The following is a 227,056-nucleotide window of genomic DNA, read 5'->3' as shown; positions in this document are numbered from 1 at the left end:
CGCCTCGGCGCGGAGGTGGATCGGATATGCCGCTCGACGGGCTTCCTGGCGATTGCCAATCACGGCGTCGCGGATGCGGTTATCGCCGAGGTTTGGAAGAAGACCCAGGCGTTCTTCGATCTGCCGGCCGAGGTGAAGCAGCGCGCCAAGACGCTCTATCCCGGCTATCCCTATGGCTATCTCGGGCCGGGGACGGAAGCTCTGGCGAAATCCCGCAATGTCGATACTCCGCCGGACCTGAAGGAAAGCTTCAATGGTGGTCCACTTTCCGTTCCCGCAGGCATAAGCGATCCGGAAGCGCTCGGCTTCTGCTATGCCGCCACCATCTGGCCGGAAGAGCCTGAAGGGTTCGTGCAGGCGTGGAAGGCCTATTACGGGGCGATGGAGGATCTGGCGGCCCGCATCATGCGGGTATTTGCAACCGCGCTCGGCCTCGACGAGCATTTCTTCGACGCCTATGTGGACGCGCCGATCAGTGCGCTGAGGGCGCTGAACTATCCCGAGCAGCATGTGCCGCCCGAGCCGGGCCAGCTTCGCGCCGGGGCGCACACCGATTATGGCAGCCTGACGATCCTTTTGCCGCAGCCCGGCTCGAAAGGGCTTGAGATTATTGCGCCCGATGGTCGCCGGACGCCGGTGCCGCCTGTTGAGGGTGCCTTCGTCATCAACATCGGCGACCTGATGGCGCTCTGGACCAACGACCGCTGGGTTTCCACAGTGCATCGCGTCGTCAATCCGCCGCCGCAGGAGGGCGGCATGCAGCGGCGGCAATCCCTGGCCTTCTTCCATCAACCGAACTGGTTTGCCGAGATCGCCTGCCTGCCGTCTTGTTTGAGAGCAGGCGAGGAGCCGAAATATGCGCCCGTTCTTTCCGGGCCGTACCTGATGGGCAAGTTCAAATCGACCGTTACGCCCAAAGCCGGGTGATGCCGACCGAATGAGCCGGCTCACATTCTTCTTCATAAATCGGAATGCTTCATGTCCCTGCGTCTTGCGACCTTCAATGTCGAAAACCTTCTGACCCGTTTCGATTACACCGGTTTTCGCAATCAGCTGCGCCAGGATCGCGTGCTGCAGCTCTTCGACGTCCGCAACGAGGAGGTCTATCAGCAGCTGGAGGCGGCGCGCGTGGTGGCCGCGACCGACGATACCAGGCAGATGACGGCGCTAGCGATCGCGGACGCCGATGCCGATATCATCTGCCTGCAGGAAGTCGACAACATGGCGGCGCTGCAGGCGTTCGAATATGGCTACCTCTATCGCATGGTGGGCAACGGCTATCGGCAGAAATACCTTATCGAGGGCAATGACAGCCGCGGCATCGATGTGGCCGTGATGATGCGTGAGGAGACGCGCGACGGCCAGCCGATCGTGCTCAACGACATCAAGAGTCACGCCATGGTGACGTACGGCAATTTCGGCCTTTTCAACGATGATCTGGCGGAGCTCGGCCATCATTCGGAAGACAAGATCTTCAAGCGCGATTGCCTGGAACTGCATCTTCACATCGGCGGCGTGCCGTTTTCGCTCTATGTCGTGCATCTCAAATCGATGGGGCCGGCGCGCGAAGGGATGGATGGGCGCCGCGCGACCATGCCCATACGCCGCGCCGAGACGATGGCGGTGCGTCGCATCATCGAGAGCCGCTTCGGTGCCGGTCACACGGCGACGAAGAATTTCGCCATCTGCGGCGACATGAACGATTACCAGGAATGGGTCGATGTCATCGGCACGCGCCGCGCGGGCTATCGTTTCGAACCGCGCAACGAGGAGAACGGAAGCGCGCTCGATATCTTCAGCCAGGATGGTTTCGTCGAAAATGCGATGCGGCGACGGGACGCGCTCGACCGTTGGACGCTCTACCATGCGCGCGGGCCGCAGGAGCAGCGGCTTTGCCAGCTCGACTATATCTGGCTGTCGCCGGCTCTGGCACGCGCCAATGCAACGCGTGTTCCCGATATCGTCCGGTCGGGCCAGCCTTTCCGCACCATATTTCCACCGGGGCAGGAGGTGGAGCGCTATCCGCGCGTCGGCTGGGACAGGCCGAAAGCCTCGGACCATTGCCCCGTCGTCGTGACATTGGATTTGATATGACCGTTTCAAAACAGAACGACAGGGCCGGCTGGCCGCCGGAAAGCACCGTATTTCCCGTTTCCAGCATCGAGCTTGCCGTGCTTTCGGGCGAGCATCCCTTTCATATACGTGAGCAGGCGGCGGCGCAGGAGAACTGGGCAAGGGAAATCGTCGCCAATCCATCGCTTTTCGACGGCCGCATGATCTTCCAGCACCGACTGTCGATCGCCGATGGTGCCGTGAAAGGGGAGGCCTATGTGACACCCTTTTCGACGTTTCTCTGGTGGCGAAAGCAGAGGCCGCCGGGAGGCTTTCACCTCTTTGCCTTTGCTGTCGCGGTTTCCTCGGACGGAGCGCTCATCGCGATCCGCATGGCGCCGCACACGGCCAATCCCGGCCAGGTCTATTGCGCCGCAGGATCGATGGATGAGAACGACATTGTCGACGGGCATTGCGATGTCGAGGGTAACATGCGCCGCGAGGTGCTGGAGGAGACCGGCCTCGACCTGAACGACGCGGTTCCCGAGTCCGGATATTACGGCACGCACGTAAACCGCTCGGTTACGCTTTTCCGCATTTTCCGCTTTCCCTGGACCGCCGAGGATATGCTGCGGCGGATCGAAGCGCATATGCTCGTTTCCGAAGAGGACGAGGTCGACGGGGTGGTCGCGATCCGATCGGCCGACCCGGCGGCGCATCGCTACAATATTGCGATGCTGCCCATTCTCGCCTGGTTCTTCGGCGAGAGGAAATAGCTTGGGCTTGCGCCGGGGGCGCTTGCCGGTATGGTTAGACTGAAAGCATGATGGAGGCAGGATTGGCGCGCAGCTACAGTGTCTATGATGTGTTCACCGACAGCAGGCTGGCGGGTAATCCACTGGCGATCATCTTCGATGCCGAGGGCTTGAGCGACGAGGCGATGCAATCGATCGCCCGGGAGTTGAACCTTTCAGAGACGGTGTTCGTGCTGCCGCCGCAAAATCCGGCCCATACTGCAAATCTGCGGATATTCACGCCCGGCCGCGAGCTGCCCTTTGCCGGGCATCCGACGGTCGGTACGGCGATTGCCCTGGCGGAGAGAGCCCATGCCAGCCATGGCGGCGAGCTTGATCTCGTTTCCGTGCTGGACGAGCGCGTCGGGCCGGTGCGCTGTGCCATCAAGCTACGGCAGAACAAGGCGAGCTTTGCGGAGTTCGACCTGCCGAAGAAATCGCAGCAGATCCTTTTGCCGCTCGACAAGGCCGACATCGCCAATGCGCTCAGCCTGAAGATCACCGAGATCGGTTTCGAGAATCACGTTCCGTCCATATGGAGCGCCGGCGTGCCGTTCCTTCTGGTGCCGGTGCACGATATCGGTGCGGCCGAACGGCTGGAGTTCGACGCGCAGCTTTGGGAGAAGACGGTTCCCTTTGTCGACGGCGCGCTTGCCTCGGCTTTCATCTACTGCCGTGGCGGCGTCAATCATTCAGCCAAGTTTCATGCACGCGTTTTTCCGATCGGCATGGGGATCGTCGAGGATCCGGCAACGGGTTCCGCGGTCGCCGCGATGTCAGGAGCCATCAACCAGTTCGATGCCCTGCCGGACGGGCATCATCCCTTCATCATCGAGCAGGGCATAGAGATGGGCCGGCCGTCGCTGATTCACCTTCATGTCGATGTCGAGGGCGGGCAGATCGCAAATGCGCGGATTGGCGGCCAAGCGGTGCGTATTGCGTCCGGAATTCTTGAGCTTTGATTTTATTGGATTTTTTGCGGATCCTGAAATTTTTTTGACAAAAAGACAAAGAAAATTCGTCTGGCCGCTGGACAATCAAACCGATCCTATTTATATGCCCGATCACGCCGCCAGCAAGCGGTGCGGGTGATTAGCTCAGTTGGTAGAGCAGCTGACTCTTAATCAGCGGGTCGTAGGTTCGAGCCCTACATCACCCACCAAATTTCAAGCACTTAGCTTAAATTTGCGCTGATTGTCACGGTTTCATGGAAGCCGTTTCCAAGTCACTTTTCGGTTTGTTCTTGAACGCGGGCGGCCTTTTCGCTGCAGCGCTCTTCCATCCGCTTCACCGCGTCCTTCACCAAACTGCGCAATGCAATGTGAGGCTCGTCATTCAACGGCGTGGCCTTCCGTATGGCCAACCACACTGGCAAACAGCGTGACGTTATCGCTTGCCTGAATACGAGCGATCTGCCGCGTCGGCTTAATGCAGATGCAGCAGGAACATGGTTGGCGCTGTTAGGGACATCGTGAAGAGGAATAGCGAAATCCCGTATTTCAGCCGTCTCATCCGGCGCGTTTTGATACCATCCCAGTCGTAACCCATAAGTATACCCTTTCTTCTTGAGTTTCTTGTCGATGAGTAAGAGTATCTTATGGATTGTTTGCGCGAGGCTTACGAAAGTATTGCCATTGGCTGGAGTGATTTTTCGGTTTTACTCAGCGGTTCTGCGTATTGATATATCCGCTGTTGTATTGATGGGCACGAACATATACCCTCATTCTCGAAATGAGCGGAGTTTTTCTCGCATCACATTGAATAGTCTGTGGTATTTGGGGAATTTTCTCGAGGAGCCAAGCGTGAAAGCTTGCTTAAGCGCCGATATGAGCGGATTGGTCGCCATGGTCCAACAAGCGGCACGAGACTCGATGCAGGACGGAACATCAAACATTCCAGCAGAGGCCGTCGCAGCTCAAGTATCTGCACGCAACGCCTTCGCTGGCAGGGCAAACCGTCCACTTACACGGATCGATAACGCGCCTCGGCGGCTATGCAGCTATCCGCACATTCGAAAACCTGCCGGCGTGTCCGCCCGGCGGCATTCGTCATCGCCTCGATGGGGCGTAGTCAGTGCTTTTTATGCACGCCTTCCATCACGCTGAACACAAAGATGACAGCCAGAAGCAGCATCAGCGCATAGTCGAAGGGAGTCAGGATGTGAAGCAGTTCCATGATGTTTCTCCTCCCAAAGAGAATACGAACCAGAACAACCGCTAGTATGTTCCTCGCGGAGGCGTATGCCAAGTTTTTTACATCCTGCGGTGCAAAAACAATGTTGTGCGCGGCACAAATAACCATTTGTTTGCAAATGCATATCAGCACTCCATTGACTGCTTTTGGTCGATGGGTCGTCCGCGCTCGCTGCGATCGTGTTGTCAACAAATTTTATAGAGTATATCTTTCTCCCCAACGATGATTGCGATTGCTCGTGGCGCGAAGAGTTCGCGCGGCGACCGATCTGGAGGGAGTTGGCTATTGACCATTGGCAATGATCAACAGGCGCGTGATCTGCCGGTCATCGCCATTGTCGGCGGCGGCGTTTCCGGAACCGGAGTTGCCTTCCATCTGCTGCAGCGGCGATCATTGCAGGCCGGTCAACTCTTCATATTCGAGCCGCGGGAACGGTTGGGGAAGGGGCTCGCCTACGATACGCAGGACCCCGCCCATCGCATCAACGTGCCGGCGGCGAAGATGAGCCTGCTTCCGGATGACATCGAGCACTTTCAACGCTGGTTGCAGGAGCGGAATGTGCTCGCCGATGACGAGGCTGCCGTTGCCGCCAATGGCGGCCTTTTTCCGCGACGCTCCGCATTTGGCAACTATATCAACAGCATGATTACGCCCTTCATCGAGGATGGACGCCTTGTTCACGTCAGACAAGGCGTCGAGCGCATCGAGAGGGCGGGTCGTCGCTGGACGCTCGTCAGCGCGGCAGGGCAGCGTGTGGATGCAGATATTCTCGTCATTGCCACCAGCCATCCATCACCTCTGCCGCCGGAGGTGCTGCAGGATGCGCTTGCCGATCACCCGCGTTTCGTTCCGGATCCGACGCGACCGGATGCGCTTTCCGCCATCCGCGCAGGGGATCGCGTCCTGGTTGTCGGTAACGGCTTGACCTCGGCCGATGTGATAGCGTCGCTCGAACTCAGAGGTCACAAGGGCCCCATCACCGCCATATCAAGACGCGGTTTGCGTTCGCGTGGCCATGCGGCGGTGAAGCAGGAGCTGTTCGGCGATTTCGCCGGCGAGCCATCAAAGACGGCGACCGCTCTCCTGCGCCGCGTGCGGGCCACTATCCGCCAGGCGGAGGGCGAAGGGCGCAGCTGGCATGCGGTCATCGATCAGGTGAGGGCGCAGGGCCGGCATGTGTGGCATGCGCTGCCGGTCGAGGAGCGGCGGCGTCTCGTCAGGCATCTGAGACCGTTCTGGGATGTGCATCGCTTTCGCGTGGCGCCGCAGGTGGAGGCGGTCAGCGAAAGGGCGATCGAAGCCGGCAGGCTCGAGGTGCTGGCGGCATCGGTCGCGGCTGTGGGGGCTGTGGACGGTGTCATCGACTGCGTATTGCAGCTCAGCCGTTCCGGGCGGCGTATCGAGAAGCAATTCGATGCGGTCGTTGTCACCACGGGTCCGGGCCATCGCGGCATTCTGCAGTCGCAGGGATGGATCGACGCGTTGTCGAAGGCCGGATATCTCGCCATGGATCCCGCGCGGCTGGGATTTGCCTGCGATACGCGATCGCGCGCGCTTGCGGCCGATGGAACGGTGGTGCCGTCGTTGTTTATCTCCGGGCCGCTCGCGCGCGGCACTTTCGGCGAACTCATGGGGCTGCCCGAGGTGGTCGAGCACGCCGTTCTTGTCGCCGAACAGGTAGCCGAAGCGATCACCGACCATGAAGCCGAGCAGGGGAAGGCATATTTGGACAGCAGCGCTGCCTGAATCCAAGAAAAGCCGCAAATTCGTTGCTTAGACGATACAATTGCCTAAATTTACTCATATAAACTATACAATTTGTGAGTTACTGTCTTGTTCGTCGGGATGCGCGGGTCTACTTCCGCAATCCATGATGACAGGACGGGCCGGTTGAGTCTCTCTTGGGCGGCCAAGCCGGGTTTTCAACAATCGACTTTGCAGTAAAGCGGACGGCGATGCTTACGAAAAAAGGAAAATACGGACTGAAGGCGTTGGTGGATCTCGCACGCCTCGGCCCGGGGGAAACCGCGTTCATCAACGATATCGCGTTGCGCAACAATATTCCGAAGAAGTTTCTCGATACCATCCTTCTCGAATTGCGCAACGCCGGCGTGTTGCGCTCGAAAAAAGGGCCGGGCGGTGGTTATTCGCTCTCGCGCCCCGCGTCGGAAATCCGCATCGGCCATGTCATCCGCACGCTGGATGGCCCGCTGGCGCCGATTCGCTGCGCCAGCCGCACGGCCTATGAGGCTTGCGACGACTGTTCCGATCCGGAGCGCTGTCAGGTGCGGCGCTCCATGACGGAAGTCCGTGACGCCATTGCCGAAATTCTCGACAACATGTCGCTGGAACAGTTCGTTGCCGGCGGTTCGGATATCGACATTCCCGAACGGGAAGACCGCCGCGCTTCGCAGATCGGCTGATCTCGTCCGCGCTTCCCCTGCGGGTCAGAGTAAGGACTTCCTCGATGGCTTCATGCCATTGAGATGATAATTGCCGACGATGCTGTATTTCCGGCGCGCAGGGTCATGAAGCGTGTGAATGCGGGCATTGCGCCAGTGGCGATCGAGATTGAGCCCGATGCGCGCCGACGTCGCGCCGGCTAGATCGAACAGCGTATTGGTCGCATCCATCGCGATATCAGCCGTAATCGCCTGGGCTGCCGCAACGGAGAGAGCGGCATCGACGACATGATCCTCGGTGAGGTTGATCTGAGCGGCGTCGATCTTGCCGCCGGCCCGCTCCACTATCGCAGTCGCCGCTTCGATGCGAATGGCAATCTCGCCGATCCTCGTCACGATCAGCGGATCATCCGCCGCCTTTTGGGTGCCGCTATCCGTCGATGGCGAGGGATATGCCTTCACGAAACTCATCGTCGCGGCAAGTGCGGATCGGGCGATGCCAAGATTGATGCCGGCATGGGTGAGCTGGCTCACGCTGTCGATCACCGTAGGCTCGGCCAGCTTTTCCCGATTCTGGAGCACGGCATCGGCATCGAGATAGACATTGTGAAGAATGGTCGTACCGTTTCCGGAGGTTCGCTGACCGAAGCCGTCCCAGTCGTCGATGATCTGGATGCCTTCGGTGTTCCTCGGCACGACGGCTGCCAAAAGCCTCTTGCGTTCGTCCGGAACGAACAAGGCAATCCAGTCTGAAAAGAGAATGCTGGCGGAAGGGGAAATGCGGCCGCTGAGGCGGAAGCCCAGCCCATCCGCTATCGGATGCGGCGCATCTTGATCCGCCCCGCCGATGCCGGATTCGGAAAACACACCACCGAAGCGATCGCCTATGATGGCTCGATCGAAGAGAGCGGCTCGCTGATCGTCGCCGCCGCCGATCCGTATCGCTTCCAGCACATGAAAATGCGTCTGCACTATCTGGGCGATAGAGGGATCCGCTTCCGCCAGGAGGGCAACGACTTCGGCGAGAACGCAATTTGAAATGTCGATGCCGCCGTGCTCCGAGGGAACGGAAATTCCGAGCAGGCCCGATTGGGACAGGACCTCGACTTCGTCATAAGGCAGGATGCGGTTGATGTCGCGGTCGCTTGCCTGCTGCGCAAAACCGGCCGCAAGCGAACGTGCGATATCGAGTGCTTCCTCTTCGCTCTGAATGCGATGCGCGGGCGGCCTGACGCGTTCGTGCAACTGCGAAACAGTCCCCATTTACCACTCCTCGGCCGTCGCCAGATCAGTTTCTCAGGCGCGGCAAATGACCAGGATTCTAATTTCGATAGCGGTACTATACAATGAATTTTCCGAGTTCGTGCGTGCCGCGCCCTTCGGCATGACAGGCGGCAAATGGAAAATCGCATGGGCGGCGGCCGAGATGCTGCCGTCGGGCGATGAGCTTTCCGCTCTCTCATTTCCCGGCCATAACGGCTTCGCGCACCGGCTTCAGGGCTACGAATTGCTTTCCATTTTCGCCGATCGGGATAGGTGCCGACGAAAAGCCGGGATCTGGTCGCGCAGCATTCTCTGTGCCACGGCATCATTGCTCCGATCTTGCCCTCACAAGAAAGCACTTGCTAGCGGCGCATTTTCGCGCTTTCATATACGACTAAATAAGTAGACAAAGGCAATAGACTGCCGCCCGATGGTGTTTGAGACGTCATTCAGTGGCGGCCGATTGCGGGCATCCGATGTTGGATCGGAGTTGGACCCGCCTGTCGCATCTTTCTTCCATGGAAGGGACTCCGGGATCGAAAGAATGCGGCGAGTTGAGAACCGAAGCGATTTCCGCGCGTTTTGTCGGCCGCAATTGTTCCGCTGACGAGCAACTGAGATCGGAATTCGTGTTTCTGGGCCTGTAAAGTGAGTAAGCCCCAAGAAAGGCATGATCGACCACCTCTCGCCCCAGGAGTTGATATGACGGTTCAGGGATTTTTTTCCGCCAGGACGAATGCGGCGGCGCAGCCCTATGCGATGCCGCGCATCGCCGTGATCGGGCGCGGTTTTTCCGGCATGATGATGGCGATAGCCCTGTTGAAGACGGTGCGCTTTCCTTTCCACCTGCAGCTTTTCGATCCCAATTCCAGCGTCAGCGGCGGACAGGCATTGGCCTCCGGACATAGCAGCGAGATCCTCAACAGCCGCGTTCGCGATCTCTCCGTTTCCGCCGGCGATCCCGATGATTTCAATCAATGGCTGAGCGGCAATGCGCCTTTCCGGAGCGCCGTTCCGGCGGCCATACCGGGCTTTTTGCAGATTTTCGTGCCGAAGAGCATTTTCAGCGACTATGTCTACCAGCGTTTTTCCGAGGCCTTCTCGTCGCGGCGCGATGTTGCGGTGCAGGTCAGCAGCGAGACGGTATTCGGGCTTCGCCGCGTTCGAGGCGGCCGCTTCGTGGTGGAAAGCGATGGCGCCGTCAACGCGCCGTTCGACATGGTGGTGCTGGCAACCGGCTATGGCATTACCGATCAGGAAACGCAGGCCAGCGATCTCGTGACCGTTCCAACGACCGTGCGCGCACGCCGTCTTGTCTCGCGCCCGCACACGATCCTGCTCGGCAGCGGGCTGCGTGTCGTCGACCGGCTGCTGCAGATGCGTGAAAACGGCTATGCGGGGCAGATCACCATCGTTTCGCGACGTGGTTTCCTGCCGCAAAGCCATACGCGCAACAATGCCGATCCGGTTTTCCCCGCCGATGAAATGCCCGGCAACCTCAGCGAGATCATTCGCTTCATCCGCAAGGCCTGCGGTGAGGCGGAGGCGAACGGCCAAAGCTGGCAATCCGTCATGAACGGCTTGCGCAAGCATGCGCGGTCGCTTTGGCGGTCCTTGCCGGCCGGCCAGAAGCAGCAGTTCAACCGGCATCTCAGGGCGCTCTACGACAGCCATCGCAACCGGCTGCCCGAGGCGCTGCATGTTCGCCTGAAGCAGGAGCTGGCCGAGGGAAATACCTTGCTGCGGCGTGGCCATTTCATCCGGCGAACGCCGACTGGGCTGGTCTTGAGACCGGCAGGGCGGCAGGAGACCGAACAGCTCTATGCCGACGATGTGATCGACTGTCGATGCCAGGCGCCCGATCTGAATGCCCCGCTGCTGCGGAGCCTGATCGACACCGGTCTTGCGGTGCCGGACGAGCTCGGTCTCGGCCTTGCCGTCGAGGCGGCAGGGGCGCTTGAGGTGAACGGCCGCACGACGGAAGGGCTCTTTGCCATCGGTCCCCTGGGTCTTGGCAGTCTCCCCGACATCGATCTGGTGCCGGAAATCGTGACGCAGGCCTATGCGGCAGCGGAAAGCGTCGCCGAGCGTTTCCATCCGCAGTGCAAGGCGGTGTAGCAACTCCCCGGTTTCCTCTCGTTATGCCAAGTCGGCTGTCCTTCCGCCGCTTCCCCACAGGTGCGATGTCGGAGGGTGAAAATAGCAGGTTGTTATTTGTTATGTAATAACGTAACAAAAGCTATGGCCTATGCCGAACCCAAGGACAAACGAAAGCGCACATGACATCGCCGTTGCCCACCTCCGTTTTCTATGAGATGAATAGCCTCGATGGTGCTGCCCTCGGATTGATCCTGAAGGTGGCTGAAAAGGGAACACGGTGCGGACTACCCATCAGGGGCCAAAACCGTGGCTGCCCCCGCAACTGTAAGCGGAGAGCGCGTTCGCAGCATGCCACTGGCTTTTTGCCGGGAAGGCGCGAACGGGTTGTGACCCGCGAGCCAGGAGACCTGCCATCGATGATATCAACCGTAACGGACGGGGTGTTCCGATGGAAAATCAGTGGTTGGGCGGGGACGCCGTTGCGTCCGTTGGCCCTATCTTGACTTTGCCTCCGGCGAATTCTCCGGGAGGCATTTCATGGACAAAGCAAAAGCGGCAGCGCACCGGATTACCGTCTGCACCAATTGCCGCCACGTCGGCAGGCCATGCCGGCCCGGTCTCGATCTTTTGAAACATCTGCAAGTGGCCATTTCCCAAGCGGGCAGAGTGCTTTCCGATGATTTCAGCCTTGAAGGCAGCGTCTGCATGGCGGGCTGCGAACGACCCTGTACGGTCGCGTTTCAGGCAACGGCAAAAGCGACCTATCTTTTCGGTGACATCGAGGACGCTGCCGATATTGGAGCGCTCGTTTCCTTTGCGCGGCTGTATCGGGATCGCCCGGATGGGCTGACGCGCGAGAGCGAGAGGCCGAGAGCGCTCGGCGGCAAGACGCTGGCGCGCATTCCGGCTGCCATAGTCTCGGCCGAATACCAGCTGTCGCCGTTGCAATAGGAGCCCACGATGTCCGAACGAAGCGCGCGATTGTACGCCGATGGCGTCACCTGGGGGCCTCAGAAAAGCATGCCGATCATCAGCGGCATCACGCTGTCTATCGAAGCCGGCGCCCGGCTGGCCATCATCGGCCCGAACGGAGCCGGCAAGTCGACCCTGTTGCGCTGCCTCTATCGCGGCCTCAAGCCGCAGCGGGGCACGGTGCGGCTCGATGGCGTCGATCTCTGGTCCATCGCTCCCAGGGAGGCGGCGCAACGGATCGCCGTCGTGCCGCAGGAGACACCGGGCGATTTTCCCTTCAGCGTGCGCGACGTGGTGCTGATGGGCAGAATTCCGCATCGCAAGGGCATGGCGCGCCGGAGCGACCGGGATCACGACGTCACGACCAAGGCTCTTGCACGCCTGGAGCTGGAGCCTTTGGCGCTGCGGCAGTTCGCGTCGCTGTCCGGCGGCGAAAAGCAGCGGGCACTGATTGCGCGTGCGCTGGCGCAGGAGCCTGAGCTCATCATTCTCGACGAGCCGACCAACCACCTCGACATCCGCCACCAGCTTGAGATTCTCGAGCTGTTGAAGGGGTTGGGGCCAACGATCATTACGACGCTGCACGACATCAACCTTGCAGCGGACTTTGCGACACATGTCGCCGTTCTCGATTGCGGGCGTCTCACGGGGCATGGCGAACCGGCGGATGTGCTCACCGTCGAACATGTGTCCAACGCGTTTCGCGTTGGCGCGCGCCTTCATCAGGCCGACAGCGGTCCGCAACGTTTTTCCTTCTCTCTTCGATAATAGGATCATTGGAGTCATTCATGTTTTCTCGCATATCCTTATCTGCCGCAGCATTGCTCCTGGGAGGTTTGCTCGCGGGCGCGGCGCTGGCAGAGCCAGTCACGGTACGCAGCTGCAATCGCGACGTGACGTTGGAGAAGGCGCCCGAGCGCGCCGTCTCCAACGACGTCAATTTGACCGAAATGATGCTGGCGCTGAAACTTCAGGATCGCATGGTCGGCTACACCGGCGTTTCCGGCTGGAAGACGCTGGACGAAAAGCTGCGCGAGGGCATCAAGGAACTGCCGGAGCTGTCTCCGAAATATCCGAGCAAGGAAGTGCTGCTTGGTGCCAACGCCGATTTCTACTTTGCCGGCTGGAACTACGGCATGAAGGTCGGGGGCGAGGTGACGCCGGAAACCCTGGAACCCTTCGGCATCAAGGTCTACGAGCTGACGGAATCATGCATTTTCGTCATGCAGAAGAACAAGCCGACCATGGACGACATGTTTGTCGACCTTCTCAATCTCGGCAAGATCTTTCGCGTCGAGGACAGGGCCGAGGCTCTGGTTGCCGGCTATCGCAAGCAGCTCGCCGAGATCCAGGCGAAGGTTAGCCATGCCGACAAGCCGACGCGCGTTTTCGTTTACGATTCCGGCGAGGAAAAGCCGTTCACATCAGGCCGCTACGGTATTCCGACGGCCATGATCGAGGTGGCGGGCGGCACAAACGTCATGGACGATGTCGAGAAGAGCTGGACCGAAGTATCCTGGGAGCCGGTCATCGAGAAGAATCCCGAAGTCATCATCATCGTCGATTACGGGCAGGTGACCGCCGCGCAGAAGATCGCCTTCCTCAAGGGCAACCCGGCCTTCAAGAACATCGATGCGGTAAAGAACGACCGTTTCGTCGTCTTGCCTTACGTCGAGGCGACGCCGGGGCCGCGCAACATCGAGGCCATTGCCGCCCTGGCCAAGGCCTTTCATCCGAACGCGATGTGATTGTCGCTAATGCCGATCCGTCCAGTCGATCATTGGGCGGATCTCCTTCTCAAGATTCGAGCATGCGCCTCAACCTTTCCATTTTCATCCCCTTGCTTGCCATAGGCTTCATCCTGTCGATCACCGCAGGCGTGTCGCTCGGCTCGGCATCCATCCCGTTCTCCACCGTCTGGTCGATCGTCGGCAACAAGCTGCACGCGGGCACATTTCCCGTCACATGGTCCGGCGGGCAGGAGAGCATAGTCTGGGACGTTCGCTTCCCGCGCGTCGTGCTGGCGGCGCTCGTCGGGGCGGGGCTTGCCGTGACCGGCGCCGTGCTCCAGGCGCTGACGCGCAATCCCCTGGCGGACCCGCATCTTCTCGGCGTTTCCTCGGGAGCGGCCTTCGGCGCCATTCTGGCGCTGTTGCACACCGGCCTCATCCTCGGCCTGCTGACGGTGCCGCTGTTTGCTTTCGCGGGCGCCCTGGCTGCAACTGCGGCGGTGGGGCTGACGACGCGCCTGACACGCTCCCATTCGGCCGATCGACTGGTCTTGTCGGGAGTGGCCGTGGCTTTCGTATTCACGGCGCTCGGCAACCTTCTCATCTTTCTCGGAGATCCGAGAGCCACCAATACCGTCGTCTTCTGGATGCTTGGCGGGCTGGGGCTGGCGCAATGGCAGCACCTCGTCTATCCGGCCGGGATACTGCTGTTTTGCCTTGCCTTGCTGCTCCCGAAGATGCGGGAACTGAACGCGCTCGCCATGGGCGACGAAACCGCCGTCACGCTCGGCATAGCCGTCACGCGGTTTCGCCTGCTGCTCTTCGTCGTGACAGCGCTGCTGACCGGCGTGATGGTCGCGTTCTCCGGCGCCATCGGCTTTGTCGGGCTGATGGTGCCGCATTTCGTGCGATTGATGGTCGGCGGCGACAATGTTCGCGTCGTGCCGCTGAGCGCCGTTTTCGGCGCGCTGACCTTGATCTGGGCCGATATCGTCGCGCGGCTGATCATGGCGCCGGAGGATATGCCGATCGGCATCGTCACCGGGCTCGCCGGTGGCGTGGCTTTCATCCTGATCCTGCGAAAGGGTCGTGGCGTGGACTGACCCATTGCCAAGGCTTTTCTCTGGCCTATTTCCGGGCGGGCAATGATCAGTCTCGCACGTCGTCTTCAAGATGAGGTGGGCGACATTCGGCTCCGGCTGGGGTTCGGGACCGGATAAAGGCGTGAAATGCCTTTGTGTCGCCTTTCTTTGTCTTACAAGCCGTATGCGTAAAGACTATGAAATTCGCAATCACAATACTGGACGACTCGGCTCTCCATTCTCTGCGGCGATTTCGGTCATCCACTGCCTGCGACCCATGTGTGACGAGGAGCTCTGCTTGCGCCCGCTGAAATTCCGTCTGTTTCTGCTGCCCCTTTTGCTGCTGGGACTGGGCTTCATTGCGGCTGTCGTCCCGCCGGCCGGAGGGTATGCCTTTGCGCAGGATCAGCAACCGGCTCAACCGTCGCAGCAAACGGATCAACAACAGCCTGCGCAGCTGGCCAACGGACTGCTCGAGGCCGCCGTCGCCGATCTCGCCAAGGCGAAGAGGGCCTTCGCGGCGATCCAGGACGGCGCCAAGCAGTCTGAAATGGATGATGAAACGCTGGTGGCGCTATCCGGCCAGGTTGACGATCTCAACCGTTCCGTCACGGCAATTTCGGCACGCCTGAAGCCCCGCACCGCCGAGATCGACACCCGCCTGACCCAGCTCGGCGCCGCCCCCAAGGAGGGGCAGCCGCCCGAAGCTCCGATCGTTACCCAGGAACGCGACAGGCTGAACGCCGAGCGCTCGCAGATCAGCGCCGTCATCCTCGACGCCGACAACCTGACAGCGGAGACCAACCGGCTTTCGATGCAATTGATGGAGATGCGCCGGAAGCTGTTTGCGGAGACGCTGTTCAAGCGGACGGATATTTCCGCGACGACATTTGGCGATGCCGGAGCAGCCCTCGTCGACGAGGGCATAAAGTTCAGCGATGCGGTGACGAGCTGGATCGGCTTCGTGCTGAAGGCAAAGCTTGCCTCGTTCCTTGCCGCGGTCTGCCTGTCGATCGGCGCGGCGTTGCTGTTCCTGTCCGGGGGATATCGGCTGTTCCGCCGTTACTACGTCCAGGACGAAACGATCGAGAACCCACCCTATATCAGCCGTCTCTCCGTTGCCTTCTGGTCGACCCTGATCCGCACGCTGTCGCTGGCCGCCTTCCTGGTCACGTCCTTCTTCTTCCTCTCGAATTTCAACGTGCTGCGGCCGGATATCGCGCCGATCCTGGCGGCGATTTTCGGCTTCATCGGCCTCGTCTATTTCGTCGGTCGCTTGAGCAATGCCGTCTTTGCGCCGTTCCGGCCGCATTGGCGCCTCGTCAAGCTGTCGAACAAGGGCGCGCATTCGCTGACCTGGTGCCTGCAGGCCATGGCCGTGGTCAACGGCCTGGATTATGTCTTCGACCGCATCAGCGAGTCCATGGGCTCGCCTGTCGTCGTCACCGTGGCGAAGAGCTTTCTCGCGGCGCTGCTGATCGGCCTTATTCTCATTGCGGCGTCCTTCGGTTCGCCGATGCTTGCCAAGAATGGCGATCCGGATGCGCCCGGCCGCCGCTGGCCGCACGGCATGGCGATCATCCTGCGCGTTCTCGGCATATTGGTGATCTTCACTTCGTTCATCGGCTATGTCGGCTTGGCCCGGTTCATGGCAACGCAGCTGATCGTGACGAGCGCCGTCATCGCGACCATGTATCTCGGCTTCCAGCTCGGCAAGGCCGTGTCCAAGCAGGGGGTTTTTGCCGAAACGATCATCGGCCGCTTTCTGGAGAACCGCCTGACGCTCGGCGAAGTGGCGCTCGACCAGGCCGGCCTTGCTGCCGGGCTTGCGACCTATGCCGTCGCGTTGCTGACGGGCATTCCCTTGATCCTGCTGTCTTGGGGCTTCCACATCCAGGATCTGGAACTCTTCGCCTACAAGCTGTTTACCGAAATCCGCATCGGCAACATATCGATCTCGCTGCTCGGCATCTGCGTCGGCATCCTGCTCTTCGCCGGCGGCTATCTTGTCACGCGCTGGTTCCAGCGCTGGCTCGACAGCAACGTCCTGGCGCGCGGGCAGGTGGATCTCGGCGTCCGCAACTCGGTGAAGACGGGTATCGGCTATCTCGGCATCGCGGTCGCGGCGATCATCTCCATCTCGGCCGCCGGCATCGACTTGTCGAGCCTGGCGCTCGTCGCCAGCGCCCTGTCGGTCGGTATCGGTTTCGGCCTGCAGAACATCGTGTCGAACTTCGTATCCGGCCTGATCCTGTTGGTGGAGCGGCCGTTCAAGGTCGGCGACTGGATCGTGTCGGGCACATCGGAGGGGATCGTCAAGCGTATCTCCGTGCGCGCCACCGAGATCGAGACCTTCCGTAAGCAGTCGATCATCGTGCCGAATTCCGAACTCATCAACGCTTCGGTCGGCAACTGGACGCATCGTAACAGGCTTGCCCGCTCGGAAATTCCGGTATCCGTCAGCTATGACGCCGATCCGCGCAGGGTCATGGATATTCTGCTGGAACTGGTGCGCGGGATCCCGAAGGTTCTCAGAAATCCCGAGCCGCATGTGGAATTCCTGCGTTTCGGTCCGTCGTCGCTCGACTTCGAAATGCGCTTCTACCTGTCGGATCTTTCCGACGGCATGGAGATCCGCAACAATCTGCGCATCGAAATCCTGAAGCGGTTCAAGGAGGAGGGGATTTCCATTCCCTATCCGCATCAGGAACTGCATATCATTCGCGACGGCAGGAAGAATGGCCAGGCGGACGTTGCCGCCAATGAGCTGACGGACTCTGCCGACGGCCCGGAAGCGGACAATCACATCGCGGAACGCCTGGCCTTGCCAGCCGAAGAGAATGCACCTGAGGCGAAAGGCGCCGGCCGCCGCCGCGGCAGGACGGCAGCGCAATGATCGGGTGGCCGACAGAAGCGCCTGTGTGACCATTTCGAACGGAGATGGCCGAGGCTCGTGCCTCTCGTCCGGCCTGTCGGGTTCGGATTCCCACTGTCAATTTTGACGACCGACACCGGTTCACGAGGGCAGAAGCGCGGTGCACGCCTGGCAGGCCGCGGCGAAGACGGCTGTTTTCTTCATTTCCGGGAAACCAGTCGGCTTAACACATCCGCAAAGGCTTTGTCCTAGAACGGTACAGAGGGGACGATATTTCAAAAGCAGGTTTTCATTATGCCATTTCTGGGTGTTTCTGGAATGCAATATTCCGGTGCGTCGCTTGCCGGGCCGCGCATTCTGCTCGTCGAGGATTCCAATCTTTTTACGTCGATGATCCGAGCCCGGATGAAGGAGCTCCTGGATATCGACGTCGAGATTTGCCGCACCTTCGAGGAGCTGCAGCTCGCCTACGACAAGTCGTCGGAGCCGATCAAGCTGGCAATCTCGAACATGAACCTGCCCGGTGCGGAAAAGGGCGAGGCCCTGACCTACCTGCTTGATCTCAGCATTCCCACGATCGCCTTCACCGGCACCTTCCTGGAAGGCACCCGCGATGAACTGATCGCCAAGGATGTCGTGGACTACATTCTCAAGGACAATGTGTTCGCGGTCGACATGCTGGCGGAGTCGATCTGCCGCTTCCTTACCAACCACCGTCATCATGTCCTCATCGTCGACGATAGCGCGACGGCACGCGCCCTGTTGTCCAGCCGGCTGAAGCGCTACAACTTCCGTGTCAGCGTCGCGGAGAGCGGTGCCAAGGCGCTGGAGGTCCTGAAGGCCAATCCGGATATCGGTCTCATGGTGACGGACTACAACATGCCCGACATGGACGGTTTCGATCTGACGCGACGCATCCGTTCCACCACCGGCTCGCACGAGCTGCGCATCATCGGTGTTTCCTCATCCAACAACCGGCTGCTTTCGGCCCGCTTCCTCAAGGCGGGCGGCAATGACTTCATCTTGCGGCCGTTTATCGATGAGGAATTCTACTGCCGCGTGAATCAAAATCTGGACACCCTGCTGCAGATACAGGTCGCTCGTAAGGTCGAAGAAACCGCCTAGGCATTGAAATACCTGGTAAGAGCGGCTCTGAAAAAGTGAGGAAAAATCATTTTTATGTAAATCTCCGCAATCTGTGGTTCCAATTTTTCACGAATCCTGTTCAGGATAACGGAGAAGGCGGCTTAGCCAGAGTAGCGATTGACTGAATATTCATGCATCCGGGGATGCGGGAGGAATTGAAGGGAAATGGTACGGCAGGTGGGATACCTCAGCGGCGGCATCGGCCACCGCAATGGCAACCAGAAGATACTTCTGGTCGAGGATTCCCGCATGTTTTCAGCTGTGCTGTCGCATCGGTTTGAAACCGAGCTCGGGCTCGCCGTGGTCCATTGCTCATCGTTGAAGATGTTGAACGAAGCGCTGGCCGATACGGGCCGCGACTTCACCATGGCGGTCATCGACCTCAATCTTCCCGATGCCGCTCATGGCGAGGCCCTGGACGTGGCCGTTGCCCATAATATTCCCACCATCGTTTTCACCGCATCTTTCGATATGACGACGCGCAACCGCATCATGGAGCGCAGCGTGGTCGACTATGTGCTCAAGGATGGCGAGTTCGCGCTCGACAATCTGGTCTCGTCCCTCAGGCGCGCCATCGCCAACCGTTCGACGCGCGTTCTGGTTGTGGATGATGTGCCGTCCGCCCGGGCGATGCTGACGGATCTGCTTCACGCGCAGCAGTTCAAGGTCGCCGAAGCCGGCACGGGCGTCGAAGCTTTGGCGATGCTCGAAACCTTCGACGATATCGAAGTCGTCGTCACCGACTACAACATGCCCGACATGAACGGCCATGAGCTGACCCGGCGCATTCGGCATCGCTACGGGTCGGACCGGATGCGGATCATCGGCATTTCGTCTTCCAACGATCGTTTGCTATCTGCGACATTTCTGAAGGCGGGCGCGAGCGACTTCATCTATCGTCCCTTCGTTCCGGAGGAGCTGCAGTGCCGCATCGCATTGAACGTGGAGACGTTGTCGCAGCTGAAGCAGTTGCGCGCGGCGGCGGCAAGCGACTATCTGACAGGCCTCTACAACAGGCGCTATTTCTACGATCACGGCCCGCGCCTGGTGAACGAGTGCCTGCGTCGTCAGCGTCCGAGCTCGGTCGCGATTCTCGATATCGACCGCTTCAAGCATCTGAACGACACCTACGGTCACGAGATCGGGGACCAGGTGCTGAAGGCCGTTGCCGGCAGGCTTCACGAATTGCTTGACGGCACCGATAATCTGCTCTCCCGCCTCGGCGGCGAGGAATTCGCCATTCTGTTTACGGAAATGAATTCCCGCGCCGCAACCGCGCTATGCGACGAGGTTCGCCTCAGTATTGCGGATCTGAAGGTTCACGCAGATGACGAAGAGCTGTCTGTGACCGTTTCCATCGGCGTGGCCGAGATCGTCGGATACGAATCCTTCGACAACTATCTCAATGCTGCGGATCAGTTTCTCTACATGGCCAAGCACAATGGCCGCAATCAGGTCTATTCCGACTTCAAGATGACGGAAGAGGCGGCCGAGTAGGCCGCCTTCATCGATCCCATTGCCTTGATTTTCGACGCTCTCAGACGACGATGCCGGTGCGGTTCGTCGACATGGTCAGCTTGCGCTCTGCGCGCTCCTGCTGTGGCGAGCGATTGTAGAGTTCGCGATAACACTTGGAAAAATGCGAGGCGGATACGAAGCCGCAGGCGACCGCCACTTCGACCACGGGCATGGAGGACTGCACGAGCAGGTGCCGGGCGCGATCCAGCCGGATTTCGAGATAGTAGCGGGCCGGAGAGCGGCCCATTTCCTGTCGAAAGAGGCGCTCGATCTGGCGGCGCGACAGGCCGGCATCGTCGGCGATTTCCAGAAGCGACAGCGGCTCGGCGAGGTTGCTCTCCATCAGCTCGATGATCGACAGTACCTTGGCGTTCTGCACGCCGAGGCGCGCGCGCAGCGGCAGGCGCTGGCGATCGTGCGGGCTGCGGACACGATCGGTCAACTGCTGCTCGCAGACACGGTTGACGAGGTTTTCGCCAAAATCCTGGCCGATAAGATTCAGCATCATGTCGAGTGAAGCCGTGCCGCCGGCGCAGGTGTAGATATTGCTGTCGACTTCGTAGAGGTCGGCATAGACTTCCGCCTGAGGGAAGGTCTCCGAGAAGCCCGGAAGGTTCTCCCAATGGATCGCACAGCGCTTGCCGTTCAGCAGGCCTGCCTGGGCAAGCACATGGGCGCCCGTACAGAGGCTGCCGACGGCGACGCCGCGATTGTACGTTTCGCGCAGCCAGGCATTGACCGATTTGTTGTGGAACTCCTCGACATAGATGCCGGAACAGACCAGCACCATGTTCGGGCGGTTCTCGCCGCCGAGATAGCGGCGCTCGTCCGTGAGGGAGGAGTTGACCTCCAATCCGATGCCGCTGGAGGAATAGACCTTCTGACCGTCGCTGGAGGCAAGCCGCCATGTGTAGGCGGGGTAGCCCAGCATGCGATTGGCAATCCGCAGCGTTTCGATCGCGGCGGAAAACGGCAGCATGGTAAAATGCGGAACGAGAAAGAAAACCAGGGAACGCGTCTTGATCGGGGTCTTGCTCATATTGTGAAAATCCCATGCTCCAGGCCGTTACGTATTCCTTGCGTCAAATACGTCGGCTCGATGGTCTATTAGCGACATTGGCATGGATAATCGCGGCCGCAAAGAGATATTTGCGCTTGCTATGAAAAATGCGACGCCGGAGGAGGGAGGCAGAGGGGAGGCAAGCAATATGCCCGGACAACTAAATATATATGGGGGTAATTCTCAAGATTAAGTCTGAATGCGCGTCTGGATGCTAAATGTTCAAAAGGCGACACTCTCTTGGGTTGAGCGCCGCCTTCAGTGTTTATGGCTTCCTGCAGTCATCGCATCGCCTGCGAATTCTTGCCATCGCTTGCGGCCGGCCAGCCCAGGTCCTTGCGCATGTCGTCGGACAGAGACTCAAGTTCGCGGAGCGAACGCCATTGCTGCCAGCGACGGGCAATGCGGGAGAAGAGGGGCATATAGCCACCACTGGAGGGAAGCGAGGTCCCCATGGTGCTTGGATGTCTGTAACTGATCGTGGTCATTTCCGGGTTCCTTTCCATGTCGATCGCTCGAAATCCGACGTCCATCGACGCTTCAATATGGATCGAGCGAATTCATCAATCAAACGAATAGATCTTATGATTGCCATTAGTATTTTTGAACGAAAGTATCTGGCCGGACTTTCGTTCGAGAGGGGTCAGTGTTCTGTCCGGCGGCAGGCCGCGCGCATTGACGTCATCGATCAGATGGGCGGGAAAGCGTGTCGCGATCTCGTCGAGCGTGTGTTGTGCCGTCCGTTGAATCTTCCGAACCTGAAGAAGGGTATAAAGGCGGGATGCCTCGCCCAATGCCGTGCCAGCCATGATTTTGCTCCTTTGCGGCTGTCCGCGTGAATTTCCATGACAACTAATATGGGGCTTCGTTGACATTCAGACAAATGAAATGATATGGTGCTTATCATCAGAAAAATTGAAAGGTGATCGATATGACCGTTCCGTTCCGCCGGCCCATACCGTTGCTTGACAATGAAGTTCTGCGCACCTTCGTCGCCATTGCCGAGACGGGAAATTTCTCCACCGCCGCCGACGCCGTGTTCCGCACGCCATCCGCCGTTTCGATGCAGATCAAGAAGCTGGAAGAGCAGCTGGGCGTGATGCTGTTTCTGCGTGATGCCCGCTCCGTGAGCCTCACGCAGCACGGAGAGATGCTGCTTTCTTATGCCCGCAACATTCTGGCATTGTCCAACGAGGCCGTATCGCGCTTCATCATGCCCGAACTCAGCGGCGTTGTTCGTCTGGGTGCGCCCGACGATATAGGCGAGCGGCTGTTGCCCAGCATTCTCAAGAGCTTTTCCGAAAGCTATCCGGGCATCATGGTCGATGTGACGGTCGATATGAGCATACAGCTGAAGAAGCGCATCGAGGAACAGCGACTGGACCTGGCGCTGATCAACTGCGCCACGCGGCCGTTCCCGACGGACGGCGAAGTGATCTATACGGAGCGTCTCGTCTGGGCCGGCGCCAAGTGCGGCACCGCCTATCGGCGCGATCCCTTGCCGATCTCCATTTGGGAGGAAGGCTGTATCTGGCGGTCGGAGGCCATGGCGCAGCTGGAGCGGCAGAAGCGTCCGTATCGCGTCTCCTATCTCAGCGCCCACACAATGGCGCAACGTGCCGCGGTCGTTTCCGATCTGGCCATTGCACCGTTTCCGCGATCCTACGTCACGGAGGATATGGAGATCCTCGGACCGAGCGAAGGGCTGCCGGAACTGACGTCATTCGACATTCGTCTTTTGACGGCGTCGCAAATGACCGGGCCGATGAAGGCGGTGGCTGACAGCATTCGTCAGGCCTTTGTCGAGATCGGGCGTAAAATGGCCGCGTGAACCGCGGCCATTTGCATCTTATTCGCGGCTGCGGCGACGCCTGCGGCCGCCGCCTTCTCCTGCCTCGTCGGGGATCTGTTTGCGCTCCGGCAGGGTCACGACCTTGGAGAGTTCCGGGAAGCTGTCCACCTTGTTCGGCAGAGCCATGGCGTAGACGAAATGCTCCTGAAACTTTGATTCAAGCGCCGTCTCTATCTTCTCGATTTTGCTGACGGTTTCCTCGATCTCGCGGCGATGGCCGCGGTTGAGAAGCGCCATGCGCGCACCGGTGCCGGCGGCGTTGCCGACGGCCTTCACCTTGTCGAGCGTGCAATCGGGAATGAGGCCGAGCACCATGGCGTATTTCGGGTCGATGAAGGTGCCGAATGCGCCGGCAAGGCCGATGCGGTCGACATGATCGATACCCTGCTTGTCCATCAGCAGCTTGACGCCGGCATAGAGCGCGGCCTTGGCAAGCTGGATGGCGCGGATATCGTTCTGGGTCACCGTGATGCGCGGTTCGCCGTCGCGCAGAAGATAGGAATAGGTGCGGCCGTTCTGCAGGATGCGCGGCGAACGCGCCGCCATCGAGCCGTCGACCACGCCGTCTTCCGAGATGATGCCGGTCAGGAACATTTCGGCCACGACCTCGATGATGGCCGAGCCGCAGATGCCCGTCACGCCAACCTTGGCGGCGTCTTCCTCGAAGCCCGGCTCATCCGACCACGCTTCGATGCCGATCACGCGGTAGCGCGGCTCCAGCGTGACGGGATCGATGCGAACGCGTTCGATCGCGCCCGGTGCCGCGCGCTGGCCGCTGGAGATTTCAGCGCCTTCGAAGGCGGGACCGGTCGGCGAGGAGGCTGCGACGACGCGCTGGCGATTGCCGAGCACGATCTCGGCATTGGTGCCGATGTCGACTAGCAGCATCATCTCATCCTGTCGATGCGGCCCCTCGGCAAGCGTGGCGGCAGCGGCATCGGCGCCGACGTGGCCGGCGATACAGGGCAGCATGTAGACGCGCGTGCCGGCATTCATCGGCAGGCCGATTTCAGCCGATTTCAGATGCACCGCACCCGAGACGGCGAGCGCGAAGGGGGCGCCGCCAAGCTCGGTCGGGTCGATGCCGAGGAAGAGGTGGTGCATGATCGGGTTGCCGACGAAGACGGCGTTCAGAATATCCTCGCGCGAGACGCCACCATCGGCGCAGACCTTGTCGATCAAGCCGTTGAGCGCCTCGCGGACCGCGTTGGTCATCGCTTCGCGGCCGTCGGGATTCATCATCACGTAGGAGACGCGGCTCATCAGATCCTCGCCGAAGCGGATCTGCGGGTTCGAGGCGCCGGCCGATGCGACGGTTCTGCCCGACAGCAGCGATGAAAGATGCATGGCGATCGTCGTCGAGCCGATATCGCAGGCGATGCCGTAAGCCTCGTTCTTCAGGCCCGGATAGAGCGCGATCAGGCGAGGACGCTCGTTGTCCTGGTCGCGATGAATGGCTGCCGTCACCTTCCATTCGCCCTTGCGCAGGATCGACTGCACCTGCGGAATGAGGTGAAAATCCACTTCGAGATTGTCGTATTTCCAATCCGCCGCGATTGCCGCCTTCAGGCGATCCAGATCGCCGAGCGGCTTGTGCATATCGGGCTCTTCGACCTCCACATAGCACATGTGCACGGCCGGATCGCGGGCGATGACGCGCTCGTCGGCCGCCTTTCGCACCACCTGGGCATTGATGACGGTATCCTGCGGCACGTCGATGACGAGATCGCCCTGGATCAGGGCCGAGCACGAGAGGCGGCGCCCCTCGGGCAGGTCACGCACCTCGGCGTAGCGGCGCTCCTTCGGGCCGATCGGCGAGAGATGGTCGTTGGACGAGACGATCTTGTGCTTGGCGAAATTGCCTTCCTGCACCGAGACCTGGCAACGTCCACAAGTCGCGCGGCCGCCGCAGACGCTTTCGACATAGACGCCGAGCTGCCGAGCGGCCTCGAGCACGGGCATTCCCACCGGGAAACGGCCGCGCTTGCCGGAGGGCATGAAAAGGACGAGTGGATTCGCGCTGTCGCCGGCTTGAGCCACGGATCAGTCTTTCTGTTTGCTAAGGCGGCGCACGTTCGAGCGAACGCGCTTGCTATAAGGTTTGACGGCTGCCTGGGCGATCGAATCCGCCGCCCGATGCGAGGAGGGGTTTCGTCCGGTCGCCATGGCTGTCATTGCCGCGATATTCTGCTCGGCCATCGCCATGTTCGCGGCTATGAAGCTTTCCCCGGCGGCGGCCACTTTTTCGGTGATCATTCGGTTGAATTCGGTCGTGTTCACGCGGCCGCCCGTCAGAGCCGTCATCCACATTTGCGACATGCGCATACCCATGACCATGGGTGCCTGGATCCATAAAGTGGCAAGGTCGTCGGAAAGCTTCCGGCTTGGGTAGGTCATCGCTATTCCCTCGTCGCGCCGGCGCCGGCGCGCGCCGCACGGCCGCCACGACGTCCGCCTCCCGCCGAAGGAGCAGCGGTCGCCTGCGCCGCCGCCCCGCCTTCCGCCGGCTTGTAGTCGCGATAGGTCATGATCCAGTTGGTGCAATTGGCATCCGTGCCGTTCAGCACGTTGGCGGCGCGCACGGCCTCCATTTCCTGCGGACGGCAGGGGTTCATGATGGCCGACGTCATGCCGGCGCCGATGACCATCGGAATGAAGCCGGCATTGATGCCATGGCGATGCGGCAGGCCGAAGGAGATGTTGGACAGGCCGCAGGTGGTGTTGACCTTGAGTTCGTTGCGCAGGCGATGCAGCAGCGCGAAAACCTGACGGCCGGCGTCGCCCAGCGCGCCGATCGGCATGACGAGCGGATCGACGACGATATCCTCGGGCTTGATGCCGTGGTCCATGGCGCGCTCGACGATCTTCTTGGCGACGGCGAAGCGCACGTCCGGGTCCATGGAAATCCCGGTTTCGTCATTGGAGATCGCGACGACGGGCACGTCGTATTTCTTGACCAGCGGCAGGATGGCTTCGAGCTTTTCCTCTTCGCCCGTCACCGAATTGACCAGCGGCCGGCCCTTGGCGACCTTCAGCGCGGCCTCGATGGCCGCGGTGACCGAACTGTCGATCGAGAGCGGTACGTCGACCAACCCTTGCACGATCTCCAGCGTCCGTACCAGAAGCCCTGGCTCCGTTTCGTTCGGGTTGACCGAGGTGACGCCGGCGTTGACGTCGAGCATGGTCGCGCCGGCGGCCACCTGTTCCAGCGCATCCTTGATGACGGTGTCGAAATTGCCTTCGATCATCTCGGCGGCAAGCTTCTTGCGCCCCGTCGGGTTGATGCGCTCGCCGATCACGCAGAAGGGCTGGTCGAAACCGATGACGATCTCGCGAGTGGCGGAGGCAACGATGGTACGCGTCATGTCAGATCCTCTGGTCGGTTGGCCCGATAGCTGGTCTATCGTGCCCTGATTTGGGTTACAAGCCGCTCGGCTGCTGCGCCGGCCTGTTGTGGTCTGTCGAAATCAATGTGCTTGCTGGGGCGTATGATGGGCCGCAATTTCCGCCATTGCCTGCTGGTTTTCTTCCCTGCCTTCGCTGATCTGGTGCAGTCGCTCAGCAACCAGGGCGTCGGTGCGGCTCGCCTCGCGCTTCCACGGCTGGCGGCCCTTCAGCACGCCGGAATCATGCACCATTTCGGCGACATATTCTTCCTGGCGGTAGGCCATGACGTGAACGCCGGAAACACCCTCGATCTCCTTCACCTCGTTGATGATGTCGATGCAGAGCTGCTTGCCTTCCTTCTTCTGATCCTGCGCGCCCTCGATGCGTTTGATGACGGCATCGGGAATGTGGACGCCGGGCACGTTGGAGCGCATCCAGCGGGCGGTCTTTGCCGATGCGAGCGGTCCGACACCGACGAGAATGAAGCATTTCTCGGTCAGGCCGAGGTCGCGCACTTTCTTCATATAGTCGCGGAACATCGGCACGTCGTAGCAATACTGGCTCTGGACGAACTGTGCCCCGGCCTCGATCTTCTTTGCCAGCCGATAGGGGCGGAAGTCGTAAGGCGGCGCGAAGGGGTTGATCGCGGCGCCGAGAAACACTTTCGGTGGGGACGTCAGCTTGCGGCCGGAGAGGAATTTCGCGTTGTCGCGCATGACGCGCACGGTCTCCAGCAGCGACATGCAATCGAGATCGAAGACCGGCTTGGCGCCCGGCTGGTCGCCGGCCTGCACGCCGTCACCGGTCAGGCACATGATGTTGCACACACCCATGGCGGCAGCACCCAGCACGTCGCCCTGAATGGCGATGCGGTTCTTGTCGCGGCAGGCAATCTGCATGATGGGCGCGTAGCCCATGCGCGTCAGCAAGGCGCAGATTCCGACCGAGGACATATGGCAGTTGGCGCCGGAGGCATCGACGGCGTTGATCCCGTCCACCCAGCCTTCGAAGATGGCGGCGCGCTCGTAGACGTCTTCGGCATTGGCGCTGTCGGGCGGGTTCAGCTCGGCGGTCACGGCGAATTCGCCGCGGCGAAGCACACGCTCCAGCCGTCCAAGCGAATAATGGCCGGGCAGGGGATCGAGCGGCAGATGCACGCCAAGCGGATTTTCATCGATGTGCGCCATCGCTCAGGCTTCCTTTTTCGCCGCTTCGCGGGCCGCTGCCGCTTCCGCCGTGACACGAAGCCAGGAGGAGGTTTCGCGCAACGACTGGTTCACGGGCTTCTGCACCTTCAGGATCGCGTCGCCCTGGGTCATGTTTCTCGAGCCGTTCCAGGCCTGCACCCAGACGCAGGGCATGTCGGGCTCCACCTCGCAGTTGCCGTTGGCGCGCACGCCGCCGCATGGCCCATTGCGCAACTGCTTGGGACAGTTCATCGGGCAGGACATGCCCGTCGAAGACAGCGCACACTGGCCGCACATGCGGCAATCGAACAGGAAGCCCTTCACGTTGCGTTCGATGAAGGTGATCGGGCGCTCCACACGCTCGTAGCCGAATGCCTTCCACAATGGATGAAGCACGAGGAAGGCGTCGGCAAAGCGGCGATAGAACCACTCGAGGAAGCGTGAGTGACGTACGGCCCAGAGACGGACCGTGTATTTGCGCCGGGCGCGGCGATTGGGAGAGACGCCGGCCGGCGTATAGGCGCCGCTCGCAGCCTTGGCTCCCGCCGCGGCGTTGCCTGGCTTCGGAAGGGCGTCAGCCATGGTCGCGGCCTCCGGCCTTCACCAGCGCCACCAGCCGTTCGCGATCATAGGCGGCCTCGAGTTCGCCCGCGGCCTTGTCCGCCTCGGCTTCGAGATCGTCGGAGACCGGCACGGGGTCCGCCTTGCGCCATTCGGCAAGATAGTCGTCCGTTTCGGCCGCACCCGTGCGCATGGCGCACATGTCGATTGCCTCGGTAAAGCGCAGCGAAAGCTCGCGTTTTGCAGTCTGCCTGCCCTTTTTGATAATCACCTGGGCCGGGATGTCCCGCCAGTAGACGACAATGCGATCCGCCATGCACATAATCTCCTCTTCACGCAAGAATGCACGCCGGCCGACCATCGGACTGCGCTCGCCACGACGCGGCACATGCCGAAAAGCGACGCGACATGAAAACCTCGCCTTCAAGCATCCTCAGCGCACATTATCCTTTGAAACGACCGGGTTCGAACTGTGGTTGAATGTCCGTGACTCGTCCAGCATGTCGGTCCCGGTAAAGAATAGGAAGGCGGAAAAGCGACATGTGCGTCGCAATCAGACGGTCGGCAATTCGCGGGCGAGATCGCCGTAACCGGTGTAGCGATATTCGTAGTCAAGGCCGAGATAGGTGGCTGCTTCCTTGGCCTTTGCCTGCAGGACGGGATCTTCCTCCTGCGAGAGGTAGACCACCTTGCGGTAGTTGCCGAAATACATGTCGCGCAGTTCCGGATGACGATCCAGACCGAGCGGAACGATGACGAAGGCTTCGAACTGACGGGCCAGAAAGTCTGTCAGGAAAAACGAGGTGATATCGTCGTCGCGCGCCGCGAAAGCCTCATTGCCCGTAAAGAAGGAATAACAGTGCGGGCCGGAAAGCCGTTCGATCTTCTCGCGCTCGCAAATCCTGTCGATATCCCCTCCCGTGCCGCAATCCGCATAGCCGATGAAAATCTTCTCGAAGCCGCGCGTGCGGGCATCCGCAATGGCCTGTTCCAGAGCCGGAGCGATCTTCTGCGGATAGGAATGGTAGATCGCGGGAAGACAGTGCAGATCGATGTGATCGAGCCTGTTTATTCTGGTGAGCGCCAGTATTTCGCGCGCGATTGCGCCGCACGCGATCACATGAACTTTTTTCTCTGTCGTGCGTTTACCACGCGGAGGAGTTGCCTCCGGCTTTTGTCTATCGATATCCATTCAGAGAGGGTTCCCAATCATGACTGCACCGACACTCAGCAAAATTGCCACCGCCTGCGCAGTCCTCATGGTCCTTGCTTCATGCGCGAATACCATTCGCGGCGTCGGCAAAGACACTGCAAACGCAGTGAACGCAACCGAGGATGCCGGTCACACCGTCAAGAAAGCTGCTCAATAACTGATTTGGGATGCCGATGAGCCGGCGACAACCCCTTCGGTTGCCGCCGGTACAAGGTTGCCGTAATCAGGCGCCTGCAGCCAGACTGTTATGCTTGCGCTTCATGAATTCCTTGGCGGTCTCGACCGCGACAGCAGCGTCGCGGCAATAAGCATCCGCGCCCACCGCCTTGCCGAATTCTTCGTTCAACGGTGCGCCGCCGACGAGAACGACGTAATCGTCGCGCAGGCCTTTTTCCTTCAACGTGTCGATGACGACCTTCATATAGGGCATCGTCGTCGTCAACAGGGCGGACATGCCGAGAATATCGGGCTGTTCGCGTTCAATGGCGTCGAGATAGTTTTCGACCGGATTGTTGATGCCTAGGTCGATGACGTCGAAACCGGCGCCCTCCATCATCATGCCGACGAGATTCTTGCCGATGTCGTGGATATCGCCCTTGACGGTGCCGATCACCATCTTGCCGAGCTTCGGCGCGCCGGTCTGCGCCAGCAGCGGCCGCAGGATGAACATCCCGGCCTTCATCGCATTGGCGGAAAGCAGGACTTCCGGAACGAACAGAATGCCGTCGCGGAAATCGATGCCAACGATGCGCATGCCTTCGACAAGCGCCTGCGTCAGAACATCGTAGGGTGTCCAGCCGCGATCGAGAAGGATCTGCGTTGCTTCCTCGATCTCCTCCTTCAACCCGTCGTAGAGGTCGTCATGCATCTGCTGCACAAGTTCCTCATCAGAAAGTTCCGCGAGAATGATTTCGTCGTCAGACATGCGCTCCATCCCGTTTTCGTGCAATGCATCAGAGGCTTGTATAAAACACTGTCGCTATTATCGATAGACCCGAAGTCTGCCAAAACTCTTTTCGAAAGCGACGTCGCGCGGATCAATCGCGACGAATGGAGAACAGTCGTTATTGGCGCGCCGATGTCTGTCCTATGCTAATTGCTGGCGCATTAAGGAACGTCCGTCTGGCGGAATCGGGTAGCATAGGGTCATGATAGACGCTTCCATGCGCAAGAGTGAGGAAACATCATGGACGATATGATTGAGCAACCGGCTGCAGGCAATGAAGGCGGTGGACGGCGTTCGCGCAGCGAGGGCAGGGGTGCCGCCGCACGGCGCGCGTCGCGTACCGGCGGCGGAGCTGGCCCTTCGCTTCCCTATATCGTCCGCAAGATCGGCGTCTACGAAGTGCTGGATGAAGAGGGGCTGGCACTTATCGAACGCAACGCCGATACGGTGCTGGAGGAAATCGGCATAGAGTTTCGCGACGATGCGGAGGCTCTGGCCTTGTGGAAGGAAGCCGGAGCCGATGTGCGCGGCCAGCGCGTTCACTTCCCGAAGGGGCTTTGCCGCGAACTCCTGAAGACGGCGCCGAAGGAATTTACCTGGCATGCGCGTAACAGCGCCCGCAATGCCCATGTCGGCGGGAAGGCGACGATCTTCGCTCCCGTCTACGGGCCGCCCTTCGTCCGCGATCTCGACGGCAACCGCCGTTATGCGACGATCGAGGATTTCCGCAATTTCGTGAAGCTCGCCTATATGGCGCCGTCGATGCATTCGTCCGGCGGCACGGTTTGCGAGCCGGTCGACATTCCGGTGAACAAGCGCCACCTCGACATGATCTACAGCCATATCAAATATTCCGACAAGCCGTTCATGGGTTCGGTCACGGCGCCGGAACGCGCCGAAGACACGATTGCGATGGCGAAAATCGTGTTCGGCGACGATTTCGTCGAGAACAATTGCGTGACGCTGAACCTTATCAACGCCAATTCGCCGATGGTGTTCGACGAGACCATGCTCGGCGCCCTGAAGGTCTATGCGAAGCACAATCAGGCATCGGTCGTTTCGCCCTTCATCCTTTCCGGCGCAATGAGCCCCGTGACGGTTGCCGGTACGCTGACGCAGATCCTGGCCGAGGTGCTGGCGGGCGCTTCCTTCACGCAGCTGATCCGCAAGGGCTCGCCTGTGCTGTTCGGCACCTTTGCCGCATCCATCTCGATGCAGTCGGGTGCGCCGACCTTCGGCACGCCGGAACCGTCGCTGGTCTCCTATGGCGCGGCGCAGCTCGCCCGCCGTCTCGGCCTGCCGTTCCGTACCGGCGGTTCGCTGTGCGCTTCGAAGGTGCCGGATGCGCAGGCTGCGCATGAATCGGCCAACACGTTGAACATGACGCTGCTGGCCGGCACGAATTTCGTGCTTCATGCGGCAGGGTGGCTGGAAGGCGGTCTCGTCTCCTCCTACGAAAAGTTCATGATCGATCAGGATCAGCTGGGCATGATGCAGAAGATGGCCGAAGGCATCGATCTGTCCGACAACGGCCAGGCGCTGGATGCCATCCGCGAAGTCGGACCCGGAAGCCACTACCTCGGCTGCGGCCACACGCAGGCCAACTTCCAGTCCGCCTTCTATCGCTCGGCGCTTGCCGACAACAATTCCTTCGAGCAGTGGGAAATCGAAGGCCAGAAGCGCATCGAGGATCGCGCCAATGCGCTTTGCCGCTCCTGGCTCGACCACTACGAAGCGCCGCCGCTCGATCCGGCTGTCGACGAGGCGTTGCTTGCCTATATCCAGAAGCGCAAGGACTCGATGCCGGACGCCTTCACCTGAAGAGAGCCCGAGGCCGCCAGGGAGCAAGGCGGAGCGACACGCGTTGCCGATCTGATCCAGAAGGAGGTCTGGCGGCCGCACTATCAATATAAGGGGCCGCGGTGAGCCGCGGTCCTGAACTATTCGAACAGCTCCGTGCGGCGCTCGGCGTCCACGGAGTTTTCGTTCGTGGCAACCTGTCTTTCGGCGAAGGCGAGGGACCGTTGCTGACGGATGGCACAAGCGCCCGCAGCGTCGTCCTGCTCGGCAATATCGGTGGTTCGATCTGGCCGGCATTTTCGGCCTGGCGGGATATGCCGGACAACAGGCTGCGCCAAGACCCCCTCGACGACTGGTCGAAGGCGATCATCCGGCCGGTCGCGGAGAACCTGGGGGCGACGGCCTATTTCCCTTCGGATCCTCCCTGGCAGCCGTTCCAGCGATGGGCCATGCAGGCCGAGGGGTTGAAGGCATCGCCGCTTGGCATATTGATCCATCCGGAATATGGCCTGTGGCACGGCTATCGCGGTGCTTTGGGATTTGCCGAAGCGTTGGAGAATGCCGAGACACGGGACCTTTCCGCGAACCCATGCGATCGGTGTGCGCAGAAGCCCTGTCTTGCGGCCTGTCCCGCCGATGCCGTCACGGCGGCGGCATTCGAGGTGCAGAGCTGTCGCTCGCATTTGCGCACGCAGGACGGGCGGGCAGGGTGCATGACGGGTGGTTGTCTTGCGCGCAACGCCTGTCCGATCGGGGCCGACTATCGCTATCCCGCCGCGCAGCTTGCATTCCACATGGCGGCACTTCACCTTTAGTTTCAAAGGCTCCTTGTTTCGCCGCATTGCGATGTGTTCTGGAGCCTGTGGTGTTCATGCGGAGCTATGCGTTTGATTCGATTGATGGTCATTCTTGCCGTTCTTGCCTATGCGGCGGCCGCGTCGGCCGGCGAAGCCTGCCGCAAGGTCCAGCATCTGGGCGACGGCTATACGGTGTGCACCTTCGATCCGGCTGCAGAGGATATCCAGATTTTCCAGAACGACCGCAGCGGCAAGCCCTATGGTTCGTTTCGGGCCTTGGAAAACGACCTGCGCCAGGATCGCATCTACGTGCGCTTCGCCATGAACGGCGGCATGTATCTCGACGACCAATCTCCTGTCGGTCTTTTCATCGAAAACGGGCGTGAACTGAAGGCGATCAATACCAACAAGGGATGGGGCAATTTCCACCTGTTGCCGAACGGGGTGTTCTATCTCGGATCGGGCAAGGCCGGGATCATGGAAAGCAAGGCCTTCGCCGCTTCCGGCATCAAGCCTTTCTACGCAACCCAATCCGGCCCCATGCTCGTCGTCAATGGCAAGCTTCATCCGTCATTTCTGGCCGACAGCACCAGCCTGAAGGTCAGAAACGGCGTCGGGGTTGCCGCTGATGGCAAAGTCGTTTTCGCCATTTCCGATGGAGCGGTGCGCTTCCACGATTTTGCGACCCTTTTCCGCGACGACCTCCAATGCGGGAACGCGCTGTTTCTGGACGGCAGCATCTCCAGCCTCGACATTCCCGAATGGCGAAGGCGCGACGGTCTTTTTCCGCTCGGCCCCATCATTGCCGTGACGGAAATGCTGCCGGGTTGAACGAGCCCGTAACGTCAAAGGCTCCGCTGCGCTTTTGCGCGGCGGAGCCCTGTTGCAGCGGTTCAGCTATCCGCCGAATCTCAGACGAACTGGTCGATGTAGCTGAGAATGTTGAACAGGCCGTCCTTCGGGCCAGGATTGGCCGGGAAATCCTCGGTGAAGCGGAGGTATGCCCTCGGTTTGCTGCCGTAACCGCCGGTCTGAGGCGCTTCTCTCGTAAGATGCTGCCGGATCGACGGAGAGAGAAGATTGATCGTGCCGTCGTCGATGATCGGCTCGAGAATGACCGGCTCGCCGTTGAAAGCGATCGCCTCCGTTGCCGCGGTCGCGATACCCGCCAGCTTGCGGATCTGATCGTAGGATTCCTGAGGCAGCGGTGTCGGCAGGTAGGCCGCCATGCGGTGATACATGATATAGGCTTCGACCCAGTTCTGCGCATTGACATGCAAGCGCATGGCCACAGCCTGACGCTGCAGCATGAACTCGGTAATGCGCGGCATCAGCGATCCGCGATAATCCGGCGGATACCTGTTGTCGCGGAGCGCCTGCGAGGCCAGATATTCGAGGCCGCCCCTGTAGGTATCCCACTGGAACATGCATTCCTTGTTGCCCTGCTGCAGGCGCGGATCGTCGGAAACGGCGGTCACGCGAGCGAATGGCTCCGGCATGAACAGCACGTCGGCCTTGTCCAAGGCGCGGGTCGTGTAAAGGAATGCCCAGAAGATAAAGGGCGTGGGGCTGGAAATCGACTTCGTCAGAACGTCGCGCCGGATAATCATGAATTCGGGAAAGATATGGCGATCGAGAATGAATTCGAGCATCGAGCGGAAATCGCCCTTGGAAAGACGCGTCGGATAGGAGAGGTGATAGAAGGGCTGCATATCGCCGCCGCCCGGCCGGCCATCGACCAGGAGCCACGGCGCCTGGATCATGCCGATGTTCTTGTCGTCCACCATGATACGGAGATACTCGACCACCTTTTCCGGAATCAGGAGATCGTCGTCGCCGAGAAAGACCGCGTAGTGGCCGCGGGCTCTCTGCATGGCGAAAGCGTAATTGCTAATGAAACCGGAATTGCTCGCGCGGCGATAGGCGCTGATTTCCGGGTTATGCGAGATCGACTGGATATAGGCGGCGGTGCTGTCTGTCGAGCAGTCGTCGACGATGACGATTTCGAAGGGGAGACCCAGCCGGCGAAATTCCTCCAAGTGGAAATTGATGTTCCGCTCGAGCATGAACTGACGGTTATAGGTCGGAACGCAGATCGAAAGAACAGGGGCTTGGGCAGAAGACATCGATTTCTCCACAGTGCATCGGCGCGATTCCGTGCGCCGACTTTGATCCCTGCATAAGCCGGATTGCTTTCGCGGGGCTGGAGAACCCATCCTGCTTGTCTTGCCGTGGGATCCCCGTGCTCCAGTTCAGTGCAAGTTCCACCCCCTATGTTTCCGGAGGCGCCATCCTGCGTATCGAGGCGAGGGCGTACCGGCTCCGGGGCCGCTTCCCCTGGAAAAGGCCGGACGGCAAGAAGCACATGGTATGACCGGCACCCAGAGATTCGGTATCCGTGGCATTATCAGGAGACCTTGTGAGCAAAGTCAGTGTCATCATCCCCGCCTACAACGCGCAGGAGTCCATCGGCGAAACGATTGCGGCGGTTCTTGAGAACCGGGACGTCCTGGAGGTGATCGTCGTCGACGACATGTCCCGCGATGCGACCTCGATGATCGTCGAGCGACATGCTCAGCGCGACGACCGCGTGCGGTTGCTGCGCAATCCGCAAAATGGCGGAGCCGGATACAGCCGGAATGCCGGCATGGCGGCCGCCCGTGGCGACTACTACTATTTTCTCGACGCCGACGATATGCTTGCGCATCGTTCGATCGATGAAGTCGTGTATCATATGGAAGCCAGCGGTTGTGACGTGATGGTGTTTCGCTATCGCTATGTCACCGACAAGAGCGGCCGTCTCGACCCGATGCTGCCGATCGACAACGATGCCTGGCAGGAGCTCGTCGGCGATACCGACATCCGTGTCTTCACGCTCGACCAGTGCGGGCGACTGCTCTTCACCGTGAACTTTCCTTGGAACAAGATCGTCAGTGCCAGGCTTTGCCGCGAGACCGGCCTGCGCTTCTCCGAGACGCGCGTTCACAACGATATCTACGCGCATTGGCATATCTATATGCATGCGCGGAAGATCGGCATGATGAACCGCTATCTCATCGGCCACCGCGTCTACCAGGACGGGGCGCAGCTCACCAATGTCTTCACGGAAAAGCGGTTCGAGGTTTTCAAGGCGTTTGCCGAGGTGGAGGCGCTGTTTGCCCGCCTGCCGCAGATGAAGACTGCCTATTACCAGTGGTTCCTTCGCAGCAAGTTCGATTTGCTCGATTGGATCTGCCCGCAATTGCCGTTCGAACTCAGAGACCGTTTCTTCGCGCTGGTGAAGCAATGCTACGAAGGATACGGCCAGCTGGACTATGAGAATGTCCGGACACAATCCTTCGAGACCGCAGACATAGCGCTCAGGCTGAAGCAGGTGCCGCATCTGGTGCTCGGCACAACGCCGAGATAGTCCGGGCCGAGATAGTCCGGCCGAGTTAGCCGGCTAATATTGACCGCGCTTGAAGGCGCGCTCGTCAATAAAAGAAGGGCGCAGCGGTTTTGCCGGCTGCGCCCTTTTTCTTTTCCGGATCTATTCTATCGGACGTTCTTGAGCTCGTTCAGATCCGACGCATCTTCGAATTCGTCGCGCGTGTAGATCGCGAAATCCGCCTCGGTCGATTCCTTGAACTTGTGAGGGTTCTCGAACAGCTTCAGCAATGTCCATTGCGGGAATCTGCTGGCGATATCGGCGGTGAACTTGCGATGCCGGACATCCGCCGCGCCGCGAATGTCCGGGCCTTCGAAGTCGGCGGCGTAGATAACGACATAGCGCTGGGAGAGCGAAAAGAGCTGGTCGAGGTAGCTGATATAGCCGTTGTCGTCCGTGAGGCGATGGAGCAGGTCGAGCGAGAAGGCGCAATCGTAGGCGTCCTCATGCATCTCCCAATCCAGGGATTGGTCGCCCAGCCAGATGAACTCGTAGTTCGCCTTATCCCTATGCGTTGCCTGCGTGCGTTCGATCGTGGCCTTTGAGGCGTCGAAGCCCGTATAGCGATCGAAAGAGAAGTATTTCAGCTGATTGCCGTCACCGCAGCCCAGTTCCGCCATGGAGGACAGCTGCTTCTTACGGGCGAAGGAATTCAGGAACTGGCCCTTGTATCTGGCGACGAGATCGTGGGAGCCGTCTGCCGAATTGCTGCCGTCGCGGTGCCGCTCTTCCTGATAGTTGATGGGGCTGAATGCGGGGACAGCTTCGATTGCCTTTTGCGCTGGTTGCAGGGCGGCTACCGGGGCGACCCGTTCCACAGGCGGCATGGCGGCAGGTTTCGGCTGTATCAGATATGGCTGTTGCATCGGCTGCGTCGCCACCTCGACGGCCGGCATGGCGTCGCGAATCTGCTGGACCGATATGACCTGCGGAATGGCCGCGGGCTGCTGCACCTGCTGCGCGGGCGCCGGCTGCTGTAGCCAAAGCGGGACCGGCCGCTTGAGGTGCCCGGCGGCCTGCTGCTCCAGCGACGCCAGATTCAGCGGTTTCGCCACCTCCGATATCCGGTCGCCCATGACGATATCGAGCTCGAGCAGTTGCTTGGCGAGCGGGAATTTTTCTTGGACATATTGCGTCCATTGATGGGTCTGGCCGCTGATGATCTTTTCGACGGCTTCATCCACCGACGAGAAGCGGATTTCGTCCGGCCAGAATTCTTCCGCGCCGGGATAGTCGTGAACGACGGGCAGCGCGCCGACGGCCATGGCCTCGGCGATGTTGTAGCCGAAGCTCTCATGCACCGACGTCGACAGAAGGACGCCCTTGTCGGCCAGGAATGCCGGCATGTTCCGCTGCCAGCCGTGGAAGAAGACATTGCGGGTAAGGCCGAGCTTTTCCGTCGTGCGCTTCAGGTAAGGCATCATGACGAACTCTTCCTGCTCGCCGGCGACATGCAGCGTGTAGGAAGGATCCCGTTTCACCAGCGAATGCATGATCTGCAGGAACAGAGGCTGGTTCTTGCGCATGAAAGGCTTGGCGGCCCACGCGATCTTCTTCTTGTCGAGCGAGGGGATCGGCTTGAACCTGTCGAGGTTGAGGCCGTTCCAGATCACGTGGGTGCGCGTCTTCTGGGTGATCTGCGGCGCGCGCAGCTTCAGGACGCGCAACATGTCGTGGGATACCAGAATCAGGTCGTCGATCGCGCCGAAGTCGATGCGAGCCGGGAAATTCGATTCCACGATCTCGAAGCGATGCCAGCGGGCAATGACGCGCTTGCCGCGCCGCCGGAGGTTCTGGTTGATCGCATGCACGAAGAGCTCGTTGCAGAATTCGAACCAGACGATGTCGGCCCATTCCGCAGCCGTCTCGATTTCCTTGTAGGTCTTAGGCTGGATCGCCAGGACTTCGTAGGTCTTCGACAGATGTTGAATTATGTCGCCGATGAAACTGTCGACTTCGATGATTATGGCCAGCTTTTTCTTCTGATGCATCTTCTGCTACCGTAAAAGAGACGAATGGTTCTTTGTCTCGACCTGACGGACGACACGACCGACCTTCGTGTCCGCCGAGCACCGACGTTCTTGGCAATATTCTGAACGCGCGATTGCCCCCGCGTAGAAATCCCAGCCCTAAGATTATGCCAATCAACTTTCGCGAGGCTGGATTGCGCACGATGCCTCCTGGACATCGGGCAGCCTCGGATTTCCCGCACAAGCTTCGCAAAAGGAACGTTCGCCAAGGTGCCGATCAAACGAGCTCGATTGCGAGCGAATCTCCGGGAGCCGGTCATGCGGCTGCTTTCTTCGGATCGGGCCGTTATTTGGGGTTCGGAATTAGGGGACAGTCCACATGTCATTGGCAGCGAGCAGCCTGCACACGCCCACTTATGAAGCGCATCCGGCAAGCCAGATACAATGGTCCGATGCGCCGCCATTGACCGAGGGCATGTTGAGCGGGACATTCTGGAGCCTTGGCGATGTTAATCGCGGCATGTTCGTGCGTTTCATGGTTCTGGCGCCCGACGGCATGATCGGCAACTACTTCGACCCCGCCGTTGATTTCTGGCATGTCATGGGCGGCCGGCTCTGCCTGATCGACAGGGATGGATTGCCATCGGTCATTTTCGACTCCGCCCATATCGAGGACGGCAATCTCATGGCGCTTGCGGGACGCGGCGTCATCGGGGGCATCGATATGACCTATCTGCTGGTGCCTGCGGATCATCCCCCGCACCCGTTGTTTTCGACACCCGCAGGCGTCGAGCGCAAGGCAAGCTTTCTCGTGCAGCCTCAGGAGGGATTAAGACGTCCCAATCTCGTCGTCGTGCCGGCCAATTCGAAGTCTCTGCATCCGCGCTGGTTCGAGAAGATCGATGAGGCGACGCGCAACTGGGATCTCTGCATCGGCTATTATGGCGCCGAGACGCCGGAAGTCTCCAACAGCCCCTACGAATATCTGGCGCATCAGCCGAAGACCAAGAAATTCAAGATCATCTACGATCTCTTTCACGACGGCAGCCCGCTTTGGAACTACGAGCGGATCTGGCTGCCGGATGACGATTTGCTCTGCGACGGCGAAGACATCAACAGGATGTTCCATCTGTCGCATAAGCACGGCCTCGACCTGGCCCAGCCTTCGCTCAAGAAGGGCCCCGGTTCCTACCCCAACCACCCATTGACGGTTCAGAGGTCCAACAGCGTCGTGCGCTTCGAGGGCTTCGTCGAAATCATGTGCCCGGTCTTCTCGCGGCGCGCGCTGCAGATCTGCATCGAATCCATGAGGGACGTCGAATCGGGATACGGCCTCGACCATCTCTGGCCGTCCTTCCTCGGCCGCCCGGCCGCGAGAATGGCGATCATCGACGCCATTTCGGTTGCACATACCCGGCCGCTGGGCGCGACCTACAATGTCAACGCAGCGGTGGAAGAGCAGGCGGCGCTGTTCAGGTCGTATCAATATACGCCCCTGAAATATGCCGGCGTCTGGTGAAACGCGCCTGAAACTACCTTGTCCCGCCGCCGCAGTGCTTGGCGTCAGGGCAAGCGTTGCTGGCGCTGATATGGCTCACCGCATTCCCATTCCGATTTGATATCCGGTTGCAACCACCGCCGAGATTTTCCGGCGCTGAAAGTTTGAAGGCATGATCGATTTTTCGAAGGTAGACTTATTGATCGTCGGCGCAGGGTTCTACGGCGCGACGATTGCGGAGCGGGTGGCGAACGAACTGCAGAAGAATGTGCTTCTGATCGACCGGCGCAGCCATATCGGCGGCAATGCCTATAGCGAGTTCGACGGCGAGACCGGCATCGAGGTCCATCGCTATGGCGCCCATCTCTTCCATACGCCGAACGAGGTGGTCTGGACCTATCTGAACAGGTTCACGGCATTTACCGACTACAAGCACCGCGTCTATTCGACCTATCGCGACCAGGTCTATTCGATGCCGATCAATCTCGGCACGATCTCACAATTCTTCAGCCAGCGCCTTTCTCCCGCCGACGCGAAGGCATTGATCGCCGAGCAGGCCGCCGAGATGGCAGGCCGCCATCCGGCAAACCTGGAAGAGAAGGCGATTTCCCTGATCGGTCGACCTTTGTACGAGGCCTTCATTCGCGGCTATACGGCCAAGCAGTGGCAGACGGATCCGCGCGACCTGCCGGAACACATCATCACGCGCCTGCCGGTCCGCTACACCTTCGACAACCGCTACTTCAACGACAGGTACGAAGGCTTGCCGGTCGATGGCTATACGGCGATCTTCGAAAGGATGCTGAAGCATCCCAAAATTCAGATCGCCCTGGGCGTCGATTTCTTTTCGCTGAAATCCTCGCTGCCGGCCGGTCTTCCGATCGTCTACACGGGGCCTATCGATCGCTACTTCGACTACTCCGAAGGCGAGTTGGGATGGCGTACGATCGATTTCGAGAAAGAGACCCTGAATACCGGTGACTTCCAGGGTACGGCAGTCATGAACTATGCCGACGAGACGATCCCGTACACCCGTATTCTGGAGTTTCGCCACTTCAATCCCGAGCGTAGCTACCAGAACGAGAAGACGGTCGTTGTGCGGGAATATTCACGTTCGGCAAAACGCGCGGACGAGCCCTATTACCCGATCGATACGCGGCAGGACAAGGACGTCTTCCTGCGATATCGCGAGCGGGCCGAGGCGGAAGCGAATGTTCATTTCGGCGGGCGGCTCGGCACGTATCGTTATCTCGACATGCATCAGGCAATCGGCGCGGCTCTGAAGGCGTTCGATAGCCGCATCGTTCCGCATTTCACCGAAGGCCGCGCTATCGGCGGCGAAAAATAGACGGGGTTTCGGCGGCGCCAAAGTTCGGCATTCGCTTGAAGACGATGTCGGGCGAATGTCGAAATGAAAAGCATTGAAACTGCGGAGGAGAAAGCCCGGCAACCGGGCTTTCTCCTCCGTTTTCTTAGGAGCGTCTGCGGCGTTCGCGCGCGGGGGCGGCGGCGCCTTCGTTGGCTGTCTTGTTGCGCAGCGGACCGATACGTTCGACGATGGTCTCAAGAGTCGGGCGAGGGCCGGGCTGGTAGCTGTCCAGCGCCTCCCGCATGGCGGCGAGATGGCCGCAGGAGGTGCCGCAGCAGCCGCCGATGATCTTGGCGCCGGCATCGCGCGCCAGTCGGGCGTAATCGGCCATCAGCGGCGGCGTGCCCGAATAGTAGATTTCGGCGCCGCGATATTCCGGAATGCCGCAGTTGCCCTTGACGATGACGATCGCGGCTGAATCCGCTTCCGTCATGTCGAGCAGGCTCGACAGGATATCCGACGCGCCGACGCCGCAATTGGCGCCGACGGCGAGCGGGCCTTCGCCGATATCCGTGGCGACAGCGTGAATGTCCTTCGGATGCAGGCCCATCATGGTCTTGCCGGCGGTGTCGAATGAGCCCGTATAGGTATAGGGCAGGCCGACCTTGACGGCGGCTTCGGCGGCGGCGCGGATTTCTTCCGGCGACGACATGGTCTCGATCCAGGCGACGTCGGCGCCGCCGGCCTGCAGGCCTTCGATCTGCTCGACGAAAGCGGCGACGGCGTCTTCATAGGTCAAGGCGCCGAGCGGCATCAGCAACTCGCCCGTCGGGCCTACCGAACCGGCGACGATGACCTTGCGGCCAGCCTTGTCGGCAACGGCACGGGCGATCTCGGCTGCGGTCTTGTTGAGGCTGTGCACCCGATCCTGCGCGTGGTGAAGCTTCAGGCGATGACGGGTGCCGCCGAAGGTATTGGTCAGGATGATGTCGGCGCCGGCATCGACGAAATCCTGATGCAGCTTGGTGATCCGCTCCGGGTGCTGTTCGTTCCAGAGCTCGGGGGCTTCGCCCGCCTCCAGGCCCATGGCGAAGAGGTTGGTGCCTGTCGCGCCGTCGGCAAGCAGCACGCCCTTTTCAGCAAGGAGTTTGGTCAAGGGATTGATGGCGACGGTCATGGCGTGTCCTCGGATGCGTCGAATACCTGGATATCAAATGCAGATATAAACATTTCTTTATGTGAGCACAATAACTAGATGGGCTCGTCTGCGCGTGGTGGGCAGGCAAGAAAAAAGCGCCCCGTTCGGAGCGCTTTTGATTGCTGGTGATGGGCGTTACGCGGCCGCCATCTCGGCCGTCTCGTGGGTCGTCGGGGTGACCATGGCGGAGATGATGCTTTGCAGGTCTATGAAGCCGACAGGTTTTCCGCTTGCATCGGTAACGGTCGCTCCGGTCTGGCCTGCGTCGGTTATCTGCTTGGCCGCGATTTCCAGCGTCATGTCGCCGGGCACGCGTATGCCGCCGGGCTCGCCGGCAAGCGGCTTCATGATGGTCTGGGTCTGGATGACACGGCCGCGGTTCACCTCCTTGACGAAGGCGGTGATATAGTCGTCGGCCGGTTGCAGCACGATCTGCTGGCCGGTGCCCTGCTGCACCACCTTGCCATCGCGCAGGATGGCGATCTTGTCGCCGAGACGAAGCGCCTCGTCGAGATCGTGGGTAATGAACACGACGGTCTTTTTCAGCTCCTTCTGCAGGTCGAGCAGGACGGTCTGCATGTCCACGCGGATCAGCGGATCGAGCGCCGAATAGGCCTCGTCCATCAGCAGGATGTCGGCGTCGTTCGTCAGCGCGCGGGCAAGCCCCACACGCTGCTGCATGCCGCCGGAGAGCTGGTTCGGATAGTGTCTTTCGAAGCCTCTAAGCCCGACGCGCTCGATCCAGTATTGGCCCTTCTTCTCGCTTTCCGCGCGGGGCACGCCCTGGATATCCAGTCCATAGATCGTGTTTTCGATCACGGTGCGATGCGGCAGCAAGGCGAACTTCTGAAACACCATCGCCGTCTTGTGGCGACGGAATTCGCGCAGGTCGTTTTCGTTCATCTTGCAGACGTCGACGCCGTCATAGAGCACTTCGCCGACCGTCGGCTCGATCAGCCTGTTGATATGGCGGATGAGCGTCGACTTGCCGGAACCGGAGAGGCCCATGACGACGGTGATGGCGCCGGCCGGCATGTCGATGCTGATATCCTGCAAACCGAGCACATGACCGTGCGTCTCGTTGAGTTCGGCCTTGCCCATGCCGCTTTTGACCTGGTCCACATAGTCGCGTCCGCGAGGACCAAAAATCTTGTACAGGTTTTTTATCTGGATCGCGTGACTAGCCATGAATGACCTCCGAGTGCTTCTGGAGCCGTCTGCCATAGGCTTGGCTCGTGCGGTCGAAAATGATGGCAATTGCGACCAGCGCAAAACCGTTGAGGAAGCCGACGGTGAAGAACTGGTTGTTGATCGCCTGCAGCGTGTTCTTGCCCAGTCCGCCGACGCCGACCATGGAGGCGACGACGACCATGGCGAGCGACATCATGATCGTCTGGTTGATGCCGGCCATGATGGTGGGCAGCGCGAGCGGGATCTGCACGTTGAACAGCTTCTGCCGATGCGAGGAGCCGAAGGCGTCGGCGGCTTCCAGAACCTCCCTGTCCACGAGGCGGATACCGAGATTGGTCAGGCGGATCATCGGCGGGACGGCGTAGATGACGACGGCGATGAGGCCGGGAACCTTGCCGATGCCGAAGATGACCACGACGGGAATGAGATAGACGAAACTCGGCATCGTCTGCATGACGTCGAGGATGGGATTGACGATCGACTGCATCCGGTCGGAACGGGCCATGAATATGCCGATCGGCAGACCGATGATAATGGCGATGAGCGTACAGACCGTCACCATGGCGAGCGTTGTCATCGTGTCTGTCCAGAGGCCGAAGACACCGATGAGAATCATCGAGATCGCGGTGCCGGCGACAATCTTCAGATTGCGGCTGGCGGCATAGACGACCAGCATCATGGCGATCAGGATGATGAACCAGGGCGTATTGGTAAAAATCCATTCCAGATAGTTCAGAAACCACTGCAGAGGCTGCACGATGGCATCGATGAGGTTGCCATAGGCGCGCACGGATGCTCTGAAGCCGTCATCGATGTTCTTGCGCGCCAGGCGTATGAGCGATTCATCTATTGCCGGAAAGTTGCAAAGCACATTCGGCAGGATCGTACACTGAATAGCCATGTATTTCCCCTTCTTAGTCCGGTTCTGTACCGGTCCGATGCGTGTGGCCTTCACGCCCGGATCGTATGCAGTGCTGCGACCGGTTCTTCAGCCTGCCCTTCAATTTCTACTACATTCGCGTTCGCCAATCTGCACTCGTTGCGACCTTACGCCATGTCGCTCTGTCGGTATGAGCGTCATGCCGGTTGCGGCGTGCGAATGTGAAATCGGCGACAGGCACGGGGCCGGCCGCCGATTCCGCGGTATGGATTAGAGCGAAGCCTTGACCTTGGTCGCGACGTCCGGGGAAACCCACTTGGTCCACATATCGGGGTAGGTCTTGAGGAAGTACTTGGCGCCGTCCTCGTTCGTGCCCTGATTGTCCGTCATCCAGGCCAGAACCTTGCCGACGGTCGCGTTATCCCATTTGCGGGTCTTCATGTAATCCAGGGCAATGCCGGCCTTGTCGGCAAAGGCCTTGGTCACGACCGTATAGACGTCGGAAACCGGATAGGAGTTCACCTTCGGATTGGCGCAATCCTGGATCGCGGTGCAGGCGTCCCATTCCTTCTTGTCGTGCGGCACGTTGAAGCTCAGGCGAACCATGTCGTACTTGCCGAGAATGGCGGTCGGCGCCCAGTAGTAGCCGAGCCAGCCGATCTTCTTTTCGAAGGCATTGGCGATCGAGCCGTCCAGACCTGCGGCAGAGCCGGTATCGACCAGCGTGAAGCCGAGCTTGTCGGCACCGAGGGCCTTATAGAGGTTGGTCGTGGAGATCTGGCAGTTCCAGCCGGCCGGGCAGTCGTAAACCGCACCCTTGGAAGAATCTTCAGGGGCGGGGAAGAGTTCCGGATGCTTCAATGCGTCCTGAACGGTCTTGATGTCGGGATGGGCGTCGGCGAGATACTTCGGAATCCACCAGCCTTCGACACCGCCGTCGCTCAGGAGCGGCGCTGCCTCGATCAGCCGGCCTTCGGACACGGCCTTGTCCAGCGCGGTGCGCACGGCATTGACCCAGAGTTCCGGTGCGACGTCCGGCTCGCCTTTTTCGTCCATGGAGGTGAATGTCGGCTGCGTGTCGCCCGTCACCAGAGTAACGTTGCAGCCGTAACCGTTCTGCAGAATGATCTTGTCGACCTGGGCGGCAACGCCTGCGGACGCCCAGTTCATTTCAGCGATCGATACGCTGCCGCAATCCGCAGCATGCGCCGAGCCAGCCAAAGCATAGGCGCCGAATGCGAATATGGCTGAAGCGAGAAGCTTCTTCATTTGATATCGTCTCCCAATTTTTCGTTACGTTGTGGAAATCGACTCCCAATGTTCTCGATGTTCGTCGATCCCAGTCAGCGCGGTCCAACCACAACCGTTCAACGCCGCTGACGACGCCAGTACGGTCCCCTTTGCTGCCGTCGTGCATTTGGCCTTTTTGCGACCGCGGAACCCTGTCGCGGTCGGATGTTCTTTGCATCGACGACGGGCAGCCTAAGGATTTGAATGAAGAAATCAACAGCCCGCCGGCCAAGTGTAGTTATCGTGCCTCTTGGAGAAGCCGATATAAGCGTCTGAATTAGCCTATTTTCTGCTATTCACGGCTGCAAAATGGGCAAGGCGCGGCTTCGATCAAGCTTTTCGATACCGGCGAAGTTAAGTGTGGCCGAAATATCGCGTCCCTGAAAGACGTTTTCTATTTCATTTGCGTCGTTTGCGAATTCTCAACGCGAAGGGGAAAATTTTCAAAAAATTTTCGGATTCACTCTAATTTAAGCACTTAATAACCCTCCGGTAACGATGTCGGTTTATCAATCGACGCGTGGCGGGGGACATACCGCCGCTTCTCCGGCTTAGGTATTGCGTTGCCGGGGAAAGCGAACCTTGCGGTGTATGTGCAGGGAAGCCGGCGTTTTTGGCAAACCGCGCGGATCTACGGATCGCGCGGTTTTCGCGTTTCAAAGGGTCCCGTTTTGAAACGGTTTCAGGCGGACACGGGATGCCTGCCCATATTTCCAATCTTCGACAGGGATCAAAAATAAAGCCGCCGATGCTATTGCATGGCGGCTCTTCATGGGGCTGGCTGGCGGCTTGACGCGATATCAGCCGACATTATACGTCCGGATGAAGCCGACCGTGCCGAAGCGCGTATCCAGCTGCTGCAGGCGGTTCTCCGGGCGATAGGCCGGGATCTTGCCATTCCAGGCGATCTGGATGGAATTCTGTCTGTTGAAGATGAAGAGCATTGGGGTATCCTCCGAGCCGGATCGGCCCGCTTTGTTGTGTGTTTTCGCGATGGAGATAATCCTCTTCATCGTAACTAACAATGGATGAAATCGTCATCCGATGTCGCAAACGGAGCATACCGGAAGGTGATGCATTTTTGTATCGCCACGGCCGTTTCCAGCGGTTAAGGATCACGGCGGAAACAAGGCGAAACTCCGTATTTTCAGCGGCTGCGGCGCATCGAGGTGGTGGGGAATGACAAAAGCGATCATGCTGCAGGGAACCGGCTCCGATGTCGGAAAAACGGTATTGGTCGCCGGGCTGTGCCGGCTGTTCGCCAACAGGGGCGTAAGGGTGCGTCCGTTCAAGCCGCAGAACATGTCCAACAATGCGGCGGTGGCCGAGGACGGAGGCGAGATCGGCCGGGCTCAGTGGCTGCAGTCGCTGGCGGCGCGCGCCCCGTCCTCCGTGCATATGAATCCGGTGCTTCTGAAGCCGCAATCGGAGACGGGCAGCCAGATCATCGTACAGGGCAAGGTCTGGGGCCATGCCAAGGGCCGGGACTATCAGGCGCTCAAACCGCAATTGCTCGGCGCGGTGCTCGAAAGCTTCGCCGCGATGCGCGCGGGGACCGATCTCGTCATCGTCGAGGGGGCGGGGTCTCCCGCCGAGATCAACCTGCGGCGGGGCGACATCGCCAATATGGGCTTTGCGACACGCGCCAACGTCCCCGTGGTGCTGGTCGGCGACATAGACCGCGGCGGCGTGATCGCGTCGCTGGTCGGCACTTATCACATCCTGCCGGAAGAGGACCGGCGCATGATCCGGGGCTATATCATCAACAAGTTTCGCGGCGACGTCTCGCTGTTCGGGGAAGGCATAGAGGCCATCGGCGGTTTCACGGGCTGGCAATGCCATGGCGTCGTGCCCTGGCTCAAGGCGGCGGCCCGCCTGCCGGCCGAAGATTCCGTGGTGCTGGAGCGGCTTGCCCGCGGTGCCTCCGGCGCGCTGAAGGTTGCCGTGCCCGTACTGTCGCGCATCGCCAATTTCGACGATCTGGATCCGCTGCGGGCCGAGCCCGATGTCGATCTTGTCTTCGTGCTGCCCGGCGAGCATCTGCCTGCCGATGCCGGGCTTGTCGTGTTGCCGGGATCGAAGTCCACGATCGGCGACCTGCTCGATCTGCGCGCGCAGGGCTGGGATCGCGACATTGCCGCGCATGTGCGCCGCGGCGGCCGCGTCATCGGCATTTGCGGCGGCTACCAGATGCTTGGCCGCATGGTCCACGATCCGCTCGGTATCGAAGGATCGGTCACCGAGACGCCCGGATTGGGCCTTCTGGACATAGAGACGGAAATGGCGCCCGAAAAGACGGTGCGCAACAGCCTTGCCGTCTCGAAGGAATATGACGTGCCACTATCGGGCTATGAGATCCATCTCGGCGTGACCACTGGCGCGGATTGCGAACGGCCCTCGACTGTCATTGACGGTAGGCCCGATGGGGCGGTGTCGCCCGATGGCCGCGTCATGGGTACGTATCTGCACGGGCTTTTCGGCAGCGATGCCTATCGGGCAAGGCTGCTTGCAAGTTTCGGCCTTTCAGGCGAGCGGATGGACTATCGCGCCGGTGTCGACGCGGCGCTGGACGAAATCGCAGTAGAACTGGAAAGCGTGCTCGATCCGGCCTGGCTCGACAGCCTCGCCCGGTAAGGCATGTCGCGCAAGCGTGTCTAGCGGTCTTGCGCCGTCGCTGCCCTTCAGAGTTCGCCCGATACTTCGCGGCGGCGGCGGTCGAGTTCTTCGCTATAGCGGCGCAACGTGTAGCTTTCCGTCAGCAGGCCGATCACCTTGCGTTCGATCAGGTCGTTGACCACGACGAGCGCTTCGCTCTTGGTCTGGTCGAACATGGCGGCGGCCTGCTTGGCGTTCATCTGCGGCTGCAGGAATTCGTTACGAAGCCGGATGAAATCCGAAAGTCCATGTTCCTCGTCGTCCTTCTCGACCGGGCTCGCATAGATATCGGGCACGAGAACCATTCCGGAATATTTCTCGTTCTTGTCGATCAGGATGACGCGCTGGGCCGAGCCAATCGGAAAGTTCTTGCGAAACTCCTCGATGCTCATGTCGATGCTTGCCGTATGTACGTCGGGGCGCATCATGCGGGCGACGGTGAGGCTGCGGATCCAGCCGACGTCGTGGGCGCTGCGGATGCTTTCGCCGCGCAGATGGAAACGCCATGTGGCGAAGGAGTAGCCGAAGGTCGTGCGCACCACGAGCGACGAGGTGATGACGGCGGCCAGCACCAGGGCGGTGATCGGAAAGTCGCCGGTGATTTCCAGCGCCAGGAACGTCATGGTGAGCGGGCCGCCGATGATCGCCACGGCAAGCGAGCTCATGCCGACCACGGCATAGACCACAGGCGTCAGCGTCGCGTGGTCGAAATAGGGCGCGCAATAGGCGAAGATCTTGCCGAGCAGAGCGCCCATGAACAGCGATGCGAAAAACAGGCCGCCTCTGAAGCCGGAGCCGATCGAAACCGCGGAGGCCAGCGATTTAAGAAGGAATAGCCCGACCAAGGCCCCAAGGGTCACATCCGACGACAGATTGAGATGCAGCGCGCCATGTCCCGCCGACAGAACCTGCGGCGAGATCAGCGCCAGCATTCCGACAACGAGGCCGCCGAGCGCGGGGCGGAAGGGGGGAGCGATCGAGCTCTTGCGCGCCAGTTCCTCCACCCAGGCGACGCCCTGCATGATCAGGATGCCGATGCCGGCGCAGAAGGCGCCCAGCAGAACCGCCGGTAGATAGTCGGCGGGCGCAATGGCACCGAAATGGCCGATATCGATGGCGAAATCGTCGCCGGCGAGCAGCCTTGCGATCATCGTCGATATCAACGCCGAGACGACGACGGGCGTCAGCGTGAGAATGGAATAGCTGCCGATGATCAGCTCGAACGCGTAGAAGGCGCCGGTGAGCGGCGCGTTGAAGGCGGCGGCAATGGCGCCGGCAGCGCCGCAGCCGACGAGCATGCGCAGGTCCGCGCGGCGCATCTGCATCTTGTAGCCGAATTTCGAGGCGATGCCGGCGGCAAGCTGCGTATAGCCTGCCTCCAGCCCGACCGAGGCGCCGAACCCGTTCGAGATCAGGTTCTGTACCGCGACGAGGATACTGTCCGTGAGCGACATGCGCCCGCCGTGCAACGCATTCGCTTCGATCGGGTCGACCATCGGCTTCTTGCGCGTGCGCGACAATATGTAGAGCAGGATGCCGAGGATGATGCCGCCGGCGACCGGCGCGATAAACACCACCGATTTATCGGGAATCGCGACCGCCGCCGAACTCAGGCGCTCGTAGTCGGTTATGCCGTAGATGACGCTGTGAAGCTTGCGCGAGACGAAGCTCATCGCGGTCACGGCGCAGCCGGAGGCTACCCCTACCAGCGCGCCGGCGAACACAAGCCCCAATTCGCCACGGCGCAGCAATGCCCTGAATCGACCGAGGTCGAAAAAGGCCGAGAAGACGCCGAGGCGGCGCGGTTGGAATTTCTGCAACATTGGGAGCGGACGATACGTTTTTACTAGAATGTGAGGGCTTACCCTCTATAAACTCCTAACATCAAAGAAATACGGCAAAAAAGCCGCCGGTCTTTTGGGAATTTTCAGCCGATTTCGCAATCAGGACGGTGCGCGTCGCATCCATGCCCTTGATTGACTTGAACTAAGTGAAAGCCTAATCATTGCCGGCATAACGAATGGTTCCCGAGCGGCGATCTGTCGCATGGGATGAAAAGGGAATGTGAAGGGGCGGACCCAATCCGGGCGTTCTCATCACAGCCGACCCCGCGACTGTAGAGCGGTCAGGGACTTTCGTCCGGTTTGACAGCCATCCCGCCGATCGTTCGCATGGGGCGAACAGGCGGAGCAGCTTCAAGCCGGAAAAGCCACTGGTGTGGCATCATGATCTACCGGGGTTGGACGCCTCTCAAGTCTACGAATCGTCCGCCTTTTCATGATGCGCTGCCGGGAAGGCGAGAAAGACCCGCTGGGCTACGATCGGGAGCGACCGGTTTCGGTCCGCCCCGATCGTGGCGCCTTATCCGCGAGCCAGGAGACCTGCCATGCGTGCCGGGCGCAGAGCCTGTTCCAGGAACGCGAGTTCCGCTGCCAGCACGGAGGTTGTCATGGCGCAAGACGAGTTTTCGGCGTGTAGACGCCAATTTTCCGGTATCAGCCCGATGCTGCCGACCCTCGCTGTCGCGTGGGAGCGGAAATAACGCATGTCCTCTTCGAATTCCCGGTCTGTTTTCGTCCTCGGCGGCGCACGTTCCGGCAAATCCAGATTTGCCGAATCCCTGGTTTCGGACACGGGGCTCGAACGTCACTATGTGGCGACAGGGCAGGCGTGGGACGATGAAATGCGCGAGCGCATCGCGCAGCACCGTGCCGACCGCGGCGATCTATGGCAGACGCATGAAGAGCCGATCGATCTCGTGGCGCGGCTTGCCGCGATCGATGCCGACGAGCGCTCCGTGCTGGTGGACTGCCTGACGCTCTGGGTGACCAATCTGATGATGGCGGAGCGCGACATTGCCGCGGAGTTTGCGGCCCTTACCGCGTTTCTGCCGACGGCGCGAGCGCGGCTCGTTCTCGTCTCCAACGAGGTGGGTCTCGGTATCGTGCCTGACAATCGCATGGCGCGCGAATTTCGCGACCATGCCGGCCGGTTGCACCAGATGGTCGCGGCGGCGAGTGCCGAAGTTTATTTTATCGCAGCGGGCTTGCCGCTGAAAATGAAGGGTTGATCCATATGAACCAGGAAAAGATTCCCGCCACCGTCATCACCGGCTTTCTGGGAGCCGGCAAGACGACGATGATCCGCAACCTCCTGCAGAATGCCGGTGGCAAGAAGATCGCGCTGATCATCAACGAATTCGGCGATCTCGGCGTCGACGGCGACGTGCTCAAGGGCTGCGGCGCGGAGAACTGCACCGAAGACGATATCATCGAGCTGACCAATGGCTGCATCTGCTGCACCGTCGCCGACGACTTCATTCCCACCATGACGAAGCTTCTGGAGCGCGATGCGCGCCCGGATCACATCGTCATCGAGACCTCCGGCCTTGCGCTGCCGCAGCCGCTGGTCGCCGCTTTCAACTGGCCTGACATCCGCACGCAGGTCACCGTCGATGGCGTCATCACCGTGGTCGATAGCGCCGCCGTTGCCGCCGGCCGTTTCGCCGACGATCACGATGCCGTCGAGGCTCGCCGCGTCGAGGACGATTCGCTCGACCACGAAAGCCCGATCGAGGAGCTTTTCGAGGACCAGCTGACTTGCGCCGATCTGATCGTTCTCAACAAGACCGACCTGATCGATGTTGCCGGCCTCGGTCGTGTCCGTGCGGAAGTCGCCTCGCGCACTGCCCGCAAGCCGACGATCATCGAAGCCAAGAACGGCGATGTGCCGGCTGCCGTCCTGCTCGGCCTCGGCATCGGCACCGAGGGCGATATCGTCAACCGCAAATCGCATCACGAGCTCGAGCATGAAGACGGCACGCCGCACGATCACGACGAATTCGACAGCTTCGTGGTCGAGCTCGGCCCGGTTGCCGACCCGGCAGCCTTCGTTGACGCGCTGAAGGGCGTGATCGCGGAACACGACGTCCTGCGCCTCAAGGGTTTTGTCGATGTGCCCGGCAAGCCCATGCGCCTGCAGCTTCAGGCCGTCGGCAGCCGCATCGACACCTATTTCGATCGCGCCTGGACGCCGGGCGAAGCACGGGCGACCCGGCTGGTCGTCATCGGCCTGCACGAGATGGACGAGGCGATCGTGCGCAAGTCGATCGAGGCGCTGGTCTGATCGATGCTGCGTCTTTGCCGTGCGATACCCCCCTCTGTCGCTTTGGCGACATCTCCCCCACAAGGGGGGAGATTGGAAGCTCGTGGCTACGTTGTCGCGAAATGGCTGACTGCTGAAGTTTCAGGAATTTCGGATGGCCGACCGGGCGAGGCATGGCACTCAATGATCTTCCCCCTCGTGGGGGAGATGTCACGACGAGACAGAAGGGGGTATGCCGCCGCATACTCTAAAGCCTAATGCATCTCCTCCTGGCACAGAAGGGAACGATCAGCGATGGCGAGGAGGCGATCGATCTTGGCCAATCGGCGGGCGACATCCTCTTTCTGTCGGCCGCCGACACCGAGCTTGCGGCGATTGCCGCAGCCCACGGCGAGGGCGGCCGTTCCCTCCGGCTTGCGAGCCTGATGAGCCTCAAGCATCCGATGTCCGTCGATAGCTATGTCGACAGGACAGCCCGGCATGCGAAGCTCATCATCGTGCGGGCGCTCGGAGGTGCGAGCTACTTCCACTATGCGCTGGAAGCGCTGCATGCCTGTGCGGCCCGGCAAGGCACCTTGATTGCGGTGCTGCCGGGGGATTCGAAGCCCGATCCCGGACTGACGCCATTCTCCAATGTCGCTCTCGACGATCTGAATGCGCTCTGGTCGTATCTGATCGAAGGCGGCGAGGCCAACTCCAGTGCATTCCTTGCCTATGCCGAGGCGATGCTGTCGGGTGCGGAGAAGCCGATGCCCGCCGTGCCCCTGATGAAGGCCGGCATCTGGTGGCCGGACCGGGGCGTGATCGGTGTCGAGGAATGGAGGAGAATTTCCCAAGGCAAGATGGTAGCGGAGGAGGGATTTGAACCCCCGACCGTGGCGATTTCCTTCTATCGCGCGCTGGTGCAGAGCGGCGAGACAAAGCCTGTCGAAGCCATGATAGAGGCGCTTATCGCCGAGGGCATGCGGCCGCTGCCGGTCTTTGCCTATAGTCTGAAAGATGCCGTGTCGGTCGGTATCCTCGAAAGCGTCTTTACCGGGTTGAAGCCGGGCGTGGTCATCAATACCACCGGCTTTGCCGTTTCGGCCCCGGGCGCGGATCGCCAGCCGTCGGTTCTCGAAACGGGTGACGCCATTGTTCTCCAGGCCATTTTTTCAGCCTCGTCCAGGGAAGCCTGGGAGGCATCCTCGCAGGGGCTTTCGGCGCGCGATCTCGGCATGAACGTCGCATTGCCCGAGGTCGATGGTCGCGTTCTCGCCCGCGCGGTGTCCTTCAAGGCGGCCGCCCGCTACGACGAGCGGGTCGAGGCCAATATCGTCGCCAGCGAACCCCACGAGGATCGCATGCGCTACACGGCGCGGCTCGCTGCCAACTGGGCGCGGCTGCGCAACACGCTGCCCGGCGATCGCCGCATTGCGCTTGTCGTGGCGAATTATCCCAATCGCGATGGGCGCCTCGGCAACGGCGTCGGGCTCGACACGCCTGCCGGCACGATCGAGGTGCTGAAAGCGATGCGGGCGGGCGGCTATCGTGTTGCCGACCTGCCTGCCGATGGCGATGAGCTGATGCGGCACCTGGCGGAGGGGCCGACAAATTCGGGCCGTGACGGCCGCGTGGTTCGCGAGACGCTTTCCTTCAGCGACTACAAGGATTTCTTCTCGTCGCTTCCAAAACAGATTCAGGATGAGATTACGGGTCGCTGGGGCGATCCGGAGGCGGATCCTTACGCGCTGAACGGTGCCTTCGCCCTGCCGTTCGCCCGTTTCGGCGCGGTGCTTGTCGGCATCCAGCCGGCACGCGGCTACAACATCGATCCGAAGGAGAGCTACCATTCTCCCGATCTCGTCCCGCCCCACGGCTATCTCGCCTTCTATGCCTTCCTGCGCCGCTCCTTCGATGCGCATGCGGTCATCCACATGGGCAAGCACGGCAATCTCGAATGGCTGCCGGGCAAGGCGCTGGCGCTCTCCGAAAACTGCTATCCGGAAGCGATTCTCGGGCCGCTGCCGAACCTCTATCCCTTCATCGTCAACGATCCCGGTGAGGGCACGCAGGCCAAGCGCCGCACGAGCGCCGTCATCATCGATCATTTGACGCCGCCGCTGACACGCGCCGAAAGCTACGGTCCCTTGAAGGATCTGGAGGCGCTGGTCGACGAATATTACGAGGCGTCCGGCGGCGATCCGCGACGCATCCGTCTGCTGCGCAAGCAGATCCTCGACCTCGTCGCCGATATCGGTCTCGATCAGGACGCCGGCATCGCCAAGGGCGAGGGGGAAGACGAGGCACTGCGCAAGCTCGACGCCTATCTCTGCGACCTCAAGGAAATGCAGATCCGCGATGGCCTGCACATCTTCGGCGTTTCACCTTCCGGAAGGCTGCTGACGGATTTGACGGTGGCGCTGGCGCGGGTGCCGCGCGGGCTGGGCGAGGGCGGCGATCAGAGCCTGCAGCGCGCGATTGCGCAGGATGCTTTTGAGGGTAGTGAGCATGCGGAGAGTATTGTACCCCCCTCTGTCGCTCTCGCGACATCTCCCCCACAGGGGGGGAGATTGGTGGCTCGCAGCGCCTCCCCGCATCAAACCGAGATCGAGGCCGCGGATGCTAATCGTAACGCTGACGCCGTCGGTAAAGGTGTGGGAGAGCGAAGCGGCATGCTCCTTCCAATCTCCCCCCTTGTGGGGGAGATGTCAGCAACGCTGACAGAGGGGGGTATCTCTCAAAGCAAACCATTCGACCCACTGGACTGTGATATGGCCGCCGAATGGAATGGCCCACGACCCTCTATCCTCCAGGAGGTTGCCGAGGCGCCCTGGCGCACGCAAGGCGATACGGTCGAACGCATCGAATTGCTGGCTGCACAATTGGTCTCGGGTGAAATAGGCTGTCCCGAGGGCTGGGCACATACACGCATGGTTCTGGGCGAGATAGCCTCAAAGCTGCAGCCGTCCATTCTTGCTTGCGGCGATGCCGAGATCGCGGCCTTGCTCAAAGGCCTTGACGGGCGTTTCGTGCCCCCCGGTCCCTCCGGCGCGCCGACGCGGGGCCGGCCGGATGTTTTGCCGACGGGACGGAATTTCTATTCGGTCGACAGTCGCGCCGTACCGACGCCGGCGGCCTATGAGCTTGGCCGGAAATCGGCCGAATTGCTGATCCGCCGCTACGTTCAGGACCATGGCGAATGGCCCGTTTCCTTCGGCCTCACGGCTTGGGGCACGTCGAACATGCGCACGGGCGGCGATGACGTGGCGCAGGCGCTGGCGCTGATCGGCGTCAAGCCTATATGGGACATGACCTCGCGCCGCGTCACCGGATACGAAATCATCCCGCCGGCCATGCTGCGGCGGCCGCGAGTCGATGTCACGCTGCGCATCTCCGGTTTCTTCCGTGACGCCTTTCCCGAGCAGATCGCCCTGTTCGACAAGGCGATCCGGGCCGTCGGCATGCTCGACGAGGATGAGACAGACAATCCGATTGCGGCGCGCATGCGTGGCGAGATCGCGCGGCTGGAGGCAGCCGGCCTCGACAAGGCCTCCGCCAGCCGCAGAGCCGGATATCGCATCTTTGGGTCCAAGCCCGGCGCTTACGGTGCCGGGCTGCAGGCGCTGATCGACGAGAAGGGCTGGGAGCGACGCGCGGATCTGGCCGAGGCCTATCTCGTCTGGGGCAGCTATGCCTATGGGGCCGGCGAGGAGGGCACGGCCGAGCGCGGCGTCTTCGAGGAACGGTTGCGCTCGATCCAGGCGGTGGTGCAGAATCAGGACAACCGCGAGCACGACCTGCTCGACAGCGACGACTACTATCAGTTCGAGGGCGGCATGGCGGCCGCGGCCGAGCAGCTTGGCGGCGCGCGCCCGTCGATCTATCACAACGACCATTCCAGACCGGAAAAGCCTGTCATCCGCTCTCTTGAAGAGGAGATCGGCCGGGTCGTGCGCGGGCGCGTCGTCAATCCCAAGTGGATCGAGGGCATCATGCGCCATGGCTACAAGGGCGCTTTCGAGATCGCTGCGACGGTGGATTATCTCTTCGCTTTTGCGGCGACGACCGGCGCGGTCCGCAACCATCATTTCGAGGCCGTCTACCAGGCTTTCGTCGTAGACCAGCGCGTGCGAGACTTCATGGCGGAAAAGAACCCGGCCGCGCTGCAGGATCTGCGCGAGTGCCTGCTGGAGGCGGTCGATTGCCATTTATGGACGCCGAGAAGCAATTCGGCGCGGTTCGATCTGGAAAGCCTGGACACGGGCAAGGAGACGGCGGCATGAGTGCGGTCGACGAGCTTCTGGCAGCCTTTCGGGATTATCTGCTGTCGCGGAGCGATCCGGGGCTGCAGCATTTCATTCAGGGCTTTCGCTGGCCGACGGAAGAGCGCCCGCTCGCGCCGCACGATCTGCCTGTCGCAGGCTATCTTCGGCAGCTTCATCGACGGGGCAATGGGGCGGAAGGCGCTTTGCTCGACAGGCTTTCCGATGCCGCGAATGCGCTGCATTGGGCCCAGACCTACAGCATCACCGATTTCGGCGCCGATTTCCTGCGGAGATATGGCTGGGTCGAGCTGTTCGGCACGCGAGGGCATTTCGCAAGCGAAGACATGGCAGGCGGCTTCCTGTTGCTCGGTCCCGGGGTGCACTATCCGGACCATCATCACGAGGCCGAGGAGATCTATATCCCTCTGGGCGACGGCTCGCTGTGGAGCAAGGATGCCCAGCCTTTCCTGCCGCGCTGGTCGGGCGAGGTGATCCACCACCCTTCGAATATCCGCCATGCCATGCGAACGGAAGATGAGCCGCTTGTCGCGCTCTACCTCTGGCGCGGCGGCCCGCTGGCACAGAAATCGATCATATCAGGGAGAATGCAATGAGCGACGAATTGGCCGAAACCGGCGCGGAACCTCCGAAGAGCGACGATGCTCGCCACGCCGACAAGATGGCCAAGAAGAAGGCTGCGCGCGACAAGATCATGGCGACCAAGAACGACGAGAAGGGCCTGATCATCGTCCACACCGGCAAGGGCAAGGGAAAATCCTCCTCCGCTTTCGGCATGATCTTCCGCCACATCGCGCACGGGAAGCCGAGCGCCGTGGTCCAGTTCATCAAGGGCGCCATGTGGACCGGCGAGCGCGACCTGATTGAGAAGCATTTCTCCGATATCTGCCAGTTCCATACCATGGGCGAGGGCTTCACCTGGGAAACGCAGGATCGCGCCCGCGACGTCGCGGCGGCCTCGGCTGCCTGGGAAAAGGCCAAGGAGCTGATCCGCGACGAACGGAACTCGATGGTGCTGTTGGACGAGATCAATATCGCGCTTCGCTACGATTACCTCGACATCAACGAGGTGCTGGAATTCCTGAAGACCGAAAAGCCCTATATGACCCATGTGGTCTTGACCGGCCGCAACGCCAAGGAAGAGCTGATCGAGATTGCCGATCTCGTCACCGAGATGGAATTGATCAAGCATCCCTTCCGCTCGGGCATCAAAGGGCAGCCCGGCGTCGAGTTCTGATCGGCGCGGCTTTCAGCTGGCGGGCAGCATCGCCTTCAGCGCTTCCGCCGTCTGCGGGTTCGCGGGAAAAAAGGATTCGATCGCGAGCTCCGACAGCGTGACATCGACCGGCGTTCCGAAGACGGTCGTGGTCGACAGGAAGGAGAGGTGTCCCGCTTCGGTGATAAGCTCGAGCGACACCGCGATTCCGGCGAAATCCCGCTCCGTCCCCGCTGTTTTTTGCATTGCGGGCGCGGGATAGGCCGATAATTCCTCCAGCAGTTTTATCAGCACGGGGTCGCCCGTTGCCGATATCTGCTGGCGCAGGCGTTCCAGCAGATGCGCGCGCCATTCGGCCAGGTTGGCGATCCGGGGCGCCAGCCCCTGCGGATGCAGGCTAAGCCGCAGGACGTTGACCGGCGCGGTGGTCAGCGAGACATCGGTTACCCCGGCAAGAAGCGGTGCGACGGCGGCATTGGCGGCGACCAGCGTCCAGTGCCGGTGGACGGCCAGGGCCGGGAAGGGCTCGTGCCCCTTCAGCAGCATATCGATGGCGCGCCGCGCCGGCGCCAGCGCCGGATCGTCCAGCTTGCGTTCCGGAAAGACCGGAGCGAAACCCGCCGCCAGAAGCATGGGGTTGCGCTCGCGCAGCGGTATGCCGAGCCTTTCTGCGAGATGCATCAGCATCTCGCGGCTTGGCAGCGCCCGCCCGCTCTCGATGAAGCTTAGATGTCGTTGCGATATATCGGCTTCGAGGGCGAATTCGAGCTGGCTCAGGCGGCGGCGTTGCCGCCATTCGCGCAGGTGATCGCCGAGAGAGCGGGCCGGGTTCGTCATGCGGCGGCCGGCAGCTGATCGATGAAGCCGTGGACGGACTTCAGCCGGTCGCCTTCGAGGATGGCGAAATCCGTGCCCTTGATCATCGGCTCGGCATCGACCGGACCGAAACCCCAGGAGAAGCGGAGATTGTCGCCATGGCGGTCGCCGTCCGTGATCAGGCTGAAGCGGAAGCCGGGAAAGCGTTCGTGCGCCGCCGTGACCAGAGCATGGATCTGCTCGCGATCGTCGGCACGCATCATCGGGTCGATATAGCTGCAGGTCTCGGTCCATGCCTCGGCAATGAGCGCACGCCGGCGTTCGGTATCGGCTTCGTTCCAGATGGCGATATAGCGTTCTGCAATGGTGGTCGCATCAGTCATCGGTCAACTCCTTTGGATCGCCTGAACCGTTCAGGCAGGGCGATCATCGGCGTGCACCGAAGGACTATCAATTACGTCCTAGGTAATCAAAGGCTCGTTTTTACAGCCCCAGCCATATCCTTACGGGATGATGGGGATCTGCCAGCAGCTTGGCGGCCAGCGCGATACAGACCACGACCAGCAGCGGCTTGATCAGCCTGGCGCCGATACGCATGGCAAGCCGCGAGCCGACCTGGGCGCCGAGGAACTGGCCGAGTCCCATCACCAGCCCGACCTTCCAAAGGATGGCGCCGGAGAAGATGAAGACGATGAGGCTGCCGAGATTCGAGCCGAAATTAAGGAGCTTCGTATGCGCCGTCGCCTTCAGCAGGCCAAAGCCGGCAAGCGTTACGAAGGCGAGCATCAGGAACGAACCGGTGCCGGGCCCGAATGCGCCGTCATAGAACCCGATCAACGGAACGAGGGTCACGCCGAAGAGCCCGGCACTGATGCGCTGATGCCGTTCGACGTCGCCGAGATTGGGCTTGATGGCGAAGTAGAGCGCGATGGCGATCAGCAGGAAGGGGAGGATGATATTCAGGATCGCACTCGGCATGACGGTCGCGAGCAAGGCGCCGAACACGCCGCCAATGACGGCCATGAGCGCCATCGGAAGCTGTTTGTGAAGCTGCACATGCCCCTGCCTTGCATAGGCGATGGTCGCCGAGGCCGCGCCGCAGATCGACTGCACCTTGTTGGTGCCAAGCGCCTGAAGGCCCGGAATGCCGGCCAGCAGCATGACTGGCAGCGTCACCAATCCGCCGCCGCCAGCGATGGAATCGACGAAACCGGCAAAGAATGCGGCGGCAAAGAGCAGAAGCAGGATCTGAAATGTGATGTCTTGCAAGGTGGGAACTCGACGGCGGGAAATCAGCGGCCTTCTGGCACTTCGATCGTCCCAAGGCAATTGCCGAGGGGACACACCGTGCGAAATTGACGGTTCGGGAATGGCTGGCTACATCTGCGATATCGGTTGTCGCCACTGGGAGCGAGAATGACGACGCATGCCCATTCCACCCGCCGCTATATTCTCGGTCTCGGCTGCGAGCGCGGCACGGACTGGAACGACGTGCGCATGCTCGCGGAAAGAGCCTTTCAGGAAGTGGGGATCGGGAGCGAGCAGGTTCTGGCCGTGGTGTCGATCGATACGCGCATGGAAGAGCCGGCCATCCTTGAGACGGCGGCGCATTTTCGGCTACCGGCACGGTTCTTCGAGGCGGCCGTATTGGAGCGGGAGACGCCCCGGCTGAAGAATCCGTCCGAGATCGTCTTCGCCCGTGTCGGCTGTCATGGGGTTGCCGAAGCCGCAGCACTTGCGGCAGCCGGTCCGGAGGCCGAGCTCGTGCTTGCCAAGATCAAGTCCGGTTCTGCAACGGCGGCGATCGCCAGGATCGCTTGAGCGTCGGATTCTCCATCCAAATCTCACAAATGCCCCATAGGACGTCATGACGGCATTTCGCCGTCGGCTGTTCTCGTGTATGCCGATAGGTCAAGCATGATCCGCGACGGGAGGAGTTTTCCGAAAGATCAAGCTTATTCAGTATGTTGGTAAGGAAAAATCATGCATAAGGTCATTTATGATACGGATCCGGGCGTCGATGACGCCATGGCGCTTCTCTTCCTGCATCGTCACCCGAATATCGACCTTCTCGGCGTGACGACGGTTTTCGGCAATGCCTCGGTAGACACGACGACACGCAACGCGCTGTTCCTCAAGCGCGAGTGGAATATTCCGTGCCCGGTCGCGCGTGGCGCCAGCGTCACCTTCGATCCTTCGCGTCACGAACGCCCGTGGCCGACGATGGTTCATGGCCATAACGGCCTCGGTGACATCGACGTGCCTGACACGATCGACCTGCCGGCCGATCCGCGGCCGGCCTATCAGTTCATCATCGATACCGTCCGCGCCAATCCGGGCGAGGTGACCCTGGTCGCAGTCGGCCGCATGACCAATCTGGCCCTGGCACTGAAGCACGATCCCGAAATCGCCTCGCTCGTGAAGGACGTCGTGATCATGGGCGGCAATTTCTACGTGCCGGGCAATGTCACTCCGGTGGCCGAGGCCAATATTCACGGAGATCCGGAAGCCGCCGATTTCGTCATGACGGCAGCCTGGAAGGTTGTCGTTGTCGGTCTCGACGTGACGTCGATCACGACCATGAGCCGCAGCTATCTGGCCGACATGGCAAAGGCCGGCGGACCTTCGGTGCAGCTGCTGGCGGATCTGTCGCAGTCCTATATCGATTTCTACAAGCATGCAGTCGAAGACGGCATGATGGTCCACGACAGCTGCGCCTGCGTCTATGTCGTCGCGCCCGAGCTGTTCGACACGATCGAAGGGGCGGTTCGCGTCGTCTGCGGCGGCATCGCCGATGGCCAGACGATCGTCAAGCCGGACGGCCGCCGCTTCCCGCCGGGCGATTGGGACAATCTGCCGAGCCAGATCGTCTGCACCGGTATTCGCTCGCAGCCGGTCGTCGATCTGATCCGCGACGTGATCCTGGGCAAGGTGAAGCACTGAGATCCAGGAGAAGGGAGCGGTCACGCTCCCTTCTCGATCCCGCGCAGGCACGCCTATATTTTACCGTTTTTTCATATAGATACTCAAATGTCCGGACATATTGAATCCGGAAGTCCCTGCGATTGACCGTCGTTTTTTCACGGTCTGTCGCCGCTGGCAAAGCCCATAGCGCGTCATCGCCGCATTTCAGGCCTTCTGTGGCATAGTATCCGCGGCGGAACGGCATTGGGCTGCGACCGTCTTATCCCGTTCTCAACGTTGCAATTTCCGCCATCCGGGCATAGGACACAGAGGATGAACGATACCATTTTCTCCAATCTGCCGGCCTTGGAGCCGGGGTCTGTCTGGCTCGTCGGCGCCGGGCCTGGCGATCCGGGGCTGTTGACCCTGCTGGCTGCCAAGGGGTTGGCGGAGGCGGATATCGTCGTGCACGATGCGCTCGTGAACGAGGATTGCCTGAAGCTTGCCCGTCCGGGCGCGGTGCTGGAATATGCCGGCAAGCGCGGCGGCAAGCCTTCGGCCAGGCAGCGGGATATCTCGCTGCGGCTGGTGGAGCTGGCGCGGGCCGGCAAGCGGGTTCTGCGCCTCAAGGGCGGCGATCCCTTCGTTTTCGGGCGCGGCGGGGAAGAGGCCCTGACGCTGGTCGAGCATGGCATTCCCTTCCGCATCGTGCCGGGCATCACCGCCGGCATCGGCGGATTGGCCTATGCCGGCATCCCTGTCACCCATCGCGACGTCAACCATGCCGTTACCTTCCTGACCGGTCATGATTCGTCCGGCGTCGTGCCGGACGCGATCAATTGGGAGGCGATCGGCAAGGGCTCGCCCGTGATCGTCATGTACATGGCGATGAAACACATCGCCCAGATCAGCGCCAATCTCATTGCCGCGGGCCGTTCGGCGGATGAGCCCGTGGCCTTCGTCTGCAATGCGGCGACATCCTCCCAGCAGGTTTTGGAAACGACGCTCGGACGCGCCCCTGACGATGTCGAGGCATCCGGCCTCGAGCCGCCTGCCATTGTCGTCGTCGGCGAGGTGGTGAAATTGCGGCCGTCGCTCGATTGGCTGGGCGCGCTTTCCGGCCGGAAGCTGCTGCCCCTGGCCGAAAGGCCGGGCGAGAGCGGACACAAGGTGTCGGCATGAGCGGCCTTCTGATCGCGGCACCCTCCTCAGGCTCCGGCAAGACCACATTCACGCTTGGTCTGCTGCGGGCGCTGCGAAACAGGGGCGTTGCGGTCGCATCCGGCAAGGCTGGGCCGGACTATATCGATCCGGCGTTTCACGCGGCGGCGGTAGGGTCGCCCTGTCTCAATTTCGACCCATGGGCGATGCGCGCCGAACTTATCTCCGCCAACTCGGCACTTCATCGCGCCGGCGGCCGGATGCTCGTCATCGAGGGAATGATGGGCCTGTTCGATGGCGCCGCCGATGGCACCGGGACGGCCGCCGATCTCGCCGCGCTGCTTGGCCTGTCCGTCGTGCTTGTCGTCGATGCCTCGCGCATGTCGCAATCGGTTGCGGCCGTGGTCAGCGGCTTTGCCAATTTTCGAGCTGACATCCGCATTGCCGGCGTCGTCCTCAACCGCGTTGCCAGCGACAGGCATGAGAGAATGCTGCGTCAGGCGCTTGAGACGGTGCGTATGCCGGTTGTCGCGGTCATCCGCAATGACGGCAGCCTGGCTTTGCCGGAGCGGCATCTGGGGCTGGTGCAGGCGGGAGAGCATGGGGCGCTCGAGCATTTCATAGAGGCGGCTGCCGAGATCGTGTCGAAGGCATGCGATTTCGGCGTGCTCTTGCGCGCGGCGCAGCAGCATGTAGTCCGTCCGTCCGTGGCGAATATCGCGCGCCTCATGCCGTTCGGGCAGCGCATTGCCGTGGCGAGGGATATCGCTTTCGCCTTCTCCTACGAACATATGCTGCTCGGCTGGAAACGCCGTGGCGCGGAAATATCCTTCTTCTCTCCCCTCGCAGACGAGGCACCCTTGACGGATGCCGATGCCGTCTACCTGCCGGGCGGCTATCCCGAACTGCATGCCGAAAAGCTTGCCGCCGCGCGGCGCTTTCAGGATGGGGTGGTGGCTGCAGCCGCCCGGGGAGCGCGCATCTATGGCGAGTGCGGCGGATACATGGTGCTAGGCGAGGGGCTCGTGGATGCGGCGGGAACCCGTCATCAGATGCTCGGCCTGTTGCCCGTCGTCACCAGCTACGAGAAGCGGCAGCGCCATCTCGGCTATCGCCGCGTGACGCCGCTTGCCGGCTCCTTTTTCGACGAGCCGATGACGGCGCACGAGTTTCACTATTCGACGATCGTATCGGAAGGCGAGGCAGACCGTCTGTTTGCGGTCAGGGACGCACTCGACGTCGATCTGGGCGCAGCCGGTCTGCAGCGCGGCAATGTCGCCGGCTCCTATATGCATCTGATCGACCTTGCCGGCGAGGCAGCATGACGGGCAGGATCATCCACGGCGGCGGCATTACCGCGGCAGCGCGCCAATATGGCGGGCGTCCGGAGGAATGGCTGGATCTGTCGACGGGTATCAACCCCAATCCGGCGCCTTTGCCCGAGATCCCCGTTACGGCATGGCATAGGCTGCCGGATCAGCATTTGCAGGAGCAGGCGCGGGAGGCGGCGCGGGGCTATTACCGCAGCGGCGATATCCTGCCCTTGCCGGTTCCGGGCACGCAGTCGGTCATTCAGCTGCTTCCCAGGCTCGTGCGGGGCGGCAGCGTCGCGATCCTTTCCCCGACCTATGGCGAATATGCGCGCGCCTTCACGCTGGCCGGCCTGCGTGTCCGTCAGGTTTCGACGATTGCCGAACTCACCGCCGATGACGGACTGGTGGTTGCTGTCAATCCCAACAATCCGGACGGGCGGATGCTGTCCGTCGAGGAATTGCGGGACCTGCATGAGAGGCAGCGCAGGCAAGGCGGCATTCTCCTGGTCGACGAGGCTTTCGGGGATGTCGAGCCCGCAGCCAGCATCGTGCCTTTCGCGGCGTCGATGCCGAACCTGATTGTCTTCCGCTCCTTCGGGAAATTTTTCGGCCTGGCCGGCCTGCGGCTGGGTTTCGTCATTGCCGAAGCCTCGATCATGAGCCGTTTCGAGGATTGGCTTGGGCCTTGGGCTGTTTCAGGACCTGCGCTTTCGCTCGCGGCGTCCCTGATGGAAAGCGACACGGGCGCTATCCGAAACCGCATTCTTCAACGGCATTCGGCGCTGGAAACGGTCCTTCGCCGCTCGCAGCTGAATGTCGCTGGAGGCACGGCCCTGTTTGCACTGGTTGCAGACGACCGTGCCGAGGGCATATATACGCATCTCTGCCGTCACCACATTCTGGTCCGCAAGTTCGATTATGCGCGCAGCTGGCTGCGCTTCGGGCTGGCTCCGGATGAGGAGGCAGACCAAAGACTCGCCGGGGCACTGGAGTCGGATGATTTTAGGTCTGTTCGACCTAAAATCTGAATCCGCTCCAGAAACAAATAAGTAGAGCATGATGGCGTCCGAAAACCGCTCACACTTTTCGGCATCATGCTCTTGAGGATTATTCGACATGACCGCCGACGAACATCTGCTCATTCTGGTCCTAGCATTGTTGCTCGACCGCATCGTCGGTGATCCCGACTGGCTCTGGCAGCGCTTTCCGCATCCTGTCGTGCTGTTCGGCAAGGCGATTTCGTCTTTCGACCGCCGGTTCAACGCAAAGCACCTTTCGGGCGTGCTTCGCCGCCGCAACGGGATCATGTCGATCGTCGCGTTGCTGATGGGCGCGCTTATCGCCGGCTGGGCGGTTCACGGGTTTCTCGCCTTCTTCGGCTGGCTCGGCATATTGGTCGAGGCGGTGCTCGTCGCGGTTTTTCTGGCGCAGAAGAGCCTTGCCGATCACGTCGGAGACGTGTCGCGGGCGCTGCGTGCGGACGGCCTGGAAGGTGGGCGTCTTGCCGTATCGCGCATCGTCGGCCGCGATCCGGAGACGCTGGACGAGCCGGGCATCTGCCGCGCGGCCATTGAAAGCCTTGCCGAGAATTTCTCCGACGGCGTGGTCGCGCCCGCCCTCTGGTACGGCGTTTTCGGCCTGCCGGGACTGTTTGTCTACAAGATGCTCAATACCGCCGATTCGATGATCGGCCACAAATCCGAGACCTATATCGATTTCGGCCGTGCCGCCGCCCGGCTGGACGATATCGCCAATTGGCCGGCCGCGCGGCTTTCCATCCTGCTGATCGCCGCCGGCGCGCTGGTCAAGCGCGGTATCTCGGCGCTTGGAAATGCGATCCGCATCGCGGTCAGGGATGGCGGATTGCACCGTTCGCCGAACTCCGGCCGGCCGGAGGCAGCCATGGCCGGGGCGCTCGACATCCAGCTTGCCGGCCCGCGGATCTATGGCGGAGAACTCGTGCGCGAGCCGATGATCAATGGCGCTGGTCGCGATACGGCGACGGTCAACGACATCGAAGCCGGGATTTCCATCTTCTATTCGGCATGTACGATGCTGACGCTGCTCGCTTTCCTCGGATTCCTGCTGCTGCTGTGAATGTCATCCATATTAATGGATCGCTCACTATATGTATTAATTGGGTATAATTGGCATGGCGATACACTCCCTCATCGTCTGAATTGCTTCAGAAGGAAGCAAACAGTCGGAGGGGACAAGATGAAGCGCGTCGCGTTAGTAGCAACGGCATGTCTATTCATGCAATTTCATACCGTTTCGGCCCATGCCGGATCTGTTCTTGCGGTGGTCGATCTTCGATCGCAAACAATGACGGTGTCGGAAGATGGAGCTTTCAGGTATCGCTGGAGAGTATCGACGGCCCGCAGGGGCTATGTGACGCCCACTGGCTCCTATACCGCCAAATGGCTGTCCAAGGACCATCGCTCGAAGAAATACGACGATGCGCCGATGCCCTATGCCGTGTTCTTCAACGGCGGCTATGCGGTTCATGGCACCTACGAGGTGCGGCAGCTCGGCCGGCCGGCATCGCATGGCTGCGTGCGGCTCGATACGCGCAACGCCGCCACCTTCTTCGCCATGACGTCGGATGCGGGGCTTCACAATACGCGTATCGTGATCAGCGATTGATCTTTCGCCGAGGGAGAGGCGCGCAGCATTGCAATCAGGCCGCAATGCTGCCGCATCTTGCGCGCATGTCGCCATGATTCCGCAATTGTGACGCAAGTGTCATTTTGCTGTTTGCGCAACAGTGCTTCACCAAATTACCGGGGTTTCTGGCGGAAACCATTGGCTTTTGGGATGGATTTCCCTATGAGGGGGATGAATTATTATTTCAAGAGGTATGGGCAGTGACTGCTACATTTGACAAAGTTGCCGACATCATCGCTGAAACCAGCGAAATCGACCGTGACACGATCACTCCGGATAGCCACACGATCGACGACCTCGGCATCGACAGCCTGGACTTCCTGGATATCGTCTTCGCTATCGACAAGGAGTTCGGCATCAAGATTCCGCTCGAGCAGTGGACGCAGGAAGTCAACGAAGGCAAGGTTTCGACCGAAGAGTACTTCGTGCTGAAGAATCTCTGTGCCAAGATCGATGAATTGCGCGCCGCCAAGGGCTGAGCATCATCCTTTGCATTTTTTTGACGCCCAGCCGCCCTTGATTATGGCGGCCGGGCTGTTTCATTCTTAAATAGCGTATCCCGCCCGGAGCATCCTGCGTTGCCGGGTTGGATCGGAGGCGTTGATGCTGCTGGAATATTTCCAGATGATCGACAAGGTCGAATCTGTCGATTTGTCAAAGGGCCTGTTGAAGGCGCATTCCGTCGTTCCGGCGAAAAGCCCGGTCTTCGAAGGCCATTTCCCCGGCATGCCGCTCGTTCCCGGTGTTCTTCTCATCGAAACGATGGCGCAAGCATCGGGCATGCTCGTCCTGGCTGCTACGAAATTCGCCTATATGCCGTTTCTGATGTCGGTCGACGGCGCCAAGATGCGGACCTTCGTCGAGCCGGAAGCGGAACTCGACATCGAGGCCGATCTTGAGCACGAGGGTTCGGGGTTTGCCGTGACCAAGGCACGCATCACCATAGCTGGAAAGAAGGTCTGCGATGCGCAGTTGAAGCTGCGCACCATGCCGTTTAATGAGGTGCCGCTCGGCGATATCGTGCGCAAGCGGGCAGGCGAGGTCGGGCTTCTCGACGCCATCGCCGCCAACGGTTGATGCCGCCGGCTTGTTCGGCGCCGCATTCGAAGAGGATTGATGAATGAGCAAGGCTCAGAATGATGTGGTGATCACGGGTATCGGCGTCGTTACTTGCCAGGGTGTCGGCAAGGATGCGCATCTGGCCCTGCTGACTGCGGACAAGGCGCCGCCGACCATCGTCGAAACCGAGAAATTCAAGCCCTATCCCGTACATCCGCTGCCTGACATCGACTGGTCGCAGCAGATTCCCAAGCGCGGCGATCAGCGGCAGATGGAAAACTGGCAGCGCATCGGCGTCTTCACCGCCGGCCTGGCGCTCGACGATGCCGGCTTCAAGGATGATCTGGATGCCTGCGGCACGATGGACATGATCGTCGCGGCCGGCGGCGGCGAGCGTGATACGAACGTCGATACGCTGATCGTCAACGAAGGCCTGAAGCGCAACGACCGCGAACTGCTGCTGAACGAGAAGCTGACGACCGAATTGCGGCCGACCCTGTTCCTGGCCCAGCTTTCGAATCTGCTCGCGGGTAATATCTCGATCGTCCACAAGGTCACGGGCTCGTCGCGCACCTTCATGGGGGAGGAAGCCTCCGGCATTTCCGCCGTCGAGACCGCCTTCCATCGCATCAAGTCGGGCGAATCGAGCCATGCCCTGGTCGGCGGCGCGTTTTCGGCCGAGCGTCTGGACATGATCTTGCTGATCGAGTCGATCAATGCACATGCGATCGGCGACTGGCATCCGGTCTGGTCGCGCAAGCCGGAAGACGGCGGCGGCATGATCATGGGCTCGCTGAGCGCCTTCCTGGTGCTTGAATCGCGCGCCCATGCCGAAGGCCGCGGCGCGCATATCTATGCGACGCTCGATGCGGTCGAGGGCGATCGCGGCCGTCGCGACGACGGCAAGTTCGAGGCACGGCTGGAGCGCATGCTCGCACCTGCCAAGCAGGAAACAGGTGAGGCGACCGTCGTCTTTTCCGGTACGACCGCAATCCCCGATCTGGCGCAGCGCGAAAAGGCGGTGCTCGAAGCGCAGCTTCCGGGCTCGGCCATCCGCGCCTATTCCGGCGTTTCCGGCCATGGGCTCGAAAGCCAGTTTCCGCTCGGGCTCGCCTTTGCAGCGCTGGCCGTCGCGAACCGGGCCAAGGTGCCTCCCTTCGACGCCGCGCATGAAAAGCCGATGGCGACGGGCGCACGCAAGGCGGTGGTAACCACTGTCGGCCATGCGCGCGGCGAAGGCATCGCCGTACTTTCCGCTGAAGCGTGAGGAACAGGATATGACCGCTTACAAGGATCATCTCGGACGTCCGATCGTCGCCGTTACCGGCATGGGGATCATCACGTCGCTGGGGCAGGGGCTGCAGGACAACTGGAACGCGCTTTCGTCCGGCACCTCGGGTATCCATAACATCACCCGTTTCCCGACGGACGGGCTTTCGACGCGTATCGCCGGCACGGTGGATTTCATCGATATCCCGGCGCCGAACGCAGTCGAGCGCTCCTATGCCTTCGCGCGGGAGACGACCATCGAGGCTTTGGCGCAGGCCGGCATCTCCGGCGATTTCGATGCGCCGCTTTTCCTGGCCGCACCGCCGATCGAGCCGGAATGGAGCGCCCGCTTCGCGCTTGCCGACCGTTCGCCGCCGGCGGATCATCAGGGCGACGCCTATGAGCGTTTCCTCGCGGCCATGCGCCAGCGTCCGGATCCCGCCTTTCATGAAGCTGCCCTCTTCGGCGCTATTTCCGAGCGTCTTGCTGACCGCTTCGGCACGCGCGGCCTGCCTGTGACGCTCTCGACTGCCTGTGCATCGGGCGTGACCGCGATCCAGCTCGGTATCGAGGCGATCCGCCAGGGACGCACGGCGCGGGCGCTGGTGGTTGCGACCGATGGTTCGCTGAGCGCCGAGGCGCTGATCCGCTTCTCGCTGCTGTCGGCCCTGTCGACCCAGAACGATCCGCCGACGAAGGCCTCCAAGCCGTTCAGCAAGGATCGCGACGGTTTCGTCATCGCCGAGGGAGCCGCGACGCTGGTGCTGGAATCACTGGAATCCGCGGTTGCCCGCGGCGCCAAGATCCTCGGCATCATGAAGGGTGCCGGCGACAAGGCCGATTCGTTCCATCGCACGCGCTCTTCGCCCGATGGCGGCCCGGCCATCGCGACGATCCGCGCGGCGCTTGCCGATGCCGGCATGGAAGAGAGCGATATCGGCTATATCAACGCTCACGGCACCTCGACGCCGGAGAACGACAAGATGGAATATGGCGCCATGTCAGCCGTCTTCGGCGAGCGGCTTCCCACCATCCCCGTTTCGTCGAACAAGTCTATGATCGGCCATACGCTGACGGCGGCAGGTGCTGTCGAGGCGGTGTTCTCGCTGCAGACGATGCTGACCGGAACGCTGCCGCCGACCATCAACTACAACAATCCCGATCCGTCGATCATCCTCGACGTCGTGCCGAACATGAAGCGTGAAAAGCAGGTGAACGCCGTTCTTTCGAACTCCTTTGGGTTCGGCGGCCAGAACGCCAGCCTTGTCATGGCGCTTGAACCGGCTTAATCGGACTTTCGAAGAACAAATAATAATGCGCCCGAGAGGCGAAGGACTTTGCCATGCGTGCTTTGCAACTGATCGACGACCGCAAACTTGAGATCACCGATCTGCCGGAGCCGGAAGCGCCGGGCGCAGGCGAGGTGACGCTGCGCGTCAAGGCCGTCGCCCTCAACCATATCGATGTCTGGGGCTGGCGCGGCATGGCTTTCGCCAAGCGCAAGATGCCGCTGGTCATCGGCGCGGAGGCCGCGGGCGTGGTCGAAGCGATTGGGCCGGGCGTCGCCAATGTATTGCCCGGCCAGCTGGTATCCATCTATGGCGCGCGCACCTGCGGCCTTTGCCGTCATTGTCGCGAGGGCCGAGACAATCTCTGTGAGAACGTCAGCGGCGTGCATGGTTTCCATCTCGACGGGTTTGCGCAGGAGAAGGTCAACCTCCCGGCGCGTCTGCTCGTTCCGGCCCCTCCCGGCGTCGATGCCATCGGCGCCGCATTGGCTCCCGTCACCTTCGGAACTGTCGAGCACATGCTGTTCGACAATGCCAAGCTGGAGCCGGGCGAGACGATTCTCGTCCATGCCGGCGGCTCGGGCATCGGCACGGCGGCCATCCAGCTTGCCAAGAAGATCGGCTGCACCGTCATCACCACGGTCGGCTCGGACGACAAGATCGAGAAGGCGAAGGCTCTTGGCGCCGATCACGTCATCAATTACCGCACCGACCGCTTCGAGGGCGTCGTGCGCAAGCTCACGAAGAAGAAGGGCGTCGACGTTGTTTTCGAACATGTCGGCAAGGATACCTGGGCTGGCTCGATGCTTTGCATGAAGCGCGGCGGCCGCCTCGTCACCTGCGGTTCGACCTCAGGCGTTTCCACCGAAATGAACCTGATGATGCTGTTCCAGCAGCAGCTGAAGCTGTTCGGCTCCTTCGGCTGCCGCATGGAGAACATGGCCAACGCCATGCAGAAGATGGCGCGCGGGCTGGTGCATCCGGTGATCGATACCGAAGTGAGCTTCGGCGATATCGACCGGGCGCTGGAGCGGATGGAATCGCGCCAGATCTTCGGCAAGATCATCCTGAAGATGGACTGAGCCGCGTGAAGCTGTTCATTACCCGGATCGTCCTTGCGCTCAGAAATTTCCGGCAGTGGCTGGTGGCGCAGGTCATATTCGGCTTCCTCAATTTCCTGAAGCTGTTTCCGGCCGATGGCGGAATCCGATTTGCCGACTGGCTGACCCACAAGATCGGTCCGCGTATGCGGCGGCACCAGCTGATGCTGACCAATTTGCGCAATGCCTTTCCGGAGAAGAGCGAGGCGGAGATCGAGGAGATCGCGCTCGCAAGCTGGGGCAACATGGGGCGGCTGGCGGCGGAATACGTCTTCCTCGACCGGCTGTTCGACTTCGATCCGCATAGCGACAAGCCCGGTCGCGTCGAAGTTTCCGGCATTCCGATCTTTCTCGATCTTCGGGACAATCCGCGGCCGTTCATCGTTTTTACGGGCCATACCGGTAATTTCGAGCTGCTGCCCGTTGCGGGGGCGGCGTTTGGCCTGACGGTGACGGTGCTCTTCCGCCCGCCGAACAACCCCTATGTGGCCAAGAAGGTTTTCGATTTCCGCGCAAAGCGCATGGGCAATCTCGTGCCCTCGCATGCCGGGTCGTCTTTCGCCCTTGCCAGGGAGCTGGAAGCTGGTCGCGGTGTCGGCGTGCTGGTCGATCAGAAATTCCGCAAGGGCCTGAAGACCCTGTTTTTCGGGCGAGACGTAAAGACCAATCCGCTCCTGCCGAAGCTCGTGCGCCAGTTCAATTGCGAAGTCTATCCGGCCCGCTGCATTCGCCTGCCCGGCAACCGCTACAGGTTGGAAATCGAGCCAAAGCTGGAAATGCCGCGCAACGAAGCCGGCGGCCTCGATCTGGCTGCAACGGCGCAGATGCTGAACGACAAGGTCGAGAGCTGGGTGAGGGAGCATCCCGAACAATGGCTCTGGTATCACGATCGCTGGAATATCAAGAAGACCGTCTTCTAGGATGTTGCGGCGAGGCGCGCGCCTCCAGGCCCTGTGTACATTTCGATCCGGTCTTTATGCAGTCATTGCCTTCGGTAAGCTTTGCATTTCAGAAAGTTCTCGTTTCCCGAGAACTTCCGTTCATCCGGATTGAAAGTGCGGGTAAGTCATGATAATTCACAATGTAGAAAGTTTGGTGAGATTGCGGACACCAAACTGAATATCCTTGGGCATGGCAACGCCGGGAATCGAGGCCCTGCGTCCTGACGTGGTCAAGGACAGGAGGGCAATTTTGCTGGCACTCTTTCATGCCTTCTCCATGAAATGCAGTCAGATTCAGCGTGCGATAAAACTTGGCGACGACGAGCTTGTAGCGTCACTTGATCGCGAATTGGGGCCTCTTATTGCGGCTATCCTGGCATATAAGGCCACGAGTCTGCTTGAGATATACATGCAGCTCCAGTTCATGAACAACCTCATACGGGAAGAAGCAGACGATCGTTCGCGAGTCTTGCGCAATTCTGGATCGCTTTCGGTGCTGATCGATCGCTACTTCGGTGGAGCGAGCGAAGCGGCCGGCGAAGTTTTGAGGACGTTTTCGAGCGAGAAAGTCGATCGTGAGACGGTGTTCGGTTTGGAGGAGGGTGTCGTTCTGAACGACGCCATTCTGGATAACCTGCCGGATCGCGTGGCCGTGATTACGCGCGATTATCGTTATCTCTATAGCAACGCGGCCAATTCGGAATTTCTGAAATCGAAGCCGATGGAGCTTCTGGGGCGTCATATCTCGGAATTCGTGGGTTCCGAATCTTTCGAAGGCAGCGTGAAGGCAAAGCTGGATGCGTGCTTTGCCGGAGAAAAGGTGGAATGCCTTTATCCATCCTATCGTCAGGTTGAACCCGACAACGTATTTCACTGCTCCATGACGCCATTGCGCGCCAAGACGGAAGTGATCGGCGCGTTGCTGGTCATGCATGAGATCATCGCCGTCCCCGCGGGCATGTTGGTGGCCTGAACTCGCGCTCAGGCCCCGAACAACAGCTTTCCGATCGCATCCGGTATCAGGCGAGGATTTACCTCGTCTGATCCTTTGTTGTCCTGATTCTGTTCGGCGGCGTCGGATCGCGATGCGTCGTCCGCCCGTTCGTCGTCGCTGTCGCATTCGAAGCAATGACAACGGAATCTGATCACGTTCTGCTTCGTCATGCCGTCGGCCTGTTCCAGCTCGCAAAGGGATCCGGCAGGTCCCGCCAGCGTTCCGGCGTGAAACGATCCGTCTTGACCAGGCACGCGTCCAGCTCCTCCGTGATCCGAGCCTCGCTCATCGGATCGGCGCCGATGAACACCAACTCCTGACGGCGGTCGCCCCAGACCGGGTCGAGATAGGGCGCCAGAGCTTGTTTGAAACCCGGATCGCGCGGCCATTGTTCCTGCGGCACCGCCGCCCACCAGAGGCCCATCTTGTTTGTCCTCACCAAAGCACCCGCCTGGCTCATTTCGCCGACATGATATGGTCGGGTCGCGAGCCAGAAGAACCCCTTGGCTCGGACGACGCCGGGCCATGAGCGGTTGAGAAAATCCTGGAATTTAAGGGGATCGAACGGTTTCTTCGCGCGATAGACGAAGGAGCGGATGCCATATTCCTCGGTTTCCGGAACATGATCCTTGAAGCCGTGCAACTCCTTGTACCAAAGCGGATGGGTTTCGGCGCGGTCGATGTCGAATCGGCCGGTGCCGAGAACCTCACCTGGTTTCACCGCACCGAAATCGGCTTCTATCAGTCGGGCATCCGGATTGAGGCCGACAATGATCTTGCGCGCGGCGTCACGTTGCCCGGGCGTTGCCGAACCGACCTTGTTGAGAATGACGACATCGGCGAATTCGATCTGTTCGACCAGCAGGTCGACGATCGTCCTGTTGTCGCCGTCGCCGGCGGTTTCGCCGCGATCGGCAAGGAAATCCGTCGAGCCATAATCGGCCAGAAGGTTGGCCGCATCGACGACGGTCACCATGGTATCGAGCTTTGCGACATCGGAAAGGCTGCTGCCGTCCTCATCGCGGAATTCGAATGTGGTTGCGACGGGCAGGGGTTCGGCGATGCCGGTGGATTCGATCAGCAGGTAATCGAACCGGCCCTGCTCGGCGAGCTGGCGGACCTCTTTCAGCAAGTCGTCGCGCAACGTGCAACAGATGCAGCCGTTTGTCATCTCGACGAGCTGTTCCTCCGTTCGGGAGAGGTTGGCGCCGCCGTCGCGCACCAGCGCGGCGTCGATGTTCACCTCGCTCATGTCGTTGACGATCACCGCAACGCGCAAACCCTGGCGATTGTTGAGGATATGGTTGAGCAGAGTCGTCTTGCCGGCACCGAGAAAGCCGGAGAGGACGGTAACCGGGAGCTTCTTGTTCATGGCAACCTCATTGTAATGTAATATCATTACGTTTGCTGTGGAGAAAAAAGCGAGCAATGGGCTCGCTTCGTTCGGAGATATCAAGCCTGTCTTAGGAGAGGCAGGCTTTCAGGGAATTGGCGATGCCGCGCATCAGGTCGAAATAGAGATCCGGTCCCTGCGGCAGGGTTGCCGCTTCGGGATCGAGCACGCCTGACTTTGCGGATGTGCCTTCCAGCACCACGTTGACCAGCCTCGGTTCGAATTGCGGCTCGGCGAAGACGCAGGTGGCGCCGAGATCGGCGACCTTGCTGTGAATCTCCGCGACGCGCTGCGCGCCGGGAATGCTCTCCGGGCTGACGGTGATGGAGCCGGAGACGCGCACGCCGTAGCGGTGCTCGAAATACTGATAGGCATCGTGGAAGACGATGAAAGGCTTATCCTTCACCGGGGCGAGCGTCGAAGCGATTTCGGTATCGAGTGCGTCGAGCTTGTCGTTCAGCGTCTTCTGGTTCGTTTCATAGGTCAAGGCGTTAGCGGGATCCGCCGCAACCAAGGACGTGGTGATTTCGGCGACCATGGCTTTGGCATTGTGAGGATCGAGCCAGAGGTGAGTGTCGAACTCGCCGTGGTCATGATCGTGGCCGTCGGCATGTTCTTCGCCGGCTTCGTGCTCGTCGCCGTCGTCATGCGGTTCGAAGGCGCCGCCTTCCCTGAATTTGAGTTTGGCAATGCCGGGCGCGTCATCGAGTTCGACGATGGTCGCATTCGAGCCGAGCGAGGAGAGAGGCTTCTGCAGGAAGGCCTCCATGCCCGGGCCGACCCAGAAAACCACCTGCGCCTGCTGCAGGCTGCGGGCATTCGAGGGCTTGAACGCATAGGTGTGCGGCGATGCCGCGCCGTCGACGATCAGATCCGGCGTGCCGACCCCTTGCATGACCGCGGCGACCAGCGAATGGATCGGCTTGATGGAGACGACGACGCGCGGGGCATCGGCGGCAGTTGCGGTCGTGCTGATCAGCAGGCCCGAAAAGAGAAGGGAGGCGGCGACAGGAAGGAAGCTTTTTGCTGCGTACATGCGATAAATGCCCTTGAATGGGTCTGTTATGTTATTACATCAATTGCGTTATGCTATAACGTGTGCGATAGCATGGCGCAATAGTGCAATTGGAAATTTCATGCTTCCCTCCATCGACAGCAAGAGCCGGCCGCTCGTGTCGCTCCATGACGTCGGCGTCCGTCGCGGCGGCCGCTGGCTGGTGCGCGGCGTGGATTTTTCAGTGAGCCGAGGCGAGATCGTTACCCTGATCGGCCCGAACGGTTCCGGCAAATCCACCAGCGCGAAGGCGGCCATCGGCGTGCTGAAGCCGGACGAGGGGCGCGTCGATCGCGTTGCCGGCCTGAAGGTCGGTTATGTGCCGCAGAAGCTTGCCGTCGATTGGACGTTGCCGCTCAGCGTGCAGCGATTGATGACCCTCACCGGCCCCTTGCCGGAGCGTGAGTTGATTGCCGCGCTGGAGGCCGTCGGCATCGCCCATCTCGCCAAGGCCGAGGTGCAGCATCTTTCCGGCGGCGAATTCCAGCGAGCGTTGCTTGCGCGCGCCATTGCCCGCAAGCCCGACCTGCTGGTGCTCGACGAACCGGTTCAAGGCGTGGATTTCAGCGGCGAGATCGCTCTCTACGACCTCATCAAGTCGATCCGCAATTCCGAGGGTTGCGGCATCCTGTTGATTTCGCACGATCTGCATGTCGTCATGGCGGCGACGGATACCGTGGTTTGCCTCAACGGCCACGTCTGCTGCCGCGGCACGCCGCAAGCCGTCAGCCAGAGCCCCGAATATGTCCGGCTGTTCGGCACGCGCGCAGCGCAGTCGCTGGCGATCTACAGCCATCACCACGATCATACGCATCTGCCCGACGGGCGCGTGCAGCATAGCGACGGCTCGATCACCGACCATTGCCATGCCGACGATGGCCATCACCATCATGAGCATGACGACCATCACCACGATCATGATGGCCATCATCACGGCCACGACCATGCCCAGGGTGAGCGCCATGTTTGACGATTTCTTCCTGCGCGCCATTCTTGCCGGCGTCGGACTGGCGCTGACGACCGGGCCGCTCGGTTGCTTCATCATCTGGCGGCGCATGGCCTATTTCGGCGATACGATCTCGCATTCGGCGCTGCTCGGCGTGGCTCTGTCGCTGCTTTTCCAGCTCAACCTTACGCTCTCCGTCTTCGCGGTCGCCGCGCTCGTGTCGATCCTGCTCCTGTTCCTGCAGCGGCGGCAGGCGCTGTCGGCGGACGCGCTGCTCGGCATTCTCTCGCACGCAACACTGGCGATCGGCCTGGTGATCGTCGCCTTCATGAGCTGGGTGCGAATCGACCTTATCGCCTTCCTGTTCGGCGATATCCTGGCCGTCAGCCCGTCCGATATCGCGGTGATCTGGGGCGGCGGCATTTTCGTGCTGGCGGGAATTGCCTGGCTCTGGCGGCCGCTGCTGGCCTCGACGGTCAATCCCGAGCTTGCGGAGGCCGAGGGATTGCGGCCGGAGCGCGCAAGGCTGCTGTTCATGCTGCTGATGGCCGTGGTGATTGCGATCGCCATGAAGATCGTCGGCATCCTCCTTATTACCGCGCTTCTCATCATTCCCGCCGCTACGGCACGCCGCTTTGCCGCGACGCCGGAGACGATGGCGATTTTCGCCTCGCTGCTCGGCGCCATCGCCGTTGTCGGCGGGCTTTTCGGATCGTTGCGCTATGATACGCCGTCCGGGCCTTCCATCGTCGTCGCGGCGCTCGTTCTGTTTATCATCAGTCTGCTGCCCCTCGTTCGCAGGAGCGGCACGCCAGCGGCGCAACAGAGAGGACAGTCATCATGACCACTCCGATGCTCACCAAGAACCAGTCCCTCGTTTTCGACGTCCTGACCAAGGCGGAAGCGCCGCTCAGCGCCTACACCATTCTCGACAAGCTGCGCGATCAGGGTTTTCGCGCGCCACTGCAGGTCTATCGCGCACTGGACAAGCTTCTGGAGTACGGCGTGGTGCACCGGCTCGAGAGCATCAACTCCTTCGTGGCCTGCGCGCATCCGCATGAGGATTGCCATAGCCATGGCCTCGTCGCTTTCGCCATATGCGAAAGCTGCGGACAGGTGATCGAGTTTCACGACCACGAGGTGGACCATCGGCTGATGGATTGGCTGAAATCGCAGAAGTTCAAGGCGGAGAAGTCGACCATCGAAATTCGCGGACATTGTGCCAACTGCGCGGCGTAAGTTCGCGGCGAATATCTTTCGCCAGGTTCGTCAGCTGTTTATCGATGTATGCTAATCTAATCTTTTAAGATCGCGGGCGAAGCGTTGCCAGTTGGCGACATAGTGGCGGGCCGAACGGCGAAGGCCCTCGATCGCGGCTTCGTCCAGCGTGCGGATCGCTTTTGCCGGTGCGCCGACGATCAGTGAACCATCCGGAAATTCCTTGCCTTCGGTCACCAGCGCATTGGCGCCGACGAGGCAGTTGTTGCCGATCCTCGCACCGTTTAGAATGGTGGCGCCCATGCCGATCAGCGAGTTGTTGCCGATGGTGCAGCCATGGATGATGGCGTGGTGCCCGATGGTGCAGCCTTCGCCGATCGTGACGGGGAAGGCGGGATCGGTATGCACCATCGTTCCTTCCTGGATGTTCGTCGCCTTGCCGATGGCGATCAGCTCGTTGTCGCCACGCAGCACTGAGCCGAACCAGATACCGACATCCTCGCCGATTTCGACCTTGCCGATCACGCTTGCGTCCGGTGCGATCCAGTACCGGTCCGGACCGGGCGTTTTTGGCGTCAGGCCGGCAAGGGCGTAAAGCGGCATGGTCGATCCTCCTCGATCAGACGACGTTCAGTACCAGGGTCGCGACGCCATCGACGGCGCAGCTGATGCGGTCGCCGCGCGCAACGGGACCGACGCCGGCGGGCGTGCCGGTCATGATGATGTCGCCCGGTGCGAGCGTGAAGAGCTTGGAGAGTTCGGCGATGATTTCCGGCACCTTCCAGATCATCTGCGAGAGATCGCCTCTTTGCGCCGCTTCGCCGTTGCGCATCAGCCAGATACCGCCCTTGTCGGGGTGGCCTGCCTGGGTCGCCGGCACCAGCGCGGAAACCGGGGCGGAATGATCGAAGGCCTTGCCGATTTCCCAGGGGCGGCCAAGTTTCTTGGCCTCGCCCTGCAGATCGCGGCGGGTGAAATCGATGCCGACGCCGTAGCCATAGACGCAATCCAGCGCCTGCTCCACCGGTATGTTCACGCCGCCGCTGCGCAGCGCCACCACGAGCTCTACTTCATGATGCACGTCCGAGGACAGCGACGGATAGGGGAAATCGCTCGCTACAAGCAGATTGTCCGGATTCTTCTGGAAGAAGAACGGCGGCTCGCGGCTGGGGTCATGCCCCATCTCGATGGCATGGTCGGCATAGTTGCGGCCGACGCAATAGACGCGGCGCACCGGGAAAAGCTCGGTTTCACCCTCGATCGGCAGAAGAACCGGGGCGGGTGCTGGAATGACTGTGGTGAGCGGGGCGTTCATATAGGCTTTCGAAACTTTCATCTTTTTCGGACGGGCGCATCGCCCTCCGACTCCATTCGGCAAACTAGCATCATTGTTGCTGCCGCGAAAACTGGCCTTTTTGAGGGATTTGGTGTAGAGCGCGGATCAGAAAGGTTTCCTATGTATAGTGACGCGCTGAAAAATGGCCGCAAGATCTTTGCGGTGGCCCCGATGATCGACTGGACGGATCGCCATTGCAGATACTTGCACCGGCAGATCAGCCGGCATGCCTTGCTCTATACCGAAATGGTGGTGGCCGATGCGATCATTCATGGGCCGCGCGACCGGCTGCTGGGCCATGACGCGGCGGAGCATCCCGTCGCCTTGCAGCTCGGCGGCTCCGATCCTGTCAAGCTTGCGGAAGCGTTGCGGATTGCCGAGGCTTATCATTATGACGAGATCAATCTCAATGTCGGCTGCCCGTCCGATCGCGTGCAGTCCGGCACTTTCGGCGCCTGCCTGATGTTGACGCCGGAGACGGTTGCATCCTGTATCGCTGCGATGAAAGCGGTCTCGAAAGCGCCCGTGACGGTGAAATGCCGCATCGGCGTCGACGATCAGGAGCCGGAAGAGGCACTGCCCGAATTGATTACGCGCGTGCTCGACGCTGGCGCGGATGCGATCTGGATCCATGCCCGCAAGGCTTGGCTGAAGGGCCTGTCGCCGAAGGAAAACCGCGAGATCCCGCCGCTGGACTACGATATCGTTTACCGCATGAAACAGCGCTGGCCGGATGTCTTCATCGGTATCAATGGCGGCATCCAGACGCTGGATCAGGTCGAGGCACATTTTGCCCATGTCGATGGCGTCATGCTCGGCCGTGCCGCCTATCAGAATGCCGCGACCCTTGCCGATGTCGATCATCGCTTTTATGGCGAACCGGCGGTCGAGGCCGACTGGAATGGGCTGCGCGACCGGATGATGGCCTATGTCGAGCACCATATCGCCAATGGCGGTCGCCTGCAGCATGTCGCGCGCCACATGGTCGGTCTTTTCACCGGCCTGCCGGGCTCGCGCCGCTATCGCCAGATCCTTTCCACCGATGCCAACAAAGCGGGAGCGGGGCCGGAGGTGATTGCGGCGGCGTTCGCTGCGGTGGATTTTGCCGGCGAGCGCGAACGGGTGAGCGCTTGAGACGCTCCCAATCTGCCCTTATGGTTCGGGGCCCTTCGGGCGACCTCGTCATGAGAGCTAATTATCCGCGATCGGCCATAACCGCCGCAGATTAATTTTGGGCGATCCAGCGAAGCTCACTCCACCCTCATCCTGAGGCGCGGAAGACCTGAGCCTTGCGAAGGGCTGCGGCCTCGAAGCGCGAGGGTGGCCCCAACGACATAAGTGCTGAAAACGCAAAAACGGCGCGGTTTGCACCGCGCCGTCAGAAACCTTGTTCAGGCAGTCACTCGAGGCTTAGTTAGCCTGGATGTTGACGGCCTTCGGGCCCTTGCCCATGCGATCCGGCTCGGTATCGAACGTGACCTGCTGGCCTTCGCGCAGCGACTGGATGCCAGAAGCCTGAAGAGCGGAGATATGGACGAAAACGTCCTTTGCGCCGCCATCAGGAGTGATGAAACCAAAACCCTTGTCCTGGTTGAAGAATTTTACGGTGCCCTTGGTGGCCATGGGGGATAGTCCTTTACCCATCAGTCTTAGTTTATCCGGGAACCCCGGACGGCTTTGCCTCCGCGCCATGCGAAAGCCAGTCGAGAAGTCACGTACGGGGAAAGAACGTCTGCGCGGGTCTCTGAAACCCAACCACTGCCTGCCGCCAGCGGATCATCAAATCAGTCCAGTCACCGGCATGCAAATGCCCGAGCATGCATATGGGTGACAGGGTTTTGAGAAAAAGGCAAGGGGTGTTTTAGTTGGCGGGTGGAATATGATATAAATCAATGGGTTGTTGGCTTTGAACTTCGAATAGCCGACGAATCTATTATTTCGGAACCATATAATAAGCTTGCTTCCTATTCTTGCGGCACGGATCAAAGTGCCTCCCTGGACGATACTTACCATTGCGCCCTTTGCAAAAGTCATCAGCTTGCGGGACACATATTTCATATGACGAGCTCCGCCTTGGCCAAGGCAAAACCTCTTTCAAACCATTCTCCATGCAAATGTATCGCCGGGATTATGATGCGCGTTGAAGGGCGGGCCGCCTGCGGATTAGCTCTCCGCCAAGGGGACAGTGCAAGGTTCGGCAATCCCGCGCCGCTGACAATCTCCCAAAGACAGCATTGGCGTTGTCGTTTCCATCGCGACGGAACCGGAAATGAGGATATTGCGGCCGAGTGGTTTGCACAGACCCTCCGAGCGATGCTAGCAGGCGTCGCCTCGCATAAAATCGGCAACTCTGGTTTGCGAACACCTGCCAGGCGCTGTCGCTTCAGCGCCCGGGTCGGCCCGTCTTGCCCTTGGTGCGTCCCTTGCGCTGCTTTTCGTCCACCGGATCCTCATAGGAGTCGACACCCGGCCTTGCCCGCGTGATCGGCCTGTCCGGCACATTGCCCATCACCGGCTTTTCGGTGCGGCCGACGGTCATCTCGTCCAGTGTGTTCTTGCGGAAGAGCGGCGTGCTGGCGTCGCTGCCCGGACCCATTTCGTCCAGGTTCGGCTTGGCGAAATAGGAACCGGAGGCTTCCGGCGCGGGAGGAGCGCGCTTGCCCGCCGCGCCGCCGCGGCTCTCGAGGCTTTTCGCTTCCTCGCGGGCCATCGGATCGTCCATGACGGCCAGTTCCGCCGCCTTGAGGCGCTTAATCTCGTCGCGCAGCCGGGCGGCCTTTTCGAAATCGAGGTCGGCGGCGGCATCGCGCATCGCCTTTTCCAAAGCGTTGAGGTGGGCCTGCAGATTGTTGCCGACAAGGTGGCCGCCATCGGCAAAGCCCTTGCCGGAGACGCCGCCGATATCGGCGCGAACGTGATCCTTCTCGTAGACGCTGTCGAGAATGTCGGAAATCTTCGCCTTCACCGATTCCGGCGTGATGCCATGTTCAAGGTTGTAAGCCATCTGCTTTTCGCGGCGGCGGCTGGTTTCATCCATCGCCCGCTGCATCGAGCCGGTGATGTTGTCGGCATAGAGAATGACCTTGCCGTCGACGTTACGCGCGGCGCGACCGATGGTCTGGATGAGCGAGGTCTCCGAGCGCAGGAAGCCTTCCTTGTCGGCGTCGAGAATGGCGACGAAACCGCATTCCGGAATGTCGAGACCCTCGCGCAGCAGGTTGATGCCGACCAGCACGTCGAAAGCGCCGAGGCGAAGATCGCGGATGATCTCGATGCGCTCCAGTGTGTCGATGTCGGAGTGCATGTAGCGCACGCGCACGCCCTGTTCGTGCAGATACTCCGTCAGGTCCTCGGCCATGCGCTTGGTGAGCACGGTGCAGAGGGTTCGATAGCCCTTGGCGGCGGTCTCGCGGATTTCGCCGAGCACGTCGTCGACCTGGGTGCGGGCGGAACGAACCTCGACCGGCGGGTCGATGAGGCCGGTCGGGCGGATGACCTGTTCGGCAAAGACGCCGCCGGACTGTTCCATTTCCCAGCCGCCCGGCGTTGCCGAAACCGCGATCGTGTCCGGGCGCATGGCGTCCCATTCCTCGAAGCGCAATGGTCTGTTGTCCATGCAGGACGGCAGGCGGAAGCCGTATTCGGCCAGCGTCGCCTTGCGCCGGAAGTCGCCGCGATACATGCCGCCGATCTGGCTGACGGAGACGTGACTTTCGTCGATGAAGAGCAGGGCGTTGTCGGGAATATATTCGAACAAGGTCGGCGGCGGCTCGCCGGGATTGCGGCCGGTGAGGTAGCGCGAATAGTTCTCGATGCCGGCGCAGGAGCCGGTCGCCTCGAGCATTTCGACGTCATAGCGTGTGCGCTGTTCCAGCCGTTGCGCTTCAAGCAGGCGGCCTGCCTTTTCCAGCTCGGCGAGGCGGATCTTCAGCTCTTCCTTGATCGCCTTGATGGCGCCATTCAGCGTCGGGCGCGGTGTGACATAGTGGGAATTGGCGTAGATCTTCACCGATTTCAGATCGCCGGTCTTCTGGCCGGTGAGCGGATCGAACTCGGTGATGGCGTCGATCTCGTCACCGAACATGGAGATGCGCCAGGCGGCATCCTCCAAGTGGGCCGGGAAGATCTCGATCGTGTCGCCGCGCACGCGGAAGGAGCCGCGGATGAAATCCATGTCGCGGCGCTTGTATTGCTGCGCCACGAGGTCGGCCAGAAGCTGGCGCTGGTCCAGCCGGTCGCCGACATTCATCTGGAAGGTCATGGCCGTATAGGTCTCGACCGAACCGATACCGTAGATGCAGGAGACCGAGGCGACGATGATGCAATCGTCGCGTTCCAGCAGCGAGCGCGTCGCCGAGTGGCGCATGCGGTCGATCTGTTCGTTGATCGAGCTTTCCTTCTCGATGAAGGTATCCGAGCGCGGCACATAGGCTTCCGGCTGGTAGTAGTCGTAGTAGGAGACGAAATACTCGACCGCGTTGTCTGGGAAGAAGTTCTTGAATTCCGAATAGAGCTGGGCGGCCAAAGTCTTGTTCGGCGCCAGGATGACGGCCGGGCGCTGCGTCGCCTCGATCACCTTGGCCATGGTGAACGTCTTGCCCGAGCCGGTAACGCCGAGCAGGACCTGGCTGCGGTCGCCGTTGTCCAGGCCCTCGACGAGATCGCGGATGGCGGTCGGCTGGTCGCCGGCCGGCTCGTAGTCCGAGACCATGCGGATGGGGATGCCGCCTTCGGATTTGTTCGGGCGGGCAGGGCGGTGCGGCGTCCAGAGCTTGCCGTCCTTGAAGAGCGGATTGCCGCTTTCGATCAGCTTCGACAGCGCTTCCACGGTCGCCGTCACGGCCGTACCGGCGTTGGCGGCGTTTTCCAGCGACGTATCCATGCCGGCCACCGGATTGAGGCCGGCGGCGGCGCGCGTCTTCGGATCGGTCGATCCGCCCATCGAAGTGCCGCGCGCCGATTTGGAGGCGGCGATTTCCACCTTCTTGCGGTGCTTGCCGGCTTTCGAGGCAATTTCGCGCTGGGTCTCGATGCCGGACATCTCCGCATCGGCTTCGAGCTGCTTTACCCAGTCGGAGACGCTGCCGCTGAGCGGCGTACCTTCAAACGGCGCCTGCGGCGCCTCTTCGAAACCGGTCGGGGCGGGGGATTTCTTCGGTGATCTGGCCATGGGGCGAATATGGCGACAGATCGCCCGGATGTGAAGGGGGAAAGAGTACAAAAGGGAAACGAAAGGGTGGATTTTTCCATTCGCCGGAGATGTCAAATATGTTACAACCCAAGGGCGGCCGATGCGTTATCGCTGACCTGAAAGTCCGCATAGCGCGATCCTCGCAGGCGCCGAAGGAGGAGCCGGCCGCAACGTCGATATGCCCGGCCCGATGCCGGGTTCCCCCAGCTTCGACGGCATCCGGTATCGCCCGCCTCGCCGCCGCCATCCGGTCGGAGGATCATGATGACCGCATTGGATAGCTTACGTTCCCTGTCCCCCCAGCAACGCAACACCGTCATCGCGGCCTATCTCGGCTGGACGCTGGATGCTTTCGATTTCTTCATTCTGGTTTTCGTTCTCAAGCACATAGCCGAAGAGTTTCACACGGACGTCCCGGCGGTCGCCGTGGCGATCTTCCTGACCCTTGCCATGCGGCCCGTCGGCGCCTTGATCTTCGGGCTCGCGGCGGATCGCTTCGGACGGCGCACGACCCTGATGGTCGATGTGCTGCTCTATTCCATCTTCGAGTTCCTGACCGGCTTTTCGACCGGCCTGACGATGTTCCTCGTGCTGCGCGCGCTGTTCGGCGTCGCCATGGGCGGCGAATGGGGCGTGGGGGCGTCGCTTGTCATGGAAACCATACCCGAGGACTCGCGCGGCCTCGTGTCGGGGATCCTGCAGGCGGGTTATCCCTCCGGCTATCTGATCGCCTCGATCGTCTTCTTCCTGCTGTTTCCGGTCATCGGCTGGCGCGGCATGTTCATCGTCGGCGCGGTGCCGGCGCTGCTGGTGCTCTACATCAGGCGTAACGTGGAGGAGTCTCCCGCCTTCCTGCAGCGGCAATCGAAACCGCAACGGCCTTTCCTAACCGTATTGCGCGAGAATATTCCGCTGTTCATATGGGCGGTGCTGCTGATGACGGCGTTCAACTTCTTCAGTCACGGCACCCAGGACCTCTATCCGACATTTCTGGAAACCCAGCGGCAGTATAATTCCTATACGGTCGGCGCCATCGCCATCGTCTACAATATCGGCGCGATCGTCGGCGGCCTGGCTTTTGGCGCTTTGTCGCAGCGTTGGGGCAGGCGGCGGACCATCGTCATCGCATCCCTTCTTGCGATTCCCGTCGCTCCGCTTTGGGTCTACGGGCAGGGACCGGTAATGCTCGCGATCGGCGCCTTTCTAATGCAGCTCTTCGTGCAGGGCGCCTGGGGCATCGTGCCCGTGCATCTCAACGAACTGTCGCCGGATGAGGTGCGTGGCACCTTTCCCGGGTTTGCCTATCAACTCGGCAATCTGCTGGCGTCCGGCAATGCGTCGATCCAGGCCGGGCTGGCGAAGCAGTGGAACGGCGACTATGCGCTCGCGCTATTGATCGTCGCCTGCATCGTGGCCGTCGTGGTGGCGCTGTTCGCCGGCTTCGGCTTCGAGAAGAAGGGCGTCCGGTTCGGCAGCAAGGATACCGAGCGAACCGATAGCGCCATGCGCGTATGAGCCGCTTTGCTATCTGAATTGGGAGGGGCCGGTGTTCTGCGCCGGCCCTTTCCCATTATTTGCCGCAGATCTCCGAGATCTTGGCCTGGGCGAAGCCGCGGGCGATGTCCTGCAATCCGCCGACGGAAGATATCAGCTCGCCGATGGGGCCGTTGATCCCGAGCTGCATGTCGGTGATGTGGCATGCGCCGACATCGACCGTCATGGAAGCGTCCAGCTGGCCTTTGATCGTCGTCTTCAGCACGCCATGGGACTTGCAGGCTATTTCGGCATGGGCGTTGATCTGCACGCCGCCGCCAGCAGCATCACAGACATCCAGCGATTTCACCTCGAACTTGTCCTTGTGATCGACACCCGGCAGTTTCTTGCACGGATCGGCCTCGTTCACCGATTTCTCGATCTGTGGGCCGAACTTGCTCTGCAGCAGCGACCAGCACGAGCCGGGCGTCGCTTGCGCCGGCTCCGCCGCCATCGGAAGCGGAGAGAACGGCAACACAATCGCTGAGGCGAGCAAAGCCATGCGAAGAGGCGGCAGGAACGAGAAGGAGGATATGGGATATTTCAGGTTCACGGCGATCTATCCTTGCAAGAGAAGAAGCAGCAAATCAGGCCCGGCGCGGTATAGTCTTCCATCTCTTCACTTGCCAAGGCAATCCCCATCATTTGACGGTTATGGCTTAACGACCAAGGTGTCGCAGAGGCGGTCGTAAAAGGTCTGGCCACGCCATACGATCAACGGGAATATCCACCAGACGAGCGTGAATACGAACAGGAGCGGCGCCAAGGCGCCGGTCAGGGCGAGGAAGCCGCTGGCGGACAGAAGGCTGGCGTCACGCGCTTGCTGGATCAAGTCCTCGAGCGGAGGCATGGACGGCCGCAAGAAAAGCAGGCTGGCCAGATTGAAGACGCCCAGCAGCGTCAACGGCAGGAGTTTGAGTATTTCGCGCTTGACGGCAAGTCCGAGAGGCAGGGTGTCGTTTTCGACGGTTATTACGCGTAGCGAGGTCAATCTCTTGCCCGGCGTCCGCCTGCCGTTTGCCGTGAAGAGAGCAAAAGCAAGCGGCAGGAGCAGCAGCACGATACTGGAGGTCGGTCTGACGGTTGCATTGAGATCGATGGCATCGCCGCTGCCGTTGACGGGCACGGAGAGGGCGCGTGTCGAGGTTGTGGATCCCTGTTGCGAAGTGACTTCCGAAACGAGGACGGTGTATCCCTTGCTGCCCAGCCAGGATATGCGGCACAGCTGATTGGTTCTCGTTTCGCCCGGCTGCAACGGCCATTCGGCCTCTATCTTGTCAACGAGCGCTCCCGACGAGGTGGTTATCTCGCAATGCCGCTTCTGCAGAGACGGCAGGGTCAGGTCCCACGGCGTTACCGCCGATATGGCCAGAAACAGCAATGTAAAGGCGATCTGGAAAATAACGATGTCGATCAGATAGGCACCCAGCCGCCGCCATAAACGGCGGGGCGGCAAGGTGGCCATTTGATGATCGGAAGCAGCAAAACTCATGAATTCCCCCCGGTTCAACGCGTGCCGCGATGCCCACATGTCGCTGCACGCACTTCAAGTTTTGCATGGACTAGCACGCTTTGCCGTGATTCGCCGGGAGGGGTGGCGGGTGATCGACGAGGCCGAACGATGCGGGTAGGGCACCCGTTCAATTTATATCGGGATGCTCTGTGCGCCGGATGAATCATCCGGTTCTTCATCGCCACCGCCGTCATAGCCCAGGCGCTTTGCCTTGCGGAACCATTCCTCGGCCTTGATGGGGTCTGCCGAGACGCCGTCGCCGTCGCGATACATCATGGCGAGATTGTAGGCGGCGTCGGCATAGCGATGCTCCGCTGCCCGCTTGAACCAGTAGATCGCCTGGGGACCGTTCTTGGCGATGCCTTCGCCGTCGCGGAACATGACACCGAGATTGTACTCGGCTTCGACGTCGTTCTGCGCGGCGGCTTTGAGGAACCAGGCGATCGCCTGGGCATCGTCCTGCTTGATGCCATCGCCATCGGCATACATGGCGCCTAGATTGAACTGGGAGCTGGCATCACCCTGGTCGGCCGCCTTGCGGAACCAGGAGAGGGCGGTAGCGCCATCCTTGGCGACACCTTCGCCATCGCGGTACATGATGCCGAGATTGAACTGCGCCTCGACCTTGCCCTGCGCTGCGGCCTTGCCATACCACAGGACGGCCTTGTTCTTGTCCTTCTCGATGCCGTCGCCCTGGTCGTACATGGTGCCGACGTTGAACTGTGCGTCCGCGTCGCCCTGTTCGGCGGCCTTGCTGTACCAGGCAAAGGCCTGCGGCTTGTCCTGGGCCACGCCTTCGCCCGTGTCGTAGACGACGCCGAGATTGTATTGCGCGTTGAGATACCCCTGCGCAGCCGCCTTCCTGTACCACAGAATGGCCTGGCTCTTGTCGATGGCGATGCCCTGGCCCTGGTCGTACATGGTGCCGACATTGAACTGGGCTTCGGCATTGCCCTGATCGGCCGCCTTCCTGTACCAATCGAGGGCCCGGCTCAGGTTCTTTTCGACCCCGTCGCCTTCCTCGTACATCTGCCCGAGCTTTATCTGCGCTGCGACGTTGCCTTTGTTCGCCAAGGGGCGCCAGTAATCCGGGCCGGTCTTGAAGTCTCCGCGATCATAGTCGTTGCGGCCGACATCGGCGTGCGCGGCACCCATGGATGCCAGCGCGAAGAGCAAAGCCACGGCCCCCTTCTTCCAATTCACAGTCTACCCCTCAGTCGAAAATCCGTTTAGTCGAGCTGGCGAACGCTTTGTGACCCATCAGGGCACAAGCGCCATCAGCAAATGAAATATGACCCAGCCCGTCATGTCGCCGGCACCCTTCTGTCCGGCCGCTCCCTGTCCCAGCGGTCCGAGATCCCTGATCGGGCCATCGCCGTTGGCTTCCATATAGCTCAGTCCGTGCTGCGCTTCCGGCAATCCCTTGGCCGCGGCCTTGTTGAACCAATCGGCGGCAATCCTTGAGTCCTTCGGCACGCCATAGCCGTTATAGTACATATGACCAAGACCGTACTCCGCACGCGCATCGCCCTGATCGGCTGCTTTGCGAAACAGGTCTACCGTCTGGGCATAGTCTTTGGCTACACCTGCGCCCTGATAATAAAGATAGGCGAGGGCGTATTCCCCTTGCGAATTGTTCTGGTCGGCCGCCTTGCGGTACCAGCTTGCCGCGGCCGCTTTGTCAGACACCGTTCCCTGGCCGCTGTCATACAAGTAGCCCAGGTCATATTGCGCATCGGGATCGCCCTGAGCCGCGGCCTTTCCATACCATTCGAACGCCTTGGCATAATCCTTTGCGACGCCGCGCCCGGCCGCGTACATCGTGGCGAGGGCGAATTCACCCTGCACATAGCCCCGGTCGGCGGCCTTGCGATACCACCGTACCGCGCTGCCCTCATCGACCTTCACGCCGTCGCCGTTGGCGTAGAGATAGCCGATGGCATATTGCGCGTCGGGACGCCCCTGATCGGCGGATTTGCGATACCATTGAAGCGCCTGCCTGTAATCGCGTGCGACGCCCGTTCCGTTCGCAAGGCTGTAGCCCACCGCATACTGCGCGTCGGCGCGACCCTTCTCAGCCGCTCGCATGTACCAGGAATAGGCTTCGGCATCGCTCTGCTCGACACCCTTGCCATTGGCATAGGCGTAGCCGACGGCGTACAGGCCCTGTGCGTTTCCCTGATCGCCCGCCTTCTTATACCAGCCGACGGCCTGGGCGGGGTCTTCCGTGGTGCCCTGGCCGTTGTCATACATGTAGCCGAGCGCATACTGGGCGTCCGACCGGCCCTGATCGGCCGCCTTGCGATACCAGCCGAGTGCGATGCTTCCGTCCTGTTGCACGCCGAGGCCGTTGGCATACATGTATCCCAGCGCATATTGCGCCTGAGCCTGCCCCTGGGCGGCGGACTTCTGATACCAGGTGACGGCGTCCTCATTGTCGACATCCATGCCGCGGCCATTGGCATAGGAATAGCCGATGGCATATTGAGCGTCGGCATTGCCGCGCTGCGCCGCCCTTAGATACCAGTCGTTCGCCTGTTTCAGATCCGCATCGACGCCGCGGCCGCTGGCATACATATAGGCCAGCGCATATTGCGCCTGCGCATTGCCCTGTTCGGCCGATTTCCGATACCAATCGACCGCCTGCTCGTCGTCCTGCTCCACGCCCTGGCCGTTGGCGTAGCGATAGCCGAGGCCGTATTGTGCGGCCGGATTGCCCTGTTTGGCGAATTCCACCCAATATTTCAGGTCGATCGTGGTGTTGGCCGGCCCCGGCGCGGGGTCTTCGGCATGAGCAAGCCACGGCAACGAAAGAGCAATCGCCAATCCCAATACATAGCTCTTCGTCTTCAAGGCCTGCGTCTCCCACCTGCGTCTCGGAAGCCAATCGATCTGAACAATATGGCGATGTCTTGGTCAAGGATCGTAGAGCACAGAAATGGCGGCCGTTTTACGACCGGCGGAATGCGATCCTCATACCGGAAGCACGTCATAGAGGCGGAAGATCCATGTGATCTGGTAGATCAGCCCGACAATCACGAATGCCGCCTGGAAACGCCGGTTGGCGGTGATCGCGGCGACGATGCAAAGGGCGATGTAGACGATGTTGCGCGTCGGGTATTCCCAGCCGAGGGAGTGGAAGTAGGTCTCGCCCTTCAGCATCGTGTCGATGAGATCGACGGCGTAGGTCACGGCAAGCAGGCCGAAGAACCAGCGGCGTCTGGAGATGAAATACTCCTCGAAGCCGCCATAGTCCTCCACCGACGGCGGATTCAGCAGGACGCAGAGGAAATAGAAGAGGCAGCAGAAGCAGATGAGAAAGAGGTAGACGCCGAAATTGATCTGCGCGACGGATTGCAGCCGGTATTCCCACCACCAGAAATGGATGATGAACAGGAACATCGACAGCACCCAGCCGATATGGACGAGGTAGATCTTGTTCTTGCCGGGCGATTGCACGAAACCGGCGAGCCGGGTCAGGAGCTGGGCGAGCGAAAGGCCGATCACCATGCTCATGACAGTCCTGATATAGACGTAGACCTCCGGTGTATGGACGGAACCCATGGCGTCAGCTCTCCTCTGGCACGGCCTTCGGCTCTCCATTCTCGTCGAGCGCGACCATGATGAACGTTGCGGCGGTCACTTTTTCCAGTGTGTTGTAGCGTGCGCGGTGCGCCCACGCCTCGACGTTCAGCGTGATCGAGGTGCGGCCGACGCGCTCGATATCGGTGAAGACGCTCAGCGTGTCGCCGATCTTGACCGGCAGCTCGAAGGCCATCTCCTTGACGGCCGCCGTGACGACGCGGCCGCGCGCGCGTTCCGCCGCGCGGATGCCGCTTGCCAAGTCCATCTGCGCCATGACCCAGCCGCCGAAGATATCGCCGGCGGGATTGGCGTCGGCGGGCATGGCCAGCGTGCGCAATGTGAGCTCACCTCTCGGTTTGACGCTGTCGTTCATTCATCTGCTCCTGTTGCGCTGCCCGATTCCGATATTCAACCTATGCAATCCAGTCGCGATGGAAAAGCCGTATCGGCATTTGTGCAAAGGACTTCTGTTGGGGCGACAGCCTTGCTTGAACTGGCTTCCGCGTCATGAAGTGCCGGCCTGAAACATCGCGATCCGCAGCGGTAAGCATTCGTTCACCCTTCCCGTTTAGGATTTGTAATCGTTACCGACCGTGGCTGGGGCAGCGGATCAGGAGTATGACCATTTTACCCATTCTACGGCGGGTTGCGCTGCCATTGCTGTTGTCGTCGGCGCTGGTCGCCTGTACGGCAGATAGTCTCGTGCCGCCCTCCGGCATCGACAGTTCCGCGCGCGTCGGCTCCATCAAGCCGCATAGAAGCGTACAGCAGCGGCAGTTCGCCTATCAGGGCGCGCAGGATCCTGTCGTTTCCACCTCCAGCAATTACAATGGCGGCCCCGTTCGCTCCAGCGGAAGCGGCGAGGCCGTGACTACGTCGGATGTCGAAACCGGGCTGGCGCAACAATCCGACGTTCCCTCCCAGGGCGTCAATATGGATGCCGAGCTCGGCGTTGGTCCGAGCGAGGAGGAACAGTCCCCATCGGTGGTCGGGCTGGCGCAGGAAGAACAGCAGAATATCGCCGAAGGCCAGTCCGATCAGCCGGTCGTCGACGGCATCGGCACGGATGCGCCGATGCAGACCAATCGCTCCACTCTTCAACGGCCGGCGGCACAGGCCGAACTCAACCAGTCGCGGATACCGAGGCAGCAGCCGGGAACCCAGGTCGCCATGCTGCCGCGCGCCGAAAATCCGATACCGCGCCTCGATCAGCAGTTCGAGCCGCCGCAATCGACGCCGGGGATGATGCCGCCTTCGGAAATCGCCTGCCGCCAGGAGCTGCGGCGCATGGGCGTCGCCTATACCGACAAGCCGGCGATCTCGAACGGTCCGGCCTGTCAGGTTCCTTACCCGATTTCGCTGAGCGGGCTTTCCGGCAACATCGCCGTCCGGCCGGCCGTCACGCTGAACTGCCAGGTGACGCTTGCCTTCGCCAAATGGGTGAAGAACGAGCTGGCTCCCGCGGCGCGCACGCGCTACTGGTCCGGCATCGGTACGATCGTGCCGCTCGGCGGCTATTCGTGCCGGCGGATGAACAATAGCCGGCAACGCTATAATCCCATGTCGGAGCATGCGCACGGAAATGCGATCGATGTCGGCACCTTCGTCCTGAAGAACGGCCATGTGATCGATATACGCAAGAAAGGCCTTTTCTCCTTCCGCGAGGGTCAGTTGCTCAAGGCCGTTCGTGTCGACAGCTGCCGCTATTTCGATACGGTGCTCGGGCCGGGCAGCAATCCGGAGCATTGGAACCACTTCCATTTCGACCTCCGGGATCGAAAGGGCGGCCGGCGCTATTGCAGCCTTTGATTGACGTTTCGTCGGAACACTATCCGCTCTTGCCGAACCGCGAAGCTGGTTTACGTATGCGGGGAATCGCGTTTAAGTGCGCGGGCCAAGGGCAGGAGAGGGTTTCATGGAAGAAGCACCGAGACGAAAGAAAAGCCTGGGAAGGGCGCTCATTGCCGCGCTGGTTGCCATCGTCATCGTGATTGGCGGCCGGTGGTACGCCTATGTTGCGTATGCCGACGATCCTTTCGATGAAGTCGGCATCGGTCTCAATACGATGATGCCCGGACCCATTCGCGACAAGGGTTGCGAGATGCTGAAGGCGCGGTTCGAGCACAAGACGTTGCCGCCGGCCGGTTGCGGCGTGAACGGGAACTGGTAACGCCCGCTTTGCGGAACGCAGGCTCGCGGAAAAAAGAAAAGCCGGCTATTGCCGGCTTGAAACGGTGCATGACAACGACGGGGGATCCTTGCCTGCTCCAAAAAAGAACTTCATGTTGCAATGATGTATGCAATACGAATGCGAAGGCAATAAATCGGCCAATACAGCAGGCGCTGACGATGCCGCCAAGAGGCGTTGGGCGGAGTTGCGACAAACGTTGCTCACCTAAGAAGCTATATGCCCGATGAAGGTCACGATTTGATGACAGCTTATTTGGCTTAGACGAACGCTGTGTTTCACCACCGTGGGGTGGTAAAAGCCGAAGACCGGTTATATAGCGGGCAAACGCCGCGAAATTCATCACAAAAGCCGGACTTTGCCGCATCATGGCTCCGATCATTTCCATTCGCAATCTTACGAAAACATACTCCAATGGGTTCCAGGCCCTGAAAGGTATCGACCTCGATATCGAACGGGGTGAAATCCTGGCGCTGCTCGGGCCGAACGGCGCGGGCAAGACGACGCTGATTTCCATCGTCTGCGGGATCGCCAATCCGAGCAGCGGTTCGGTGACCGTCGGCGGCCACGACGTCGTGCGGGATTTTCGTGCCACGCGCAGCCTGATCGGCCTGGTGCCGCAGGAGCTGACCACCGATCAGTTCGAAACCGTCTGGAATACGGTGAGGTTTTCGCGCGGGCTTCACGGCAAGAAGCCGAACCCGGAATATATCGAAAGAGTGCTGCGCGATCTTTCTCTCTGGGAGAAGAAGGACAACATGCTTCGCCAGCTTTCCGGCGGCATGAAGCGGCGCGTGCTGATCGCCAAGGCGCTTTCGCACGAACCGGAGATCCTTTTCCTCGACGAGCCGACGGCCGGTGTCGACGTGACGTTGCGAAAGGACATGTGGCATGTCGTCGAGCGTCTGCGTGCTTCCGGCGTAACGATCATTCTCACGACCCACTACATCGAAGAGGCTGAAGAGGCGGCCGATCGCGTCGGCGTCATCAATGGCGGCGAGCTGCTGCTGGTTGAGGAGAAGAAAGCGTTGATGGCCAAGCTTGGCCAGAAGCAGCTCATCCTCGATTTGAACGAGCCGCTGGGGGCCATCCCGCATTGTCTCGACGGCAACGGGCTTTCGCTCGGGCCGAACGGCCTGACCCTGATCTATGACTTCGATACCCAGAACGAGCAGTCGAGCATCGCGACCCTGCTGTCGAAGCTGGCTGCCGAGGGAATTCATTTCAAGGACCTCTCGACGCGTCAGAGCTCGCTCGAGGATATCTTCGTATCGTTGGTGGGAGCGGGCAAATGAACTTCGAGGCGATCAAATCCATCTACGCTTTCGAAATGGCCCGCACGCGCCGCACATTGCTGCAGAGCGTGGTCTCCCCGGTCATTTCCACCTCGCTCTATTTCATCGTCTTCGGCGCGGCGATCGGATCGCGCATCAACCTGGTGGAAGGCGTTTCCTACGGAGCGTTCATCACCCCCGGCCTGATCATGCTGACCTTGCTTGGCCAGTGCATCAGCAATGGTTCCTTCGGCATCTACTTCCCGAAATTCACGGGCACGATCTACGAGGTGCTGTCGGCGCCCGTCGCCATGACCGAGATCGTTCTCGGCTATGTCGGTGCGGCGGCGACCAAGGGCATGCTGATCGGCCTGATTATCCTCGCCACGGCCAGCTTCTTCGTGGATATCAGGATCGAGCATCCGTTCATGATGATCCTGTTCTTCGTGCTGACGGCGATAACCTTTAGCCTGTTCGGTTTCATGATCGGCATTTGGGCCGGGAATTTCGAGCAGTTGAACCTCATCCCGATGCTGGTCGTGCCGCCGTTGACCTTCCTCGGCGGCAGCTTCTATTCGATCAACATGCTGCCGCCCTTCTGGCAGGCGGTCAGCCATATCAACCCGGTCCTCTATCTCGTCAGCGGATTCCGCTGGAGCTTCTATGGCATCGCCGACGTCAATCCGGTGCTGAGCCTCGCGATGATCTCGCTTTTCCTCGTTGTCTGCCTAGCTATCCTCGGCTGGATTTTCAGGACGGGCTATCGCCTGAGAAACTGATGGCGGCGCCGGTCCGGCGGGTTTAAGGAAGCTTGCGGCTTTTGCGGCCGCATGGAAATCGTTGAAAAGGCCCCCCATGTCGCAGTCCCATCCCAGCCAGGCGCTATCCGATGCCCTTCGTCGGCTCGACCAACTGACCAATTGGGAGCGCAAGCCGCGCGGGGAGATGCGGGTCGGTCTCGAGCCGATGCTCGATCTCATGCAGCGCCTGGGCAATCCCCATCGCAATTTTCGCGCCATCCACGTCGCCGGCACCAAGGGCAAGGGGTCGGTCTCGGCCCTTCTCGAAGCCGGATTGCTGCGGGCCGGCTGGCAGGTCGGCCGCTATGCCTCGCCGCATGTCGACCGGGTGAACGAGCGCATCAGCGTTTTGGGCCGGGAGGTCGAGGACGATGCGCTGGCGAAGGCGATCATGCAAGTTCTGGATTGCTATGAAAGCGCAAAGCAAGCCGCGACCGCCGCGGAGGATGCGACCTGGTTCGATGTGATAACGGCGGCCGCCTTCGTCGTGTTCGGGAACGCCGGCTTGAACTGGGTCGTCGTCGAGGTCGGGCTCGGCGGCAGGCTGGATTCCACCAATGTGGTCTTCGGCGAAGTCGCCATCGTCACCAATATCGGGCTCGAGCACACGGAAATTCTTGGGGCCACGCGGGAGGCGATCGCACGCGAGAAGGTCGGCATATTGAAGCCCGGTGCGGTGCTTGCCACCACGCTTGCCGCTGGCGATGCAGCGGGTCAGGTGCTGCAGCAGCGCGCCGATGAACTCGGATGCGAGGTGCTGCGGACAGACCTTCCCGGGGATGCGACCATTGCGGACACGAATATCGCGCTGGTCGGCCTGGTGTTCGATCACTTGGGGCAACAGGGCGAGCGTCTTCATGGTGGGAGCGACGCGGGCCAGCCCATCGGCGCGTGGCTGCTTGAACCCGCGGTGGTCGACAAGGCACGTCTGCCGGGTCGCATGGAGCGCGTCGACTTCGCCTTGCCGCCGGCGTTGCGGAATGAGCGGCAGACGGTGCCCATGGTGATGGACGGCGCGCATGTGCCGTTCAACATCGAGGCTGTGCTGCGCGACATCACCCGTTCGCCCGGCGTCAGCGGCGATTGTATCGCCATCGTTGCCTTGGCGTCCGACAAGGACGCCCCCGGCTTTCTGGATGTGCTGTCGCGCTACGTTTCCCATGCCGTCTTCACGGAGGCATCCGGCTCGGGTCGGGCCCATGCGGCAAAGGAACTGGACGCACTCTGGGCATCCATGGGCATGGCGGGCGAGGCCGAACCGGACCCGCTGAAGGCATTGGATCGTGCCGTGGCGAAAGCTGCCGGAGGCTGTGGCTGGATTCTTGTGACCGGCTCGCTCTATCTTGTCGGTGCGTTGCGCAACACGGTCCTGAGGAATGCCGGGTGACGACTGAGATCTCCATCAGGCCGGCTCTCGCCGATGATGTCGCCGATATCGCGAGGCTGCATCGCGCGATCTGGTGCGAGACCTATCGCGATCTTGCACCCGACGAAGTCTACCGAGCGCTCGATGAGGAATACCGCCGCGTTCGATGGGCGGATATGCTTTCCCAGCCCCGGAAGGATCAGCGCGTGCTTCTGGCGGTGCAGGGCCGGCGGCTCGTCGGCATCGGCGCGATTACCGCGCCGTCCGAGCCGGCATTCGAAGGGCGTTGCGAAGTGAAGTCGCTCTACATCGATCCCTCCGTCAAGCGTCAGGGGCTCGGCCGCCGTCTGATGCGCGAGCTGGCGCGCGAGGTCGGGTCGCTGGGTTATTCGGCAGTCGGGCTCGGCGTCGTCGTCGGCAACGAACCGGCAATCGCCTTCTACCATGCGCTGGGCGGACGATTGATCGGCCGGTACACCGATCCGGGGCCGATCTGGCGTTCCGACAACCTCATTTTCGCGTGGGACGACCTGTCTCTGCTGATCTGATCGATCGGAGCTGGTCGAAACCGGCGGCTTTCAGCCGGCCACGACCCGCTTGCGCGGCGCGATGGTCATCGCCATGACGCCGGCCACGACACAGACGAGACCGATCGCCGCCGTCGGGGACAGCGGCTCGCCAAGGAAAGCCACGCCGATGCCGACGCCGATCGGGACGCGCAGATAGGCCTGCGCCGTCGTGCCGACCGGGCCGAGGGTCTGGATGAGCCGGAAGTAGATGCTGAAGGCGAGGGCGGTTGAAACGACCGACAGGCCAAGCAGCGCCAGGATTGAACTCGAAGACGGTGCGGCCTGCCAGGGATGCTCGAAAATCAAGCTGGCGGGAATGAGAAGAACAGCACCGCAGAGCAATGAGCCGGCTGCGGGCATCATCGGGTCCAGTCCCTTGAAATTACGGCCGAACAAGGCGGCGCAGGCATAGAAGATCGATGCCGCGACGACGGCGAGCTGCGGCAGCAACTGCCTGCCCATGCCATGCAGCGCATCGAGGCCGATGATCAGGCAAATGCCCGCCATGCCGGCAATCACGCCGAACAGCTTGCGTCCCGTCAGCGGTTCGCTGCGCAGCAGGAATGCGGCGATCAGGAAGGCGAATATCGGCGTCGTGGAATTCAATATGGTTGCGAGACCGGCATCGACGGTCTGTTCGGCCCAGGCGATCAGGGTGAAGGGAATCGCGCTGTTGAGGCAGGACTGGATGAAAAAGCGCTTCCAGGTGGCCGCGTCCCTGGGCAGCCGCAGGCCGCGCCAGCGAATGATCGCGAGCAGGACGCCGCCGGCGATCAAGGTGCGCGCGGCAATCAGCGTGATCGGCGGAATGGTCGCGACGCCGATGCGGATGAAGGTGTAGGAGGCGCCCCAGCAGGTCGCGAGGGCAAGGAGAAGCAGCAGTTCCGTCGTTATGTTGGTTTTTGCGGGCGCCATGGTGTTTCACTCTTCGTGCGGTTCGGATCTGCCGTCTTTTAGAGTGAAGGGGTCGAGGAATGCTTCGGTCCCAACCGAACTATCGCATCCGACAACTCGTTTCCCTCAATCGCGAAGCCGAAGCTCGTCCGTCTGCATCTGCATCGACCCCAAGGTTTCGAGGAAACTCATGCCGAGCAGGCTCTGATCGAGTTTGCCGGCTTCGGCCACGCTCGCCTCGACATCCCTGCGCTTGATCGGGCCGATTGAAACCGAGCCAAGTTCGACGGGAGCCGCCTTGGCGCGGCCGTTGGCCGTCAGGACGGTCATGGAATAGGTGAGGTTTTCCGGAATGATGCCGACGCGCTCTGCGTCTTCCTGCGACAGGGCGATGGTGCTGGCGCCGGTGTCTATCAGCATGTCGATCGACTGGCCGTTAATCATGACCTGGGCTTCGAAATGCCCGTTCGAGCGCTTGTGAAGGATGACCTCCTGGCCGCCTTCGCTCGTGGTGACGACGACGGCATGGCCTGGCATCAAGCCGGCGAAGACACGGTTTCCGACCTGTTCGGCATCGTGACGATAGATGTAGGCGGTGGCGAGCGCCATGATGATGACCAGCCAGATCAACAGATTGCGGATCGACTGGCTGACCGTGTGGCGGCTTGCCCAGACGGCGGCGCTGATCATCAGGGCGATCGGCAGGAGATAGACGACGCGGGCGAAGTCGTCGTTGCGCATGCCGAGGGTCGTGCCGCTGTTATTGTTGAAGATGAGCAGGGCGAGGCCGATGCCGAGAATGGCGAGAACGACGTTCAGGCGGTTCATACGGCACTGCGCTCCCGTGCCATCCTTTGACGGCGGGTTTCCCTGCGCGGCTTGCGCTCGACCTTCGTCAGGCGCTCCGGAAGCGTCTCCATGATCTGGCGGCGTTCGTCGTCGCTATAGGTCATCCAGGCGCCGATTTCAGCGGCAGTACGGCCGCAGCCGAAGCAATAGCCGGTATTTGTGTCGATGGAGCAGACAAGGATGCAGGGTGTTAGCATGAGATCATATATCGAGGCTTCAAACGCACATGGCAAGGGTGCAGAGGGATGCGATCTCGCAAATCTGCTGGGTCGCGCCGATGGTGTCGCCGGTATGGCCGGACAATTTCTGGCGCACGTAGCCGGCGGCGAAAAATGTTGCGATGCTGGTGGTGAGAAGGCAGGCAACAAGTGCCGGAACGCCAAGGGCAGGCGCGACGAGCAGCACGGCGAGGCCGAGCGCGGCAATCAACGCCAGTTGCATGGCATCTCCTTCCGGCTTGCCTGCGGAGGCGGCTATGCCATCCGGTTTGGCGGGTGGCAGGGCATACCAATGCCAAACCATCGCGCCGCGGCTCAGGGCGGCAGTCGCGAGAATTGCAATGGCGGCGTCGGAGGGCGCAAGGTGGCGGGCGAGGTCGGCGAGCGCTGCCGCACGCAATCCGAAGGACAGGATAAGTGCAGCAGCGCCATAAGTGCCGATGCGGCTGTCCTTCATGATTTCGAGTGCGCGTTCGCGGTCCTTGCCGCCGCCTAACCCGTCTGCGGTGTCGCTCAGCCCATCCTCATGAAGAGCGCCCGTGGTGATCGTCTGCACGGTGAGCGCAAGCATCGCGGCCATCAGCGGATCGGCGTTGACGGCAAGCAGCGTGCCGAAGACGAGGGCGGCCGGCAGGACGATCAGCAGCCCGGCGAAGGGGAAGGCGCGGGAAACGCGCGCGAGCTTGCCGTCGTAGCCTTCGAAGAAGGATGCCGGCACGGGAATGCGGCTGAGAAAGGCGACCGCGCGCGCGATGTCGCGCATGTATTCCCGCATTTCTTCCTCTCCCCGCCATACGCGCGACAGCATCGGGCGTTTTTTGGAGTTGTTCGCGCCGATTCCGAAGACTAATAGAGTCGCACGCAAAGAACCCGATTTGAGACCAAAAGACAAGGAACGCATTCATGAGCGTCAGCGGCCTCCCATTCGACGATTTCCGCGCATTGCTGCGCGACCTTCCGGGGCCGGATGCCCGGGCACTCGTGGCCGCGCGCGAGCGTGACGCACAGCTCACCAAGCCGCCCGGCGCGCTTGGAAGGCTCGAGGAAATCGCCTTCTGGCTGGCCGCCTGGACGGGACGCCCGCCGGCTGTGACCCGGCCGCTCGTTGCGATCTTTGCCGGCAATCACGGCGTCACCAAGCAGGGAATTACGCCGTTTCCGCCATCCGTCACCCAGCAGATGGTGGAGAATTTCGCCGCCGGCGGCGCTGCGATCAACCAGATCTGCGTGGCCTACGATCTCGGCCTCAAGGTCTTCGATCTCGCGCTTGATTTTCCGACGGGCGATATCACCGAGGAGCCGGCGCTGAGCGAGCGTGATTGCGCCGCGACCATGGCCTTCGGCATGGAGGCCATTGCCGGTGGCACGGATCTGCTCTGCGTCGGCGAAATGGGTATCGGCAACACCACGATCGCTGCAGCCATTCACTACGCGCTGTATGGCGGCAAGGCTGAAGACTGGGTTGGCCCCGGCACCGGTTCCGAAGGCGAGATGCTGAGGCGCAAGATCGCCGCCGTCGAGAAGGCCGTGGCGCTGCATCGCGATCATCTGTCCGATCCGCTGGAAATCCTGCGCCGCCTCGGCGGCCGCGAGATCGCGGCCATGGCCGGCGCCATCCTTGCCGCGCGCATGGAGCGTATCCCCGTTATCATCGACGGCTATGTCGCGACGGCGGCGGCCTCCATTCTCAAGGCGGCCAATCCCTCGGCGCTCGATCATTGCCTGATCGGCCACGTCTCGGCCGAGCCGGGGCATCTGCGTTCCATCGAGAAGCTTGGAAAGACGCCGCTGCTGGCGCTCGGCATGCGGCTTGGCGAGGGCACCGGGGCTGCATTGGCCGCCGGCATCGTCAAGGCTGCGGCTGCCTGCCATTCCGGCATGGCGACGTTCGAAAGCGCCGGCGTCACCAACAAGCACTAGAAACGGGGGCGGCGAGGCGTTGAGACAAGCGTTTCGCCGCTAAATTTCCTGTAGACTATCGATTTCCGTCACAAATCTGTAATGAATTCTGAGGGCGGCTGAAGGTGCCGCCTTGCTTCGCCCTTAGTGAGGCGGTATTCGCAAAGCATGAAACCTGCAACCGGAACATGACGGACGGAACGGGAATGGCCGAGTTTTCGAAACCAGCAGTCACCAAGGAAAGGGGTATCCGGCATTTCTTTGCCGCTGCCGGCTATTCCTGGGGCGGCTTTCAACGGCTGTTGCAGGAGTCGGCCTTCCGCCAGGAGCTGCTTTTTGCTGCCGTGGCGCTGATCCTCTTGATCGCCGTCGGAGCGACCATCGGCGAGATCGTCATCGCCATGGTGCTGTTCCTCGGCGTATTCGCGGTCGAGGCCATGAATACGGCGGTGGAAGAGGTGATCGACCGGATTTCGCCGGAAATCTCCAATGTCGGCAAACACGCCAAGGATCTAGGCTCCTTCGCCGTTTTCTGCATGCTGGTCGCGTCCGGCATTTATCTTTTTTACATCATCGGCAGCCATCTGCTTTTCCGCTAAAGCGCGTCGCGATCCTTCAGATTTGCTTTCCGCGTTCTAGGTCTTTGATCTCGCGCATGTCGTGTCGCAAACCTGCTGCGCACTTTTGCGTGACCTGCATCAGGCGCCGAAGTCCGGAGTTTTCTCAGGCGAAGCTCTTCTTGCGCCGCTCGACAAGCGGGGCGTCCTCGATGGCCGGCAGGCTCTGCAGCACGCGCTTGGCGGGCAAGATGGCGATGACTTCCGTGCCTTCCCTCAGCTTTGATTTCAGCACGAACTGACCGTCGTGCTTTGCGAGAATGGCCTGCACGATCGGCAGGCCGAGGCCCGTGCCTTGCTCGGCGCTCTTGATGGCGATGGAGCCCTGTCCGAAGGCGGAGAGCACGACGGGTATTTCTTCCTCGGGAATGCCAGGCCCATTGTCCTTGATGGCCACATATTCGCCGCCGCCGGCCGTCCAGCCGACCTTGACGCTGATCTCACCGCCCTGCGGCGTGAACTTCACCGCATTCGACAGGAGATTGAGGATCACCTGGCGCAGCGATTTCTCGTCGGCCCAGACGGAGGGGAGCTGCGCTTCGAATTGCGACGAGATCGATATGTTCTTGGCCCGCGCGCGAAGCTGCACCATGCCGATGCAATCCTCCGCGATATCGAGGAGGGAGATCGCTTCCTCGTTCAGTTCGTATTTGCCGGCCTCGATGCGCGACAGATCGAGGATTTCGTTGATCAGGTTGAGCAGATGTTGCCCGGATCGATGGATGTCGCTGGTATATTCGCGGTAGGTCGGATTGTTCAGGGGCCCCATGACTTCCGCGGACATGACTTCCGAAAAGCCCAGGATGGCGTTGAGCGGGGTTCTGAGCTCATGCGACATGGAGGCAAGGAAGCGCGACTTGGCGAGGTTTGCCTCCTCAGCGCGGCGGCGCGCTTCGTCGGACATGGACTTCGCCACTTCCAGCTCGGCGATCAGATCATCCTTCTCCGATTGAAAGGAGAGAATTTTCAGGTTGGACTGATACATGCGGTTGGTGATGAACGTGAAGAACACCACGGCAACCGAGACGGCGGCGGTGAGCGCGATGTCCGATGGCGTGCGGGTGACAATGGCCGTGACGGCCAATGCCACTGTGGCCGGCGCGAAGGAAAAAGGCACCGCGCGCGGCAGCATGAAGCTGGACATCGCCGTGATGCAGATCGCCACGAGCAGGATCGTGCCCTTATAGAGGGCGAAGCTGTCGCCGCTGCATGTCGCGCAATTCTGCATGGCGAAGAGCGCCCAACAGAAGCCGACGAGCAATTGTCCCAGCAACAGAAGCTGTCGCCATTTCCTGGCGCTCTCGACGGTGATCTCCTGCTTCTTCGCGCGCCGTCCGATCAGCATGTTGATGGCATGCGCCGTGAGGATCGGAACGGTCCACAGGAAAATGCTCGCCTCACCCGTCAGGTAGAGGCCGAGCACGGCAACGACGATGACGAAGATCGGCACGACGGCGGCGCTCTGCCGCAGCGTGTCGATGTGCATCATCATCAGTTCACGGTCGAAGTTGCGGCTATGGCCACTCTGCAGGCGCTCACGCGTCTGCCGCACCGCCTTCGACACAGCCCGGTTACGGTGGCTGCGCGATCGGTCGACAATGTTTTTATCTGTCGATGTGCTGACGCCGGTGCTCATGGTTACATTGATACTTGGCCTGCCTGAGACTACAGACTAGCGTCCAAACCTTAAGAAGATGCTGCGCCGAAATGATTTGTTTGCCATCTTCGCCAAGGATTTGTTCTTAAAGGAGGCAACAAGGTGATGCGGTCAGGCCGCCTGTTTCGTGACGGCGTGGCCACTTTCGCTCTGCTTGCCATTCTTGCATTACTCGCGTTGAAGATGAACAATCGACCGGAAATCGTTCAAAACGGCAAGTTTTACGTCATTGATGGCGATACGCTTTCTGCCAATGGTGAGCGCCTGAGGCTGAAAGGGATCGACGCTCCCGAATATCGGCAGCGCTGCCGGCGGGATGGTGCTGACTGGGCTTGCGGTGAGGAGGCGCGTAGAGCGCTTGCCACAATCATTAAGACTGGGGAGCCCGAATGCCGGGGACAGGAGAGGGATCGCTATGGTCGCCTGCTGGTGACTTGCGTCGCCGGGGATCTCGATATCAATGCCGCCATGGTTCGCAGAGGCATGGCGGTTTCGTATGGCGGCTATTCCAATGAGGAGCGTATCGCGCGGCAGGCGAAGGCCGGGCTTTGGGCCGGGGATTTCGAGCGGCCGAGCGACTATCGGCGCGAAGAGCGTATGACGCATGCCGATGGAAATGATCCGATTGCCGGGTTGTTCGGATATCTGCGACAACTCGTCGGATGGAACGCGCCATGAGGCAGGAGGACGAATTGCAGGCACTGCGCTCCGCGATTGCCGCCTGTCGCCTCTGTCGGGACATGCCGGCCAAGGGCGAGGCGGATCGCTTGCCGCATGAGCCGCGGCCGGTTGCCACCCTGTCGTCGACGGCACGGATACTTATTGCGGGGCAGGCGCCTGGATTGCGCGTTCACGAGAGCGGATTGCCGTTCAACGATGCCTCCGGCGACCGTTTGCGGCAATGGCTCGCGGTGGATCGCGAGAGCTTCTATAATCAGGATCATTTCGCCATCGTGCCGATGGGGTTCTGCTTTCCCGGTTACGATGCGGCCGGCAGCGACCTGCCGCCGCGCCGGGAGTGTGCGCCGTTGTGGCGGCAGCGGGTGATGGACGCGATGCCGCAGATCGAGCTGATCCTGACGATCGGGCAATATGCGCAGGCCTGGCACCTCGGCGCGCAGCGCATGTCCTCGATGACGGAGACCGTCGCGGAGTGGCGGCGTTATCTCCTGACCAACCGGTCACCGGCTATTTTGCCGCTTCCGCATCCGAGCTGGCGCAACAGTGGCTGGCTGAAACGCCACCCCTGGTTCGAGGCCGAACTGCTTCCAGTATTGCAACAACGTGTGAAAACCCTTCTTTCTTGAGAAAAAGTTTCTTTTCTCTCGCTTAAAGTAGGCTATAGAGAGAATATAATTCGAAGGGATGCTTAAATGGACCGTCTTGACCGCAAAATCCTGCGTCTGCTGCAGGAGGATTCCACTCTGGCCGTGGCCGATCTGGCCAAGAAGGTCGGTCTGTCGACGACGCCATGCTGGCGGCGTATCCAGAAGATGGAAGAGGATGGCGTCATTCGCCGCCGCGTGGCGCTGCTCGATCCTGAAAAGGTCAACACCAAGGTCACGGTTTTCGTTTCCATCCGCACCAACAGCCACTCGATCGAATGGCTGAAGCGCTTTTCGGAAGTGATCGCCGATTTTCCGGAAGTGGTCGAGTTCTACCGCATGAGCGGCGATGTCGACTATCTGTTGCGGGTCGTCGTTCCGGATATCGCGGCCTATGATGCCTTCTACAAGCGCATGATCGCCAAGATCGAGATCCGCGACGTCTCCTCGGCTTTCGCCATGGAACAGATCAAGTATTCGACGGAACTGCCGCTGGACTACATGCTGCTGGAAAACGCGAAGTCGAACGAAGACTGAGCGACATTTTTAAGAAGGGGCTCAATCGATATCGATTGAGCCCCTTTTTTGTTACTTCCTGTCCAGGCGTGCGAGCAGCGAGGATGTATCCCAGCGATTGCCTCCCATCGCCTGAACATCGCCGTAGAACTGGTCGACGAGGGCTGTAAGCGGTAGCTTGGATTGATTGCGGCGCGCTTCTTCCAGTACGATGCCGAGATCCTTGCGCATCCAGTCCACCGCGAAGCCGAAATCATATTTGCCGGCATTCATCGTCTTGTGGCGGTTTTCCATCTGCCAGGAGCCGGCGGCGCCCTTGGAAATGACCTCCACGACCTTTTCGATGTCGAGCCCGGCCTGCTTGCCGAAGTGAATGCCTTCGGCAAGGCCCTGGACGACACCGGCGATGCAGATCTGGTTGATCATCTTGGTCAGCTGACCCGAGCCAACCGGCCCCATCAGGCCGACCATGCGGGCATAGGCGTCGATCACGGGACGAGCCCTCGCAAATACGGCCTCATCACCGCCGCACATGACTGTGAGGACGCCATTCTCGGCTCCGGCCTGGCCGCCGGACACCGGTGCGTCGATGAAATCGACGCCTTTTTCCTTGGCGGCCGTGTAGAGTTCGCGAGCGACTTCGGCGCTTGCCGTCGTATTGTCGATAAGGACGGACCCTGCCTTCATGGTTGAAAGCACGCCGTTCTTGCCCGTGGTCACCGAGCGCAGGTCGTCGTCATTGCCGACGCAGGTGAAGACGAAGTCGGCGCCGTCAGCGGCCTCCGCCGGCGTGGGGGCGAACTTGCCGTCATATTGCTTGGCCCATGCCTCGGCCTTGGCGACGGTCCGGTTGTAGACGGTGACGTCATGCCCGCCCTTGACCTTCAGATGTCCGGCCATGGGAGCGCCCATGACGCCCATGCCGATGAACGAGACCTTTGCCATTTTTGTAACTCCCTGACCGAATTTGACTCGAAGGCTTAGCGGAAAGGCCGGAGGGACGGAAGACCGATTTGTCGGTCAACTTGTCACCGTGGCATAGGCTTTGAAATCTGATTTCCGATTTCAGGGTCATGTGGAATTAAATTTCGATATCGGTGTGAAACTTCATAATATCCTTTGTCGATATAATCTGTGGATTTGCGATCCTTGGACATCGACAACGAGCCGGTGGTGGCGGAAGCGCCAAGGCGGGATGGAAAAGGATCCTCGATGATTTCGCGCAGACAGACACTCGGCCTTCTCGGTGCCACGGCAGCGGCCTTCGCCTTGCCTTCCCTGCGGCCGGCGCGTGCAGCCGCGGCCACGACCTTTCGCATCGGCTGGCAGAAGAACGGCGTGCTGGCATTGGCCAAGCGCAAGGCATCGCTTGAAAAGCGGCTTTCCGACCGCGGCATATCGGTCGAATGGTCGGAGTTCACATCCGGTCCGCCTCTGCTCGAAGCACTCGGCGCCGGTGCCCTCGATTTTGGCGCGACAGGCGACGTGCCGCCGCTTTTCGCCCAGGCCGCGAACGGCAATCTGCTTTACGTGGGGCTCTACACCGGCAGTCCCGAAAGCTCGGCCATTCTCGTGCGCAAGGATTCGCCGATCCAGACGCTTGCCGATCTCAAGGGAAAGAAGCTCGCCTTCAAGCGCGGCTCCAGTGCCCACAACGTTACCGTCAAGGCGCTGCGCAAGGGCGGCCTGACGATCAACGATATCGAGGCGCTCGATCTTGCGCCGCCGGATGCGTCCGCCGCCTTCAAGACGGGCGCCATCGATGCCTGGTCGATCTGGGATCCCTATCTTGCCATTGCGGAGGCTGATCCGGATACGCGCATTCTCGCCACGGCGCGCGGTATCGTCGATTCCTTCAGCTATTTCCTGGCGAATAGCGATTTCACCAAGGACAATCCGCAGGTCGTCGTCGATGTCATCGATGAGCTGGCCAAGGTCGGCGCCGCAGCTCAATCCAATCTGGACGACACGGTCACGGCATTGTCCGAAATCACCGGCGTTCCGGCCGACGTGACGCGGGTGACGCTGACGCGCCCGGGCGCCGATCTCGGCGGCGTCTCCACCATCACCGATGCCGCGATCGCCTATCAGCAGGGACTGGCCGACGAGTTCTACAATCTCGGGATCGTTCCCAAGAAGCTGACCGTCACCGATATCGTCTGGCGGCCGAAGGCAAGCTGAGGATCGCCGCTATCCCGCCGATGCAGCCTGTGCCCGAAACACTACGGGAAGGGGCTGCGTCGGCAAAAATATTCCGCCAGACGCACGGCAATAGAAAATCTGCATTGTCGATATAATCCATGGTCTATGTCACTATCCAGGTCGAGCATCGGGAAGTGGCTCCCGACAACGCGCATCCAGAAGGCAGGAAAACTTCATGACCGCGACCGCAAAACCCATCGACTTCCTCTGGTTCATTCCAACCTCTGGCGACGGCACTTATCTCGGCACGGGCGATCTCAATCGCGGACCGGAGATCGGCTATCTCCAGCAGATCGCACAGGCGGTCGACCGGCTGGGCTATACCGGAGTGCTGTTGCCGACGGGCGTGTCCTGCGAGGAATCCTTCGTGACGGCCGCTGCACTTTCGGCGCATACGCAGAAGTTGAAGTTCCTGGTCGCGATCCGTCCCGGTACGGCTTCGCCCGCCTACTACGCGCGCCTCGCTTCGACGCTCGATCGCGTTTCGAACGGCCGCGTGCTGCTCAACATCGTTGTTGGCGGCAGCCCGGCCGAGCTTGCAGGTGACGGCATTCATCTGGAGCACGACGAGCGCTATGCTCATGCGGACGAATTCTTCCACGTCTGGGAGGAATTGCTGGAAAAGGGGTCTTCCACCTTCGAGGGCAAATATATCAAGGCGACCAACGCACGGCTGGGCCTCCCGCCGGTGCAGGCGCCGCGCCCGCCGCTCTATTTCGGCGGCTCCTCGGATGCCGGCATCGAATTCTCCGTCGGCCGCGTCGACAAATATCTGACCTGGGGCGAGCCGCCGGCGCAGGTTGCCGAGAAGATCGAGAAGGTGCGGGCTGCGGCCGCCAAGCGCGGACGCGAAGTCAGCTTCGGCATCCGCCTGCATTTCATCGTCCGCGAAACAGACGACGAGGCCTGGGCAGCGGCCGAGAAGCTGATCTCCAAGCTCGACGACGAGACGATCCGCGAGGCGCAGGAGCAATTCGTCAAGCAGTCCGATTCCGTCGGACAGAAGCGCATGGCGGCGCTGCACGGCGGCCGTCGCGACAAGCTCGAAGTGTCGCCGAACCTCTGGGCCGGCGTTGGCCTGGTGCGCGCCGGTGCCGGCACGGCGCTGGTCGGCTCGCCGAAGACGGTGGCTGCGCGACTGCGGGAGTATCAGGAGCTCGGCATCGAAACCGTGATCGGCTCCGGCTATCCGCATCTGGAAGAAGCCTATCGCGTGGCGGAACTGCTCTTCCCCGAGCTGGGCTTGAACCAGGAGCAGCAGCGTGCCGGTTTCCGCAACGAATTCGGCGCAAAGCAGATCTTCGCGGGTGGCAGCCACGGCGGCAATCTGAAGGTCGTTTCCGGCTCGTAACGCCACCTTTGAAGGGAGATCCCCATGTCGGCATTCGACACGTCCTTCGTACGCGTCGGCCCGGAGCGCCGCACGCGCTCCGCCAGGGCCGCAAGGCAGGCCATCTCGTTGCAGAGTTTCCTGCCCTTCCTGCTGCCGGTCGTGGTTATCGCGGCCTGGCAGCTCGGTTCGTCGTTCGGGTGGATCTCCACGCGCATCATGCCATCACCGGCTGCGGTGGTGGTCGCCTTCTGGCAGACTACGATTTCCGGGCAGCTGCCCAACAACATCCTCGTCAGCGCCGGCCGGGCTTTCGCGGGCCTTCTGGTCGGCGGCTCGATCGGCTTCCTCCTCGGCATCGCCAACGGCGTGTCGCGGCTGTCGGAGCAACTGACGGATACGACGCTGCAGATGCTGCGCACCATTCCGCACCTTGCCATGGTGCCGCTGGTGATCCTCTGGTTCGGGATCGGCGAGGAATCGAAACTCTTCCTGACGGCGCTCGGCGTGCTTTTCCCGATCTATCTCAATACCTATCACGGCGTTCGCAATGTCGATCGCGGACTGATCGAAATGGGACGGGTCTACGGTATGAGCAACTGGACGCTGTTTCGGAAGATCATCTTCCCAGGCGCGCTGCCGTCCATCCTCGTCGGCCTGCGCTTTGCCCTCGGCATCATGTGGCTGACGCTGATCGTCGCTGAATCGATCGCGGCGTCGTCGGGCATCGGCTACATGGCCAACAATGCCCGCGAGTTCGGCATGACCGATGTCGTCGTCCTGACGCTGGTCATCTATGCCATCCTCGGCAAGCTTGCCGATGTCGTCGCGCGGACGATCGAGCGCGGGGCCTTGCGCTGGAATCCGGCCTATCAGAATTGAGGAGCCTGTCATGAGCGTCATCGCGGTAGATCGTTCACGGGCGGAAGCCCAAAATGTCGCGCCGCGAGCTACCGATGCTGCGGCCATCCATATCAAAGGTCTGGAGAAGAGTTTCGGAAGCAACCGCGTTCTGCGCGGCATCGATCTCGATATTCCCGCCGGCCAGTTCGTGGCCGTCATCGGTAAGAGCGGCTGCGGCAAGAGCACGTTGCTGCGCATCCTGATGGGGCTGGAGGAGCCGAGCGCGGGTCATCTGCGGTTCGAGGCCGCAGACGGTCGCGACGCCCAACCCAATACGCGCATCGTCTTTCAGGAGCCGCGTCTGCTGCCCTGGTTCTCCGTCGCCGACAACGTCGCCGTCGGATTGGGCGAGGGCGTGCCGCAGGATCTGTCGCGGAAGGAGACGGCCGCCGTTCTTTCCGAGGTGCAACTGGCCGAAAAAGCCGGCGAGTGGCCTTCCAGCCTTTCCGGCGGACAGAAGCAGCGCGTTGCGCTTGCGCGCGCGCTCGTCAGCAAGCCGGGTATCCTCGCACTCGATGAGCCGCTCGGCGCGCTGGATGCCCTGACCCGCATCAGCATGCAGGAACTGCTGAACCGTGTCTGGCGCGAGCTTGGCTTTACCGCCGTGCTTGTGACCCACGACGTCAGCGAGGCCGTGCATCTGGCCGATCGGGTCGTCGTGCTGGACGAGGGCAGGATCGTGCTCGATCTCGACATTCCCTATCCGCATCCGCGCCGCCACGGCAATCCGGCATTGGCCGAACTCGAGGGCCAGCTCCTCGCGGCGATCCTTGGCGAGGCGCGGTCTTAGAGCGGTTCCGCGTTTCACGGGATCGTTGAACCGCTCTATCTCTTTGTTTTACGCGATTCCGGGCGAAAACCGCTGCGCACTTTTTCCTGGAGTTGCTTTAATTGGGTCTGGTGTCGTCTCCCTCGACATAGAGCCTGAGGTTATCGAAGCCTATTTCCGTGCCTGCGAGCCGAGAGCCGTTGTCGCCGTAGCCGTCGAGGAACACGACCTGTTCGATGAAGGTCATCTTCGTGCCGCCGGGCTCCTCGGCAAAGCTGACCGTTGCCAGCGACACGGAAATTCTGACGTCGTCGAGCATCATGTCGAAGGCGTAGATGAAGCGCTCGTTCGGGACGACGTCGATATAGCGCGCCTGATAGGCATGCACGACGCCATCCGTGGAGGCGACACGGTTGCTTTCGCTGCCGCCGGCGCGGAAATCGAGATGGAAATCCAGCGGCTTCCAATCCCCATGGCAGGCAAACCATTGCCGCTTCTGCTCCGGGATCGCCCAGGCGCTGAAAACGCGCGGCAGCGGTGCGTTGAAATGGCGTTCTATGGTGATGGTCGTATGCTCGGTCGATCGTTCGCTCATTCGCCTGTCGTCTCCGTCGATGTCTCCGCCAGGAACAGGTCGAGCCGGTCGAACGTCTTGTTCCAGGATGCCTTGCGCTCGGCAATCCAGCGCTCGACGGATGCCAGCGCCTCCCTGCGCAGGTGATAGGTCCGCACTCGGCCGGTTGTTCCAGGATGCCTTGCGCTCGGCAATCCAGCGCTCGACGGATGCCAGCGCCTCCCTGCGCAGGTGATAGGTCCGCACTCGGCCGGCTTTTTCCGACAGCACCAGCCCGCTTGTCTCCAGCACCTGCAGATGTTTCATCACGGTCGGTAGCGCCATGTCCAGCGGTTGCGCCAGTTCGGTGACGGAAGCGGGTCCGCGACCGAGCCGGTCGATCATGCCGCGCCGGCTCTGATCGGAAAGGGCCTGGAACATGCGGTCGAGCGCCTGCGGTTCCTCAAGCATTCGGTGTTTCCGGCCGGAATTGCGCCGGCAGTTTCTCATTGTAAGGATACATGTGGAAATAGGGCATGGCTTCCTTGAGAACGCGGGCGAAGGAATGGCGCTCGAGAAGGCGCTGATAATACGCCTTCAAGCGCTCGTGCCCCTCACCAAAGGGAACAAGGGTTTCGGCATAGAACAAGGCCGGCGCCGCGGCGCAATCGGCCATGGTCAGGCTGTCGCCTGTGATCCAGGTTTTCCCGTCCAGCTGCTTTTCGATCATTCCATAAGCAGTGGACAGCAATGCCTGTGCCTCGGATACGCTCTGAGGACTCTTGTCCTCATTTGCCCGCAGCACGTCCGCCACGATCTTTTGCATCGGATCCTGCACATAGAGGTCGAAGAAGCGATCCCAGAGCCGGACGCACAGGGCATCCGACAGGTCCGTCGGCAAGAGTTGTGTTGCGCCGGGATAGTGCCGGTCGAGATATTCGATGATGATGCTGGTTTCCGGAATGGTGCTGTCGAGTGCTTCGTCGCGCAGGACCGGAAACTTGGCGAGCGGCCAGAGGCGCGCCAGCGAGGCGCGCGATTCCGCGTTGCCGAGATCGATGATCCGGCTTTCGAACGGCGTTCCGTTTTCATAAAGTGCCATCAGCACCTTGTGGCAAAATGAGGCGAGGGGATGCTGGTAGAGAACAAGGGACATGCGACGACCTTTCCGACATCAAGGATCGAGCTGAAACTTATCTGAATGGCTAAGTATCAACTGTCGGGTCGTTGCGCAAGAAAATAGTTATCCAAAAGGATAACTATTCCTGCCTGGGATATTTAGCCTCAATCGGCAAGGCGGCGAGCGACGACCAGATGGCCCGGCGTCGGTTGGCCGTCTTCCATGCGGACGTTGATATCGGTGATTTCGACGAGTTCGAAGCCGGTCGCAGTCAGCCGTTCACGCACATAGGCTTCGGAATGGGCGAAACGCTGGTGAGGACCGACCATGTAGGGGCGACCAGCCATGGCCGCCTCGGGCAGGGTTTCCGACGAGAAGATGAAGAGGCCGCCCGGCGTCATGTTTTCGGCAGTGCCGAAGAAGAGGGGTTCCAGCGCGCCGAGATAGGGCAGGACATCGGTCGCGGTAATCAGGTCGAAGGGCTCTTCGTCGTTGTCGTCGAGGAAGTCTTCGACCTCGGCGACGAAAAGGGTTTCGTAGATGTCCTTTTCATGGGCGACTTCGACCATGTTCTCGGAAATGTCGATGCCGGTGATATCCCCGACGATATCGCGCAGCGTGCCGCCCGTCAGGCCCGTGCCGCAGCCGAGGTCGAGCATGCGCTTGAAGGGGCCGAGGCCGAGCGCCTGCAGGCGCTGGCGAACGAGAACCGGGACATGGTAGCCGAGCTGCTCCACCAGCACGTCTTCGAAAACCTCGGCATGCTGATCGAACAGGGTCTCGACATAGGCGTCGGGCGCCTTGACGGGCGTTTCGCCGCGGCCCATCGAAGCGATGCGAACGGCGGCGCCGCCGTGATCTTCCGGATCGAGCGCCAGCACTTCTTCATAGGCCTGCACGGCGGCATCGATGTCGCCGGCCTTCTCCAGCGCCAATGCGCGGTTATAGGCTTCCGCAAGCGCGTCTTCGTCGATCTTCTTCTTTGCCATGGATGCCGGCCCTTCCTTTTGTTACGCAGGCATTAAGACGACTGATCGGCTTTTGCAATGCTTGCGGCGCGGCGAGAGAGGGCGTGCCGCCATAATCCGCGGTCGGGCGCTCACGGCATGGAATGCTTGGGGAGGCGGCTAGTGAAGGATGAACTCCCCCTTCACTGCGCGCCATTCGCTTGCCGAAATCAGCTTGCGGTGCACATAGCGCACGGAATGAAGCGGCCCGTCCAGCTTCTCCTGCCAGAACTTCAGGAAGCCGCGCATTTCCGGGAAGTTCGGGGCAAGGTCATAGTCCTGCCAGATATAGGTCTGGAGAAACTGCGGATGATCGGGCAGGCGATAGAAAATCTGCGCCGTCGTCAACCCATAACCCTGCAACTGCTTTTGCATGTCTTCGTGCATGAGCTTTCACTTTCCGTTCCCGTTCTTCGTGACTCATGGTCACATGAATATGGAAACAGCTCATGGTAAACTCAAGCTTTACAAAACCGTCATGAAAGAAATTTATTGCGATAAATCAATATGTTGGCAGCGATGATGCGGGAGTGCTGCCAGAAGCGGCGCCTTGCGCGCCGCTTCTGAAAGATCAGCGCTTGAGATGCCGGGTCAGCCGGCCTTCCATCCGCGCCCAGCCGTTGCGCATCAGCTCGACGATCACCAGGTAGAAGATCGCCGCCCAGAGATAGATCTGGTAGTCGTAGGTGCGCGAGAACGCATAGCGTGTCTCGCCCATGAGATCGAAGACCGTGATGATGGAGACGGTTGCCGAGCTCTTGATCAGCAGAATGATCTCGTTGCCGTAAGGACGCAGCGCCACAATGAGGGCCTGGGGAATGATGATCTTGCGGAAGGCGATCCACGTATGGATGCCGAGGGCATTTGCTGCTTCCGTCTGGCCCTTCGGCACGCTCTGGATGGCGCCTCGGACGATTTCCGTCTGATAGGCGGCCGTGTTCAGCGTCATGGCGAAGACGCCGCAATAGAAGGGATCCTTGAAGAACCACCAGAGGCCGATATCCTCGAAGAACCAGCGGAAGCTCGGAAAGCCGTAATAGACCATGAAGATCTGCGCGAGCAGCGGTGTGCCGCGGAACAGATAGACATAGCAATAGGTCAGCGTGCTCAGGATCCTGTTGCTCGACATGCGGGCGAAGGCCAGCGGTATCGACAGGATCGCGCCGAGAACGAAAGACAGGGCGACGAGCTTTACGGTGATCCAAAGGCCGTGGAGAAGCCTCGGCCCATAGGTTTCGAGCTTGTCGACATCCCAGCCGGTCACGATCATCGCCAGCAGGGCGACGCCGAGAATGGCCCAGAGCGTCAGGAAGAAATAACCGGCAATGGCCGTCTTGGATATTGTCCTGACTGCCTTGGGTGGCGCGGGCTGCGCCGCTATCAGAATTTCGGCATGGCTCATCGATGAACCTCCGCACGTTTGGCCCAGCGATCGAGATAGAAGAGGCCGATCGAGGAAATGACGGCCAGCGTCAGATAAAAGAGGCAGGCGATCGAATAGAAGGTGAAGGGCGCCTTGGTGGCGCGCACGGCGATCCCGGTCTGCCTGATGATGTCGGCAAGGCCGATGATCGACACGTAGGATGTGTCCTTCAGCAGGTTCATCCAGAGATTTCCGAGGTTCGGCAGCGAGATGCGGACGAGTTGCGGCACGATAATGAGCCGCATGGTGCGCGCGCGATGGAAGCCGAGCGCATCGCCCGCCTCGTACTGGCCCTTGGGGATCGCCTTGAAAGCCGACAGAAGCACCTCCGAGCAATAGGCGGAAAACACGATCGCCAGGGCGACCATGCCGGCCGCGAAGGCATTGATCTCGATGGGACCATCGTAGCCGAACTTGGCAAGCAGCGATTGCAGCAGGATCTGCATGCCATAGTAGATGATGAACAGCGTCAGCAGTTCCGGCAAGCCGCGAAAAATCGTGGTGAATATGCCTGCGGCAAGCCGCAGCGACTTTTCCTCCGATTGCTGCGCGAGCGCGACGAAGAAGCCGATGATAATGCCAAGCGGCAGTGTCAAGACCGAGACGGCAATCGTGATCTTCAGGCCGCCGGCCAACTCATCGCCCCATCCCGTATCACCACAGGCGAGCATCGTATTCTGGCCGAATATTGTGAACAGTCCGACCGGACCACACAATGGGTCGAAAATCGTACTCAACCAGGTCCACAAGGAACCAAGGGCGGAAAACAATCCGCTCATGCTGTATTTCCCCTAGCGGCTTTTGCCGCGTTTCTGCTTATATTCTTCTCGTTGTCAAACAAAAACGGCGGAAGAGCAAGCTTCCGCCGTGATCTTTTCCAAGGAAATCGACCGGCGATCAGTCGCCGTAGACGTCGAAATCGAAATACTTGTCCTGGATCTTCTTGTAGGTGCCGTCGGCGCGGATCGCAGCGATCGCGGCGTTGAGCTTGTCCTTCAGAGCCGTGTCGCCCTTGCGGATGGCGATGCCTGCGCCTTCGCCATTGACGACCGGATCGATCTTCAGCGTGCCGAGCATCTTGCAGCAGCTGCCGGCATCCGACTTCACCCATTCCGACAGCACGACGACGTCGTCGATGGCGGCATCGATGCGGCCGTTGCTGAGATCGAGCTTGTATTCGTCAGCCGACGGATAAAGCTTGAGTTCGGCGTCCTTCAGATGGGCCGTGGCGTAGTTGGCGTGCGTCGTGGAGGACTGTGCGCCGATCGTCTTGCCCTTCAGGGCTTCGTCGGTTGCGTCCTTGAGAGGAGAGTCCTTCGGGACGGCGATCGCCGGCGGCGTGTTGTAGATCTTGTTGGTGAAGTCGACGATCTTCTGGCGTTCCGGCGTGATCGACATGGACGAGATGATGGCATCGAACTTCTTGGCCTGCAGGGCCGGAATGATGCCGTCGAAATCCTGGTTCACGAAGGTGCACTTGATCTTCATCTGATCGCAAAGCGCATTGGTTATATCGATGTCGAAGCCGATGAACTTGCCGCCGGCGTCAAGCGATTCGAACGGCGGGTAGGTCGCGTCCGTGCCAAAGACGAGCGAGTCGCCGTCGGCAAGCGCCGCGCCGGCGAGAAGCGACATCGCGGCAAAGGACGCAGCGGCAAAGAGACGGGTGGAGATGCGCATTTTGATCCTCTCTGTTGGTGGCCGGCAGCCCATTATTGTTTTTGGCAGACGGCTCGAGTGGAGCGGGCCGGTGGCCCGCCTTGCGGCGATATTCGTACTTTTTTTTTGGAAAAAGCAACTGGAATTACGAGCCTGACCTCCGTTGCCCGATCCCGCCGCAATGCGGGCGCGCGACGGCGAAATCTGAACGAAAGCTATCCGCCGCATTCAGCCAGGGTTAATTGCAGCAACTTAATAGTGCGGGAACATATAGCGGCCTGCCGCGATTCAGCCTCACGAGAACCGAAAATTGGCCGGGTTCCTGAGGCATCGCCTTGCCCGCTGAGATTCGCAATTCGGCGGACAAAGATCACAAGAGGAGACCCATATGGGAAAGCGATCCAGACTATTTGCCAGCGCCGCGTTTCCGCTGCTTTCGCTATCGCTCGCATTCGAGCCGGTGGCAGCCGCGGCGCTTCGCGAACAGCCCATCGCACTGCTGAACAACGGCGCGGCCGATGCATCCACGGCGACCGCCGACACAAGTTTCGAGGTGGCGCAGCAGGAGCCGGCAGCACAGTCGGAAGAAGAGCAGCTCAAGCATAAGAAGGCCGGCGGCGGAGAGGGTGAACCGCAGGGTCAGAAGCACCAGGGCGAACCCGCCCACCAGGGTGGCGCGGAGCCGCAGCACCAGATGAAGCAGGCGGCGCCCGAAGCCGAACCGCAGAAGCCTGCAAAGCAGCAACCGGAAGCCCAGCCGCCGAAGGCGCAGCACCAGCAGCCCGCGGAGCAGGAGCAGCCGAAGCCCCAGCGTCAGCAGCCGGCGGCGGAGGCTCAGCCGGAACCGAAGAAGCAGCATCAGCAGCCGGCCGAGGAGCAGCAGACCCAGCCTGCGGCAAAGCCGCAGCCCAAGGCCGCCGCCCCGGAAGCGGAGCCTGCGGCGCCCCAGCCGAAGCCGAAGGCCAAGCAGCCCGAGGCAAAGCAGCCTGCGGAAGCGCCGCCGCCGAAGGTAGAACAGCAGCAGCCTGCCGCCGAAGCGCAGCCGGAAGCCAAACCTGAGCCCAAGGGCAAGCCGAAGCCGCAGCAGCCTGCGCCGGCACAGAAGGAGGCTCCCGCCGCCCAGGAGCCGCAGAATCAGAAGGCCCAGCCCGAAAATCAGGCTCAGCCCGCGCAAAACGCCAATCCAAAGCAGGGCCAGTCCGAGAACCCGGCGAAGCAGCCGGCCGAACAGCCGCAGGCGCCTGCCGGCGAACCGTCGCAGGGTCACAAGGCTCAGCCGGGCACGGAGACGCAGCCCGCGACACAGGCGCAGCCTGAAGCTCAGCCCGGAACGCCGGCGACCGCTGGCACCCAACAGGGGCAGAAGCCGGGCACAGGCAAGAACCACGGCAAGCAGCCGCAGAACCAGCAGCAGGGCGAGGAGCCCGGCGCCAATCCGCAGCAGCCGGCGCAGAAGGGTGAGCCGCAGGCACAGCCCGCGCAACCCGGCAATCAGGCAACCACGCCGCAACCCGGCAAGCAGCAGCCGGCAAACGGCGCGGAGACGCCCGCCCAGGGGACGGCAACGCCCGCACCGGCCAACGGCAACGGCCAGCAGGCCGGCGAAATCCAGCTGCCTCCGGCCGAGCAGGTCTCGCCTCAGGAACTGGAACGCCGCAAGAAGATCGCGGAGAATCCGGCTTCCGCCAACGGCCCGGTCATCCTGCCGGTCGAAAATGGCAGCGCGGTTCTGGACAGCCAGAAGGGTGCCTTTCGCCGGGGCGAACATCTGAACAACGGTCAGAATCCCGGTGCGCCGGGCGCCCAGGGCGGTCGTGGTCAGGCCGGTCAGGGCCAGAAAGGCCAGGCTCAGAACAATCCGGGACAGCAGCCGCCGCCGGCTTACAGCAAGCCGCCGACCTCCGACGCCGAGGCGCAGCGCGCCGCAGGTGGCGGACAGCCGCAGCCGCCGGTGAAGATGGAAGCCGTGACCAGCGAGCAGGGCCGCCGCATCGATCGCCGGCCGGACTTCGTCCCGCCGCAGGGAACCGCGGTCCAGACCATTATCAATCAGGACAACCGGACGATCGTCAACGTCGACAATACCTATGTGGTGCGTCACGACGATAGCGAGCGCTTCATCCGAGGCGGCGAGCGGCCGATCTACGAACAGCTGCCGCGCGACCGCTATCGCGAGACGATCGATCAGCCCGACGGCGATCGCGTCGTAACGATCCGCAACCGCTACGGCGATATCATCCAGCGCTCGCGTATCGATGCCCGAGGCCATGAATACGTGCTGTTCTATTCGCCGGAGCTGGAAGATCGGCCCGACAATGACGATTACTTCCGCGATCCGGGCGACGATCTGCCGCCGATGCGCCTGCTCATTCCGCTGAGCCAGTACATCATCGACACGGCATCCAACCGTAATGCTGATTACTACGACTTCCTGCGCGAACCGCCGGTCGAGCCGGTCGAGCGTATCTATTCGGTCAACGAAGTCCGTTATTCGGCCCGTATCCGTGACAAGATCCGCCGTATCGACCTGGATACGATCACTTTCGCAACGGGCAGCGCCGACATTCCCATGACTCAGGCCAGCACGCTGCGCGGTGTAGCCGACGGCATATCGCAGATCATCAAGCGTGATCCGACCGAAACCTTCCTCATCGAAGGCCATACGGATGCCGTGGGCTCGGCGGAGAGCAACCTGATCCTGTCTGACCGCCGCGCGGAATCGGTCGCCAACGTGTTGACGGATGTCTACGGCATTCCGGCAGAAAACCTGGTAACACAGGGGTATGGCGAGCAGTATCTCAAGGTGAATACGCTCGGCCCGTCGCAGGAAAACCGCCGCGTCACGATCCGCCGCATCACGCCGCTGGTGCGCCCGGTCGCGTCCAATCGGTAAGTCTTTGTTTACAGACAAGCCATGAGGGCCGCCGGGAAACCGGCGGCCTTTCATTTTGCCGGCGTGTCCAGGCTGACCGCCGCGGCAATGAAATCGGCAATGGCAAGAGTGTCATCGAGGTCGAAGACGGGAAGCGAACCGGCATCCTCTACGGGATAATCGGCGGCGATGGCGACGATATGCCCATCCTGCGGAGCGAGCGGTTCGCGTTTGGATGCTTGCAATCGGCGGGCCTCGATCTTGGGGATCGGCTCGCGCTTGTAGCCTTCGATCAATACGAGGTCGCAAGGGGCGAGGCGTGCCAATATCTCATCGAAACCCGGTTCGGGTTCGCCACGCAGCTCGTGCATGATGGCGTAACGCGTACCGGAAACGATGGTGACCTCATGGGCTCCCGCCTCGCGATGGCGGAAGCTGTCGGCGCCGACCTTGTCGATATCGAAATCATGATGCGCATGCTTGATCGTCGAAATCCGATAGCCTCTCCGGGTGAACTCGGTCACGAGGCGCACGGCAAGGCCGGTCTTGCCGGAGTTCTTCCATCCCGCGATGCCGAAGATTCTGGGCCGTGATGTCGTCATGGCATGCTTTCCAGTGCCGCCAGCCATTTTTCCGCTTCGATCAGATCGGCAGGCGTATTGATGTTGAAGAAAGGGTCGAGAGGGCCGATCGGTGTTTCGACCGCGGCAAAATCCACGCGCCGGACCTGATGGCGGGCAAGAAAATCCCTGACGCGCCGCTTTTCATCGGAGACGATCCACGTTCCCAAGTCGGCGGCGATGGAGACCGGCCAGAGGCCGAAAACGGGATGGTCCTGGCTCAGCGACGCTGCGATCGCAATCTCGTTGGGGCCTTCGATGGCCTGTGCCAGCCGTGGAACGAGATCGAGCGGAAAGAAGGGGCTGTCTATGGGGAGCGTCGCGACATGCGAGGCGTGAGGATAGCGCAATGTCGTGTCCTGCATTGCGGCAAGCACGCCCGCAAGCGGCCCGAGCTTCCCGGGGATCCGGTCGGGAACGAGGTCCATCCCCATGGTGTCGGGCCAATCGGTGTCCGCATTGAGCGCGATCGGCTTCATCTGCCGCTGCGCGATGCGTGCGGCGATGCGAGCGAGCAGACTCTCTTCGCCAAGCAGGGAAAATGCCTTGTTTGCGCCCATGCGGCTCGATCGTCCTCCCGCAAGGAGAACGACGGGAATGTCTTCCGTATTGGCGATGAAGCCGGGCATGGTTGCGACCTCAGGCGGGAACGCGGGGTTCTGATTCCTGCGCGACAGGCTCGGCGCTCCGCCGCTTGCTCTCGCGATAGAAAGTATAGATGCCGGAGGCGATGACAATGGCCGCGCCGAGGATGGACCAGCCGTCCGGCATCTCGCCGAAGGCGATCAGGCCCAGCAGGGTGGACCAGATGAGGCTCAGATAGCGGAATGGCGCGACAAAGGAGATTTCGCCCATGCGCATTGCAAGGATGACCGCCTGATAGCCGATCAGCACGAGAACGGAGGCCAAAAGGATCTGGAGAAGCGATGTCGTGCTCACCGGCTGCCAGCCGCCAAAGGGAACGATGCACAAGGCTCCGAAGACGGAAATGGATATGGCGGTGCAGAGCGTGACCATCAGCGACGGCACCTCCTTGTCGATGCAGCGCGTCGCCAGATCGCGGGCCGCGGTTGCAAACATGCAGGCGATGGCAAGGAGGGCGGCCGTCGTGAACCCTTCGCGGCCGGGCCGGATGATGATGAGCACGCCGACGAAACCGACCGCGATCGCCGTCCAGCGTCTCCATCCCACCGGCTCTTTCAGGAAGATCATTGCGCCGAGCGTCACGGCAAGGGGCACTGCCTGCTGGATAGCGGAGGCATTGGCGATGGGCATCATTCCAAGAGCGGTGATATAGGTTGCCGCCGCCGTCGCTTCACAGGCGATGCGCAGCGCGATCATCGGCTGGAGCATGACCTTCCAGGATCGCAGGGCGCCCATGCGGCGGGCGAGGAGATAAACGAAAAAACTCGTGAACAAGCCGCGAATGAAGATGATTTCGCCTGCGTTCATGGAGGCGATAACAGCCTTGGACAGCGCATCGCTGCAGGAGAAACCGGCCATGGATGCAGCCATGAAAAGCGCACCCTGCGTATTCTTGGTCAGTCGCATGAGAAAATTGAGTCCCCCGAGGTATTCGTCTGGAGTAGCGCCGTTTTCCATAAATTGGAATCGATTGTGCGCCTGCCTTGGCCGAATTCGATTGTGCGCTGCGGTGGAGTTGTTGCGCCTGGAGCAGTTTTTTCGCGCAATGGTCGTATGATTGTGCGGTGGTTGTAAGATTTTTGCCGATATGGCGGCTTTTGCTCGGGCAATTAATTCTTATTCAATCTTATTTCCCGACGCTCGCTGCGGTTTTGCATGAGGCATAAGCCCTACCGCAGCGCAGCAGGAATGACGATCCCGCCTTCGCTGGAGATTTTTAATAATCCAGTTGAGGCGCCGCATGTTTTTCATTGATCGTCTTTTGCAAGGCCGCAGGATTGTCACCAAGGTTCTTATTTTCGTGGTGCCACTGGTGGTTCTCATCGCTGGTGTCGGCCTGGCCGGTTATCACACGGCCAATATTCTGAACGGTCATATGACCGTGACGCGCGCCACGATCGAAAATATCAGCGACTTCGAAAACCTGCAGGCGGCGCTGCAGGAGTTTACCGCTTCGCCGTCCGAAGAGACGCGCCAGGCGCTGGCGGATAAAATCGATGCACAGGAGCAGGGCGTTCATCGTCTGAGCGGGCTGTTGAGCGACGATCAGCGGGCCAAGATCGTTCAGGTCAGCGAGCTTGCCGCCAAGATGCGTGCGCAGGAGACAACGCTCTGGGCGATCCGCCAGAAGCAGGACAGCGATGTCGATGCCATCCAGAAGGCAGTGCAAAGCATCGAGGCGACCGCCAAGGCGGCCGGCAAGCAGATCGACATCATCCGTAAGGATTTCAGCGACAAGGAAACCTTCGCCAAGGAGCTGCTCTACGATGCCGCTGCCTATAAGGGCCTGTCGGAGAAGATGAGCAACTTGCGTATCCAGGTGCAGATGGCAGCCGATTCCACCGAAGAGATTTCGGACGCGCGCACCTACGCCGATGCCATTCTCAAGCAGGTAACCGTTTCCAAGGCGCTGGTCTCCAAGCGTGGCGCTCCTCTCGTTGCGAACGCTTCCGATGCCGCCGACAAGCTCGACGCGGTGCTGAAAAGCTCCGGCACGCCGGACCAGAAGGTCGAGGCGATGGGGCCGATCCTGCAGAGCTTCGTGAAGATCGAGGGAGAAATGACCCTGCAGTCGGCCAAGAACAGCGATACCGCTGCCGATCGCTTTGTCAGCCTCGACAAGATTATCGACGGCCAGAAAGAGCTTCTGGATCATGTCGACCAGGCCCTTGGTGTTGTCGACCGCCTGACGCTGCATGCGTCTCGTATGGAAAATGTCCGTGACTCAGCATCGCGCGATCTCGTCCTTGCGGATCTCAAGGATCTGCAGGCGGCCGCTGCCCGCATTTCGGAGCTTGGACAGACCAACGCTACCATGCGTGATTTCACGGCGCACATGAAGCCGTTGATCGATGGCCTCACCAATGGATCGGCCGATCTGCTGCAGACCGCAGCCGACTGGAAGACGACGCGCGTGCGGTCCAATGGCCTGCTCGCCGAAGCGATGACCTCGCTGCGCGGCTTCGTCGCCCAGGCACAGGAACTCGGCAAGGAAGACAGCGAGCGTTCGGCCAATGTCTCGGTCATCGCCATGATCGTCGGTACGCTGCTTGCCATCGTCGGCGGCCTGATGCTGGTCGAGACCTTGCGCGGCCCGCTGAAGCGCGTCACCGAAATCATGACGCGCCTTGCAAGCGGCGACCTCGAGGTGGCGATCGACGGCCGCAATCGTGGCGACGAGATCGGCGACATGGTGCGCTCGGTCAGCGTCTTCCGCGATGCGGCGCTCGAGAATGTTCGATTGGAGCGGGAAGCCGAGAGCGCCCGCGCGTTGTCGGCAGAGGAGGCGGCCCGCCGCGCCGCAGAACGCTCCCGCATCGAGGCCGAGCAGAAGCAGGCGCTCAATGCGCTGGCCGACGTTCTCGCAAAGCTTGCCGACGGCAATCTGGAAGAGGGCATGCGCGAGGACCTCTCCGCCGACTTCGTGGAAATGGCCTTCACCTACAATCATGCCGTCGAAGCCCTTCGCGAGACTTTGACGGATGTCCGTTATACCGCAGAAGAGATCAAGGGCGGCACCGGCAACCTTGCCACGTCGGCTGACGATCTGGCGCGGCGCACCGAACAGCAGGCCGCTGCCCTCGAAGAAAGCTCGCGCGCGCTGCATCGCCTGAGCGACGTCGTACGCTCGACCGCCGATCGCGCGCGACAGACGGCGAGCTCCGTCAATGAAACGCAGGCCTATGCGACACAGTCCGGCGAGGTGGTCGCCAAGGCTGTGGGCGCCATGAGCGAGATCAACCGCTCGTCGGAGAAGATCGCCACGATCATCGGCGTCATCGACGAGATCGCCTTCCAGACCAACCTCCTGGCGCTGAATGCCGGCGTCGAGGCTGCCCGTGCGGGCGAAGCGGGCCGCGGCTTTGCGGTGGTGGCGCAGGAAGTGCGCGAACTGGCCCAACGCTGCGCCAATGCGGCGAAGGAGATCAAGGGCCTGATTTCGGCAAGCTCCGCCCAGGTGCAGAACGGCGTTCATCTGGTCGAGCAGACCGGCGCGGCGCTGGCGGAGATCATCAGCCACGTCACCGGCGTCCAGAAGCTCGTTGCCGATATTTCTTCGGCTACCACCGAGCAGTCGACCGGGATCGAGGAAGTGACCCGCGCCGTTGCCGAAGTGGAGCTGATCACCCAGCGCAATGCGGCCATGGTCGAAGAAAACAACGCCGAGATCCACGGTCTGCGCCAGCGTGTCGATACGTTGTCCGAAAAGATCGACCGCTTCCGGACCGGTGAAGACGAGGTGAATTACGCGGAGTACGGCAACGCGGAGGCGCGCTATCGCGCCGCGTAGCGAGGGTGTCTACCAAAGAAACGCCATCACGAACAACAGCGCCGGGCCATGGTCCGGCGCTTTCGATTGAGGCTTACTGCGGCGTTCGTCAGGAGGCCGGCGAGTTACCGGCCGAGATGCAGCGTTTCGCCATCGGCGGGGATCCGCAGCCGTGAGGGATTGAGACCGGCAGCGTCTGCCGCCTGGCGGAGATCGTGCCGCGTCACGGTGGCGTGATCGAGCGCTTCCATATGGGTTGCGACGATGGTCGCCTGAGGCGCCATGCGGCTGACTTCCAGCGTCTGCTCCGCATCCATGACGATCAGGTCGCCGTCCCAGCGTGCGCCGCAGGAGTGCGTGACGATGATGTCGGGTGAAACTTGCCGGATCGTCTCGACGACCGGCGGATAAAGCACCGTATCGCCTGCCCAGTAGACGGTAGGCTCGCCTGCCGCCTCCAGCGTGAAGCCGATCACCGGGCCCATCTTCTCTACTACGGGGCCGACGCCATGGCTGCCTCGGCGCGGCGTGATCGTCAGCCCTTGCCATACGGTTGATTCGGTGAGGGGCGTGACATCTGTGAAGCCGGCCTCGCGGATGTTCTCTTCGTTGCCGGGTTGGCAGAGGATCGGCAACGACTTCGGGACGCGCTCTTTCGCCACGCCATCAAAGTGATCCGTATGCAGATGCGACACGATCACCAGTTCGACGCCCTCAAGGATGTCGTCGATCGAGCGCGGCAGCTCCGTCATCGGGTTGGGAGAACGGCCGGTGAAGGACGGAAGACTGTGGCGCGGCGCGAAATAGGGATCGATCAGCAGCACATGGCCGCCATAGATTACCTTCAGCGTCGCATTGCGAATAAGCTCAAGCTGCATGTTGATTTTCTCGATGGGGTTTAGCCGCCGGTGACACTCATGTGGCGTGAGACCGCCGGCCGATTGTGCGTGCGGTCGATGATGAAATCGTGGCCTTTCGGCTTGCGGGTAATCGCTTCGTCGATTGCGGTGTGCAGCAGGGCGTCGTTTTCGCTGGCGCGCAGCGCCGTGCGCAGGTCCGCCGCATCGTTCTGGCCAAGGCACATGTAGAGCGTGCCCGTGCAGGTGAGCCGCACGCGGTTGCAGCTCTCGCAGAAATTATGGGTCATCGGCGTAATGAAGCCGAGGCGGCCGCCGGTTTCGGCGACTTCGACATAGCGGGCCGGTCCACCCGTCTTGTAGGGAATGTCGCTCAGCGTGAACTGACGCTCGAGATCGACGCGCAACTCGGAGAGCGGCAGATACTGGTCGGTGCGATCCTCATCGATCTCGCCCATGGGCATCGTTTCGATGACGGTCAGGTCCATGCCGCGACCATGCGCAAAGCGCAGCAGCTCGGGAATTTCGGTCTCGTTGAAGCCCTTGAGCGCGACTGTATTCAGCTTGATTTTCAGGCCAGCCCTTTGCGCCGCATCGATCCCCTCCATGACCTTGGAGAAGTCTCCCCAGCGGGTAATGGCGTGGAACTTGTCGGGATCGAGCGTGTCGAGGGATACGTTGATGCGCCTGACGCCGCAATCGTAAAGCTCGTCGGCATGGCGAGCGAGCTGCGAGCCGTTCGTCGTCAGCGTCAATTCGTCGAGATCGCCTTTTTGGACGCTCTTGCCGAGCTGCCGGACCAGAAACATGATGTTCTTGCGCACCAGCGGCTCGCCGCCGGTGAGCCTGATCTTGCGCACGCCCTTGGCGATGAAGGCGGAACAGAGCCGGTCGAGTTCCTCGAGGGTCAAGAGATCCTTCTTCGGCAAGAAGGTCATGTGCTCGGCCATGCAGTAGGTGCAGCGGAAATCGCAGCGATCGGTAACCGAAACACGCAAATAGGTGACGGCGCGACCGAAAGGGTCGATCATGGGGGTCGCATCCGCCTGAAGCGGCGATGCGTTGCCTATGTTGCCGACGATGGTGTTCACTCATGCCTCCGTTAGATTCCTAATGTGGGCATAGGCGATTGTTGCGTCAAGGAAAATGCTTTTCGATTACACTTGCGCGTGACAGAGCGGCGGCATAATTCTCGGAATGACACTGAAAGGCGTGGGGAAATCGATGAGCGACGTTTGGCCGACCGAATTGCGGGTATCGAAAGACCGTCATCACCTCAGGGTGACATTCGATAACGGCGCGAGCTTCGACCTGCCGGCGGAAATGCTGCGCGTGCTGTCGCCTTCGGCCGAGGTGCAGGGGCATGGGCCGGGACAGAAAGTCACCGTACCGGGCAAGCGCAATGTCGGCATCATGTCCATGACGCCGACCGGCAACTATGCCGTGCGCATCGGATTCGACGACATGCATGACACGGGCATCTTCACATGGTCCTATCTGCGCGAACTCGGCGAGAAGGGTCATGAGCTTTTCGCGGCCTATGAGGCCGAATTGAAGGAAAAGGGTCTCAGTCGCGACCCGAGCGGAAGGCCGCACTAGCACAATCTCCATCAACGAAAAGAAGGGCGTAGGCATGATCCTTGGGGGTAGGGAAAACTGGCTTCGCGCCAAGGGCAGCAAGAACGAGAGCAAGGTGTCTTTCGTCGAGCTGTTTTTCGATCTGGTGTTCGTTTTCTCGATTTCGCAGCTTGCGCACGCGCTGGCGGAGCATTTCACGCCGCTGGGGGCGCTTGAAGCCATCATGCTGATCTTCGCGGTATGGTGGGTCTGGGTTTTCACCGCATGGGTCACCAACTGGCTCGATCCGGATCGCATGCCGGTACGCATCATGCTGTTTACGCTGATGTTCGCGGGGCTCATCCTCTCGGCCTCGATCCCCGAGGCTTTCGGCGAGAAGGCGATCTATTTTGCCGGCGCCTATGTCTTCATGCAGGTCGGCCGCTCGCTCTTCACGGTCTATGCCCTGAAGGATGCGAGCCAGGCCAACCATCGCAATTTCCTGCGCATCACGAGCTGGCTCGTGCTGTCGGGTGTCTTCTGGATCGCCGGCGCGCTGATCGAAGGCGAGGCGAGGGTCATACTCTGGCTGATCGCGCTCGCCATCGAATACGCAGCGCCCGCGCTCGGCTTCCGGGTGCCCGGCCTCGGCAAGTCGACGACGGCGGACTGGGATGTATCGGGCGCGCATCTGGCGGAGCGTTGCGCGCTGTTCATCATCATCTGCCTCGGCGAGGCGGTGCTGCAGGCCGGCAAGACCTTTGCCGAGCAGCCGGTGACGCCGTTGATCGTGGCGGTGTTCATTACCGCTTTCGTCGGCACGGTTGCGCTCTGGTGGATCTATTTCCAGTTCGGCCATGAAAGGGCGGCTCATCGCATCGAGCATGACGACACGCCGGGCAGCATGGCGCGGCAGGCGTTTACCTACGCGCATATTCCCATCCTCGCCGGTATCATCCTCAGCGTCGTTGGCGATGAATTCCTGTTTGCGCATCCCCACGATGCCGCCGATATGCATGCCGCGGCCGCCGTTCTCGGCGGCCCGGCGGTCTTTCTGTTTGGAAACCTGTGGTTCAAAGGGGTGACCACCGGTCGGCCGCCGCTGTCGCATATGGTGGGGCTCGCCGGGCTGGCGCTGCTGCTGCTGACCCTGCCGATGGTCGTGGTCTACCAGCTCGGCATTCTCGCAACGGCGGTGCTCGTAGTCGTCGCCATCTGGGAGTTTGCGTCTTTGAACCGCGTCGTTCCCTCCGCGCGCTCGGCCGGCGATCACTGATCGTCGGCAAACTCCAGCGGTTCGCGTTCTTCCTGTATCAGGAGGCCGACGACGCGCTCCATATGCACCGCAATGGCCTCGCACTCTTCGATCGGCGCGTGCGAGAGCATGCGATCGATGAGGGCGGTCTGGATGGTCATGGCTTCCTTCGTGACGCGCCGTCCTTCCTCCGTGAGGTAGAGGCGCAGCACGCGCTTGTCGTGCCTGTCGCCGCGCCGCTCGATCAGCCCTCGCTTTTCCATCTGCGGCAGCAGCATGCTCATGTTGGACCGGCCGACCAGCAGCTTGCGGGCGAGTTCCTGCTGGGAAATCCCTTCGAAGCGAAACAGGTTGACCAGAATGTCGAGATGCGGCGGCTTGATGTCGAGATGCGCCAATGCCCGCGATAGCGATTGCTGCATGAGCTGGCAGGCGCGCGCCACGGCGATCCAGCTTCGAAAACGCGGATGGTCCCAGGGAAGGGATTGATTTTTGTTCATCGTTGTACTTTATTGTTCATAGTTGAACATTATCGGAATCCCACTATGCCATCCTTTGCGCTCAAGGTCACCCGGTCGGGACTGTCCGGCCTCGGAAGGCTGTCGCCGCGGCTTGCCGGCAAGGCAGCTTTCCGGCTTTTCTGTCTGACGCCCTCGCGCCAGCCGCGTGGTTCCAAGGCCAAGGCGGCCCATATGGAGGGCAGGGAGCGCCTCCTCACGGCCGAGCAGGTCATGCTGCCGTTTCCCGGCGGCCGCGCAATGGCCTATCGCTTCAATGGCGGAGCGAAGGGGCTGCGAAAGCGCTACCTCGTCGTGCATGGTTGGGGCTCCAGCAGCGAATACATGTCCGAGCTCACGCTTTTTCTGGCAAACAGCGGCGCGGAAGTGATCTCGCTCGATCTTCCCGGGCACGGCCGCTCCGGCGGGCGCTTTCTGAATGTGCGTTTGGCCGTCTCGGCCATCGCTGCCGCTTCGGAGCGCTTCGGCACCTTCGATGCCGCTATCGGACACTCTTTTGGCGGTGCGTCTCTGGCGCTGGCGTGTGCGGGCTTTCTGCCTGATATCGAGCCTTTTTCCCCAAGCAAGCTGGTGCTGATCGGAGCGCCGAGCGCCATGGGTTGGCTGTTCAGGGATTTCGGCCGGTTGATGGGCCTCGGGCCTGCGACGCAGGCAGCTTTGGAAGACGAGGTGCGCCGGGTGACGGGCAGGACGCTTGCTTCCTATGACCAGAAGCGCGGCGTTCTCGATCCGGGCCGGCCGGTCCTGGTGATCCACGCCGAGGACGACAAGGAGGTGAGCGCCGATCATGCGCGCGCCTATGCCGCCGAGGGATCGCATGTCCGCCTCTTCTGGGCCAACGGCTTCGGGCATCGGCGCATCGTCAGCGCCGCCCCGGTGTTTGAGGCAATCGACGCCTTTCTCGCGGAGGCTCCGAAGGCGGAAAATCCGCTCGAAAACGGCGACGGGACGGTGCTATCGTTCTACCGAACCCCGCTGCGTCGCTCGTCATAGCGAACCTGCGTCGCGCGGGCTTAGGGCAGGTCGCCACAAAACGCGCGAGGCAGCATGCGTATCGTTACGTCCATCGAGGAACTGAAAGAGCTCTACGGGGTGGTCGGCGAGGCGTCGATTACCAAGGTGACGGGCGTTCTGACGCCGCTCTATCGTCGGATGATCGAGGCTTCTCCGTTCATGGCGCTGGCAACGGTCGGGCCGGAAGGGCTGGATTGCTCACCGCGCGGCGATCTCGGCGGTGTCGTTCGTGTCTGGGATGAAAAGACCCTGCATCTCCCGGATTGGCGCGGCAACAACCGCGTCGATTCGCTTGCGAACATCGTGCGCGACCCACGCGTAGCATTGATGCTCCTGGTTCCGGGGTCGAACACGACGATGAGGCTCAATGGTCGCGCGGTTGTCTCCATCGAGCCGTCCTTGCTGGAAAGTTTCGAGATGGACGGCAAGCATCCGCGTTGCGTCGTCGTGATCACGATCGACGAGGTCTATTTCCAATGCGCGCGGGCGGTGATGCGGGCCGAACTGTGGAATGCGGAGCGGTTTGCCGATCCGGCAAGCCTGCCGAGCCCGGGGATGATGCTCAAGGCGGCGAAGGGCGATTTCGACCAGGAGGCCTATGATCGCGAGTGGCCGGCACGGGCGGCCAAGACGCTTTGGTAGCGGGATGCTTTTGTAAGCAAGCCGCCGGCATGCCTGGGAAAGCAGCGCCGGCGGTTGGTTGGCTTCGCTTCTAGTTCTTGTAGATGAGCCAACTTTTGGTGAAGTCCTTCTGCATGCCGTCCTGATAGACGCTGGAGCAGTTACGGCCGGCATTCTTGGCGCAATAGAGCGCAAGGTCGGCCTTGTTGTAAAGCTCGCCGGAATCGGTGGCCTCGGAGGCCATGCAGATGCCCAGAGACAGAGTGATCGGACCGTAATCGACCCTGGTGCGGGAATTCTTGAACGGCGTCATCTCCAGCGTGCGGCGGATTCGTTCGCAGACTATGGTGACTTCCTCGATGCTGGTGGCTTCCAGGATCAGAGCGAACTCCTCGCCGCCGACACGGGCCACGAAGACATCGCGCCGGACATTGGCGCGGATGATGGAGGCAACGGTGGCGAGGATCTTGTCGCCGACCGGATGGCCGTACGTGTCGTTGATTCTCTTGAAGTGATCGATATCGGCAAGCACCAGCGCCGTCGTCTGTCTGGTCAGCTGATTGTCGAAGATGGCGACCAGCCGGTCCTCGAAAGCGCGCCGATTGGAAAGCCGGGTCAGAGCATCGGTATTGGCAATGCGCTTGTACTCGTCCAGTTCCTTGCGGACCAGTTCCATTTCCTGGCTGCGCTGGACGACGTTCTCGACCGTCTTTTCACCCTGAGCCATGGTATCGCCGGTTGCCACGGCGAGCATGTCGATGGCGCTACGCAGCAGTTCCGCACTGTTATGGCTCCGTGAGCTTATGCTTTCGCACGTCTCGCCGAGCAGGCGATTGTAGCTCTGGAGCGTAGTCTGCTCCTGGCGCAAGGCGCGCAGCACGCCATCCAGCTCGGTCGTCAGGCGGGCGTGCGCATCATCGAAGACACGGCCCGCATGGTGCGGAAAATATTTCGCTCCGATCGCGTCCAGTTCCTCCTGGGTGGCGCTCTTGCCGAGAGCTGCCAATTCCCGGGTCAGCGCGGGATTGGAGCCGATATAGGCTTCGTAAAAAAGTTCGTAGTTGCGCGGAATAGGTGCGACCCCCATGGATCGCATGGCGTAGGTAATCTGCCCTGCCACGTCGGGAATTTGCGCCTTGGGCGCAATCGCCGTACTCATCGGTGAGCTCCGTACATGTATTTGTTAATTCCCTCTTCTACTTATGCAGAGATTCTTTGAAAAAATATTAAGGAGATGGTTATGAGAAATCCTCTGTCATTACGGCTCTATTCGAAGAAACTACAATTAAGGCACGTTTTACAGAAGAGGACGCCGTCGGCGCCCTCCTTTGACCAGCTCGATATCACGCGTTGACCTTTATCCCAGATTGAGCTCCTGGAAGAAGTCGTTGCCCTTGCCGTCGATGACGATGAAGGCGGGAAAGTCCTCGACCTCGATCTTCCAGACGGCCTCCATGCCGAGCTCCGGATATTCCAGCACCTCGACCTTCTTGATGCAGTCCTGGGCGAGGCGCGCGGCAGGGCCGCCGATCGAGCCGAGATAGAAGCCGCCGTGTTTCTTGCAGGCTTCGCGCACCGCACGCGAGCGGTTGCCCTTGGCGAGCATGACCATCGAGCCGCCGAACGACTGGAACTGATCGACATAGCTGTCCATGCGCCCGGCGGTGGTCGGGCCGAAGGAGCCGGAAGCGTAGCCGGCCGGCGTCTTTGCCGGGCCGGCATAATAGACCGGATGGTTCTTCAGATATTCCGGCATGCCTTCGCCTTTTTCCAGGCGCTCGCGGATCTTGGCATGCGCCAGATCGCGCGCGACGATGATGGTGCCGGTGAGCGACAGCCGGGTCTTGACCGGATGCTGCGACAGCTCGGCCAGGATATCGGCCATCGGCCGGTTGAGATCGATACGGATCATCGATTCGGAAAGCTTCGCCTCGTCGATCTCGGGCATATACTTGGACGGATCGGTCTCGAGCTGCTCGATGAAGATGCCGTCGCGCGTGATCTTGCCTTTGGCCTGCCGGTCGGCGGAACAGGAAACGCCAAGGCCGATCGGCAGCGAGGCGCCGTGGCGGGGCAGGCGGATGACCCGGACGTCGTGGCAGAAATACTTGCCGCCGAACTGGGCGCCGACGCCGAGGCTCTGCGTGAGCTTGTGGATTTCCTTCTCCATTTCGATATCCCGGAAGGCATGCCCGCTTTCGGAGCCTTCCGTGGGAAGACAGTCCAGATATCGCGTCGAGGCGAGCTTGACCGTCTTCAGGTTCATCTCCGCCGAGGTGCCCCCGATGACGATGGCGAGATGGTAGGGCGGACAGGCTGCCGTGCCGAGCGTCAGGATCTTCTCTTTCAGGAAATCCAGCATGCGATCGTGCGTGAGCAGCGACGGCGTGCCCTGATAGAGAAAGGTCTTGTTGGCCGAGCCGCCGCCCTTGGCGACAAAGAGGAATTCATAGGCGTCGGTGCCTTCCTCGTAGATGTCGATCTGCGCCGGAAGGTTGTTCTTGGTATTCTTTTCCTCGAACATCTTGATCGGCGCGAGCTGCGAGTAGCGCAGGTTCTTCTTTTCGTAGGCGTCGAGCACGCCCTTGGCCAGCGCGCCGCTGTCGCCGCCCTCCGTCCAGACCCGGCGGCCTTTCTTGCCCATGATGATGGCGGTGCCCGTATCCTGGCACATGGGAAGTACGCCGCCGGCGGCGATATTGGCGTTCTTCAGCAGGTCGTAGGCCACGAAGCGGTCGTTGTCGGTGGCTTCAGGATCTTCGAGGATCGAGGCGAGCTGCTTCAGGTGGCCGGGGCGCAGCAGGTGGTTGATGTCGGCAAAGGCCGTTTCGGCAAGCAGGCGAATGCCTTCGGGATCGACGGTCAGGATTTCCTGGCCCTTGAACGTATCGACGGAAACATAATCGCCTGAAATCTTGCGATAGGGGGTCGTGTCGTCGCCGAGGGGGAATAGATCGTCAGCCATGTGGGAAACCTTTCAAGCCGGATGGCGGAGGAGGATGTTTGGAAACGATCTAAATCCGGCTCGTGTCAAATGCAATCGGCTGAAAACCGGCTCGGCGCGTCAAAAACACCGATTGTCAACGAGGCGTAGACAATCGGTGCTGAAATCACCGGCTTCTAAGAACAGTCAAGGAGGAGCACATTCAGGCCAAGCGGGAGGGCGAGGGCGCCCGGACCCGAAGCAGGGATCTGAGATCATGGATATCTCGCACAATCACCATCACCACATCTCGCCGGCCGTCATTGCGGCTGTTGTCGCCGGGGTCGGCATATTCGGTCTCGTTCAGGGTGGCTATCTGAAGGGTGCGTTTCACAAGGAGATCCTCGCCAGGATCGATCCCGCCACTGTCCTGATCGTCACAGAGACGATTCCGCAGGAGCGGCGGGCTACGATGCCGAGCGACGAAAGGCTGGGCTCGGTAAGCGTCCACTAGGGAAAGACGGGGCCGGTATTCCGGACGAGCCGTCCGGTGCCTGCCCCCATTTCGATTTTACTTCGGGCCGATCATCGTTTCGGGCCGGACGATGGCGTCATATTCCTCGGAAGATACCAGCCCGCTTGCCAGCGCCTCTTCCTTGAGGGTCGTGCCGTTCTTGTGTGCCGTCTTGGCGATCTTGGCGGCATTGTCGTAGCCGATCTTCGGGGCAAGCGCCGTCACCAGCATCAGCGAGCGTTCCAGGCCGGCCTTGATGTTGTCTTCGCGGGCCTCGATGCCGACGACGCAATTGTCGGTGAAAGAGACGGCGGCATCGCCGAGCAGCTGTACCGACTGCAGGAAATTATAGGCCATCATCGGATTGTAGACATTGAGCTCGAAATGGCCCTGGCTGCCGGCAAAGGTAAGGGCGGCGTTGTTGCCGAAGATGTGGATGCAGACCTGCGTCAGCGCCTCGCACTGGGTCGGGTTGACCTTGCCCGGCATGATCGACGAACCCGGCTCGTTTTCCGGCAGCGCCAGTTCGCCGAGGCCCGAGCGCGGGCCGGAGCCGAGCAGACGGATATCGTTTGCGATCTTGAAGAGTGCCGCGGCTGCCGTATTGATGGCGCCGTGGCTGAAAATCATCGAATCGTGCGCTGCGAGCGCTTCGAACTTGTTCGGGGCGGTGACGAAGGGCAGGCCGGTGATCTCGGCGATTTCATCCGCGACTTTTTCGGCGAAGCCGATCGGGGCATTGAGGCCCGTTCCGACGGCCGTTCCGCCCTGGGCGAGTTCGCAAAGGCCCGGCAAGGTCAGTTCGATGCGCTTGATCGACGATGCGACCTGCGCGGCATAGCCTGAAAATTCCTGGCCGAGCGTCAGCGGCGTCGCGTCCTGCGTATGGGTGCGGCCGATCTTGATGATGTGGGCGAAGTCGGCGACCTTCTTTTCCAGTGCCGCATGCAGATGCCGCAGGGCGGGCAGCAGGTGATGGACGATCTGCTCGGCGCAGGCGATGTGCATGGCCGTGGGATAGGTGTCGTTCGACGACTGGCTCATGTTGACGTGATCGTTCGGATGCACCGGCTTCTTCGAGCCCATGACGCCGCCGAGCATTTCGATCGCTCGGTTGGAGATCACTTCGTTGGCATTCATGTTGGACTGCGTGCCCGAGCCGGTCTGCCAGACGACCAGCGGGAAATGCTCGTTCAGCTTGCCGTCGATGACCTCCTGTGCCGCGTCGACGATGACCTTGCCGATCGCCGGATCGAGTTGCCCGAGCGCCATATTGGCGCGCGCGGCCGCCTGCTTGACGATGCCGAGGGCGCGGACGACCGATAAGGGCTGCTTTTCCCAGCCGATCTTGAAATTGCCGAGCGAGCGCTGCGCCTGTGCGCCCCAGTAACGGTCGCTGGCGACCTCGATCGGGCCAAAGGTATCGGTTTCGGTGCGGGTGGCAGTCATGTTCCTGGTCCTGCTTTCCATTGAGACGGATAGCAGCCATATAGGCCTGAACGGCGCTCATGAAAACATCAAAGCGCTATTTCATGATTATAATCATCATGTTTCCGCGCGCTCCCGGGAGCGTGCTTTTTTTGACACGCTCCGCATATATTCGCAGAGGCGCATTTTCCGCCCCTCAAAAAGCCTGGGAAATTTCAATAAAAGATTAACCAATAATTTCATAATTTTGTGTGAACTGAACCGCGAAAAATGCCGCCGCTTCGTAACGCGAAGTTGAGGCATTGAACGAAAGGCGGGGTCTCGCCGTTTTCATAGTAGTGGGTATACGATGTCTGGGACATCGCGGCCGAGTTGAAAACAGCACCGTCAAGCTCGAAGTTACCGCACGATACAGGGACTGATTAGAGAATGAAACTTGCCATCAAAGCCACAGCATCCGTCCTGGCTCTCTCCTGTTGCCTTTCCTCAATCGGCGCAACCTCCGCAAGTGCCATGACTCTCATGGATTTTATCCGTGGCGGTCAGGGGCGTCAGCAGAGCACGCAGGTTTCAGCCCCCGTCCCCGAAAATCCGGGGCAGGCCGTGCTGAACCCCGACCAGCCGCCGCAGGCCAAGCAGCCGCTGCCGACCGTCAGTGCTCCGAAATACTATACCTATAAGGCCGACTCGATGCGGCTGGTGTCGACGGCGCATTTTTCCGATCCCGTGGTGACCGGTGCCGTCGCGGACGCTTCGCCGGCTCCAGTCGCAGTCGATACCGAGGCTTCCCAGCGCCGCTATCTGGCGGATGCGCGTGTCATGGCGACCAATGACATCGCAAAGGCCATCGAGGCTTATTACGCCGACCAGAGCAAGCCGCTTCTCTGGGTCGCCGATCATGTCGTCAGCGAAAAGGCGAAGGCTGCCATGGGCGTCCTCGCCGATGCCGGCTCCGTCGGCCTCGACCCCGCCGATTACGCGGTGACGCCGCCGAGCGCCGATGCTGCAAACGCCGATCCGGTGATGCGTGACCGCGCCCTGATGCAGTTCGAGCTGGCGCTTTCCAGCAAGGTGCTGATGTTCGTCCAGGATACGATCCGCGGCCGTCTCGACCCGAACAAGATCTCCGGCTACCACGACTTCAAGCGCAAGGACGTCAACCTGACGGCAATGCTCGATGTGCTGCGGGCAAGCCCGGATGTTTCCGCCTATCTCAACAGCCGCAACCCGTCCAACCAGCAGTTCGCGTTGCTGAAGGCGGAGCTTGCGAAGCTGCGCGCCGAGTCCGGATCGGACGGCAGCAACATTTCCATTTCCTTGACCGGTACCCTGAAGCCGGGCGGTAGCTCGCCGGAAATGGCCAATATCGTCAAGGCAATCCAGCATCGCGGCTCCGATGCGCTGAAGGCGGCTCATGCCGATCTTTTCGACGCCTATCTCGGAACGCCGGACTATACGCCTGAGCTCGTCTCTCTGGTCGAGGACTTCCAGAGGGAGAAAGGGCTGACCTCGGACGGCGTCATCGGTCCTTCCTCCATTCGCGCCATGGTCGGCGAGAACAATGACGTGAAGATCCAGAAGCTGATCATTGCGATGGAGCAGCTGCGCTGGCTGCCGGCCGAACTCGGACCGCGCTACGTCTTCATCAATCAGCCCGCATTCATGGTTTATTACTACAACAACAACCAGGAACAGCTGTCGATGCGTGTCGTCGTCGGCAGCAAGCAGCATCAGACCTTCTTCTTCGAAAACCAGGTGCAGACGGTTGAGTTCAACCCCTTCTGGGGCGTTCCGCAGTCGATCATCATCAACGAAATGCTGCCGAAGCTGCGGGCCGATCCGAACTATCTCGACCGCATGGGCTATCAGGTCGAAGTCGGCGGCCAGGCCGTCGCATCGTCCAGCGTCGACTGGTACGGTTCGACGAAGAACATCTCGGTTCGCCAGCCGCCGAGCAGCGACAACGCTCTCGGCGAGCTGAAGATCCTCTTCCCGAATTCGCATGCGATCTACATGCATGACACACCGCAGAAGAGCTTCTTCAAGAAGGACATGCGCGCGCTCAGCCACGGCTGCGTCCGCCTTGCCGATCCGCGCGCAATGGCCGCCGCCGTGCTCAACACCACGGTCGACGACGTCGCCAAGCAGATCGCCACCGGCCAGAACAAGGGCGTCTCCGTGCCGCAGAAGTTCCCGATCTACATCGCCTATTTCACGGCATGGCCGAACAAGGATGGCGTCATCCAGTATTTCAATGATGTCTACGATCGCGATACCGCCACGCAGAAGGCGATCGATGCGACCTCAAAGGCACGCACCGCTCAGATCTGAGCTCTGGTTCGATCCTGAAAGCAAAAGGCGGCCCATCGGCCGCCTTTTTCAATTCGCCTTGCGGAACGACATCCGGCGCCGTCCAGGCGTTTCAATCCTTGGCCTCGATGCGCCATTCCCGACTGCCGAAAGTAACGTCGAAGCGTGAAAGGAAGGAGCGGCCGAGCAGCCCATCGATCTCATCACCCAAAGCCGCGTTATCATCAAGGATGACTGTGGTGATGTCGCTGGCCTCCACCTTTCCGACCTTGACCGTCGCCGCGGTCGTGTGGGTGGCATGGGAAACGCCGTTGGCCGTCTGCAATGAAATTCCATTGCCATCATCGACGGGCAATTTCGCTTTTTCGGCAAAGGCCTTGTTCACCGCCACGAAACTTGCACCGGTATCGACGATGAACCTGCCTTCCGTGCCATTGAGCGATACTCTCGCGACGATAACGTTCTTGCCCTGCGTCGGAAAGCGATCGCTGCCGGTGGCATAGTTCGAGGCGCATTTGCCCTTGTTCTCGTATTCCTTGATGATGCCGCGTACGACGGCCGTGTCGTTGCGATCGGGATTGGTGGAGACCCAGAGCTGGAGCGGCCCGATCGCCTCGCAATAGGCGCCAAGTTCGCGATAACTGTTCGAGATTCCCTCAAAGACGGTGCTATTCAACGTGCCGATATCATCGGTCAGACCGATGACCGAATAATAGTCATCGATTGCATCGCGATACTTCTTCGCGCTTTGCCGGATCTGTGCCCGCTGGTAGTAGAGGCCCGGCATTCCCGGCGACATCGCGATCACATCGTCGGAGATCTTCAGCGCCTCATCGAAATCGCTGAGATCGCCGAGGATACCGACAGCGGCGCTCAAGGCGACGTTGGATGGCGTGCATTTGTTGGAGAAGGCGACGAAGACCTTGGCCGCTTCGCGACGATAGCCCTGGTTCTGCAATTCCGTGGCAAATTTATAGGCTGCATTCCAGTCGCAATGTTCGCGCCGCAGCATATCGAGATCGGCGGCCATGGCCGCTCTGCCAGCAACGACGTTCGGCAGCGGAGTGATGTCGAAATGCTGATACACGGCCAGTAGCGCCGGATCAGGGGGCGCCGATGTTGCTTGCTCCACATAACCGACGACGCGGTCGCCGTAGATGTAGAACCAGATGCCGGCGCACAATGCGGCGCAAATGATGAGTGTCCTGACGATTGGAGCAAACCACCCTCTGCGGTTTGGCAATCTACCGGCGTTGCGGTCTTCGGGATCTGCTGCGAGCAAGGGGGCGCTCCACCATCGAGTTACCTTCTGCCTCGGCAACGATCCTGCAGAGAGCTTTTCCTCATGCAGTGGCGGTGCTGGCAGCAAGACGTCGATAGGTTGTGGCGGAAGCGCGTGAATCGCGCAAGGTCCGCTACAACCTGGCCCATTGAATCAACAGAGATTTTAGTGGGCTCAGGCGGCCAGCAGCCCTTCGACGAGTTCCGGCGTGAGTTCGTCGTAGTGGTATATGATCCTGTTCGGGCCGAGCGTTTCGATGCCGACGTCGGAATAGCCGAAAGGAACCGCGATCGAAGGCACGCCGGCGTTTCGGGCAACGAGGATGTCGTTGACGCTGTCGCCGATCATGACCGTGCGCGCGATGTCGCCGCCGGCGCGCTCGATCGTGCCGATCAGGTGTTCGGCATTCGGCTTGCGCACGGTGAAGGTGTCGCCGCCTGTTATGGTCTCGAAGTAATGGGTCAGCTCAAGCCGGTCGAGCAGCGTGCGAGCGAGCGATTCCATCTTGTTGGTGCAGACGGCCAGCTTGTAGCCTTGGCCCCTGAGCGTGGTAAGCGCTGCCAGAAGCCCCGGGTAAGGCTGCGTGACGCCCGGCATCGTCTCGGAATAATGAGTGATGAAGCGTTGCAGGAGGGCGGGCAATTCCTCCGATGTCAGCGTATAGCCGTGCAGCTTGCACGCCCGCTCGATCATCACCTGCGCGCCGTTGCCGACGAGATGCGTCACGTCGTCGTAGCTGACGGGCGGAAGCTTGAGGGCGGCGATCGTATAGTTGAGGCTGACGATAAGGTCCGCATGCGTGTCCAGCAGCGTGCCATCGAGATCGAAGACGACAAGGGGAGATTTCACGAGGAATCGGCCTTTGCATAGAAAAGAGAGCGTCTTTCGGAGTTAGAAGATCACGCGGGCAATTGCAACCGAAGGAGCCCGGAAGCCTTGGGAAAGAGGCGCGGGGATTTCTATATCACGCCATTATTTTGGCTTTCGTTTGGTTGGAGAGCCGTGTAAACAGCAGACCAACGTAACAATGGGAGCAGGTGGCGCATGGACGCCCGCCAGATGAAAATCGAGGCTGCGAGGGCGGCTCTGGCTCATGTCGAGAGCGGCATGCGGCTCGGGATCGGCACCGGCAGCACTGCCGAGGAGTTCGTTCGGCTGCTCGCCGAGAAGGTGTCTGCGGGACTTTCGATCCAGGGCGTGCCGACCTCCGAGAGGACGGCAAAGCTTTGCAACGAGCTTGGCGTGCCGTTGAAGTCGCTCGACGAGCTTCCCGAACTCGATCTCACCATTGACGGCGCCGACGAAGTGGACGGCGCGCTGACCCTGATCAAGGGCGGCGGCGGCGCGCTGCTGCGCGAAAAGATCGTGGCCGCTTCCTCCGCCCGCATGATCGTCATCGCCGATCAGAGCAAGGTCGTGGAGACGCTCGGCGCCTTTCCGCTGCCGATCGAGGTCAATCCGTTCGGTCTTGCGTCCACCCGTATCCTCATCGACAGAGCCGCTTCGCGCCTTGGCCTTTCGGGTTCGCTCAACCTGCGCCAATCGGGTGGCGACACCTTTGTCACCGATGGCGGCCATTTTATTATTGATGCATCTTTCGGCCGCATTCCTGATGCAGAGGCGCTGTCGAGTGAGCTCAATTCGATTCCCGGCGTTGTCGAACACGGGCTCTTTATCCATATGGCGACATTGGCGATCATTGCCGGCCCTGCCGGTGCGCGCACGTTGCAGGCGAACAATACATAGGAGCACTCATCTCATGATCAAATTTGCGGGTCTTGGCCGTCTTGCCGCTGCAACCATCCTTCTTTCCGGCATTGCCTTTGGCTCTGTGAACGCTCAGGAAGTTTCCGAGGACCAGATCAAGGCTGCGCGCGCCGCGATCAACGCTCTGGGCATCACCAACCAGTTCGACAACATCCTACCGAACCTGGCCGAGCAGCTGAAGAGCACGATGATCCAGGCCAACCCGAATTTCGGCGATGCGATCAATTCGACGGTCGATGCCACCGCTCTGGCGCTCGCACCGCGCCGTGCCGACCTCGAGCGCGAAGCTGCCATCACCTACGCCAAGGCCTTCTCCGCGGATGAGCTCAAGGCGATCGCCGATTTCTACAATTCGCCGGCCGGCAAGAAGCTCCTCAAGGATGGGCCGCTTGCCACCCGCGAGCTCTACAAGGCTGCCGACATCTGGAGCCAGGGCATTTCGCGCGATCTCGCCAACCAGAGCAACGATGCTCTGCAGAAGGTCGTCAAGCAGCCGGTCCTTGCGCCGGACGCCGGCGCCGCCGCGCAGCCCGCGCCGAAGCAGTAATCCACGGCTCGCCGCCACGCCCGTTCCGGAAGCTGGGTTTCATGCTTTCGCTGTGAGCGGCAGGCAGTTGCAAATTCGAAGCCCGGATCGATTCCGGGCTTTTCTTTTTCGGCCGCGGCTCCCTATATGAAAGCCGACCCCCAATGGCGCGTCGCGCGCATGTTCATGTCTATAGGAGCCATCGATGCCCTCGTTTGATTTCGACCTTTTCGTAATTGGCGGCGGTTCCGGCGGCGTGCGCAGCGCGCGCGTGGCCGCGTCGCTCGGCAAGAAGGTCGGCATCGCGGAAGAATATCGCTATGGCGGCACCTGCGTCATCCGCGGCTGCGTGCCGAAGAAGCTGTTCGTCTACGCGTCGCAGTACAGCGAGCATTTCGAGGATGCGGCCGGTTTCGGCTGGACTGTCGGTGAAAGCAGTTTCGACTGGAACAAGCTGATCGAGGCGAAGGACAAGGAAATCGCCCGGCTGGAGGGGCTCTACCGCAAGGGGCTCGACAACGCCAAGGCCGAGATCTTCGATACCCGCGCCGAACTGGTGGATGCTCACACGGTCAAGCTGCTGAAGACCGGCCAGACCGTCACGGCGGAAACGATCGTCATCGCGACCGGCGGACGGCCGAACCTGCACACGGCGTTGCCGGGGCATGAGCTTTGCATCTCCTCCAACGAGGCCTTCCATCTGAAGGAGCTGCCGAAGTCGATCCTGATCGCCGGCGGCGGCTATATTGCCGTCGAATTCGCCAACATCTTCCACGGGCTCGGCGTCGAGACGACACTGATCTACCGTGGCGCCGAGATCCTGTCGCGCTTCGACCAGGACCTGCGCAAGGGCCTGCACGATGCCATGGAAGAGAAGGGTATCCGTATCCTCTGCCACGACATCCTCTCGAGCATCGAGAAGGTGGAGGGCAGCCTGCTCGTCCGGACCAAGAACGACAAGGTTCTGACGGTCGATACCGTCATGCTGGCGCTCGGCCGCACGCCGAATACCGAAAATCTGGGACTTCAGGCTGCCGGCGTTGCGATCAACGATCAGGGTGCCGTCATCGTCGACGAATATTCGCGCACGTCCGTTCCGAACATCTACGCGCTTGGCGACGTCACCGATCGGGTACAGCTGACGCCCGTCGCGATTCATGAAGCGATGTGTTTCATCGAAACCGTCTACAAGAACAATCCGACGCGGCCGGAGCACGAGCTTATTGCGACGGCGGTGTTCTCGCAGCCGGAGATCGGCACGGTCGGACTGACCGAGGAAGAGGCGGCGAAACGCTATCCGGAACTTGAAGTCTATCGCGCACAGTTCCGGCCGATGAAGGCGACGCTTTCCGGCCGTAGCGAGAAGACGATCATGAAGCTGATCGTCAATGCTGCCGACCGCAAGGTAGTCGGTGCCCATATTCTCGGCCACGAGGCCGGCGAGATGGCGCAGCTGCTCGGCATCACGCTCAAGGCCGGCTGCACCAAGGATGATTTCGATCGCACCATGGCGGTGCATCCGACCGCGGCGGAAGAATTGGTGACGATGTATTCGCCAAGCTATCGGATCCGCAACGGCGAGCGCGTGTAACGTGCCCGATTGGGGCAGGGATCGTCTCCGCCACAAAAGATTCGCACAGTAGTTCGTCTGCCTTTGCAAGCAGGCGGCAAAGGTTTATAAGCGCGCGTTATTTACGACGACGGGCCGCCCGGCCGAGATCGGGCGCACAAGCAGGTGAGTGAGATGGCAGAGAATTGGACCCCGAGCAGTTGGCGGCAGAAACCGATCCAGCAGGTGCCGGATTTTCCGGACAAGGCAGCGCTTGCAGAGACCGAAGCGCAGCTCGCAAGCTATCCGCCGCTGGTTTTTGCCGGTGAAGCTCGCCGCCTGAAGGCGCATCTTGCCAATGTTGCCGAGGGCAACGGCTTTCTGTTGCAGGGTGGCGATTGCGCCGAAAGCTTCGCCGAGCATGGTGCCGACACGATCCGCGACTTCTTCCGCGCCTTCCTGCAGATGGCCGTCGTCCTGACGTTCGGCGCGCAGCTGCCGGTCGTCAAGGTCGGCCGTATTGCCGGCCAGTTCGCCAAGCCGCGGTCTTCGAACATCGAAACGCAGAATGGCGTCTCGCTGCCGAGCTATCGCGGCGACATCATCAACGGTATCGACTTCAACGAAGAGTCACGCATCCCCAATCCGGAACGGCAGATGATGGCGTACCGCCAGTCTGCCGCGACGCTGAACCTGCTGCGCGCCTTCGCCATGGGTGGCTATGCCAACCTTGAAAACGTGCAGAAGTGGATGCTCGGCTTCGTCAAGGACAGCCCGCAGGGCGAGCGCTACCGCAAGCTCGCCGACCGCATCGGCGAGACCATGGACTTCATGCGCGCGATCGGCATCACCGCCGAGAGCAATGCGAGCCTGCGCGAGACCGATTTCTTTACCAGCCACGAGGCGCTGCTTCTGGGCTATGAAGAAGCCTTCACCCGCGTCGACTCCACGACCGGCGACTGGTACGCGACCTCCGGCCACATGCTCTGGATCGGCGACCGCACGCGCCAGGCCGATCACGCCCATGTCGAGTATTTCCGCGGCATCAAGAACCCGATCGGCTTGAAGTGCGGTCCTTCGCTGCAGGCGGACGATCTGCTCAACCTGATCGACATCCTCAATCCTGCGAACGAAGCCGGCCGTCTGACGCTGATCTGCCGTTTCGGCCACGACAAGGTTGCCGACAATCTGCCGCGCCTCATTCGCGCGGTCGAGCGCGAGGGCCGCAAGGTCGTATGGTCATGCGATCCGATGCACGGCAATACGATCACGCTCAACAACTACAAGACGCGCCCGTTCGAGCGCATCCTGTCGGAGGTGGAAAGCTTCTTCCAGATCCATCGCGCCGAAGGCACGCATCCGGGCGGCATCCATATCGAGATGACCGGCAAGGACGTGACCGAATGCACGGGCGGCGCCCGTGCCGTCGGCGCCGAGGACCTGCAGGACCGCTACCACACGCATTGCGACCCGCGCCTCAATGCCGACCAGGCACTCGAGCTGGCCTTCCTGCTTGCCGAGCGGATGAAGGGCGGCCGCGACGAGAAGCGGATGCGCGCTCACGGCTGAGCGAATGCAGATATGAGAATGGTGAAACGGGTCGGCTCCACGCCGGCCCGTTTCGCTTTTGTACGGGTCGTATCAATGCGGCTGAAAGGTCCTTCATTTCTTTGAGATTGACCGCGGCAAGGTTCTCGGGAAGGCTCCCCGAAAATCGGGAGCGACTATGACAAGCGAACATACCGGAGGCTGCCTTTGCGGCAGCGTGCGTTTAAGAACCAGTGGCAGACTGCGAGAGGTCGTCGCCTGCCATTGCTCGCAGTGCCGCAAGCAGACCGGGCTCTACTATGCCGCGACCAACGTGGCGGTCGATACGCTTTTCATCGAAGGGGAGGAGTCGATCACCTGGTATCGCGCCAGCACCTTCGCCCGCCGCGGCTTCTGCAAGACCTGCGGCTGCGCGCTGTTCTGGGCGGCGGATGGCGCCGACGAAATATCGATCATGGCGGGGCTGTTCGACCAGCCAAGCGATTTGCGGCTCGCCTATCACATTTATTGTGCCGACAAGGGTAACTATTACGAAATCACGGATGGCCTGCCGCAATACCGGCAAGGTCGGCCCGGATTGTTGACGGCGGGGCCTTCGGAATAATGTTTGCCTGGACAGGGCGTCTCTGCGTGGCGGATCGCCAGCCGTCTCGCTATTTGCGGATGATCGCCTCGATCGCCGATCCGATGATCTGGGGCACAAAGGCGAGCATCGCGATCAGCGACCATTTCCACAGGGCCTTGTATTGTTCCTGCTCGGCCATCTGCGGGGCGGAGACCAGTTCGTTCCTGAAATAGATGCAAAGCGCGAAAGCTATGACGGATAGCGCCGCAAACAGCGCCAGCGACACGAAAGCGGCTTTTCGGCCGAGCGTTGAGAGGCAGGCGACGGTAATGACCGTCAGCACGCAAGCGAGACCCGCGCCGGTCGAGAACGCGGCATGCGCCCATTGTGGGTGAACGAGCTCGGTACCGCGAAAGATCCCTTGCCATGCTGCGATCCAGCTCAACAGAGCCGTGGGCGTGAACCGGAGCAGCGTGGCGAAGATCTTCATTGCGGTGCTTCGATCCAGGCCGGCGCGAAGAACGAGCCGACGACGATCTTGTTGCGATCCAGAATTTCGTATCTCGCGTTTTCGAGCGTCGGATTTTTGGGCATCGAAACGGTGAAGCTGATTTCGTTTTCTTCGGGGTTGGCGATTTTCCAGCTCATGTCCTTGAAGGAGGAGGCCGCACGCAAATAGGCCGCGGCCGGGCTTTCGCTTTCAAGCCTTATCGTCATATCCAGCGGATTGCCTTCGTCGCGGCCTTCGATGCGGGAGAATCTGTAGGCTATGTTCTGCCGGTAGTTTCCCTCGCCATCTAGGTGCGTCGATGTCTTTCCTTCGATTTTCAGCATCGTGTCGTGAGACTTCTCTCGGTCCGAAGGGGCGAAAAGCTTGAAGAGCGTGTCGATATAGTCGGGTATCTTTTCGAGAATCCTGTCGCCGACACTGGTCGCCACGGGTCGGCAGCCGTCGCTATCCTGCTTTTGCATCTGCGTGCTGTCGGTGGCATGGCCGAGATACGGATCCACCAGCATTTCGGAAAGCGGCCCATATTCGAGGCAGGAATGCGCATCGATCGTCTGCCGGTTCACGAAGGTTCTCGATGAAGGCACCGCTTCACCCGGGAGCACGTAGCTTTTAGGCCCGGGTATTTTCCAATCTATCCAGAGATCCTTGTCGCCGTTGTTTTTAACGCAGCTTTCATAGACCTCCACATTCGCATCCCTGTAGACACGGCTGGAGGTTTCGAACGCGATACCGTTGAGCTGATGCGGCTTTACGATCTTGCTCGGACACTCGTCGGCTGAAGCGCCGTACACGGGCACGAGCAGGATCATGGCGGTCGAAATCGCCAAGAGAGACAGAGTGTGAAATTTCATGCGGCAATCTGGCATAAGCGGCCTCGCTCGGTGATCGCGTTTCGGGATCAACTCTTCAAGGATACAAACAGATTTCGGATGCTCTGATGCCGATCGGAACTTAATACTTGTGGTTTTCTACCGTCCGTCCTCGCGAATATATTAGATTTACGGCCGAGCCGGAAGCTTTAGTTTTTGGACACGCTTCCGGCGCTTGCTTCCATGTGCCTTCTAAGGACGGCAAATTCTTCCCGCAATGTGGCAAGCTCCGTCAGGACCTGCATATCGATCTTCTGGTGCAGCGAGAGAACTTCCAGTTCGGCCTTGAGATTGACCTCATAGTCCTTGGCGGCCTCGAAGCGGTCCCGCTCGGCCTGCCGGTTCTGCGACATCATGATAATCGGAGCCTGGATGGCCGCAAGCATGGAGAGGACAAGGTTCAGGAAGATGAACGGATAGGGGTCGAAGGCGCGCGTGGTCAGAAGGATGGTGTTGATGAGGCACCAGAAGACCAGGAACAGCAGAAACGCGACAATGAAGCCCCAGGAGCCGCCGACGCGGGCGATACCGTCCGCCAGACGCTGTCCGGTGGAGGATTCTGCCTTTATGGCCGCATTGATATCGGTGGATATGATTTTCCGCTCGTGCGCTTTGGCGAGGACGCGCTTTTCGATGTCACCGAGTTCATCGGCTGACTTGTCGAAATGCAGATGAACGAAGTTGGGCAAATTGTGCATAAGGGGGCTCCGGGAATCCTGATGGCATTCGATGCAACTATTCGACCAATGGGAAAAAATGCAACGGCGAAAGAGTTTTGGTCCCGATCGCGTAGGGAGCGACGATATTGTTGCGCTTCGCGGCAGCGGCATTGCTGTGCGGGAACAAAGGCTCGCATGTTCGAGGTTCTGGCCAGCCGAAAAGCCTCAGCCGGCCGCTTGCACCATCGTTGATGACGTCGAAGCTCGGATGCCGGTACGCCGGACCGCGTTCGTATCGTCATGCCTCGGCCAATGCGTCAGGGGAATTGTTCCCTCTAATCGCAGCGCGGGTTTTAGCTGCTTTCCTGGCCGACAATGTCCGCATGGGTGGGGAAGAAGCGCTCGAGCCCATATTGCTGTCCGAACATCATGTCATGCTGCAGATAGCGGTAGTCGCGCGTCATCGGGTCGATATCCTGCTCCTTGCGCGCCCAGTCCGGGAAAGCCTGGTTGTCTCGGGTCGCCAGCTGATAGCGGTCGACGATGTTGTATTTCTTCTGCACGCGGCCCAGGAACCCGGTGTAAAAAGGGTGCTCGTAGCCTGCGGTTTTCAGCAGCTGGTAAGGCAGCTGCGAGGGGCTGATGGTGCCGATGTCCTTGCGGGCGCCCTTCTTGCTCGACCAGATGACGAGTGGCGTCTCGTGCTCCTTTTTCATGACGTCGAGCGGCGCTTTCCGGGTCGCGACCTGCTGCGGCATATAGCCGGTGTCCGGGTAGACGTTGCCGAGGGGCGGCAGATGATCGCCCCAAAGGACGACGATCGTTTCGCGGTCGCGCTTTTCGGCCCAGTCCATCAGCATCCTGAGGCTGGCGTCGGCTTCGCGCACGCCCTGCGCATAGGTGGCAAGCGTCGCGCGGTCGTCATCGTTCAGATTTCCGCCGATATCGACGGTATTCTGAGCGTAGCGGTTGGCTTCGTAGGGGCCATGTCCCTGAAGGGTGACGGCAAAGAAGAAGAACGGGCGCTCGGCCGCGTCGCCCTCGCGCATGATTTCCTTCATCAGGGAGTCGTCGGCGGCGAACATGCCGCGCTTGTCCATGGGCGGCAGGGTTTCCTGCGTATGGAATTCCTCGAAGCCAAAAGCCTTGTAGACCTCGTTGCGATTCCAGAACCAGCCGCTGAAAGGGTGAAGGGCGCGCGCCGTATAGCCTTCACCACGGAAGAAGGTGGCAAGCGAGGGCATCGGGCGGCGCACATATTGCTGATAGGGAATGCTGCCATAGGGCAGGAAGGCGTTGGAGAAGCCGGTCAGCGCCTCGAATTCCACATTGGCGGTCATGCCGCCGAACTCCGGCGAGAAGACGTTTCCGGATTGCCGGGCGCGGATCGTCGGCATCGGATCGGGCGTGAAGGCGACGTTGGAAAGCCGTGTCGGATCCCAGAGGGATTCGCTCATCAGCACGATGACATCGGGCTTCTGACGCGGACCGGAGAGATAGCCGTAGTTCCGCGCCGGTATGGCGTCGATCGCGTTCGATCCGTAGCCGGCCGGTGACTTGACGTCGGCCATGGGCAGATTGAGCGCGAAGGCGATGACGAAGCCGTTATGGCTATAGTTTTCCTTCTGGTCCCAGACGATCGGAATGATGCCCAGCTTTTCGCGAATGAAAGAATATTGCGTCGGGTCCATCTGCGAGACGAAAAGCGCCGCCAGCGGCAGACAGATCGAAAGCCGGCCGAGGCGCTCCTTCGGTGACAGCGCTGCAGCATGACGCCGGATATAGCGCCAGAGCAAAGTCATGGCGGCCAGGCAGACGACGATACCGGCGACGAGCGCGACCGCCGTCCAGGGGCGATCCCTGACCATGACCGGCATCAGCTCCATGATCTGTCGTACGAACAGCAAGTCGGAGGGATAGAGCGGGTCGGACAGATAGTTCTGCTTCTGACTGGAAATGAAGGCCGGCACGACGAGCAGCGACGCGACGATCAGAGCCGACAGATGCACGCGGCCGATCAACGCGTCGAGGATCAGCATCGTCAGCATGACGATGCCGACCGTTGTCAAGCCGGGGCGGGAGGCCGAAAGGAGATAGGACGGGATGGCCGCGAACTCGCCGCGTGCGATCCATTCGACGGCGATGACAATGGACAAGGAGAACAGCATGGTCAGCGTCAGGCTCAGAAGCAGGCGCACGACAGCGGATCTTTGTCTCGCTGCGCCGATCTTCTGGAAAAGAGCAAGCCTGCCCGCCAAGGCGGACTCGATGACCAATGCGACCAAGGATTTCTCCAAATGCTACAAAGTATTCATAGAAGTGTCATGCTTCTGTCATGAACGGTGGATGAACCGCAAGGCAGGCTTAGTAATTTTCCGAGTAAAAATACCGCCTATGCGAGCAGCTCGATCTTTGATGCCTGGCGGGGAAGGAAGGCGGTTGCGGAAGAAAGATGCCGTCGTTAAATGTATGGCATGACAGAGCAAAGCCCGATTACCCACACCATCCGCATCGCCGTCGCGCAGCTTAATCCGACGGTCGGTGACGTCTTAGGCAACCTCGCCAAGGCGCGAGAGGCGCGGGCGGAAGCAGCGCGCGAAGGCGCGCAGCTCATATTGCTGACGGAATTGTTCATTTCCGGCTACCCGCCGGAAGATCTCGTGTTGAAGCCGGCCTTCATTCGCGCCTGCTGGAAAGCGGTGGAAAGCCTTGCGGCAGATACCGCCGACGGCGGCCCTGGCGTCGTTATCGGTTTTCCCCGGCAGGACGATACCGGCCGCTACAATTCGGTAGCCGTGCTGGACGGCGGCAAGGTCATCTTCATCCGGGACAAGGTCGACTTGCCGAACTATGGCGAGTTCGACGAGAAGCGGGTTTTCGACGAAGGGACGATCGCAGGGCCAGTCAATTTCCGAGGCGTCCGTATCGGCATACCGATTTGCGAGGAGATCTGGAACGATCTCGGAATCTGCGAGACGCTGGCGGAAAGCGGTGCGGAAATCCTGCTAGTCCCCAATGGTTCGCCTTACTATCGCGGCAAGGTCGATGTCCGTCATCAGGTCGCTTTGCGGCAGGTGATCGAGTCGGGCCTGCCGCTCATCTTCGCTGCGCAGGTCGGCGGTCAGGACGAACTGGTTTTCGACGGCGCGAGCTTCGGCTTCAATGCCGACAAGACGCTGGCCTTCCAGATGAGCCAGTTCGAAACCGCCCTGGCGATCACCACCTGGAAGAAGAACGGCGACGGATGGCACTGCGCCGAAGGCCCGATGGCTCATATTCCGGAAGGCGAGGAGGCGGATTATCGCGCCTGCCTGCTGGGCTTCCGCGACTATGTCAACAAGAACGGCTTCAAGTCGGTCGTTCTCGGCCTTTCCGGCGGCATCGATTCCGCGATCTGCGCTGCGATCGCCGTCGATGCGCTCGGCGAGGAGCGCGTGCGCACCGTCATGCTGCCTTACCGCTATACGTCGCAGGATTCGCTGAAGGATGCGGCCGACTGCGCCAAGGCGCTTGGCTGCCGCTACGATATCGTGCCGATCGAGGATCCTGTCACCGGTTTCAGCTCGGCCTTGTCCGACCTGTTCGAAGGCACGGAAAGCGGGATCACCGAGGAAAACCTGCAGAGCCGCGCCCGCGGCACCATCCTGATGGCGATCTCCAACAAGTTCGGCTCGATGGTGGTGACGACGGGCAACAAGTCGGAAATGTCTGTCGGATACGCCACGCTCTACGGCGACATGAACGGCGGCTTTAATCCGATCAAGGATCTCTACAAGATGCAGGTCTATGCGCTGTCGCGCTGGCGCAACCTGCATGTGCCGCCCGGCGCGCTCGGGCCTTCGGGCGAGGTGATCCCCTACAACATCATCGACAAGGCGCCTTCGGCGGAGCTCAGGCCGAACCAGACGGACCAGGATTCGCTTCCGCCCTATCCGGTGCTCGACGATATCCTCGAATGCCTGGTGGAGAAGGAAATGTCCGTCGAAGAGATCGTGGCGCGCGGCCATGACATCGCGACGGTGCATCGCGTCGAGCATTTGCTCTATCTCGCGGAATACAAGCGCCGCCAGTCGGCGCCGGGCGTGAAGATCACCAAGAAGAATTTCGGCCGCGACCGTCGCTATCCGATCACCAATCGGTTCCGCGATCGCTGATCGCGCCTTCATCGCAGGAAGAGGACGAATGCGCAGCTCGGTCGAGATCTACAACATCCGTACCGGCGGGAACCGGGTTGCCTGGCAGACGGACCAGCTGGTCGAGGCGCCGAACTATTCGCCGGATGGACGCTATCTGTTGCTGAACGGCGATGGGCTGCTGTATCGACTGCCGCTGGATGGCAGTGGCGAGGCGGCGCGTGTCGATACCGGCTTTGCGACGCGATGCAACAACGATCACGGCATCTCGCCCGATGGCTCGCTGATTGCGATTTCCGACAAGACCGAGCATGGCAAGGCCTGCATCTATGTCTTGCCGGCAGCGGGCGGCACGCCAAGGCAGGTGACGACCAATCTTCCGTCCTACTGGCACGGCTGGTCTCCGGACGGAAAGCGTTTCTCCTACTGCGGCATCCGCAACGACGTCTTCGATATCTACACGATCTCGATCGACGGCGGCGAGGAGACGCGGCTGACACACGGCGAGGGCCGCAATGACGGCCCTGATTTCTCCGCCGACGGGCAGTGGATCTACTTCAACTCGAGCCGCACCGGCCTGATGCAGATCTGGCGCATCCATCCCGATGGCACCGGCCTGCAGCAAGTGACCCATGACAATTACGGCAACTGGTTTGCGCATCCGTCGCCGAAGAACGACAAGGTCGTCCTGATCTCCTACGATCCGGACGTCTTCGATCATCCGCGCGACCTTAATGTGCGGATGCGGCTGATGGACATGGACGGCAGCAATATCACGACGCTGTTCGAACTCTTCGGCGGCCAGGGCAGCATCAACGTGCCGAACTGGTCACCGGATGGTGATGCGTTCGCCTATGTGCGTTACGAGCCCGTCTGACCCTCTGGACAGAGTGCAACCGGCGCTATAGATCTGGGTGCGTTCGCAGGGCGCATCCGATCCGCGGGAAGGGCAAGGCCCACCTGATGCACGTAGAATGAGACTGCCACACCTCTTTTCAGTCTGTGGGCGCGGATACCGGACGTAAATGGAAGGAGGTCTATCGTGACCACGCGCTCTTTGGCGAGCACCGCCACACTCGATTCCCTGAAAAAGCAGGCCAAGTCTTTCCTCAAGGCCGTTCAATCCGGCGATGCTTCGGCACGCAGCCGCGTTGCGCCGTATTTTACCGACATCGCCCATGTCGGATTGCAGGACGTCCAGCTCGTCCTCGCCCGCGAATTCGGCTTCTCCAGCTGGACGAAGCTCAAGGCGCATCTGGAAAGCGGCGACCGCAAGCATGTTCCGCGAGATCAGCTGGCCAACCGTTTCCTATCGCTCGCAACGGTCTCCTATTTTGGCAACATTCCGGCCGATCCAGCGCGCTTCGATGAGGCGCGGCAGTTGCTCGAGGAAAATCCGGATATTGCCGGAGAGAACATCCATATTGCCGCGGCGCTTGGGGATGCCGATGGCATCGGGCGCTGGCTGGATCGCCAGCCGCAGCTGCTCGACCGCAGGGGCGGGCCCTACGACTGGTCTCCGTTGATGTATGCCGCCTATGCCCGCCTGCCGGGCAGATCCAGCCTGCCGGCCGCCCGCGAGCTCGTCAGGCGCGGGGCCGATATCAACGCCGTCTTCCTCGATAGCGGCCAGTATCGGTTCACCGTATTGACCGGCGTCTTCGGAGAGGGCGAGGCGGGAAAAATCCGCCAGCCGCAGCATCCGGATTGCGATGCGTTCGCGCGTTTGCTGCTGGAGGCCGGCGCGGAAGCCAATGACAGCCAGGCGCTCTACAACCGGATGTTCGAGCCGGACGATACGTGCCTGACCCTCCTGCTGGAATACGGTCTTTCGGCCGAAGACAGGAACAATTGGCTGGTGCGCGAAGATGGCAGGCTGGTCGCAAATTCGCAGACCGTGTTCGACTATCAGCTGGCATGGGCGCTGGAGCATCGCATGGGCTCGCGCGTGCGCCTGCTGGTGGAGCATGGCGCCGATGTCAGCAGACCGGTTAACGGCAGAACACCTTATGAATGGGCGCGTCTTGGCGGCGACAGCGAGCTGGCGGCATATCTGGTGCGCAAGGGCGCGGTCGCGGTTCGCCTAAAACCGGCAGATTGGGCTTATATCCAGATAAAGAGCGGCGATATATCCGCCGATCAGATCAACGCCGTTTTCAGGCAAATGCCGGGCGGGGACGACCTCGATATCGCGGCGGCGTTGCAGAAGGCTCATCCCGCCATGCTGCACGAGGCTGCCGGCGACAACGATCTCGGCGTCGTCCGCCGGATGCTGGACCTCGGCATCGACGTCAATGCCATGACCAGCCGCACGCCGCTGCATGAAGCAGCGCTTCATGGCAATATGGACATGGCCAAGCTGTTGATCGATCATGGTGCCGATACCACCCTGCGCGATCCATATTTCGCCGCGCCGGCGATCGGCTGGGCCGAATACAACGGCAAGCCGGAAATGGTCGAGTTTCTGAGAGCCTATCCGCTCGATGTCTTCGCTGCCGCGGCCTTCGGCCAGGTGGAGCAGTTGACGGATCTCCTCAACCGGCATCCGGAGCAGCTGGATATTCGCTTCGGCGACATCCGTCCGCACGGGCAGCCTACCGATCGCGATTGGATGACGCCGCTCGGCTTTGCCATCGGCAACCGGCGGGCTGAGGCCGTGCGTTTCCTGCTTGAGCGCGGCGCCGACCGCGCGGTCAGAGATGCATCCGGAAGGTCCTATCGCGATCTTGCGCAGGAGACGGATGACGATGTCATCGTTTCCCTGCTGCGCCAGCCCGGTACGGCTTGAAAACATGGCGGCCGGAGCTGTTCCAAAGAGAATGGACAGGGCTTTCCGGCCCGCTTTGCGTGAAAGCGAATAGATGGGGCGGTCAGGCGAGTATGAAACGCTTGGCCGCTCTATTGCGCCTGCTGCGGCCCGGCTGCCTTCGGGTGCTTCAAGTCGATGCTGCCCTGATCGGTCGCGAGAAATTGAGGTCCGACCTGGCGAACCTGATGGGCTGAAGGATCGTAGGGGCGATCCGGCGGAAACTGCTGCGGTTCGGCTTGCGTTACCGCCGGCGCTTTCGTCTGGGGTGCCTGCCTTCGCTCGAGACTGGAATTCTTCTGCAGCCTGGGCGCTTCGATGACGGTGATGGAGCTTTCGGGCTGTGCCAGGGACTGTTCCTGCGGCGCATAGGCATCCAGTTTCGTGCGGGTATCGATGACGATATCCGGCGTGGCGGAAGCCGGCAGGCTGCAGCCGTTTCGTTGCATCGTATCCAGCAATTGCCGGCGCTGCACGGTCACGACATCGTCTCGGCCGTGGCTCTGCTCGCGCTGGTCCATCAGCGTGGCGAGATCGTGCCGCATCTGATCGAGCGACATCCTCATGTCGTCGCAGGCGCCCTGATCGTCCTGTCCTTCGATCGCCACGCCGCCATAGTCTACGCAACCCTGATTGCGCAGATCGCTCATTGTCCGGCGGATCATCATGTTTTGCTGCACGATGTCGCGCGACAGCTGGCGCGTCTCCTGGCTCGCGCCGATCACTTCGTTGATGTTCACGTAGCGACCGCGCAATTCGTCGCAGAAATTAACCTGCGCGAAGCTGGGTGTGGCCGTCAGCAAGGACAGCAAGGCAAAGGAAGCGTATTTTGTGCCGCGATACACGGTTCTTCTCTCGAAAGCGGTTCGATTCCGCTGAAGCCTATACCTTCGAGCTTAACAACGTATCCATCAAAACACATGGATTTCGAGAGGAATTTTACGAAATTGCAACTCGCAGCCGCCATCCGGCGGCTGCGAGAAAGAGTTGATCAGGCGAGCTGCGATGCCTCGACGACGGCGAGAGCCGCCATGTTGACCACACCGCGGGACGTGACCGAAGGCGAGAGAATGTGGGCTGGAAGCGCCGTGCCGAGCAGGATCGGGCCGACATGCAGGCCATCGGTCATCGTCTTGACCACGCCAAGCGTGATGTTGGCGGCATCGAGGTTCGGGAAGACGAGCAGATTGGCTTCGCCGGAAAGCGCGCTGTCCGGCATGACATGGCGGCGCAGGCTCTCGGAAATGGCGCTGTCGCCGTGCATTTCGCCGTCGATTTCCAGGTCGGGCGCGGCTTTGCGCACCAGCGCCAGAGCGTTGCGCATCTTTGTCGCGCTTTCGGATTCCCGGGAACCGAAGTTGGAATGCGAGACGAGAGCGGCGCGCGGCTCGATGCCGAAGCGCTTGATTTCCTGCGCGGCCAGCACGGTCGATTCCGCGATTTCCTCGGCGGTCGGATTAAACGTCACATAGGTATCGGCGTAGAAGGTGGTGCCGCGCTGCGAAATAAGCAGGCTGAGCGCGGAGAAATCCCGAACGTCCGGCCGCTTGCCGATGACCTGCCGGACGACGCGCAGATGGCGCTCGTAGCGGCCTTCGAGGCCGCAGATGAGCGCATCGGCTTCACCGCGCTTCAGGGCCAGCGCGCCGATCACGGTCGTATTGGTACGTACGATCGTGCGAGCGGCTTCGGGGATCACGCCGGCGCGGCCGACGAGCGAGAAATAGAGCTCGACATATTCGCGGAAGCGCGGGTCGTCTTCCGGGTTGATAACGGCGAAATCGGTATGCGGGCGGATCTTCAGGCCATAGCGCTTCAGGCGGGTCTCGATGACGGAAGGACGGCCGATCAGGATCGGGACGGCCGTGCCTTCTTCCAGCAAGACCTGGGCGGCGCGCAGCACGCGCTCGTCCTCGCCTTCGGAGAAGACGACGCGCTTGCGTTCGGCGATCTTCGCGGCCGCGAAGATCGGCTTCATGATGAAGCCGGAGCGGAAGACGAAGCGGTTGAGCTCGTCCATATAGGCGTCGAAATCGGTGATCGGACGCAGCGCCACGCCGCTGTCGGCAGCCGCCTTCGCCACGGCCGGCGCGATGCGCAGGATGAGGCGCGGATCGAAGGGCGAGGGGATCAGGTAGTTGGGGCCGAAGACCGGCGTCTCACCGGTATAGGCGCGGGCGGCGACGTCGGACGGCTCCTCGCGGGCGAGAGCGGCGATGGCGCGCACGGCGGCCATCTTCATCTCTTCGTTGATCGTCTTGGCGCCGCAATCGAGCGCGCCGCGGAAGATATAGGGGAAGCAGAGAACGTTGTTTACCTGGTTCGGGAAATCCGAACGGCCGGTGCAGATCATGGCATCGGGACGGGCTGCGCGGGCGAGATCCGGCATGATTTCCGGCGTCGGATTGGCGAGCGCCATAATCAGCGGCTTTTCCGCCATCTGCTCGAGCAGTTCCGGCTTCAGGACGCCGGCCGCCGAAAGGCCGAGGAAGACATCGGCGCCCGGAATGGATTCGGCCAGCACGCGCTTATCGCTGTCCTGCGCGTAGACCGACTTCCATTCGTCCATCAGGACGTTGCGGTCCTTGTAGACCAGGCCTTCGATGTCGTGGACCCAGATGTTTTCGCGCCGAGCGCCGAGCGTCACGAGCAGGTTGAGACAGGCGAGTGCCGCGGCCCCTGCGCCGGAGGCGACGATCTTGACGTCTTCGATCTTCTTGCCGGCCAGTTCCAGCCCGTTGAGGATGGCGGCTGCGACGATGATGGCGGTGCCGTGCTGATCGTCGTGGAAGACCGGAATTTCCATCTTCTCGCGCAGGCGGCGCTCGACGTCGAAGCATTCCGGCGCCTTGATGTCTTCGAGGTTGATGCCGCCGAAAGTCGGCTCGAGCGCCGAAATCGTGTTGACCATCTCATCGACGGTGGGAGCTGCAATTTCGATGTCGAAGACGTCGATGCCGGCGAACTTCTTGAAGAGAACGGCCTTGCCTTCCATGACGGGCTTGGAGGCGAGCGGGCCGATATTGCCAAGGCCGAGCACGGCGGAACCGTTCGAAATCACGGCAACGAGATTGGCGCGCGACGTATAGTCGGCCGCCGTTTCCGGATTGTCGCGGATGGCGATGCAGGGGGCTGCGACGCCCGGGGAATAGGCAAGCGCGAGGTCACGCTGGTTGCCCAGCGGCTTGGTCGCCTGGATTTCCAGCTTGCCGGGGCGGGGATAGCGATGGAAATAGAGCGCCTGTTCGTCGAGATTTCCGCTCGCCATGTTCTTGGCTGCTTTCGAAGTGTCGTTCGTATCCAAGTCGCGTCTCCATTCCTGCCTGCGCTAGAGCCCCCTGCATACATCAATCGCTCCGCCTTCACAGTATGCAATCGACGTCGCAATGCGTTTTTGCCATGGCAAAACTGAATTGCCTTTTCTGCAATGGTGACATGAGAGCCTTCGCGCGGGTCGCATTTGTTGCGCTCGCGTCGTCGCTCGTTCGTTGCGCCGATGTCGGTTACTTCGATCCTTTAGCTCTTTCGGCGGGATGGCGTGGCGATGCATGGCTGGATGAGCGGCACATACCGCGAAGAGCCATGTTTCGCCTTGGTGTTGCCAGTTTTTCAAGCGACCGTCAGGACCTTGCGATCGCGGCGGGACGCGGCTGAACCTGGCCTATAAGCCGTCAAACACAGGGCTTGTCATCTTCCTGAAACACGAGTCTGGTTTTGGAATAGCCAAGGTAGGATAGGGCACGGACAAAAAGTTCGTGAATGAAAACATGGACACCCGGCGATTTCGAACGCTGTTCATTTCTGACGTGCACCTGGGCTCGAAGGCCGCCAAGGCGGACTACCTGCTCGACTTTCTCCGCTATCACGAAGCCGACACCATCTTCCTGGTCGGCGATATCGTCGACGGCTGGCGGCTGAAGCGAAACTGGTACTGGCCCCAGGATTGCAATGACGTCGTGCAGAAGCTTCTGCGCAAGGCGCGCAAGGGCACGCGCATCGTCTATATTCCCGGCAACCACGATGAATTCCTGCGGGATTTCCCCGGCATGCACTTCGGCGGTATCGAGGTCGCGCAGCGCGCCATTCACGAAACGGCAGACGGCAAGAAGTATCTTGTCCTGCACGGTGACGAATTCGACGTGGTCGTCCGCAACGCGCGTCTGCTCGCCTATCTCGGCGATTGGGCCTATGACATGGCCATCCTGATCAATATCGGTCTTGCCGCGGTGCGCCGCCGCCTCAACATGCCTTACTGGTCCTTCTCGGCCTGGGCGAAGCTGCAGGTGAAGCACGCCGTCAACTTCATCGGCGAATTCCAGCGCGTCGTCGCCGAAGAGGCCAAGCGCAACGATGCCGATGGCGTGATCTGCGGCCATATCCACCATGCCGTCATCGAGGATCTGGATGGCGTGCGCTACATCAACACCGGCGACTGGGTGGAAAGCTGCACGGCGATCGCCGAGCACGAAGACGGCACCTTCGAGCTCATCACATGGCGAACCATCCTGGAGACGCAACCGGCAGGTTCCCCGGCAGAGGAGTTGCTGCGGCCTCTCGGCGCTCAGGCGGCGTAATTTTTACGCTTCTTCACGGCCCTGATAATAGCGTGTCATAATTATTGATCGCTTAAGAACGGCTGCGCCTCGGGATTTTTCCGAAACGTTACGGTTTTGGCCATTTCTCGCCATAGTCGTGCTCACGATAGCGTGATAGGGACAAATCAGTTCCCCTTCAGGTCTGTCATGATTCCCGCGATAAAGTCCTTCCAGGGCGAGGGTGCGCCCCCGTATTTCCGCTTGCGCACCGCCTTGTCCTATTGTGCGCCGTTGTTCGTCAACGGAGTTGCCCTGCCGTTCTTTCCCGTCTGGCTGGCGGGGCTGAATTTCAACGACCACGAGATCGGTCTCGTGATCGCCATTCCCATGGTCGTGCGCGTTCTCGTGACGCCCGTCATCGCCACGCTGGCCGATCATATGACGGAGCGCGCCGACGTGCTTCTATGGTCCGGCGCCCTTTCGCTTCTGACGGCGATCGCGCTCTACTGGACCAGCGATTTCTGGCCGGTGCTTCTGGTGTACGGCATCCAGGGCGCGACCTATGCGCCATACGTGCCGGTGGTCGAATCCATCGCGATGTCGGGCGTGCGCCGCTGGGGGTTCGATTACGGCTCCATGCGGGTCTGGGGATCGATCACCTTCATCCTGTCGACCCTCCTCGGCGGTCAGCTGATCAGCATGTGGGGCGGAACCACCGTGTTGCCCGTCATGGTGGCTGGCTTCATCCTCACGACGCTGATGGGGCTGTTCGCCCCGCGCATCGGACCGACGCGCCGCCAGAACCAGCCGATCAACCTGCAGTCGCCGACCGGGAATTTGCGTTCTCCGCAGCTGCTCATCACCATGATCGGGGTGTCGGTGCAGCAGTCGAGCCACGCGATGCTTTATACGTTCGCGTCGATCTACTGGCGCAAGCTCGGCTTTTCGGGTGCCGAAATCGCCGTTTTGTGGAGCATCGGCGTCGCGGCCGAGGTCATGGTTTTCTTCCTGTCGAAAAAATTGAGCCGGCGGTTCAGTGCATGGACGCTGATCTTCTTCGGCTCGAGCATGTGCATTCTGCGCTGGGTCCTGTTTCCGATCAATCTCGGTTTCATCGGCTATTTCGTGCTGCAGTGTTTTCATTCCTGCACCTATGCCTGCGTCCATACGGGCATTCAGCGCCGCATCGTCGCATCGGTCCATGAAACGCAGGAATCATCCGCGCAGGGCGCCTACTATTTCTACAACGGCATGTTTCTCGGCCTGATGACGCTGGCATCCGGATATCTCTATGCGTGGCTCGATCTGTCGAGCTACTATGTCATGGCCGGTGTCGCCGCCCTGGGCCTCGCCATGGTCGTTTTCGCCTATGGGCTGAGGACCAGAAACCCGGTGATTGGCGGAGGCGCTCACGGCGTATCCTGACACGGCTTAACAAATTCATTTGGATATCAAAAACCCGTGACATATGTTGTCGGCGGCATGAGATGGATATTCCCTGTTCGGTCGGTGTATGAAGCATCGATTCCAGCGGGCTCTCCGAGTCGGTATGTTGTGACAGATTTGAAAGACGCATGAATTTGAAAGCAGCCGAACAGAAGTCCGACGCACCGAGGATCGATGATGCGCCCGAGGGTGCAGGCCATCGCTATCGACTTGAGGGCAATTGGCGCAGCGCCAACGTGCATGGCGTCTTGCGACAGATCGAGCAGTTGTCGAAGCGCAGCTCCGGCGGCGAGGTCGTGATCGATCTTTCCGGCCTCTCGGATGTCGATACCGCCGGCGCGCTGCTGATTCGCCGTCTCAAAGAGAGTCAGGAAGCACACCAGGCTCATGTTACGATCGAGGGGTCGGACCCCCATATCGACGAATTGCTGACGGCCTTCGATGCGCATCCGGACGATCAGGCCGCATCGCCGAAGCCGGAGAAGTCCTTGCCGGAACGGCTTTTCGCGCCCATCGGCAAGAGCGTCTACGACATATGGGGCAATCTCGTCGCCGCCATGTACATTTTGGGTTCGGCGGTGCGCGGCGCGCAGCTCAAGTTCGGGCGCGGCAGCGGCGTTTCGCCGGCTTCGATCATCAATCAGATCGACCATATGGCGGTGCGCGCCGTTCCGATCATCCTGCTGATGTCGTCGCTGATCGGTGCGATCATCGCGCAGCAGGGCGCTTTCCAGCTGCGCTATTTCGGTGCCGAGGTCTTCGTCGTCGATCTGGTCGGCATCCTGCAATTGCGTGAAATCGGCGTGCTTCTGACGGCGATCATGATCGCCGGCCGTTCCGGCAGCGCAATCACCGCGGAAATCGGCTCGATGAAGATGCGCGAGGAAGTGGACGCGCTGAAGGTCATGGGTCTCAATCCCATCGGCGTGCTCATCTTCCCGAGGCTCGTGGCTCTGACGGTTGCCTTGCCGCTGCTGACGGTTATTGCCAACTTCGCTTCGCTTTTCGGTGCCGCCATGGTCGCATGGGCCTATTCCGGCATCACCGTTGCGACCTTCATTTCCCGCCTGCACGAGGCGATCAGCCTTTCCACGGTCATTTCGGGCATGATCAAGGCGCCGTTCATGGCGCTGGTCATCGGCATCGTCGCGGCGGTGGAGGGATTGAAGGTTGGAGGCAGTGCCGAGTCGCTGGGTCAGCATGTGACCTCATCGGTGGTGAAATCGATTTTCGTGGTTATCCTGATGGACGGGCTGTTCGCCATGTTCTACGCAGCGATCGATTTCTGAGGGATGTCAACGATGAGCGCGCTTCACTCGGAAATCCCATTGGACAAGGATGAACATGGCAGGGACATCGTGCTGTCGGCGCAGGATGTCACCGTTGCCTTCGGGTCGAAGGTCGTCCTCGACAAATTGAACCTGAACATCTATCGCGGCGAAATCCTGGGATTCGTCGGGGCCTCGGGTGCCGGCAAGTCCGTTCTGCTGCGCACGGTACTGCGATTGCTGCCACGCCGCTCGGGCAAGATCGAGATTCTCGGCGAAGATTACGACAAGCTCGACGAGCAGGACCGCAACCGGCTGGACATGCGCCTCGGGGTGCTCTTCCAGCAGGGTGCGCTGTTTTCTTCGCTGACGGTGAAGGAAAACATCCAGGTGCCGATGCGGGAATATCTGGATCTGCCCAAGGAGATGATGGACGAGCTGGCGCTGATGAAGATCCGCATGGTGGGTCTGGCTGCCGACGCCGCCGACAAATATCCGTCCGAGCTTTCCGGCGGCATGATCAAGCGCGCCGCGCTGGCCAGAGCCCTGGCGCTCGATCCGGATCTCGTCTTTCTCGACGAACCGACATCGGGTCTCGACCCGATCGGCGCTTCGGAGTTCGACGAGCTGATCGCGAGGCTGCGCGACACGCTCGGCCTCACCGTTTATATGGTGACTCACGATCTCGACAGCCTGTTTTCCGTCTGCGACCGTATTGCTGTTCTCGGACAGAAGCGGGTATTGGTGGAAGGCACGGTCGAGGACATGCTCGCCTGTGATGACCCCTGGGTGCAATCTTACTTCAGGGGAAAGCGCGCACGCTCGATCGTGCCGCGGGAAGACATCAGGGAACGCAACGACGACAAAGGCGCAAGCGCCCACAGCCGCGAGAAGTGACTGGAGACAATGGAAACCAAAGCCAATTACACGATCGTCGGGTTCTTTACGCTGCTTGTCATCGCGGCTGCCTTCGGTTTCGTCTACTGGATGGCGGAGTATGGCCGGGGCGGTCCCATGGTCGAACTCGTCGTGCGCATTCCCGGTTCGGCGAACGGATTGAGCGTCGGCTCGCCGGTTCGCTTCAACGGTATCCAGGTCGGGTCTGTTCAGAGCCTCTCCATCGACGCTGATGATCCAAACTATTCGCTGGCTTTCACGCAGGTGCGCGCGGATGCGCCGGTCTACACCTCGACCAAGGCCATCCTTGAAATCCAGGGTCTCACGGGCGCTGCCTATATCGAGCTTTCCGGCGGCCGCAACGGCGACGAAAACATCCTGAAGCGCTCGATCGATACCGGCAAGCGGGCGGTGCTGCTCGCCGACCAATCGAGCGTGACGAACTTGCTGACGACGGCGGACAAGATTCTGAACCGTGCCAACGACACGATCGGCGACATCCAGGGCTTCGTGTCGGATTCTCGCGGACCCCTGACCGATACGGTGCGCAACGCGCAGAAGTTCTCCAAGGCGATTGCCGACAATTCCGACAATATCGACAAGTTCCTGGCAAGCGTCGGCCAGCTTTCCGACACCTTCAAGACGGTATCGACCCGTGTCGATTCGACGCTGGATGCGATCGAGAAGCTGGTGCGTGCGGTCGATGCGCAGAAGGTCAACGACGTCATAGCCAATGCGGACAAGATCACCGCGAACGTGGCGGATGCGACGACCGATCTGAAGGCGACGGTCGCAAGCTTCAAGCAGACGGCGGACACATACAACACCTTTGGACAGAACGCGCAGAAGACGCTCGATCGCGTCGATGCGATCGTTGCGCAGATCGATCCCGCCAAGATCAAGGGATCGGTTGACGATATTGCCGACGTGACGAAACAGGCGCGCGTCGCGGTCGCATCGATACGGGATGTCGCCAATTCGGTTGCGGCCCGTCAGCAGGACATCGATCAGACGATCGCCAATGCCCGCGATATCTCCACGAAGCTCAATGCGGCGTCCGGCAAGGTGGATGGCATCCTCACGAAGCTCGATTCCCTGCTTGGCAGCGACAGCACGCAATCGCTGTTTGCCGAGGCCAAGGATACGCTCCAGTCCTTCAAGAACATGGCTGACAACCTCAATTCTCGCATCGGTCCGATTGCCGACAATCTGCAGCGGTTCTCCAGCAGCGGCCTGCGCGATGCGCAGACCCTCATCAACGACATACGGGGCACGGTTGACAATCTGAATAGCACAATCACTAATTTTGACCGCAATCCGCAGCGACTGATTTTCGGTGGCGATACGGTCAAGACATATGACGGCCGCGCGCGGCATTGATGAAGAGCGATATCTGGTCTCCGGGGGATAAGCTGAATATGGTCGGTTGCGTGTCGAGTGAGCGTCATCAGGTGTGGAAAGCTGTGATCGCATTGCCGTTGCTTGCGGCCCTGCTTGCAGGCTGTGGAACCTCTTCCAACAACGATACCTACGATCTTTCCGCCTCGGTGAAGGCGAACGGGCCATCGGTCAAGAAGCGCCAGATCCTTATTCCGCCGCCGACCGCATTACAGGCGCTGGACAGCAACCAGATCGTCATCCGCGTTTCGGGTTCGGAGATCCAGTATCTCGGCAAGTCGCAATGGAGCGACAAGCTGAGCCGGATGGTGCAGTCGAAACTGGTCGAAGCGTTCGAAAACACCGGCAAGCTCGGTGGCGTCGGCGTGCCGGGGCAGGGGCTTGCGATCGACTATCAGATCGTCACGGATATCCGTGCCTTCGAGATCAACGCATCGGGCGGCCAGAAGACGGCTACGGTCGAAATCTCGGAAAAGATCCTGAACGACCGTACGGGTACGGTGAAGGCGCAGAACGTCTTCCGCAAGGTCGTGCCCATCAGCGGCAGCAGCAATCCCGATTTCGTTCGTGCGCTTGACGCTGCGTTTGCAGGCGTGGCCGGCGAGCTCGTCGACTGGACCTTGCGCTCTCTCTAGGCGCGGATTTCCGGAAGCACTGCGCAGCTTATTCGTTTTTGCCATATGGTTCCGAACAGAGGCGGCTGTGCACCTTTGCCGGAGCCATCCTAGCGCTCCATAAGCTCTTTCAGCGTTTTCAGGTCCCGCATGACGTGCGCAGCGTCAGCCGTGAACTGTTGCTCGTCCATGCCCGGGAGCCGGAGCAGCGTGAACATGACCTCGCTGCCATCGCCGTTCGGTACGATGCGCAACGCATTGTGAACCTGAAGGCCGGATTCCAGCGTCACTCGATGGTCGATGACGCCGAAATCGTTGGGCGGCGCGAAGCGCACGCGGGCCGTCCCAAGGGTGCCTTCTGCGATCCAGTCATCGCCGTCCTGCGTCAGTCCCGATGCCAAGCCGGAAGCCCATGACGGCATGTTTTCCGGGCGGCTGGCATAGTCGTAGACCTCTCTCCAGTCGCGATCGATGGAGATGTGCACGATCTTTGCGCTCATGGTCGACATGGTGGTTTCCTCCTCTATATCATCCTGCATACGGCTCTGATCGGTCGTGTAGACGCTGGTTCGGAAATGCATGAATCACGAATCCCGCAACATTCTTGCACAGTCCTGCAAAGGGAACGATTCACGGCTTGCGAAGGCTTGCCGTTTTTCGTCCGGAGTGCAACAACAACCCCCAACGCAGGGCTGTCGCCGGTCGCGCCGAGCGTCGGCGGGATTGCGTCATATCGGATGTTGCTGCGTCTTCCGGGTCTTCAGGGTGGGGCCGGATGCAGTCAACGAGTCACTGGAGGATTGTCGTGGAAAAGGCAGAAATCGGGCTGATCGGTCTCGCTGTGATGGGATCGAATCTGGCGCTCAACATCGCCGAAAAAGGCAACAAGATCGCGGTGTTCAACCGTACCCCGCAGGTAACGGATGAATTCTACGCGAATGCGGGCGCTCTCAAGGACAAGATCATTCCTTGCAAGACGATCGAGGAGTTCGTCGATGCGATCCGACCACCGCGGCCGATCATCATCATGATCAAGGCCGGCGATCCGGTCGACCAGCAGATGGCGGCGCTGCAGCCCCATCTCGACAAGGGCGACATCATGATCGACGCCGGCAACGCCAATTTCCGCGATACGATCGCCCGCTTCGACCGGCTGAAGGACACCGGCCTGACCTTCATTGGCATGGGTGTGTCCGGTGGTGAGGAAGGCGCGCGCCACGGCCCGTCGATCATGGTTGGCGGCACGGAGGAATCCTACAAGCGCGTCGAAAAGGTCCTGACCTCGATCGCCGCCAAATACAATGACGATCCTTGCGTTGCCTGGCTCGGCAACGGCGGCGCCGGTCATTTCGTCAAGACCATCCATAACGGCATCGAATATGCCGACATGCAGATGATCGCTGAAATCTACGGCATCCTGCGCGATGGCCTCGGCAAGAGCGCCGCCGAGATCAGCTCCATCTTCGGCGAGTGGAACAAGGGCCGCCTCAACTCCTACCTCATCGAGATCACCGAGAAGGTTCTGGCGGCCAAGGATCCGGCAACCGGCAGCGCCGTGCCCGATATCATTCTCGACAAGGCCGGCCAGAAGGGCACCGGCAAATGGTCCGTCATCGAAGCGCAGAACATGGGCATTCCGGCGACCGCCATCGAAGCCGCTGTCGCTGCGCGTAGCCTCTCTGCCATCAAGAGCCAGCGCGAGGCCGCCGAAAAGATCTTCGGCAAGCCGGACTACAAGTTCCCGATCGCGTTCGGCCCCGACTTGTTGAAGGATCTCGAGCTCGCATTGTTTGCTGCCAAGATCGGCGCCTATGCCCAGGGTTTTGCCGTCATGGCCGAAGCGTCGAAGGAGTTCAACTGGTCGCTGCCGATGCCCATCATCGCCAAGATCTGGCGTGCCGGCTGCATCATCCGCTCGCAGTTCCTCGACGAGATCACCAGCGCCTTCACGAAGACGCCGGATGCGGCGAACCTGATCGTCACTCCGGCTTTCGCCGAAATGGTGAAGGAATCGATCCCGTCGCTGCGGCGTATCGTTTCGGCTGCGACAGCCGCCGGCCTGCCGGTTCCGGCGCTGGCTTCGGCATTGACCTATTTCGATGCCTACCGCCAGGCTCGCGGCACGGCCAACCTGATCCAGGCCCAGCGCGACTTCTTCGGCGCACACGGCTTCGATCGCGTCGATGGCAAGGATATTCACCACGGCCCTTGGGGCAGCGGCGCCCACGGCTGATAGAACTATTGAACCCTATGTGAAAAGGCCCGCCGGAGAGATCCGGCGGGCCTTTTGTCATCAGCTCTTTGGCCAATCGGGCTCACTGATGCTTTGCAGCAGTTGCGGTTCTATCCCGTCGATGCGAGCGATAACGGCCTTGGCCAGCTCGCGGCCGCCGTGGCGCACGTCCTCGTAGATCGTAATGATTTCCGGGCGGATCCAGTTCAGCACATCGGTCGATTGCTTGGCGACCATATCGATGTCGCGGCCGAGGCGAAATCCGGCCGCTTCGATGCCCGCGTTGACGGCAATGGCGCCGCCGCCGCTGGAGCAGACGATACCATCCGGTGGATGCGACGAGCGCATCAGCGCCTCGACGCTGTCCCTGATATCGGCCAGGGGGGCGTCGGTCGTCACCCTCAGGGGAATTTCCTCGGCGCCGAATTCGTGCAGGCCGATCTGGAAGCCGATGCGGATGTGCGAATAGTAGGTGAGCTTGCTGGCGGGCTGCAGGAGCGCGAGGCGACGCCGACCCTTGGCGACCAGGGCCCGAACGGCCTCGTGAGTGAAGGCTTCGTTGTCAAAGTCGTGGAAGGGGTGGACGATGCCCATGTCCGTCCGTCCGTGCGTGGCGAAGGGCAGGCCGCGTTCGTGCATCAAGCGGACGCGCGGATCGTCCGGCTCGGTTCGCGATATGATGACGCCGTCTGCGGAGCCCGTGTCGAGAATATAGCGCACCGGCAGCAGGGGATCCTTGCTGTGCGAATGCGGGGTGATCACCAGATGATACTGCGTGCTCGCAAGAACTTCCGAGATGCCGAAAACCATCTGGCTGGTGAAGCCCATGATTTCCTCATCGATGCTGAGCACCAGTGCAATGACATTGGTCTTGCCGGTCCTCAGGCGCACGCCGGCGCGATTCGGCTGATACCCCAGCTGCCGGGCGACCATACGCACGCGCTCCTTGGTCTCCGCGCCGATATCCGAGGCATCCTTCAATGCGCGCGAAACGGTGGTAATCCCGAGTCCCGTCATGAAGGCGATGGTCTTCAGCGTTGGTCGTTCGGGTGCGGACGATGTTCCACCCCCTGAGATTTTCTTATTGTCCATTCCGTTCAAGCTCGCCTCCCGGCCGCCTCCCGCAGCCAATCCGCTTATATTGCCCACATGCCCGCCGCAAGCATAGACGCAATGCGACCCCTCTTGGACTGATGCTAAAAACTGTAACGATACAGTCCAAAAGTCGAGTGTTATTTTGATGCGCGTTTCCGTTGATATTCCATTGGTTGTGTCCGACGGCACAACCGAGAAAAACTCTAGCGGCAAAGCGATGCGGCGGTGTGGCATAGGAACGGAGAAAAATATATGACGTATTATCAATGATATATGGCATTTTTCGTCAAGAGAATCCGGTTCGCGTCACGTTGTGGTATTTCCGTCTTCCACAGGAGGAATATAATTTTAGGTTGTATAATCGGTCGCTGCCAAAAAATTTGCAGATAGGCGGTTGCGTGTCGAAAATGATTCGACTACGTTTTTCCGGCAACGTTTCAGTGAGGGAGGAGAACTCATGAATATTCGTTTGATGGCTGCCGCTTTGCTTGCATCTGTCGCGATTCCGGCTTTTTCAGTAAATGCGACCGATCTTGAGGTAACGCATTGGTGGACATCGGGCGGTGAAGCTGCTGCCGTGAAGGTTCTGGCGGATCAGTACAATGCTCTGGGCGATAATCACTGGGTCGACGGCGCGATCGCCGGATCCGGTTCCACGGCAACGCCGCTGATCGTCAGCCGCATTCTTGGTGGCAACCCCATGGGCGCAACGCAGCTCAATACGGGCCGCGACGCCGAGGAACTCGTCAAGGCCGGCCTGATGACCGATCTGACGGATCTCGCCGAGAAGGAACACTGGAAGGACATCATTCGTCCGGCCAGCCTGCTGGCTTCCTGCACTTACGAAGGGCGCATCTATTGCGTGCCGCTCAATATCCATTCCTGGCAGTGGCTTTGGCTCAACCGGCATGTCTTCGAAGACAACGGCCTGAAGGTTCCGGCCAACTGGGATGAATTCGCGGCCGATGCGCCGAAGCTGCGCGAGAAGGGCATCGTTCCGCTCGCAACCGGCGCGCCGTGGCAGGTGGACGGCGTCCGCAACGTCATGCAGGTCGGCATCGGCGGCAAGGACACCTATCTGGCGATCTACGACAAGAAGAACGCCGATGCGGTCAACAGCGCCGAAAACCGCAAGGTGTGGGATGCTTTCGCACAGGCTCGCGACATGGTCGATGATAGCTATTCGGGCCGCGACTGGAACGTCGCCACCAACATGGTCATCACCGGCAAGGCCGCCGGCCAGATCATGGGCGACTGGGCGCAGGGCGAGTTCGGTGTCGCCAAGCAGGTTGCCGGCAAGGATTACGACTGCCTGCCGGGTCTCGGCTTCCATGCGCTGCTCGATACCGGCGGCGACAGCTTCTACTTCCCGAAGAACAGCAATGCCGACATCACCAAGGCGCAACTCGAGCTTGCAAGCATGCTGGTCTCCAAGGAAACCCAGGTGAAGTTCAACCTGGCCAAGGGCTCCCTGCCTGTTCGCGGCGACGTCGATCTGGCTGCTGCCAACAGCTGCATGAAGAAGGGTCTGGAAATTCTGCAGAACCCGGACAACGTGCTGCCGGGTGTCACGCAGCTGCTCGATCCCGATACCCGCGGGCAGATGACCGATCTCGGACTGCAGTTCTTCTCGTCGAAGATGACCGTCGACGAGGCGCTCGCAAAGCAGGCCGACATCATCAAGCAGGCGCACTGACACACGACCATCCTATCAATCGCGATGGCAAGCATCGGGGCGGGCGAGGGTTCTCGCCTGTCCCGATGCGCGCCACCAACGGAGGTATCGATGGCTAACGCTGTCCGGCCACTTGGTTTGTTCCGCAACCTCAATGCGAAGATCGCCGCCATCCCGATGGTGCTGACCGTGATCGTCGTCTTCGTCGGTTGCACGCTCTGGACCGTCATCTATTCGTTCACCGACTCGAGGCTGCTCCCCAGCTCCAATTTCGTCGGCCTGGCGCAGTATCAGCGCCTGTGGGGCACCGATCGCTGGAATATTTCGATCGGCAACCTCGCCACCTACGGCATTCTCAGCTTGATTTTCGCCTTCGTCGTCGGCTTCTTTCTTGCCGTGCTGATGGATCAGAAGATCCGCTTCGAGAATACGTTCCGAACCATTTTCCTCTATCCCTTCGCTCTGTCCTTCATCGTTACCGGCCTGGTTTGGCAATGGATCCTCGATCCGGCGCTCGGGTTGCCGAAGTTGATGCAGGACATGGGATTCACAAGCTTCAATTTCGCGCTGCTCGGCAATCAGAAGACCGTGCTCTATGCGCTGGTCATTGCCGGTCTCTGGCAGGGCACCGGGCTTGTCATGGTGCTGATGCTGGCGGGCCTGCGCGGGATCGACGGCGAGATCTGGAAGGCGTCGCGCGTCGACGGCATTCATGCCTGGCGGACCTATATCTTCGTCGTCATTCCGATGATGCGGGGCGTCTTCGTCACCACGCTCGTCATCGTCGCCTCGGGCATCGTGCGCGTCTACGATCTCGTCGTCGCCATGACATCGGGCGGGCCGGGCTTCGCATCCGAGATGCCGGCCAAGTACGTCTACGACTTCATGTTCCAGCGTTCCAATCTGGGCCAGGCGCTTTCCGCCTCCACCGTCATGCTGGTCACCGTGTTCATCTTCGTCGTGCCGTGGGCTCTCATCGAGTTCCGCCAGAAGCGCCGGTAAGGGAGGAACCCATGGCACTTGCCGCTACCATCGAACCTTCGGGCACCAAGCCCAAGCGCCGCTTCGAGCCGCGCACGATCATGCTTTACGGCATTCTCGGGCTGGCCGCGCTCTACTATCTCCTGCCTCTCTATGTGATGGTCGTCACCTCGCTCAAGGGAATGCCGGAAATCCGCATGGGCAACATCTTCGCGCCGCCCATGGAAATCACCTTCGAGCCATGGGTGAAAGCCTGGTCGCAGGCCTGTACCGGCCTTTACTGCCACGGTATCCAGATCGGCTTCTGGAACTCGGTGAAGATACTCGTTCCGAGCGTCATCGTTTCGATCGCGATTGCGTCGGTCAACGGTTACGCGCTGGCGAACTGGCGCTTCAAGGGATCGGAAGTCTTCTTCACGATCCTGCTGTTCGGCGCGTTCATTCCCTATCAGGTCATGCTCTATCCGCTGGTCATGGTGCTGCGCGAACTCCATCTGTTTTCCACGCTCGGCGGCATCGTGCTCGTGCATACGATCTTCGGCATGCCGATCAACACGCTGCTGTTCCGCAATTACTTCGCCTCGCTTCCGCCGGAGCTTTTCAAGGCGGCGCGCGTCGATGGAGCGGGCTTCTGGCAGATCTTCCTGCGCATCATGCTGCCCATGTCGCTGCCGATCTTCGTCGTCGGCATGATCATCCAGATCACCGGCATCTGGAACGACTTCCTGTTCGGCGTCATCTTCGCCGGCACGCAGAACTATCCGATGACCGTGCAGCTCAACAACGTCGTCAACGCCGTGCAGGGCGTGAAGGAATACAACGTCAACATGGCCGCAACGCTACTGACCGGCGCGGTGCCGCTTATCGTCTATTTCGTGTCCGGACGGCTCTTCGTCCGGGGCATCGCCGCCGGCGCAGTGAAGGGGTGATCCATGAACAGTAGCGTTTCCATCAAAGACCTTTCGCTGAATTTCGGTGCGGTCAACGTTCTGAAAAATCTCAATCTCGAGATCAATGACGGCGAGTTTCTGGTGCTTCTCGGCTCGTCGGGCTGCGGCAAGTCGACCTTGCTCAACTGCATTGCAGGGCTGCTCGACATCAGCGAAGGGCAGATCTTCATCAAGGGCAAGAACGTCACCTGGGAGGAGCCCAAGGACCGCGGCATCGGCATGGTGTTCCAGTCCTACGCGCTCTATCCGCAAATGTCGGTCGAAAAGAACCTCTCCTTCGGTCTGCGCGTCGCCAAGGTGCCGGGAGATGAGATCAAGAAGCGTATCGCGCGTGCCGCCGAGATCCTGCAGATCGAGCCGCTCCTGAAGCGCAAGCCGGCCGAGCTTTCGGGTGGCCAGCGCCAGCGCGTCGCCATCGGCCGCGCCCTGGTGCGCGATGTCGATGTCTTCCTCTTCGACGAGCCGCTGTCGAACCTCGATGCCAAGCTGCGCTCGGAACTGCGCGTGGAAATCAAGCGGCTGCACCAGTCGCTGAAGAACACGATGATCTATGTCACCCACGACCAGATCGAGGCGCTGACGCTCGCCGACCGTATCGCCATCATGAAGAACGGCGTCATCATGCAGCTCGACGACCCGACGACGATCTATAACGAGCCGCGCAACCTTTTCGTCGCCGGCTTCATCGGATCGCCGTCCATGAACTTCCTGCGCGGCGAGCTGGTCAATCGCGAGGGCAAGGTGGTGTTCGCGACCAATGACGTGCTGTTCTCCCTCGATGGCTACAAGGCAGGCGAGGCGCTGCAGGCCGGGCGCAAGGTCGTGCTGGGGGTTCGTCCGGAACATATCAAGGTCAATGAAGAATTGGCTTCGGGCGCGGAGGTTCACAATGCTACCGTCGATATCGAGGAGCCGATGGGCGCCGATAACCTGCTGTGGCTGAAACACGCCGGCCATACCATGTCGGTCCGCGTCAACGGTTCCCGGCGTTTTGGCCCCGGTTCGGCTGTGAAACTCGGCTTTGACATGTCTCTCGCATCGCTCTTTGATGCGCAGACAGAACTCAGAATCTGATCCCATGCTCGGAGGCGGCAAAGCCGCCTCCGTCTTACAGCGGTCCGGGGAGGTCCGATGTCGTCTTCGATCAATGATAACTTCACCGTCGATCTGGCCGGGTCGTGGAGGCTGACGTCTCCCGACAGCGACCATTCGCTTTCCATGTCGCTACCCGGTGATGTCCACACGGCCCTCCACACGGAGGGGCTCATTCCCGATCCTTATTTCGCTCGCAACGAAGAAGTGGTGCAGTGGGTCGCCCAGCAGGACTGGGAGCTGACGCGCAGCTTCACGCTCGATGATGCCGGCGGAGACTGGTATCTCGACATCGACTATCTCGATACGGTCGCGAGCGTCTACGTCAACGATGCGCTGGTGCTGGAGGGCAACAACTGCTTCCAGCGTTATCGTCCCGATGTCTCGAAGGCATTGAAGACGGGTGAGAATACCATTCGCATCGTGCTGCATTCGAGCATCGCGACCGGGGCCGCGCTCCAGGCGAAACAGCCCTTCTACATCCCCTACAGCACCGGCAATTCTCCGATCCCCAACGGCAACATGCTGCGCAAGCCGCAATGCCATTTCGGCTGGGACTGGAACATTGCGATCGCGCCGCTCGGCCTCTACGGCACTATCGCGCTGAAGAAGCTCGAGATCGCCCGCATCGAGAATGTCGTCACCCAGCAGATCCATAATGGCGACGGTTCCGTCGATCTCAAGGTGACGGTGGCGCTGTTCGCCAAGGGAACCGGCATCGCGCAACTCTATTTTTCGCTCGATGACGAGCGGGTGCGCCTCGATGTCGGCGTCAATGCCGGCGAGACGTCCATCACTCATGTCTTCCATGTCGACAAGCCCAGGCTCTGGTGGCCGGCCGGCAATGGCGAGCAGGCGCTTTATGCCTTGTCCGTCGAAACCAGTTTTGAAACCGTCACGCGACAGATCGGCCTGCGCACGGTCGAGTTGATGACCGACGAGGACGAGGCCGGAAGCCGCTTCGCGCTAAAGGTCAACGGCCGCGAGATCTTTGCCCGCGGTGCCAACTGGATCCCGGCCGATGCCCTGTTCTCGCGCTCCAAGCCGGAGCTGACCGAGGATCTGCTGCAATCTGCGGCGGCCGCCAATATGAACGTCATCCGCGTCTGGGGCGGCGGCTTCTATGAACATGACTGGTTCTACGACACCTGCGACCGCTTGGGGCTGATGGTGTGGCAGGACTTCATGTTCGCCTGTAATCTCTATCCCTCCACGGGCGACTTCCTGGAAAATGTCGAGGCGGAGGTGGACTATCAGGTGCGCCGGCTGGCGACGCATCCTTCCATCGTTCTCTGGTGCGGTGATAACGAGCTAGTGGGGGCGCTCACCTGGTTCGAGGAATCCCGTAGGGATCGCGATCGCTATCTCGTTTCCTACGACCGGCTGAACAGGACGATCGAGAAGGCGATGAAAAAGGCGCTGCCGGATGCGATCTGGTGGCCGTCCAGCCCGGCTTCGGGCTATCTCAATTTCGGCGATGCCTGGCACGCCGATGGCTCCGGCGACATGCATTACTGGTCGGTCTGGCACGAGAACAAGTCCTTCGACAATTATCGCACCGTGCGTCCGCGCTTCTGCTCGGAATTCGGCTTTCAGTCCTATACGTCGCTACCCGTCATCAAGACCTATGCCGACGCGAAGGACATGAACATCGCTTCTCCGGTCATGGAGTTGCACCAGAAGAATGCCGGCGGCAACGAGCGCATTGCCGGCACGATGTTCCGCTACTTCCGCTTCCCGAAGGATTTCCCGAATTTCGTCTATCTGAGCCAGGTTCAGCAGGGCCTCGCCATCAAGACGGCGGTGGAGTATTGGCGCTCGCTGAAGCCGCATTGCATGGGCACGATCTACTGGCAGCTCAACGACACCTGGCCGGTGGCTTCGTGGTCCAGCCTGGACTATGGCGGCCGGTGGAAGGTCATGCATTATCTGGTGCGGCGCTTCTTCCAGCCGGTATCGGTCGCGGCAATTCCGTCCGAGGACAACAAGACGATCCGCTTTTCACTGGTCAACGACACCAACGCCGACATCACGGCCGATATTTCCGTATCGCTGCTGAAGCTCGACGGTGAGCGCGTGCCGCTGACGACCGCCCATGCGGTCTGCACGCCGGATGCGGCGATTACCGCATTATCGATCGACGCGGATCAGGTGCCGGCCGATTGCCTGCTGGCGTGGCGTTTCACCGCATCGAACGGCATGGGCGGCGAGGGGCATTATGTCCACGGCACCTACAAGGCGCTCGAGCTTCAGCCAGCCGGCCTGACGGTGCTCAGGGAGGAGAAAAAGGAGAACGGGACGGTGGAACTCACCGTCACCGCCAAGGGACTTGCGCTGTTCGTGATGATCGAGAGCGAGGTAGAGGGGCGCTATTCCGATAACGCCTTCGATCTTGCCGCCGGCGAAAGCCGCCGCATCGTCTTCACGCCGGCAAACCCGCTGACAGGCGGCGTGCCGGACTTCCGTATCTACGATCTGGAGACCAGCCAGTCGGTGGCCGGCCAATCGACGCATTGAGCTATTCGCGCCGCCACGGCGGCAATTTCGGGGCCAAAAGCCCAAGACAGACGGCCGGGAGGCCATTGGAGGAGTATCGATGACGAAACTTGGATTTCAGCTTTATAGCGCCCGCAATTTCCAGCCTTATTCGGAGATCTTCGTCAAGCTCGGCAAGGCCGGCTACGCTGAGGTCGAAGGCTTTGGCGGCATCTATGCCGATCTTGACGAGACGGGTCTCAAGAATCTGCGTGCCGAACTCGACAAGAATGGCCTGACCTTGGCGAGCGGCCATTTCAGCCCGGATTTTCTCGACGGCGAAGTGCAGAAGTCGCTCACCATTGCCAAGACCCTCGGCATGGATTCGATCTATGCGCCGCACATCGCCGCCGACCAGCGCCCGACGGACGCCGCCGGCTGGCGCGCTTTCGGCAAGCGCCTGCATGAAATGAGCAAGCCCTACAAGGATGCGGGCTTCGAGTTCGGCTGGCATAACCATGACTTCGAATTCGTGAAGCAGGCCGACGGTTCGCTGCCGATCGAGCAGATCTTCGAGGCCGCGCCGGATATTTCCTGGGAAGCCGATATCGCCTGGGTCATCCGTGGCGGCGGCGACCCCTTTGCCTGGATCGAAAAGCTGGGTCCGCGCATCACGGCGGTTCACGTCAAGGACATTGCGCCGGCCGGCGAGAACAAGAACGAAGACGGCTGGGCCGACGTCGGTCACGGCACAGTTCCGTGGGCGAAGCTGCTCAAGGCTCTGGCCGGCACGAAGGCCAAGCATTTCGTCGTCGAACATGACAATCCGAGCGACGTCGATCGCCTGATCACACGCTCCATCGCATCCTTCAAGAGCTTTTGAGGCACTTCCAAATGGCTAAGGAACTTGGCGTCGGCATCATCGGATGCGGCAATATTTCAACGACTTATTTCTCGCTCTCACCGCTCTTCAAGGGCCTGAAGGTGCTGGCCTGCGCGGATATCAACATGGATGCGGCGCGTCTGCGCGCCGAGGAATACAAGGTCAAGGCCCAGACCATCGACGAACTGCTCGCCAATGACGAGCTTGACGTCATCGTCAACCTCACCATCCCGGATGCGCATTTCCCGGTTTCCAAGCGCATCCTCGAAGCGGGCAAGCACGTCTACTCGGAAAAGCCGCTCGTGCTCACCTTGGAGCAGGGCGAGGAGCTGCGCCGCATCGCCAAGGAAAAGGGGCTGGCCGTCGGCTGCGCTCCCGATACCTTCCTCGGCGGCGCGCATCAGCTCGCGCGCAAGTTCATCGATGATGGCGGCATCGGCCGGATCACTTCGGGCGCCTGCTATGTCATGAGCCCCGGCATGGAAATGTGGCATCCGAACCCGGACTTCTTCTTCCTGCCCGGCGGCGGCCCGATCCTCGACCTCGGACCGTATTATATCGCCAACCTCATCAACCTGATCGGCCCGGTGAAGCGCGTCGGCGCGATGACGTCGATGGCGTCGGAAACCCGCACCATCACCAGCCAGCCACGCAATGGCGAGACCATCCCGGTGAAGACGCCGACGACGATCCAGGCGCTGCTGGAATTCGTCAGCGGCGCACGTATCACGCTGACGGCAAGCTGGGATGTGTGGTCGCACCGTCACGCGAATATGGAGCTCTACGGCACCGAGGGCTCGCTCTACGTGCCGGACCCGAACTTCTTCGGCGGGACGGTGGAAGCCAGCGGTCGCGACAAGGATATCAAGCCGCTGGAAAACTGGGCGCATCCGTTCGGCATCGCCAATCAGGAAAGCCCGAGCGGCCCGCGCGCCAACTATCGCACGGCCGGCCTTGCCGACCTTGCAGCGTCGCTGATCGACGGGCGCGATGCGCGTTGCTCGCTCGACCGCACGCTGCACGGCGTCGATGTGATGACGTCGATCCTGAAATCGGGCGCGGAAAACCGCTTCGTCGATCTGACCACGACCTGCACGCAGCCGGCGGCACTCGGTATCGAAGAGGCGCAAGCGCTCTTGAAGTAAGCGCAGGAAAAGCTAGTTTGCGCGCGGGTGAACAACCCGCGCGTTTTTTCATCTCGAAGGAATAGTTATCATGGCTTGGCAACCGGCATCCGACCGCTATGCGAAAATGAAATACAACAGGGTCGGTCGCTCCGGCCTGAAGCTGCCGGCGGTCTCGCTGGGGCTTTGGCACAATTTCGGCGGCGACACGCCGCATGACCGCAAGATCGACATGTGCCGCACGGCTTTCGATCTCGGCATCACCCACTTCGATCTCGCCAACAATTACGGACCGCCTCCCGGCAGCGCCGAGACCGCTTTCGGCGAAATCCTGCGCACGGAATTCGCCGGACTGCGCGATGAGCTGATCATCTCCTCCAAGGCGGGCTACGACATGTGGCCGGGCCCGTATGGCGAATGGGGCAGCCGCAAGTATCTGATCGCCTCCTGCGACCAGAGCCTGAAGCGCATGGGCCTCGACTATGTCGATATCTTCTATTCCCACCGCTTCGATCCGGATACGCCGCTCGAAGAAACCTGCGGCGCGCTCGACCATATCGTCCGTTCGGGCAGGGCGCTCTATGTCGGCATCTCCTCCTATAACTCGCAGCGCACCCGCGAGGCTGCCGCAATCCTCAAGGACCTCGGCACGCCTTGCCTCATTCACCAGCCGAGCTATTCCATGCTCAATCGCTGGGTCGAGGATGACGGTCTGGTGGATACGCTCGAAGATCTCGGCATCGGGTCCATCGTCTTCTCGCCGCTGGCGCAGGGCATGCTGTCGACCAAGTATCTCGGCGGCATTCCGGACGACAGCCGTGCAGCGCAGAACCACTTCCTGAAGCGCGACTTCATCCGTCCGTCGATCATCGACAATATCCGCAAGCTCAACGAGATCGCCGAAAAGCGCGGCCAGACGCTGGCGCAGATGGCGATTGCCTGGGTTCTGCGCGGCGGCCGCATCACCTCGGCCCTGATCGGCGCCAGCCGTTCGTCGCAGATCGTCGATTGCGTCAAAGCGCTCGACAATCTCGAATTCACGGCGGAAGAGCTGAAGCAGATCGATGTCTACGCCCGTGAGGCCGACATCAATCTCTGGGCCAAGTCGGCCGAACGGGACTGACAATCATAAAACGCCCGGAACCTGGTTCCGGGCGTTTTACTATATACTGCCGCTCGTCGAGGTCTCTGGAGGAGAGAGTTTCATGATCCGCAATCCGATCTTGCCAGGTTTCAATCCCGACCCGTCCATCTGCCGTGTCGGCGAGGACTACTATATCGCCACCTCGACATTCGAATGGTATCCGGGCGTACAGATCCATCATTCGCGCGATCTGGTGAACTGGACTCTGGTCCGGCGGCCGCTGGAGCGTGCGTCGCAGCTCGACATGCGCGGCGAGCCCGACAGCTGCGGCATCTGGGCGCCTTGCCTCTCCTATGCGGACGGCCTGTTCTGGCTCGTCTACACCGACGTCAAGCGCTACGACGGCAACTTCAAGGACGCCCATAACTATATCGTGACCTCGCCGAGCATCGAAGGCGAGTGGTCCGAACCGGCCTATGTCAACTCCTCGGGTTTCGACCCTTCGCTCTTCCATGACGATGACGGGCGCAAGTGGTTCGTCAACATGCAGTGGAACCACCGCACCGAGAGCTACGGCGGCTCGCCGAAGACGCCGGCTTTCGACGGTATCCTGCTGCAGGAATGGGATCCGGTGGAAAAGTCGCTGAAGGGGCCGATCAGAAACATCTTCGCCGGCACAGAGCTGGGGCTGGTCGAAGGGCCGCATCTCTTCAAGCGCAACGGCTGGTACTATCTGACCACGGCCGAAGGCGGCACCGGTTATGACCATGCCGTGACGATGGCCAGGTCCCGCGACATTGCCGGCCCTTACGAATTGCATCCGAACAAATATCTGATCACATCGAAGGATCATCCGGAAGCGTCGCTGCAGCGTGCAGGTCACGGCCAATATGTCGAGACGCATGACGGCCAGTTCTATCACACGCATCTTTGCGGACGGCCGTTGCCGCCGCATCGTCGCTGCACGCTCGGTCGCGAGACCGCTCTGCAGAAATGCCTGTGGAAGCAAGACGGCTGGCTCTATCTCGAGAACGGCACCGCCGTTCCGGATGTCGAAGTGCCTGGCCTGAATGGTGCCCAGCGCATCGAAAAGCCGCGCCGCAGCGGCTATAACTTCGACGAGCGCCAATTGCCGATGGATTTCCAGTGGCTGCGCACGCCGCAACCGGAGCGCATCTTCAGCCTGACGGAGCGTCCGGGGCACTTGCGGCTCTTCGCCCGCGAAAGCATCGGTTCCTGGTTCGAGCAATCGCTTGTCGCCCGTCGTCAGGAGCATCACAGCTTCCGCGCCGAAACTGTCGTCGAATTCGAACCCGACACCTATCAGCAGGTTGCCGGAATGACGCATTACTACAATCGCTTCAAGCTGCATGCCATCGCCGTGACGCTGCACGAGAAGCTCGGCCGCTGCGTCACCATCATGACCTGCCCGGGCGACTACCCGAACGGCCGGCTGGGCTTTCCGATCGAGGGCGGTGTCGCCGTGCCGAACGGGCGGATTCAGCTTGCCATGGAGGTGCGCGACAACGACCTGCAGTTCTTCTGGCAGGCGGAAGGCATGGGCGCATGGCAGGCTGTCGGCCCTGTGCTCGACGCCGGCGTCATCTCGGATGAGGGCGGCCGCGGCGAGCACGGATCCTTCACCGGCGCCTTTGCGGGCATGTTTGCCTTCGATACGTCGGGGCGGGCAAAGACGGCGGATTTCGACTGGTTCAATTACGATGAGTTGTGAGGCTGTCGACGGCTGGCGACGGTGCGGGCACAAGGTCGAGCCGCCCGACCGGGTCCATTACGGAATTGTAATTCGACTGTCAGATTCGTTTCATGTCTGTCACGATAAGGTCGCGCGCAGATTCTGAAATGAGGAAACAACCAATGAGAAAAATCTTCACTGTCCTTCTCACGGCGTCCGTCCTGGCGATGCCGCTGGCTGCGACGGCGCAAGTCAGGCCGGCACCGGCGGCCAAACAGACGGCTGTCCAGAAAGACGTGGTGAAGAAGAAGGTGGTTGTCCGCAAGGGCGGCTGGGTCAAGGGGCGCCGCCTTTCTGCTTCCGACCGCCGCCGTGCGGCGGAAATCGACTATCGCGCCTATCAGCTGTCCACACCTCCGCGTGGCTATCACTGGGTTCGCATCAACACGAACTTCCTGCTGGTCGGCATTACGAGCGGCCTGATTTCAAAGGTGCATGAGGCCCGGTAGGCTGGTCGCGATCATTATCGAATAAAGCAAGGGCGGCTCTCAAGGACCGCCCTTTTTTCATGCCGAAAGCCGGACCAACGCCCTGAATCAAAATCCCCGGCGCTGCGGCCGGGGATCGAGCTTTCGTCTTTCGTCCATCCTAGCTCAGACGGCCGGCGGCGTGGGCCAGCATCGTGTAGACCTTGCCGGTGTCCGAGGTGAGATAGGATTGCGTGATCGTGCGATCGCGGTCCGTACGGGCGACGTCGGCGAGCAGCTTTTCGAAATCGGCGATGTAGCGATCGACTGCCGTGCGGAATTCCGGCTCGCGGTCGTACTTGCGTTTGATTTCGTCAAAGGTCTGCTGGCCCTTGAGCGTGTAGAGACGGCGCGTGAACACATCGCGCTCGCCGCGCTGGTAACGACGCCACAGGTCGACGGAGGCATCGTGATCGATTGCGCGGGCGATGTCGACCGAAAGCGAGTTCAGCGACTCCACGACATGGCGCGGGTTGCGCGCGACCGGGGCGGGCGCTGCTTCGGCAGCCGGCTTGGGCGCCGCCTGGCGGGCCGGCTGCAGGCCGGCATTTTCGTCACGCGAAGCGCCGCGCAGCAGGTCGCTGATCCAGCCGCCGCCAGCCGTTTCCTGGCGGGCAGGAGCCGGCGTTTCGGCCGGACGCTGCGGCTGAGCCACCGGACGGTCTGCGGGAATGGATCCGCGCAGACCCAGAGCCTCGATCGAAGGCTGCTGCGGCTGTGGCTGGGGCGCGGGCTGCTGCACAGCCGGCTGGGGTGCAGGCTGCTGTGCGGCGGGTTGTTGCGGGGCCGGCTGTTGCGGCCGCGGAGCGGCGGCCGCCGGCGCGGGGGCAGGAGCTGCGGGCCGTGGGCGCTGGGCCGGCTGCGCGTCTGCAAGCGCACGAGCCGCCGGTTCGGAAATCTCCAGCTGCTGCGTCGAGCGGCCGACGATCTGCGAGATGTCCTGCAGGGCCTTGATCTGTTCGGCAACGGCGCGGCGCATGGCTGCGGCGCTTTCCTTTGCTTCTTCCGGAAGGTCGAAGGCGCCGCGCTTCAGTTCGCTGCGCGTCAGGTCGAGTTCGCGGCGGATATCGCCGGCCGAGCGGCGGATCTCGTCCGTCGCGCCGGCGAAGCGGCCGACGGCGTCGTCGACTGCGACACGCAGCGTCTCGCGCAACTGCTGTGCTGTCGTATCGGATGTCTTGCCCGCATCGGCCAGCATCTGCTCGACCTCGGACAGCGAAGCCGTCAGGCCGCCGCGCAGGCGGTTGGTGAGGTCGGTGGAGCGGCGCTCGGCGTTGGCGAATGTGCCCTCGACGGCCTGGCTTGCTTCTTCTCCAGCCTTTGCCATCGCGCCACGCATAGCCTCTGCCGCATCCTCGGCGCGCTTCTCGGCGTCGGAGAGAACGCGACCGATATCCGCGAAGGAGGACTGGACGCTCTGGCGCAGGTTGCCGGTGACCTGATTGGAGCGCTGCTCCGCGCGGTCGAAGGCGGTTTCCACCATGGAGCCGAGGGCGCGCATGGTGTTTTCGATCTCTTCCGAGCGCTGAACGAGGCCGACGGCCAGGTTCTGCAGGGCTGTTTCGCGTTCTTCCAGCGTCGATACGAGGTTCGACTGGGCGGCGCCGAGAAGCTGCGAGGCCTGCGACAGCACCTTGGAGTGGTCGTCGAAGCGACCGACGATGCTGCCGACCTGCGACAGGGTCTGGCCGGTGATCTCCGACAGCTTGTCCACCTTGCCTTCGAGGAGGCGGCTGGAGGCCGAAACCATCTCGCCGGCCTTGGTGGCGGATTCGGCGAAGCGTGTGGAAGTCGCGGTGAGGCGGTCATCGACGCTTGCGAACTCGGCAGCGGCGTTGGTCAGCAGGCCGGCGATCGCGGAATTGTTGTCCGCAAGGCGTGCGATGATACCGTTGACGCTGGCAAGCAGATTGTTTTCCAGCGCGTTGACGGTGCTGACCGCATGTTCGGTCCGCGATGCGATCGCGCTGATCAGCGCGGCGTTTTCGACGCGGAGACGCTCGGTGCTTTCCTGGGCTGCCGCGGAGATGAGGGCTGCCGCTTCCTGTCCCGTCGCCGCGTAACGATCGACGATCGGGCGGGCCTTCTCGTCGATGAGACGGGAGAGCTCGGTGGAGCGTCCGGCCAGCATCGAGTTCAGCTCGCGGGTGCGCTCGTCGAGCGAGGTGCGGATGGACGAGCCACGCGCTTCCAGTGCCTTGTCGACATCGGCAAGCGTGCTGTTGATCTCGCGGGTGCGTTCTTCCAGGGAGGTGCGGATGGCCGTGCCGCGCTCATCGAGGGCGCGTTCGACCTGAGCCATGCTGGAGACGATCTGCTCGCTGCCGCTGGCCAGCGTATTGCGGATAGCCGCGCCACGGGCTTCCAGGGACTGCTCTGCCGAAGACAGGGCCTGCGAGATCGTGTTGACCTGATTGCTGACGAGGCCTTCGGCTTCCGCAACCTTGTTGATGATCGCGTTGCCCGCTTCGGAGAAGGTCTGGGCGACGGCAGCCGCCTGGCTTGCCAAGCGGTTCTGCGTTTCCGAGACGCGGTTGACGATATCGTCGGAGCGCTCGGTCATGACGCGTGCAAAGGCATCGCTGTGGCTGCCGAGATTGTCGGCAAACTGCTGCCCGGTGTTGGCAAGCAGATCGGCCGTGCGTGTCGCCTCCGTGTCCATGCCCTGTGCAGCATCGGCGACGGCCGTCCGCAGCGTGGTTGCGAGATTGGCCGCCTTGCCTTCGATCGTGCGGTTGACGGCTTCGAGGCCGAGATTGAGGGCGCGATCCATGGTCGAAAGGCGCTCTTCGATACGGGCCGCGGCCTGGCTGCCGCTGTTGTCTATCTGGGCTGCGCCGCTCGCCAGCGTCTCGGAGAGGCGGTTGCCGGCGGCATCCACCTGGGTGGCAACGCCGGTAACGCCTTCGTGGATGCGGTTTTCGAGGGCCGACAAGCTGGCCTCGACACGGGAGCCGGTCTCGGCGAAGCGGCTCGTCACGCCGTCGATCGTCCGGTTCAGGTTGGAAGACAGGGTATCGGCCGAGCGTGCGATGTCGCCCGCGGCCTGCTGGATGCGGCCGGCAATATCGCCGGCACCGCTCTTCAGGCGCTCTTCCAATGTCCTTGCGCTGGCGTCGATGGTCTGGCGCAGCGAGGCCTCGCGGTCTTCGAGCGACATTTCCAGCATGCTGGCGCTTGTGGCGATGGAGGTGCCGATGGCGGTCGTCTGTTCGAGCAGCGTGTTGTCGATCTGCGCATGGGCGTCGCGCAGGGCGAGGTTGATGGCGTTGCTGCGATCGTCCAGCGTGGAGCGCATGCGCTCATAGGCGGAAGCCAGGTTCTGATCCATCTGCGACAGACCGGCGCCGAGCGTGTTTTCAAGATGGCGCGTCGTCGTGCCGAGAACGGTTTCGACGCGGCCGCTGTTGCTGTCGAGCATTTCGGACAGAGCGTCCGTATGGGCCGTCAGCGAGCGATCGAGGCGATCCTGGTTCTCGTTATAGGCGGCACGGATGGCGTCCGCCTTGTCGCCGAAGGCGCCGGCAACGCGGGCTTCAGCGCCCGAGACGCTGTCGAGCAGGGCGTTGGCGCGTTCTTCCAGGGTGCTTTCGAAGCGGTTCTGGTTTTCGGCGAGGGAGATTGCGAAGGCCATGCTCTTGTCGTCGAGCGTGTTGGTCAGTGCCTCATGGCCGCTGGTGACGGTGTGGGCTATCGCCTTGGCACTGTTTGCCAGGGTTTCCTCGAGCTTGGCATGATTTTCCGAAAGGGCGATGGCGAGCGACATCGTCCGGTCGTCGAGGCTGTTGACGATCTTGTCATGCGTGCCGGCAACGGTTTCGGAGAGAGAGACAAGTCGGCTCGATACCGCATCTTCAAGCCGGGACTGGGTATCGGCGAGCGAAATGGCCAGCGCCATCGCCTTATCGTCGAGAGCATCGGCAAGGGCGTTGTGGTTGCTGGTGAAAGCGTTGGTGATCGCCTCGGCGCGGTTGGCGAGCGTTGCTTCCAGGCGCGACTGGCCCGAATTCAAGGCATCGGAGAGAGCTCTCGTCTTGCCTTCGAGCGTATCGGCAACACGGTCGGCATGGCCGGACACGGTATCCTCGAGGCGGGCCTGGGCTTCCGACAGCGCGATGGCAAGCGCCATCGTCTTGTCATCCAAGGTGCTGGCGACGCTTTCGGCATGGCCGGAAACGGCGCTCTCGAGGCGGGCATGGCCTTCGGAGAGCGCAATGGCCAGAGCCATCGTCTTGTCGTCCAGGGTGCTCGCGACGCCTTCGGCATATCCGGACACGGTATTTTCCAGCCGCGCATGGCCTTCGGAAAGAGCTTTGGCCAAGGCCGTCGTCTTGTTGTCGAGAGTGTTCGAAACGCTTTCGGCATGGCCGGAGACCGCGTTTTCGAGGCGGGCCTGACTTTCGGAGAGGGCAATGGCCAATGCCATCGTCTTGTCGTCCAGGGTGCTCGCAACGCTTTCGGTGTGGCCGGCGATGGTGCTTTCGAGGCGGGCCTGGCTTTCGGAAAGCGCGATGGCGAGCGCCATCGTTCTATCGTCCAGCGCCTCGGCCAAGGCATTGTGATTGCCGGCAAAGGCCTTGATGATCGCCTCGGCGCGGTGGGCGAGGGTCTCTTCGAGCCTGCTCTGACCGCTCGTCAGGGCGGAGGCAAGAGCATTGGTCTTGCCTTCGAGCGTGTCGGCGACACGTTCGGCATGGCCGGCAACCGTGTCTTCCAGGCGCGCCTGATTTTCCGAAAGAGCAATGGCGAGCGCCATCGTCCGATCGTCGAGGGCGTTGGTGACGCTTTCCGTGTGACCAGAAACGGTGTTCTCCAGGCGCGCCTGACCTTCGGCAAGCGCGCGGGCGAGTTCCCTGGTCTTGGCATCGAGCGTGCCGGCAACATGTTCCGCATGACCGGAAACGGTATCTTCCAGGCGGGACTGGCTTTCGGAAAGGGCGATGGCCAGCGCCATCGTCTTGTCGTCGAGCGTGTCGGCGAGCTTGCCATGCGTGTCGGCAATCGTGCTGGCGATGGTATCGGCACGGGTCGCCAGCGTGTTCTCAAGTCGAAGCTGGCTTTCGGCCAGCGAGATCGCCAGCATCGATGTGCGCTCGTCGAGCGCGGCGGTCAGATGTTCATGAGAGCCGCTGACGGCATTGGTGATTGCTTGAGAACGCTCGGCAAGCGTCTGCTCGAACCGGGCCTGATTGTCCGTCAGCGCGCCAAACAGCGCGTTACTGCGGGCTGCCATGACGGTGTCGATACGCTCGTGGGCGGAGCCCAATGCCTGGGTGATCTCGCTCGTGCGGGCGGAAAGGGTATTGTTGATGTCGTTGGCGCGGCCGGCGAAGGCCGTGGTCAGTTCTTCGGTGCCGCTTTGCAGGGCAGCCGAGACGTCCCGCGTTACGCCCTGCACGGCCGAGGTGAAGGCCCCGGCATGCGAGGCGAGCGTGGTGTTGAGGTCGCTTGTGCCGGAGGTGAGGGCGGACGAAATGCCCGTCGTGGCGTTCTGCAGCGCCGACGTGATCTCGTTCGCCCTGGAGCCGATCGCGCTTTCCAGCACTTCCTGGCCGGTTGCCAGTGTCGTTGCCAGCGCGAAGGACTGGTCGGTGAGGTGCGAGCCGAGGCGCTCGATGCTGGAGGTCAGGATGCCTTCCAGCGCGTCGGAGTTGCTGCCGAGGCTCTGGTTGATGCTGGCAAGGCTTTCCGAAAGCTTGGTGTCCAGCGTACCGGCGCGCTTGTCGAAGGCGGAGGTGAATTCCGACACGCGCTCGTCGAAGGCGGTCGAAAGCTGTGCGATCGTCGACTGGAAGCGTTCCTCGAAGAAGCCGGAGCGCAGATCGATATCCATGATGGCGTCGTCGGCCGTCGACTGCAGGCTCTGGCGGAAGCTCGAGCCCTTTTCGTCGAGCGCGGTGTTGAGGCGGGACAGCACGTTGTCCAGCGTTCCCGTGATGGACCGCTCGCCGCCGGTAAGGCTCTCGCTAATCTCCCTGGTGCGCGCGACCAGCGTTTCATTGAGCTGACGGGCACGCTCGTTGAGCGCGGAGTTCAGCTTTTCGGTGTTCGCGTCGAGCGTCGATGCACGGGTTTCAAACTGGCCGAGCAGGTCCTTGCCGCGTTCGGACAGGGTCGACGACAGGGATTCCAGGCGGGTGTCGAATTCGTGGCTGAGGGCGAGGCCCGAAGCGTTCAGATTCTGCAGCAGGCTATCGGTCTTGGCGGCAAGCAGGGTGCCGAGCGCCTGGACGGCGGAATCCGACTTTTCCATCAGCGCCGCGGCGCGCGTATCGATCATCGACGCGAAGGCTTCGCCCGATGTGGAGAGGCGTACGGCGATTTCTTCGGTCGCGAGAGACAGGTCTTCCTTGATCTGGTCGTGAACACCGACGATCGACGAGCGGATCCGCTCGGCGTGATTGACGATCGCATCGCGCTCCGTGCCCAGTTCGTGGACGAGGCCGCGCACCCGCAGTTCGTTGTCGGCGTAGCTGCGTTCGAGCGCGTTGACTTCGGTATGGACGAGCGTTTCGAGCTCGGTGGCGCGCGCAATGGTGCGCTCGATGCCTTCGTTCATCGCCGATACTTCGCGGCGGACGGCCTGGCCGACCGTCATGATGCGTTCGGAGGCGATGGTTTCGGGCTCGACGAGGCGCAAGGCAACCTCGGCCATGGAGCGGGCCGCGTTGCGCATGTCATGGGCACGCGAGATCATCATGCCGAAGGCATAGAAAAGCAGCACCGGTACAATGATGCCGACGATGCAGGCGATGACGCCCGGCAGGGCAGCCAGATCCGCTACCGAATGGATGTTTCGGATCTCCGAGCCGTACAGCATGAAGGCAAGGCCGACGCCGCCGATGATCCAGAACAGCGAGAAGATCGTGGCGTTGCGCACCGCGTGGCTCTGGGAGCCTCCGTCGAGCGCCCTGAGAAGGCTTGCGGAGCTTGCCCGGTTGCCATCGTTGGCGGCGGCAAGGTTCGGATTTTTCGGCGCCTCGGCGGGGCGGGGCGTTGCCGTAGGGGCGGCTGCGCTGCGCGCGGCGCCGGCCTGGCGGGCTGCATCATCCCTGGACTGCTTTATCGGCTGTTTCGGCGGTTCAGACACATTTCGCTCCGGGATATCGGGCGTAGTGCCGCTGCGAGACTCCAAGCTCTCGTCACTGAAATCGATCTGCAAAGCTTCGTCCAACGCCTGGAAGGCCTTGTCCTCGACCGACTCGATGTACTTTTTGTTCGCCATGCGGTTACGCCTCGTTACAACTCACTCGGGCTTGCCGCGTCTTTTCCGGTAATTCCGCCGCGTCCGGAAAAGACGAACCCTGCCTCCCGTGGGGCCTCCGCATCCGGTCGATACCGAGGTTGGATTTCCCATTACATTTCAGAGTGGATAACTGGTTTTTCAAACGGATGTTATGAAAACATTACCATCATCCACTTCCTGGGCAAAGGCGTGTGCCATCTACCCAATTCAATAGTATCGTAGTGACACATTCCCCCAGTCCTGACAATTAATTCCACCTTAAAGACAGTGGATCATTAAGGCGCCATTAACCTTCTTTGCTCGTATAACGTCATGAAAATCCAAGATTCTGCGCATGTTTAACGCACGTTAACCATGTCCGGAGTTTTAGGCCCTCAATGTGCCAAAATTTAACTGGATGGCCATGCCCGGGCCGCAACTATGCGGCAGGTCCCTAAAACAGTCCTAGATAAAAGACGGGAGCATTGGCACATGGCAGCTTTGAACATCGCGTTTGAATCTCCGGATAATTCACGGGGCTCGGCCCCGTCACGGGAGCGGGCGATCGATCTCGTTCATCTCGGAAAGCAGACGATGGGCGACAAGGCGCTGGAAGTCGAGGTGCTGCAGATGTTCGCCAGGCAGGCCCGTTCCTGCCTGCAGGAAATCGGCAGCGGCGATCCCAAGCGCATCGAGGCGGCATCGCACAAGCTGAAGGGGGCGGCGGGCGCCGTCGGTGCCTTCCGCGTGGCCGATGCGGCCGGCGCCCTCGAGAGCGATACCGGCGACGCCGCGCGCATGGCGGCCGTCACCACCTGCGTCGTCGAGGCCGAGAACTTCATCCTGAAGATTTCGCGCTGAACCTTGCTCGAAGACAGCGGGAATCCATCCTTGCGCCGCCAGACGGTTCAAACCGTTTCGGCGGCGCAAATGTTGACTGCCCCAGCGATTTGTTGGAAGTAAAATTCCGATCGTCCTTCATTCACGAAATTCGGAATTCACCCACATGACCCAATTGACCATCGTCGCCTTCGACGGCACGCGCTTTGACCTCAATGTCGACGAGGGATCCACAGTGATGGAAAATGCCGTGCGCAACTCCGTTCCGGGCATCGAAGCCGAATGCGGCGGCGCATGTGCCTGCGCCACCTGTCATGTCTATGTCGACGAGGCGTGGACCGAAAAGGTCGGCAGCCCGCAGGCGATGGAAGAGGACATGCTCGATTTCGCCTTCGACGTGCGGCCGACCTCGCGTCTCTCCTGTCAGATCAAGATGACGAGCGCTCTCGACGGGCTCGTCGTCCATGTGCCGGAGCGCCAGGCCTGACGGCTGGTTTCCTGCATAGCTTGTCGCGGATAGTGGGGATTGCCCGTATTCATCGGGCAAGCCTGCGCCCTGATAGCCCTCAAAAAGATGCCCCGCTCAGCTGATGCAGCGAGCGAGGCAAGGCGGGCGCATCACCGACAGGCAAGGGAGGAAACACCTGCGGCTTAGGACGCGCCAGGAGAACACGTAGCGCATGCTTCAAGAACAAACCCAGGCTGCGTCGAAGAGCGAATAAACCCGCCAACGCAGGCACTCTCAATTCATCTTTCTGAGATCCCCAACCGGTATTCCTCGAATCATCCGGTGTGTTTATCTCTGTAATTCATAGGAAAAACCTATTTCAGATTCTCGTAAAGTTCAAAGAGCATCGCGGCGGGACGATTCACAGATATAGTGGCTGTTTTCCCACAGTCGGCAGCTGTGCGGTGGCTTTTTCCCTGAAATTAAGGGGAGCGGAAGGCCTATGGCTGTCCGGTTTGGCGGCTGCGATAATAAAGCAATCTCTGCATCCGGTTTTGGAAGTTGATCGCCTCGATGCGGTCGAAGCGCGCCTGATCGGCATCGTGGCGTTCGGTTTCTCGTGCCGTCACCTCGTTTGCCTTTTCCTGAAGAGCATCGCAATCGCTGGCCGACGGCAGGGAAAGGATCTGCTGTTCCATCTGGCGCGCATGCTGGCGGGCGATCTCGACATGCCGGTTCTCATGGCGGCGGATATCGGCGGCCAGCGTGTCCCATATCATCGAAAGCTGCTTGTTCGCATGCCGCCGGTCGCGCCACCGCGGCAGGATGATTTCGGTATCGACAGTTACCTTGACGCCGGAAATGTAGCAGCGCCCGTTGTCTTCGCTGTAGGTCGCGTTGCCGCCGAAGCGAATCTTCGTCGCGCCGGGGTGATGGCTGCTCGATCCCATGGCAAGCGGCCCGCTCTGGTTCAGGGCAGCGTCAAGCTCGTCGGCGGTGCTGCCCTTGATGTCGAAATAGGAAACGGATTTTCGGGCAATGACTTCGGCATCGGCCGTGCCGGGTATGCAAAACGCGAGCAGCAAGGCACATGAAATGCTGAACTTATGGGATGCAAGCGGCATTCGTGTCGCTACCATGTTGAACTTCCGCGAACCTTGCGGCATAGCCACTGTGAGCGCAATATCAAGCGCAAGGTTTTTTCAATTTCAATGGGATGGGACGGTTCGTGACTGAGCTTCGCAGCCAAATCTGGCATGTCGCGCATGGGCGTAGCATCGACGTCGGCCAGAAGAGCCTCATCATGGCCGTCGTCAATGTGACGCCGGATTCCTTTTCCGACGGCGGGCACTACGAGGCCGTTGAGGTGGCCGTTGCCCATGCTTTAGCTTGCGTCGAAGAGGGTGCCGGCATCATCGACATCGGCGGCGAATCGACGAAGCCCGGCGCTGCTGCCGTGAGTGCCAGCGAAGAGCAGGGGCGGGTGCTGCCCGTCATCGAAGCCCTGCGCGGCAGAACCGATGCGCTGATATCGGTCGATACCTATCGCGCCGATACGGCGCGGCTGGCGATCGGAGCCGGTGCTCATATCGTCAACGACGTTTTCGGTCTGCAGCGCGAGCCGGATCTCGCGGACGTGGCGGCGCAAACAGGGGCCGGGCTCTGCATCATGCATACCGGCCGCGACCGGCAGAAGCTGCCCGACGTGATCGACGACCAGATTTTCTTTCTCAACCGCTCGCTCGAGATTGCCGCCGCAGCCGGCGTCGACAGGCAGAACATCGTGCTCGATCCCGGCTTTGGCTTCGCCAAGGAGAATGCCGAGGAGAATCTGGAATTGATGGCAAGGTTCAATGCGCTGCTTCGCCTCGATCTTCCGTTGCTGGTGGGCACATCCCGCAAGCGCTTTATCGGCACCATAACGGGTCGCGATGCGCCTGATCGGGATGTCGGCACCGCCGCGACGAATGCGATCCTGCGTTTGCAGGGAGCTGCCATATTCCGCGTACACAATGTCGCAATCAACAGGGACGCGCTGGCGGTTGCGGATGCTATTCTCAGGACGCGCGCGAGACTTAAAGCTTGATCCTCGAAGCCAGGGAACGGTTTTCGGACCCCCTCGTGCCTGTTCGAAACGGAGAGACGCCATGAGCGCTGTGACATATACCATTACCTTGCAGAATTGCGCCTTCTTTGCCCGCCACGGCGTGCATGACGAGGAGGAGTTCCTCGGCCAGCGCTTCTTTGTCGATGCCGAGCTCGATGTGGACGCGGGCGACGCGCTGGAGCGCGACTCGATCGACGACACCGTGAACTACGGCATCGCATTCAGTGTCATCGAGGAAATCGTGACCGGGCGGCGGCGCTATCTGATCGAAGCGCTGGCGCTCGATGTGGCAAAGGAATTGTGCCGACGTTTTCCCAGTATCCGCCGCGCCAAGATCACGGTGCGCAAGCCCAATGCCCCGGTTCCGGGCGTCCTCGATTACGTGCAGGTGAGCATTGAGCATTTCGCCTGAAGATGCGGCCGTGCGCGCGACGCTCGGCCTGGGTGGCAATCTGGACAACCCCGTCCACGCAATGGCGCTTGCCTTGCGGACACTCGATGCGCGCGCCGATTGCCAGGTGATTTCGGTGTCGCGGCTTTACCGCACGCCGCCCTGGGGAAAGACGGATCAATCCTTCTTTTACAATTCCTGCGCCGCCATCGATACGACCCTGGCGCCGGAGACATTGCTGGACGTCTGCCTCGATATAGAGCGGCAGATGAAGCGGGTTCGAATCGAGCGTTGGGGGCCGCGGACGATCGATATCGATGTCCTGACCTATGGTGATCTGGAACGAATCGAGTCGCTGCTGACGATCCCGCATCCGCGCATGACGGAACGGGGTTTCGTGCTGATGCCGCTTGCGGACTTCGCGGCCGATCTTGTGGTGAAGGGCCGGACAATCGGCAACTGGCTGGAGAGCGTCGATGTCGAGGGCATCGAGATCGCAAATGAAAGCTGTGACTGGTGGCGAACGGCGTGACCATGGATATAAAAGAAAAGGCCGGCGAAATAGCCGGCCTTTTTCTATTCCCGAAATGATGTCCGAAGACTACTGGATCGACCCGACAGCCATCTGGTCGACATCGGCGCGCTTGAGCGTGACGCCGATGACCGGCACCATCTGTTCGCCGACCTTCACCGAGATGGTGACGTTCATCGACTTGCTGTCCGCAAGGCGGGCGATCATGGCGCCATTGAGCTTCTGTCGGTTCAGTCCGAGGACGACGGTGCCGTCATTGACCGTGCCCGAGGTAACGTCGAGGCCCTTGCCGGCCGCGCCGTCCAGGAACTTTCCGCTATAGGAGCCGCCGCTCTGCGTGATTTCCGCAGACATCGGCTGCTGGAAAACACCGACGCGGCAGGTGCCGTCGAGCTTGACGCCCGCATTGCCGCCGTCGGACGGCTTGCCGGTGAGGTTGCAGGTGAACTTCGTGCCCTTGTACTTGCCGGCCACGATTTCGCCGGGACCGCTCCATACGCCGGATATCGACTGGAAGAAGGCCTTGTCGCGGGGCGCCGCGTCGGCTGATTGCACCCAGACGCCGGTCGGTATGGCGGCGGCGGCAAGGCTGCTTACAAGAAGAAATCGACGCGAAAACATGGACATTCCCTAGCGAGGCGGAACCGTAAAACTGGTTCTCACTTTTGCCCTAGAATGGTTAATGCTTGGTTTCCGAGACGCTAAAACACTGGTTTTGCGGGTGATCACGTCGGATTGCGGCCGGTGACGTTCGGCGTGAGGTCGCCGGCGAAATCGGCAATGCCCGGTCTCTTGAGCGACTTGAAGGGAAGCGGCCGGCAGAGATCCATCGCCGCAATTCCGATCCGGGCCGTCATCATGCCGTTGACGACGCCTTCGCCAAGGCGCGCGGAAAGCTTCGATGCCAGGCCGTGGCCGATCAGCTGCTGGACGATGCTGTCGCCGACGGCGATGGAGCCCGTGACGGCCAGGTGAGCGAGCACATCGCGCATCAGCCTCACCATGCCGAGCGTGCCGGGCCGGCCGCCGTAGAGCTCCGCCATGGCGCGGATCAGTTTCGCCGCCTCGTACAGGACGTAGAGAATATCGACGAGGGCCCGGGGGCTGATGGCGGTCACGACCGAGACTCGTTTCGAGGCGCCGAGAATCAGTGCGCGGGCGCGGCGGTCGAGCGGCCCGAGGAGCTCACGCTCCGCGAGATCGATCAGCTGCGGCGCATCGATGATGTCGTCTTCCGCCGCCTTCAGCGTTGCGCGGCCTCTTGCCGTGTCCGGATTGGCTTCGAGCAGCGAGCAGAGGCGCTTGACCAGCGCTTTGGCGCGTGCCGGCCGGGTTTCGACCGCTGCGGCTTCCGCCTCGGCCTTGATGGTCTGCACTGCCGCCAGCCGCATCATCCCGGCCGTTTCGCGGACGACCATCGCCAGAACGGCCAGGATGCCGACGATCACGACCGCAAGAGCGGTATAGCCGAGCCAATCGGCCCGGCTGAACAGATCGCGGATGAGCTGATCCGTCCACAGGCCGAAGGCGAGCGACACCAGAATTCCCAGCGCGCCGAGCGCCACCTTGCCGAAGGAGAATCCCCTGCGACGGGGCTTGGCGATAGCGTCCCCGCCGGAATCGGCGCCAAGTGCGGGATTGATGAACGGATCCTCGGCGTCGGGCGTGAGCACGATATCGGTATCGAAGCTTTGCGGCCTGCGCGCCGCCGGCGGGGTCGCCTTGATATCCGTCTCTCTTCTGGAGACCTCGGGTTCCAGGGCAAAGGCAGCGGGGCGGCGGTTACCGTTCTGGTCGTTGTCGGTCGGTTTCGTCATGCGAGACGGTCTCCGAACAGGAACTGCATGGCGCGGTCGAGGCGGATGTGCGGCACTGAGAGCTTGATGCCTCCACCGGTTTCGTCCAGCTCCGGCGGGCGGAACCGCACGACGTTCACCTCGGGCAGATGGACTTTTGCCCCATTGGATTCAAGGGCTTCGAACAGCCAGCGCGGATTTTCCGGGAGGTCGCCCGGAAAGACCGCCGTCTTGCGATTGCCGTCGAACGTCTCGCCCGCGATGGTTTCGTTGTCCATCGGCGTGCCGACGATGACGGGCAGCGTCTGCCCGTCGCGGGTCACGGTGGCCTCGCGGGTCGCGCGCACCGAGGCGATGGCCATCACGTCGATGCCGGCGCCCGCCATGCCGATGCGCTCTATGGCGCGTTCGACGAGACGGCGCGTCAGTGCCTCCAGCCGGTCATGGCTTTCATGATGAAGATGGTCGGCCTTGGTCGCGGCAACGAGCACGCGATCGATGCGGCGGCCGAGCAGCGAGGAAAGGAGAGAGTTGGTGCCGGGGCGAAAGCAGGCCAGCACGTCGGTCAGCGCCCGCTCGAGATCCTGCACGGCTTCCGGGCCGCGATTGATGGCCTGCAAGGCATCGACGAGAACGATCTGCCGGTCCAGGCGGGCGAAATGCTCGCGAAAGAACGGTTTGACGACGACGGCCTTATACGCCTCGTAGCGGCGCTCCATCATGGCCCATAGCGAACCTTTGGGCGCGCTGCCTTCTGCCGGCAGCTTCAGCGGCGTGAAGGTGAGTGCAGGCGAGCCGTCGAGGTCGCCCGGCAGGAGGAAGCGGCCGGGCGGCAGCGTCGAGAGCGAGCGTTCGTCGGATTTGCAGGCCTTCAGATAATCGGCAAAGGCGGTGGCGAGGTCGCGGGCTTTCATTTCGTCCGCAGGCGCGGAGACGTCTGTCGCATCCGTCATCACCAGCCAGTGACTCGATAGCTCGGCGCGAATGCCGGTGTTCGCCAGTGCCAGTGTTTCCGCGCTGAAGGTGCGGAAATCCTTGGCGAGCAGCGGCAGGTCCAGCAGCCATTCGCCCGGATAATCGACGATATCGATAGACAGACGCCCCAGCGAAAACAGGCGGTTCCAGCCGCTGGCGCTTTGATAGTCGAGCGTGATGCGCAGCTCGGAGATGGCCCGCGTCGAATCCGGCCAGATGCGGTCTTTGACGAGTGCGCGAATGTGGTCCTCGTATTGAAAGCGCGGCACGGCGTCGTCGGGCTGGGGTTCGAGGCGAACGGCGGAAACGCGACCGGATTGCACCGGCTCGAACAGCGGCAGACGCCCGCCGTTCAGGAGGTTATGCACCAGGGAGGAGATGAACACGGTCTTGCCCGAACGCGATAGGCCGGTGACGCCCAGACGAATTGTCGGATTGACGAGGCCGGCTGCGCGATCGGCGAGATTGTCAAAGGCGATCAGGGCGTCGTCGGTAAAAGAGGTCAGGCTTGGGGGCAAGGCGGGATCCCTGGGTGACAGCGTGACCGTGAATATAGGGATCGAAACTTGCTCCGAAAAGATGAGCGGGTTTACGCCTGCAATCGGGCAGGCGCTCTTCGTTTCTTATTGCTGGACGTTCCTACTCGGTGACGAAGTCGGTCAGAACCCAGCCCGATGGCGACGAGTCGATAACGGCGAGCCCGGCCGTCGGAAATCCGCGTGGGAGAGTGTCGGCCAATGCATCGCGCCCGATCAGGGAGGCGAGCGTCAGCTCGATGATCGGATTGTGCCCGACGAGCATGACCGAGTCCTGATCGGTCTGGCCGGCAATGAGCGACAGGTAAATGTCCAGCGTGCCGTTATAGATGGCATCGACAAAGCGGAATTCCGTCGAGGGCGTCACGGCGCGGCGCATGGCCTCCGCGGTCTGGCGGCAGCGCAGCGCCGTGGACGAAATGACGAGGTCCGGCTTGTAGCCTTTGTCGGCGGCTTCGTCCGCGACGATTTCCGCAGCCGCATAGCCGTTGTCGCTCAGGGAGCGGTCGAAATCCCTCTGGCCGGGCGCAGCCTGCTGGGCCTCGGCGTGACGCAGGAGATAGATCCTGAAAGGCGGCGGCGAAATGCTGGTCATGGCGAAATTCCGGAGTTGGATTTCCTTAATGACGTAGCGTCTGTTCACATATGCCGTCAACTGCCGCGCGACCCGTCCGAGGGGCGCAATGAGCCGGCCTCACGCGAAGGTTACAGACACGGCAAATTTGATCGCGGCGAAGAAATGATGAAAAAATAGACCCTTAGCCGAATTTTATGACAAATTTAAAAATCAGTTGACAGCATCTATTTGGCTTGAATCGGTCCTATCGGTTGGGATATACAGCCCAGCCATATGAGATGTTCTTCAGGAGAATCGCGTTGAGTGAGAAGATCGATCTTAGCAATTATGTGCCCTCGGAAGACGAGGAGTTCATGAATACGAACCAGCGGGCCTATTTCCGGTCGAAGCTGGTGGCCTGGAAAAATGATATCCTGAGAGAAGCGCGCGAAACACTGGATCATCTGGCAGAAGAAAGCGCAAACCATCCCGATCTTGCCGACCGGGCTTCTTCGGAAACAGACAGAGCCATCGAGCTTCGGGCTCGTGACCGCCAACGTAAGCTTATCTCGAAAATCGATGCCGCATTGCAGCGTATCGATGACGGTACTTACGGCTACTGTGAAGAGACGGGTGAACCGATCGGCCTGAAGCGTCTGGACGCTCGTCCGATCGCGACATTGTCGATCGAGGCACAGGAACGCCACGAGCGCCGCGAAAAAGTTTATCGCGACGAATAAGCGAACTGCCGGTCTCGGCAGGGCTTGCAAAAATAAAAGGCACGACAGGAATAGCTGTTCGTGCCTTTTTGATTCCCGGTGTTTGACGACCGGTACTACTTGTCGCGGCTGACGCTCATTTCGCCGAAGATGCGAGCGACTTCCTGCTGGAGGGCGCTGTCCGCCCCGGTCATCGGCGTGAGCTCGGGTTCGACACGCTTTGCCGGGCCTGGAGTTTGCGATGGTGCTGGTGCTGGTGCCGCACTCGGCTGTTGCTGCACCTGCTTAGGCGGCGTCACATTGGGAATGATCCGTTCGGCGGTCAGATTCTTCGACATTTCTGCTTCCAGCACGCGCTGAAAATCATTGCCGGGTTCCGCAGCACGCTGGGGCGGGATGGAAACTGCGGGCTCGACAGGCTCTGGCCGGGCGGGAGCAGGCTGCTGCTGCGGCAGGACGACCTGGCGGGCGGCGTCCAATATATCGGCGGCTTCGGCTTCGCTGATTGCAGGAGCGGGTTGAGGAGCCGGCTGCTGCGGTTTGACTGCAGCCGGCTGCGGGCGTTCGGCCATGCGTGGTGCCGGTGTCGGTTCTGGCGCAGGCGCGGGTGCAACGGTCGGCTCGGTGCGCAAATAGGCTTCGATCTTGTCCTCCGTGGATTGCCGACGCTGTGGAAGCGCGACCGGAGGAGTATCAAGCTCGGGTGTCTTTTTCTGGAGTTGCTGCGGATTTTCATATGCGACGGGAATCTCGACGGGCGTTGCGGCGGCGCCTGCTCGCGTGGCGTCGGAAATACCGGACTCGATCACGATATCGGTGGGGCCGCCGATCATGATCAGATGTTCGATCCCGTCGCGCCGGACGAGCACGAGGCGGCGGCGGGCATCGACGGCGGCGGCGTCCAGCACCTGCAGCCGGGGCTGGCGGTTCTTGCCGCCACGCACGAAGGGAGAGGGCGCCCGGCTGCGCAGGATCCACAGGATGCCGATCAGGACGAGAAGGGCAATGCCAACCCCACCGGCTGCGAGAAAGAAACGGCTGCCATAGGCTCCGGCGATGTCGTCCAACATGTCGAGATACTCCGTAATTGTCCCGATGTCGCGGTCTGTTTGCAACCAGGGCGAGTAGTTGCTTTGACCTTGCCTCTCATATGCGGCGATCATATGAACAGGATTGGGCCGGAGACAAGAAGAGATTGCAGTCCGTTGTGCGCTATTGCCTGTGAATTCAAGCCTTTCTGGCCCGGCAAAGCTTTTTGCCGATGACGCAAATTGATAAAGAAGATTCGAAAGGTCCGACTCCCGCGATCCCTAACGTGTATGACATGTCGCAAGGAGAACGGCTGGTACGAGGGGTTTATGACGAAGCAGCGTCCGTCCGACGAGTATAGCGTGCCGCTGGTGGATCGCGGAGTTCGTTCGGGAACTGCGCTGCGCATCATTTTGCTTGCGCTCGTTCTCATGGCCGCGGCCGCGGCCTTCGTCGTCTTCAAGAGCCAGCTCGACAATGAGGCGGTGCTCGGCGGCCTCGGCATTCTTGCCATGGTCGGCATCTTCTTCCTGGTTTCCTCGATCATCGGTTTCGTCGAGGTGATGCCGCAGCCGCAGTCCGACAGCCTGGCGCGCTCGTTTCTCAACAGCCACCCGGACGGGACGCTGATCACCGATGAAAAGGGGCGCATCGTCTACGCCAACACGGCCTATGGACGGCTGACCGGCGCCACGAAGGCGACGGAGGTGCAGTCGCTGGAAATGCTGCTGTCGCGCAATCGTGAATCCAATGAGGCTCTTTATCGTCTTGCCAACGGTCTGCGTGACGGCAAGGAGGGATCCGAGGAGTTCCGCCTGCTGAACTCGCTCGGACCTGCGGACGGAAACAGCAACGGGGCGCATTGGTATCGGCTGAAGGCGCGTGTGCTGCCGCCGGAACAGGGCAGCAGCAAAATTCTGCATATCTGGCAGGTTACAGACATCACCTCCGAGCGTGACGACCAGGAGCGCTTCTTCAAGGAGCTGCAGAACGCGATCGATTATCTCGATCACGCACCGGCGGGCTTCTTTTCCGCCGGCCGCAAAGGCGAGATCTTCTATCTTAATGCGACGCTTGCCGAATGGCTGGGCTTCGATCTGACGAAGTTCGTGCCGGGTTCGATGACCATCGGCGATCTCGTGGCCGGCGAGGGGCTGGCGCTGATCCAGTCCGTTCAGGCTGAACCCGGATTGAAGAAGACGGTGACGCTGGATCTCGATCTGCGCCGCTCCAATGGCCAGAGCCTGCCGGTGCAGATCGTTCACAGCGTCACGTCGATGCGCGACGGTGCTCCCGGCGAGAGCCGCACCATCGTCCTGACCCGGCAGAGCGGTGCAGGCACCGAGCAATCCGCTTCCGCGGCCGCGATGCGTTTCAGCCGCTTCTTCAACAATACGCCCATGGCGATCGCTTCCGTCGATGGCAACGGCCGCATCCTGCGGACGAACGCGCCGTTCCTGAAGCTCTTCGCGGATCTGGTTTCGCGTGATGATATCGAGCGTGGAGCTGCGCTAGAGACCATCGTCAATGACAGCGACCGGTCGCGGCTGCAGCAGGCGCTGGTTGCAGCAAAGGATCGGCAGGGCGATATTCCGCCGATCGACTCCCGCAATCCGAAGGACGACACGCGGCATTTCCGCTTCTATGTCAACGCCGTCATCGACCAGACCGACGAGGCGCCGGAGGAGGCTGCCATCGTTTATGCCGTCGAAGTGACCGAGCAGAAGGCGCTTGAGACACAGATGGCGCAGACGCAGAAGCTCAATGCCGTCGGCACGCTCGCAGGCGGTATCGCGCACGACTTCAACAATGTGCTGACCGCGATCCTTCTGTCTTCGGACCATCTGCTGCTGCAGGCCAGGCCCTCCGATGCCAGCTTCGCCGATCTTATGGAAATCAAGCGCAACGCCAATCGCGCGGCGGTGCTGGTGCGGCAGTTGCTCGCCTTCTCGCGCAAGCAGACGATGCGGCCGACGATCCTCAACCTGACCGATGTGATCGGCGATCTGCGCATGCTGGTGGACCGGCTGCTGTCGGGCACGCACGTCAAGCTCGACGTCGACTACGGCCGCGATCTCTGGCCGGTGAAGACCGACCTGTCGCAGTTCGAGCAGGTACTCATCAATCTTTGCGTCAACGCGCGCGATGCCATGCCCGGCGGCGGCACCCTGACGCTGCGCAGCCGCAATCTGCTTGCGGCCGATGTCAGTGCCTTCAACTATGCCTATCTGCCGCATGAGGACATGGTTCTCATCGAAGTCAGCGATACCGGCACGGGTATTGCGCCTGAAATCATGGACAAGATTTTCGAGCCTTTCTTCACGACGAAGGAAGTGGGCAAGGGCACCGGCCTCGGCCTTGCAATGGTCTACGGCATCATCAAGCAGTCCGGCGGCTATATCCAGCCGGAGTCGGAAGTGGGCAAAGGAACGACCTTCCGCATCTTCCTGCCGCGGCACATTGTCGAAATGCCCGCCGTAACGGAAGCGAAAGCGCCGGAAGGCCGGGGTGCCGCTGCCATGGACCAGAGCGTCGCGGCGGTGGCTCCGCCGGAAGAGCCGGCCGATCTGACCGGCAAGTCCGCGGTCGTGCTCCTCGTCGAGGACGAGGAGGCGGTGCGCCGCGGCGGAAAGCGCATGCTGGAAACGCGCGGATACACCGTCTACGAGGCCGGCTCCGGCGTCGAGGCGCTCGACATCATGGACGAACTCGACGGCCAGGTCGATGTCGTCGTCTCCGATGTCGTCATGCCTGAAATGGACGGACCGTCATTGCTGCGGGAACTGCGCAAGAAATATCCGGATATGAAGTTCATCTTCGTTTCAGGCTATGCCGAGGACGCCTTTGCCCGCAATCTGCCGGCGGATGCGCAGTTCGGCTTCCTGCCGAAGCCATTCTCGCTAAAGCAGCTTGCCGTCGTGGTGCGCGAGACGCTGGACAAGAAATAGGCGAAGGGACGATTTTCGTCCCTGCATGTTGCCGATCGTAGCAAAAAGGTGCTACCCACTGCGCATGATCGACATTGCCAAGCCCATTTCCCTTATGTGGTGGCGCTCCATCTAGGAGCGGCAGTCGTCATGTCTTGAAATCGACCCTGCCGCCGTGATCGGCAGGCATGTCCATTTCCGTCTTCCTTCCCGATTGCGGCGGCTCCTTTTGCGGAGCAACAAAATGTTTTCCCCCATCGATACCCGTCCCGTCATCCTGACGGGCGACCGGACCACCGGTCCGCTTCATCTCGGTCATTATGTCGGGTCGCTGAAAAGCCGCGTCGCGCTTCAGCAAAGCCATCGGCAGTTCCTGCTGCTGGCGGATACGCAGGCGCTGACGGACAATGCCCATGACCCCGAAAAGGTTCGTCGAAACGTTCTCGAAGTCGCCATCGATTATCTCGCTGTCGGCATCGATCCGGCGCTGACGACGATCTGCGTTCAATCCGCCCTGCCGGCGCTGGCGGAATTGACGCTGCTCTATCTGAATTTCGTCACGGTCAGCCGACTGGAGCGCAATCCGACGATCAAGACAGAAATCCAGATGCGCGGTTTCGAACGGGACGTGCCAGCCGGCTTTCTCTGCTATCCGGTGGCGCAGGCGGCCGACATCACCGCCTTCAAGGCGACGGTCGTTCCCGTCGGCGAGGATCAGGCACCATTGATCGAGCAGGCCAATGAGATCGTCCGCCGTCTCAACCGGCAGATCGGGCGCAATGTTCTGGTCGAGGCCGAGGCCATGGTGCCGCGTGTGGGCCGCCTGCCAGGCGTCGATGGAAAAGCGAAGATGAGCAAATCCCAGGGCAATACCATTCCGCTCTCGGCATCGCCTGATGATATCAGCGACGCGGTGCGGCGCATGTATACCGACCCGGACCACTTGCGCGTCAGCGATCCCGGAAAAGTCGAGGGAAATGTCGTCTTCACCTATCTCGATGCCTTCTGCGAGGACCGGCAATTGGTCGAAGACATGAAGGCGCATTATCGTCGCGGCGGCCTCGGCGACGTTACCCTGAAGAGACATCTGGAAGAGGTGCTGCAAACGCTGCTCGCGCCAATCCGTGAGCGGCGCGCGCGCTATGCCGCCGCGCCGGACCATGTCATGGACGTCGTGCGCGAGGGTACGCGAAAGGCAAGGGAGCGGACGCAGGCGACGCTTGCGGAGCTGCGATCCGCCTTGGGCCTGTTTACCCTGGATTGAGCATTCCGCGGAAAGGCAACGAGACCTTTCTGTCCGGAACAGAAACGAAAGCGGCCTGACGTTTCAGGGAAACGCCAGGCCGTATTCCAACATGAGATAGTGCGACGCTCTGATTATTCGGCCAGAGCGACGGCGATTTCGGCGGCCAGACGTGCGTTGTTCTCGACAAGCGCGATGTTGGTCTTGAGGCTGCGGCCTTCCGTGATGTCGAAGATGGTGCCGAGCAGATAAGGCGTCACGGCCTTGCCGGAGACTTCGTCGCGCTCGGCGCTGTCGATGGCGCGCTGGATATAGATTTCCATTTCCTCACGCGGGATTTCGGCGGCTTCCGACACAGGATTGGCGATCAGCATGCCGCCATCGATGCCGAGTTGTTCGCGCGTCGTCTGGAAATTGGCGATGGCGGCCGGGCTGTTCAGCGTCAGCGGACTTGCGAGGCCGGAAGAGCGCGACCAGAAGGCCGGGAACTCGGTGCTGTCATAGGTCACGACCGGAACACCACGGGTTTCCAGCACTTCGAGCGTCTTCGGAATGTCGAGGATCGCCTTGGCGCCGGCGCACACGACGATGACGCCGGTGCGGGAAAGCTCTTCGAGGTCGGCCGAAATATCGAAGCTCTCTTCTGCGCCGCGATGCACGCCGCCGATACCGCCGGTGGCGAACACCTTGATGCCGGCGCGGGCCGCGGCGATCATGGTGGCGGCAACGGTTGTGGCGCCGGTGCGGCGCTCGGCGATCGCGAAAGCGATGTCGGCGCGCGAGACCTTCATGGCGCCTTCCGTCTTGGCCAATGCTTCCAGTTCTTCCGGCTCGAGACCGATATGCAGGGTGCCGTGAATGACGGCGATGGTCGCCGGAACGGCGCCTTCCTGACGAATGATCTGCTCGACGCTGCGGGCCATCTCGATATTGCCGGGATAGGGCATGCCGTGGGTGATGATAGTCGATTCCAGGGCGACGAGCGGTGCGCCGCGCAGCTTGGCGGCGGCGACTTCCTTCGAATAGGAGATCGGAAGCAGTGGCGAGATAGGCTGGGTCATTGTCGTTTCCAATTCACTGAAACAGTATACGCGTTTTGAACAGGCTTCATGACAGAATTTCGGCCTTGGGAACAAGGGCCAAGGTTGTCTTTAGCAGTTCCGGAGAGAGATTTTCTGCCGTGGCATACGGGGACTGCACGGTGATCGCCGCGGCGGCAGCGCCGTGGCGGACGGCTTCCGCGAGATCGTGGCCGGCAAGCAAAGCGGACAGAACACCGGAAGCGAGGGAATCTCCCGCCCCGGTGACATCGGCGACATTATCGACGACGGGCGGCTGCAGGCTGACGACGGCATCGCGCGAGAACGCGATCAGCGCGCGCTTGCCGCGGGTGATCACGCCATTGCGCAGGCCGAGCGCGCGCAACGCGCTTATCCATTCGCGCGGATCTTCCGGGCGGCTTTCGGTCAGCGCGGCGGCTTCGGCCTCATTGAGGAACATATGGTCGATGCCGGCAAGGCTCGGCTTCAGCCGCACGACTTTTGCGGGCGAGATCGCAATGGCGGCGACGGGCTTGCCGCATGCGGCGGCTCTTGCCGCAATCGCGGCCAAAGTCTCGGCCGGCAGATTGGCGTCGCAGAGAACGAGGTCGGTATCGTCGAAAGCGTCGCGGACGGAACGAATCGACAGCCGCCTCGGAACGAACAGCTTGTAGAGCTCCATATCGGCAAGCGCGATGACGAGATTGCCGTCATTTTCCAGGATCGCGGTATAGCTCGGCGTCTTGCGGTCGAGGAAGACGAAGGGCCGATCGTCGATGCCGGCATGGCTGGCGGCTTCCGCCACCATCTCGCCTGAAGGATCGCCGCCGCGCGGCGAGATCAGCCGGACGTCGAAGCCGAGACGCGCAAGGTTGCGGGCTGCGTTGAAACCGCCGCCGCCGGGTTCCTCGAACCATCCGCCGGGATTGCTGGCGCCGGGCGCCGTCTCGCCGAAGATGCGGCCGCGCCGGTCGATATGGGCGCCGCCGAGAACGAGAATCTTCTTCGCCATATGGTTATCCTCAGCAATCGGAAAGACGAATCGGGCAGGGCAACGGCACGTCCGAATTAATCGCCCCGGATCCGTAAGTGTCTGGGAAGAAAGAAGAAAACAAAAGTAGAACGGAATTCATTTTACCTTTTTCTTTCAATTGCTTGTTGTGCCCTTGCGATAAAAGAACAAATAGAGTACAGAATTCTCATCGGCGGCGACATTGCTAGAGCGGCTTCAATAACCTAAAGGTGGATCGAATGTCTCAGAATTCTTTGCGGCTTGTAGAGGACAAATCGGTGGATAAAAGCAAGGCACTTGAAGCGGCACTCTCTCAAATTGAGCGGTCGTTCGGCAAGGGCTCGATCATGAAGCTCGGCTCTAACGAGAATGTGGTCGAAATCGAAACGGTTTCCACCGGCTCTCTGAGCCTCGATATCGCCCTCGGCATTGGCGGCTTGCCGAAGGGACGCATCATCGAAATCTATGGGCCGGAAAGCTCCGGCAAGACGACGCTGGCGCTGCAGACCATTGCTGAGGCCCAGAAGAAGGGTGGCATCTGCGCCTTCGTCGATGCGGAACATGCGCTCGATCCGGTCTATGCCCGCAAGCTCGGCGTCGACCTGCAGAACCTTCTGATCTCGCAGCCGGATACCGGCGAGCAGGCGCTTGAAATCACCGACACGCTGGTGCGCTCCGGCGCCGTCGACGTTCTCGTGGTCGATTCCGTCGCGGCATTGACGCCGCGCGCCGAAATCGAAGGTGAGATGGGTGACAGCCTGCCGGGCCTGCAGGCCCGTTTGATGAGTCAGGCGCTGCGCAAGCTCACGGCTTCGATCTCGAAGTCCAAGACCATGGTGATCTTCATCAACCAGATTCGTATGAAGATCGGCGTGATGTTCGGCTCGCCGGAAACGACGACGGGCGGCAATGCGCTGAAATTCTATGCCTCGGTTCGCCTCGACATCCGCCGTATCGGCGCGGTCAAGGAGCGCGAAGAGGTGATCGGCAACCAGACCCGCGTCAAGGTCGTCAAGAACAAGATGGCGCCGCCCTTCAAGCAGGTCGAGTTCGACATCATGTATGGCGAAGGCGTTTCCAAGACGGGCGAGCTGGTCGATCTCGGCGTCAAGGCCGGTATCGTCGAAAAGTCCGGCGCCTGGTTCTCCTATAACAGCCAGCGTCTCGGCCAGGGTCGCGAGAATGCGAAGATCTTCCTGCGCGACAATCCGGATCTCTCCCGCGAGATCGAATTGTCGCTGCGCCAGAATGCCGGCCTCATCGCCGATCGCTTCCTGCAGAATGGCGGTCCCGACGCCGATGATGGCGACGCGTCCGGCGAATAATGATTTCCGGGGAGCAATTCCTGGCTTGAGACTAGACTAAAAAACCGAAACCGGCCGTATTGTCCAAGGGATGTGCGGCCGGTTTTGTTCGTGCGGCTGGACAGCGCCCGGAGCGAACGATAAAAGCCACTGACTTTGATGCAAGTTGCCGAGCGCAGTACTGAAGGGCCCCATATGAGCGGTGTGAATGAAATCCGGTCGACCTTTCTCGACTATTTTAAGAAAAACGGCCACGAGATCGTGCCGTCGAGCCCGCTCGTACCGCGCAACGATCCGACATTGATGTTCACCAATGCCGGCATGGTGCAGTTCAAGAACGTTTTCACCGGCCTTGAGCAGCGTCCCTACAAGACGGCCTCGACGGCGCAGAAATGCGTTCGCGCCGGCGGCAAGCACAACGACCTCGACAATGTCGGCTATACCGCCCGCCATCACACCTTCTTCGAAATGCTCGGCAATTTCTCCTTTGGCGATTATTTCAAGGAGCGCGCCATCGAGCTTGCCTGGAACCTGATTACCAAGGAATTCGGGCTCGACGCCAAGCGTCTGCTGGTCACGGTCTACCATACCGACGACGACGCCTTTAACCTGTGGAAGAAGATCGCCGGCCTTTCGGACGACAAGATCATCCGTATCGCCACGAGCGACAATTTCTGGGCGATGGGCGATACCGGTCCCTGCGGCCCCTGTTCTGAAATCTTCTACGACCACGGCGATCATATCTGGGGTGGCCCTCCCGGTTCTCCGGAAGAAGATGGCGACCGCTTCATCGAGATCTGGAATCTCGTCTTCATGCAGTTCGAGCAGATCACCAAGCAGGAGCGTGTCGATCTGCCGCGTCCGTCGATCGATACCGGCATGGGTCTCGAGCGCGTCGCCGCCGTTCTGCAGGGCAAGCACGACAACTATGATATCGACCTGTTCCGCGCGCTGATCGAAGCCTCCGAAGAGGCGACGGGCGTGAAGGCAGAGGGCGAGCACCGCGCCAGCCATCGCGTCATCGCCGACCATCTGCGCTCGTCCGCCTTCCTGATCGCCGATGGCGTGCTGCCGTCGAACGAAGGCCGTGGCTACGTGCTTCGCCGTATCATGCGCCGCGCCATGCGCCATGCGCAGCTGCTTGGCGCCAAGGAACCGCTGATGTGGAAGCTTCTGCCGGCGCTGATCCAGCAGATGGGCCGGGCCTATCCTGAACTGGTGCGCGCCGAAGCGCTGACATCCGAGACGCTGAAGCTCGAGGAGACCCGTTTCCGCAAGACGCTGGAACGCGGCCTGTCGTTGCTGAACGATGCCACCTCGGATCTGCACAAGGGCGACAGCCTGGACGGCGAAACCGCCTTCAAGCTCTACGACACCTATGGCTTCCCGCTTGACCTGACGCAGGACGCACTGCGCGCCCGCGGCATCGGCGTCGATATTTCCAGCTTCACCGATGCCATGGAGCGGCAGAAGGCCGAGGCGCGCTCGCACTGGACCGGCTCCGGCGACAAGGCGACCGAAACCATCTGGTTCGAGCTCAAGGAAAAGAACGGCGCGACCGAATTCCTCGGCTACGACACGGAAGCAGCCGAAGGCGTCATCCAGGCGATCGTCAAGGACGGCGTTGCCGTCGACAGCGCTGCTGCCGGCGACAAGGTACAGATCGTCGTCAACCAGACGCCGTTCTATGGCGAATCCGGCGGCCAGATGGGCGATACCGGCGTCATTTCCAGCGATAACGGCAAGCTGACAGTCGGCGATACGCAGAAGAAGGGCGAGGGCCTGTTCGTTCATATTGCCGAGGTTTCGGACGGTGCGATCAAGGTTGGCGATGCCGTCGTGCTGACGGTCGATCACGCAAGGCGCTCGCGCCTGCGCGCCAACCATTCCGCCACGCATCTGTTGCATGAAGCGCTGCGCGAAGTGCTCGGCACCCACGTTGCACAGAAGGGCTCGCTCGTTGCGCCCGAACGGCTCCGCTTCGACGTTTCACATCCCAAGCCGATGACGGCCGAGGAATTGAAGGTCGTCGAAGAAATGGCGAACGAGATCATCCTGCAGAACTCGTCGGTGACGACCCGCCTCATGAGCGTCGACGACGCGATCGCCGAAGGCGCCATGGCATTGTTCGGCGAGAAGTACGGCGATGAAGTGCGCGTCGTTTCCATGGGGCAGGGCGTGCGCGGCGCAAAGGCCGGCAAGCCCTATTCCATCGAGCTTTGCGGCGGTACGCATGTGTCCGCGACCGGCCAGATCGGCCTCGTGCGCATTCTCGGCGACAGTGCCGTCGGTGCCGGCGTTCGCCGTATCGAAGCGGTTACAGGCGAATCCGCGCGCAGCTATCTCGCCGAGCAGGACGAGCGCGTGAAGAACCTCGCCTCGACGCTGAAGGTCCAGCCAGCCGATGTCGTCTCGCGCGTTGAAGCGCTGATGGATGAGCGCCGCAAGCTCGAGCGCGAATTGGCTGACGCCAAGCGCAAGCTTGCGATGGGCGGCGGCCAGGGTGGCTCCGTCGACGCAGTTCGCGAGGTCAACGGCGTGAAGTTCCTCGGCAAGGCAATCTCCGGTGTCGATCCCAAGGATATCAAGGGTCTGGCGGATGAGGCCAAGGCAAGCCTCGGTTCGGGCGTGGTCGCCTTGATCGGCGTCTCCGAGGACGGCAAGGCGAGCGCCGTTGTCGCCGTTACCGAAGACCTGATCGGTCGGTTCAGCGCTGTCGATCTCGTCCGCATCGCGTCAGCTGCGCTCGGCGGCAAGGGCGGCGGCGGCCGTCCCGACATGGCGCAGGCCGGTGGCCCTGATGGCGGCAAGGCCGACGAGGCGCTTGAGGCGGTTGCAGCGGCTCTCAACGGCTAATACGCCAATTTCCCATTGATAATCAAAAGTGGCGGATGCTTCGGTATCCGCCATTTTCTTTTGCGGCGTAACTCCGCAGGATTTGTCAAATCCGGTTATGGTCTTGTCGGGCCGATCGGTTTGCAAGAGGTTTGACATGAGTGGTGGAACGGCGTGGACGCTTTATGAGACCCGGTTGCGGCGGGTTTCGGCCTATATCCATGAGCATCTGGATGAAGAGCTCGATATGGAAAAGCTCGCCGAAATCGCCTGCATGTCCAGCTATCACTGGCACAGGATCTATCGGGCGATCTATGGCGAGACGGCGGCGGCCACGGTCAAGCGGCTGCGGCTGCATCGTGCCGCCGGCGATCTCGTCAACACCCGTCTATCCATCAGCGACATTGCAAAGCGGTCGGGCTATCCCAACCTCCAGTCGTTCAACCGCATCTTCAGATCCGTCTACGGCATGCCGCCGGCGCGATACCGGAATGAGGGAAGCCACACGATCTTCGAACCCAGTACCCAAGGAAGGATCACGGTCTTGTTCGACGTTACGCTTCGCACCATCTCCCCGATGTCACTCGTCGGTGTCGCCCATCGCGGCTCCTACATGCAGATCGGCCAGGCTTTCGAGACACTGTTCGGCACCATCTTTGCCCGCGGCCTTGCGGGCCCCGACATGCGCATGATCGGCGTTTATCTCGACGATCCCGATGTCGTCGCGGCGGAGAAGCTGCGCTCCTATGCCTGCGTTACCGCCGGGGAAGGAACGGCGGCCGATGCGCCGCTGGAGCGGCGCTCGGTGGATGGCGGCGATTATGCCGTACTGCGCCACAAGGGCCCCTATGCGGATATGCACAAAGCCTATCAATGGCTCTACGCGCAATGGCTGCCGGCCTCGGGGCGCCAGCTCCGCGACACCGTCATGTTCGAGGAATATATCAACAATCCGCGCGACGTGCCGCCGACGGAGCTCCTGACCGATATCTACATGCCGCTGCAATAGCGGCATGTAGCGTGGTTGAGGATTTTCTCTCAGGGCTTTGTGTTTTCAGGCATTTGCCTGCTTGGGCATCGCGGCGTCGTCAAGTTCGTTGCCACGGCGATAGGCGTCGCGGTCGCTGACGCGGCTCCAATAGTCGATGAAAGCCGGGCGCTTCTCGATCGTCCCGAAGGCGAGGCCCCAGCCGACATGCGAACCGACATAGACGTCGGCGGCCGTGAAACGGTCGCCGGCGATGAAGGGCGAGGCGCTGACGGCCCGTTCCAGGGTGTCGAAGACATGGTCGAGGCTGCCGCAGCCGGCCATGCGCAGGCGTTCGGTGGGGATTTCGAAGCCGAGGGCGCGGTTGGTCACCGCCATCTCCATCGGCCCGGCGGCGAAGAACATCCAGCGGAAGTAGTTGCCGCGTTCGGCGGCGGTCGGCGCAAGACCGGCCTGCGGGAATGTTTCCGCCAGATAGGCGCAGATCGCCGCGCCTTCTGTGACGATGGTCTCGCCATGCCTGATGGCGGGCACCTTGCCCATGGGATTGACCGCAAGATACTCCGGCGCCTTCATCGTCGTGCCGAAGTCGAGATACTCGGTGCGGTAGGGTTGGCCGATCTCCTCCAGCATCCAGCGGGCGATGCGTCCGCGCGACATGGGGTTTGTGTAGAAAACGAGTTCCTCGGCCATCTGTCTCTCCCTTTTGTTGCGCGCATTCTTGCCATCGCTCCACTCCGGCGGCAAGATTCCAGGCAAAAGAAAACCCGGCGCTGAGGCCGGGTTCTCTCAAGTTCCGATGCCTGCAAGGCTCAGGCAGCCATGGCCTTCTGGAGGTTTTCGTCGATCTTGTCGAGGAAAGCGGTGGTCGACAGCCAAGGCTGATCGGGGCCGATGAGCAGCGCCAGATCCTTGGTCATGAAGCCGGCTTCGACGGTATCGACGCAAACCTTTTCGAGCGTGGAAGCGAACTTGGCGAGTTCGGCATTGTCGTCCAGCTTGGCGCGATGGGCGAGACCGCGGGTCCAGGCGAAGATCGAGGCGATCGAGTTCGTCGAGGTTTCCTGGCCCTTCTGATGCTGGCGGTAGTGACGGGTGACCGTGCCGTGCGCGGCCTCGGCTTCAACCGTCTTGCCGTCCGGCGTCAAGAGAACCGACGTCATCAGGCCAAGCGAGCCGAAGCCCTGGGCAACCGTGTCGGACTGGACGTCGCCGTCGTAGTTCTTGCAGGCCCAGACGTAACCGCCGGACCACTTCAGCGCGGAGGCGACCATGTCGTCGATCAGGCGGTGCTCATAGGTGATGCCGATTTCGTCGAACTTCGCCTTGAACTCGTTCTGGTAGACTTCCTCGAAGATGTCCTTGAAGCGGCCGTCATAGGCCTTGAGGATGGTGTTCTTGGTCGAAAGGTAGACCGGCCACTTGCGCATCAGGCCGTACATCATCGAGGCACGGGCGAATTCGCGGATCGATTCGTCGAGGTTATACATGGCCATGGCAACGCCGGCGCCCGGAGCGTCAAAGACGTCCTTCTCGATGACCGTGCCGTCTTCGCCGACGAACTTGATGGTCAGCTTGCCCTTGCCGGGGAACTTGAAGTCGGTGGCGCGGTACTGGTCGCCGAAGGCATGGCGGCCGACGACGATCGGCTTGGTCCAGCCCGGAACCAGGCGCGGCACGTTCTTGCAGATGATCGGCTCGCGGAAGATGACGCCGCCGAGGATGTTGCGGATCGTGCCGTTCGGGCTCTTCCACATCTGCTTGAGGTTGAATTCCTTGACGCGGTCTTCGTCCGGCGTGATCGTCGCGCACTTGATGCCGACGCCGTGCTTCTTGATGGCGTTGGCGGCATCAACGGTGACCTGGTCGTTGGTCGCGTCGCGGTTTTCGACAGAGAGGTCGTAATAGTCGATATCGATATCGAGGTAGGGGTAGATCAGTTTGTCTTTGATAAACTGCCAGATGATGCGAGTCATTTCGTCGCCATCGAGATCGGCAACGGGGTTAGCGACCTTGATCTTCTTCATACTTCTGCCTCGTTTAAGCTGATGGGACCGGATGGTCCTGTGGTGAATGTGAAGTCCCGAGCGCTATAACACCGCAAGCCCCGAACGCAAAGCCGGTAGAGCCCTCGAGATCGCGTTTTTGATCATTCGTGACAGCGGTCGCTTTTTGATATCCGGCCATTGCCAAAGCGGTCGATGCGTCTAATGTCGCCCATGTTTTGCCTGTCGCAACGGAATCATATCATGCAGAAATTTGCCGCATCCGCGCTTGTCGTCACATTCCTTCAGTTCTCGTTCGGCGCGCATGCGGCGTTGGCCGCCGATGCGACGACGCCGGTCAAGGCCATCATGGATGCAACCGTTTCGAACTGGGCGGGCGGCGACAGCGACTGGCAGGATATTTTCGACGAAAGCAGGCTGAAGGATATCTACAGCAAGGATTTTGCGGCGAAATATGAGGCTGCGGCCCAGTTTCCCGCTGCCGATGAGGACGGCATCTCGCCATTCGACTATGACGTCATCGTCAACGCGCAGGACGCCTGTCCGCTGGAAGAGCTGAAGATCGCCGCCCAGCCGCCCAAGAACAATGTTACGGAGGTGCTGGCGACCTTCAAGAAATCCACCTGCATGGGCTCCGATGCCGACTATCAGAAGGTGACGACCGTGCGCTTCGAGGTGATCGATGAAGGCGGAAGGCCCGTCGTCGACGATATCGTCACGGACGACGACAACGGCAATCCGAGTTCGCTCAAGAGCGTGATGCAGGATCTCGTCAAACAGCAGCAACAGCCCACGGATCAGCAACAGCCGGCCAATCCGCAATAATCCAGCGGGATTCATCCGGCCGGCGATGCGCAAAAACCTTGCCGACCGTCGCCTGTCTCGCTATTGCGACCCGTCATAGGCGCGACTAGGCTCGCGCGCGGAGATTAAGGCATCATGGCAGGCACGAACAGCGAACGTCCACTTCTGGCCGAGGGGCCGGCTATTATTCTGGTCGAGCCGCAGATGGGTGAGAATATCGGCATGGTGGCGCGCGCCATGGCGAATTTCGGACTGGTCGAGCTGCGTCTGGTCAATCCGCGCGACGGCTGGCCGAACGAGCGGGCGCAGGCGACCGCTTCGAAGGCGGATCACATCATCGAGGCGACGAAGGTCTACGATACGCTGGAGCAGGCGATAGCAGATCTCAATTTCGTCTATGCGACGACGGCGCGCGAGCGCGATGGCTACAAGCCCGTTCGCTCGCCTGTCGTTGCGGCGGAGACCCTTCGCGACCGGTTCAAGGCAGGTGAGGGCACCGGCATTCTTTTCGGCCGCGAGCGCTGGGGCCTGACCAACGAGGAAGTCGCGCTGGCGGACGAGATCGTGACCTTTCCCGTCAATCCGGCCTTCGCTTCGCTGAACATCGCCCAGGCCGTGCTGCTGATGTCCTATGAGTGGATGAAGTCGGGCATGGAGGATGTGGGCGCCGTGCCTTTCCAGGCGATCGAGCAGCGGCCTTCGACGAAGGATCAGCTCTTTGGTCTCTTCGATCAGCTCGAGGAAGCGCTGGATGCCCGCAATTATTTCCATCCTGCCGGGAAAAAGCCGAAAATGGTGGACAATCTCCGCGCTGTCCTCTCGCGCCGGGCGTTTACCGAACAGGAAATCAGCGTCTTGCGCGGGGTGATCTCGTCTCTCGACCGCTTCACGCGAAAATCCCCGCGCGGCAGCGGCTCGCATCCCCGGTCTGGCAAAATGCCTTCGAACGCTCCCAAGGAAACCACGAGCGATGACAGCAACGGCGAATGAGCTGAAACCGGTCCTCGTGTTCGATTCAGGGATCGGCGGTTTGACCGTGCTGCGTGAAGCGCGGGTGCTGATGCCGGAGCGCGGTTTCATCTATATCGCCGACGATGCTGGTTTTCCTTATGGAGGCTGGGAAGAGCGGGCGTTGAAGGAACGCGTTGTCGACCTCTTCGCAAAGTTGCTTGCTCAGTACGATCCGGAAGTCTGCATCATCGCTTGCAACACCGCCTTCACGCTTGTCGGCGCCGACCTGCGCGCCGCCTTTCCGCAGATGACGTTCGTGGGCACGGTGCCGGCGATCAAGCCGGCTGCCGAGCGAACCCGCTCCGGTCTCGTCTCGGTGCTCGCGACGCCGGGCACCGTCAAGCGCGCCTACACGCGCGACCTGATCCAGTCCTTCGCCACGCAATGCCATGTTCGGCTGGTAGGGTCGGAAAATCTGGCACGCCTGGCGGAAGCCTATATCCGTGGCGATGCGATCGCCGATGAGGCTGTCATGACGGAGATCGATCAGTGCTTCGTCGAGATGGATGGCCGCAAGACCGATATCGTCGTGCTCGCCTGCACGCATTACCCCTTCATGGCCAATATTTTCCGAAGGCTCGCGCCGTGGCCGGTCGATTGGCTCGATCCGGCCGAAGCGATTGCGCGACGGGCGCGCAGCCTGGTGCCGCAGGCGGCCGATGCCGTCCATCCCGACAATTTCGATTTCGCAGTGTTCACCTCCGGCGCGCCGGATTTTCCGACCCGGCGGCTGATGCAGGGTTTTGGACTGAAGGCTTGAAGATGACCGAAAAAGTTTCGTTGCGTAAACTCGACCTTGTGGACATGCCGGCGGCCGCGGCCGTTCACCGGGCCTCCTTCGACGAGCGGCTTCCGACGCTGTCCGGGCTGCACACGCCGGAGGAGGATGTCGGTTTCTGGAGTGCCGTCGTATTCAAGGATTGCCAGATCTGGGGCGCGGAGGAGGGTGGCCGCCTGGTCGGCGTCATCGCTTTTCTCGAAGATTGGATCGATCAGCTCTACGTCCTGCCTGAGGCGCAAGAGCGCGGTATCGGCAGCCGCCTCCTCGATGTCGCCAAATCGGCCTATCCGGTCCTTTCGCTCTGGACATTCAAGAGAAATGCGCCGGCGCGTCGCTTTTACGAAAAGCATGGCTTCTTCGTGGTTGACGAGTCGGACGGGGCAGGCAATGAGGAAAAGGAACCGGATGTGCTTTACAAATGGGAAGCGCGCTTGCACCGGATGTAATGCAAGGTCTGACTGAGCGGCGGGATATTGGGAGCTCGATAGTTGATGTCTTTTGAGAATGATTGCTGTGTTGTTGTCGAGGCAAGCCATGCGTCTGCGTGAATGCCACAACTTCCATGATTTTCGCCTTCTCGCGAAAAAGCGTCTTCCCGGCCCGATCTTCAACTATATCGACGGCGCAGCCGACGACGAAGTGACGCTGCGGCGAAACACATCAAGCTTCGAAAGCTGCGATCTCGTTCCCAACGTCCTGCGCGGGGTCAGCGAGATCGACATGTCCGTCACCGTCATGGGACAAAAGCTCGCGACGCCCTTCTATTGCTCGCCGACGGCTCTGCAGCGTCTATTCCATCATCAGGGCGAGAACGCGGTCGCTGCCGCGGCGGCCTCGCTCGGCACGATGTTCGGCGTCTCCTCGCTCGGCACCGTCAGCCTCGAGGAAATCCGCAAGAAGCATCAGGGTCCGCAGGTCTACCAGTTCTATTTCCATAAGGATCGCGGACTGAACCGGGCGATGATGGGGCGGGCGAAGGAAGCCGGCGTCAACGTGATGATGCTGACGGTCGACAGCATTACCGGCGGCAATCGCGAGCGCGATCTTCGCACCGGATTTTCTATTCCCTTCAAGCTCAATCTGGCGGGCGTCACCCAGTTCGCCATCAAGCCGGCCTGGGCGCTGAACTATGTGACGCATGAGAAGTTCCGCCTGCCGCAGCTCGACGAGCATGTGGATATGAGCGGCGGCGCCATGTCGATCGGCAAGTATTTCACAGAGATGCTCGATCCGTCGATGAACTGGAACGACGTCGCGGAAATGGTGAAGCATTGGGACGGGCAGTTCTGCCTGAAAGGCATCATGTCGGTCGAGGATGCCAAGCGCGCGGTCGACATCGGATGCACCGGCATCGTGCTTTCGAACCATGGCGGCCGGCAATTGGACGGCTCGCGTTCCGCTTTTGACCAGCTGGCGGAGATCGTCGACGCCGTCGGCCATCGCATCGATGTGATGATGGATGGCGGCATCCAGCGCGGCACGCATGTTTTGAAGGCCCTGTCGCTCGGCGCCAAGGCAGTCGGTCTCGGCCGCTTCTATCTCTATCCTCTGGCCGCTGCCGGCCAGGCGGGTGTCGAGCGCGCGCTGAGGCATTTGCGCACCGAGATCGAGCGCGACATGAAGCTGATGGGCTGCACCTCCGTCAGCCAGTTGTCGCGGGCCAATCTGCGGTTCCGCTGACATCGCGATTGCCTGTGGGTTTTTTCAATCCACGGGCGCGAAGCTTGGAAATCTTTGCTAGACGGAGGCGCGTCCTTTCAGAAAGATGGGACGCATCCGCGTTTGATTCTCGTTCATAGGGGAAGTGCATTGCAGGTCGGCATCGACATGGGAACGGCGTCCGGCGGGACCAGCGCCCAGCTCGATATCGAGGAGCTGCTGGCAACCCGTCTCCTGGTGCAGGGCAATTCCGGCTCCGGAAAATCGCACCTCTTGCGGCGGCTGCTGGAGCAGTCCGCGCAATGGGTGCAGCAGGTCATCATCGATCCCGAAGGCGATTTCGTCACGCTGGCCGACAAGTTCGGGCATGTGGTGGTCGATGGCGAGCGGACGGAAGCCGAGCTTGCTGGCATCGCCAACCGCATCCGCCAGCATCGCGTCTCCTGCGTGCTGACGCTCGAAGGGCTCGATATCGAGCAGCAGATGCGCGCCGCCGCCGCCTTTCTCAACGGCATGTTCGATGCCGATCGCGAATTCTGGTATCCGGTGCTGGTCGTAGTCGACGAAGCGCAGATGTTTGCGCCTTCGGTTGGCGGCGACGTCTCGGAAGATGCGCGCAAGATGTCGCTCGGGGCCATGACCAATCTGATGTGCCGTGGCCGAAAGCGCGGTCTTGCCGGCGTCATCGCCACCCAGCGTCTGGCCAAGCTCGCCAAGAACGTCGCGGCCGAAGCCTCCAACTTCCTGATGGGGCGCACCTTCCTCGATATCGACATGGCCCGCGCCGCCGACCTGCTTGGCATGGACCGGCGGCAGGCGGAAATGTTCCGAGACCTGAAGCGCGGCAATTTCGTCGCGCTCGGGCCGGCACTCTCGCGTCGGCCGCTGCCGATTACCATCGGTGCGGTGGAGACCTCGGCGCGTTCCTCCAGCCCGAAGCTGATGCCGCTGCCGGATGCGCCGCAGGATGTGGAAGACCTGATCTTCACGCCGGATCCGGAAGAGTTCACGCGGCCCGTTGTGCGCCGCACGACGCCGGCGCCGCGTCCGACGACCGATATTCTGGCCGAGCTTTCCCGCTCCGTGCCGGCGGCAAGTCCGGCGCCGGCTGAGCCGAAAATCAGCCAGCCGGAGATGTCGAGCGAGGATCGCGAGGCAAGGGTCGGCGCCGTCCTTTCGGAGATCCTCGACGATCCTGCTTCCGGCTTCCGGACGGATTCGGTGCTCTATCAGGAATTTCTCGTGCGGCTGCGCATGCGCCGCGTTCCCGGCGCGCCGATGAGCCTGGCGGAGTTCCGCCGCCGCGTGGCGATTACGCGGTCCGGTGCCGACGAAGAGATCATGGCGACGGATCGATGGGCCACGGCCCTGTCGCTTTCATCGAGCGTGACCGACGACCTGCAGGGCGTGTTTCTGATGCTGGCCAAAGCAGCCATCAGTGGCGAGCCGTGCCCGTCCGACGCCCGCATCGCCCGTGCTTACGGCACCCATTCGGCGCGTCGCGCGCGTCGTCTCCTCGGCTATTTCGAGGAGCAGGGCAGCGTCGTCGTTCATACCGATTTCTCCGGCCGGCGCGTCGTGGCGTTTCCGGATATGGATTGTCAGACCGCGCCGGGCGATGCCAACGCGCCCGATATGGATGGTGGCGAGCAGGCGGCGGCGGAATAGCTGTCGTATTCTCGAACAAGGGCATCCGACGCTGTTGACATTTTCATGACGACCCCTTAGAGACCGCCCCAACGCCGGGCAGAAATGTCCGGTGTTTCATTTGACATGTCCCGTGGCTTTCTCCGTTCGCTAATGTGAGAAGCCTGTCAGAGCTCGAAAACGGAGTTCAGAGGAGGGCGTGTTTCCTTCGCGGTTCGGCAACGGACCGCGGCAACGTTTGAAAGGAAATGCGATGAGCAAGCGCGAATCGTCCAAGTACAAAATTGACCGCCGTATGGGCGAGAACATCTGGGGTCGTCCGAAGTCCCCGGTAAACCGTCGCGAATACGGCCCGGGCCAGCACGGCCAGCGCCGCAAGGGCAAGCTTTCGGACTTCGGCGTGCAGCTGCGCGCCAAGCAGAAGCTGAAGGGCTACTACGGCGACCTGCGCGAGAAGCAGTTCCGCGCCATCTTCGCTGAAGCTGACCGCCGCAAGGGCGACACCTCGGAGAACCTGATCGGCCTGCTCGAATCGCGCCTCGACGCGATCGTCTACCGCGCGAAGTTCGTTCCGACCGTTTTCGCAGCGCGTCAGTTCGTCAACCATGGCCACGTCACGGTGAACGGCGTTCGCGTCAACATCGGTTCGTACCGCTGCAAGGCTGGCGACGTTATCGAAGTTCGCGAAAAGTCCAAGCAGCTCGTAACCGTTCTGGAATCGGTTTCGCTCGCTGAGCGCGACGTTCCGGACTACATCGAAGCCGACCACAACAAGATGGTTGCGACCTTCGCTCGCGTTCCGGCCCTCAGCGACGTTCCTTACGCCGTTGTCATGGAACCGCATCTGGTCGTCGAATTCTATTCGCGTTAATAAGCGGATAACTTTCTTGATGAATGAAAAGCCGCTCGGTTCGAGCGGCTTTTTTGTCTTTGGAGCGCCTCATGACGGATTTGCAGGCCATTCTCGACGGTATTTACACGGAGCTTTCGCCGCGCATCGGTGAAGGCAAGGTTGCCGACTACATTCCCGAACTGGCAAAGGTCGATCCGAAGCAGTTCGGCATGGCGATCGCTACCGTGAACGGCGATGTCTACAGCATCGGCGATGCCGGCATTCCCTTCTCCATCCAGAGCATTTCCAAGGTCTTCATGCTGACGCTGGCGCTCGGCAAGGTGGGCGAAAGCCTCTGGAAGCGCGTTGGACGCGAACCCTCCGGCACGGCCTTCAATTCCATCGTTCAGCTGGAGCGGGAAGAGGGCATCCCGCGCAATCCCTTCATCAATGCGGGTGCGATCGCCGTCAGCGATGTCGTGCTGGCCGGACATGAGCCGCGCGAGGCCATCGGCGAGCTCCTGCGCTTCGTGCGCTATGTGGCCGACGACGAATCGATCAGCATAGACGACAAGGTCGCGCGTTCGGAGACGCAGACCGGCTTTCGCAATTTCGCCCTGGCGAATTTCATGCGCGCCTACGGCAATATCCACCATCCGGTCGAGCATGTGCTCGGCGTCTATTTCCATCAATGCGCGCTTTCCATGAGCTGCCAGCAGCTTGCCAGGGCGGGGCTCTATCTTGCCGCGCGCGGCAGTAACCCGATCACCGGCCATTCGGTCGTGTCGCCGAAGCGGGCGCGGCGCATCAATGCGCTGATGCTGACCTGCGGCCATTATGACGGCTCCGGCGATTTTGCCTATCATGTCGGCCTGCCGGGCAAGAGCGGTGTCGGCGGCGGCATCATGGCGGTCGCGCCCGGCATCGGCTCGATCGCCGCCTGGTCGCCAGGGTTGAACAAGGTCGGTAATTCGCAGCTCGGCGCGGTCGCGCTGGAAATGCTGGCGGCGCGCACAGGCTGGTCGGTATTCGGCGATTGATGCGGTGTCTTCTTGGCGTGCTTTCTGCTATCAGCGTGGCAAGATACTGAGGACGATGGAATGAATATCGCAACTGCGGTGATGGACGAAATCGATATCGAGGCTGAAGACGGCGGCTCCGGCGTGCATCCGATGTTTCTCGATGCCCCTCGCTCAGTCTCCTTCAATAAGCTGCGCAAGCGCCTGTTGCGGCAGGTGCGTCAGGCTCTGGAAGATTTCCAGATGCTGAAGGGCCAGAAGCGCTGGCTGGTCGGGCTTTCCGGCGGCAAGGATTCCTACGGGCTCCTGGCGCTCCTGCTCGATCTGAAATGGCGTGGTCTGCTGCCGGTGGAGCTGATCGCCTGCAATCTCGACCAGGGCCAGCCGAACTTCCCGAAGCATATATTGCCCGAATATCTGACGAAGATCGGCGTTGCGCATCGCATCGAATATCGCGACACCTATTCCATCGTGAAGGAGAAGGTGCCGGAGGGCGCGACCTATTGTTCGCTCTGTTCGCGCCTGCGCCGCGGCAATCTCTACCGCATTGCCCGCGAGGAGGGGTGCGACGCGCTGGTGCTCGGCCATCATCGCGAGGACATCCTCGAAACCTTCTTCATGAACTTTTTCCACGGTGGCCGCCTGGCCTCGATGCCGGCGAAGCTTCTGAACGACGAGGGCGATCTGATGCTGCTGCGGCCGCTTGCCTATGCGGCGGAGGATGACCTCGCCAAATTCGCGGCCGCCATGCAGTTTCCGATCATTCCCTGCGATCTCTGCGGCTCGCAGGACGGGCTGCAGCGCAATGCCATGAAGGACATGCTTGCCGACATCGAGCGGCGCATGCCGGGCCGCAAGGATACGATGCTGCGCGCGCTGGCGCATGTGAATCCGTCACACCTGCTCGATCCGAAATTGTTCGACTTCGCCGGCTTGATGACCGGAGGGTCTTCGGTAGGACGAACCGCGGCAGATTAGCTAGTTTTGCCACACCGATGTCATCGAATCGGGCATAAGAGGAAGCCCTTTCAAAACAAAGGCCTCCGATGACTTTTTCCGATGCAGATTTCGACCACCTGATGACGACTGTTGCCGAGGCAGCGGCACAGGAAATCCTCCCGCGCTTCCGCAATCTGGTCGCCGGCGACATATCGGAAAAGACCTCGGCCATCGATCTGGTGACAGAGGCCGATCTGCTGGCCGAGCAGCGTATCACCGCAGCGCTGAAAGCGCGTTTTCCGAGCGCACTTATCGTTGGAGAGGAGGCCTATGAGGCCGACAAGTCGGTCGTGCCCGCTCTGGCGCATGCGGAGCTGGCCTTCGCCATCGATCCGGTCGACGGCACGTTCAATTTCGCGGCCGGCCTGCCGGTGTTCGGGACGATGGTGGCCGTCGTTGCCAATGACGAGACGATCGCCAGCGTGATCCACGATCCCGTGCTCGGCGATACCGTGACTGCCATGAAGGGTTCCGGCACTTTCCTGCGTCGGCAGGCAGGGCAGGCGAGGCGGCTTTCCGTGGCTGCGCCGGCTCCCCTCAGCGCGATGACGGGCGCCATCTCCTGGGCTCACATGGATGAACCGGACAGGTCCCGCATCTGCAGCAATCTCTCGAAGGCCCGCATGGCCTTTGCGCTCAATTGTTCGGCCTACGAATATTGGATGGCGACATCCGGCAAGTGGCATTTCATCGGCCATTCCAAGCTGATGCCATGGGATCATCTTGCCGGCGTGCTCGCGCATCAGGAAGCCGGCGGCTATACCGCCAAGTTCGATGGTTCGCCCTACAAGCCCGGCGAAACGGAGGGCGGCATTATCTCCGCGCCGGACGAGGAAAGCTGGCAGATGATCCGCCGCCAGATCATCGGTGCCTGAAAGCAGAAGGAAAGAGCATGACATCGCTTGTTGACGTTACGACCCTCGCTCATGTGCTGCGACGCGCGGCACAGACGGAGATCCTGCCGCGTTTCCGCAGGCTGGGCAGCGACGATGTCCGCGCCAAGAGCGAGGCGACCGATCTGGTGACGGAAGCCGATGAGCGTGCAGAACGCATGATAAAGGCCGAGGTTTCCCGGCTTTGGCCCGAGGCGCTCTTCGTCGGCGAGGAATCGGTTGCCGCCGACCCGGCGTTGCTGAACAAGCTGGAGGATGCCGATTTTGCCATCATCGTCGATCCGGTCGACGGCACATTCAACTTTGCCGCCGGCATTCCGGCATTCGGCGTCATGGCTTCGGTCGTCTCGAAAGGCGAGACGGTCGCCGGCATCATTTTCGATCCGATGGGCGACGATTGGGTGCTGGCGGAGCGCGGCAGCGGCGCATGGCTGCGCCGGCCCGATGGCGACATGCTGCGTCTCAAAGTGACCGGGCCGGTTGTGCTCGACGAATTGGTCGGCATGGCAGCCACGGGCTACCTGCCCAAGGCAAAGCGCGCCGAGATCATGGGCAATCTCGCCAAGGTGCGCTACGCGACCAGCTATCGATGCGCGGCCCATGAATACCGGACCCTCGCGGGCGGCTATGTACACTATCTCATGTACAACAAGCTGATGCCCTGGGATCACCTGGCGGGATCGCTGATTTCGCAGGAAGCCGGCGCCTATGTCCGTCGTTTCGATGGCTCGCCCTATCTGCCGCATCATCTCGATGGCGGGCTGCTGGCGGCCGTCGACAAGGATACCTGGGAATTACTGCGGCGCGAGGTCTTCACTCTTTAGGGCGGCCCATACGGGCTTATAGCCGGGGCGACCACTTGGAAAGTGGCAGCGAGAGAGCTATCTTCCTTGCAACATGCAGGAGCCTTGGTGGGCGCCTGCTGCCGGGATGAGGTCGATGTCCGAGACAAGCCGCAAGCTGACCACTATCTTCTGCGCCGACGTGCAGGACTACTCGCGTCTTATGGGCAAGGATGAGGAGGGGACGCTATCGATCCTCCGCCGTTACCGCGATGCGATGAAACGGTTGATCGAGGCGCATGGCGGCCGGGTCATCAACACCTGGGGCGACGGCGTCTTTGCCGAATTTCCAAGCGTTGTCGAAGCAGTACGCGCAGCGATCGACACCCAGAACGAGCTTGCCGGCTATAATGCCTCCTGCGATCCCGACAAGCAGATGCTTTTCCGGATCGGGCTCAATCTCGGCGACGTCATTGCCGACGGCGACGATCTTTATGGCGATGGCGTCAACATCGCCGCCCGGCTGCAATCGCGCGCCGCCGCGGGCGGCATCGTCATTTCCAGCACGGTCTACGACCAGGTCCGTAACAAGGTCGCGGTCGGCTTCGATTTTCTCGGGCAGCTCGAGGTCAAGAATATCGAGGGTGGCGTGCCGAGTTACGCAGTGCGTATCGGAGGGATGCAGGTCGTCGATACCGCCTCCGATTATCGGCCGGCACCGGAGCCCACCCCGGCGCGCGCGCCGGATGTCGCGACGCCGGAACCTGCTCTTCAGGATTGGCGGCGCAGCATCGGGGTGTCGCTTGTCGTCGTCATCGGCCTTGCCGCCTTCAACCTGATGAGCTGGCATGGCGAATTCTGGGCAAAATGGCCCATACTTGCCATCCTCTGGGTTGCGGCGTTCCGTTTCGTTCGGAGCAACAAGCAGATCGATATCGGCATCGCCAGCATGGCCATCACCGGTGTCGGTCTCGTGGTGATCAATCTTCTCACCTGGCACGGTACACCCTGGGCGATCTGGCCCCTGCTGGGGCTTGCGATCGCCGCGGCGCTGCGCTGGGTCAATCGCCCGCGTAGCGACGCATAAAACGAGGCATAGCGCTGCCTAGACGTGCCCCATCCCTGGTTCCAGGGCCGGGGTATCGCCTGGATGGGTGAAGAGCTTGCCGCGCTCCGCCCACAGTGTCGCCAGGATCGACAGCACGCCGAACACCGTAAAGCCGGCGATCATCGGCTGGGCGGTGCCATCGAACATCTGGCCGACGATACCGCCGAGCACGACGCCGCCGGTGGTGGAGACAGAGCTGGTGATCGCGGCTGCCGTTCCGGCCAGATGGCCCATGGGCTCGAGGCTTATGGCCATGCAGTTGGTGGTGATAACGGCGAACATCATCAGCATCACGGAAATCAGGATGTAGATGAACGTGAAGCTCGGCTGACCGGTCATGCCGACGACATAGCCGATGATGCCCAGTACGGTGAAGATAATCATGGCTGCGTGCGAAATGCGGCGCATGCCGAAGCTGCGAACGAAATAGCCGTTGGCGAACTGCGCGACCGCCGTGCCTGCAGCCGTTGCCGCGAAGGCGATGGGGAACCAGTCACCCAGGCCGTAGACTTCGCCGAAGACCTGCTGCACAGAGACGATGTAGGCGCAGATCACGCCGGTGTAGAGCGTCAGGCCGATCATGTAGCCGCAGGTGATGCGGTTGGTCAGCACGGTTTTGAAGCCGGACAGGACGGACGCGACCGAAAGCGGCAGGCGCTCCTCGACCGGCAAGGTCTCCTTCATGCGGAAGAATGCGACCAGGAAGAGGCCGGCGCTGGCGATGCCGAGCAGGATGAAGATCCACTGCCAGTTCGAATAGGCAACGATCATCTGGCCGACGAACGGCGCGACCATCGGCATGATCATGAAGACGATCATGACATAGGACATCACGCGCGCCATTTCGCGGCCGCCGAAGCAATCGCGCACGATGGCAAGGGTGGTGATGCGAACGGCCGCGGCGCCGACGCCCTGCGCAAAACGCATTGCGAGCAGCGCGAACAGGCTACCGCTCCATGCTGCCGCAAACAGGGTGACCGTATAGAAAGCCAGGCCGCCGAGCAGGATGCGCCGGCGGCCATAGGTATCCGACAGGCTGCCGAAGAAGAGCTGGCAGATGCCGAAGCCGAGGAAATACACGCCGATGACGAGCTGGGTGTCATTCGGGTTGGCGACATGAAGCGACTGGCCGATGTTCGGCAGCGCCGGCAGCATGCTGTCGATGCCCATCGAGATGCTGGCCGTCATCAGCGCGATCGTGATGATGAATTCCACGATGCCGAGGCCGATGCGATTGGAGCCGGACTGTGCCGACGACTGAGGCGGGGTTGTCATTCGAATATGCCTGTCAATGTAAAGCGAGGGACTGATCAGCCGGCGGCGGCGCGTTCTGCGGTCGGAACAGCCGCCCTTTCTCGGCGATCAGGACGAAAAGGATGCCGACGAGGGAAACGGTGAAATAGCCGATGATCATCGGCGTTGCCGTGCCGTTGTAGAACTGGCCGATGCAGGCGCCGATCGATGCGCCGCCGACCGTGCTCATGAAGCCGAGTACGGAGGAGGCCGTTCCGGCGACGTGGCCGAGCGGCTCCATCGCGAGCGAATTGAAGTTCGAGCCGATCCAGCCGAACTGGAACATGGCCAGCGCGAAGAAGATCATGAACAGCGGGAAGGGCATCGGCGCCGGCCCGTAAATCTGCACCAGCAGCCAGCAGAAAGTGACGCCGGTGAAGCCGAGCAGGGCGGTGTGGGAGAGCCGCCTCATGCCGAATCGGCCGACGAACTGCGAGTTGACGAAGGACGAAAAGGCCATGAACAGCGCCACGCCACCGAAGGCCAGAGGCGCATAGACGCCGAGGCCGTAGATGTTGTTGTAGATCTGCTGCGCAGAGTTGATGAAACCGAACAGCGCACCGAACAGGAACGTGCTGGCAAGGGTGTAACAGAGGGCCACGCGGTTCGTCAGAACCATCTTGAAGCCCGATGCCACCGACCTGACCGTCAGCGGGCGTATGTTCTCAGGCTTCAACGTCTCCGGAAGCCGGAAATACATCCAGAAGCCGACGAGGGTCGCCATGGTGCCGATGAAGACGAAGATCATGTGCCAGGTGCTGACCAGCATGATGACCTGGCCGCTGCCCGGCGCGATAACGGGCACGATCATGAAGACCATCATGATCAGCGACATGACTTCTGCCATCGCCCGGCCGCCGAAGACGTCGCGGACGATGGAAATGGTAATGACGCGTGTCGCTGCCGAACCGAGGCCCTGGATAAAGCGCAGGGCGAGCAGACCGGCGAAGGACGGTATAAGGGCGATGCCGAATGCCGAGATGACGTAAACGACGATGCCGATCAGCAAGGGTATGCGGCGCCCGAAGCGATCCGACAGCGGACCGTAGACAAGCTGCGCCGAGCCGAAGCCGATCAGATAGGCCGTCACCACATACTGCCGGTGATTCTCGTTCATGACGCCGAGACTTGAGCCGATCTGCTGCAAGGCGGGGAGCATGATGTCAATTGCTAGCGAATTGATCGCCATCAGGAAGGCCGCGAGTACGATGAACTCGCGCTTGCCCATGGGCAGTTGCCCATGGGACATAGCCTGGGATGTAGTCGTCACGGTTTTATTCCCATAAACATATCAAGGCGCCGCCCGGCGGCAGCGCCTTATCGATCGAATTGAACATGGAAACCGGACGAAGAGCCCGGTGACCGATCAGGAAGCGGCGCGAACGCTGATGCCGTTTTCCTGGAAATGCTGCTGCAACTCGCCCGCCTGGAACATTTCGCGCACGATATCACAGCCGCCGATGAATTCGCCCTTCACATAAAGCTGCGGAATGGTCGGCCAGTTGGAATAATCCTTGATCCCCTGACGGATTTCGGCGTCGGCAAGGACATTGACGCCCTTGTAGTCGACACCGATGTAGTCGAGAATCTGGACCACCTGGCCGGAGAAACCACACTGCGGGAACTGGGGCGTGCCTTTCATGAAGAGAACGACGTCGTTGTTCTTAACTTCGTTTTCGATGAATTCGTGAATGCCGCTCATTGTCCAGTTCCTTTCACATGCGGGGTCAAGGCCCGCAGCGTTAAATCTGCTTCTTAAATAGCAAGCGACCGGCAAGATTTCCAGCCGCAAAACATACGTGCCGTCTTTTTCATCGCATGAATGGATTTCCGGTATCAGCGGCCATTGCAGGTCGCGAAAACGGTCAATTGGCCATGTTTTCTGAACAGTGCGTTTTGAAAACGCGTCTTCAACCCAATGGCTGAACAACACATATAAAATAAAAGCAAGGGACGATTAATATTAGGTTGCTATTCATTTTACAGGCAGCCGGTATGTTTGTTAGAGTCCGTCGATGATGCGATTTGGTGCGTATCGGTTCCTTGTGAGCATTGCATTTGATTTTTGAGGGAGCGGACACCATGAGCCACCATCATTATTCCGACGGGCAGGTTGGTGAAGAGCGGGAATTCTACAGTTCCGAAGATACGAGCGAAGGCGAACGGGAATATTACGAGCATGTGCGCACGCCCAAAGCTTCGGTCCTGAATAGCGCCGTGACCGTGAGCGCCATCGTGTTGATTCTGAGCATTGCCTTCGGTTATCGCGCTTCGACCGCTCCGACACCGCAGCCGACCTTGCCTCCCATTGTCGAAAAGATCATGACCGCGCCGCCCGCGGATTCATGCGCCGAAATCTCCCCATATCCGCGCCGTGATTGCTGATATATTCTGGTTTCCTGCCTTGTCACCGCATGGTGCGGCGAAAAGACGGTGCGCGACGTCGGCTATATGCTTTCTCGCGTCGGTTCGAGGGCGCAGACGCGTGATCCTATCTTTTTGTTTTTGGGATGATTTGTGATGCGCTGCCATGAAAAAGCCAGCAGCCCGTGGTGTTGCCGATCCGCAAAATACATCGATGTGCTGGCGCGCGCCGGGGACAGACCACAATATGGATAATATCAAGAAGAGGGTGGTTCTCCACTTCCCTGGCTTCGAGCCGTTGGATGCTGCCGCGCATCGCGCTCGCTACGAGCGTTCGGCTCGCCAGAGCGCTGCCGTGTGGGATTTTTCCGCCTCGATCGACGAATTGAAGAATTTCGGCCGGGCACCCTATTTCGACGTCACCGCGACGGGTGCCGACTGGCAAACGCAGAGCCGCGTTCATATCGTCGATCACAACGATCTGGTGGCTGTGCTGAACGGCAGGCCATTCTTTACGCGATTGCTGCATGGTTATCTTGCGGCTGCAAAAGTTGCTTTCACCGGCGGGATGGTCGGCTATTTTCGCCATGCCTGGCGTTTCGGCCTGTTCTTCATCTTTCCGTTTCTGCTGATGCTTGCGGGGTTTCTCGCCAGCCTTTTGATCGCATTCACGCCCAACATCCTCGGGTTGCCGGCCTGGAGCCATATCGGCAGCATCGCCCTGGCCGTCGCGTTCTTCGTTTATGTCTTTCTGCCGCAGGCTGAAAAGCTGCACACTCTGCATCTCTTTTCCGACTGGGAGATGGCCGTGGCGATGGCGGGGCTGAACGGGCTTGGCGCCGAGCAATGGCTGGAGGCGAGCGCAATCAGCGTGCGTCAGGCGCTGGATGAGCCCGATATCGACGAATTCGTCATTTCCTCGCACAGCATGGGTTCGTCCGTCGCGACCCATGTGCTCGGCCTGCTGCTCGAACGCGAGCCGGACCTGCTGCAGGGCAGGCGCGTGGTTTTCACGACGCTTGGAAGCGCCATCCTGCAATGCGCGCTCATGCGGTCGGCATCCGTGCTGCGCTCACGCGTGGGGTTGATCGCGCGCTGCAAGGAAATCTTCTGGCTCGACGTTCACTGTCTGACCGACGCCATTCATTTCTACAAGGCGAAGGTTGCCGCCGTTTGCGGCCATGAGGATGCCGAGCAGGCCTCCATCCTGTATGTGCGCTTCAAGCAGATGCTGTCGGCAAAGCACTATGCCAAGATCAAGCGCGACTTCCTGCGGGTTCACCGGCAATATGTGCTCGGTCCGGACGTGAAGGCATTCTTCGATTTCACGCTGATGACGGCCGGTCCGCTGCCGGCCTCGCTTTTCGCCGAATTCTCGCCGAAGAAACTGCCGGAGCTGACATTCAACTCCGGCGAGGAAGCGCAGGCGCTCTCAATCGGGCGCTGAAGTCTGCAGCGCAAGGGCGTGCAGCACGCCGCCCATATTGCCCTTCAGGGCATCATAGACCATCTGGTGCTGCTGCACGCGGCTCTTGCCGCGGAAGGCTTCCGCGACAACTTCGGCGGCATAGTGATCGCCATCCCCGGCCAGGTCGCGAATCGTCACCTTGGCTCCTGGAATGCCGGCCTTGATCATGTCTTCGATATCGCCGGGGTTCATGGGCATGAGTGGTGTACCTCGATCTATTCAGCGGCAGCGAGCGCGCTGCCATCCATAAAGGCAGGAAACCACGATTCATGCGCCTCGCGCAACTGCTCAACCGAAAGCGTTAACAGCCCATCGATGGCCAGCGCATTGCCGCCGACTGTACCGAGGCGGCGGAAGGGCACGCCGGCGCTTTCCGCATTGATGCAGACGAAATCCGCGAGATCGGCAGGTACGGCGATGACGTAACGGGCCTGATCCTCGCCGAA

At 61.0% G+C, this 227,056-nt stretch carries 205 protein-coding genes, 1 tRNA gene, 2 pseudogenes and 2 riboswitches (2 of these 210 running past the window's edge); of the genes and pseudogenes, 122 read left to right on the top strand and 86 right to left on the bottom strand.

Annotated elements, in window-relative coordinates; all coding sequences use genetic code 11:
• The 7 genes from ACQZ6J_RS01330 to ACQZ6J_RS01300 all read left to right on the top strand — a co-directional run.
• A protein-coding gene (locus tag ACQZ6J_RS01330) for an isopenicillin N synthase family dioxygenase (RefSeq protein ID WP_449081376.1) crosses the window boundary here: on the top strand, positions 1–927 show its 3' portion. The gene continues 69 nt to the left of window position 1, outside the view; 927 of the gene's 996 nt are visible here — the last part of the coding sequence; the start codon falls outside the window, past its left edge; its stop codon occupies positions 925–927.
• Between the two features lie 51 nt (positions 928–978).
• On the top strand, positions 979–2,094 hold the full coding sequence (locus ACQZ6J_RS01325) for an endonuclease/exonuclease/phosphatase family protein (RefSeq protein ID WP_449081374.1): 1,116 nt from the start codon (positions 979–981) through the stop codon (positions 2,092–2,094).
• Positions 2,091–2,828, top strand: a complete 738-nt coding sequence (locus ACQZ6J_RS01320) for an NUDIX hydrolase (RefSeq protein ID WP_449081372.1) — start codon at positions 2,091–2,093, stop codon at positions 2,826–2,828. Before ACQZ6J_RS01325 ends, ACQZ6J_RS01320 begins: the two co-directional genes overlap by 4 nt.
• A 62-nt stretch (positions 2,829–2,890) precedes the next feature.
• Positions 2,891–3,808 (top strand): PhzF family phenazine biosynthesis protein, encoded by a 918-nt coding sequence (locus ACQZ6J_RS01315; RefSeq protein ID WP_449081370.1) that lies wholly within the window; start codon positions 2,891–2,893, stop codon positions 3,806–3,808.
• 124 nt (positions 3,809–3,932) lie between these two features.
• Positions 3,933–4,008: transfer RNA gene (locus tag ACQZ6J_RS01310), tRNA-Lys, on the top strand.
• A 1,316-nt stretch (positions 4,009–5,324) separates the two neighbouring features.
• On the top strand, positions 5,325–6,785 hold the full coding sequence (locus tag ACQZ6J_RS01305; RefSeq protein WP_449081368.1) for an FAD/NAD(P)-binding protein: 1,461 nt from the start codon (positions 5,325–5,327) through the stop codon (positions 6,783–6,785).
• A 209-nt stretch (positions 6,786–6,994) separates the two neighbouring features.
• Positions 6,995–7,462 carry an RrF2 family transcriptional regulator gene (locus ACQZ6J_RS01300; protein ID WP_163987612.1) on the top strand — a complete coding sequence of 156 codons (468 nt, stop codon included), beginning with the start codon at positions 6,995–6,997 and terminating at the stop codon, positions 7,460–7,462.
• A 24-nt stretch (positions 7,463–7,486) separates the two neighbouring features.
• On the opposite strand, the gene ACQZ6J_RS01295 is transcribed toward ACQZ6J_RS01300, so the two are convergent.
• Complete coding sequence (locus tag ACQZ6J_RS01295; protein WP_449081365.1) at positions 7,487–8,704, bottom strand: SfnB family sulfur acquisition oxidoreductase; 1,218 nt, start codon at positions 8,702–8,704, stop codon at positions 7,487–7,489.
• A 46-nt stretch (positions 8,705–8,750) separates the two neighbouring features.
• On the opposite strand from ACQZ6J_RS01295, the gene ACQZ6J_RS01290 reads away from it, so the two are divergent.
• The 9 genes from ACQZ6J_RS01290 to ACQZ6J_RS01250 all read left to right on the top strand — a co-directional run bounded on the left by ACQZ6J_RS01290 (position 8,751) and on the right by ACQZ6J_RS01250 (position 20,106).
• Entirely contained in the window at positions 8,751–9,110 is a 360-nt protein-coding gene (locus ACQZ6J_RS01290; RefSeq protein ID WP_449081363.1) for a hypothetical protein, read from the top strand.
• Positions 9,111–9,406: 296 nt separating this feature from the next.
• On the top strand, positions 9,407–10,822 hold the full coding sequence (locus ACQZ6J_RS01285; protein ID WP_449081361.1) for an FAD/NAD(P)-binding protein: 1,416 nt from the start codon (positions 9,407–9,409) through the stop codon (positions 10,820–10,822).
• A gap of 194 nt (positions 10,823–11,016) precedes the next feature.
• A riboswitch (cobalamin riboswitch) is annotated at positions 11,017–11,233 on the top strand.
• Positions 11,234–11,341: 108 nt separating this feature from the next.
• The gene (locus ACQZ6J_RS01280; protein WP_449081359.1) at positions 11,342–11,755 is read left to right on the top strand and encodes a DUF1636 family protein; all 414 of its coding nucleotides are present in this window, start codon (positions 11,342–11,344) and stop codon (positions 11,753–11,755) included.
• Positions 11,756–11,764: 9 nt separating this feature from the next.
• Positions 11,765–12,544: an ABC transporter ATP-binding protein gene (locus tag ACQZ6J_RS01275; protein ID WP_449081357.1), complete on the top strand. Its 780-nt coding sequence runs from the start codon at positions 11,765–11,767 to the stop codon at positions 12,542–12,544.
• 20 nt (positions 12,545–12,564) lie between these two features.
• Positions 12,565–13,524, top strand: coding sequence for an ABC transporter substrate-binding protein (locus ACQZ6J_RS01270; RefSeq protein WP_449081355.1), 960 nt, complete (start codon positions 12,565–12,567; stop codon positions 13,522–13,524).
• A gap of 62 nt (positions 13,525–13,586) precedes the next feature.
• Complete coding sequence (locus tag ACQZ6J_RS01265; protein WP_449081353.1) at positions 13,587–14,609, top strand: FecCD family ABC transporter permease; 1,023 nt, start codon at positions 13,587–13,589, stop codon at positions 14,607–14,609.
• Between the two features lie 277 nt (positions 14,610–14,886).
• The gene (locus ACQZ6J_RS01260) at positions 14,887–17,484 is read left to right on the top strand and encodes a mechanosensitive ion channel family protein (protein ID WP_449081351.1); all 2,598 of its coding nucleotides are present in this window, start codon (positions 14,887–14,889) and stop codon (positions 17,482–17,484) included.
• A 273-nt stretch (positions 17,485–17,757) separates the two neighbouring features.
• A complete protein-coding gene (locus ACQZ6J_RS01255; RefSeq protein ID WP_163987603.1) occupies positions 17,758–18,588 on the top strand; it encodes a response regulator in 831 nt (276 codons plus the stop codon).
• A gap of 186 nt (positions 18,589–18,774) precedes the next feature.
• Complete coding sequence (locus tag ACQZ6J_RS01250; RefSeq protein WP_163987602.1) at positions 18,775–20,106, top strand: diguanylate cyclase; 1,332 nt, start codon at positions 18,775–18,777, stop codon at positions 20,104–20,106.
• 40 nt (positions 20,107–20,146) lie between these two features.
• On the opposite strand, the gene ACQZ6J_RS01245 is transcribed toward ACQZ6J_RS01250, so the two are convergent.
• The 3 genes from ACQZ6J_RS01245 to ACQZ6J_RS01235 all read right to left on the bottom strand — a co-directional run bounded on the left by ACQZ6J_RS01245 (position 20,147) and on the right by ACQZ6J_RS01235 (position 21,996).
• The gene (locus ACQZ6J_RS01245; protein ID WP_163987601.1) at positions 20,147–21,166 is read right to left on the bottom strand and encodes a GlxA family transcriptional regulator; all 1,020 of its coding nucleotides are present in this window, start codon (positions 21,164–21,166) and stop codon (positions 20,147–20,149) included.
• 302 nt (positions 21,167–21,468) lie between these two features.
• A complete protein-coding gene (locus ACQZ6J_RS01240) occupies positions 21,469–21,675 on the bottom strand; it encodes a DUF1127 domain-containing protein (protein ID WP_163987600.1) in 207 nt (68 codons plus the stop codon).
• A 75-nt stretch (positions 21,676–21,750) separates the two neighbouring features.
• Positions 21,751–21,996, bottom strand: a complete 246-nt coding sequence (locus tag ACQZ6J_RS01235) for a hypothetical protein (protein WP_163987599.1) — start codon at positions 21,994–21,996, stop codon at positions 21,751–21,753.
• Between the two features lie 122 nt (positions 21,997–22,118).
• Between ACQZ6J_RS01235 and ACQZ6J_RS01230 the strand changes: the two genes are divergently transcribed.
• The gene (locus tag ACQZ6J_RS01230; RefSeq protein ID WP_449081348.1) at positions 22,119–23,018 is read left to right on the top strand and encodes a LysR family transcriptional regulator; all 900 of its coding nucleotides are present in this window, start codon (positions 22,119–22,121) and stop codon (positions 23,016–23,018) included.
• Positions 23,019–23,036: 18 nt separating this feature from the next.
• On the opposite strand, the gene ACQZ6J_RS01225 is transcribed toward ACQZ6J_RS01230, so the two are convergent.
• The 7 genes from ACQZ6J_RS01225 to ACQZ6J_RS01195 form a co-directional block, all read right to left on the bottom strand.
• The gene (locus ACQZ6J_RS01225) at positions 23,037–25,037 is read right to left on the bottom strand and encodes an ASKHA domain-containing protein (protein ID WP_449082728.1); all 2,001 of its coding nucleotides are present in this window, start codon (positions 25,035–25,037) and stop codon (positions 23,037–23,039) included.
• A gap of 45 nt (positions 25,038–25,082) precedes the next feature.
• Positions 25,083–25,436, bottom strand: a complete 354-nt coding sequence (locus ACQZ6J_RS01220) for a hypothetical protein (protein WP_449081347.1) — start codon at positions 25,434–25,436, stop codon at positions 25,083–25,085.
• Between the two features lie 2 nt (positions 25,437–25,438).
• The gene (locus tag ACQZ6J_RS01215; protein WP_449081345.1) at positions 25,439–26,404 is read right to left on the bottom strand and encodes a methyltetrahydrofolate cobalamin methyltransferase; all 966 of its coding nucleotides are present in this window, start codon (positions 26,402–26,404) and stop codon (positions 25,439–25,441) included.
• 102 nt (positions 26,405–26,506) lie between these two features.
• The gene (locus tag ACQZ6J_RS01210) at positions 26,507–27,613 is read right to left on the bottom strand and encodes a methylenetetrahydrofolate reductase (protein WP_163987595.1); all 1,107 of its coding nucleotides are present in this window, start codon (positions 27,611–27,613) and stop codon (positions 26,507–26,509) included.
• Between the two features lie 3 nt (positions 27,614–27,616).
• Positions 27,617–28,195, bottom strand: coding sequence for a methylenetetrahydrofolate reductase C-terminal domain-containing protein (locus ACQZ6J_RS01205; RefSeq protein WP_163987594.1), 579 nt, complete (start codon positions 28,193–28,195; stop codon positions 27,617–27,619).
• Positions 28,188–28,490, bottom strand: coding sequence for a virulence factor (locus tag ACQZ6J_RS01200; RefSeq protein WP_449081342.1), 303 nt, complete (start codon positions 28,488–28,490; stop codon positions 28,188–28,190). The genes ACQZ6J_RS01205 and ACQZ6J_RS01200 overlap by 8 nt, the downstream gene beginning before the upstream one ends.
• A gap of 237 nt (positions 28,491–28,727) precedes the next feature.
• On the bottom strand, positions 28,728–29,366 hold the full coding sequence (locus ACQZ6J_RS01195) for a DUF1638 domain-containing protein (protein ID WP_449081340.1): 639 nt from the start codon (positions 29,364–29,366) through the stop codon (positions 28,728–28,730).
• 19 nt (positions 29,367–29,385) lie between these two features.
• Here ACQZ6J_RS01195 and ACQZ6J_RS01190 point away from each other — a divergent pair, with 19 nt between their 5' ends.
• Positions 29,386–29,544 carry an entericidin domain-containing protein gene (locus ACQZ6J_RS01190; protein ID WP_163987592.1) on the top strand — a complete coding sequence of 53 codons (159 nt, stop codon included), beginning with the start codon at positions 29,386–29,388 and terminating at the stop codon, positions 29,542–29,544.
• Positions 29,545–29,610: 66 nt separating this feature from the next.
• Here ACQZ6J_RS01190 and ACQZ6J_RS01185 read toward each other — a convergent pair whose 3' ends face one another.
• Positions 29,611–30,312, bottom strand: coding sequence for a corrinoid protein (locus ACQZ6J_RS01185; protein WP_163987591.1), 702 nt, complete (start codon positions 30,310–30,312; stop codon positions 29,611–29,613).
• Positions 30,313–30,573: 261 nt separating this feature from the next.
• Between ACQZ6J_RS01185 and ACQZ6J_RS01180 the strand changes: the two genes are divergently transcribed.
• From ACQZ6J_RS01180 to ACQZ6J_RS01170, 3 genes are all read left to right on the top strand, one after another.
• Complete coding sequence (locus ACQZ6J_RS01180) at positions 30,574–32,154, top strand: trimethylamine methyltransferase family protein (protein WP_163987590.1); 1,581 nt, start codon at positions 30,574–30,576, stop codon at positions 32,152–32,154.
• Positions 32,155–32,255: 101 nt separating this feature from the next.
• Complete coding sequence (locus ACQZ6J_RS01175; protein WP_449081337.1) at positions 32,256–32,948, top strand: ferredoxin; 693 nt, start codon at positions 32,256–32,258, stop codon at positions 32,946–32,948.
• 66 nt (positions 32,949–33,014) lie between these two features.
• Positions 33,015–33,761, top strand: a complete 747-nt coding sequence (locus ACQZ6J_RS01170; protein ID WP_449081335.1) for a phosphodiester glycosidase family protein — start codon at positions 33,015–33,017, stop codon at positions 33,759–33,761.
• 80 nt (positions 33,762–33,841) lie between these two features.
• Here ACQZ6J_RS01170 and ACQZ6J_RS01165 read toward each other — a convergent pair whose 3' ends face one another.
• Positions 33,842–35,056 carry a glycosyltransferase family 2 protein gene (locus ACQZ6J_RS01165; RefSeq protein WP_163987588.1) on the bottom strand — a complete coding sequence of 405 codons (1,215 nt, stop codon included), beginning with the start codon at positions 35,054–35,056 and terminating at the stop codon, positions 33,842–33,844.
• Positions 35,057–35,349: 293 nt separating this feature from the next.
• Here ACQZ6J_RS01165 and ACQZ6J_RS01160 point away from each other — a divergent pair, with 293 nt between their 5' ends.
• The gene (locus ACQZ6J_RS01160; protein ID WP_449081333.1) at positions 35,350–36,339 is read left to right on the top strand and encodes a glycosyltransferase family 2 protein; all 990 of its coding nucleotides are present in this window, start codon (positions 35,350–35,352) and stop codon (positions 36,337–36,339) included.
• A gap of 125 nt (positions 36,340–36,464) precedes the next feature.
• On the opposite strand, the gene ACQZ6J_RS01155 is transcribed toward ACQZ6J_RS01160, so the two are convergent.
• Positions 36,465–38,348, bottom strand: coding sequence for a glycosyltransferase (locus ACQZ6J_RS01155; protein ID WP_449081331.1), 1,884 nt, complete (start codon positions 38,346–38,348; stop codon positions 36,465–36,467).
• 358 nt (positions 38,349–38,706) lie between these two features.
• Between ACQZ6J_RS01155 and ACQZ6J_RS01150 the strand changes: the two genes are divergently transcribed.
• Positions 38,707–39,846 (top strand): DUF707 domain-containing protein, encoded by a 1,140-nt coding sequence (locus ACQZ6J_RS01150; protein WP_449081329.1) that lies wholly within the window; start codon positions 38,707–38,709, stop codon positions 39,844–39,846.
• 151 nt (positions 39,847–39,997) lie between these two features.
• The gene (gene glf, locus ACQZ6J_RS01145) at positions 39,998–41,173 is read left to right on the top strand and encodes a UDP-galactopyranose mutase (RefSeq protein ID WP_449081327.1); all 1,176 of its coding nucleotides are present in this window, start codon (positions 39,998–40,000) and stop codon (positions 41,171–41,173) included.
• A gap of 124 nt (positions 41,174–41,297) precedes the next feature.
• On the opposite strand, the gene bmt is transcribed toward glf, so the two are convergent.
• From bmt to ACQZ6J_RS01120, 5 genes are all read right to left on the bottom strand, one after another.
• The gene (bmt, locus tag ACQZ6J_RS01140) at positions 41,298–42,311 is read right to left on the bottom strand and encodes a betaine--homocysteine S-methyltransferase (RefSeq protein WP_449081325.1); all 1,014 of its coding nucleotides are present in this window, start codon (positions 42,309–42,311) and stop codon (positions 41,298–41,300) included.
• 156 nt (positions 42,312–42,467) lie between these two features.
• Positions 42,468–43,520, bottom strand: coding sequence for a quaternary amine ABC transporter ATP-binding protein (locus ACQZ6J_RS01135; protein WP_449081323.1), 1,053 nt, complete (start codon positions 43,518–43,520; stop codon positions 42,468–42,470).
• Positions 43,513–44,424 carry an ABC transporter permease gene (locus ACQZ6J_RS01130; RefSeq protein WP_163987582.1) on the bottom strand — a complete coding sequence of 304 codons (912 nt, stop codon included), beginning with the start codon at positions 44,422–44,424 and terminating at the stop codon, positions 43,513–43,515. Before ACQZ6J_RS01130 ends, ACQZ6J_RS01135 begins: the two co-directional genes overlap by 8 nt.
• A gap of 249 nt (positions 44,425–44,673) precedes the next feature.
• Positions 44,674–45,672 (bottom strand): ABC transporter substrate-binding protein, encoded by a 999-nt coding sequence (locus tag ACQZ6J_RS01125; RefSeq protein WP_163987581.1) that lies wholly within the window; start codon positions 45,670–45,672, stop codon positions 44,674–44,676.
• An 821-nt stretch (positions 45,673–46,493) separates the two neighbouring features.
• On the bottom strand, positions 46,494–46,637 hold the full coding sequence (locus tag ACQZ6J_RS01120; RefSeq protein WP_204326605.1) for a hypothetical protein: 144 nt from the start codon (positions 46,635–46,637) through the stop codon (positions 46,494–46,496).
• Between the two features lie 235 nt (positions 46,638–46,872).
• On the opposite strand from ACQZ6J_RS01120, the gene ACQZ6J_RS01115 reads away from it, so the two are divergent.
• Positions 46,873–48,327 carry a cobyric acid synthase gene (locus ACQZ6J_RS01115; protein ID WP_449081320.1) on the top strand — a complete coding sequence of 485 codons (1,455 nt, stop codon included), beginning with the start codon at positions 46,873–46,875 and terminating at the stop codon, positions 48,325–48,327.
• A gap of 47 nt (positions 48,328–48,374) precedes the next feature.
• On the opposite strand, the gene ACQZ6J_RS01110 is transcribed toward ACQZ6J_RS01115, so the two are convergent.
• Positions 48,375–50,171, bottom strand: coding sequence for a chloride channel protein (locus ACQZ6J_RS01110; protein WP_163987579.1), 1,797 nt, complete (start codon positions 50,169–50,171; stop codon positions 48,375–48,377).
• A 181-nt stretch (positions 50,172–50,352) separates the two neighbouring features.
• Positions 50,353–50,575, top strand: a riboswitch (cobalamin riboswitch).
• Between the two features lie 318 nt (positions 50,576–50,893).
• Here ACQZ6J_RS01110 and cobU point away from each other — a divergent pair.
• The 5 genes from cobU to cobO all read left to right on the top strand — a co-directional run bounded on the left by cobU (position 50,894) and on the right by cobO (position 57,954).
• Entirely contained in the window at positions 50,894–51,418 is a 525-nt protein-coding gene (cobU, locus tag ACQZ6J_RS01105; protein ID WP_163987578.1) for a bifunctional adenosylcobinamide kinase/adenosylcobinamide-phosphate guanylyltransferase, read from the top strand.
• Positions 51,419–51,423: 5 nt separating this feature from the next.
• Positions 51,424–52,473 (top strand): cobalamin biosynthesis protein CobW, encoded by a 1,050-nt coding sequence (gene cobW / locus ACQZ6J_RS01100; RefSeq protein WP_449081317.1) that lies wholly within the window; start codon positions 51,424–51,426, stop codon positions 52,471–52,473.
• Between the two features lie 236 nt (positions 52,474–52,709).
• Positions 52,710–56,717, top strand: a complete 4,008-nt coding sequence (gene cobN, locus ACQZ6J_RS01095; protein WP_449081315.1) for a cobaltochelatase subunit CobN — start codon at positions 52,710–52,712, stop codon at positions 56,715–56,717.
• The gene (locus ACQZ6J_RS01090; protein ID WP_449081313.1) at positions 56,714–57,313 is read left to right on the top strand and encodes a dimethylsulfonioproprionate lyase family protein; all 600 of its coding nucleotides are present in this window, start codon (positions 56,714–56,716) and stop codon (positions 57,311–57,313) included. The genes cobN and ACQZ6J_RS01090 overlap by 4 nt, the downstream gene beginning before the upstream one ends.
• On the top strand, positions 57,310–57,954 hold the full coding sequence (gene cobO, locus ACQZ6J_RS01085) for a cob(I)yrinic acid a,c-diamide adenosyltransferase (protein ID WP_163987574.1): 645 nt from the start codon (positions 57,310–57,312) through the stop codon (positions 57,952–57,954). Before ACQZ6J_RS01090 ends, cobO begins: the two co-directional genes overlap by 4 nt.
• A gap of 12 nt (positions 57,955–57,966) precedes the next feature.
• Here the strand turns inward: cobO and ACQZ6J_RS01080 are convergent, their stop codons facing one another.
• The 3 genes from ACQZ6J_RS01080 to ACQZ6J_RS01070 all read right to left on the bottom strand — a co-directional run bounded on the left by ACQZ6J_RS01080 (position 57,967) and on the right by ACQZ6J_RS01070 (position 60,018).
• A complete protein-coding gene (locus tag ACQZ6J_RS01080) occupies positions 57,967–58,770 on the bottom strand; it encodes a helix-turn-helix domain-containing protein (protein ID WP_449081310.1) in 804 nt (267 codons plus the stop codon).
• Entirely contained in the window at positions 58,767–59,132 is a 366-nt protein-coding gene (locus ACQZ6J_RS01075; RefSeq protein WP_449081308.1) for a nuclear transport factor 2 family protein, read from the bottom strand. The genes ACQZ6J_RS01080 and ACQZ6J_RS01075 overlap by 4 nt, the downstream gene beginning before the upstream one ends.
• Before the next feature lie 100 nt (positions 59,133–59,232).
• The gene (locus ACQZ6J_RS01070) at positions 59,233–60,018 is read right to left on the bottom strand and encodes a TSUP family transporter (RefSeq protein WP_163987571.1); all 786 of its coding nucleotides are present in this window, start codon (positions 60,016–60,018) and stop codon (positions 59,233–59,235) included.
• A 147-nt stretch (positions 60,019–60,165) separates the two neighbouring features.
• On the opposite strand from ACQZ6J_RS01070, the gene ACQZ6J_RS01065 reads away from it, so the two are divergent.
• From ACQZ6J_RS01065 to ACQZ6J_RS01000, 14 genes are all read left to right on the top strand, one after another.
• Positions 60,166–60,570, top strand: a complete 405-nt coding sequence (locus tag ACQZ6J_RS01065; RefSeq protein ID WP_449081306.1) for a cobalamin biosynthesis protein — start codon at positions 60,166–60,168, stop codon at positions 60,568–60,570.
• 162 nt (positions 60,571–60,732) lie between these two features.
• Entirely contained in the window at positions 60,733–61,692 is a 960-nt protein-coding gene (locus ACQZ6J_RS01060) for a nucleoside hydrolase (protein WP_163987569.1), read from the top strand.
• A gap of 294 nt (positions 61,693–61,986) precedes the next feature.
• On the top strand, positions 61,987–62,835 hold the full coding sequence (gene cobA, locus ACQZ6J_RS01055; RefSeq protein WP_163987568.1) for a uroporphyrinogen-III C-methyltransferase: 849 nt from the start codon (positions 61,987–61,989) through the stop codon (positions 62,833–62,835).
• Positions 62,832–64,139: a cobyrinate a,c-diamide synthase gene (locus ACQZ6J_RS01050; RefSeq protein WP_449081303.1), complete on the top strand. Its 1,308-nt coding sequence runs from the start codon at positions 62,832–62,834 to the stop codon at positions 64,137–64,139. Before cobA ends, ACQZ6J_RS01050 begins: the two co-directional genes overlap by 4 nt.
• Positions 64,136–65,155, top strand: a complete 1,020-nt coding sequence (cobD, locus tag ACQZ6J_RS01045) for a threonine-phosphate decarboxylase CobD (RefSeq protein ID WP_449081301.1) — start codon at positions 64,136–64,138, stop codon at positions 65,153–65,155. The genes ACQZ6J_RS01050 and cobD overlap by 4 nt, the downstream gene beginning before the upstream one ends.
• An 88-nt stretch (positions 65,156–65,243) precedes the next feature.
• Complete coding sequence (gene cbiB / locus ACQZ6J_RS01040) at positions 65,244–66,224, top strand: adenosylcobinamide-phosphate synthase CbiB (RefSeq protein ID WP_163987565.1); 981 nt, start codon at positions 65,244–65,246, stop codon at positions 66,222–66,224.
• Between the two features lie 120 nt (positions 66,225–66,344).
• The gene (locus ACQZ6J_RS01035) at positions 66,345–66,773 is read left to right on the top strand and encodes a L,D-transpeptidase (RefSeq protein WP_163987564.1); all 429 of its coding nucleotides are present in this window, start codon (positions 66,345–66,347) and stop codon (positions 66,771–66,773) included.
• A gap of 221 nt (positions 66,774–66,994) precedes the next feature.
• A complete protein-coding gene (locus ACQZ6J_RS01030) occupies positions 66,995–67,273 on the top strand; it encodes an acyl carrier protein (RefSeq protein ID WP_069613139.1) in 279 nt (92 codons plus the stop codon).
• A 124-nt stretch (positions 67,274–67,397) separates the two neighbouring features.
• On the top strand, positions 67,398–67,871 hold the full coding sequence (locus ACQZ6J_RS01025; RefSeq protein ID WP_163987563.1) for a 3-hydroxyacyl-ACP dehydratase FabZ family protein: 474 nt from the start codon (positions 67,398–67,400) through the stop codon (positions 67,869–67,871).
• Positions 67,872–67,914: 43 nt separating this feature from the next.
• Positions 67,915–69,120, top strand: coding sequence for a beta-ketoacyl-ACP synthase (locus tag ACQZ6J_RS01020; RefSeq protein ID WP_163987562.1), 1,206 nt, complete (start codon positions 67,915–67,917; stop codon positions 69,118–69,120).
• Positions 69,121–69,130: 10 nt separating this feature from the next.
• Positions 69,131–70,411, top strand: coding sequence for a beta-ketoacyl-ACP synthase (locus ACQZ6J_RS01015; RefSeq protein ID WP_163987561.1), 1,281 nt, complete (start codon positions 69,131–69,133; stop codon positions 70,409–70,411).
• A 53-nt stretch (positions 70,412–70,464) separates the two neighbouring features.
• A complete protein-coding gene (locus tag ACQZ6J_RS01010) occupies positions 70,465–71,493 on the top strand; it encodes a zinc-binding dehydrogenase (protein WP_163987560.1) in 1,029 nt (342 codons plus the stop codon).
• Positions 71,494–71,498: 5 nt separating this feature from the next.
• Positions 71,499–72,431: a lipid A biosynthesis lauroyl acyltransferase gene (locus ACQZ6J_RS01005; RefSeq protein ID WP_449081297.1), complete on the top strand. Its 933-nt coding sequence runs from the start codon at positions 71,499–71,501 to the stop codon at positions 72,429–72,431.
• A gap of 271 nt (positions 72,432–72,702) precedes the next feature.
• Positions 72,703–73,425: a PAS domain-containing protein gene (locus ACQZ6J_RS01000; protein WP_449082726.1), complete on the top strand. Its 723-nt coding sequence runs from the start codon at positions 72,703–72,705 to the stop codon at positions 73,423–73,425.
• 8 nt (positions 73,426–73,433) lie between these two features.
• On the opposite strand, the gene ACQZ6J_RS00995 is transcribed toward ACQZ6J_RS01000, so the two are convergent.
• The 3 genes from ACQZ6J_RS00995 to znuA all read right to left on the bottom strand — a co-directional run bounded on the left by ACQZ6J_RS00995 (position 73,434) and on the right by znuA (position 75,875).
• Positions 73,434–73,616, bottom strand: a complete 183-nt coding sequence (locus tag ACQZ6J_RS00995; protein ID WP_449081295.1) for a hypothetical protein — start codon at positions 73,614–73,616, stop codon at positions 73,434–73,436.
• Positions 73,613–74,818 carry a GTP-binding protein gene (locus ACQZ6J_RS00990; protein ID WP_449081293.1) on the bottom strand — a complete coding sequence of 402 codons (1,206 nt, stop codon included), beginning with the start codon at positions 74,816–74,818 and terminating at the stop codon, positions 73,613–73,615. Before ACQZ6J_RS00990 ends, ACQZ6J_RS00995 begins: the two co-directional genes overlap by 4 nt.
• A 91-nt stretch (positions 74,819–74,909) precedes the next feature.
• On the bottom strand, positions 74,910–75,875 hold the full coding sequence (gene znuA / locus ACQZ6J_RS00985) for a zinc ABC transporter substrate-binding protein ZnuA (protein WP_449081291.1): 966 nt from the start codon (positions 75,873–75,875) through the stop codon (positions 74,910–74,912).
• A gap of 100 nt (positions 75,876–75,975) precedes the next feature.
• On the opposite strand from znuA, the gene ACQZ6J_RS00980 reads away from it, so the two are divergent.
• Genes ACQZ6J_RS00980 through ACQZ6J_RS00970 form a run of 3 tightly spaced genes read left to right on the top strand, consistent with a single transcriptional unit; the run spans position 75,976 to position 78,078 of the window.
• Positions 75,976–76,863 (top strand): ATP-binding cassette domain-containing protein, encoded by an 888-nt coding sequence (locus ACQZ6J_RS00980; RefSeq protein ID WP_449081289.1) that lies wholly within the window; start codon positions 75,976–75,978, stop codon positions 76,861–76,863.
• Positions 76,856–77,683 (top strand): zinc ABC transporter permease subunit ZnuB, encoded by an 828-nt coding sequence (znuB, locus tag ACQZ6J_RS00975; RefSeq protein WP_163987750.1) that lies wholly within the window; start codon positions 76,856–76,858, stop codon positions 77,681–77,683. The genes ACQZ6J_RS00980 and znuB overlap by 8 nt, the downstream gene beginning before the upstream one ends.
• Positions 77,680–78,078: a Fur family transcriptional regulator gene (locus ACQZ6J_RS00970; RefSeq protein WP_075850764.1), complete on the top strand. Its 399-nt coding sequence runs from the start codon at positions 77,680–77,682 to the stop codon at positions 78,076–78,078. The genes znuB and ACQZ6J_RS00970 overlap by 4 nt, the downstream gene beginning before the upstream one ends.
• Before the next feature lie 51 nt (positions 78,079–78,129).
• Here the strand turns inward: ACQZ6J_RS00970 and ACQZ6J_RS00965 are convergent, their stop codons facing one another.
• Together ACQZ6J_RS00965 and ACQZ6J_RS00960 are read right to left on the bottom strand one after the other, a co-directional pair.
• A complete protein-coding gene (locus ACQZ6J_RS00965; RefSeq protein WP_449081286.1) occupies positions 78,130–78,660 on the bottom strand; it encodes a gamma carbonic anhydrase family protein in 531 nt (176 codons plus the stop codon).
• 16 nt (positions 78,661–78,676) lie between these two features.
• A complete protein-coding gene (locus tag ACQZ6J_RS00960) occupies positions 78,677–79,372 on the bottom strand; it encodes a fumarylacetoacetate hydrolase family protein (protein ID WP_449081284.1) in 696 nt (231 codons plus the stop codon).
• A 141-nt stretch (positions 79,373–79,513) separates the two neighbouring features.
• On the opposite strand from ACQZ6J_RS00960, the gene dusA reads away from it, so the two are divergent.
• Positions 79,514–80,527: a tRNA dihydrouridine(20/20a) synthase DusA gene (gene dusA, locus ACQZ6J_RS00955; protein ID WP_449081282.1), complete on the top strand. Its 1,014-nt coding sequence runs from the start codon at positions 79,514–79,516 to the stop codon at positions 80,525–80,527.
• A gap of 276 nt (positions 80,528–80,803) precedes the next feature.
• Here dusA and ACQZ6J_RS00950 read toward each other — a convergent pair whose 3' ends face one another.
• The 3 genes and pseudogenes from ACQZ6J_RS00950 to uvrB form a co-directional block, all read right to left on the bottom strand.
• A complete protein-coding gene (locus ACQZ6J_RS00950; protein ID WP_004109325.1) occupies positions 80,804–81,016 on the bottom strand; it encodes a cold-shock protein in 213 nt (70 codons plus the stop codon).
• 540 nt (positions 81,017–81,556) lie between these two features.
• A pseudogene (locus ACQZ6J_RS00945) lies at positions 81,557–81,706 on the bottom strand (adenylate/guanylate cyclase domain-containing protein); the annotation flags it as partial.
• A gap of 70 nt (positions 81,707–81,776) precedes the next feature.
• Positions 81,777–84,563, bottom strand: coding sequence for an excinuclease ABC subunit UvrB (uvrB, locus tag ACQZ6J_RS00940; RefSeq protein ID WP_449081280.1), 2,787 nt, complete (start codon positions 84,561–84,563; stop codon positions 81,777–81,779).
• 285 nt (positions 84,564–84,848) lie between these two features.
• On the opposite strand from uvrB, the gene ACQZ6J_RS00935 reads away from it, so the two are divergent.
• Positions 84,849–86,099 (top strand): MFS transporter, encoded by a 1,251-nt coding sequence (locus tag ACQZ6J_RS00935; protein WP_449081278.1) that lies wholly within the window; start codon positions 84,849–84,851, stop codon positions 86,097–86,099.
• Between the two features lie 55 nt (positions 86,100–86,154).
• Here ACQZ6J_RS00935 and ACQZ6J_RS00930 read toward each other — a convergent pair whose 3' ends face one another.
• The 6 genes from ACQZ6J_RS00930 to ACQZ6J_RS00905 all read right to left on the bottom strand — a co-directional run bounded on the left by ACQZ6J_RS00930 (position 86,155) and on the right by ACQZ6J_RS00905 (position 91,588).
• Positions 86,155–86,670 (bottom strand): hypothetical protein, encoded by a 516-nt coding sequence (locus ACQZ6J_RS00930; RefSeq protein WP_449081276.1) that lies wholly within the window; start codon positions 86,668–86,670, stop codon positions 86,155–86,157.
• A gap of 99 nt (positions 86,671–86,769) precedes the next feature.
• The gene (locus ACQZ6J_RS00925) at positions 86,770–87,609 is read right to left on the bottom strand and encodes an RDD family protein (protein ID WP_449081274.1); all 840 of its coding nucleotides are present in this window, start codon (positions 87,607–87,609) and stop codon (positions 86,770–86,772) included.
• A gap of 153 nt (positions 87,610–87,762) precedes the next feature.
• On the bottom strand, positions 87,763–88,812 hold the full coding sequence (locus ACQZ6J_RS00920) for an SEL1-like repeat protein (RefSeq protein WP_449081272.1): 1,050 nt from the start codon (positions 88,810–88,812) through the stop codon (positions 87,763–87,765).
• A 78-nt stretch (positions 88,813–88,890) separates the two neighbouring features.
• Entirely contained in the window at positions 88,891–90,483 is a 1,593-nt protein-coding gene (locus ACQZ6J_RS00915) for an SEL1-like repeat protein (RefSeq protein WP_449081270.1), read from the bottom strand.
• Positions 90,484–90,603: 120 nt separating this feature from the next.
• Positions 90,604–91,194 (bottom strand): hypothetical protein, encoded by a 591-nt coding sequence (locus tag ACQZ6J_RS00910; RefSeq protein WP_449081268.1) that lies wholly within the window; start codon positions 91,192–91,194, stop codon positions 90,604–90,606.
• A 4-nt stretch (positions 91,195–91,198) separates the two neighbouring features.
• Positions 91,199–91,588: an acyl-CoA thioesterase gene (locus ACQZ6J_RS00905; RefSeq protein WP_163987407.1), complete on the bottom strand. Its 390-nt coding sequence runs from the start codon at positions 91,586–91,588 to the stop codon at positions 91,199–91,201.
• Positions 91,589–91,833: 245 nt separating this feature from the next.
• Here ACQZ6J_RS00905 and ACQZ6J_RS00900 point away from each other — a divergent pair, with 245 nt between their 5' ends.
• From ACQZ6J_RS00900 to ACQZ6J_RS00875, 6 genes are all read left to right on the top strand, one after another.
• On the top strand, positions 91,834–93,024 hold the full coding sequence (locus ACQZ6J_RS00900; RefSeq protein WP_449081266.1) for an extensin-like domain-containing protein: 1,191 nt from the start codon (positions 91,834–91,836) through the stop codon (positions 93,022–93,024).
• 106 nt (positions 93,025–93,130) lie between these two features.
• On the top strand, positions 93,131–93,385 hold the full coding sequence (locus ACQZ6J_RS00895) for a hypothetical protein (protein WP_163987405.1): 255 nt from the start codon (positions 93,131–93,133) through the stop codon (positions 93,383–93,385).
• A 386-nt stretch (positions 93,386–93,771) separates the two neighbouring features.
• A complete protein-coding gene (locus ACQZ6J_RS00890) occupies positions 93,772–94,698 on the top strand; it encodes an ABC transporter ATP-binding protein (protein ID WP_163987404.1) in 927 nt (308 codons plus the stop codon).
• Positions 94,695–95,456, top strand: a complete 762-nt coding sequence (locus ACQZ6J_RS00885; RefSeq protein ID WP_163987403.1) for an ABC transporter permease — start codon at positions 94,695–94,697, stop codon at positions 95,454–95,456. Before ACQZ6J_RS00890 ends, ACQZ6J_RS00885 begins: the two co-directional genes overlap by 4 nt.
• A 76-nt stretch (positions 95,457–95,532) precedes the next feature.
• Positions 95,533–96,864, top strand: a complete 1,332-nt coding sequence (locus tag ACQZ6J_RS00880; RefSeq protein WP_449081263.1) for a bifunctional folylpolyglutamate synthase/dihydrofolate synthase — start codon at positions 95,533–95,535, stop codon at positions 96,862–96,864.
• Complete coding sequence (locus tag ACQZ6J_RS00875) at positions 96,861–97,391, top strand: N-acetyltransferase family protein (protein WP_449081261.1); 531 nt, start codon at positions 96,861–96,863, stop codon at positions 97,389–97,391. The genes ACQZ6J_RS00880 and ACQZ6J_RS00875 overlap by 4 nt, the downstream gene beginning before the upstream one ends.
• A gap of 30 nt (positions 97,392–97,421) precedes the next feature.
• Here the strand turns inward: ACQZ6J_RS00875 and ACQZ6J_RS00870 are convergent, their stop codons facing one another.
• From ACQZ6J_RS00870 to ACQZ6J_RS00855, 4 genes are all read right to left on the bottom strand, one after another.
• Positions 97,422–98,327: a DMT family transporter gene (locus ACQZ6J_RS00870; RefSeq protein ID WP_449081259.1), complete on the bottom strand. Its 906-nt coding sequence runs from the start codon at positions 98,325–98,327 to the stop codon at positions 97,422–97,424.
• 105 nt (positions 98,328–98,432) lie between these two features.
• Entirely contained in the window at positions 98,433–99,134 is a 702-nt protein-coding gene (locus ACQZ6J_RS00865; RefSeq protein ID WP_449081257.1) for a retropepsin-like aspartic protease family protein, read from the bottom strand.
• Entirely contained in the window at positions 99,131–99,352 is a 222-nt protein-coding gene (locus ACQZ6J_RS00860) for a DUF1289 domain-containing protein (RefSeq protein ID WP_163987398.1), read from the bottom strand. The genes ACQZ6J_RS00865 and ACQZ6J_RS00860 overlap by 4 nt, the downstream gene beginning before the upstream one ends.
• A gap of 19 nt (positions 99,353–99,371) precedes the next feature.
• The gene (locus ACQZ6J_RS00855) at positions 99,372–100,148 is read right to left on the bottom strand and encodes an adenosylcobinamide-GDP ribazoletransferase (RefSeq protein ID WP_449081254.1); all 777 of its coding nucleotides are present in this window, start codon (positions 100,146–100,148) and stop codon (positions 99,372–99,374) included.
• Between the two features lie 128 nt (positions 100,149–100,276).
• On the opposite strand from ACQZ6J_RS00855, the gene cobT reads away from it, so the two are divergent.
• Together cobT and ACQZ6J_RS00845 are read left to right on the top strand one after the other, a co-directional pair.
• A complete protein-coding gene (cobT, locus tag ACQZ6J_RS00850; RefSeq protein WP_163987396.1) occupies positions 100,277–101,293 on the top strand; it encodes a nicotinate-nucleotide--dimethylbenzimidazole phosphoribosyltransferase in 1,017 nt (338 codons plus the stop codon).
• Between the two features lie 185 nt (positions 101,294–101,478).
• Positions 101,479–101,871, top strand: a complete 393-nt coding sequence (locus ACQZ6J_RS00845) for a diacylglycerol kinase (protein WP_163987395.1) — start codon at positions 101,479–101,481, stop codon at positions 101,869–101,871.
• A gap of 124 nt (positions 101,872–101,995) precedes the next feature.
• On the opposite strand, the gene ACQZ6J_RS00840 is transcribed toward ACQZ6J_RS00845, so the two are convergent.
• Complete coding sequence (locus tag ACQZ6J_RS00840; RefSeq protein ID WP_449081251.1) at positions 101,996–103,525, bottom strand: sensor histidine kinase; 1,530 nt, start codon at positions 103,523–103,525, stop codon at positions 101,996–101,998.
• A gap of 123 nt (positions 103,526–103,648) precedes the next feature.
• On the opposite strand from ACQZ6J_RS00840, the gene ACQZ6J_RS00835 reads away from it, so the two are divergent.
• From ACQZ6J_RS00835 to ACQZ6J_RS00825, 3 genes are all read left to right on the top strand, one after another.
• On the top strand, positions 103,649–104,224 hold the full coding sequence (locus ACQZ6J_RS00835) for a thermonuclease family protein (RefSeq protein WP_449081249.1): 576 nt from the start codon (positions 103,649–103,651) through the stop codon (positions 104,222–104,224).
• Positions 104,221–104,853, top strand: coding sequence for a uracil-DNA glycosylase family protein (locus ACQZ6J_RS00830; protein ID WP_449081247.1), 633 nt, complete (start codon positions 104,221–104,223; stop codon positions 104,851–104,853). Before ACQZ6J_RS00835 ends, ACQZ6J_RS00830 begins: the two co-directional genes overlap by 4 nt.
• 66 nt (positions 104,854–104,919) lie before the next feature.
• The gene (locus ACQZ6J_RS00825) at positions 104,920–105,408 is read left to right on the top strand and encodes an Lrp/AsnC family transcriptional regulator (RefSeq protein WP_069613098.1); all 489 of its coding nucleotides are present in this window, start codon (positions 104,920–104,922) and stop codon (positions 105,406–105,408) included.
• A 51-nt stretch (positions 105,409–105,459) separates the two neighbouring features.
• On the opposite strand, the gene ACQZ6J_RS00820 is transcribed toward ACQZ6J_RS00825, so the two are convergent.
• Complete coding sequence (locus ACQZ6J_RS00820; protein ID WP_449081245.1) at positions 105,460–106,332, bottom strand: NAD(P)-dependent oxidoreductase; 873 nt, start codon at positions 106,330–106,332, stop codon at positions 105,460–105,462.
• 267 nt (positions 106,333–106,599) lie between these two features.
• Here ACQZ6J_RS00820 and ACQZ6J_RS00815 point away from each other — a divergent pair, with 267 nt between their 5' ends.
• The 4 genes from ACQZ6J_RS00815 (at position 106,600) to ACQZ6J_RS00800 (ending at position 110,612) form a co-directional block, all read left to right on the top strand.
• Entirely contained in the window at positions 106,600–107,568 is a 969-nt protein-coding gene (locus ACQZ6J_RS00815) for an aliphatic sulfonate ABC transporter substrate-binding protein (RefSeq protein ID WP_449081243.1), read from the top strand.
• A 196-nt stretch (positions 107,569–107,764) separates the two neighbouring features.
• On the top strand, positions 107,765–108,940 hold the full coding sequence (gene ssuD, locus ACQZ6J_RS00810) for an FMNH2-dependent alkanesulfonate monooxygenase (protein ID WP_163987389.1): 1,176 nt from the start codon (positions 107,765–107,767) through the stop codon (positions 108,938–108,940).
• A gap of 24 nt (positions 108,941–108,964) precedes the next feature.
• A complete protein-coding gene (gene ssuC, locus ACQZ6J_RS00805) occupies positions 108,965–109,801 on the top strand; it encodes an aliphatic sulfonate ABC transporter permease SsuC (RefSeq protein ID WP_449081241.1) in 837 nt (278 codons plus the stop codon).
• Between the two features lie 10 nt (positions 109,802–109,811).
• Positions 109,812–110,612, top strand: coding sequence for an ABC transporter ATP-binding protein (locus tag ACQZ6J_RS00800; RefSeq protein WP_449081239.1), 801 nt, complete (start codon positions 109,812–109,814; stop codon positions 110,610–110,612).
• 97 nt (positions 110,613–110,709) lie between these two features.
• Here the strand turns inward: ACQZ6J_RS00800 and ACQZ6J_RS00795 are convergent, their stop codons facing one another.
• The 8 genes and pseudogenes from ACQZ6J_RS00795 to ACQZ6J_RS00760 all read right to left on the bottom strand — a co-directional run bounded on the left by ACQZ6J_RS00795 (position 110,710) and on the right by ACQZ6J_RS00760 (position 116,374).
• Entirely contained in the window at positions 110,710–111,186 is a 477-nt protein-coding gene (locus tag ACQZ6J_RS00795) for an SRPBCC family protein (protein WP_449082724.1), read from the bottom strand.
• Between the two features lie 147 nt (positions 111,187–111,333).
• Positions 111,334–111,615, bottom strand: a pseudogene (locus ACQZ6J_RS00790) (ArsR/SmtB family transcription factor); the annotation flags it as partial.
• Entirely contained in the window at positions 111,608–112,300 is a 693-nt protein-coding gene (locus ACQZ6J_RS00785; RefSeq protein WP_449081237.1) for a glutathione S-transferase family protein, read from the bottom strand. The pseudogene ACQZ6J_RS00790 and the gene ACQZ6J_RS00785, both read right to left, overlap by 8 nt.
• Before the next feature lie 128 nt (positions 112,301–112,428).
• The gene (locus tag ACQZ6J_RS00780) at positions 112,429–113,253 is read right to left on the bottom strand and encodes a methyltransferase domain-containing protein (RefSeq protein ID WP_449081235.1); all 825 of its coding nucleotides are present in this window, start codon (positions 113,251–113,253) and stop codon (positions 112,429–112,431) included.
• Positions 113,254–113,391: 138 nt separating this feature from the next.
• On the bottom strand, positions 113,392–113,658 hold the full coding sequence (locus ACQZ6J_RS00775) for an usg protein (protein WP_163987382.1): 267 nt from the start codon (positions 113,656–113,658) through the stop codon (positions 113,392–113,394).
• A 184-nt stretch (positions 113,659–113,842) separates the two neighbouring features.
• A complete protein-coding gene (locus ACQZ6J_RS00770; protein WP_163987381.1) occupies positions 113,843–114,673 on the bottom strand; it encodes an ABC transporter permease in 831 nt (276 codons plus the stop codon).
• Positions 114,670–115,473, bottom strand: coding sequence for an ABC transporter permease (locus ACQZ6J_RS00765; protein WP_163987380.1), 804 nt, complete (start codon positions 115,471–115,473; stop codon positions 114,670–114,672). Before ACQZ6J_RS00765 ends, ACQZ6J_RS00770 begins: the two co-directional genes overlap by 4 nt.
• 118 nt (positions 115,474–115,591) lie before the next feature.
• The gene (locus ACQZ6J_RS00760) at positions 115,592–116,374 is read right to left on the bottom strand and encodes a lysine/arginine/ornithine ABC transporter substrate-binding protein (protein ID WP_163987379.1); all 783 of its coding nucleotides are present in this window, start codon (positions 116,372–116,374) and stop codon (positions 115,592–115,594) included.
• A gap of 367 nt (positions 116,375–116,741) precedes the next feature.
• Here ACQZ6J_RS00760 and ACQZ6J_RS00755 point away from each other — a divergent pair, with 367 nt between their 5' ends.
• Positions 116,742–119,246 carry an OmpA family protein gene (locus tag ACQZ6J_RS00755; protein WP_449081232.1) on the top strand — a complete coding sequence of 835 codons (2,505 nt, stop codon included), beginning with the start codon at positions 116,742–116,744 and terminating at the stop codon, positions 119,244–119,246.
• A 50-nt stretch (positions 119,247–119,296) separates the two neighbouring features.
• Here the strand turns inward: ACQZ6J_RS00755 and mobB are convergent, their stop codons facing one another.
• Genes mobB through ACQZ6J_RS00740 form a run of 3 tightly spaced genes read right to left on the bottom strand, consistent with a single transcriptional unit; the run spans position 119,297 to position 121,396 of the window.
• Positions 119,297–119,827, bottom strand: coding sequence for a molybdopterin-guanine dinucleotide biosynthesis protein B (gene mobB, locus ACQZ6J_RS00750; RefSeq protein WP_449081231.1), 531 nt, complete (start codon positions 119,825–119,827; stop codon positions 119,297–119,299).
• Positions 119,824–120,474 (bottom strand): molybdenum cofactor guanylyltransferase MobA, encoded by a 651-nt coding sequence (gene mobA, locus ACQZ6J_RS00745; RefSeq protein WP_449081230.1) that lies wholly within the window; start codon positions 120,472–120,474, stop codon positions 119,824–119,826. The genes mobB and mobA overlap by 4 nt, the downstream gene beginning before the upstream one ends.
• A gap of 10 nt (positions 120,475–120,484) precedes the next feature.
• On the bottom strand, positions 120,485–121,396 hold the full coding sequence (locus ACQZ6J_RS00740; protein WP_163990855.1) for a DMT family transporter: 912 nt from the start codon (positions 121,394–121,396) through the stop codon (positions 120,485–120,487).
• Between the two features lie 334 nt (positions 121,397–121,730).
• Between ACQZ6J_RS00740 and ACQZ6J_RS00735 the strand changes: the two genes are divergently transcribed.
• Positions 121,731–124,280: a methyl-accepting chemotaxis protein gene (locus ACQZ6J_RS00735; protein WP_449081228.1), complete on the top strand. Its 2,550-nt coding sequence runs from the start codon at positions 121,731–121,733 to the stop codon at positions 124,278–124,280.
• A 104-nt stretch (positions 124,281–124,384) separates the two neighbouring features.
• Here the strand turns inward: ACQZ6J_RS00735 and ACQZ6J_RS00730 are convergent, their stop codons facing one another.
• Together ACQZ6J_RS00730 and moaA are read right to left on the bottom strand one after the other, a co-directional pair.
• Positions 124,385–125,137, bottom strand: coding sequence for an MBL fold metallo-hydrolase (locus tag ACQZ6J_RS00730; RefSeq protein ID WP_449081226.1), 753 nt, complete (start codon positions 125,135–125,137; stop codon positions 124,385–124,387).
• Between the two features lie 20 nt (positions 125,138–125,157).
• Positions 125,158–126,207: a GTP 3',8-cyclase MoaA gene (gene moaA / locus ACQZ6J_RS00725; RefSeq protein ID WP_449081224.1), complete on the bottom strand. Its 1,050-nt coding sequence runs from the start codon at positions 126,205–126,207 to the stop codon at positions 125,158–125,160.
• Positions 126,208–126,340: 133 nt separating this feature from the next.
• Between moaA and ACQZ6J_RS00720 the strand changes: the two genes are divergently transcribed.
• The gene (locus tag ACQZ6J_RS00720; protein ID WP_449081222.1) at positions 126,341–126,715 is read left to right on the top strand and encodes a gamma-butyrobetaine hydroxylase-like domain-containing protein; all 375 of its coding nucleotides are present in this window, start codon (positions 126,341–126,343) and stop codon (positions 126,713–126,715) included.
• A gap of 34 nt (positions 126,716–126,749) precedes the next feature.
• Positions 126,750–127,949, top strand: a complete 1,200-nt coding sequence (locus ACQZ6J_RS00715; RefSeq protein WP_449081220.1) for a low temperature requirement protein A — start codon at positions 126,750–126,752, stop codon at positions 127,947–127,949.
• Here the strand turns inward: ACQZ6J_RS00715 and ACQZ6J_RS00710 are convergent.
• Entirely contained in the window at positions 127,943–128,428 is a 486-nt protein-coding gene (locus tag ACQZ6J_RS00710) for a MarR family winged helix-turn-helix transcriptional regulator (RefSeq protein WP_163990868.1), read from the bottom strand. The two genes, ACQZ6J_RS00715 and ACQZ6J_RS00710, sit on opposite strands and share 7 nt — an antisense overlap.
• Before the next feature lie 45 nt (positions 128,429–128,473).
• On the opposite strand from ACQZ6J_RS00710, the gene ACQZ6J_RS00705 reads away from it, so the two are divergent.
• Both ACQZ6J_RS00705 and ACQZ6J_RS00700 read left to right on the top strand, forming a co-directional pair.
• Positions 128,474–129,439, top strand: coding sequence for an alpha/beta hydrolase (locus ACQZ6J_RS00705; protein ID WP_449081218.1), 966 nt, complete (start codon positions 128,474–128,476; stop codon positions 129,437–129,439).
• 54 nt (positions 129,440–129,493) lie between these two features.
• A complete protein-coding gene (locus ACQZ6J_RS00700; protein ID WP_449081216.1) occupies positions 129,494–130,102 on the top strand; it encodes a pyridoxamine 5'-phosphate oxidase family protein in 609 nt (202 codons plus the stop codon).
• Positions 130,103–130,172: 70 nt separating this feature from the next.
• Here ACQZ6J_RS00700 and ACQZ6J_RS00695 read toward each other — a convergent pair whose 3' ends face one another.
• Positions 130,173–131,240 carry a GGDEF domain-containing protein gene (locus ACQZ6J_RS00695; protein WP_163990873.1) on the bottom strand — a complete coding sequence of 356 codons (1,068 nt, stop codon included), beginning with the start codon at positions 131,238–131,240 and terminating at the stop codon, positions 130,173–130,175.
• Between the two features lie 198 nt (positions 131,241–131,438).
• Complete coding sequence (locus ACQZ6J_RS00690; protein ID WP_449081213.1) at positions 131,439–133,046, bottom strand: fumarate hydratase; 1,608 nt, start codon at positions 133,044–133,046, stop codon at positions 131,439–131,441.
• Positions 133,047–133,281: 235 nt separating this feature from the next.
• Here ACQZ6J_RS00690 and ACQZ6J_RS00685 point away from each other — a divergent pair, with 235 nt between their 5' ends.
• Positions 133,282–133,518, top strand: a complete 237-nt coding sequence (locus ACQZ6J_RS00685) for a hypothetical protein (RefSeq protein ID WP_449081211.1) — start codon at positions 133,282–133,284, stop codon at positions 133,516–133,518.
• A gap of 57 nt (positions 133,519–133,575) precedes the next feature.
• Here the strand turns inward: ACQZ6J_RS00685 and fumC are convergent, their stop codons facing one another.
• Entirely contained in the window at positions 133,576–134,967 is a 1,392-nt protein-coding gene (gene fumC, locus ACQZ6J_RS00680; RefSeq protein ID WP_449081209.1) for a class II fumarate hydratase, read from the bottom strand.
• Positions 134,968–135,375: 408 nt separating this feature from the next.
• On the opposite strand from fumC, the gene ACQZ6J_RS00675 reads away from it, so the two are divergent.
• Positions 135,376–137,277, top strand: coding sequence for a L,D-transpeptidase family protein (locus ACQZ6J_RS00675; protein ID WP_449081207.1), 1,902 nt, complete (start codon positions 135,376–135,378; stop codon positions 137,275–137,277).
• Between the two features lie 91 nt (positions 137,278–137,368).
• Here ACQZ6J_RS00675 and ACQZ6J_RS00670 read toward each other — a convergent pair whose 3' ends face one another.
• The gene (locus tag ACQZ6J_RS00670; protein ID WP_449081205.1) at positions 137,369–138,538 is read right to left on the bottom strand and encodes an aspartyl protease family protein; all 1,170 of its coding nucleotides are present in this window, start codon (positions 138,536–138,538) and stop codon (positions 137,369–137,371) included.
• Positions 138,539–138,712: 174 nt separating this feature from the next.
• The gene (locus ACQZ6J_RS00665) at positions 138,713–139,387 is read right to left on the bottom strand and encodes an HAD-IA family hydrolase (protein ID WP_163990886.1); all 675 of its coding nucleotides are present in this window, start codon (positions 139,385–139,387) and stop codon (positions 138,713–138,715) included.
• Positions 139,388–139,582: 195 nt separating this feature from the next.
• On the opposite strand from ACQZ6J_RS00665, the gene rpiA reads away from it, so the two are divergent.
• The 5 genes from rpiA (at position 139,583) to ACQZ6J_RS00640 (ending at position 144,532) form a co-directional block, all read left to right on the top strand.
• Positions 139,583–140,284 carry a ribose-5-phosphate isomerase RpiA gene (gene rpiA / locus ACQZ6J_RS00660; protein ID WP_449081203.1) on the top strand — a complete coding sequence of 234 codons (702 nt, stop codon included), beginning with the start codon at positions 139,583–139,585 and terminating at the stop codon, positions 140,282–140,284.
• 13 nt (positions 140,285–140,297) lie between these two features.
• A complete protein-coding gene (locus ACQZ6J_RS00655; protein ID WP_163990888.1) occupies positions 140,298–140,852 on the top strand; it encodes a DUF2059 domain-containing protein in 555 nt (184 codons plus the stop codon).
• Positions 140,853–141,036: 184 nt separating this feature from the next.
• Positions 141,037–142,422 carry a glutathione-disulfide reductase gene (gene gor / locus ACQZ6J_RS00650; protein ID WP_449081201.1) on the top strand — a complete coding sequence of 462 codons (1,386 nt, stop codon included), beginning with the start codon at positions 141,037–141,039 and terminating at the stop codon, positions 142,420–142,422.
• 153 nt (positions 142,423–142,575) lie between these two features.
• Positions 142,576–143,949, top strand: coding sequence for a class II 3-deoxy-7-phosphoheptulonate synthase (locus ACQZ6J_RS00645; RefSeq protein ID WP_163990892.1), 1,374 nt, complete (start codon positions 142,576–142,578; stop codon positions 143,947–143,949).
• A 157-nt stretch (positions 143,950–144,106) separates the two neighbouring features.
• Positions 144,107–144,532 (top strand): GFA family protein, encoded by a 426-nt coding sequence (locus tag ACQZ6J_RS00640; protein WP_449081199.1) that lies wholly within the window; start codon positions 144,107–144,109, stop codon positions 144,530–144,532.
• Positions 144,533–144,581: 49 nt separating this feature from the next.
• Here the strand turns inward: ACQZ6J_RS00640 and ACQZ6J_RS00635 are convergent, their stop codons facing one another.
• The 4 genes from ACQZ6J_RS00635 to ACQZ6J_RS00620 all read right to left on the bottom strand — a co-directional run bounded on the left by ACQZ6J_RS00635 (position 144,582) and on the right by ACQZ6J_RS00620 (position 148,760).
• Positions 144,582–144,983 carry a hypothetical protein gene (locus ACQZ6J_RS00635; protein ID WP_449081197.1) on the bottom strand — a complete coding sequence of 134 codons (402 nt, stop codon included), beginning with the start codon at positions 144,981–144,983 and terminating at the stop codon, positions 144,582–144,584.
• On the bottom strand, positions 144,980–145,855 hold the full coding sequence (locus tag ACQZ6J_RS00630; protein WP_163990898.1) for a hypothetical protein: 876 nt from the start codon (positions 145,853–145,855) through the stop codon (positions 144,980–144,982). The genes ACQZ6J_RS00635 and ACQZ6J_RS00630 overlap by 4 nt, the downstream gene beginning before the upstream one ends.
• Positions 145,856–146,022: 167 nt before the next feature.
• A complete protein-coding gene (locus tag ACQZ6J_RS00625) occupies positions 146,023–146,571 on the bottom strand; it encodes a DUF1003 domain-containing protein (RefSeq protein ID WP_163990900.1) in 549 nt (182 codons plus the stop codon).
• Positions 146,572–146,885: 314 nt separating this feature from the next.
• Positions 146,886–148,760 (bottom strand): LTA synthase family protein, encoded by a 1,875-nt coding sequence (locus tag ACQZ6J_RS00620; protein ID WP_449082722.1) that lies wholly within the window; start codon positions 148,758–148,760, stop codon positions 146,886–146,888.
• A gap of 246 nt (positions 148,761–149,006) precedes the next feature.
• Between ACQZ6J_RS00620 and ACQZ6J_RS00615 the strand changes: the two genes are divergently transcribed.
• From ACQZ6J_RS00615 to ACQZ6J_RS00605, 3 genes are all read left to right on the top strand, one after another.
• Entirely contained in the window at positions 149,007–150,686 is a 1,680-nt protein-coding gene (locus ACQZ6J_RS00615) for an NAD+ synthase (protein ID WP_449081194.1), read from the top strand.
• 28 nt (positions 150,687–150,714) lie between these two features.
• The gene (locus ACQZ6J_RS00610) at positions 150,715–151,542 is read left to right on the top strand and encodes a TolB family protein (RefSeq protein WP_449081192.1); all 828 of its coding nucleotides are present in this window, start codon (positions 150,715–150,717) and stop codon (positions 151,540–151,542) included.
• 165 nt (positions 151,543–151,707) lie between these two features.
• On the top strand, positions 151,708–153,453 hold the full coding sequence (locus ACQZ6J_RS00605; RefSeq protein WP_449081190.1) for an ankyrin repeat domain-containing protein: 1,746 nt from the start codon (positions 151,708–151,710) through the stop codon (positions 153,451–153,453).
• A gap of 110 nt (positions 153,454–153,563) precedes the next feature.
• Here ACQZ6J_RS00605 and ACQZ6J_RS00600 read toward each other — a convergent pair whose 3' ends face one another.
• Together ACQZ6J_RS00600 and ACQZ6J_RS00595 are read right to left on the bottom strand one after the other, a co-directional pair.
• Positions 153,564–154,316 (bottom strand): hypothetical protein, encoded by a 753-nt coding sequence (locus tag ACQZ6J_RS00600; RefSeq protein WP_449081188.1) that lies wholly within the window; start codon positions 154,314–154,316, stop codon positions 153,564–153,566.
• A 146-nt stretch (positions 154,317–154,462) separates the two neighbouring features.
• Positions 154,463–156,739, bottom strand: a complete 2,277-nt coding sequence (locus tag ACQZ6J_RS00595; protein ID WP_449082720.1) for an NADP-dependent malic enzyme — start codon at positions 156,737–156,739, stop codon at positions 154,463–154,465.
• Positions 156,740–157,238: 499 nt separating this feature from the next.
• On the opposite strand from ACQZ6J_RS00595, the gene ACQZ6J_RS00590 reads away from it, so the two are divergent.
• The 6 genes from ACQZ6J_RS00590 (at position 157,239) to ACQZ6J_RS00565 (ending at position 163,650) form a co-directional block, all read left to right on the top strand.
• Positions 157,239–158,045, top strand: coding sequence for a UDP-2,3-diacylglucosamine diphosphatase (locus ACQZ6J_RS00590; RefSeq protein WP_449082718.1), 807 nt, complete (start codon positions 157,239–157,241; stop codon positions 158,043–158,045).
• 168 nt (positions 158,046–158,213) lie between these two features.
• Positions 158,214–159,431, top strand: coding sequence for an MFS transporter (locus ACQZ6J_RS00585; protein ID WP_163990917.1), 1,218 nt, complete (start codon positions 158,214–158,216; stop codon positions 159,429–159,431).
• A 149-nt stretch (positions 159,432–159,580) separates the two neighbouring features.
• Positions 159,581–160,741: an ABC transporter permease gene (locus ACQZ6J_RS00580; protein ID WP_163990920.1), complete on the top strand. Its 1,161-nt coding sequence runs from the start codon at positions 159,581–159,583 to the stop codon at positions 160,739–160,741.
• 12 nt (positions 160,742–160,753) lie between these two features.
• Positions 160,754–161,617 carry an ABC transporter ATP-binding protein gene (locus tag ACQZ6J_RS00575; RefSeq protein WP_163990921.1) on the top strand — a complete coding sequence of 288 codons (864 nt, stop codon included), beginning with the start codon at positions 160,754–160,756 and terminating at the stop codon, positions 161,615–161,617.
• A gap of 9 nt (positions 161,618–161,626) precedes the next feature.
• Complete coding sequence (locus ACQZ6J_RS00570) at positions 161,627–162,997, top strand: MlaD family protein (RefSeq protein WP_163990923.1); 1,371 nt, start codon at positions 161,627–161,629, stop codon at positions 162,995–162,997.
• A gap of 38 nt (positions 162,998–163,035) precedes the next feature.
• Positions 163,036–163,650 carry an ABC-type transport auxiliary lipoprotein family protein gene (locus ACQZ6J_RS00565; RefSeq protein ID WP_163991124.1) on the top strand — a complete coding sequence of 205 codons (615 nt, stop codon included), beginning with the start codon at positions 163,036–163,038 and terminating at the stop codon, positions 163,648–163,650.
• Positions 163,651–163,739: 89 nt separating this feature from the next.
• On the opposite strand, the gene ACQZ6J_RS00560 is transcribed toward ACQZ6J_RS00565, so the two are convergent.
• Positions 163,740–164,138, bottom strand: a complete 399-nt coding sequence (locus tag ACQZ6J_RS00560) for an SRPBCC family protein (protein ID WP_449082716.1) — start codon at positions 164,136–164,138, stop codon at positions 163,740–163,742.
• A gap of 296 nt (positions 164,139–164,434) precedes the next feature.
• Between ACQZ6J_RS00560 and gndA the strand changes: the two genes are divergently transcribed.
• Positions 164,435–165,862: an NADP-dependent phosphogluconate dehydrogenase gene (gene gndA / locus ACQZ6J_RS00555; RefSeq protein ID WP_163990926.1), complete on the top strand. Its 1,428-nt coding sequence runs from the start codon at positions 164,435–164,437 to the stop codon at positions 165,860–165,862.
• 60 nt (positions 165,863–165,922) lie between these two features.
• Here gndA and ACQZ6J_RS00550 read toward each other — a convergent pair whose 3' ends face one another.
• Entirely contained in the window at positions 165,923–166,954 is a 1,032-nt protein-coding gene (locus ACQZ6J_RS00550; RefSeq protein ID WP_163990928.1) for a LacI family transcriptional regulator, read from the bottom strand.
• A gap of 460 nt (positions 166,955–167,414) precedes the next feature.
• Here ACQZ6J_RS00550 and ACQZ6J_RS00545 point away from each other — a divergent pair, with 460 nt between their 5' ends.
• The 10 genes from ACQZ6J_RS00545 (at position 167,415) to ACQZ6J_RS00500 (ending at position 179,423) form a co-directional block, all read left to right on the top strand.
• Positions 167,415–168,653, top strand: a complete 1,239-nt coding sequence (locus ACQZ6J_RS00545; RefSeq protein ID WP_449081184.1) for an ABC transporter substrate-binding protein — start codon at positions 167,415–167,417, stop codon at positions 168,651–168,653.
• A gap of 90 nt (positions 168,654–168,743) precedes the next feature.
• Entirely contained in the window at positions 168,744–169,634 is an 891-nt protein-coding gene (locus ACQZ6J_RS00540; protein WP_449081182.1) for a carbohydrate ABC transporter permease, read from the top strand.
• 11 nt (positions 169,635–169,645) lie between these two features.
• Positions 169,646–170,542 (top strand): carbohydrate ABC transporter permease, encoded by an 897-nt coding sequence (locus tag ACQZ6J_RS00535; protein ID WP_163990934.1) that lies wholly within the window; start codon positions 169,646–169,648, stop codon positions 170,540–170,542.
• 3 nt (positions 170,543–170,545) lie between these two features.
• Entirely contained in the window at positions 170,546–171,637 is a 1,092-nt protein-coding gene (locus ACQZ6J_RS00530; RefSeq protein WP_163990936.1) for an ABC transporter ATP-binding protein, read from the top strand.
• Positions 171,638–171,694: 57 nt separating this feature from the next.
• Positions 171,695–174,172, top strand: coding sequence for a beta-mannosidase (locus ACQZ6J_RS00525; RefSeq protein WP_449081179.1), 2,478 nt, complete (start codon positions 171,695–171,697; stop codon positions 174,170–174,172).
• Positions 174,173–174,251: 79 nt separating this feature from the next.
• A complete protein-coding gene (locus ACQZ6J_RS00520) occupies positions 174,252–175,013 on the top strand; it encodes a sugar phosphate isomerase/epimerase family protein (protein ID WP_163990940.1) in 762 nt (253 codons plus the stop codon).
• A gap of 11 nt (positions 175,014–175,024) precedes the next feature.
• On the top strand, positions 175,025–176,158 hold the full coding sequence (locus ACQZ6J_RS00515) for a Gfo/Idh/MocA family protein (protein WP_449081177.1): 1,134 nt from the start codon (positions 175,025–175,027) through the stop codon (positions 176,156–176,158).
• Between the two features lie 70 nt (positions 176,159–176,228).
• Complete coding sequence (mgrA, locus tag ACQZ6J_RS00510) at positions 176,229–177,260, top strand: L-glyceraldehyde 3-phosphate reductase (protein ID WP_449081175.1); 1,032 nt, start codon at positions 176,229–176,231, stop codon at positions 177,258–177,260.
• Positions 177,261–177,342: 82 nt separating this feature from the next.
• Positions 177,343–178,953 carry a glycoside hydrolase family 43 protein gene (locus ACQZ6J_RS00505; protein ID WP_449081173.1) on the top strand — a complete coding sequence of 537 codons (1,611 nt, stop codon included), beginning with the start codon at positions 177,343–177,345 and terminating at the stop codon, positions 178,951–178,953.
• Positions 178,954–179,096: 143 nt separating this feature from the next.
• Positions 179,097–179,423, top strand: a complete 327-nt coding sequence (locus ACQZ6J_RS00500) for an RcnB family protein (protein ID WP_163990947.1) — start codon at positions 179,097–179,099, stop codon at positions 179,421–179,423.
• Positions 179,424–179,562: 139 nt separating this feature from the next.
• Here the strand turns inward: ACQZ6J_RS00500 and ACQZ6J_RS00495 are convergent, their stop codons facing one another.
• Positions 179,563–186,666: an apolipoprotein A-IV repeat region-like domain-containing protein gene (locus ACQZ6J_RS00495; RefSeq protein WP_449081170.1), complete on the bottom strand. Its 7,104-nt coding sequence runs from the start codon at positions 186,664–186,666 to the stop codon at positions 179,563–179,565.
• Between the two features lie 492 nt (positions 186,667–187,158).
• On the opposite strand from ACQZ6J_RS00495, the gene ACQZ6J_RS00490 reads away from it, so the two are divergent.
• On the top strand, positions 187,159–187,527 hold the full coding sequence (locus ACQZ6J_RS00490; RefSeq protein ID WP_449081168.1) for an Hpt domain-containing protein: 369 nt from the start codon (positions 187,159–187,161) through the stop codon (positions 187,525–187,527).
• 145 nt (positions 187,528–187,672) lie between these two features.
• The gene (locus ACQZ6J_RS00485) at positions 187,673–187,993 is read left to right on the top strand and encodes a 2Fe-2S iron-sulfur cluster-binding protein (protein ID WP_163990953.1); all 321 of its coding nucleotides are present in this window, start codon (positions 187,673–187,675) and stop codon (positions 187,991–187,993) included.
• A 461-nt stretch (positions 187,994–188,454) separates the two neighbouring features.
• Here ACQZ6J_RS00485 and ACQZ6J_RS00480 read toward each other — a convergent pair whose 3' ends face one another.
• On the bottom strand, positions 188,455–189,078 hold the full coding sequence (locus tag ACQZ6J_RS00480; protein WP_449082714.1) for a DUF922 domain-containing Zn-dependent protease: 624 nt from the start codon (positions 189,076–189,078) through the stop codon (positions 188,455–188,457).
• Positions 189,079–189,170: 92 nt separating this feature from the next.
• On the opposite strand from ACQZ6J_RS00480, the gene folP reads away from it, so the two are divergent.
• The 3 genes from folP (at position 189,171) to folK (ending at position 190,984) form a co-directional block, all read left to right on the top strand.
• Positions 189,171–190,040 carry a dihydropteroate synthase gene (gene folP, locus ACQZ6J_RS00475; protein WP_449081166.1) on the top strand — a complete coding sequence of 290 codons (870 nt, stop codon included), beginning with the start codon at positions 189,171–189,173 and terminating at the stop codon, positions 190,038–190,040.
• Positions 190,041–190,101: 61 nt separating this feature from the next.
• The gene (gene folB, locus ACQZ6J_RS00470) at positions 190,102–190,473 is read left to right on the top strand and encodes a dihydroneopterin aldolase (protein WP_163990957.1); all 372 of its coding nucleotides are present in this window, start codon (positions 190,102–190,104) and stop codon (positions 190,471–190,473) included.
• Complete coding sequence (gene folK, locus ACQZ6J_RS00465; protein WP_449082712.1) at positions 190,463–190,984, top strand: 2-amino-4-hydroxy-6-hydroxymethyldihydropteridine diphosphokinase; 522 nt, start codon at positions 190,463–190,465, stop codon at positions 190,982–190,984. The genes folB and folK overlap by 11 nt, the downstream gene beginning before the upstream one ends.
• Before the next feature lie 69 nt (positions 190,985–191,053).
• Here the strand turns inward: folK and ACQZ6J_RS00460 are convergent, their stop codons facing one another.
• The 4 genes from ACQZ6J_RS00460 to ACQZ6J_RS00445 all read right to left on the bottom strand — a co-directional run bounded on the left by ACQZ6J_RS00460 (position 191,054) and on the right by ACQZ6J_RS00445 (position 194,886).
• Positions 191,054–191,605: a hypothetical protein gene (locus ACQZ6J_RS00460; protein ID WP_163990959.1), complete on the bottom strand. Its 552-nt coding sequence runs from the start codon at positions 191,603–191,605 to the stop codon at positions 191,054–191,056.
• A 104-nt stretch (positions 191,606–191,709) separates the two neighbouring features.
• Positions 191,710–192,801: a YcjF family protein gene (locus tag ACQZ6J_RS00455; protein WP_449081163.1), complete on the bottom strand. Its 1,092-nt coding sequence runs from the start codon at positions 192,799–192,801 to the stop codon at positions 191,710–191,712.
• Positions 192,798–194,273: a YcjX family protein gene (locus ACQZ6J_RS00450; RefSeq protein WP_449081161.1), complete on the bottom strand. Its 1,476-nt coding sequence runs from the start codon at positions 194,271–194,273 to the stop codon at positions 192,798–192,800. Before ACQZ6J_RS00450 ends, ACQZ6J_RS00455 begins: the two co-directional genes overlap by 4 nt.
• Positions 194,274–194,394: 121 nt before the next feature.
• The gene (locus ACQZ6J_RS00445; RefSeq protein ID WP_449081159.1) at positions 194,395–194,886 is read right to left on the bottom strand and encodes a SixA phosphatase family protein; all 492 of its coding nucleotides are present in this window, start codon (positions 194,884–194,886) and stop codon (positions 194,395–194,397) included.
• Positions 194,887–195,167: 281 nt separating this feature from the next.
• Here ACQZ6J_RS00445 and dksA point away from each other — a divergent pair, with 281 nt between their 5' ends.
• Positions 195,168–195,587 carry an RNA polymerase-binding protein DksA gene (gene dksA / locus ACQZ6J_RS00440; protein WP_163990968.1) on the top strand — a complete coding sequence of 140 codons (420 nt, stop codon included), beginning with the start codon at positions 195,168–195,170 and terminating at the stop codon, positions 195,585–195,587.
• A gap of 95 nt (positions 195,588–195,682) precedes the next feature.
• On the opposite strand, the gene ACQZ6J_RS00435 is transcribed toward dksA, so the two are convergent.
• Positions 195,683–196,636, bottom strand: coding sequence for a flagellar biosynthetic protein FliO (locus ACQZ6J_RS00435; RefSeq protein WP_449081157.1), 954 nt, complete (start codon positions 196,634–196,636; stop codon positions 195,683–195,685).
• A gap of 288 nt (positions 196,637–196,924) precedes the next feature.
• Here ACQZ6J_RS00435 and cckA point away from each other — a divergent pair, with 288 nt between their 5' ends.
• Both cckA and trpS read left to right on the top strand, forming a co-directional pair.
• A complete protein-coding gene (cckA, locus tag ACQZ6J_RS00430) occupies positions 196,925–199,543 on the top strand; it encodes a cell cycle histidine kinase CckA (RefSeq protein ID WP_449081155.1) in 2,619 nt (872 codons plus the stop codon).
• Between the two features lie 223 nt (positions 199,544–199,766).
• A complete protein-coding gene (gene trpS / locus ACQZ6J_RS00425; protein WP_449081153.1) occupies positions 199,767–200,786 on the top strand; it encodes a tryptophan--tRNA ligase in 1,020 nt (339 codons plus the stop codon).
• 113 nt (positions 200,787–200,899) lie between these two features.
• Here trpS and ACQZ6J_RS00420 read toward each other — a convergent pair whose 3' ends face one another.
• Positions 200,900–201,826: a pseudouridine-5'-phosphate glycosidase gene (locus ACQZ6J_RS00420; protein WP_449081151.1), complete on the bottom strand. Its 927-nt coding sequence runs from the start codon at positions 201,824–201,826 to the stop codon at positions 200,900–200,902.
• 46 nt (positions 201,827–201,872) lie between these two features.
• The gene (locus ACQZ6J_RS00415) at positions 201,873–202,817 is read right to left on the bottom strand and encodes a carbohydrate kinase family protein (RefSeq protein WP_449081149.1); all 945 of its coding nucleotides are present in this window, start codon (positions 202,815–202,817) and stop codon (positions 201,873–201,875) included.
• A gap of 239 nt (positions 202,818–203,056) precedes the next feature.
• Here ACQZ6J_RS00415 and recA point away from each other — a divergent pair, with 239 nt between their 5' ends.
• The 3 genes from recA to ACQZ6J_RS00400 all read left to right on the top strand — a co-directional run bounded on the left by recA (position 203,057) and on the right by ACQZ6J_RS00400 (position 207,965).
• On the top strand, positions 203,057–204,142 hold the full coding sequence (gene recA, locus ACQZ6J_RS00410; protein ID WP_112797567.1) for a recombinase RecA: 1,086 nt from the start codon (positions 203,057–203,059) through the stop codon (positions 204,140–204,142).
• Between the two features lie 174 nt (positions 204,143–204,316).
• The gene (gene alaS / locus ACQZ6J_RS00405; protein WP_449081146.1) at positions 204,317–206,977 is read left to right on the top strand and encodes an alanine--tRNA ligase; all 2,661 of its coding nucleotides are present in this window, start codon (positions 204,317–204,319) and stop codon (positions 206,975–206,977) included.
• A gap of 136 nt (positions 206,978–207,113) precedes the next feature.
• The gene (locus ACQZ6J_RS00400; protein ID WP_449081144.1) at positions 207,114–207,965 is read left to right on the top strand and encodes an AraC family transcriptional regulator; all 852 of its coding nucleotides are present in this window, start codon (positions 207,114–207,116) and stop codon (positions 207,963–207,965) included.
• Positions 207,966–208,010: 45 nt separating this feature from the next.
• Here the strand turns inward: ACQZ6J_RS00400 and ACQZ6J_RS00395 are convergent, their stop codons facing one another.
• The gene (locus ACQZ6J_RS00395; RefSeq protein ID WP_449081142.1) at positions 208,011–208,637 is read right to left on the bottom strand and encodes a glutathione S-transferase family protein; all 627 of its coding nucleotides are present in this window, start codon (positions 208,635–208,637) and stop codon (positions 208,011–208,013) included.
• Positions 208,638–208,756: 119 nt separating this feature from the next.
• Complete coding sequence (locus ACQZ6J_RS00390; protein ID WP_163990986.1) at positions 208,757–209,971, bottom strand: NADP-dependent isocitrate dehydrogenase; 1,215 nt, start codon at positions 209,969–209,971, stop codon at positions 208,757–208,759.
• Between the two features lie 222 nt (positions 209,972–210,193).
• On the opposite strand from ACQZ6J_RS00390, the gene ACQZ6J_RS00385 reads away from it, so the two are divergent.
• The 12 genes from ACQZ6J_RS00385 to ACQZ6J_RS00330 all read left to right on the top strand — a co-directional run bounded on the left by ACQZ6J_RS00385 (position 210,194) and on the right by ACQZ6J_RS00330 (position 221,464).
• Positions 210,194–210,775: a hypothetical protein gene (locus tag ACQZ6J_RS00385; RefSeq protein ID WP_449081140.1), complete on the top strand. Its 582-nt coding sequence runs from the start codon at positions 210,194–210,196 to the stop codon at positions 210,773–210,775.
• Between the two features lie 114 nt (positions 210,776–210,889).
• Positions 210,890–211,744: an RNA methyltransferase gene (locus ACQZ6J_RS00380; protein ID WP_449081138.1), complete on the top strand. Its 855-nt coding sequence runs from the start codon at positions 210,890–210,892 to the stop codon at positions 211,742–211,744.
• The gene (gene murI, locus ACQZ6J_RS00375) at positions 211,725–212,525 is read left to right on the top strand and encodes a glutamate racemase (protein WP_449081136.1); all 801 of its coding nucleotides are present in this window, start codon (positions 211,725–211,727) and stop codon (positions 212,523–212,525) included. The genes ACQZ6J_RS00380 and murI overlap by 20 nt, the downstream gene beginning before the upstream one ends.
• A 2-nt stretch (positions 212,526–212,527) precedes the next feature.
• On the top strand, positions 212,528–212,992 hold the full coding sequence (locus ACQZ6J_RS00370) for an N-acetyltransferase family protein (RefSeq protein ID WP_449081134.1): 465 nt from the start codon (positions 212,528–212,530) through the stop codon (positions 212,990–212,992).
• Positions 212,993–213,080: 88 nt separating this feature from the next.
• Positions 213,081–214,226 carry an alpha-hydroxy acid oxidase gene (locus tag ACQZ6J_RS00365; RefSeq protein ID WP_449081132.1) on the top strand — a complete coding sequence of 382 codons (1,146 nt, stop codon included), beginning with the start codon at positions 213,081–213,083 and terminating at the stop codon, positions 214,224–214,226.
• Between the two features lie 129 nt (positions 214,227–214,355).
• A complete protein-coding gene (locus ACQZ6J_RS00360; protein ID WP_449081130.1) occupies positions 214,356–215,873 on the top strand; it encodes a helicase HerA domain-containing protein in 1,518 nt (505 codons plus the stop codon).
• A 232-nt stretch (positions 215,874–216,105) separates the two neighbouring features.
• A complete protein-coding gene (gene rpsD / locus ACQZ6J_RS00355; RefSeq protein WP_047633114.1) occupies positions 216,106–216,723 on the top strand; it encodes a 30S ribosomal protein S4 in 618 nt (205 codons plus the stop codon).
• Between the two features lie 71 nt (positions 216,724–216,794).
• Complete coding sequence (locus ACQZ6J_RS00350) at positions 216,795–217,724, top strand: glutaminase (protein ID WP_163991001.1); 930 nt, start codon at positions 216,795–216,797, stop codon at positions 217,722–217,724.
• Positions 217,725–217,784: 60 nt separating this feature from the next.
• A complete protein-coding gene (gene ttcA / locus ACQZ6J_RS00345; protein WP_163991003.1) occupies positions 217,785–218,681 on the top strand; it encodes a tRNA 2-thiocytidine(32) synthetase TtcA in 897 nt (298 codons plus the stop codon).
• A gap of 68 nt (positions 218,682–218,749) precedes the next feature.
• Positions 218,750–219,577, top strand: coding sequence for an inositol monophosphatase family protein (locus tag ACQZ6J_RS00340; protein WP_449081127.1), 828 nt, complete (start codon positions 218,750–218,752; stop codon positions 219,575–219,577).
• 17 nt (positions 219,578–219,594) lie between these two features.
• Positions 219,595–220,419 carry an inositol monophosphatase family protein gene (locus tag ACQZ6J_RS00335; RefSeq protein WP_449081125.1) on the top strand — a complete coding sequence of 275 codons (825 nt, stop codon included), beginning with the start codon at positions 219,595–219,597 and terminating at the stop codon, positions 220,417–220,419.
• 115 nt (positions 220,420–220,534) lie between these two features.
• Positions 220,535–221,464: an adenylate/guanylate cyclase domain-containing protein gene (locus ACQZ6J_RS00330; protein WP_449081123.1), complete on the top strand. Its 930-nt coding sequence runs from the start codon at positions 220,535–220,537 to the stop codon at positions 221,462–221,464.
• Positions 221,465–221,482: 18 nt separating this feature from the next.
• On the opposite strand, the gene ACQZ6J_RS00325 is transcribed toward ACQZ6J_RS00330, so the two are convergent.
• The 3 genes from ACQZ6J_RS00325 to grxD all read right to left on the bottom strand — a co-directional run bounded on the left by ACQZ6J_RS00325 (position 221,483) and on the right by grxD (position 224,480).
• Positions 221,483–222,760 (bottom strand): multidrug effflux MFS transporter, encoded by a 1,278-nt coding sequence (locus tag ACQZ6J_RS00325; RefSeq protein WP_163991010.1) that lies wholly within the window; start codon positions 222,758–222,760, stop codon positions 221,483–221,485.
• A 13-nt stretch (positions 222,761–222,773) separates the two neighbouring features.
• Positions 222,774–224,006: a multidrug effflux MFS transporter gene (locus ACQZ6J_RS00320; RefSeq protein ID WP_163991128.1), complete on the bottom strand. Its 1,233-nt coding sequence runs from the start codon at positions 224,004–224,006 to the stop codon at positions 222,774–222,776.
• Positions 224,007–224,144: 138 nt separating this feature from the next.
• On the bottom strand, positions 224,145–224,480 hold the full coding sequence (grxD, locus tag ACQZ6J_RS00315; RefSeq protein WP_163991012.1) for a Grx4 family monothiol glutaredoxin: 336 nt from the start codon (positions 224,478–224,480) through the stop codon (positions 224,145–224,147).
• 380 nt (positions 224,481–224,860) lie between these two features.
• Here grxD and ACQZ6J_RS00310 point away from each other — a divergent pair, with 380 nt between their 5' ends.
• On the top strand, positions 224,861–225,163 hold the full coding sequence (locus ACQZ6J_RS00310; RefSeq protein WP_163991014.1) for a hypothetical protein: 303 nt from the start codon (positions 224,861–224,863) through the stop codon (positions 225,161–225,163).
• 226 nt (positions 225,164–225,389) lie between these two features.
• Positions 225,390–226,589, top strand: coding sequence for a hypothetical protein (locus ACQZ6J_RS00305; protein WP_449081120.1), 1,200 nt, complete (start codon positions 225,390–225,392; stop codon positions 226,587–226,589).
• Here ACQZ6J_RS00305 and ACQZ6J_RS00300 read toward each other — a convergent pair.
• Complete coding sequence (locus ACQZ6J_RS00300; protein WP_004108912.1) at positions 226,575–226,808, bottom strand: BolA family protein; 234 nt, start codon at positions 226,806–226,808, stop codon at positions 226,575–226,577. The genes ACQZ6J_RS00305 and ACQZ6J_RS00300 overlap by 15 nt on opposite strands.
• A gap of 17 nt (positions 226,809–226,825) precedes the next feature.
• Positions 226,826–227,056, bottom strand: partial view of a phosphoribosylformylglycinamidine synthase subunit PurL gene (purL, locus tag ACQZ6J_RS00295; protein WP_163991018.1) — the final stretch only. The gene runs 2,001 nt beyond the window's last position; the window shows 231 of its 2,232 coding nt (coding positions 2,002–2,232); the start codon falls outside the window, past its right edge; it ends in the stop codon at positions 226,826–226,828.

The sequence above is a fragment of the Rhizobium sp. A37_96 genome, from assembly GCF_053521765.1.
This window is presented reverse-complemented; position numbering and strand designations above follow the sequence as displayed.

What these genes read in the sequence shown, in the direction of transcription:
- ACQZ6J_RS01325 (WP_449081374.1), top strand. Translation starts at nt 979, where the DNA reads ATGTCCCTGCGTCTTGCGACCTTCAATGTCGAAAACCTTCTGACCCGT.
- ACQZ6J_RS01320 (WP_449081372.1), top strand. Translation starts at nt 2,091, where the DNA reads ATGACCGTTTCAAAACAGAACGACAGGGCCGGCTGGCCGCCGGAAAGC.
- ACQZ6J_RS01300 (WP_163987612.1), top strand. Translation starts at nt 6,995, where the DNA reads ATGCTTACGAAAAAAGGAAAATACGGACTGAAGGCGTTGGTGGATCTC.
- ACQZ6J_RS01295 (WP_449081365.1), bottom strand. Translation starts at nt 8,704, where the DNA reads ATGGGGACTGTTTCGCAGTTGCACGAACGCGTCAGGCCGCCCGCGCAT.
- ACQZ6J_RS01290 (WP_449081363.1), top strand. Translation starts at nt 8,751, where the DNA reads ATGACCAGGATTCTAATTTCGATAGCGGTACTATACAATGAATTTTCC.
- ACQZ6J_RS01285 (WP_449081361.1), top strand. Translation starts at nt 9,407, where the DNA reads ATGACGGTTCAGGGATTTTTTTCCGCCAGGACGAATGCGGCGGCGCAG.
- ACQZ6J_RS01280 (WP_449081359.1), top strand. Translation starts at nt 11,342, where the DNA reads ATGGACAAAGCAAAAGCGGCAGCGCACCGGATTACCGTCTGCACCAAT.
- ACQZ6J_RS01275 (WP_449081357.1), top strand. Translation starts at nt 11,765, where the DNA reads ATGTCCGAACGAAGCGCGCGATTGTACGCCGATGGCGTCACCTGGGGG.
- ACQZ6J_RS01270 (WP_449081355.1), top strand. Translation starts at nt 12,565, where the DNA reads ATGTTTTCTCGCATATCCTTATCTGCCGCAGCATTGCTCCTGGGAGGT.
- ACQZ6J_RS01265 (WP_449081353.1), top strand. Translation starts at nt 13,587, where the DNA reads ATGCGCCTCAACCTTTCCATTTTCATCCCCTTGCTTGCCATAGGCTTC.
- ACQZ6J_RS01255 (WP_163987603.1), top strand. Translation starts at nt 17,758, where the DNA reads ATGCCATTTCTGGGTGTTTCTGGAATGCAATATTCCGGTGCGTCGCTT.
- ACQZ6J_RS01250 (WP_163987602.1), top strand. Translation starts at nt 18,775, where the DNA reads ATGGTACGGCAGGTGGGATACCTCAGCGGCGGCATCGGCCACCGCAAT.
- ACQZ6J_RS01245 (WP_163987601.1), bottom strand. Translation starts at nt 21,166, where the DNA reads ATGAGCAAGACCCCGATCAAGACGCGTTCCCTGGTTTTCTTTCTCGTT.
- ACQZ6J_RS01240 (WP_163987600.1), bottom strand. Translation starts at nt 21,675, where the DNA reads ATGACCACGATCAGTTACAGACATCCAAGCACCATGGGGACCTCGCTT.
- ACQZ6J_RS01235 (WP_163987599.1), bottom strand. Translation starts at nt 21,996, where the DNA reads ATGGCTGGCACGGCATTGGGCGAGGCATCCCGCCTTTATACCCTTCTT.
- ACQZ6J_RS01230 (WP_449081348.1), top strand. Translation starts at nt 22,119, where the DNA reads ATGACCGTTCCGTTCCGCCGGCCCATACCGTTGCTTGACAATGAAGTT.
- ACQZ6J_RS01225 (WP_449082728.1), bottom strand. Translation starts at nt 25,037, where the DNA reads ATGCCCTCCGGCAAGCGCGGCCGTTTCCCGGTGGGAATGCCCGTGCTC.
- ACQZ6J_RS01220 (WP_449081347.1), bottom strand. Translation starts at nt 25,436, where the DNA reads ATGACCTACCCAAGCCGGAAGCTTTCCGACGACCTTGCCACTTTATGG.
- ACQZ6J_RS01215 (WP_449081345.1), bottom strand. Translation starts at nt 26,404, where the DNA reads ATGACGCGTACCATCGTTGCCTCCGCCACTCGCGAGATCGTCATCGGT.
- ACQZ6J_RS01210 (WP_163987595.1), bottom strand. Translation starts at nt 27,613, where the DNA reads ATGGCGCACATCGATGAAAATCCGCTTGGCGTGCATCTGCCGCTCGAT.
- ACQZ6J_RS01205 (WP_163987594.1), bottom strand. Translation starts at nt 28,195, where the DNA reads ATGGCTGACGCCCTTCCGAAGCCAGGCAACGCCGCGGCGGGAGCCAAG.
- ACQZ6J_RS01200 (WP_449081342.1), bottom strand. Translation starts at nt 28,490, where the DNA reads ATGGCGGATCGCATTGTCGTCTACTGGCGGGACATCCCGGCCCAGGTG.
- ACQZ6J_RS01195 (WP_449081340.1), bottom strand. Translation starts at nt 29,366, where the DNA reads ATGGATATCGATAGACAAAAGCCGGAGGCAACTCCTCCGCGTGGTAAA.
- ACQZ6J_RS01190 (WP_163987592.1), top strand. Translation starts at nt 29,386, where the DNA reads ATGACTGCACCGACACTCAGCAAAATTGCCACCGCCTGCGCAGTCCTC.
- ACQZ6J_RS01185 (WP_163987591.1), bottom strand. Translation starts at nt 30,312, where the DNA reads ATGTCTGACGACGAAATCATTCTCGCGGAACTTTCTGATGAGGAACTT.
- ACQZ6J_RS01180 (WP_163987590.1), top strand. Translation starts at nt 30,574, where the DNA reads ATGGACGATATGATTGAGCAACCGGCTGCAGGCAATGAAGGCGGTGGA.
- ACQZ6J_RS01170 (WP_449081335.1), top strand. Translation starts at nt 33,015, where the DNA reads ATGCGTTTGATTCGATTGATGGTCATTCTTGCCGTTCTTGCCTATGCG.
- ACQZ6J_RS01165 (WP_163987588.1), bottom strand. Translation starts at nt 35,056, where the DNA reads ATGTCTTCTGCCCAAGCCCCTGTTCTTTCGATCTGCGTTCCGACCTAT.
- ACQZ6J_RS01155 (WP_449081331.1), bottom strand. Translation starts at nt 38,348, where the DNA reads ATGCATCAGAAGAAAAAGCTGGCCATAATCATCGAAGTCGACAGTTTC.
- ACQZ6J_RS01150 (WP_449081329.1), top strand. Translation starts at nt 38,707, where the DNA reads ATGTCATTGGCAGCGAGCAGCCTGCACACGCCCACTTATGAAGCGCAT.
- glf (WP_449081327.1), top strand. Translation starts at nt 39,998, where the DNA reads ATGATCGATTTTTCGAAGGTAGACTTATTGATCGTCGGCGCAGGGTTC.
- bmt (WP_449081325.1), bottom strand. Translation starts at nt 42,311, where the DNA reads ATGACCGTCGCCATCAATCCCTTGACCAAACTCCTTGCTGAAAAGGGC.
- ACQZ6J_RS01135 (WP_449081323.1), bottom strand. Translation starts at nt 43,520, where the DNA reads ATGGCTAGTCACGCGATCCAGATAAAAAACCTGTACAAGATTTTTGGT.
- ACQZ6J_RS01130 (WP_163987582.1), bottom strand. Translation starts at nt 44,424, where the DNA reads ATGGCTATTCAGTGTACGATCCTGCCGAATGTGCTTTGCAACTTTCCG.
- ACQZ6J_RS01125 (WP_163987581.1), bottom strand. Translation starts at nt 45,672, where the DNA reads ATGAAGAAGCTTCTCGCTTCAGCCATATTCGCATTCGGCGCCTATGCT.
- ACQZ6J_RS01120 (WP_204326605.1), bottom strand. Translation starts at nt 46,637, where the DNA reads ATGCTCTTCATCTTCAACAGACAGAATTCCATCCAGATCGCCTGGAAT.
- ACQZ6J_RS01115 (WP_449081320.1), top strand. Translation starts at nt 46,873, where the DNA reads ATGACAAAAGCGATCATGCTGCAGGGAACCGGCTCCGATGTCGGAAAA.
- ACQZ6J_RS01110 (WP_163987579.1), bottom strand. Translation starts at nt 50,171, where the DNA reads ATGTTGCAGAAATTCCAACCGCGCCGCCTCGGCGTCTTCTCGGCCTTT.
- cobU (WP_163987578.1), top strand. Translation starts at nt 50,894, where the DNA reads ATGTCCTCTTCGAATTCCCGGTCTGTTTTCGTCCTCGGCGGCGCACGT.
- cobW (WP_449081317.1), top strand. Translation starts at nt 51,424, where the DNA reads ATGAACCAGGAAAAGATTCCCGCCACCGTCATCACCGGCTTTCTGGGA.
- cobN (WP_449081315.1), top strand. Translation starts at nt 52,710, where the DNA reads ATGCATCTCCTCCTGGCACAGAAGGGAACGATCAGCGATGGCGAGGAG.
- ACQZ6J_RS01090 (WP_449081313.1), top strand. Translation starts at nt 56,714, where the DNA reads ATGAGTGCGGTCGACGAGCTTCTGGCAGCCTTTCGGGATTATCTGCTG.
- cobO (WP_163987574.1), top strand. Translation starts at nt 57,310, where the DNA reads ATGAGCGACGAATTGGCCGAAACCGGCGCGGAACCTCCGAAGAGCGAC.
- ACQZ6J_RS01080 (WP_449081310.1), bottom strand. Translation starts at nt 58,770, where the DNA reads ATGACGAACCCGGCCCGCTCTCTCGGCGATCACCTGCGCGAATGGCGG.
- ACQZ6J_RS01075 (WP_449081308.1), bottom strand. Translation starts at nt 59,132, where the DNA reads ATGACTGATGCGACCACCATTGCAGAACGCTATATCGCCATCTGGAAC.
- ACQZ6J_RS01065 (WP_449081306.1), top strand. Translation starts at nt 60,166, where the DNA reads ATGACGACGCATGCCCATTCCACCCGCCGCTATATTCTCGGTCTCGGC.
- ACQZ6J_RS01060 (WP_163987569.1), top strand. Translation starts at nt 60,733, where the DNA reads ATGCATAAGGTCATTTATGATACGGATCCGGGCGTCGATGACGCCATG.
- cobA (WP_163987568.1), top strand. Translation starts at nt 61,987, where the DNA reads ATGAACGATACCATTTTCTCCAATCTGCCGGCCTTGGAGCCGGGGTCT.
- ACQZ6J_RS01050 (WP_449081303.1), top strand. Translation starts at nt 62,832, where the DNA reads ATGAGCGGCCTTCTGATCGCGGCACCCTCCTCAGGCTCCGGCAAGACC.
- cobD (WP_449081301.1), top strand. Translation starts at nt 64,136, where the DNA reads ATGACGGGCAGGATCATCCACGGCGGCGGCATTACCGCGGCAGCGCGC.
- cbiB (WP_163987565.1), top strand. Translation starts at nt 65,244, where the DNA reads ATGACCGCCGACGAACATCTGCTCATTCTGGTCCTAGCATTGTTGCTC.
- ACQZ6J_RS01035 (WP_163987564.1), top strand. Translation starts at nt 66,345, where the DNA reads ATGAAGCGCGTCGCGTTAGTAGCAACGGCATGTCTATTCATGCAATTT.
- ACQZ6J_RS01025 (WP_163987563.1), top strand. Translation starts at nt 67,398, where the DNA reads ATGCTGCTGGAATATTTCCAGATGATCGACAAGGTCGAATCTGTCGAT.
- ACQZ6J_RS01020 (WP_163987562.1), top strand. Translation starts at nt 67,915, where the DNA reads ATGAGCAAGGCTCAGAATGATGTGGTGATCACGGGTATCGGCGTCGTT.
- ACQZ6J_RS01015 (WP_163987561.1), top strand. Translation starts at nt 69,131, where the DNA reads ATGACCGCTTACAAGGATCATCTCGGACGTCCGATCGTCGCCGTTACC.
- ACQZ6J_RS01010 (WP_163987560.1), top strand. Translation starts at nt 70,465, where the DNA reads ATGCGTGCTTTGCAACTGATCGACGACCGCAAACTTGAGATCACCGAT.
- ACQZ6J_RS00995 (WP_449081295.1), bottom strand. Translation starts at nt 73,616, where the DNA reads ATGACGAAGCAGAACGTGATCAGATTCCGTTGTCATTGCTTCGAATGC.
- ACQZ6J_RS00990 (WP_449081293.1), bottom strand. Translation starts at nt 74,818, where the DNA reads ATGAACAAGAAGCTCCCGGTTACCGTCCTCTCCGGCTTTCTCGGTGCC.
- znuA (WP_449081291.1), bottom strand. Translation starts at nt 75,875, where the DNA reads ATGTACGCAGCAAAAAGCTTCCTTCCTGTCGCCGCCTCCCTTCTCTTT.
- ACQZ6J_RS00980 (WP_449081289.1), top strand. Translation starts at nt 75,976, where the DNA reads ATGCTTCCCTCCATCGACAGCAAGAGCCGGCCGCTCGTGTCGCTCCAT.
- znuB (WP_163987750.1), top strand. Translation starts at nt 76,856, where the DNA reads ATGTTTGACGATTTCTTCCTGCGCGCCATTCTTGCCGGCGTCGGACTG.
- ACQZ6J_RS00970 (WP_075850764.1), top strand. Translation starts at nt 77,680, where the DNA reads ATGACCACTCCGATGCTCACCAAGAACCAGTCCCTCGTTTTCGACGTC.
- ACQZ6J_RS00965 (WP_449081286.1), bottom strand. Translation starts at nt 78,660, where the DNA reads ATGCCGCTTTACGCCCTTGCCGGCCTGACGCCAAAAACGCCCGGTCCG.
- ACQZ6J_RS00960 (WP_449081284.1), bottom strand. Translation starts at nt 79,372, where the DNA reads ATGAACGCCCCGCTCACCACAGTCATTCCAGCACCCGCCCCGGTTCTT.
- dusA (WP_449081282.1), top strand. Translation starts at nt 79,514, where the DNA reads ATGTATAGTGACGCGCTGAAAAATGGCCGCAAGATCTTTGCGGTGGCC.
- ACQZ6J_RS00950 (WP_004109325.1), bottom strand. Translation starts at nt 81,016, where the DNA reads ATGGCCACCAAGGGCACCGTAAAATTCTTCAACCAGGACAAGGGTTTT.
- uvrB (WP_449081280.1), bottom strand. Translation starts at nt 84,563, where the DNA reads ATGGCCAGATCACCGAAGAAATCCCCCGCCCCGACCGGTTTCGAAGAG.
- ACQZ6J_RS00935 (WP_449081278.1), top strand. Translation starts at nt 84,849, where the DNA reads ATGACCGCATTGGATAGCTTACGTTCCCTGTCCCCCCAGCAACGCAAC.
- ACQZ6J_RS00925 (WP_449081274.1), bottom strand. Translation starts at nt 87,609, where the DNA reads ATGAGTTTTGCTGCTTCCGATCATCAAATGGCCACCTTGCCGCCCCGC.
- ACQZ6J_RS00910 (WP_449081268.1), bottom strand. Translation starts at nt 91,194, where the DNA reads ATGGGTTCCGTCCATACACCGGAGGTCTACGTCTATATCAGGACTGTC.
- ACQZ6J_RS00905 (WP_163987407.1), bottom strand. Translation starts at nt 91,588, where the DNA reads ATGAACGACAGCGTCAAACCGAGAGGTGAGCTCACATTGCGCACGCTG.
- ACQZ6J_RS00900 (WP_449081266.1), top strand. Translation starts at nt 91,834, where the DNA reads ATGACCATTTTACCCATTCTACGGCGGGTTGCGCTGCCATTGCTGTTG.
- ACQZ6J_RS00895 (WP_163987405.1), top strand. Translation starts at nt 93,131, where the DNA reads ATGGAAGAAGCACCGAGACGAAAGAAAAGCCTGGGAAGGGCGCTCATT.
- ACQZ6J_RS00890 (WP_163987404.1), top strand. Translation starts at nt 93,772, where the DNA reads ATGGCTCCGATCATTTCCATTCGCAATCTTACGAAAACATACTCCAAT.
- ACQZ6J_RS00885 (WP_163987403.1), top strand. Translation starts at nt 94,695, where the DNA reads ATGAACTTCGAGGCGATCAAATCCATCTACGCTTTCGAAATGGCCCGC.
- ACQZ6J_RS00880 (WP_449081263.1), top strand. Translation starts at nt 95,533, where the DNA reads ATGTCGCAGTCCCATCCCAGCCAGGCGCTATCCGATGCCCTTCGTCGG.
- ACQZ6J_RS00870 (WP_449081259.1), bottom strand. Translation starts at nt 98,327, where the DNA reads ATGGCGCCCGCAAAAACCAACATAACGACGGAACTGCTGCTTCTCCTT.
- ACQZ6J_RS00865 (WP_449081257.1), bottom strand. Translation starts at nt 99,134, where the DNA reads ATGAACCGCCTGAACGTCGTTCTCGCCATTCTCGGCATCGGCCTCGCC.
- ACQZ6J_RS00860 (WP_163987398.1), bottom strand. Translation starts at nt 99,352, where the DNA reads ATGCTAACACCCTGCATCCTTGTCTGCTCCATCGACACAAATACCGGC.
- ACQZ6J_RS00855 (WP_449081254.1), bottom strand. Translation starts at nt 100,148, where the DNA reads ATGCGGGAATACATGCGCGACATCGCGCGCGCGGTCGCCTTTCTCAGC.
- cobT (WP_163987396.1), top strand. Translation starts at nt 100,277, where the DNA reads ATGAGCGTCAGCGGCCTCCCATTCGACGATTTCCGCGCATTGCTGCGC.
- ACQZ6J_RS00845 (WP_163987395.1), top strand. Translation starts at nt 101,479, where the DNA reads ATGGCCGAGTTTTCGAAACCAGCAGTCACCAAGGAAAGGGGTATCCGG.
- ACQZ6J_RS00840 (WP_449081251.1), bottom strand. Translation starts at nt 103,525, where the DNA reads ATGAGCACCGGCGTCAGCACATCGACAGATAAAAACATTGTCGACCGA.
- ACQZ6J_RS00830 (WP_449081247.1), top strand. Translation starts at nt 104,221, where the DNA reads ATGAGGCAGGAGGACGAATTGCAGGCACTGCGCTCCGCGATTGCCGCC.
- ACQZ6J_RS00825 (WP_069613098.1), top strand. Translation starts at nt 104,920, where the DNA reads ATGGACCGTCTTGACCGCAAAATCCTGCGTCTGCTGCAGGAGGATTCC.
- ACQZ6J_RS00820 (WP_449081245.1), bottom strand. Translation starts at nt 106,332, where the DNA reads ATGGCAAAGGTCTCGTTCATCGGCATGGGCGTCATGGGCGCTCCCATG.
- ACQZ6J_RS00815 (WP_449081243.1), top strand. Translation starts at nt 106,600, where the DNA reads ATGATTTCGCGCAGACAGACACTCGGCCTTCTCGGTGCCACGGCAGCG.
- ssuD (WP_163987389.1), top strand. Translation starts at nt 107,765, where the DNA reads ATGACCGCGACCGCAAAACCCATCGACTTCCTCTGGTTCATTCCAACC.
- ssuC (WP_449081241.1), top strand. Translation starts at nt 108,965, where the DNA reads ATGTCGGCATTCGACACGTCCTTCGTACGCGTCGGCCCGGAGCGCCGC.
- ACQZ6J_RS00800 (WP_449081239.1), top strand. Translation starts at nt 109,812, where the DNA reads ATGAGCGTCATCGCGGTAGATCGTTCACGGGCGGAAGCCCAAAATGTC.
- ACQZ6J_RS00795 (WP_449082724.1), bottom strand. Translation starts at nt 111,186, where the DNA reads ATGAGCGAACGATCGACCGAGCATACGACCATCACCATAGAACGCCAT.
- ACQZ6J_RS00785 (WP_449081237.1), bottom strand. Translation starts at nt 112,300, where the DNA reads ATGTCCCTTGTTCTCTACCAGCATCCCCTCGCCTCATTTTGCCACAAG.
- ACQZ6J_RS00780 (WP_449081235.1), bottom strand. Translation starts at nt 113,253, where the DNA reads ATGGCAAAGAAGAAGATCGACGAAGACGCGCTTGCGGAAGCCTATAAC.
- ACQZ6J_RS00775 (WP_163987382.1), bottom strand. Translation starts at nt 113,658, where the DNA reads ATGCACGAAGACATGCAAAAGCAGTTGCAGGGTTATGGGTTGACGACG.
- ACQZ6J_RS00770 (WP_163987381.1), bottom strand. Translation starts at nt 114,673, where the DNA reads ATGAGCCATGCCGAAATTCTGATAGCGGCGCAGCCCGCGCCACCCAAG.
- ACQZ6J_RS00765 (WP_163987380.1), bottom strand. Translation starts at nt 115,473, where the DNA reads ATGAGCGGATTGTTTTCCGCCCTTGGTTCCTTGTGGACCTGGTTGAGT.
- ACQZ6J_RS00760 (WP_163987379.1), bottom strand. Translation starts at nt 116,374, where the DNA reads ATGCGCATCTCCACCCGTCTCTTTGCCGCTGCGTCCTTTGCCGCGATG.
- ACQZ6J_RS00755 (WP_449081232.1), top strand. Translation starts at nt 116,742, where the DNA reads ATGGGAAAGCGATCCAGACTATTTGCCAGCGCCGCGTTTCCGCTGCTT.
- mobB (WP_449081231.1), bottom strand. Translation starts at nt 119,827, where the DNA reads ATGACGACATCACGGCCCAGAATCTTCGGCATCGCGGGATGGAAGAAC.
- mobA (WP_449081230.1), bottom strand. Translation starts at nt 120,474, where the DNA reads ATGCCCGGCTTCATCGCCAATACGGAAGACATTCCCGTCGTTCTCCTT.
- ACQZ6J_RS00740 (WP_163990855.1), bottom strand. Translation starts at nt 121,396, where the DNA reads ATGCGACTGACCAAGAATACGCAGGGTGCGCTTTTCATGGCTGCATCC.
- ACQZ6J_RS00735 (WP_449081228.1), top strand. Translation starts at nt 121,731, where the DNA reads ATGTTTTTCATTGATCGTCTTTTGCAAGGCCGCAGGATTGTCACCAAG.
- ACQZ6J_RS00730 (WP_449081226.1), bottom strand. Translation starts at nt 125,137, where the DNA reads ATGCAGCTTGAGCTTATTCGCAATGCGACGCTGAAGGTAATCTATGGC.
- ACQZ6J_RS00720 (WP_449081222.1), top strand. Translation starts at nt 126,341, where the DNA reads ATGAGCGACGTTTGGCCGACCGAATTGCGGGTATCGAAAGACCGTCAT.
- ACQZ6J_RS00715 (WP_449081220.1), top strand. Translation starts at nt 126,750, where the DNA reads ATGATCCTTGGGGGTAGGGAAAACTGGCTTCGCGCCAAGGGCAGCAAG.
- ACQZ6J_RS00710 (WP_163990868.1), bottom strand. Translation starts at nt 128,428, where the DNA reads ATGAACAAAAATCAATCCCTTCCCTGGGACCATCCGCGTTTTCGAAGC.
- ACQZ6J_RS00705 (WP_449081218.1), top strand. Translation starts at nt 128,474, where the DNA reads ATGCCATCCTTTGCGCTCAAGGTCACCCGGTCGGGACTGTCCGGCCTC.
- ACQZ6J_RS00700 (WP_449081216.1), top strand. Translation starts at nt 129,494, where the DNA reads ATGCGTATCGTTACGTCCATCGAGGAACTGAAAGAGCTCTACGGGGTG.
- ACQZ6J_RS00695 (WP_163990873.1), bottom strand. Translation starts at nt 131,240, where the DNA reads ATGAGTACGGCGATTGCGCCCAAGGCGCAAATTCCCGACGTGGCAGGG.
- ACQZ6J_RS00690 (WP_449081213.1), bottom strand. Translation starts at nt 133,046, where the DNA reads ATGGCTGACGATCTATTCCCCCTCGGCGACGACACGACCCCCTATCGC.
- ACQZ6J_RS00685 (WP_449081211.1), top strand. Translation starts at nt 133,282, where the DNA reads ATGGATATCTCGCACAATCACCATCACCACATCTCGCCGGCCGTCATT.
- fumC (WP_449081209.1), bottom strand. Translation starts at nt 134,967, where the DNA reads ATGACTGCCACCCGCACCGAAACCGATACCTTTGGCCCGATCGAGGTC.
- ACQZ6J_RS00675 (WP_449081207.1), top strand. Translation starts at nt 135,376, where the DNA reads ATGAAACTTGCCATCAAAGCCACAGCATCCGTCCTGGCTCTCTCCTGT.
- rpiA (WP_449081203.1), top strand. Translation starts at nt 139,583, where the DNA reads ATGGACGCCCGCCAGATGAAAATCGAGGCTGCGAGGGCGGCTCTGGCT.
- ACQZ6J_RS00655 (WP_163990888.1), top strand. Translation starts at nt 140,298, where the DNA reads ATGATCAAATTTGCGGGTCTTGGCCGTCTTGCCGCTGCAACCATCCTT.
- gor (WP_449081201.1), top strand. Translation starts at nt 141,037, where the DNA reads ATGCCCTCGTTTGATTTCGACCTTTTCGTAATTGGCGGCGGTTCCGGC.
- ACQZ6J_RS00645 (WP_163990892.1), top strand. Translation starts at nt 142,576, where the DNA reads ATGGCAGAGAATTGGACCCCGAGCAGTTGGCGGCAGAAACCGATCCAG.
- ACQZ6J_RS00640 (WP_449081199.1), top strand. Translation starts at nt 144,107, where the DNA reads ATGACAAGCGAACATACCGGAGGCTGCCTTTGCGGCAGCGTGCGTTTA.
- ACQZ6J_RS00635 (WP_449081197.1), bottom strand. Translation starts at nt 144,983, where the DNA reads ATGAAGATCTTCGCCACGCTGCTCCGGTTCACGCCCACGGCTCTGTTG.
- ACQZ6J_RS00630 (WP_163990898.1), bottom strand. Translation starts at nt 145,855, where the DNA reads ATGAAATTTCACACTCTGTCTCTCTTGGCGATTTCGACCGCCATGATC.
- ACQZ6J_RS00625 (WP_163990900.1), bottom strand. Translation starts at nt 146,571, where the DNA reads ATGCACAATTTGCCCAACTTCGTTCATCTGCATTTCGACAAGTCAGCC.
- ACQZ6J_RS00615 (WP_449081194.1), top strand. Translation starts at nt 149,007, where the DNA reads ATGACAGAGCAAAGCCCGATTACCCACACCATCCGCATCGCCGTCGCG.
- ACQZ6J_RS00610 (WP_449081192.1), top strand. Translation starts at nt 150,715, where the DNA reads ATGCGCAGCTCGGTCGAGATCTACAACATCCGTACCGGCGGGAACCGG.
- ACQZ6J_RS00595 (WP_449082720.1), bottom strand. Translation starts at nt 156,739, where the DNA reads ATGGCGAGCGGAAATCTCGACGAACAGGCGCTCTATTTCCATCGCTAT.
- ACQZ6J_RS00590 (WP_449082718.1), top strand. Translation starts at nt 157,239, where the DNA reads ATGGACACCCGGCGATTTCGAACGCTGTTCATTTCTGACGTGCACCTG.
- ACQZ6J_RS00585 (WP_163990917.1), top strand. Translation starts at nt 158,214, where the DNA reads ATGATTCCCGCGATAAAGTCCTTCCAGGGCGAGGGTGCGCCCCCGTAT.
- ACQZ6J_RS00580 (WP_163990920.1), top strand. Translation starts at nt 159,581, where the DNA reads ATGAATTTGAAAGCAGCCGAACAGAAGTCCGACGCACCGAGGATCGAT.
- ACQZ6J_RS00575 (WP_163990921.1), top strand. Translation starts at nt 160,754, where the DNA reads ATGAGCGCGCTTCACTCGGAAATCCCATTGGACAAGGATGAACATGGC.
- ACQZ6J_RS00570 (WP_163990923.1), top strand. Translation starts at nt 161,627, where the DNA reads ATGGAAACCAAAGCCAATTACACGATCGTCGGGTTCTTTACGCTGCTT.
- ACQZ6J_RS00565 (WP_163991124.1), top strand. Translation starts at nt 163,036, where the DNA reads ATGGTCGGTTGCGTGTCGAGTGAGCGTCATCAGGTGTGGAAAGCTGTG.
- ACQZ6J_RS00560 (WP_449082716.1), bottom strand. Translation starts at nt 164,138, where the DNA reads ATGTCGACCATGAGCGCAAAGATCGTGCACATCTCCATCGATCGCGAC.
- ACQZ6J_RS00550 (WP_163990928.1), bottom strand. Translation starts at nt 166,954, where the DNA reads ATGGACAATAAGAAAATCTCAGGGGGTGGAACATCGTCCGCACCCGAA.
- ACQZ6J_RS00545 (WP_449081184.1), top strand. Translation starts at nt 167,415, where the DNA reads ATGAATATTCGTTTGATGGCTGCCGCTTTGCTTGCATCTGTCGCGATT.
- ACQZ6J_RS00540 (WP_449081182.1), top strand. Translation starts at nt 168,744, where the DNA reads ATGGCTAACGCTGTCCGGCCACTTGGTTTGTTCCGCAACCTCAATGCG.
- ACQZ6J_RS00535 (WP_163990934.1), top strand. Translation starts at nt 169,646, where the DNA reads ATGGCACTTGCCGCTACCATCGAACCTTCGGGCACCAAGCCCAAGCGC.
- ACQZ6J_RS00530 (WP_163990936.1), top strand. Translation starts at nt 170,546, where the DNA reads ATGAACAGTAGCGTTTCCATCAAAGACCTTTCGCTGAATTTCGGTGCG.
- ACQZ6J_RS00525 (WP_449081179.1), top strand. Translation starts at nt 171,695, where the DNA reads ATGTCGTCTTCGATCAATGATAACTTCACCGTCGATCTGGCCGGGTCG.
- ACQZ6J_RS00520 (WP_163990940.1), top strand. Translation starts at nt 174,252, where the DNA reads ATGACGAAACTTGGATTTCAGCTTTATAGCGCCCGCAATTTCCAGCCT.
- ACQZ6J_RS00515 (WP_449081177.1), top strand. Translation starts at nt 175,025, where the DNA reads ATGGCTAAGGAACTTGGCGTCGGCATCATCGGATGCGGCAATATTTCA.
- mgrA (WP_449081175.1), top strand. Translation starts at nt 176,229, where the DNA reads ATGGCTTGGCAACCGGCATCCGACCGCTATGCGAAAATGAAATACAAC.
- ACQZ6J_RS00505 (WP_449081173.1), top strand. Translation starts at nt 177,343, where the DNA reads ATGATCCGCAATCCGATCTTGCCAGGTTTCAATCCCGACCCGTCCATC.
- ACQZ6J_RS00500 (WP_163990947.1), top strand. Translation starts at nt 179,097, where the DNA reads ATGAGAAAAATCTTCACTGTCCTTCTCACGGCGTCCGTCCTGGCGATG.
- ACQZ6J_RS00495 (WP_449081170.1), bottom strand. Translation starts at nt 186,666, where the DNA reads ATGGCGAACAAAAAGTACATCGAGTCGGTCGAGGACAAGGCCTTCCAG.
- ACQZ6J_RS00490 (WP_449081168.1), top strand. Translation starts at nt 187,159, where the DNA reads ATGGCAGCTTTGAACATCGCGTTTGAATCTCCGGATAATTCACGGGGC.
- ACQZ6J_RS00485 (WP_163990953.1), top strand. Translation starts at nt 187,673, where the DNA reads ATGACCCAATTGACCATCGTCGCCTTCGACGGCACGCGCTTTGACCTC.
- ACQZ6J_RS00480 (WP_449082714.1), bottom strand. Translation starts at nt 189,078, where the DNA reads ATGCCGCTTGCATCCCATAAGTTCAGCATTTCATGTGCCTTGCTGCTC.
- folP (WP_449081166.1), top strand. Translation starts at nt 189,171, where the DNA reads ATGGGACGGTTCGTGACTGAGCTTCGCAGCCAAATCTGGCATGTCGCG.
- folB (WP_163990957.1), top strand. Translation starts at nt 190,102, where the DNA reads ATGAGCGCTGTGACATATACCATTACCTTGCAGAATTGCGCCTTCTTT.
- ACQZ6J_RS00460 (WP_163990959.1), bottom strand. Translation starts at nt 191,605, where the DNA reads ATGTTTTCGCGTCGATTTCTTCTTGTAAGCAGCCTTGCCGCCGCCGCC.
- ACQZ6J_RS00455 (WP_449081163.1), bottom strand. Translation starts at nt 192,801, where the DNA reads ATGACGAAACCGACCGACAACGACCAGAACGGTAACCGCCGCCCCGCT.
- ACQZ6J_RS00445 (WP_449081159.1), bottom strand. Translation starts at nt 194,886, where the DNA reads ATGACCAGCATTTCGCCGCCGCCTTTCAGGATCTATCTCCTGCGTCAC.
- ACQZ6J_RS00435 (WP_449081157.1), bottom strand. Translation starts at nt 196,636, where the DNA reads ATGTTGGACGACATCGCCGGAGCCTATGGCAGCCGTTTCTTTCTCGCA.
- cckA (WP_449081155.1), top strand. Translation starts at nt 196,925, where the DNA reads ATGACGAAGCAGCGTCCGTCCGACGAGTATAGCGTGCCGCTGGTGGAT.
- trpS (WP_449081153.1), top strand. Translation starts at nt 199,767, where the DNA reads ATGTTTTCCCCCATCGATACCCGTCCCGTCATCCTGACGGGCGACCGG.
- ACQZ6J_RS00420 (WP_449081151.1), bottom strand. Translation starts at nt 201,826, where the DNA reads ATGACCCAGCCTATCTCGCCACTGCTTCCGATCTCCTATTCGAAGGAA.
- ACQZ6J_RS00415 (WP_449081149.1), bottom strand. Translation starts at nt 202,817, where the DNA reads ATGGCGAAGAAGATTCTCGTTCTCGGCGGCGCCCATATCGACCGGCGC.
- recA (WP_112797567.1), top strand. Translation starts at nt 203,057, where the DNA reads ATGTCTCAGAATTCTTTGCGGCTTGTAGAGGACAAATCGGTGGATAAA.
- alaS (WP_449081146.1), top strand. Translation starts at nt 204,317, where the DNA reads ATGAGCGGTGTGAATGAAATCCGGTCGACCTTTCTCGACTATTTTAAG.
- ACQZ6J_RS00400 (WP_449081144.1), top strand. Translation starts at nt 207,114, where the DNA reads ATGAGTGGTGGAACGGCGTGGACGCTTTATGAGACCCGGTTGCGGCGG.
- ACQZ6J_RS00395 (WP_449081142.1), bottom strand. Translation starts at nt 208,637, where the DNA reads ATGGCCGAGGAACTCGTTTTCTACACAAACCCCATGTCGCGCGGACGC.
- ACQZ6J_RS00390 (WP_163990986.1), bottom strand. Translation starts at nt 209,971, where the DNA reads ATGAAGAAGATCAAGGTCGCTAACCCCGTTGCCGATCTCGATGGCGAC.
- ACQZ6J_RS00385 (WP_449081140.1), top strand. Translation starts at nt 210,194, where the DNA reads ATGCAGAAATTTGCCGCATCCGCGCTTGTCGTCACATTCCTTCAGTTC.
- ACQZ6J_RS00380 (WP_449081138.1), top strand. Translation starts at nt 210,890, where the DNA reads ATGGCAGGCACGAACAGCGAACGTCCACTTCTGGCCGAGGGGCCGGCT.
- murI (WP_449081136.1), top strand. Translation starts at nt 211,725, where the DNA reads ATGACAGCAACGGCGAATGAGCTGAAACCGGTCCTCGTGTTCGATTCA.
- ACQZ6J_RS00370 (WP_449081134.1), top strand. Translation starts at nt 212,528, where the DNA reads ATGACCGAAAAAGTTTCGTTGCGTAAACTCGACCTTGTGGACATGCCG.
- ACQZ6J_RS00365 (WP_449081132.1), top strand. Translation starts at nt 213,081, where the DNA reads ATGCGTCTGCGTGAATGCCACAACTTCCATGATTTTCGCCTTCTCGCG.
- rpsD (WP_047633114.1), top strand. Translation starts at nt 216,106, where the DNA reads ATGAGCAAGCGCGAATCGTCCAAGTACAAAATTGACCGCCGTATGGGC.
- ACQZ6J_RS00350 (WP_163991001.1), top strand. Translation starts at nt 216,795, where the DNA reads ATGACGGATTTGCAGGCCATTCTCGACGGTATTTACACGGAGCTTTCG.
- ttcA (WP_163991003.1), top strand. Translation starts at nt 217,785, where the DNA reads ATGAATATCGCAACTGCGGTGATGGACGAAATCGATATCGAGGCTGAA.
- ACQZ6J_RS00340 (WP_449081127.1), top strand. Translation starts at nt 218,750, where the DNA reads ATGACTTTTTCCGATGCAGATTTCGACCACCTGATGACGACTGTTGCC.
- ACQZ6J_RS00335 (WP_449081125.1), top strand. Translation starts at nt 219,595, where the DNA reads ATGACATCGCTTGTTGACGTTACGACCCTCGCTCATGTGCTGCGACGC.
- ACQZ6J_RS00330 (WP_449081123.1), top strand. Translation starts at nt 220,535, where the DNA reads ATGTCCGAGACAAGCCGCAAGCTGACCACTATCTTCTGCGCCGACGTG.
- ACQZ6J_RS00325 (WP_163991010.1), bottom strand. Translation starts at nt 222,760, where the DNA reads ATGACAACCCCGCCTCAGTCGTCGGCACAGTCCGGCTCCAATCGCATC.
- ACQZ6J_RS00320 (WP_163991128.1), bottom strand. Translation starts at nt 224,006, where the DNA reads ATGGGCAAGCGCGAGTTCATCGTACTCGCGGCCTTCCTGATGGCGATC.
- grxD (WP_163991012.1), bottom strand. Translation starts at nt 224,480, where the DNA reads ATGAGCGGCATTCACGAATTCATCGAAAACGAAGTTAAGAACAACGAC.
- ACQZ6J_RS00310 (WP_163991014.1), top strand. Translation starts at nt 224,861, where the DNA reads ATGAGCCACCATCATTATTCCGACGGGCAGGTTGGTGAAGAGCGGGAA.
- ACQZ6J_RS00305 (WP_449081120.1), top strand. Translation starts at nt 225,390, where the DNA reads ATGGATAATATCAAGAAGAGGGTGGTTCTCCACTTCCCTGGCTTCGAG.
- ACQZ6J_RS00300 (WP_004108912.1), bottom strand. Translation starts at nt 226,808, where the DNA reads ATGCCCATGAACCCCGGCGATATCGAAGACATGATCAAGGCCGGCATT.